Annotated in this window: 233 protein-coding genes, 1 tRNA gene and 1 pseudogene (1 of these 235 only partly in view); 135 read left to right on the plus strand and 100 right to left on the minus strand. The window is 31.0% G+C overall.

What is annotated here, in order from left to right:
- Positions 1–448: 448 nt before the first annotated feature.
- The 13 genes from HZC47_06805 to HZC47_06865 all read left to right on the plus strand — a co-directional run bounded on the left by HZC47_06805 (position 449) and on the right by HZC47_06865 (position 13,577).
- The gene (locus tag HZC47_06805) at positions 449–1,315 is read left to right on the plus strand and encodes a shikimate kinase (protein MBI5680581.1); all 867 of its coding nucleotides are present in this window, start codon (positions 449–451) and stop codon (positions 1,313–1,315) included.
- 38 nt (positions 1,316–1,353) lie between these two features.
- Entirely contained in the window at positions 1,354–1,659 is a 306-nt protein-coding gene (locus HZC47_06810; GenBank protein ID MBI5680582.1) for a chorismate mutase, read from the plus strand.
- Entirely contained in the window at positions 1,652–1,849 is a 198-nt protein-coding gene (locus tag HZC47_06815) for a 30S ribosomal protein S17e (GenBank protein ID MBI5680583.1), read from the plus strand. Before HZC47_06810 ends, HZC47_06815 begins: the two co-directional genes overlap by 8 nt.
- 22 nt (positions 1,850–1,871) lie before the next feature.
- Positions 1,872–3,095, plus strand: a complete 1,224-nt coding sequence (locus tag HZC47_06820) for an aspartate kinase (GenBank protein MBI5680584.1) — start codon at positions 1,872–1,874, stop codon at positions 3,093–3,095.
- Positions 3,092–3,985 carry a 4-hydroxy-tetrahydrodipicolinate synthase gene (locus HZC47_06825; GenBank protein MBI5680585.1) on the plus strand — a complete coding sequence of 298 codons (894 nt, stop codon included), beginning with the start codon at positions 3,092–3,094 and terminating at the stop codon, positions 3,983–3,985. The genes HZC47_06820 and HZC47_06825 overlap by 4 nt, the downstream gene beginning before the upstream one ends.
- 320 nt (positions 3,986–4,305) lie before the next feature.
- Positions 4,306–5,127 (plus strand): 4-hydroxy-tetrahydrodipicolinate reductase, encoded by an 822-nt coding sequence (gene dapB, locus HZC47_06830; protein MBI5680586.1) that lies wholly within the window; start codon positions 4,306–4,308, stop codon positions 5,125–5,127.
- 77 nt (positions 5,128–5,204) lie between these two features.
- Positions 5,205–6,359, plus strand: a complete 1,155-nt coding sequence (locus HZC47_06835) for a hypothetical protein (protein MBI5680587.1) — start codon at positions 5,205–5,207, stop codon at positions 6,357–6,359.
- Between the two features lie 59 nt (positions 6,360–6,418).
- Entirely contained in the window at positions 6,419–7,462 is a 1,044-nt protein-coding gene (asd, locus tag HZC47_06840) for an aspartate-semialdehyde dehydrogenase (GenBank protein MBI5680588.1), read from the plus strand.
- Positions 7,463–7,576: 114 nt separating this feature from the next.
- Entirely contained in the window at positions 7,577–8,158 is a 582-nt protein-coding gene (locus tag HZC47_06845; protein ID MBI5680589.1) for a phosphatase PAP2 family protein, read from the plus strand.
- A gap of 370 nt (positions 8,159–8,528) precedes the next feature.
- On the plus strand, positions 8,529–9,044 hold the full coding sequence (locus HZC47_06850) for a hypothetical protein (GenBank protein MBI5680590.1): 516 nt from the start codon (positions 8,529–8,531) through the stop codon (positions 9,042–9,044).
- Positions 9,045–9,095: 51 nt separating this feature from the next.
- Positions 9,096–9,938 (plus strand): hypothetical protein, encoded by an 843-nt coding sequence (locus HZC47_06855; GenBank protein MBI5680591.1) that lies wholly within the window; start codon positions 9,096–9,098, stop codon positions 9,936–9,938.
- Positions 9,939–10,611: 673 nt separating this feature from the next.
- Positions 10,612–11,769, plus strand: coding sequence for a transglutaminase domain-containing protein (locus tag HZC47_06860; protein ID MBI5680592.1), 1,158 nt, complete (start codon positions 10,612–10,614; stop codon positions 11,767–11,769).
- Positions 11,770–11,942: 173 nt separating this feature from the next.
- On the plus strand, positions 11,943–13,577 hold the full coding sequence (locus HZC47_06865; GenBank protein ID MBI5680593.1) for a TCP-1/cpn60 chaperonin family protein: 1,635 nt from the start codon (positions 11,943–11,945) through the stop codon (positions 13,575–13,577).
- 143 nt (positions 13,578–13,720) lie between these two features.
- Here the strand turns inward: HZC47_06865 and HZC47_06870 are convergent, their stop codons facing one another.
- Positions 13,721–14,755 (minus strand): PQQ-dependent sugar dehydrogenase, encoded by a 1,035-nt coding sequence (locus tag HZC47_06870; GenBank protein ID MBI5680594.1) that lies wholly within the window; start codon positions 14,753–14,755, stop codon positions 13,721–13,723.
- 173 nt (positions 14,756–14,928) lie between these two features.
- Here HZC47_06870 and HZC47_06875 point away from each other — a divergent pair, with 173 nt between their 5' ends.
- From HZC47_06875 to HZC47_06885, 3 genes are read left to right on the plus strand one after another with little or no spacing between them, the layout of a single operon-like run.
- Positions 14,929–16,434 (plus strand): oligosaccharide flippase family protein, encoded by a 1,506-nt coding sequence (locus tag HZC47_06875; protein MBI5680595.1) that lies wholly within the window; start codon positions 14,929–14,931, stop codon positions 16,432–16,434.
- 50 nt (positions 16,435–16,484) lie between these two features.
- Entirely contained in the window at positions 16,485–16,838 is a 354-nt protein-coding gene (locus HZC47_06880; GenBank protein MBI5680596.1) for a rhodanese-like domain-containing protein, read from the plus strand.
- Positions 16,839–16,859: 21 nt separating this feature from the next.
- Positions 16,860–17,672 carry a 4Fe-4S binding protein gene (locus HZC47_06885; protein ID MBI5680597.1) on the plus strand — a complete coding sequence of 271 codons (813 nt, stop codon included), beginning with the start codon at positions 16,860–16,862 and terminating at the stop codon, positions 17,670–17,672.
- A gap of 61 nt (positions 17,673–17,733) precedes the next feature.
- Here the strand turns inward: HZC47_06885 and HZC47_06890 are convergent, their stop codons facing one another.
- The 5 genes from HZC47_06890 to HZC47_06910 form a co-directional block, all read right to left on the minus strand.
- Complete coding sequence (locus HZC47_06890) at positions 17,734–18,885, minus strand: thiolase domain-containing protein (GenBank protein MBI5680598.1); 1,152 nt, start codon at positions 18,883–18,885, stop codon at positions 17,734–17,736.
- Positions 18,886–18,960: 75 nt separating this feature from the next.
- Complete coding sequence (locus HZC47_06895) at positions 18,961–20,001, minus strand: hydroxymethylglutaryl-CoA synthase (GenBank protein MBI5680599.1); 1,041 nt, start codon at positions 19,999–20,001, stop codon at positions 18,961–18,963.
- A 250-nt stretch (positions 20,002–20,251) separates the two neighbouring features.
- Positions 20,252–20,482 (minus strand): LSM domain protein, encoded by a 231-nt coding sequence (locus HZC47_06900; protein ID MBI5680600.1) that lies wholly within the window; start codon positions 20,480–20,482, stop codon positions 20,252–20,254.
- A 143-nt stretch (positions 20,483–20,625) separates the two neighbouring features.
- Positions 20,626–21,213 carry a sulfite oxidase-like oxidoreductase gene (locus tag HZC47_06905; GenBank protein ID MBI5680601.1) on the minus strand — a complete coding sequence of 196 codons (588 nt, stop codon included), beginning with the start codon at positions 21,211–21,213 and terminating at the stop codon, positions 20,626–20,628.
- Positions 21,214–21,314: 101 nt separating this feature from the next.
- On the minus strand, positions 21,315–23,438 hold the full coding sequence (locus tag HZC47_06910; protein MBI5680602.1) for a thioredoxin domain-containing protein: 2,124 nt from the start codon (positions 23,436–23,438) through the stop codon (positions 21,315–21,317).
- 430 nt (positions 23,439–23,868) lie between these two features.
- Here HZC47_06910 and HZC47_06915 point away from each other — a divergent pair, with 430 nt between their 5' ends.
- Positions 23,869–24,798: a DUF2121 domain-containing protein gene (locus HZC47_06915; protein ID MBI5680603.1), complete on the plus strand. Its 930-nt coding sequence runs from the start codon at positions 23,869–23,871 to the stop codon at positions 24,796–24,798.
- Positions 24,799–24,863: 65 nt separating this feature from the next.
- Positions 24,864–25,637, plus strand: coding sequence for an MBL fold metallo-hydrolase (locus HZC47_06920; protein MBI5680604.1), 774 nt, complete (start codon positions 24,864–24,866; stop codon positions 25,635–25,637).
- Positions 25,638–25,670: 33 nt separating this feature from the next.
- On the opposite strand, the gene HZC47_06925 is transcribed toward HZC47_06920, so the two are convergent.
- From HZC47_06925 to HZC47_06935, 3 genes are read right to left on the minus strand one after another with little or no spacing between them, the layout of a single operon-like run.
- On the minus strand, positions 25,671–26,429 hold the full coding sequence (locus HZC47_06925; protein ID MBI5680605.1) for a two pore domain potassium channel family protein: 759 nt from the start codon (positions 26,427–26,429) through the stop codon (positions 25,671–25,673).
- 24 nt (positions 26,430–26,453) lie between these two features.
- Positions 26,454–27,857, minus strand: coding sequence for an MFS transporter (locus HZC47_06930; protein MBI5680606.1), 1,404 nt, complete (start codon positions 27,855–27,857; stop codon positions 26,454–26,456).
- Between the two features lie 56 nt (positions 27,858–27,913).
- On the minus strand, positions 27,914–28,444 hold the full coding sequence (locus tag HZC47_06935; GenBank protein ID MBI5680607.1) for a DUF308 domain-containing protein: 531 nt from the start codon (positions 28,442–28,444) through the stop codon (positions 27,914–27,916).
- A gap of 240 nt (positions 28,445–28,684) precedes the next feature.
- Here HZC47_06935 and HZC47_06940 point away from each other — a divergent pair, with 240 nt between their 5' ends.
- On the plus strand, positions 28,685–29,200 hold the full coding sequence (locus tag HZC47_06940) for a hypothetical protein (protein MBI5680608.1): 516 nt from the start codon (positions 28,685–28,687) through the stop codon (positions 29,198–29,200).
- A 51-nt stretch (positions 29,201–29,251) separates the two neighbouring features.
- Here HZC47_06940 and aroC read toward each other — a convergent pair whose 3' ends face one another.
- The 3 genes from aroC to HZC47_06955 form a co-directional block, all read right to left on the minus strand.
- A complete protein-coding gene (gene aroC / locus HZC47_06945; GenBank protein ID MBI5680609.1) occupies positions 29,252–30,343 on the minus strand; it encodes a chorismate synthase in 1,092 nt (363 codons plus the stop codon).
- A gap of 121 nt (positions 30,344–30,464) precedes the next feature.
- Positions 30,465–31,076: a GNAT family N-acetyltransferase gene (locus tag HZC47_06950; protein ID MBI5680610.1), complete on the minus strand. Its 612-nt coding sequence runs from the start codon at positions 31,074–31,076 to the stop codon at positions 30,465–30,467.
- Between the two features lie 28 nt (positions 31,077–31,104).
- On the minus strand, positions 31,105–31,488 hold the full coding sequence (locus HZC47_06955) for a nuclear transport factor 2 family protein (protein MBI5680611.1): 384 nt from the start codon (positions 31,486–31,488) through the stop codon (positions 31,105–31,107).
- A 126-nt stretch (positions 31,489–31,614) separates the two neighbouring features.
- On the opposite strand from HZC47_06955, the gene HZC47_06960 reads away from it, so the two are divergent.
- The 6 genes from HZC47_06960 (at position 31,615) to HZC47_06985 (ending at position 37,202) form a co-directional block, all read left to right on the plus strand.
- A complete protein-coding gene (locus tag HZC47_06960; protein MBI5680612.1) occupies positions 31,615–32,307 on the plus strand; it encodes an endonuclease III domain-containing protein in 693 nt (230 codons plus the stop codon).
- A 72-nt stretch (positions 32,308–32,379) separates the two neighbouring features.
- Positions 32,380–33,249 (plus strand): 4Fe-4S ferredoxin, encoded by an 870-nt coding sequence (locus tag HZC47_06965; protein MBI5680613.1) that lies wholly within the window; start codon positions 32,380–32,382, stop codon positions 33,247–33,249.
- Positions 33,250–33,308: 59 nt separating this feature from the next.
- Positions 33,309–34,139: an NAD(+) diphosphatase gene (nudC, locus tag HZC47_06970; protein ID MBI5680614.1), complete on the plus strand. Its 831-nt coding sequence runs from the start codon at positions 33,309–33,311 to the stop codon at positions 34,137–34,139.
- 212 nt (positions 34,140–34,351) lie between these two features.
- On the plus strand, positions 34,352–34,828 hold the full coding sequence (locus HZC47_06975) for a DUF1947 domain-containing protein (GenBank protein ID MBI5680615.1): 477 nt from the start codon (positions 34,352–34,354) through the stop codon (positions 34,826–34,828).
- A 15-nt stretch (positions 34,829–34,843) separates the two neighbouring features.
- On the plus strand, positions 34,844–35,536 hold the full coding sequence (arfB, locus tag HZC47_06980; protein ID MBI5680616.1) for a 2-amino-5-formylamino-6-ribosylaminopyrimidin-4(3H)-one 5'-monophosphate deformylase: 693 nt from the start codon (positions 34,844–34,846) through the stop codon (positions 35,534–35,536).
- An 82-nt stretch (positions 35,537–35,618) separates the two neighbouring features.
- Positions 35,619–37,202 carry a DUF2723 domain-containing protein gene (locus HZC47_06985; protein ID MBI5680617.1) on the plus strand — a complete coding sequence of 528 codons (1,584 nt, stop codon included), beginning with the start codon at positions 35,619–35,621 and terminating at the stop codon, positions 37,200–37,202.
- Here HZC47_06985 and HZC47_06990 read toward each other — a convergent pair.
- The 3 genes from HZC47_06990 to glmS form a co-directional block, all read right to left on the minus strand.
- Entirely contained in the window at positions 37,199–39,691 is a 2,493-nt protein-coding gene (locus tag HZC47_06990) for a DEAD/DEAH box helicase (GenBank protein MBI5680618.1), read from the minus strand. The genes HZC47_06985 and HZC47_06990 overlap by 4 nt on opposite strands.
- A gap of 180 nt (positions 39,692–39,871) precedes the next feature.
- Positions 39,872–40,171, minus strand: coding sequence for a hypothetical protein (locus HZC47_06995; protein MBI5680619.1), 300 nt, complete (start codon positions 40,169–40,171; stop codon positions 39,872–39,874).
- A 208-nt stretch (positions 40,172–40,379) separates the two neighbouring features.
- Positions 40,380–42,158, minus strand: a complete 1,779-nt coding sequence (gene glmS / locus HZC47_07000; protein MBI5680620.1) for a glutamine--fructose-6-phosphate transaminase (isomerizing) — start codon at positions 42,156–42,158, stop codon at positions 40,380–40,382.
- A gap of 138 nt (positions 42,159–42,296) precedes the next feature.
- On the opposite strand from glmS, the gene HZC47_07005 reads away from it, so the two are divergent.
- The 8 genes from HZC47_07005 (at position 42,297) to HZC47_07040 (ending at position 48,275) form a co-directional block, all read left to right on the plus strand.
- Positions 42,297–43,043: a phosphoribosylaminoimidazolesuccinocarboxamide synthase gene (locus HZC47_07005; protein ID MBI5680621.1), complete on the plus strand. Its 747-nt coding sequence runs from the start codon at positions 42,297–42,299 to the stop codon at positions 43,041–43,043.
- 76 nt (positions 43,044–43,119) lie between these two features.
- Complete coding sequence (gene purS / locus HZC47_07010) at positions 43,120–43,371, plus strand: phosphoribosylformylglycinamidine synthase subunit PurS (GenBank protein MBI5680622.1); 252 nt, start codon at positions 43,120–43,122, stop codon at positions 43,369–43,371.
- 30 nt (positions 43,372–43,401) lie between these two features.
- A complete protein-coding gene (purQ, locus tag HZC47_07015; GenBank protein MBI5680623.1) occupies positions 43,402–44,061 on the plus strand; it encodes a phosphoribosylformylglycinamidine synthase subunit PurQ in 660 nt (219 codons plus the stop codon).
- 84 nt (positions 44,062–44,145) lie between these two features.
- Positions 44,146–44,859: a uroporphyrinogen-III C-methyltransferase gene (cobA, locus tag HZC47_07020; GenBank protein ID MBI5680624.1), complete on the plus strand. Its 714-nt coding sequence runs from the start codon at positions 44,146–44,148 to the stop codon at positions 44,857–44,859.
- 20 nt (positions 44,860–44,879) lie between these two features.
- Complete coding sequence (locus tag HZC47_07025) at positions 44,880–45,659, plus strand: uroporphyrinogen-III synthase (protein ID MBI5680625.1); 780 nt, start codon at positions 44,880–44,882, stop codon at positions 45,657–45,659.
- Between the two features lie 18 nt (positions 45,660–45,677).
- The gene (locus HZC47_07030; GenBank protein MBI5680626.1) at positions 45,678–45,947 is read left to right on the plus strand and encodes a signal recognition particle protein Srp19; all 270 of its coding nucleotides are present in this window, start codon (positions 45,678–45,680) and stop codon (positions 45,945–45,947) included.
- A gap of 89 nt (positions 45,948–46,036) precedes the next feature.
- On the plus strand, positions 46,037–47,446 hold the full coding sequence (locus HZC47_07035) for a DHH family phosphoesterase (GenBank protein ID MBI5680627.1): 1,410 nt from the start codon (positions 46,037–46,039) through the stop codon (positions 47,444–47,446).
- A 25-nt stretch (positions 47,447–47,471) separates the two neighbouring features.
- Positions 47,472–48,275 (plus strand): winged helix-turn-helix transcriptional regulator, encoded by an 804-nt coding sequence (locus HZC47_07040; protein ID MBI5680628.1) that lies wholly within the window; start codon positions 47,472–47,474, stop codon positions 48,273–48,275.
- Positions 48,276–48,344: 69 nt separating this feature from the next.
- Here HZC47_07040 and HZC47_07045 read toward each other — a convergent pair whose 3' ends face one another.
- Positions 48,345–49,217 carry a GHMP kinase gene (locus HZC47_07045; protein MBI5680629.1) on the minus strand — a complete coding sequence of 291 codons (873 nt, stop codon included), beginning with the start codon at positions 49,215–49,217 and terminating at the stop codon, positions 48,345–48,347.
- 259 nt (positions 49,218–49,476) lie between these two features.
- Between HZC47_07045 and HZC47_07050 the strand changes: the two are divergent.
- Positions 49,477–49,955, plus strand: a pseudogene (locus tag HZC47_07050) (histidinol phosphate phosphatase domain-containing protein).
- A gap of 42 nt (positions 49,956–49,997) precedes the next feature.
- Positions 49,998–50,153 carry a hypothetical protein gene (locus HZC47_07055; GenBank protein ID MBI5680630.1) on the plus strand — a complete coding sequence of 52 codons (156 nt, stop codon included), beginning with the start codon at positions 49,998–50,000 and terminating at the stop codon, positions 50,151–50,153.
- Between the two features lie 57 nt (positions 50,154–50,210).
- Here the strand turns inward: HZC47_07055 and HZC47_07060 are convergent, their stop codons facing one another.
- Positions 50,211–50,858, minus strand: coding sequence for a 2,5-diamino-6-(ribosylamino)-4(3H)-pyrimidinone 5'-phosphate reductase (locus HZC47_07060; protein MBI5680631.1), 648 nt, complete (start codon positions 50,856–50,858; stop codon positions 50,211–50,213).
- A gap of 59 nt (positions 50,859–50,917) precedes the next feature.
- Positions 50,918–51,175, minus strand: coding sequence for a hypothetical protein (locus tag HZC47_07065; GenBank protein MBI5680632.1), 258 nt, complete (start codon positions 51,173–51,175; stop codon positions 50,918–50,920).
- Positions 51,176–51,304: 129 nt separating this feature from the next.
- Here HZC47_07065 and HZC47_07070 point away from each other — a divergent pair, with 129 nt between their 5' ends.
- A complete protein-coding gene (locus tag HZC47_07070) occupies positions 51,305–51,688 on the plus strand; it encodes a carboxymuconolactone decarboxylase family protein (protein MBI5680633.1) in 384 nt (127 codons plus the stop codon).
- A 43-nt stretch (positions 51,689–51,731) separates the two neighbouring features.
- Here HZC47_07070 and HZC47_07075 read toward each other — a convergent pair whose 3' ends face one another.
- The 3 genes from HZC47_07075 to mtxX form a co-directional block, all read right to left on the minus strand.
- Complete coding sequence (locus tag HZC47_07075) at positions 51,732–52,490, minus strand: TatD family hydrolase (GenBank protein ID MBI5680634.1); 759 nt, start codon at positions 52,488–52,490, stop codon at positions 51,732–51,734.
- 61 nt (positions 52,491–52,551) lie between these two features.
- Complete coding sequence (gene uppS, locus HZC47_07080; protein ID MBI5680635.1) at positions 52,552–53,319, minus strand: di-trans,poly-cis-decaprenylcistransferase; 768 nt, start codon at positions 53,317–53,319, stop codon at positions 52,552–52,554.
- Positions 53,294–54,028, minus strand: a complete 735-nt coding sequence (gene mtxX / locus HZC47_07085; GenBank protein MBI5680636.1) for a methanogenesis marker protein Mmp4/MtxX — start codon at positions 54,026–54,028, stop codon at positions 53,294–53,296. Before mtxX ends, uppS begins: the two co-directional genes overlap by 26 nt.
- A 487-nt stretch (positions 54,029–54,515) precedes the next feature.
- Here mtxX and HZC47_07090 point away from each other — a divergent pair, with 487 nt between their 5' ends.
- Positions 54,516–55,196, plus strand: coding sequence for a hypothetical protein (locus HZC47_07090; protein MBI5680637.1), 681 nt, complete (start codon positions 54,516–54,518; stop codon positions 55,194–55,196).
- 28 nt (positions 55,197–55,224) lie between these two features.
- Here HZC47_07090 and hemL read toward each other — a convergent pair whose 3' ends face one another.
- Positions 55,225–56,484: a glutamate-1-semialdehyde 2,1-aminomutase gene (hemL, locus tag HZC47_07095; protein ID MBI5680638.1), complete on the minus strand. Its 1,260-nt coding sequence runs from the start codon at positions 56,482–56,484 to the stop codon at positions 55,225–55,227.
- Positions 56,485–56,567: 83 nt separating this feature from the next.
- On the minus strand, positions 56,568–57,188 hold the full coding sequence (locus HZC47_07100; GenBank protein MBI5680639.1) for a cobalt-precorrin-8 methylmutase: 621 nt from the start codon (positions 57,186–57,188) through the stop codon (positions 56,568–56,570).
- A gap of 227 nt (positions 57,189–57,415) precedes the next feature.
- Between HZC47_07100 and HZC47_07105 the strand changes: the two genes are divergently transcribed.
- Complete coding sequence (locus tag HZC47_07105) at positions 57,416–57,862, plus strand: hypothetical protein (protein ID MBI5680640.1); 447 nt, start codon at positions 57,416–57,418, stop codon at positions 57,860–57,862.
- A gap of 62 nt (positions 57,863–57,924) precedes the next feature.
- Here HZC47_07105 and HZC47_07110 read toward each other — a convergent pair whose 3' ends face one another.
- The 5 genes from HZC47_07110 to hypE form a co-directional block, all read right to left on the minus strand.
- On the minus strand, positions 57,925–59,133 hold the full coding sequence (locus tag HZC47_07110; GenBank protein ID MBI5680641.1) for a response regulator: 1,209 nt from the start codon (positions 59,131–59,133) through the stop codon (positions 57,925–57,927).
- Positions 59,134–59,144: 11 nt separating this feature from the next.
- Positions 59,145–59,585, minus strand: a complete 441-nt coding sequence (locus HZC47_07115; protein ID MBI5680642.1) for a response regulator — start codon at positions 59,583–59,585, stop codon at positions 59,145–59,147.
- A gap of 59 nt (positions 59,586–59,644) precedes the next feature.
- A complete protein-coding gene (locus HZC47_07120; GenBank protein MBI5680643.1) occupies positions 59,645–60,532 on the minus strand; it encodes a two-component sensor histidine kinase in 888 nt (295 codons plus the stop codon).
- Positions 60,533–60,909: 377 nt separating this feature from the next.
- Positions 60,910–61,350 (minus strand): RDD family protein, encoded by a 441-nt coding sequence (locus HZC47_07125; protein MBI5680644.1) that lies wholly within the window; start codon positions 61,348–61,350, stop codon positions 60,910–60,912.
- Between the two features lie 103 nt (positions 61,351–61,453).
- The gene (gene hypE / locus HZC47_07130) at positions 61,454–62,464 is read right to left on the minus strand and encodes a hydrogenase expression/formation protein HypE (GenBank protein MBI5680645.1); all 1,011 of its coding nucleotides are present in this window, start codon (positions 62,462–62,464) and stop codon (positions 61,454–61,456) included.
- Positions 62,465–62,896: 432 nt separating this feature from the next.
- On the opposite strand from hypE, the gene HZC47_07135 reads away from it, so the two are divergent.
- The 4 genes from HZC47_07135 (at position 62,897) to HZC47_07150 (ending at position 66,453) form a co-directional block, all read left to right on the plus strand.
- Entirely contained in the window at positions 62,897–63,277 is a 381-nt protein-coding gene (locus HZC47_07135; GenBank protein ID MBI5680646.1) for a 30S ribosomal protein S8e, read from the plus strand.
- A gap of 41 nt (positions 63,278–63,318) precedes the next feature.
- Positions 63,319–63,975 carry a hypothetical protein gene (locus HZC47_07140; protein ID MBI5680647.1) on the plus strand — a complete coding sequence of 219 codons (657 nt, stop codon included), beginning with the start codon at positions 63,319–63,321 and terminating at the stop codon, positions 63,973–63,975.
- A 138-nt stretch (positions 63,976–64,113) separates the two neighbouring features.
- On the plus strand, positions 64,114–64,794 hold the full coding sequence (locus HZC47_07145) for a TIGR02253 family HAD-type hydrolase (protein MBI5680648.1): 681 nt from the start codon (positions 64,114–64,116) through the stop codon (positions 64,792–64,794).
- 114 nt (positions 64,795–64,908) lie between these two features.
- Entirely contained in the window at positions 64,909–66,453 is a 1,545-nt protein-coding gene (locus HZC47_07150; GenBank protein MBI5680649.1) for an ATP-binding protein, read from the plus strand.
- Between the two features lie 328 nt (positions 66,454–66,781).
- Here HZC47_07150 and HZC47_07155 read toward each other — a convergent pair whose 3' ends face one another.
- The 4 genes from HZC47_07155 to HZC47_07170 all read right to left on the minus strand — a co-directional run bounded on the left by HZC47_07155 (position 66,782) and on the right by HZC47_07170 (position 70,889).
- Positions 66,782–68,311 carry a phenylalanine--tRNA ligase subunit alpha gene (locus tag HZC47_07155; GenBank protein MBI5680650.1) on the minus strand — a complete coding sequence of 510 codons (1,530 nt, stop codon included), beginning with the start codon at positions 68,309–68,311 and terminating at the stop codon, positions 66,782–66,784.
- Positions 68,312–68,387: 76 nt separating this feature from the next.
- Entirely contained in the window at positions 68,388–69,296 is a 909-nt protein-coding gene (locus HZC47_07160) for a triphosphoribosyl-dephospho-CoA synthase (GenBank protein ID MBI5680651.1), read from the minus strand.
- A 66-nt stretch (positions 69,297–69,362) separates the two neighbouring features.
- On the minus strand, positions 69,363–70,322 hold the full coding sequence (gene hemB, locus HZC47_07165; protein ID MBI5680652.1) for a porphobilinogen synthase: 960 nt from the start codon (positions 70,320–70,322) through the stop codon (positions 69,363–69,365).
- A 138-nt stretch (positions 70,323–70,460) separates the two neighbouring features.
- The gene (locus HZC47_07170; protein ID MBI5680653.1) at positions 70,461–70,889 is read right to left on the minus strand and encodes a hypothetical protein; all 429 of its coding nucleotides are present in this window, start codon (positions 70,887–70,889) and stop codon (positions 70,461–70,463) included.
- A 355-nt stretch (positions 70,890–71,244) separates the two neighbouring features.
- Between HZC47_07170 and HZC47_07175 the strand changes: the two genes are divergently transcribed.
- The 5 genes from HZC47_07175 to HZC47_07195 all read left to right on the plus strand — a co-directional run bounded on the left by HZC47_07175 (position 71,245) and on the right by HZC47_07195 (position 75,463).
- Positions 71,245–71,487, plus strand: a complete 243-nt coding sequence (locus HZC47_07175; protein ID MBI5680654.1) for an RNA-binding protein — start codon at positions 71,245–71,247, stop codon at positions 71,485–71,487.
- A gap of 97 nt (positions 71,488–71,584) precedes the next feature.
- Positions 71,585–71,767: a 50S ribosomal protein L37e gene (locus tag HZC47_07180; GenBank protein ID MBI5680655.1), complete on the plus strand. Its 183-nt coding sequence runs from the start codon at positions 71,585–71,587 to the stop codon at positions 71,765–71,767.
- Positions 71,768–72,637 carry a topoisomerase gene (locus tag HZC47_07185; protein MBI5680656.1) on the plus strand — a complete coding sequence of 290 codons (870 nt, stop codon included), beginning with the start codon at positions 71,768–71,770 and terminating at the stop codon, positions 72,635–72,637.
- A gap of 90 nt (positions 72,638–72,727) precedes the next feature.
- Entirely contained in the window at positions 72,728–74,137 is a 1,410-nt protein-coding gene (gene purF / locus HZC47_07190; GenBank protein MBI5680657.1) for an amidophosphoribosyltransferase, read from the plus strand.
- 129 nt (positions 74,138–74,266) lie between these two features.
- On the plus strand, positions 74,267–75,463 hold the full coding sequence (locus HZC47_07195) for a U32 family peptidase (GenBank protein ID MBI5680658.1): 1,197 nt from the start codon (positions 74,267–74,269) through the stop codon (positions 75,461–75,463).
- Between the two features lie 151 nt (positions 75,464–75,614).
- Here HZC47_07195 and HZC47_07200 read toward each other — a convergent pair whose 3' ends face one another.
- The gene (locus HZC47_07200; GenBank protein MBI5680659.1) at positions 75,615–77,087 is read right to left on the minus strand and encodes an MFS transporter; all 1,473 of its coding nucleotides are present in this window, start codon (positions 77,085–77,087) and stop codon (positions 75,615–75,617) included.
- 5 nt (positions 77,088–77,092) lie between these two features.
- Positions 77,093–77,548, minus strand: coding sequence for a MarR family transcriptional regulator (locus tag HZC47_07205; GenBank protein MBI5680660.1), 456 nt, complete (start codon positions 77,546–77,548; stop codon positions 77,093–77,095).
- Between the two features lie 193 nt (positions 77,549–77,741).
- On the opposite strand from HZC47_07205, the gene HZC47_07210 reads away from it, so the two are divergent.
- The 4 genes from HZC47_07210 to cfbC all read left to right on the plus strand — a co-directional run bounded on the left by HZC47_07210 (position 77,742) and on the right by cfbC (position 82,651).
- Positions 77,742–80,447, plus strand: coding sequence for a PAS domain S-box protein (locus HZC47_07210; protein MBI5680661.1), 2,706 nt, complete (start codon positions 77,742–77,744; stop codon positions 80,445–80,447).
- Positions 80,448–80,604: 157 nt separating this feature from the next.
- On the plus strand, positions 80,605–81,003 hold the full coding sequence (locus HZC47_07215) for a hypothetical protein (GenBank protein ID MBI5680662.1): 399 nt from the start codon (positions 80,605–80,607) through the stop codon (positions 81,001–81,003).
- A 374-nt stretch (positions 81,004–81,377) separates the two neighbouring features.
- Positions 81,378–81,857: a CBS domain-containing protein gene (locus HZC47_07220; protein ID MBI5680663.1), complete on the plus strand. Its 480-nt coding sequence runs from the start codon at positions 81,378–81,380 to the stop codon at positions 81,855–81,857.
- Positions 81,854–82,651, plus strand: a complete 798-nt coding sequence (cfbC, locus tag HZC47_07225; GenBank protein ID MBI5680664.1) for a Ni-sirohydrochlorin a,c-diamide reductive cyclase ATP-dependent reductase subunit — start codon at positions 81,854–81,856, stop codon at positions 82,649–82,651. The genes HZC47_07220 and cfbC overlap by 4 nt, the downstream gene beginning before the upstream one ends.
- Before the next feature lie 42 nt (positions 82,652–82,693).
- On the opposite strand, the gene HZC47_07230 is transcribed toward cfbC, so the two are convergent.
- The 3 genes from HZC47_07230 to HZC47_07240 all read right to left on the minus strand — a co-directional run bounded on the left by HZC47_07230 (position 82,694) and on the right by HZC47_07240 (position 84,389).
- Positions 82,694–83,110: a GIY-YIG nuclease family protein gene (locus HZC47_07230; protein ID MBI5680665.1), complete on the minus strand. Its 417-nt coding sequence runs from the start codon at positions 83,108–83,110 to the stop codon at positions 82,694–82,696.
- A 78-nt stretch (positions 83,111–83,188) separates the two neighbouring features.
- Positions 83,189–83,590 carry a hypothetical protein gene (locus HZC47_07235; GenBank protein MBI5680666.1) on the minus strand — a complete coding sequence of 134 codons (402 nt, stop codon included), beginning with the start codon at positions 83,588–83,590 and terminating at the stop codon, positions 83,189–83,191.
- A gap of 160 nt (positions 83,591–83,750) precedes the next feature.
- Positions 83,751–84,389, minus strand: a complete 639-nt coding sequence (locus HZC47_07240) for a TraR/DksA C4-type zinc finger protein (GenBank protein ID MBI5680667.1) — start codon at positions 84,387–84,389, stop codon at positions 83,751–83,753.
- 192 nt (positions 84,390–84,581) lie between these two features.
- Between HZC47_07240 and HZC47_07245 the strand changes: the two genes are divergently transcribed.
- On the plus strand, positions 84,582–84,995 hold the full coding sequence (locus tag HZC47_07245) for a DUF371 domain-containing protein (GenBank protein MBI5680668.1): 414 nt from the start codon (positions 84,582–84,584) through the stop codon (positions 84,993–84,995).
- Between the two features lie 34 nt (positions 84,996–85,029).
- Here HZC47_07245 and HZC47_07250 read toward each other — a convergent pair whose 3' ends face one another.
- Positions 85,030–85,935 (minus strand): hypothetical protein, encoded by a 906-nt coding sequence (locus HZC47_07250; GenBank protein ID MBI5680669.1) that lies wholly within the window; start codon positions 85,933–85,935, stop codon positions 85,030–85,032.
- Between the two features lie 112 nt (positions 85,936–86,047).
- Positions 86,048–86,590 carry a hypothetical protein gene (locus HZC47_07255; GenBank protein MBI5680670.1) on the minus strand — a complete coding sequence of 181 codons (543 nt, stop codon included), beginning with the start codon at positions 86,588–86,590 and terminating at the stop codon, positions 86,048–86,050.
- A gap of 330 nt (positions 86,591–86,920) precedes the next feature.
- Between HZC47_07255 and HZC47_07260 the strand changes: the two genes are divergently transcribed.
- The gene (locus HZC47_07260) at positions 86,921–87,232 is read left to right on the plus strand and encodes a hypothetical protein (protein ID MBI5680671.1); all 312 of its coding nucleotides are present in this window, start codon (positions 86,921–86,923) and stop codon (positions 87,230–87,232) included.
- 278 nt (positions 87,233–87,510) lie between these two features.
- On the opposite strand, the gene HZC47_07265 is transcribed toward HZC47_07260, so the two are convergent.
- A tRNA-Leu gene (locus HZC47_07265) sits at positions 87,511–87,594 on the minus strand.
- 315 nt (positions 87,595–87,909) lie between these two features.
- On the opposite strand from HZC47_07265, the gene HZC47_07270 reads away from it, so the two are divergent.
- Positions 87,910–88,212 carry a YggU family protein gene (locus tag HZC47_07270; protein ID MBI5680672.1) on the plus strand — a complete coding sequence of 101 codons (303 nt, stop codon included), beginning with the start codon at positions 87,910–87,912 and terminating at the stop codon, positions 88,210–88,212.
- 88 nt (positions 88,213–88,300) lie between these two features.
- On the plus strand, positions 88,301–89,470 hold the full coding sequence (locus HZC47_07275; GenBank protein ID MBI5680673.1) for an acyltransferase family protein: 1,170 nt from the start codon (positions 88,301–88,303) through the stop codon (positions 89,468–89,470).
- Positions 89,471–89,509: 39 nt separating this feature from the next.
- Here the strand turns inward: HZC47_07275 and rfbB are convergent, their stop codons facing one another.
- On the minus strand, positions 89,510–90,442 hold the full coding sequence (gene rfbB, locus HZC47_07280) for a dTDP-glucose 4,6-dehydratase (GenBank protein MBI5680674.1): 933 nt from the start codon (positions 90,440–90,442) through the stop codon (positions 89,510–89,512).
- 49 nt (positions 90,443–90,491) lie between these two features.
- Positions 90,492–90,959 carry a dTDP-4-dehydrorhamnose 3,5-epimerase family protein gene (locus HZC47_07285; protein MBI5680675.1) on the minus strand — a complete coding sequence of 156 codons (468 nt, stop codon included), beginning with the start codon at positions 90,957–90,959 and terminating at the stop codon, positions 90,492–90,494.
- A 123-nt stretch (positions 90,960–91,082) separates the two neighbouring features.
- Between HZC47_07285 and rfbD the strand changes: the two genes are divergently transcribed.
- From rfbD to HZC47_07320, 7 genes are all read left to right on the plus strand, one after another.
- Positions 91,083–91,919 carry a dTDP-4-dehydrorhamnose reductase gene (gene rfbD / locus HZC47_07290; protein MBI5680676.1) on the plus strand — a complete coding sequence of 279 codons (837 nt, stop codon included), beginning with the start codon at positions 91,083–91,085 and terminating at the stop codon, positions 91,917–91,919.
- Positions 91,920–91,964: 45 nt separating this feature from the next.
- Positions 91,965–92,843, plus strand: a complete 879-nt coding sequence (gene rfbA, locus HZC47_07295) for a glucose-1-phosphate thymidylyltransferase RfbA (GenBank protein ID MBI5680677.1) — start codon at positions 91,965–91,967, stop codon at positions 92,841–92,843.
- Positions 92,844–93,074: 231 nt separating this feature from the next.
- Positions 93,075–93,920 (plus strand): UTP--glucose-1-phosphate uridylyltransferase GalU, encoded by an 846-nt coding sequence (gene galU, locus HZC47_07300; GenBank protein ID MBI5680678.1) that lies wholly within the window; start codon positions 93,075–93,077, stop codon positions 93,918–93,920.
- Between the two features lie 148 nt (positions 93,921–94,068).
- Positions 94,069–95,196 carry a glycosyltransferase family 2 protein gene (locus HZC47_07305; GenBank protein ID MBI5680679.1) on the plus strand — a complete coding sequence of 376 codons (1,128 nt, stop codon included), beginning with the start codon at positions 94,069–94,071 and terminating at the stop codon, positions 95,194–95,196.
- Between the two features lie 207 nt (positions 95,197–95,403).
- Entirely contained in the window at positions 95,404–96,546 is a 1,143-nt protein-coding gene (locus HZC47_07310; protein ID MBI5680680.1) for a glycosyltransferase family 4 protein, read from the plus strand.
- A gap of 52 nt (positions 96,547–96,598) precedes the next feature.
- On the plus strand, positions 96,599–97,753 hold the full coding sequence (locus HZC47_07315; GenBank protein MBI5680681.1) for a glycosyltransferase family 4 protein: 1,155 nt from the start codon (positions 96,599–96,601) through the stop codon (positions 97,751–97,753).
- Between the two features lie 175 nt (positions 97,754–97,928).
- The gene (locus HZC47_07320) at positions 97,929–100,106 is read left to right on the plus strand and encodes a DUF2206 domain-containing protein (protein ID MBI5680682.1); all 2,178 of its coding nucleotides are present in this window, start codon (positions 97,929–97,931) and stop codon (positions 100,104–100,106) included.
- A 30-nt stretch (positions 100,107–100,136) separates the two neighbouring features.
- On the opposite strand, the gene HZC47_07325 is transcribed toward HZC47_07320, so the two are convergent.
- The 4 genes from HZC47_07325 to HZC47_07340 all read right to left on the minus strand — a co-directional run bounded on the left by HZC47_07325 (position 100,137) and on the right by HZC47_07340 (position 104,561).
- Positions 100,137–101,102: a glycosyltransferase family 2 protein gene (locus HZC47_07325; protein MBI5680683.1), complete on the minus strand. Its 966-nt coding sequence runs from the start codon at positions 101,100–101,102 to the stop codon at positions 100,137–100,139.
- Between the two features lie 15 nt (positions 101,103–101,117).
- Complete coding sequence (locus HZC47_07330) at positions 101,118–102,170, minus strand: glycosyltransferase family 2 protein (protein MBI5680684.1); 1,053 nt, start codon at positions 102,168–102,170, stop codon at positions 101,118–101,120.
- Between the two features lie 102 nt (positions 102,171–102,272).
- Positions 102,273–103,460 carry a glycosyltransferase family 4 protein gene (locus HZC47_07335; GenBank protein MBI5680685.1) on the minus strand — a complete coding sequence of 396 codons (1,188 nt, stop codon included), beginning with the start codon at positions 103,458–103,460 and terminating at the stop codon, positions 102,273–102,275.
- Between the two features lie 24 nt (positions 103,461–103,484).
- Positions 103,485–104,561 carry a glycosyltransferase gene (locus HZC47_07340; GenBank protein MBI5680686.1) on the minus strand — a complete coding sequence of 359 codons (1,077 nt, stop codon included), beginning with the start codon at positions 104,559–104,561 and terminating at the stop codon, positions 103,485–103,487.
- Positions 104,562–104,959: 398 nt separating this feature from the next.
- On the opposite strand from HZC47_07340, the gene HZC47_07345 reads away from it, so the two are divergent.
- Positions 104,960–106,039 carry a glycosyltransferase family 4 protein gene (locus tag HZC47_07345; protein ID MBI5680687.1) on the plus strand — a complete coding sequence of 360 codons (1,080 nt, stop codon included), beginning with the start codon at positions 104,960–104,962 and terminating at the stop codon, positions 106,037–106,039.
- Between the two features lie 3 nt (positions 106,040–106,042).
- Here HZC47_07345 and HZC47_07350 read toward each other — a convergent pair whose 3' ends face one another.
- The 9 genes from HZC47_07350 to HZC47_07390 form a co-directional block, all read right to left on the minus strand.
- Complete coding sequence (locus tag HZC47_07350; GenBank protein ID MBI5680688.1) at positions 106,043–106,885, minus strand: glycosyltransferase family 2 protein; 843 nt, start codon at positions 106,883–106,885, stop codon at positions 106,043–106,045.
- A 13-nt stretch (positions 106,886–106,898) separates the two neighbouring features.
- The gene (locus tag HZC47_07355) at positions 106,899–108,320 is read right to left on the minus strand and encodes a flippase (GenBank protein MBI5680689.1); all 1,422 of its coding nucleotides are present in this window, start codon (positions 108,318–108,320) and stop codon (positions 106,899–106,901) included.
- Positions 108,321–108,394: 74 nt separating this feature from the next.
- Positions 108,395–109,708 carry a lipopolysaccharide biosynthesis protein RfbH gene (rfbH, locus tag HZC47_07360; protein ID MBI5680690.1) on the minus strand — a complete coding sequence of 438 codons (1,314 nt, stop codon included), beginning with the start codon at positions 109,706–109,708 and terminating at the stop codon, positions 108,395–108,397.
- The gene (locus HZC47_07365) at positions 109,698–111,461 is read right to left on the minus strand and encodes a thiamine pyrophosphate-binding protein (protein ID MBI5680691.1); all 1,764 of its coding nucleotides are present in this window, start codon (positions 111,459–111,461) and stop codon (positions 109,698–109,700) included. Before HZC47_07365 ends, rfbH begins: the two co-directional genes overlap by 11 nt.
- Before the next feature lie 9 nt (positions 111,462–111,470).
- Positions 111,471–112,424 (minus strand): NAD-dependent epimerase/dehydratase family protein, encoded by a 954-nt coding sequence (locus HZC47_07370; GenBank protein MBI5680692.1) that lies wholly within the window; start codon positions 112,422–112,424, stop codon positions 111,471–111,473.
- Between the two features lie 9 nt (positions 112,425–112,433).
- A complete protein-coding gene (locus tag HZC47_07375; GenBank protein MBI5680693.1) occupies positions 112,434–113,183 on the minus strand; it encodes an MBL fold metallo-hydrolase in 750 nt (249 codons plus the stop codon).
- A gap of 16 nt (positions 113,184–113,199) precedes the next feature.
- Positions 113,200–114,174, minus strand: coding sequence for a GDP-mannose 4,6-dehydratase (locus tag HZC47_07380; protein ID MBI5680694.1), 975 nt, complete (start codon positions 114,172–114,174; stop codon positions 113,200–113,202).
- A 23-nt stretch (positions 114,175–114,197) separates the two neighbouring features.
- Positions 114,198–114,974: a glucose-1-phosphate cytidylyltransferase gene (gene rfbF / locus HZC47_07385; protein ID MBI5680695.1), complete on the minus strand. Its 777-nt coding sequence runs from the start codon at positions 114,972–114,974 to the stop codon at positions 114,198–114,200.
- A gap of 122 nt (positions 114,975–115,096) precedes the next feature.
- Positions 115,097–116,026: an SDR family oxidoreductase gene (locus HZC47_07390; protein ID MBI5680696.1), complete on the minus strand. Its 930-nt coding sequence runs from the start codon at positions 116,024–116,026 to the stop codon at positions 115,097–115,099.
- A 301-nt stretch (positions 116,027–116,327) separates the two neighbouring features.
- Here HZC47_07390 and gmd point away from each other — a divergent pair, with 301 nt between their 5' ends.
- Positions 116,328–117,371 (plus strand): GDP-mannose 4,6-dehydratase, encoded by a 1,044-nt coding sequence (gene gmd / locus HZC47_07395; GenBank protein ID MBI5680697.1) that lies wholly within the window; start codon positions 116,328–116,330, stop codon positions 117,369–117,371.
- 30 nt (positions 117,372–117,401) lie between these two features.
- On the opposite strand, the gene HZC47_07400 is transcribed toward gmd, so the two are convergent.
- On the minus strand, positions 117,402–118,382 hold the full coding sequence (locus HZC47_07400; protein MBI5680698.1) for a GDP-L-fucose synthase: 981 nt from the start codon (positions 118,380–118,382) through the stop codon (positions 117,402–117,404).
- A 485-nt stretch (positions 118,383–118,867) separates the two neighbouring features.
- Between HZC47_07400 and HZC47_07405 the strand changes: the two genes are divergently transcribed.
- From HZC47_07405 to HZC47_07420, 4 genes are read left to right on the plus strand one after another with little or no spacing between them, the layout of a single operon-like run.
- A complete protein-coding gene (locus tag HZC47_07405) occupies positions 118,868–119,551 on the plus strand; it encodes a glycosyltransferase (protein MBI5680699.1) in 684 nt (227 codons plus the stop codon).
- A 23-nt stretch (positions 119,552–119,574) separates the two neighbouring features.
- A complete protein-coding gene (locus tag HZC47_07410; protein ID MBI5680700.1) occupies positions 119,575–120,762 on the plus strand; it encodes a glycosyltransferase in 1,188 nt (395 codons plus the stop codon).
- Positions 120,759–121,757 carry a DUF362 domain-containing protein gene (locus HZC47_07415; GenBank protein MBI5680701.1) on the plus strand — a complete coding sequence of 333 codons (999 nt, stop codon included), beginning with the start codon at positions 120,759–120,761 and terminating at the stop codon, positions 121,755–121,757. Before HZC47_07410 ends, HZC47_07415 begins: the two co-directional genes overlap by 4 nt.
- The gene (locus tag HZC47_07420; protein MBI5680702.1) at positions 121,754–122,902 is read left to right on the plus strand and encodes a glycosyltransferase family 4 protein; all 1,149 of its coding nucleotides are present in this window, start codon (positions 121,754–121,756) and stop codon (positions 122,900–122,902) included. Before HZC47_07415 ends, HZC47_07420 begins: the two co-directional genes overlap by 4 nt.
- Positions 122,903–123,026: 124 nt before the next feature.
- Here the strand turns inward: HZC47_07420 and HZC47_07425 are convergent, their stop codons facing one another.
- From HZC47_07425 to HZC47_07435, 3 genes are all read right to left on the minus strand, one after another.
- Complete coding sequence (locus HZC47_07425; GenBank protein MBI5680703.1) at positions 123,027–123,914, minus strand: glycosyltransferase; 888 nt, start codon at positions 123,912–123,914, stop codon at positions 123,027–123,029.
- Complete coding sequence (locus HZC47_07430; GenBank protein MBI5680704.1) at positions 123,915–124,754, minus strand: glycosyltransferase; 840 nt, start codon at positions 124,752–124,754, stop codon at positions 123,915–123,917. It lies immediately after the preceding gene.
- A gap of 260 nt (positions 124,755–125,014) precedes the next feature.
- Positions 125,015–125,692, minus strand: a complete 678-nt coding sequence (locus HZC47_07435; protein ID MBI5680705.1) for a class I SAM-dependent methyltransferase — start codon at positions 125,690–125,692, stop codon at positions 125,015–125,017.
- Positions 125,693–126,114: 422 nt separating this feature from the next.
- Here HZC47_07435 and HZC47_07440 point away from each other — a divergent pair, with 422 nt between their 5' ends.
- The 3 genes from HZC47_07440 to HZC47_07450 all read left to right on the plus strand — a co-directional run bounded on the left by HZC47_07440 (position 126,115) and on the right by HZC47_07450 (position 130,507).
- The gene (locus HZC47_07440; protein ID MBI5680706.1) at positions 126,115–128,331 is read left to right on the plus strand and encodes a DUF2206 domain-containing protein; all 2,217 of its coding nucleotides are present in this window, start codon (positions 126,115–126,117) and stop codon (positions 128,329–128,331) included.
- Positions 128,332–128,492: 161 nt separating this feature from the next.
- On the plus strand, positions 128,493–129,431 hold the full coding sequence (locus HZC47_07445) for an NAD(P)-dependent oxidoreductase (GenBank protein MBI5680707.1): 939 nt from the start codon (positions 128,493–128,495) through the stop codon (positions 129,429–129,431).
- A 74-nt stretch (positions 129,432–129,505) separates the two neighbouring features.
- A complete protein-coding gene (locus HZC47_07450; GenBank protein MBI5680708.1) occupies positions 129,506–130,507 on the plus strand; it encodes an NAD-dependent epimerase/dehydratase family protein in 1,002 nt (333 codons plus the stop codon).
- A 96-nt stretch (positions 130,508–130,603) separates the two neighbouring features.
- Here the strand turns inward: HZC47_07450 and HZC47_07455 are convergent, their stop codons facing one another.
- Positions 130,604–132,046, minus strand: a complete 1,443-nt coding sequence (locus tag HZC47_07455) for a flippase (GenBank protein ID MBI5680709.1) — start codon at positions 132,044–132,046, stop codon at positions 130,604–130,606.
- Between the two features lie 307 nt (positions 132,047–132,353).
- Here HZC47_07455 and HZC47_07460 point away from each other — a divergent pair, with 307 nt between their 5' ends.
- Entirely contained in the window at positions 132,354–134,726 is a 2,373-nt protein-coding gene (locus tag HZC47_07460; GenBank protein ID MBI5680710.1) for a DUF2206 domain-containing protein, read from the plus strand.
- A 41-nt stretch (positions 134,727–134,767) separates the two neighbouring features.
- Here the strand turns inward: HZC47_07460 and HZC47_07465 are convergent, their stop codons facing one another.
- Complete coding sequence (locus HZC47_07465; protein ID MBI5680711.1) at positions 134,768–135,202, minus strand: DUF1616 domain-containing protein; 435 nt, start codon at positions 135,200–135,202, stop codon at positions 134,768–134,770.
- A 209-nt stretch (positions 135,203–135,411) separates the two neighbouring features.
- Between HZC47_07465 and ehaA the strand changes: the two genes are divergently transcribed.
- The 31 genes from ehaA to HZC47_07620 all read left to right on the plus strand — a co-directional run bounded on the left by ehaA (position 135,412) and on the right by HZC47_07620 (position 158,708).
- Positions 135,412–135,723, plus strand: coding sequence for an energy-converting NiFe hydrogenase A subunit EhaA (gene ehaA, locus HZC47_07470; GenBank protein MBI5680712.1), 312 nt, complete (start codon positions 135,412–135,414; stop codon positions 135,721–135,723).
- Entirely contained in the window at positions 135,716–136,219 is a 504-nt protein-coding gene (locus HZC47_07475; protein MBI5680713.1) for a hypothetical protein, read from the plus strand. Before ehaA ends, HZC47_07475 begins: the two co-directional genes overlap by 8 nt.
- 67 nt (positions 136,220–136,286) lie before the next feature.
- On the plus strand, positions 136,287–136,535 hold the full coding sequence (locus HZC47_07480; protein ID MBI5680714.1) for a DUF2109 domain-containing protein: 249 nt from the start codon (positions 136,287–136,289) through the stop codon (positions 136,533–136,535).
- Between the two features lie 16 nt (positions 136,536–136,551).
- The gene (locus HZC47_07485) at positions 136,552–136,839 is read left to right on the plus strand and encodes a DUF2108 domain-containing protein (protein MBI5680715.1); all 288 of its coding nucleotides are present in this window, start codon (positions 136,552–136,554) and stop codon (positions 136,837–136,839) included.
- Positions 136,832–137,092 carry an EhaE family protein gene (locus HZC47_07490; protein MBI5680716.1) on the plus strand — a complete coding sequence of 87 codons (261 nt, stop codon included), beginning with the start codon at positions 136,832–136,834 and terminating at the stop codon, positions 137,090–137,092. The genes HZC47_07485 and HZC47_07490 overlap by 8 nt, the downstream gene beginning before the upstream one ends.
- Complete coding sequence (locus HZC47_07495) at positions 137,089–137,598, plus strand: EhaF family protein (protein MBI5680717.1); 510 nt, start codon at positions 137,089–137,091, stop codon at positions 137,596–137,598. Before HZC47_07490 ends, HZC47_07495 begins: the two co-directional genes overlap by 4 nt.
- Positions 137,598–138,284 carry an EhaG family protein gene (locus tag HZC47_07500; protein MBI5680718.1) on the plus strand — a complete coding sequence of 229 codons (687 nt, stop codon included), beginning with the start codon at positions 137,598–137,600 and terminating at the stop codon, positions 138,282–138,284. The genes HZC47_07495 and HZC47_07500 overlap by 1 nt, the downstream gene beginning before the upstream one ends.
- 36 nt (positions 138,285–138,320) lie before the next feature.
- Positions 138,321–138,992: a hypothetical protein gene (locus tag HZC47_07505; GenBank protein MBI5680719.1), complete on the plus strand. Its 672-nt coding sequence runs from the start codon at positions 138,321–138,323 to the stop codon at positions 138,990–138,992.
- A 29-nt stretch (positions 138,993–139,021) separates the two neighbouring features.
- On the plus strand, positions 139,022–139,237 hold the full coding sequence (locus HZC47_07510) for a DUF788 domain-containing protein (protein ID MBI5680720.1): 216 nt from the start codon (positions 139,022–139,024) through the stop codon (positions 139,235–139,237).
- 24 nt (positions 139,238–139,261) lie between these two features.
- Positions 139,262–140,125, plus strand: a complete 864-nt coding sequence (locus HZC47_07515; protein MBI5680721.1) for an NADH-quinone oxidoreductase subunit H — start codon at positions 139,262–139,264, stop codon at positions 140,123–140,125.
- A 39-nt stretch (positions 140,126–140,164) separates the two neighbouring features.
- Positions 140,165–140,422, plus strand: coding sequence for a hydrogenase (locus tag HZC47_07520; GenBank protein ID MBI5680722.1), 258 nt, complete (start codon positions 140,165–140,167; stop codon positions 140,420–140,422).
- An 11-nt stretch (positions 140,423–140,433) separates the two neighbouring features.
- Positions 140,434–140,757 carry a DUF2104 domain-containing protein gene (locus HZC47_07525; protein ID MBI5680723.1) on the plus strand — a complete coding sequence of 108 codons (324 nt, stop codon included), beginning with the start codon at positions 140,434–140,436 and terminating at the stop codon, positions 140,755–140,757.
- Positions 140,754–141,155 carry a DUF1959 family protein gene (locus HZC47_07530; GenBank protein MBI5680724.1) on the plus strand — a complete coding sequence of 134 codons (402 nt, stop codon included), beginning with the start codon at positions 140,754–140,756 and terminating at the stop codon, positions 141,153–141,155. The genes HZC47_07525 and HZC47_07530 overlap by 4 nt, the downstream gene beginning before the upstream one ends.
- Positions 141,156–141,159: 4 nt before the next feature.
- The gene (locus HZC47_07535) at positions 141,160–141,609 is read left to right on the plus strand and encodes an NADH-quinone oxidoreductase subunit B family protein (GenBank protein MBI5680725.1); all 450 of its coding nucleotides are present in this window, start codon (positions 141,160–141,162) and stop codon (positions 141,607–141,609) included.
- Positions 141,606–142,739, plus strand: a complete 1,134-nt coding sequence (locus tag HZC47_07540; protein MBI5680726.1) for a nickel-dependent hydrogenase large subunit — start codon at positions 141,606–141,608, stop codon at positions 142,737–142,739. The genes HZC47_07535 and HZC47_07540 overlap by 4 nt, the downstream gene beginning before the upstream one ends.
- 38 nt (positions 142,740–142,777) lie before the next feature.
- Positions 142,778–143,815, plus strand: coding sequence for a 4Fe-4S binding protein (locus tag HZC47_07545; protein ID MBI5680727.1), 1,038 nt, complete (start codon positions 142,778–142,780; stop codon positions 143,813–143,815).
- Positions 143,815–145,173: a 4Fe-4S binding protein gene (locus HZC47_07550; GenBank protein MBI5680728.1), complete on the plus strand. Its 1,359-nt coding sequence runs from the start codon at positions 143,815–143,817 to the stop codon at positions 145,171–145,173. Before HZC47_07545 ends, HZC47_07550 begins: the two co-directional genes overlap by 1 nt.
- A gap of 37 nt (positions 145,174–145,210) precedes the next feature.
- Complete coding sequence (locus HZC47_07555; GenBank protein ID MBI5680729.1) at positions 145,211–146,236, plus strand: hypothetical protein; 1,026 nt, start codon at positions 145,211–145,213, stop codon at positions 146,234–146,236.
- A gap of 26 nt (positions 146,237–146,262) precedes the next feature.
- Positions 146,263–147,138: a formylmethanofuran--tetrahydromethanopterin N-formyltransferase gene (locus HZC47_07560; GenBank protein MBI5680730.1), complete on the plus strand. Its 876-nt coding sequence runs from the start codon at positions 146,263–146,265 to the stop codon at positions 147,136–147,138.
- A 15-nt stretch (positions 147,139–147,153) separates the two neighbouring features.
- Positions 147,154–148,083, plus strand: a complete 930-nt coding sequence (locus HZC47_07565; GenBank protein ID MBI5680731.1) for a carbohydrate kinase family protein — start codon at positions 147,154–147,156, stop codon at positions 148,081–148,083.
- Positions 148,084–148,103: 20 nt separating this feature from the next.
- Positions 148,104–148,865 (plus strand): 4Fe-4S binding protein, encoded by a 762-nt coding sequence (locus tag HZC47_07570; protein ID MBI5680732.1) that lies wholly within the window; start codon positions 148,104–148,106, stop codon positions 148,863–148,865.
- A complete protein-coding gene (locus HZC47_07575; protein ID MBI5680733.1) occupies positions 148,855–149,490 on the plus strand; it encodes a CBS domain-containing protein in 636 nt (211 codons plus the stop codon). The genes HZC47_07570 and HZC47_07575 overlap by 11 nt, the downstream gene beginning before the upstream one ends.
- 106 nt (positions 149,491–149,596) lie before the next feature.
- Positions 149,597–151,084, plus strand: a complete 1,488-nt coding sequence (asnB, locus tag HZC47_07580; protein MBI5680734.1) for an asparagine synthase (glutamine-hydrolyzing) — start codon at positions 149,597–149,599, stop codon at positions 151,082–151,084.
- A 14-nt stretch (positions 151,085–151,098) separates the two neighbouring features.
- The gene (gene gatC, locus HZC47_07585) at positions 151,099–151,317 is read left to right on the plus strand and encodes an Asp-tRNA(Asn) amidotransferase subunit GatC (protein ID MBI5680735.1); all 219 of its coding nucleotides are present in this window, start codon (positions 151,099–151,101) and stop codon (positions 151,315–151,317) included.
- Between the two features lie 36 nt (positions 151,318–151,353).
- Positions 151,354–151,842: an amino acid-binding protein gene (locus tag HZC47_07590; protein MBI5680736.1), complete on the plus strand. Its 489-nt coding sequence runs from the start codon at positions 151,354–151,356 to the stop codon at positions 151,840–151,842.
- A 184-nt stretch (positions 151,843–152,026) separates the two neighbouring features.
- Positions 152,027–153,046, plus strand: a complete 1,020-nt coding sequence (locus HZC47_07595; protein ID MBI5680737.1) for a homoserine dehydrogenase — start codon at positions 152,027–152,029, stop codon at positions 153,044–153,046.
- A 21-nt stretch (positions 153,047–153,067) separates the two neighbouring features.
- Complete coding sequence (locus tag HZC47_07600; GenBank protein MBI5680738.1) at positions 153,068–154,267, plus strand: cofactor-independent phosphoglycerate mutase; 1,200 nt, start codon at positions 153,068–153,070, stop codon at positions 154,265–154,267.
- A gap of 117 nt (positions 154,268–154,384) precedes the next feature.
- Complete coding sequence (pyrG, locus tag HZC47_07605) at positions 154,385–155,992, plus strand: CTP synthase (glutamine hydrolyzing) (GenBank protein ID MBI5680739.1); 1,608 nt, start codon at positions 154,385–154,387, stop codon at positions 155,990–155,992.
- A gap of 32 nt (positions 155,993–156,024) precedes the next feature.
- Entirely contained in the window at positions 156,025–157,233 is a 1,209-nt protein-coding gene (locus tag HZC47_07610) for a hypothetical protein (GenBank protein ID MBI5680740.1), read from the plus strand.
- Between the two features lie 105 nt (positions 157,234–157,338).
- Positions 157,339–157,764, plus strand: coding sequence for a class III signal peptide-containing protein (locus tag HZC47_07615; protein MBI5680741.1), 426 nt, complete (start codon positions 157,339–157,341; stop codon positions 157,762–157,764).
- Positions 157,765–157,820: 56 nt separating this feature from the next.
- Positions 157,821–158,708, plus strand: coding sequence for a DUF2101 family protein (locus HZC47_07620; GenBank protein MBI5680742.1), 888 nt, complete (start codon positions 157,821–157,823; stop codon positions 158,706–158,708).
- A gap of 18 nt (positions 158,709–158,726) precedes the next feature.
- Here HZC47_07620 and HZC47_07625 read toward each other — a convergent pair whose 3' ends face one another.
- Positions 158,727–159,137, minus strand: coding sequence for a hypothetical protein (locus HZC47_07625; GenBank protein ID MBI5680743.1), 411 nt, complete (start codon positions 159,135–159,137; stop codon positions 158,727–158,729).
- 195 nt (positions 159,138–159,332) lie between these two features.
- Here HZC47_07625 and HZC47_07630 point away from each other — a divergent pair, with 195 nt between their 5' ends.
- The 7 genes from HZC47_07630 to HZC47_07660 are packed head-to-tail and all read left to right on the plus strand — an operon-like array spanning position 159,333 to position 165,792.
- Entirely contained in the window at positions 159,333–160,238 is a 906-nt protein-coding gene (locus tag HZC47_07630) for a hypothetical protein (GenBank protein MBI5680744.1), read from the plus strand.
- Positions 160,239–160,242: 4 nt separating this feature from the next.
- Positions 160,243–162,303, plus strand: coding sequence for a hypothetical protein (locus tag HZC47_07635; protein MBI5680745.1), 2,061 nt, complete (start codon positions 160,243–160,245; stop codon positions 162,301–162,303).
- 26 nt (positions 162,304–162,329) lie between these two features.
- Positions 162,330–163,385, plus strand: a complete 1,056-nt coding sequence (locus HZC47_07640; GenBank protein MBI5680746.1) for a hypothetical protein — start codon at positions 162,330–162,332, stop codon at positions 163,383–163,385.
- Positions 163,386–163,814, plus strand: a complete 429-nt coding sequence (locus HZC47_07645) for a hypothetical protein (protein MBI5680747.1) — start codon at positions 163,386–163,388, stop codon at positions 163,812–163,814.
- A 38-nt stretch (positions 163,815–163,852) separates the two neighbouring features.
- Positions 163,853–164,269: a peptidase gene (locus tag HZC47_07650; protein MBI5680748.1), complete on the plus strand. Its 417-nt coding sequence runs from the start codon at positions 163,853–163,855 to the stop codon at positions 164,267–164,269.
- Positions 164,270–164,298: 29 nt separating this feature from the next.
- Positions 164,299–165,096, plus strand: coding sequence for a hypothetical protein (locus HZC47_07655; GenBank protein MBI5680749.1), 798 nt, complete (start codon positions 164,299–164,301; stop codon positions 165,094–165,096).
- A 15-nt stretch (positions 165,097–165,111) separates the two neighbouring features.
- Positions 165,112–165,792 (plus strand): TIGR00289 family protein, encoded by a 681-nt coding sequence (locus HZC47_07660; GenBank protein MBI5680750.1) that lies wholly within the window; start codon positions 165,112–165,114, stop codon positions 165,790–165,792.
- An 87-nt stretch (positions 165,793–165,879) separates the two neighbouring features.
- Here the strand turns inward: HZC47_07660 and HZC47_07665 are convergent, their stop codons facing one another.
- The 3 genes from HZC47_07665 to HZC47_07675 all read right to left on the minus strand — a co-directional run bounded on the left by HZC47_07665 (position 165,880) and on the right by HZC47_07675 (position 167,781).
- Entirely contained in the window at positions 165,880–166,260 is a 381-nt protein-coding gene (locus HZC47_07665; GenBank protein ID MBI5680751.1) for a hypothetical protein, read from the minus strand.
- Between the two features lie 33 nt (positions 166,261–166,293).
- Positions 166,294–166,851 (minus strand): dephospho-CoA kinase, encoded by a 558-nt coding sequence (locus HZC47_07670; GenBank protein MBI5680752.1) that lies wholly within the window; start codon positions 166,849–166,851, stop codon positions 166,294–166,296.
- Between the two features lie 174 nt (positions 166,852–167,025).
- Positions 167,026–167,781 (minus strand): phosphopantothenate/pantothenate synthetase, encoded by a 756-nt coding sequence (locus HZC47_07675; protein MBI5680753.1) that lies wholly within the window; start codon positions 167,779–167,781, stop codon positions 167,026–167,028.
- Positions 167,782–168,008: 227 nt separating this feature from the next.
- On the opposite strand from HZC47_07675, the gene HZC47_07680 reads away from it, so the two are divergent.
- Both HZC47_07680 and HZC47_07685 read left to right on the plus strand, forming a co-directional pair.
- Positions 168,009–168,230 (plus strand): hypothetical protein, encoded by a 222-nt coding sequence (locus HZC47_07680; GenBank protein ID MBI5680754.1) that lies wholly within the window; start codon positions 168,009–168,011, stop codon positions 168,228–168,230.
- 165 nt (positions 168,231–168,395) lie between these two features.
- Complete coding sequence (locus HZC47_07685; GenBank protein ID MBI5680755.1) at positions 168,396–169,424, plus strand: M42 family metallopeptidase; 1,029 nt, start codon at positions 168,396–168,398, stop codon at positions 169,422–169,424.
- Between the two features lie 63 nt (positions 169,425–169,487).
- Here the strand turns inward: HZC47_07685 and HZC47_07690 are convergent, their stop codons facing one another.
- From HZC47_07690 to HZC47_07705, 4 genes are all read right to left on the minus strand, one after another.
- On the minus strand, positions 169,488–170,204 hold the full coding sequence (locus HZC47_07690; protein ID MBI5680756.1) for a recombinase: 717 nt from the start codon (positions 170,202–170,204) through the stop codon (positions 169,488–169,490).
- Positions 170,205–170,267: 63 nt separating this feature from the next.
- The gene (locus HZC47_07695) at positions 170,268–171,530 is read right to left on the minus strand and encodes a methanogen output domain 1-containing protein (GenBank protein MBI5680757.1); all 1,263 of its coding nucleotides are present in this window, start codon (positions 171,528–171,530) and stop codon (positions 170,268–170,270) included.
- Positions 171,531–171,616: 86 nt separating this feature from the next.
- On the minus strand, positions 171,617–173,401 hold the full coding sequence (gene uvrC / locus HZC47_07700) for an excinuclease ABC subunit UvrC (GenBank protein MBI5680758.1): 1,785 nt from the start codon (positions 173,399–173,401) through the stop codon (positions 171,617–171,619).
- A 107-nt stretch (positions 173,402–173,508) separates the two neighbouring features.
- Positions 173,509–174,294, minus strand: a complete 786-nt coding sequence (locus HZC47_07705) for a DUF169 domain-containing protein (protein MBI5680759.1) — start codon at positions 174,292–174,294, stop codon at positions 173,509–173,511.
- 277 nt (positions 174,295–174,571) lie between these two features.
- Here HZC47_07705 and uvrB point away from each other — a divergent pair, with 277 nt between their 5' ends.
- From uvrB to HZC47_07735, 6 genes are all read left to right on the plus strand, one after another.
- Entirely contained in the window at positions 174,572–176,527 is a 1,956-nt protein-coding gene (uvrB, locus tag HZC47_07710) for an excinuclease ABC subunit UvrB (protein ID MBI5680760.1), read from the plus strand.
- Positions 176,524–179,430, plus strand: a complete 2,907-nt coding sequence (gene uvrA, locus HZC47_07715; protein ID MBI5680761.1) for an excinuclease ABC subunit UvrA — start codon at positions 176,524–176,526, stop codon at positions 179,428–179,430. The genes uvrB and uvrA overlap by 4 nt, the downstream gene beginning before the upstream one ends.
- Positions 179,431–179,741: 311 nt before the next feature.
- Complete coding sequence (locus tag HZC47_07720; protein ID MBI5680762.1) at positions 179,742–180,692, plus strand: ribonuclease H-like domain-containing protein; 951 nt, start codon at positions 179,742–179,744, stop codon at positions 180,690–180,692.
- A 20-nt stretch (positions 180,693–180,712) separates the two neighbouring features.
- Positions 180,713–180,892, plus strand: coding sequence for a tautomerase family protein (locus HZC47_07725; GenBank protein ID MBI5680763.1), 180 nt, complete (start codon positions 180,713–180,715; stop codon positions 180,890–180,892).
- A gap of 114 nt (positions 180,893–181,006) precedes the next feature.
- Complete coding sequence (locus HZC47_07730; GenBank protein MBI5680764.1) at positions 181,007–182,290, plus strand: MFS transporter; 1,284 nt, start codon at positions 181,007–181,009, stop codon at positions 182,288–182,290.
- Positions 182,291–182,586: 296 nt separating this feature from the next.
- Complete coding sequence (locus HZC47_07735) at positions 182,587–183,498, plus strand: hypothetical protein (GenBank protein ID MBI5680765.1); 912 nt, start codon at positions 182,587–182,589, stop codon at positions 183,496–183,498.
- 126 nt (positions 183,499–183,624) lie between these two features.
- On the opposite strand, the gene HZC47_07740 is transcribed toward HZC47_07735, so the two are convergent.
- Positions 183,625–183,909, minus strand: a complete 285-nt coding sequence (locus tag HZC47_07740; protein MBI5680766.1) for a hypothetical protein — start codon at positions 183,907–183,909, stop codon at positions 183,625–183,627.
- A 221-nt stretch (positions 183,910–184,130) separates the two neighbouring features.
- On the opposite strand from HZC47_07740, the gene HZC47_07745 reads away from it, so the two are divergent.
- Together HZC47_07745 and HZC47_07750 are read left to right on the plus strand one after the other, a co-directional pair.
- Positions 184,131–184,961 (plus strand): carbon-nitrogen hydrolase family protein, encoded by an 831-nt coding sequence (locus HZC47_07745; protein MBI5680767.1) that lies wholly within the window; start codon positions 184,131–184,133, stop codon positions 184,959–184,961.
- A 70-nt stretch (positions 184,962–185,031) separates the two neighbouring features.
- Complete coding sequence (locus tag HZC47_07750; protein ID MBI5680768.1) at positions 185,032–185,727, plus strand: hypothetical protein; 696 nt, start codon at positions 185,032–185,034, stop codon at positions 185,725–185,727.
- Between the two features lie 50 nt (positions 185,728–185,777).
- On the opposite strand, the gene HZC47_07755 is transcribed toward HZC47_07750, so the two are convergent.
- Positions 185,778–186,335 carry a HEAT repeat domain-containing protein gene (locus tag HZC47_07755; GenBank protein ID MBI5680769.1) on the minus strand — a complete coding sequence of 186 codons (558 nt, stop codon included), beginning with the start codon at positions 186,333–186,335 and terminating at the stop codon, positions 185,778–185,780.
- A 290-nt stretch (positions 186,336–186,625) separates the two neighbouring features.
- Between HZC47_07755 and HZC47_07760 the strand changes: the two genes are divergently transcribed.
- Together HZC47_07760 and HZC47_07765 are read left to right on the plus strand one after the other, a co-directional pair.
- Positions 186,626–187,363: a metallophosphoesterase gene (locus HZC47_07760; GenBank protein MBI5680770.1), complete on the plus strand. Its 738-nt coding sequence runs from the start codon at positions 186,626–186,628 to the stop codon at positions 187,361–187,363.
- A gap of 33 nt (positions 187,364–187,396) precedes the next feature.
- The gene (locus HZC47_07765; protein MBI5680771.1) at positions 187,397–189,979 is read left to right on the plus strand and encodes an ATP-dependent helicase; all 2,583 of its coding nucleotides are present in this window, start codon (positions 187,397–187,399) and stop codon (positions 189,977–189,979) included.
- A 91-nt stretch (positions 189,980–190,070) separates the two neighbouring features.
- Here the strand turns inward: HZC47_07765 and HZC47_07770 are convergent, their stop codons facing one another.
- Positions 190,071–190,379, minus strand: coding sequence for a hypothetical protein (locus HZC47_07770; protein ID MBI5680772.1), 309 nt, complete (start codon positions 190,377–190,379; stop codon positions 190,071–190,073).
- Between the two features lie 723 nt (positions 190,380–191,102).
- Positions 191,103–191,900, minus strand: a complete 798-nt coding sequence (locus tag HZC47_07775) for a P-loop NTPase (protein MBI5680773.1) — start codon at positions 191,898–191,900, stop codon at positions 191,103–191,105.
- Between the two features lie 201 nt (positions 191,901–192,101).
- On the opposite strand from HZC47_07775, the gene HZC47_07780 reads away from it, so the two are divergent.
- The 4 genes from HZC47_07780 to HZC47_07795 all read left to right on the plus strand — a co-directional run bounded on the left by HZC47_07780 (position 192,102) and on the right by HZC47_07795 (position 194,967).
- The gene (locus HZC47_07780) at positions 192,102–192,554 is read left to right on the plus strand and encodes a nucleoside deaminase (protein MBI5680774.1); all 453 of its coding nucleotides are present in this window, start codon (positions 192,102–192,104) and stop codon (positions 192,552–192,554) included.
- 84 nt (positions 192,555–192,638) lie between these two features.
- Entirely contained in the window at positions 192,639–193,604 is a 966-nt protein-coding gene (locus HZC47_07785) for an alpha/beta fold hydrolase (protein ID MBI5680775.1), read from the plus strand.
- Between the two features lie 189 nt (positions 193,605–193,793).
- Positions 193,794–194,072 (plus strand): hypothetical protein, encoded by a 279-nt coding sequence (locus HZC47_07790; GenBank protein MBI5680776.1) that lies wholly within the window; start codon positions 193,794–193,796, stop codon positions 194,070–194,072.
- A 46-nt stretch (positions 194,073–194,118) separates the two neighbouring features.
- Positions 194,119–194,967, plus strand: a complete 849-nt coding sequence (locus HZC47_07795) for a metallophosphoesterase (protein MBI5680777.1) — start codon at positions 194,119–194,121, stop codon at positions 194,965–194,967.
- 151 nt (positions 194,968–195,118) lie between these two features.
- On the opposite strand, the gene HZC47_07800 is transcribed toward HZC47_07795, so the two are convergent.
- Complete coding sequence (locus HZC47_07800) at positions 195,119–195,550, minus strand: nuclear transport factor 2 family protein (GenBank protein ID MBI5680778.1); 432 nt, start codon at positions 195,548–195,550, stop codon at positions 195,119–195,121.
- Between the two features lie 162 nt (positions 195,551–195,712).
- Between HZC47_07800 and HZC47_07805 the strand changes: the two genes are divergently transcribed.
- The gene (locus HZC47_07805) at positions 195,713–196,465 is read left to right on the plus strand and encodes a ZIP family zinc transporter (protein MBI5680779.1); all 753 of its coding nucleotides are present in this window, start codon (positions 195,713–195,715) and stop codon (positions 196,463–196,465) included.
- Between the two features lie 59 nt (positions 196,466–196,524).
- Here the strand turns inward: HZC47_07805 and HZC47_07810 are convergent, their stop codons facing one another.
- Both HZC47_07810 and HZC47_07815 read right to left on the minus strand, forming a co-directional pair.
- Entirely contained in the window at positions 196,525–197,745 is a 1,221-nt protein-coding gene (locus HZC47_07810) for an FprA family A-type flavoprotein (protein ID MBI5680780.1), read from the minus strand.
- A gap of 121 nt (positions 197,746–197,866) precedes the next feature.
- On the minus strand, positions 197,867–199,597 hold the full coding sequence (locus HZC47_07815) for a PAS domain S-box protein (protein MBI5680781.1): 1,731 nt from the start codon (positions 199,595–199,597) through the stop codon (positions 197,867–197,869).
- 308 nt (positions 199,598–199,905) lie between these two features.
- On the opposite strand from HZC47_07815, the gene HZC47_07820 reads away from it, so the two are divergent.
- Entirely contained in the window at positions 199,906–200,823 is a 918-nt protein-coding gene (locus tag HZC47_07820) for a UbiA family prenyltransferase (GenBank protein MBI5680782.1), read from the plus strand.
- A gap of 11 nt (positions 200,824–200,834) precedes the next feature.
- Here the strand turns inward: HZC47_07820 and HZC47_07825 are convergent, their stop codons facing one another.
- The gene (locus HZC47_07825) at positions 200,835–201,236 is read right to left on the minus strand and encodes a hotdog fold thioesterase (GenBank protein MBI5680783.1); all 402 of its coding nucleotides are present in this window, start codon (positions 201,234–201,236) and stop codon (positions 200,835–200,837) included.
- Positions 201,237–201,273: 37 nt separating this feature from the next.
- A complete protein-coding gene (locus HZC47_07830; protein ID MBI5680784.1) occupies positions 201,274–201,801 on the minus strand; it encodes an SAM-dependent methyltransferase in 528 nt (175 codons plus the stop codon).
- Positions 201,802–202,005: 204 nt separating this feature from the next.
- Between HZC47_07830 and HZC47_07835 the strand changes: the two genes are divergently transcribed.
- On the plus strand, positions 202,006–203,364 hold the full coding sequence (locus tag HZC47_07835) for an MFS transporter (protein MBI5680785.1): 1,359 nt from the start codon (positions 202,006–202,008) through the stop codon (positions 203,362–203,364).
- A gap of 55 nt (positions 203,365–203,419) precedes the next feature.
- Here the strand turns inward: HZC47_07835 and HZC47_07840 are convergent, their stop codons facing one another.
- From HZC47_07840 to HZC47_07850, 3 genes are all read right to left on the minus strand, one after another.
- Positions 203,420–203,644 carry a hypothetical protein gene (locus tag HZC47_07840; protein MBI5680786.1) on the minus strand — a complete coding sequence of 75 codons (225 nt, stop codon included), beginning with the start codon at positions 203,642–203,644 and terminating at the stop codon, positions 203,420–203,422.
- A gap of 19 nt (positions 203,645–203,663) precedes the next feature.
- The gene (locus tag HZC47_07845) at positions 203,664–204,071 is read right to left on the minus strand and encodes a ferritin (protein ID MBI5680787.1); all 408 of its coding nucleotides are present in this window, start codon (positions 204,069–204,071) and stop codon (positions 203,664–203,666) included.
- Between the two features lie 63 nt (positions 204,072–204,134).
- Positions 204,135–204,533, minus strand: coding sequence for a YjbQ family protein (locus HZC47_07850; protein ID MBI5680788.1), 399 nt, complete (start codon positions 204,531–204,533; stop codon positions 204,135–204,137).
- Positions 204,534–204,797: 264 nt separating this feature from the next.
- Between HZC47_07850 and HZC47_07855 the strand changes: the two genes are divergently transcribed.
- Complete coding sequence (locus HZC47_07855; protein MBI5680789.1) at positions 204,798–207,122, plus strand: PAS domain S-box protein; 2,325 nt, start codon at positions 204,798–204,800, stop codon at positions 207,120–207,122.
- Positions 207,123–207,156: 34 nt separating this feature from the next.
- Here HZC47_07855 and HZC47_07860 read toward each other — a convergent pair whose 3' ends face one another.
- From HZC47_07860 to HZC47_07870, 3 genes are all read right to left on the minus strand, one after another.
- Positions 207,157–207,867: a HEAT repeat domain-containing protein gene (locus tag HZC47_07860; protein ID MBI5680790.1), complete on the minus strand. Its 711-nt coding sequence runs from the start codon at positions 207,865–207,867 to the stop codon at positions 207,157–207,159.
- Between the two features lie 85 nt (positions 207,868–207,952).
- On the minus strand, positions 207,953–209,962 hold the full coding sequence (gene feoB / locus HZC47_07865; protein MBI5680791.1) for a ferrous iron transport protein B: 2,010 nt from the start codon (positions 209,960–209,962) through the stop codon (positions 207,953–207,955).
- Between the two features lie 2 nt (positions 209,963–209,964).
- On the minus strand, positions 209,965–210,699 hold the full coding sequence (locus tag HZC47_07870) for a DtxR family transcriptional regulator (protein MBI5680792.1): 735 nt from the start codon (positions 210,697–210,699) through the stop codon (positions 209,965–209,967).
- A 225-nt stretch (positions 210,700–210,924) separates the two neighbouring features.
- On the opposite strand from HZC47_07870, the gene HZC47_07875 reads away from it, so the two are divergent.
- Genes HZC47_07875 through HZC47_07885 form a run of 3 tightly spaced genes read left to right on the plus strand, consistent with a single transcriptional unit; the run spans position 210,925 to position 213,047 of the window.
- Positions 210,925–211,407, plus strand: coding sequence for a hypothetical protein (locus tag HZC47_07875; protein ID MBI5680793.1), 483 nt, complete (start codon positions 210,925–210,927; stop codon positions 211,405–211,407).
- A gap of 32 nt (positions 211,408–211,439) precedes the next feature.
- Positions 211,440–212,639, plus strand: a complete 1,200-nt coding sequence (locus tag HZC47_07880; GenBank protein ID MBI5680794.1) for a GMC family oxidoreductase — start codon at positions 211,440–211,442, stop codon at positions 212,637–212,639.
- A 15-nt stretch (positions 212,640–212,654) separates the two neighbouring features.
- Complete coding sequence (locus HZC47_07885) at positions 212,655–213,047, plus strand: tautomerase family protein (protein ID MBI5680795.1); 393 nt, start codon at positions 212,655–212,657, stop codon at positions 213,045–213,047.
- 146 nt (positions 213,048–213,193) lie between these two features.
- On the opposite strand, the gene HZC47_07890 is transcribed toward HZC47_07885, so the two are convergent.
- From HZC47_07890 to HZC47_07910, 5 genes are all read right to left on the minus strand, one after another.
- Positions 213,194–213,778: an acetate uptake transporter gene (locus HZC47_07890; protein ID MBI5680796.1), complete on the minus strand. Its 585-nt coding sequence runs from the start codon at positions 213,776–213,778 to the stop codon at positions 213,194–213,196.
- A gap of 27 nt (positions 213,779–213,805) precedes the next feature.
- Positions 213,806–215,710 (minus strand): acetate--CoA ligase, encoded by a 1,905-nt coding sequence (gene acs, locus HZC47_07895; protein MBI5680797.1) that lies wholly within the window; start codon positions 215,708–215,710, stop codon positions 213,806–213,808.
- Between the two features lie 171 nt (positions 215,711–215,881).
- Positions 215,882–216,394, minus strand: coding sequence for an NUDIX domain-containing protein (locus HZC47_07900; GenBank protein MBI5680798.1), 513 nt, complete (start codon positions 216,392–216,394; stop codon positions 215,882–215,884).
- 258 nt (positions 216,395–216,652) lie between these two features.
- The gene (locus HZC47_07905; GenBank protein ID MBI5680799.1) at positions 216,653–218,278 is read right to left on the minus strand and encodes a TCP-1/cpn60 chaperonin family protein; all 1,626 of its coding nucleotides are present in this window, start codon (positions 218,276–218,278) and stop codon (positions 216,653–216,655) included.
- A gap of 307 nt (positions 218,279–218,585) precedes the next feature.
- Positions 218,586–219,107 carry an ATP-dependent zinc protease gene (locus tag HZC47_07910; protein MBI5680800.1) on the minus strand — a complete coding sequence of 174 codons (522 nt, stop codon included), beginning with the start codon at positions 219,105–219,107 and terminating at the stop codon, positions 218,586–218,588.
- Positions 219,108–219,344: 237 nt separating this feature from the next.
- Here HZC47_07910 and HZC47_07915 point away from each other — a divergent pair, with 237 nt between their 5' ends.
- Positions 219,345–221,012, plus strand: a complete 1,668-nt coding sequence (locus tag HZC47_07915) for a phenylalanine--tRNA ligase subunit beta (protein ID MBI5680801.1) — start codon at positions 219,345–219,347, stop codon at positions 221,010–221,012.
- 21 nt (positions 221,013–221,033) lie between these two features.
- Here HZC47_07915 and HZC47_07920 read toward each other — a convergent pair whose 3' ends face one another.
- The 3 genes from HZC47_07920 to HZC47_07930 all read right to left on the minus strand — a co-directional run bounded on the left by HZC47_07920 (position 221,034) and on the right by HZC47_07930 (position 223,167).
- Positions 221,034–221,444: a YjbQ family protein gene (locus HZC47_07920; GenBank protein ID MBI5680802.1), complete on the minus strand. Its 411-nt coding sequence runs from the start codon at positions 221,442–221,444 to the stop codon at positions 221,034–221,036.
- A 121-nt stretch (positions 221,445–221,565) separates the two neighbouring features.
- Positions 221,566–222,675, minus strand: a complete 1,110-nt coding sequence (locus HZC47_07925) for a hypothetical protein (GenBank protein MBI5680803.1) — start codon at positions 222,673–222,675, stop codon at positions 221,566–221,568.
- A gap of 27 nt (positions 222,676–222,702) precedes the next feature.
- Positions 222,703–223,167, minus strand: a complete 465-nt coding sequence (locus HZC47_07930) for an aspartate carbamoyltransferase regulatory subunit (GenBank protein MBI5680804.1) — start codon at positions 223,165–223,167, stop codon at positions 222,703–222,705.
- A gap of 201 nt (positions 223,168–223,368) precedes the next feature.
- On the opposite strand from HZC47_07930, the gene HZC47_07935 reads away from it, so the two are divergent.
- On the plus strand, positions 223,369–223,746 hold the full coding sequence (locus tag HZC47_07935; GenBank protein MBI5680805.1) for a hypothetical protein: 378 nt from the start codon (positions 223,369–223,371) through the stop codon (positions 223,744–223,746).
- 11 nt (positions 223,747–223,757) lie between these two features.
- Here the strand turns inward: HZC47_07935 and HZC47_07940 are convergent, their stop codons facing one another.
- The 8 genes from HZC47_07940 to HZC47_07975 form a co-directional block, all read right to left on the minus strand.
- Positions 223,758–224,165, minus strand: coding sequence for a PepSY domain-containing protein (locus HZC47_07940; protein ID MBI5680806.1), 408 nt, complete (start codon positions 224,163–224,165; stop codon positions 223,758–223,760).
- Positions 224,166–224,499: 334 nt separating this feature from the next.
- On the minus strand, positions 224,500–225,714 hold the full coding sequence (locus HZC47_07945) for a preprotein translocase subunit SecD (GenBank protein MBI5680807.1): 1,215 nt from the start codon (positions 225,712–225,714) through the stop codon (positions 224,500–224,502).
- Positions 225,711–226,553, minus strand: a complete 843-nt coding sequence (locus HZC47_07950) for a protein translocase subunit SecF (protein MBI5680808.1) — start codon at positions 226,551–226,553, stop codon at positions 225,711–225,713. Before HZC47_07950 ends, HZC47_07945 begins: the two co-directional genes overlap by 4 nt.
- Positions 226,554–226,561: 8 nt before the next feature.
- On the minus strand, positions 226,562–227,056 hold the full coding sequence (locus HZC47_07955) for an NAD(P)H-dependent oxidoreductase (GenBank protein ID MBI5680809.1): 495 nt from the start codon (positions 227,054–227,056) through the stop codon (positions 226,562–226,564).
- Positions 227,057–227,262: 206 nt separating this feature from the next.
- The gene (locus HZC47_07960; protein MBI5680810.1) at positions 227,263–228,273 is read right to left on the minus strand and encodes an N-acetyl-gamma-glutamyl-phosphate reductase; all 1,011 of its coding nucleotides are present in this window, start codon (positions 228,271–228,273) and stop codon (positions 227,263–227,265) included.
- Between the two features lie 168 nt (positions 228,274–228,441).
- On the minus strand, positions 228,442–229,323 hold the full coding sequence (gene argB / locus HZC47_07965) for an acetylglutamate kinase (GenBank protein ID MBI5680811.1): 882 nt from the start codon (positions 229,321–229,323) through the stop codon (positions 228,442–228,444).
- Positions 229,324–229,379: 56 nt separating this feature from the next.
- Entirely contained in the window at positions 229,380–230,573 is a 1,194-nt protein-coding gene (gene argJ, locus HZC47_07970; protein ID MBI5680812.1) for a bifunctional ornithine acetyltransferase/N-acetylglutamate synthase, read from the minus strand.
- A gap of 75 nt (positions 230,574–230,648) precedes the next feature.
- A protein-coding gene (locus HZC47_07975; GenBank protein MBI5680813.1) for a hypothetical protein crosses the window boundary here: on the minus strand, positions 230,649–230,686 show its final stretch. 268 nt of this gene lie beyond the right edge of the window; the window shows 38 of its 306 coding nt (coding positions 269–306); its start codon lies beyond the right edge, outside the window — the gene reads right to left on this strand; it ends in the stop codon at positions 230,649–230,651.

Consider the following 230,686-nt stretch of genomic DNA (forward strand, 5'->3'; position numbering starts at 1 on the left):
TATAAATAGTAAGTTAGTGGCATAATGGAGATATATTTAAATTAAAGATGATTATAGGGGCTCTAAATTATAATTAATCCTTCTTTTTTAGAATATAAATAGTTATATTTATTTTTGAGGGGGATGTAATGGCAAGAAGATAAATTAATACTTGAAACATGTATTTTTGTTTTTAGTAATACTATATCAGTTCTTAGCCACTACAAACAACAGATTACCCTTCTCCTTATATAATATTTTCTATTTATATCGTATTATTATGTTAAGGGGCAATTTTTATAAATAAGTAATAAAGATCAATTAATATTCGAAGTAAAATTCAAATTAATTAATCAAAGATGTAATTTTAACTTCATTAGTTATATTTTGGAAAAAATATTAAACAATTAAGTTAGTATTTCAGCCAATTTTATAAAATGTGTTTAAAAAATAAATTTAAGGGGATATATTGAAAACAATTGTTAAATCACCAGGTTCTGCAACTGTTATAAATGCAATAGCTACTGGATGCGGGTCTGCATTTGGTATAAAACGTTATGTAACAGCAGAAGTTGAATTAAAAGCAGATAAAATAATTTGCAAATCTGATAAAAGTGTTGACACCAGTTTGATGGAATTATGTGTACAGATAGTTCTCCAGAATTTTGATATTGATACTGGTGTGAGGGTTAAAACATTTTCAGATCTTCCAGTTGCTTCTGGGCTTTCAAGTAGTAGTGCAACATCAAATGCAGTCACTCTGGCTACAGTGTTAGCTTTATTGAATGAATATGATTCTGATCAGGTTATAGATGACTTTGGAATACTAAATATGGCTATAGATGCTTCATTGGAAGCTGGTGTCACTATAACTGGTGCATTCGACGATGCCAGCGCTTCATTTTTTGGGGGATTAACTGTAACAGATAATGTGAATCGGAAAATTTTGAAAAAAGAGAGGATGGAAGAACAAAACATATTAATATATATGCCGGATAAAAAGTCACTAACTGCACAATCAGATATTGGGAAGATGAAACTTCTCTCACCTTATGTCAAACTGGCATTTGACCAGGCTTTGAAAGGTGATATTTATAAAGCTCTAACTTTAAATGGACTATTATATTGTGCAGCTCTTGAATTTAATCCTAATATTGCCATTGATGCATTAAATGCCGGTGCAATTGCTGCCGGATTATCAGGAACAGGACCATCATTTGTAGCCATAACAGATAATAACTCTTTAGAAGATGTTTTAGATGTATGGGGTCAATATGAAGGTGAAGTAATCCATACTGATGTTGATAATGAAGGCACAAATGAAATTACAAGTTAATATGTCTCACTTTTTTATGATTATGTGAAGGTGACAATGTGGATAAGGCTGAAGCTTTAAGAATTCTTCAAGGTTCTAGAGATAAAATAGACGAAATTGATGAAGAAATCATACATCTCATACAAAAAAGAACATCTCTTGCAGGTGATATTGTAAATGCAAAAATAGTTCTTGGTATGGAGATGGAAGATAAAAAAAGAGAAGATTATATTCAAGATAGAACAAAAAAAGTAGCAGAGCAGAAAAATATAGATGAAAAATGTCTTAAAAAAATTATGAAGTTACTAATGGATTTAAGCAAAAAAGAACAAGAAGAGATACTTAGGAGGGAAAATAATGGGTAACATAAGAACATCATTTGTAAAAAGAATTGCAAGAGAATTAATAGAAACATACGAGGGTAAATTCACAACAGATTTTGATGAAAACAAAAAATTAGTGGAAGAATATTCCACAGTGAGTACAAAACACCTCAGAAACAAAATTGCAGGATATGTAACAAGGTTAGTAAGACAACAATCCCGAGTGCAATGATTTAGGTAGGTTGTGACATTTAATGGGAATTATAGTGGCCAAATTCGGAGGAACCTCAGTTGGAAATGGGGAAAGAATAAGAAAAGCAGCCCAATCAGTTGTAAATGAATATATGAAGGGCAAGAAGGTAGTTGTAGTAGTATCCGCAATAAATAAGACTACGGATGAGTTTTCAGATGTTGTAGAAACAGCTACAGGAAATGCAATAACGGATAAACAACTTGCGGAAGTCCTTTCAATGGGTGAAATGACTAGTGTCCGAATATTTTCATCAACAATAGAATCACTGGGTGTTAAATCCGAATATTTAGATCCATATAAGGATAATTGGCCTATAATTACTGATAATAAATTTTTAAGCGCAAAGGTTGACATTAAAACAACAGCAGAAAAATTAAACCAAATTAAAAAGATGGTAGATGAAGGGATAATTCCAGTGATCTGCGGCTTCCTTGGAAAAGACGAATCAGGACATATAACAACTCTTGGTCGTGGTGGAAGTGACATAACTGCATTCCTTTTAGGGCACTGCCTCAACGCTGAAGAAGTCATTATAGTAACAGATGTTGGGGGAGTAATGTCTACAGATCCCAATAAACTTCAAACTGCCCGAAAACTTGATAAAATCTCTGTTGAAGAAATGAGAGACCTTGCAACCCATGGAGCGCAGGTTTTACACCCGTATGCTTTAAAATATAAAGATCCTAAAATAGATGCTAAAATAATAGGCTATGACCATGGGGACCTATCAGCCCCAGGAACAGAGATTATGGGGCCGTCTAGTAATGAAGAATTGCTTAAAAGCGCCACATTAAACAGCGATCCTATTTCTGTAATAGCCGTGGTTGGAGAGGAAATATTAACTAAAACTGGAATTTTAGCGAAAATCACAGATACTCTTGCAGAACATAAAATAAACATATATGGAATATCTACAGGCCAAAATTCCATCACAGTGTTTGTAAATAAGGCCGAATCAGAGCATGGTCATGAAGTTCTTCATGATGTGGTTGTAGAAACTGATGAATTAAGCTCTCTTTCCCTTGGACGAGAAATAGCAATGATAACTGTTGCAAGTCAAGATTTCATAGACACTCCAGGGGTTATTACTGAAATTACTGAACCTTTACAAAAAAATGATATAAATATTGTTGAAATTTCTTCAAGTCAAACTTCTGTCGTCATATTCGTTGATTGGAATGACGGTAGGAAGGCTTATGAACTGGTAAAAGGTGTCTTAAAATGAAATTTGAAGGTACAACCGTAGCTATGGTAACGCCATACACAAAAGATGATGAAATAGATGAGATAGGAATCCGTGAAAATATAAACTATTTAATAGAAAAAGGAGTTAGTGGGATATTAGCAGCCGGAACAACAGGAGAATCAGCTACAATAACTCATGACGAGCACCGCAAGCTAATCGATATTTTAATCGATGAAGTTGATGGTAGAGTAACAACCATCGCCGGTGCAGGTAGCAACTCATCTAAAGAAGCTCTTGGACTTGTAAAACATGCTGAAGATACTGGAGCTGATGCAGCATTAGTTATAACTCCTTATTATAATAAACCACAGCCACATGGGCTTTATGAGCACTATAAAATGCTTACAGAATCTTCGGATATCCCTATTGTTGTATATAATGTTCCTTCAAGGACAGGTACTGATATAGATGTTGAAACAATTGGAAAAGTTGCACAACTTGATAATATCGTGGCTATAAAAGAAGCCAGCCCTGAACTAGATAAAGTTTCTCAAACAATCAAAAAAATTGAAGAAATAGGAAAAACAGGTGAATTTGTAGTTCTTTCTGGAAATGACGATCTTACACTCCCTATGGTGGTAATGGGGGCAAAAGGAGTTATAAGCGTTGTTGCAAACGTTGATCCGGCACGTATGAGTCAACTGGTTAATTATGCTTTAGAAGGGGACTTTAAAACAGCATCTAAAATACATTATGAAATTTATGACCTTATGAAAGTGCTATTTATTGAAACAAACCCTGTCCCTGCAAAGACAGCAATGAATATGATGGGAAGGCCAGCAGGTCATGTTAGAATGCCTCTTGCACCATTAAAAGAGGAAAATAAGGCTAAATTAAAGGAAGTTCTTGAAAAACTTGATTTAGTCTAATTAATGATTAATTCAATCTAAAAGCTTAAATTAATATATTTAATATTTTTCTATATTTTTTAGGTGAGTTAATAAAAATCGTAGCCAACAAAAACTAAGTTTTTGAGGCATCAAAATCAAAATTTTGAGAGATTTTTATACATGTGAAAATTTTTCAATTTTCACGGCCACAAAACAAAAGGTATTCAAAATCTCTGATTTTGAGGCCTCGGAAACAAAGTTTCCGAAGGTTTTGTGAGCACCAAAAATAAAAAATTTTGGAGATTGAAGGAAAACGGAGTTTTCCTGAACCCAAAATAGAAAATTTTGAGGTAGATAAAATGATTGGAGTGGCTGTAACAGGCGCAAGTGGAAGAATGGGTTCTAAAATAATTAAAACCATACTAAAACAGGATGATATGAAAGTTGTAGCAGCAATAGAAGCACCAAATACTCCTTTAGAAGGAAAGGATATAGGTGAGGTAATAGGTGTTGGAACAATTAATGTTCCAGTTAATGGTGCACAAAAACTTGCTGAGGTTTTAAAGGAAAACAAGCCAGATGTGCTTGTAGATTTTACAATAGCAAATGCAGCAGTCAATACAATCAAAACATCTGCCCAATGTGGAGTTAATGTGGTTGTAGGTACTACAGGGCTTTCTGACAGCCAATTGGATGAAATAAAAAAATCCATCGAAGAAAACCAGATACGGGCAGTTATAGCTCCAAACATGGCTGTAGGAGTAAATGTCTTCTTTAAAGTCATAAAAGACCTTGCAAAAATTCTTAATGATTATGATATTGAAATAATCGAAGCACATCACAAACACAAGGCTGATGCACCATCAGGAACAGCAGTTAGGGCATATGAAATAATAGCAGACGAACTCGGAAGGAACAAAGAAGAATCTTGTGTCTATGGAAGACAAGGTATAGTTGGTGCTCGAACAGCTGAAGAAATAGGAGTACATGCAGTTCGTGGCGGAGATATTGTTGGAGACCACACCGTACTCTTTGCAGGTGATGGTGAACGTATAGAGCTAGTTCACAGAGCTCACAGCAGACAAGCTTTCGTAAGTGGAGTAATTAAAGCATTAAGATTTGTTGTAGGAGCACCTGAAGGTAAAATAAGCGATATGGGAGATGTTCTTGGTATAAAATAGTCTGATAATTAATAGAATAACTTATAATTTTAATTATTATGTCATTATCTATTTTTATATAATTTGGGTGTGTGGACATGCTTTTTGGAAAAAAAGAATCAATTACTGAGTTTGTTCCAACATTTCTAAAGGAAGATCGTTCTGCTTTAAGAAAGATACATGAAATTATAAGCCGTGCTCAAAACCACATTTACATTATATATCCATGGATTACGCTTGGAGAAGAATTTATTATACCTTTTGAAAATGCATTATCTCATAATGATGATTTAGAAGTTTATTTAATCACTAAATTAGAAAAAGAAGATGTTTTCAGAAGATTACATCAATTGGATGATGTGGAAAGATGGAAAAGCATTTTTGAAGATAATATATCTATAAAATTCAATAACAACATCCATGCAAAGATGATAATTGTAGATGATAAAGAAATGATTGTAGGATCATCAAATCTTACAGGAAGTGGACTGGGATCATCAAGGGATTATGAAGGAAGGCCTCAAATTGAAGCCAACATATATACAAATGATAAAAATGCACTAAAAGAGGGTATAGGTTTCTTTGTAAGATTATGGAGCCATAATACTTCAAAAGAATATTTAGATGATGAATATGTGTTATCCTGTAAATCATACCATTTATCAGGAATATTTCAAAAACGTAAAAAGGAATTTAACAATATAATAAAAAAAGAGCAGGTTCTTGTTTTAGATAATGGAACAGTTAAATTCAAGGGGATATTAGCTTATAAGAACGATAATAAAGCATATATTTTAGGAAAAACGCGTAAAGATATAGCTGTTAAATATATTGGAAATGATGAAATCTTAAATTCATCTAAAATAGGGGAAGAAGTGGAAGTTTCAGGTAAACTCGGTAAAATAGAAGGATTTAAAGAGTTTACATTAAGAGGATTTTCAACAATAAAAAGGGATTACTCTATAAACCACTTAAAAAGTGGATTAAGTCAAATTAGACTGAAAGGAGAAATTGTAAACATAGAAAATACCATAGAACTGGAAACTAAATTTGGTAAGAACTATTTAACCTTGGTTAAAATTAAAGATGGTACGGGTCATGTTATTTTAGAATTATGGGGCAATATAATTCCTATTGAAAGAATTAAAGAGGGAATCCATTTGGAACTGACAAATGCTTATACTAAACTTTATGAGGGCGAATTAAGGTTAGGACTTCAAAAACATGATGGAAAAATTCAATTATTAGATTAATCAAATTAAAAGAATAGACTTAAATATTTCAATCCCAATCAATGATTATAGGTGATTAAATGGTAAACGTAGGTATTCTCGGAGCAACAGGAATGGTTGGGCAGAGATTCATCGAACTATTGGCAGATCATCCAAAGTTTGAAATCACTGCACTCACAGCATCTGCAAGATCAGCAGGAAAAAGATATGAAGACGCTGCAATATGGTATCTTGATAGCAGCGTACCAGAAAGTGTAAAGGATATAACTGTAGTAGATACAGACCCAAAGGAAGCTAAAGATGTTGATATTGTGTTTTCTGCACTTCCAGCAGACACTGCAGCTATTGTTGAGCCAAAATTTGCTAAATCATGTGTTGTAGCTTCAAATGCAAGCGCGATGAGAATGGAACCAGATGTACCTCTCGTAATTCCTGAAGTTAACCCTGAACATTTAGACATTATAGAAACTCAACAAAAAAACAGAGGATGGGATGGATTCATAGTAACAAATCCAAATTGTTCAACAATAGCCCTAACAATTACCCTAAAACCTCTTTATGACCAATTTAACATAAAAAGAGTTTATGTTTCCACAATGCAGGCTGTATCTGGTGCAGGATACAATGGTGTTCCTTCAATGGCTATAGTAGATAATCTGGTGCCCTTTATTGGAGGCGAGGAAGATAAAATGGAAACTGAAACTCTCCATTTATTAGGGGATTTCGACGGTGAAACAGTAACTCCTGCAACATTTGGAGTAAGCGCCTCATGCCATCGTGTAGCTGTTGTTGATGGACATACAGAAGCAGTCTTCATAGAATTTGAAGATAATTTGGAAGTTGAGGACATGAAAAACTCATTTAATGAATTCAAAGGACTTCCACAGAAACTAGATCTATATTCTGCTCCAAAAAACCCCATAGTAATAAGGGAAGAGGAAAACAGACCTCAGCCACGAATGGATAGAAATACTGATAATGGAATGGCGGTTACTGTTGGAAGGATACGAAAAGATGTTGCATTTGAAAATAGTATGAGATATGTCCTTGTTGGCCATAATACTATACGTGGTGCTGCAGGAGCATCTATATTAAATGCAGAATTGATATCTGAGATAATGTAAACTCAGTTTCCCTTCTTATTTTTTTTGAATTTTATCATTTACTAATTTTTAAATAAAAGAAAGCTAAAAAATATTCATAATAAAGTTGTATATTTGATTTTTGGGATGAACATAATGTTAGACACGTTGATCAACACAATAATTTACATTGATGTTTCAATTTTTTATTTAATAAATATAGGCATGCAAAACTATATTTTTGATTATACAATGCCCATAATTACAAATGCAGGTCTTCCAGGATTTTGGATAGTAATATGTATATGTATTTATATATTTGGAGGGGAAAAAGGGAAAAATACAGCAGTATTATGTATAATTGCCCTTTTAATTGGATATTTTTTAACTGAGTTTTTAAAATATATTGTGGTACGGCCCAGACCATACAACGTGCTTGAAAGTGTGCATCTTTTAACTACTATGGATGGTTATTCCTGGCCATCAGGACACACGATTGCAGCATTTACAGGAGCTACGTTAATTGGTAGAGAGTATGGAACATTATGCTTGATATTATTAATATTATTAGCATCTATCGTGGGTTTTTCAAGAATTTATATAGGGGTCCATTATCCATTGGATGTAGTTTCAGGAGCACTGATAGGTGTATTACTGGCTTTACTGGTTTTAAGGTTTGAAAACAGTATCATTTCGAATTTTAATGCTTTAAAACAACGTATAATGGCAAAAAATTAATTTTTATATATTTAAAATGATATTTTTAATTTTATTAATTAAAACTTATAAAAGGTTATTATAAACGCGTATAAATCCAAAATACTATTTATTAACCTGATTTTAAGCATGCTATATTCTTACATAATCGTCTGCTTATTGTAGTCATCTTTGAAAATAGAAAACCTTATTAACTTCATTTAGATGTATATATTAAGTGGCAAGGGGTATTTTCTGCTGTAATTATACCGCCTACAGTCTTATAATTTACTCCTTGCCCAAATTTAAATTTATAATTCAAAAGATAAATGGAATTTAAAGATAGGCCATTGAATCCAGCAATAAATCATTAAACTTAAAAATAAGTTTAAAATAAACCATAAATGATAGAATGCCAATACTAAAAGATACAGAAAGGGAACAGTTAAGACAACTGGTCAAAGCTTGCCTTCTTGAAATCAGCAAGTTAAAAATAGAACTTAAAAAATGTCAGAAGGAATCAAAAGACAACCGTAAATTAGATAATAGCGCAATAAATGAAAAAAATAATGAAATTCAGGAACTTAAAAAAACATTAGAGCAAAAAGAAAAGAAGATTGAACAACTCACAGGTGTTTTGGATAAAAAAGATACTGAATTAGAGGAATCAAAAAAGATAAAGGTTTATTTTGACGCGCTTACAGAAAGACCTAAAAAAGATTTAACATCATTCCAATCACAAGTTTATCAACTACTTAGCTTCAAAAAAAGCACTGCTGAAGAGATGTATGGTGATATTACAAGTATAATATTTAAAGAACTATCTCTTGATAATTTTAATAGTATTTTAAGAAATTTAGAGAGGAAAGGTTATTTTAAATCATTTGAAGAGGATGGGGAAGTTTTTTGGCAGAAAATAGGGAAGTAAAAACTATTTATATATCATATTAATTAATAAAGTGATAATGGAGGTTTTTTTATGGATATTGGAGACTATTATTCTAACTCTATTGAGGGATTTAGAAAAAACCCTAAGCTTGCAGTTCCTGTATTAGTAGGATACATAGGAATGTATGTTATTGCTCTAATATTAGGGCTGATAGTTATAGTCGCCTTATTTGGCATGGGATCGTTGAGCACTGGCCAATTTAATATAAATTCAATGAATTACACAAGTATTGGAACATTATTTGTATTTTATTTGGCGATTTTGGTTATTATTTTTGTTATCAGCTGTTGTATAGCTGCTGCAACTATTGGAATGTCTAAAAAGATAATTAATGGTGAAAAACCAGAGTTAGACGCAGGATTAAAAAGCATTAAAAAGTATATTATTAAAATAGCTCTTGTTTCAATTATATTTGGCCTTATTTTAGTGGTATTCACTTTGCCGGTGGTTGCAGGAATTGCTGTGGATTATATGTATGGCTTGTTTCCCGCTTTAACTATAATCGGAGGATTAGTAGCTGTATGTCTTTGGATTGTTACGTATATTCTTTTCATGTTTACATATCAGTCAATAATTGTAGGTAAAAAATCGGTAATAGGCTCTATAAAAGACAGTGTAAAAGTACTTAAAAAAAATTTATTGGAAGTAATTGTGGTGCTTGTTATTAATGCCGTTATTTTGTTAGGTATTGGTGCTCTTATGTTCTTTATAAACATGTTTTTAGGTTTAATACCTATTGTGGGTGCATTTATAGGCTTAATTTTGAGTTTAATAGTAAATTCATTGACATATCCTTACTTTACTCTTGTTCTTACATATCTATACATGGATAAAAAAGACAAAATAACAGCAGATAGCAGGTATATTGATTAATTTTTCCTAAGAACAGATGTTCAATTACTTCATTTTTTTAATTTTTTTATTTTAGTAATAGAGGGATAAAAAATAGAAAAATTACATCTTAAACACACCTTAATTTTAATAAATTCTATAATAATTTGTTTATTTATTAATTAAAGAATAATATAATTAATTTAACTTAAATTAAAGTGTTTAAGCTGGTTTAAAATGCGTAAAGCCTCTTATAAATGTTTATACAAAATTTTTAGAGTTTAAACAAGGAATTGTGTTTTTTATTCCAATTTAATAATTTTGTTTTTAGAGATTAAAACACAAAATAGGGTATTTAATAGAATAACAATAGTTATGGATTGATAAATATTTTGAAGGTATAAATTAACAGTATAAAAACATTTATCATCTCCTCTTTGGGAGAATGTAATTTAATTTTATTTTTATTAGTGAAAATAAGAACTAAAAGAGCTAATTTATAGTACCTCATTAGAATCTCTTCTAAATGCGTTTTAAATTTAAAAAAGAGCCCTAAATACTCCTTTTTTTAATATTAGAATCAAAAGATTTATATAGTTTCTTCATTTTATTAATATATGTTCTAAAATGTCTTAAATAATTCATTTGGCAATTAGAACATGGAGGCGGTAAAATTAAGCGACGATCTTTAAGTGCGATATTACTATTATCAATTATGGTAATTTGCACCGTTCCTTCATCCTGGAGCTTAGATAGCCAGGATGTATCGAAGGAGAGTCAAATTGCATTAAATTATAAAAATATTCCAACTGTAAGTGCTACATCTACAGTTAAAGTAAATGCAGCTTCTAAAATACGTAAAAAAGTCAAAGCAAAGAAAGTTACCAAACGTAAAGTAACTAAAAAAGTGAAAGCAGTCAAAAGATACAAAGTGAAAGTCAGATACTTCTACAAGGGTAAATGGAGAACTAAATATGTTTACAGGACTTACACACCTGTAGCAGTTTCCAGACCTGCACCAGCACCAGTAATCAGAGATGTTCCTTATTGGGAATGTTACGGACCATCAGCAAACTGCCAATCAGATAACGCAGATATAATATCCTACGCTCGTTATTTATCGACTATACCTAATCCAGATCCTCGTCCACCATTACCAACAGCAGTAGATTCACCAGGCGCTGAGCCACAGCAAAGCAATTATATTGACGAAACAGCTTATAATACTGCACATTCAGCATGGGAGAGCACAGAACCACAGCAACCAGGCGATGAGCCACAATTAAGTGATTATCCTGACGAAACAGCGTTTAATACTGCACATGCAACATGGGCAAGTCAAAGTGCTGCACATTCAGCATGGGCAAGCACAGAACCACAGCAAAGTAGCTATCTTGATACAGCAGCTTATAATGCTGCACATGCAACATGGGCAAGCCAGAATACGGCATATCAAGATTATTTAACAGCAAAAGCTGCTTACGATAATTGGAGCCCTACTGTAGTGGTTTCAGACTATCAAAAAGCAGTTAACATATTTGAAGAAGTTCAACATAAAACTGCGTATTCATATTATTATAATACGCAGCGTGGGGCATACCGTACGCTAACTGAAAGGTTAGCTAACTGTTGTGATCATGCACACGCAATAGTTGCTCTTGCAAGAGCAGCAGGACTTCCAGCAAGATACAAACATGGAGACTGTACATTTAACAGTGGACTGAGAACTGGACATGTTTGGGCCGAGATATGGGCAGACGGACGATGGTATTGCGCAGACGCTATTAGTTTGAGTAACTCACTTGGAACTATAAACAATTGGAATACAGGAACATGGACATTGAAAGGTATATATTCATCATTACCTTTCTAAATTCTTTTTTTTTATTTTTAGATTTTTTTAGGCTTATTTTTAATATCAAATTTACTAATCAAAAAGTATTTATAGAACTGCTAACCTACTGATAAAGTACAAAACAATAGAGGTTAGGAAAATCTTTTGATTTTCTAAACCACAAACTTTTAAAAAAATTTTGAGGTGATAATGTGGCACAATTAGGTGGTGGAAACCAACCGATATTAATTTTACCAGAAGGTACTAACAGATTATTAGGAAGAGACGCTCAAAGAATGAACATTATGGCAGGCAAAGTCCTCGCAGAAACCGTAAGAACAACATTAGGTCCAAAAGGAATGGATAAGATGCTTGTTGACGGACTTGGAGACATTGTAGTAACTAACGATGGTGTAACAATCCTTAGAGAAATGGATATTGAACACCCAGCAGCAAAAATGCTTGTTGAAGTTGCAAAAACCCAGGAAGATGAAGTAGGAGATGGAACAACAACAGCAGTCATTATAGCTGGTGAATTACTCAAAAAAGCTGAAAGCTTACTGGATCAAGATATACACCCAACCATAATTGCAATGGGTTACAGACAAGCAGCAGAAAAAGCACAGGAAATATTAAACGTTATTTCAATAGATGCTGATGACCGTGACACTCTCTTAAAAGTTGCAATGACTGCAATGACAGGTAAAGGAACAGAAAAAGCAAGACAACCATTAGCAGAACTTATTGTAAGTGCTGTAAAACAGGTTGAAGAAGACGGCGAAATCGACAAAGATCACATTAAAATAGAGAAAAAAGATGGTGCAGTAGTAGAAGAATCAAAACTAGTTCAAGGTGTAATCATCGACAAAGAAAGAGTACACCCTGGAATGCCTACAAAAATCGAAGACGCAAAAATCGCACTCTTAAACTCTGCAATAGAAGTTAAAGAAACCGAAGTAGACGCAGAAATCAGAATTACCGATCCTGCACAAATGCAAGCATTCATCGAACAAGAAGAACAGATGATAAAAGACATGATCAACAAAGTCGAAGACTCTGGTGCAAATGTATTATTCTGTCAAAAAGGTATTGACGACCTCGCACAGCACTACTTAGCAAAAGCAGGCGTCATGGCTGTAAGAAGAGTTAAAAAATCCGACATGGAAAAACTGGGTAAAGCAACAGGTGCAAAAGTTGTAACCAACATTGAAGATCTATCCTTCGGTGACCTTGGAGAAGCTGGAAAAGTTGCAGAACAGAAAATATCTGGCGAAGACATGATATTTGTTGAAGAATGCAAAGATCCAAAAGCAGTCACACTATTAGTCAGAGGTTCAACCAACCACGTTGTAGATGAAATCGAAAGAGCAGTAGACGACGCAATAGGCGTAGTTGCAGCAACAGTAGAGGACAAAAAGGTTGTAGCTGGTGGAGGAGCACCTGAAATAGCAATATCTAAGGGATTAAAAGAATATGCTGACACTATAAGTGGAAGAGAACAATTAGCTGTTACTGCATTTGCAGAAGCATTAGAAGTTGTTCCAAAAACACTCGCAGAAAACGCTGGACTTGACAGCATTGACGCTCTTGTAGATTTAAGAGCAGCACACGAAAAATCCTTATACATGGGATTAGACGTGTTTGAAGGTGATGTACGAGATATGTACAGAGCTGGAGTTGTTGAACCACAAAGAGTTAAAAAACAGGCTATTCAATCCGCTGCAGAAGCTGCAGAAATGATACTCCGTATCGATGATGTTATAGCATCAACAGGTACAAGAGCTCCTGATATGGAAGGAATGGAAGGTATGGGTGGAATGCCTGGCGGCATGCCTCCAATGATGTAACCATGCAAAAATTTTTAATTTTTGCATGCCTAAAATCAAAGCCTGGGAAAATTTTAAATTTTCGTGGCGTCAAAATTCGTAGAATTTTGACAGATTTTCGAGCATTTAAAGGCATTTGCCTTTATTCTTTTTTTATTTTTAAATTAAAGTTTAATTCTAATTATTTTATCGTCACCAGATTGAGGAACACCTCTACCGTCACGATTTGAAGTGGAAATATACAGATATCCTTTATGTTCAACAACTTCTCTGATTCTTCCTAAATTTGTAAAAAGTGCTTCTTCACCAGTTACAGTTTTACCGTCTGCAGAAAGGCTGATTTTACGTAACTGTGAACCTCTAAGCCCTGAAACATATAGATTACTATTATAATATGCTATTCCTGATGGTGCAAGTGTAAAATCAGTATAAAAAATCAATGGTTTAATATAACCTTGTGGGGAGTTATTCCCTTGATAAATGGGCCAGCCATAGTTTCCACCCTTTAATATAATATTTATTTCATCATATCTTGTTTCACCATGCTCTGATGAATACATTTCTTTGCTTTGAGGGTTCCATGTTATTCCTTGAGGATCTCTATGTCCATAAGAATAAACATAGTTTCCAAATGGATTATCTGAAGGTATTGTACCGTTTTTGTTTATTCTAAGTATTTTACCGCCTGTGGAATTGATATTTTGAGCTAATTGCTTGTTACCGGCTTCTCCTGTTGTAATATATAAAAATCCATCAGGTCCAAACTTTATGCGGCCTCCGTTGTGGATTTGGCCGCCAGGAATATTGTTAATTAGTATGGTTTCATTTTCTAATTTTTCATTTAAAGTGAATCTTGATAATCTATTGCTATTTTGCACTGTGTAATATAGATATATGAATCTGTTTTCATTGAAGTTTGGATCAACTGCAATTCCCAGTAAGCCAGATTCTCCTATTTGAGTGATATTTATGTTTCCTATTATTTTGGAGGTACCGTTCTTTAAGATGCTGACCTTTCCATTACGTTCAGTAAAGATCATTGTGTCATCTGGAAGAAAATCAATAGCCCAAGGAGTATCTAAATTCAACGCCATAACTTCTGTTTGGTAAGTAGGCTGATTTACAGGTTTTAAAATAAAAATTAGTGTAATTAAAATTAGAATAGTAAAAACAAAGATTATGATGTATTTATTTTTCATTTTTACAGTCCTTTTCTATATTTATTATATTTTATTTTGTATTTCATTTTATATTAAATCTGTCTTATATCACAAAAAATATCTAGTAAACAATGATCATCCAAAAAAGACACAAAAACCAGTTTTTTCCATAAATGCAAATTAATTTCTAATAGCTCCAACATAACTATCGTATGTTGGTGGTGAAGAAATTTTTAGATGAATACAAATTTTTCATAAAGAAAATGGGCTTAATCGGAATATCAAACTTTCTAATAACCATAACACCAGTTATTTTACTTCCAATTTTAACTCAAAACCTTCCAATTCAAGATTATGTGATTTGGGTACAATTTCAAATTACAATCACCTTAATTCCTGCTGTCGCTATATTGGGATTGCCTTACACCATGGTGCGGTTCATGTCCGCATCGAAAAGTAAGGAGAACATACAGGAATTCTTTTATTCATTCATGTTTACAGTTATGTTCGCCAGTTTAATTATGGCATTAATACTATTTCTTCTTGCAGGCCCCATTTCCAATGCTATATTCAATGGAAATATTGAAATTGGATTAATTTTACCTGCAACTGCATTTATGACAGCATTAACACTGCTTTTCTTTGATTTTTTCAGAGCATTCAACCAAATGACAAAATACGCTATATTAACAACATTACAGGCTTATTTAATTGTTATTATTGTTACAGCATTTGTTTTGCTTGGTTTTGGGATATTAGGGGCAATAGCAGGAATTTTTATCACCCAAGTTCTAATTTGCATAATCATGTTTATTTTAATTTCAAAACAAATCGGCTTTAAAATTCCTCAATTTAAGAATTTAAAGGAATTTCTATCTTTTGGATTACCTACAATTCCCAGTAACATGTCTTTTTGGATACTGGATGCTACTGATCGTTATGTAATTGGTTTGATGCTTGGCGTAACTGCTGTAAGCTATTATTCTGCAGGTTATACCATAAGTGCTTTAATGTCCCTTCTTACAGCACCTTTATACACAGTTCTGCTTCCCATCTTATCGGGCTATCATGCTGAAGGAAGAATTAAAGACACCAAATTTCTCTTAAACTACTCCATAAAGCTGTATTTGGTCATTGCTATACCTGCTGTTATTGGATTATCTTTCCTTTCAAAACCTCTTCTATTTATCTTATCTACACCAGAATTAGCCCTAAATGGATTCATGATAACACCAATTCTTGCTATAGGTGGATTATTCTTTGGCCTTTACTGTATTGTAACCCAAATACTTGTATTAGAGAGAAAAACCAGAATTACAGGTAATATATGGATTATTTCAACCATATTAAACATAGTCTTTGACATAACATTCGGATACCTATTTGGAATAATGGGAATTGCAGTAACTACACTGGCTATTTACTTATTCGCATTTTTAATCACAGTTTATTATTCATTTAAGTATATACGTTGTAATTTCTATTTTGGATTTATAACAAAGACCATCTATGCCGGATTTTTCATGGCAGCAGTTTTACTACTTTTAAATCCTTATGGAGTAATTAACATAGTAATTTCAAGTTTAGTCGCCTTTGCAGTGTATATGGTTAGTTTATGGCTTTTTAAAGGAATTAGAACCTATGAAATCAAATTTTTCATTGATGTTATAAAAGAAATATTTACCAATACCTACAAATCAATAACATCTTTAAAATAAATTTTATAATAAAAAATAAATTGATTTAAATATATTTAGGAGATGTATAAATGTCATTATTTAAAAGAACCAAGGGATATGAAGATATAAAACCAGAAGATACATTAAAATTATTTGAAGAAAACAAAGATAATCCCAGTTACGTTGCTTTGGATGTACGTTCCATAGAAGAATATAACCAGGGCCATATAGAAAATGCAGAGCTACTAAATGTTAATTCTAATGATTTTGAAGATGGACTGGCAAAAATGGATAAAAACAAAACTTATTTTGTATACTGTAAAGCAGGGCATAGAAGCAAAAAAGCAGCGAATTTAATGTTAAAAAACGGATTTAAAAATGTATATAATGTTCTTGGAGGATTTGACAAATGGAAATCAAAAAACTTACCATTTGAAAAATAATTAAGCTAACGGGGGATATCTATGAAAAGAGATATTATTAAAATTAATGAAGAAAAATGCACAGGATGCGGCGATTGCATTACTGGATGCCCTGAAGGAGCTTTACAGGTGATTGATGGGAAAGCCAGACTTATAAGCGATTTATTTTGTGATGGATTAGGTGCATGTATTGGAAATTGTCCACAAGACGCTATAGAAGTTGAACAAAGAGAAGCTGAACCTTATGATGAGGCTAAAGTCATGGAAAATATTGTAAAAGCAGGGCCTAATGTTATAAAAGCCCATTTACAGCATCTTCATGAACACTGCCAAGATGATATTCTAAAAGAAGCAACTGATTATTTAATGAATGAAAATATTGAAATCCCTGACTTAGAAGAAAAACCATTGGCATGCAGCTGCCCCGGAACAATGACTCAAGATATAAGCAATCAGCCAGAAAATAAAAGTGAAGCAATATTATTAAATGCAGAGCTTAAAAACTGGCCCATACAATTACAACTTTTAAATCCTAATGCACCATACTTAAAAAATGCTGATTTACTCATTGCAGCGGACTGCGCACCATTTGCGTACCCTAATTTCCATCAAAGGTTCTTAAAAGATAAAGTTTTAATAATTCTATGTCCAAAACTGGATAAAACAATAGATCAGTACGTGGATAAATTAGCTGAAATATTTAAAAAACAGGACATAAAATCCATTTCCATAGTACATATGGAGGTCCCATGCTGTGGAGGCATAGAAATCATTGTTAAAAGAGCATTAGAAAAAGCTCAAAAGAACATAATCATTAAGGACTACACTATTTCTATTAATGGACAAATAATATAAAATAAACAAAAAAATAAGGAAAATTTTACAGCTTAAAGCTGTAATTTAAATTTTAAAGGATTTAGTTGGACATTATGTGAACAGCTGCAGTTCCGCCAGTTCCACCAATATTGTGGGTCATACCGATTTGGGCACCTTCAACCTGTCTTTTACCGGCTTCGCCTCTAAGTTGCCATACAATTTCTGCTGCTTGAGCTATACCTGTGGCTCCTAATGGATGTCCTCTGGCTTTAAGGCCTCCAGATGGATTTACTGGGATTTGACCGTCTAATTCGGTCATACCTTCTTCTATTGCTATTCCGCCTTTTCCTTTTTCAACAAATCCAAGATCTTCAATTGCAAGTAACCCATTTATGCTGAAACAATCATGTACTTCTACTGCATCAATATCTTTTGGTCCAATGCCAGCCATTTTGTATGCATTTCTTACTGCATGTACTGTAGCATCAATAGTGGTTAAACTTTTCCTATCATGCAATGCCAGGGTTCCTGAAGCCTGTGCAGATGCTTTAATATAAATAGGTGTGTCAGTGTACTTTTTAGCTTCTTCTGCAGGGCATAAAATAGCTGCAGCAGCCCCATCAGATACAGGTGAGCAATCAAGAAGTCTTAATGGGTCTGCGACCATTGATGAGCCTAATACAGCATCTACTGATATTTCCATTGGATACTGGGCAAGAGGATTTTTAGCTCCATTTTTATGGTTTATAACTGAAACCATGGCTAATTGTTCTCTTGTTGTTCCATATTCATACATATGTCTTCTGGCCATCATAGCATAAAGCGATGGAAATGTAATGCCTTGCTGTGCTTCCCATTCTTGATCAGAAGCTGTAGCAATAGCTGGAGTTGGATCTACAACATCAGTCATCTTTTCAACACCAGCAGAAATAACTATGTCATGATACCCTGATGCAACGGCCATTATACCGTTTCTTAATGCTAATCCTCCTGATGCACATGCTGCTTCAACACGAGCGCATGGAATAGGGGTTAGTCCTGCATGATCTGCTATTAACGATGCAATGTGTTCCTGTTGAACAAAAAGACCAGCAGACATGTTTCCAACATACATTGCCTCTAAATCTGCTCCTTCTAAATTTGCATCTGCAACAGCCTTTAATCCGGCATCAGTTATTAAATCTCTAAATGATTCATCCCAGAGTTCCCCAAATTTAGTTTGTGAAACTCCGATAATTGCAACATCTCTCAAGGAATATTCCTCCAATTAAAAGTGTTTAATTTATTATTTCAATAATTTTATAAGTTTTTTATTTAGTTTTAAGTTCTATGCCATTCGTAGTTTGCCTTTAAATTTAGCATACATAGCATAATCAACGTAACTTTTGTTTAAGACCATTTCTGCAACTTTAGGGGCATTATCACGGTTTTTATCTATATCATCGTTTACTGTTATGCTGAATGCATCGCTTCCAGCACCAGATCCGTAGGATACAGCAAATATTCTGTCTCCGGGATTTGCAATATCTAATATTGCAGCTAATCCCAGTGGAGTTGCTCCAGAATAGGTATTTCCAATAATGGGTGTTAATAAACCTGTTTTTGACTGTTCATTGTTGAATCCGAGTTTTTTTGCAGCTTTAAGGTAAAATTTACCATTGGGCTGGTGGAAAACTACATGATCATAATCTGAAGCTTCAGTACCCATCTTTTCAAACATACCTTTTGCTGCAGATAACACGTGTTTGAAGTATGCTGGCTCTCCTGTGAACCGTCCTCCGTGGCGAGGATAAGGCTTCCCTTCTCGTCTATAAAAATCAGGAGTGTCTGTTGTAAAACTGTAAGTTCCTTCAAAATCGGCGATGGTGTTTTCTTTTCCAATTATGAATGCTGCTCCTCCAGCGGATGCTGTGTATTCAAGTGCATCTCCTGGAGCTCCTTGTGCAGTATCTGCCCCTACAGCTAATCCATAATCTGTGATTCCAGAGTCTACAAGTCCCATACATATTTGCATCGCAGCAGTACCTGCTTTACAAGCAAATTCTAAATCTGCAGATGTTAAATGTGGCGATGCTCCAATAGCTTCTCCAAGTATGGTTGCAGTGGGTTTTACTGCATATGGATGTGATTCTGATCCAACGTAAACTGCTCCAATTTCTTGAGGATTTATCATGGCTCGTTTTAGAGCATATCTTGATGCTTCCACAGAAATAGTTGCAGTATCTTCATCAGGGGCTGGAACAGATTTTTCCTGTACTACAAGCCCTCTGGAAATAGCTTTTGGGTCGTCCCCCCACACTTTGGCTATTTCTTCTACTTTTATCCTGTATGAAGGTATATAAACTCCATATCCTACAATTCCTGCCATTTAGTATCACGACCGTTAAATAATCAATTTTACAATTTAAATATTGTTTTTAAATTGCTAATATGTTTTAAAAATTTAAACAAAATATAATTTTTTGTATATAAAAAGTTAGTTGTATTTTGATTGCTTATAACAAACTTATAAACTTTACTATAAATATTATTAATAAAAAAGAGTTAACAGGACCTAATATTTAAAATTAGGTCATTATATTCTTATTTACTTAAAAAAAGTATTCATATTGAATATATTAATTCAAAATCCGAATATATAAAATTTTAGTTCCTTTAATAAATCCTACACCTGCTTCTGTTTCAATGGCAACATTCAAATAGTTATCTATGGCTAAAAGCTTACCTTCTTTGCTTTCATCATCTTTTTGCAGAATTTGAACATCTTTATTTTGAAACTGTAGTAGCTGTCTGTGAAGTGGATTTTCCTTTTTTTCTTCTGATCTAGCCGCTATAATTTTGCCTCTCATTTTATCATCATCACCATCATTAATCTAAAAAATATTTTGATATAACTAATGTTTTTAGCTTTTTATATAATTAATTTTATGATCTCCTAAATTTATATAAGATTGCTATTTTATTTAAACGTTGTTTTAGACATTAAATTTGATTATTTCTCTTGCCAGCTGTAACGTTCTTCTTTCCATGGATCACCACGGTTATGGTAACCATTAGACTCCCAGAATCCTCTTTTATTTTCTGATATAAATTCTACGCCAGTTACCCACTTAGCACTTTTCCAAAAATATAGTTTAGGAACAACAAGCCTTAAAGGACCTCCGTGCTTTGAATTTAGTGGTATATCATTGTGCTTTGTTGCAAATAAAACATCATCTTCAAAAAAGTCTTCAATAGATAAATTAATTGTAAAATCTTTTTCTGCATGAATCATAACAAATTTAGCTTCAGGGAGAATTTTTACTACTTCTTTAATAGCAGAAGAGCTGACACCTTCCCATAAATTGTTTAATTTTGACCAGGAAGTTACACAGTGTATATCTGAAAAAACTCTACTCGGGGAAAGTGACATAAATTCTTCATAACTCAATTCTTTTTCTTCCTCAACCAGTCCAAATATCCGAAACTTCCATTTAGATGTATCAATTTTTTGCACTGAACCAGCCTGTAACACTGGCCATTCTTCTACTTCATGCTGGCCTGGAGGAATCCTATTTTTTCTTTTAGTATCATCACTAATAATTAAACTTTTATCTGCAAGTAAATCCTTAATTTTTTCTTCATTTAAAGTGTTATCATTCTTAATTTTGCCTTTAATTCCTCCAAATAACTCTTTCAATATTAATCCTCCTTTGATGCACTTAAGTTTAATAAATCTAATAATGTTTCTAAATTAGTTGTTGGAGTTTTGCATGTGTTATTTGAGCATATATATGCTGTAGCTTTATAATCATCCATTTTTTTAAATTCAAGAGATGGAATTATTTTCATTAATTCCCGATTATCACCATTATTTGAATTTAACACAACTGTTTTATTAGGGATAAAATTACGTCTAACAGCATTTAACATGGAATTTGTATCATCTGTTTGGGGATTTCCAGCTATGACTATTTCATAGGAAGGTCCAAATTTAAAATCAAGTCCACTTAAAAACTGTGTAAACCCGTTTGGTGTTCTGGCCACAGTTTCAGAAAAAACTTTTTCTATATTCAATGCTTTATGTTTAAACTCTTCATTTTCAGTTATAATGGAAAGTTTAAGTAAATTAAGCATCATAATGGAATTTCCTGATGGAATTGCTCCATCATAAATTTCTTTTTTCCTTAAAAGAACTGTTTCTTTATATTCTGGAGTAAAATAGAAGCCTCCATTTTTATTATCCCAAAAATGATCAAGAAGAGTTTTATTTAAAGATAATGCAGATTTAAGGTATTTTAAATCAAAAGAAGCTTCATACAACTCTAAAAATCCATAAATCAAGAAAGCATAATCATCTAAATGCCCATCAATTACAGCTTCACTATCTCTGAAACGGTGGTAAAGACGATTATTTTTAATTATATTTCTAATTATGAAATCTGCAGCTTTAACTGCTGCATTTAAATATTTTTCATTAGAAAAAACTTGAGCACCCTTTGCAAGGGAAGCTATCATAAGCCCGTTCCAGTCTGTAAGTATTTTATCATCTTTATGGGGAGCTAAACGTTTCCTACGAACGTTAAATAACGTATTTCTAATTTTTTCTATTTTTTCTTCTAATTCTTCCTTGGAAATGCCTAATATTTCAACCATATCATCAATTGAATTTTTAATGTGCAGTATATTAACTCCTGTTTTTTTACCAGTGGATTCATCAGTAAAATTACCTTCAACTGTAATATTAAACAGTTTAGAAGCTAAATGGGCATCTTTTTTTTCAAGAACATTAAAAATTTCGTCATTACTCCATAAATAAAATTTTCCTTCAACTCCTTCGCTATCTGCATCTTCAGCCGAATAGAAACCACCTTCTGGAGATTGCATATCTCTTATTATGTAATCAAAAATTTCAAACGCCTTTTTTTTATATTTTTCATATCCTTTAGCTTGAAATGCTTCAATATAAACCATGGAAATCAGGGCTTGATCATAGAGCATTTTTTCAAAATGAGGAACCAACCATTGCTTGTCTACAGAATAACGATGAAAACCAAAACCTATATGGTCATAAATTCCCCCATTACCCATAGAATCAAGGGTTTCAACTACCATACTCAATGCTTTTTCATTTCCAGTTCGTTTCCAGTATCTAAGTAAGAATAAAAGGTTGTGGGGTGTTGGGAATTTAGGGAATTCTCCAAATCCTCCGTAAACATCGTCAAAATTATTTAAAAGGAGATTATATGCATTATCCAGAATTTTTATTTCTAATTCATTTCCTGAGGGGATATCAGAAATTTTTTGGAGATTATCTATAATTGTGTCTGCTGAATCATTAATTTCATCCAAACGAGTATTCCACATTTCTCTAACATTTAAAATTAAATCTTTAAGCCCTACCATTTTATAATGGCTTTCTTTTGGAAAATAAGTTCCTGCAAAGAATGGCTTTTTGTCTGGAGTCATTATAATGGTTAATGGCCATCCACCACTTCCAGTTATCATCTGGCATACAGTCATATAGATATTGTCCAGATCAGGCCTTTCTTCACGGTCTACTTTAATATTAACAAAGTTTTTGTTCATTAAACTGCTAATTTCAGGGTCTTCAAAGGATTCATGGGCCATTACATGACACCAGTGACATGTTGAATATCCAATAGATAAAAAAATAGGTTTATTCTCATTTTTTGCTTTTTCAAATGCTTTATCGCTCCAAGGATACCAATCCACAGGATTTTCTTTGTGTTGAATTAAATAAGGACTTTTTTCATTAATTAAATGATTGTATTTAATTTTTGATTTTTTATTTTCATTATCCATACTCAATCTCCATTAATTAGTCTAAATAATCATATTTGGGCAAATAACATGCTTAAAAACATTAATTAAATATCTAAATTAATTTATGAATGGGTTTGATTGATTATAAACTGATCAAAAGATAAATTTCATTTCTTAATGATTTATTGGATTATTGTAATGATTTAAATCTTTTATTTATTGATACAACATTTGTTGTCACGATTATATATTTTTTTTTACACTTCTATTTTAAGTACAAATTATAATATATTAAAAATCTAAACATTAATTTAGATTCACTAGATGCAAATACTATATATAAATATTTTCAGGTGCAATATGGTTAAACTGGACTTATTAAATTAAATTCATTATTTGGAAGTGTAATCTCTTAAATTAATACAGATTTGAATTATATAATCGATAAAAAAAAGTTATGGTGACTTAAATGAGCCTTATAATATCATACATAGGAAGCAATGGTTGTGTAATAGCGGGAGATAAACGTAGAATTGGTTTTGTCGGTGATAAAGATAATAGAGAAAAATTAGAGAAGTATCTTTATTCTGGTGCTATTCAAACAGATGACGAACTAATTAAAGTGGCAAAAGAACTTGAAATATCAATTAAAATATCTGATGATGCCCAAAAAGTTCGAAGTATTGATAATAACGTTGTAGTTGGAGAAGTAGCTTCCAAAACACCCTTTGAAGCTAGAAGAAAAAGAATTTATGGAGCTACAAACGGATATATCATTACAGAACTTTTAGGATCAAATATTGATAAAATGAAGGATGGAGACAGTTCCATAATTGTTTTTGGAAACAAAATAACTAAAAAAATGGCAAATGAATATCTTCAAGAACATTGGAAATCTAAATTAAATTTAAATGATGTTTCAACTATTTTCCAGAAAGTTTTAGAAGAAGTATCCGCTAAAACCCCGTCTGTAAGTAAAGAATTTGATATTGTCACTAAACACAGTAATTTAGATAAAAAAGAAGCTCAAAAAGTTTTAAGAGAAACAATTGTAGAGGATGTAAAAAGGCTTCAAAAATGGAGAGAAGAATTAAAAGAACAGCAAATGAACGTGTCTAAAACTATGGAATTAGCATCAAAAATAGTAAATGAAGGAATTATAGGTCAAATTAAAAGTATTGAAGGCAATAAACTTTTTGTTACTTTAAATAATAATATACAAGCTTTTGATGTTCAATGGAACATGGTTGCAGGGCCTGGAGATTTAATTGAAATGAACACTGACGATTCTTCAAGTTTAAATGTGGGAGATATGGCAGTTATTCAAAATGAAAACCTGTGCATTGCCCGAACAAAATCTCCCATCCAATGTGATGTTATACTCTGTAAAATAGAATAATTAAGAATTAAATTAACAATTAACTCATAAAGGTGAATAAATGAAACTAACTGTACTGGGAAGTGGTGGCGGACGCTTTCGCCACAATAACACAGCGTAGAATGACCGGCGGCTTGAGAATAGACGGTCTCGATGGAAAAAACATCCATATTGATCCAGGGCCTGGAGCATTAGTAAGAACATACCAGTTTGGGCTGAATCCACTTAAACTGGATGCGGTCTTAGTATCTCATTCACATACAGATCACTACAGTGATGCTGAAGTCCTTATAGAGGCCATGACTCGGGGAATGACCAGAAGAAAGGGCAGTTTAATGGGAAGCAAAAGTGTAATAGAGGGGTATAAACAATTTGGGCCATGTATTTCAAAATATCATTTAAGTAAACCAGATGTTTCAGTTTTAAATCCAGATAAAACTGCTAAACTGGATAATATTAAAATTAAGGGAACAAAAACTGTTCATGGGGATCCAACGGCCGTAGGATTTAATTTAAAGACAAAAGATTTCTCCATATCCTACACTTCTGACACCGAGTATTTTGAGGGACTCTATAAATACCATGAAGGTGCAGATGTGTTAGTTGCAAGTGTAATAAGGCCAAAAAATGAGCGAATACGGGGACATATGTGCACAGAAGATTTTATAACTCTTGTAAATGAAGTTTCGCCTAAATTTGCCATAATGACTCATCTGGGAATGAAAATGTTAATGAATGATGCCAAAGGAGAAGCAAACATAGTTAAAGAAAAGACTGGAGTCAATACAGTGGCTGCTTTTGATGGTATGAAAATTAATCTTTCAAATTTTGTGTCCCGGCAAAAAACTCTTTATGAATGAACCTTATTAAAAACAAAACATTATAATTTCTATTTATGATTTTTTTATTTCTTCTAATTCTTTTTCTATTTTATCTAATTTTTCTAAAATATTATTCAAAGATTTATTCTGTTCGTCAATTTCATTTTTTCGTTCTTTTTTTACCTCTTCAATAAGAGAAGATGCTATAGCTGCAGTAACCCATCCTGTATATCCTAATCCGACCACTATTGCTATAACAGCTATTAATTTTCCTATTCCAGTATAGGGAACTATATTTCCATAACCAACTGTTGACATGGTCACAATCATGAAAAATGCTGAATTATCAAGGTTTGTGGCCTGTGGATTAACTGGAGATTCCACCCAAAAAAAGAGCATGGACCCAAATATAAATGTGATTACAAGAACAAACGTGGCATAATCCAGTTTTGTTTTTCGGCTAAACTTTATTATTTCTTTTATTTTTAATATATATTTAAATAAAGCATAAATTCTTACTAAAAACAATATTATAATCAGTAAATAAGTGTTTGGAAAAATTAAAATAACGATATATGCCAATGGCACTATGGCAAAGATTTCCATCCAATTCTGGGTTAAATACTGATTTTTATTTTTTTCTTTATTGATAACTATTAAAGTACGGACAAGTATCAAAAATGAAACAATCAGATCGAATTTAACCAAGCTTAATATGGATGGTTTTAAATTTAAAGCAAAATCTAAGGTCATAAAAATTAAAATTACAATATCAATAGATATAAAAAGGAATAAAAGAGCATTGAAGATTAGTTTAAAATTTCTTTGCATAGTATCATCTTAATTTCTATTTATCTATGAGTTCCTTTTTTTTTTGGGTTTTCCAGTTTGCATTTTCTCTACATACGTAAATAGGCTGCTTTGTATTTGCTCGTTGGTCATGTTTCCAGCTAAGCCTGATGATTCAACGCCTACTGTAAGGCCGCTAAATATTCCAAGTAAAAGTAAAACTCCTATTAATGCGGTTCCGACAGAATAACCTAAATTTTTAAAGGCATTCAAGAAACCAGAAGCATCACTTTCTTGATCACTTCGTACTGCAGACATGGTAAGGTTAGTTAGCTGGGAAAGTAAAAGACCTACTCCAACACCGAATACAACAGTTCCAGGAACAATATCTATTATTTGAGTATTTACATTAAATACTCCACCTAATATAAATGTTCCGGCTGCTGAAATAAGGAATCCCGTCATCAATATATACTTAGATTCTAATTTTGATGATAATTTTGCTCCGATTAATGAAAAGAATAGTATAGTTATTGATGCAGGTAAAAGGGCAACACCATTCATGAATGCGTTGAGTTTAGTGACCTGTTGAAGAAATACTGGAATTATGAAAAGGAATCCAGCTAAAGGTATTTGTTGTATAACTGAATTTATATTGCCTAATCCAAATATACGGTTTTTAAGAAGAGATATATCTGAAAGAGGCACTAAACCTTTATTGATCCGCCTTCTCTGCCATAATAAAAAGATTACAAATAAAATTGAGCCTGAAATCATTAATACTTCTACATATATCCAGTAATCAGGTCTTGTAAGTAATAAAATACCGAAAACAATTAAAATTAAAGATATTATGGAAAGCACTGCTCCTACAATATCTAAATCTTTCCATTTTAGTGTTGGTTTTGATTCAGTTAAATAATGTCTGAAGATCAATATTGCAGCAATAAAAACCAATTCTGATCCAAATACAAGTCTCCATGTAAGGTATGTGGTAAAAATTCCACCTATTATAGGACCTATTGCAGCACCTACTGCTGCTATGCCTCCCCAAATTCCGAAAGCTGTGACTTTATCTTTACCTTCGTAACTGGCACCTACAATTGTTGTAGTTGCAGGTAAAATCATGGCAGCGCCGATTCCTTCTAAAATTGACCATCCTATCATAAGCATAGTGGCATTGACACTTAATGTGGCCACAATTGTTCCGCTAGCATATATTAATAATCCTAAAAGAAAGGTTTTCTTTCTACCAAGAATGTCTTGAATTTTACTTCCTAAAAGCATAAATGAAGCAATAATCAGGGCATATAAAGCTATTATGGATTGGATCACTGTTAATGTTGTATTTAATTCTACAACTAAAGTTGTTATTGCCACATTCATTGCAGATGAATCTAAAACAATTATAAAAATTGCCATACAGGCAATTATCACTACTCCCCATTTATATTGGTCTTCATTTGCCATTATATCATACCATCATTGTTACATAAATAGATAAGGGCTTGTTTGGCTTTAAAATATTATTTTGGCATTTGTGACTTTTCTATTTCTGCTAATTGTTTTGGACTAATAAAGAATAGGGTTACACCATCTATTATTAACCAAATTCCAATTAAAAGAGCTAAATAGTAGGGGTTCCATGCAAATGAGGCTAATAAAATGTATATTATACCTATTATTATTCCCACTGCTCCAATACCCATTCCTGCAGTTCCTTCTTTGGTGAAAAATGCCATTATACCTGATATGATTAGGAAGAAACCTGCAAAGAAAATCCAAAAGCTTGCTAAGAAGCTGAATGCAAGTATATTTCCAAATAAACCGATTCCACCAACTATAGCAATTAGGCCCAGGAATAAGAATGCAATGCTTGTAGCTTTGCTTTTACTCCATATTTCAAAGCTTTGAACCAATAGCCATATACCTAAAAGGATTATAGCAAATCCTGCAAGTACACTGGCCGTAAATACACTGAAAAGGGGAAATGAAATTACTAAAATACCTAAAATTATTGCTAAAATACCTAACAATATGTTTCTTTCTTCAGCCATTTTTTTTTATCTCCTACACTTAACTCAAACAAGCCCTAATCTAATGAAAATAAGTATGCTTTTTATTTAATTTAAATTTTTGCAATTAGCTTGATATATTGACTGTAATCAATCTTTTAAGTTTAGCATTTGGAAAATATACACTAAAAATAGTTTAATTAAATGGAAATTCATGTTAAAAATGTTTGAGGAAAATTATAAGTATTAATTTTTAGATAATAATACTATGTCGGTGATAAAATGGATAACGAACGTTTAATTTTTCCAGGAATATTAATAGCTGCAGTAGTGATTATTGCTATTTTAGTTGCTAGTGTTGTGGGAAACAGCACATTTAGCAGCGGAAACATGTATTTTGAATATCCTAAATCATGGAATCAAGATCACGCTGTAGGAAGCTTTGATGGCAGTTCCTTGTACAGTGAAGTCACGTTAACGGCAAATATTCCTGATGATCAAAGTCCAACATCATATATTGTTATTCAAATTCAAAAGAAGGCCAAAGGAACATTGCAGCTTCCGGGAACAAACGAAATAGTGATGAATACAACAAATTCAACTATTGGAACTACCAATATAGGAAACATCAACGCGACCCAATTAGGAACATACGGTCCTAGTATAGCTCAAAAAGTCACAATCATAGAAACTAGCGATAGTTACATAGTTCTTGAATATATTTGCCCATTAAATGCAGTAAATCAGACTGAAGAAAGCTATAATATGATCTTAAAAACATTGAAGTTTCAAAAATAAATCAATTTTTTTTATTTTTAATTATTTTAAATTTTTGAGATAGAAATCTTATTATAATCTACAAGGACCAATAAAACCTGATCTAATCAGATGATCCACAATAATAATTGCAACAGATGATTCTGCAACAGATGTTATTCTTGGACAGATGCAAGGGTCATGTCGCCCTTTAATCTCTATTTTAGTATTCTCCTTCTGTTCAAGGTCAACAGTTTGCTGAGTTTTAGATATGGAAGGAGTAGGTTTAACCGCTATTCTTGCAATAATAGGCATACCATCAGATATTCCACCTAATATGCCGCCTGAATTATTTGTTTTAGTTTTAATTCCATTATTATCTATTTGAAATTCATCATTCATCGTAGAGCCTTTTAAACTTGAAGATTTGAATCCCAAACCTATTTCAACGCCTTTAACTGAACCAATTCCCATTAAAACTTTGGCAATATCTGCATCTAATTTGTCGAAAACAGGTTCGCCAAGACCAGCAGGAACATTTAAGGCAATGATTTCAACAGCTCCACCAACAGAATCTCCTTTCTCTTTTAAATCAAGGATTAGTTCTTCCATTTCCTTTGCAGCTTTTAAATCAGCACATCTAACAGCATTTTTTTCAATATTTTCTTCAATCTGGATTAAATCGACAGGTTCTGATTCAATTTCCCCAATTTTTGTTACATGAGCTATTACTTTGATATTTAATGTTTCTAGGAGTTTTTTTGCTATTGCACCACCTATTACATGCCCTATGGTGGTTCTTCCACTTGCTCGGCCGCCTCCCCTGTAATCATAATGCTCATATTTGGTTTCCCAGCAGTAATCAGCATGCCCTGGTCGTGGTTTTCCTCGAAGAGCTCTGTAAGCTGAAGAATCCATGTCTTTATTGTAAACAACTGCTGCAATGGGTGTTCCATCGGTTTTACCTTCAAAAATTCCGGATAAAACTTGAACTTCATCAGTTTCGCCCCTTGAGGTTGTAACCTTGCTTGTGCCTGGACGTCTTTTATCAAGTTCCTTTTGAATATCCTTTTTTGATAATTCCAGTCCTGCTGGACAGCCATCAACAACTGCTCCAAGAGCAACACCGTGACTTGAGCCGAATGTTGTTATTTTAAATATTTTGCCGATTGTGTTTCCTGACATGAATTCACATCCATTAATAACTCTTTTAAAAGGTAATTTCAATTCAATTAACTTGAAATATATTCATCTAATGGATATAATATCTGGTTTAACCTTTATTAATATTAATACAATAAAAAAATTATCTAATTTTTGCATATAATGCTTGATTATAAATCTGACCTGATTTTAATACACTATTTCTTAAAATACCTTCAAGAATAAAACCATTTTTTTCAAGAACTTTTCTTGAGCCTATGTTATCTTCAAGAGGTTTGGCGAAAATTCTATTGAGCGTTCGACAATCCCCGATTTTCGATGTTGAAGGAAACTCTGTTTCCTGAACCGCAAAACCTTTGGTTTTGCAGGCATCAAAATCGTCGGATTTTGACAGTTTCAATTCATTAAAACCATATTCTAAAATTTCTTTTAAGGCCGAAGATACAATTCCACGTCCCCAGTAATTTTCTCCCAGCCAATAACCAACTTCTGCACTAATTCTTTCGATATCTTCACCAATTGTAAGTCCTATGCCACCTACAGCTTCATTATTCACAGTTATTGCAAAATTACATATTGGATCTTCATTTTCTGCAATTTTTATCCAAAATTTCCCATCATCAACAGTATAAGGATATGGGAATATATCACGCATATTACTGGCTATTTTTGAATTATTAGCATTTTCTATTAAACTTTCAAGATCAGAATCTTTCCACCGCCTTAAAACACATTTATCGCATTTAATTATCATCTTTTACTCACTGCCAAATTTTATGAGATTAATTTATATCTTCTATTGAAATTATTTTTCCTTCTTTAAACTTAAAAATAGTAGTATATTGAAGTCTGATTAAATCATGCTTTTTAGGCCCGTCAGGTATATCAACAGCTAAAACACCTTTAAAATCAACATGGTTTTCTACCATATCATCTCCAAATTTTTGTTCAATTATTTTCATTTCTCTTTTTTCAAATAATTCAACTGGTTGATCTATTTGATTTTTAAAGGCTATTTTTCCATTTAATTCTACAGTGACTTCTTCACCTGCAATATTTTTGAATACCACATCTCTGTGAATATTTTTAAGCATTCCCTCTACATCAAATTCATTAAAAGATTTTATATATTGATCGGTAATTCTTTTCATTAATTTTTCTTTCATATTTGTGCCTCTTTCAGTGGAAAATACATCATCAAGGTTTTTACCAAAGAATGTTATTAATATAAATTAATTTAAATTTAACTAAACCAGTAGAATTTTATAAATTGTTTGTATTTGGGTGAAAAAATGCATGAGAAAATAATTGGAATTTACCAGAAACTCTACCAAATTTATGGTCCGCAAGGTTGGTGGCCGTTAATTAGTCATGCTGGAACTAATCCAACTAAAACAGGAGCTTTTAGAGGTTATCATCCTCAAAATTATGATTTACCAAACAATTCCAATCAAATTTATGAAGTGATTCTCGGCGCTATTTTGACCCAGAATACATCCTGGCTGCAGGCAGAAAAAGCATTATTTAACCTAAATGAATTAGATGCAATAGAACCTCAAAAATTATTGCAGTTAGATGATGAAACACTTAAATTAGCAATTAAATGTGCTGGATTTTTAAATCAAAAAGCAACTTATTTAAAAGAAATAAGCAAATTTTTCATAGAACTTAATGGGCGAATTCCCACAAGAAAAGAGTTAATTGCAGTTAAAGGAGTTGGAAACGAAACAGCAGACTCCATCATGCTTTATGCATATAAGCAGCCGGAATTTGTTGTTGATGCCTATACAAAAAGGATATTTGTTCATTTAGGGTTTGCAGATGAAAATATAAAATATTTGGAACTAAAAAAATTGTTTGAATCAAATTTACCTGCTGATGTTGCAATTTACAATGAGTATCATGCGTTGATTGTGGAGCATGCTAAAAGATATTACGGTAAAAAGCCTTATGGAGTAAATGACCCGTTAATACAGCATATATAATTATAATAAAATTGTTTCAAATGTTATTCGATATTTTAAGATAATTAAAAAGAAAAAATGGAAGAACATAAAATGTCAAAAATCACATTTTCAAATATCAGTGTAAAAATTATTAAATCAACATTTAAAAGTCGTTTTACTCTTGCAAAGGTCTGTAGGAAAGTACCGCCACTTGCAAAGGTTGTAGACAAATTGTTCTTTGAAGGTGACGATATACTGGTACTTCCCAGGGATTCTGTTATTAAATCGAATAATAAATCTTCATTTGAAGAGATTGAAGTAAATACAGATATTGAAATCCCAAAAGACATATTCCTTCCAAGTGAAGTTCTAAAAGAGATGATACAAAACTCCAGATATCATTTTATTATGGATTCATGCATATGCAGAGTTTCAACGGATTGTAAAGATTATCCTCATGATATTGGATGTTTATTTTTAGGTAAGGGATCAAAAAGGATATCTTCTAATTTAGGAAGAGTAGTTTCAAAAACAGAGGCCCTGGAACATGTTGATAAATCTCAAGAAGCAGGATTAGTGAATATTATTGGTAGAAACAAAATTGACAGTGTATGGTTGAACACAGGCCCTAAAGAAGAACTTTTATCAATTTGCAGTTGCTGTCCTTGCTGCTGTTTATGGAAAATGACTCCTGAACTTCCAGAAAATCTTGGTGAAAGCATTTCTTCCATGGTTGGAGTTGAAATAAAATTCAATGAAGATCTTTGCAATGGCTGCGGGAACTGTGCAAATGATATTTGCTTTGTAGAAGCAATCTACGTTGAAAATGGAAAATCAAAGATAGATATGAAAAAATGCAGAGGCTGTGGTCGCTGCGCTGAAATTTGTTTAAAAGGTGCAATAATAGTTGAAATGGATGATAATGCTGTTAAAAATTCAATTGAGCGTGTTAAGCCATTGGTGGACATAGAATCGGAATGATTCTAAAAATTAAATTTCAATTGCAATAATTATTTATAAAATCTGAACAAACTAATTTTATGCAACGAGAAAGCATTTACAAACAATATCAGCCTGAAAACAAACCTAACCATGAAAAAGGTGTTAAGGCATATTGGTTTGTATTTAATTCAAATAAGATGTTGATAAATGCCGAAGATGGTCAAATTCCTTTTTTAGAAAACTTAAAAGAGTTAAATATCACTCCTGAAAGGAAAATTTATCTGGGAACAATTAGGGGTCATCCTTGCTATTGTGCAGAAGTAGAAAAACCTATTGTGCATGAAAAAATGGATTTTTATGATTTAAGATCACTGTACTCTGTTTTAGGTGAAGATATATATCTTTTAGCTGGTAGAGCTGTCCAGATTATTAACTGGGATAAAAATCACCAGTTTTGCGGTAAATGCGGTACATCAACAGAAACTATAGATGGTGAAATGGCTAAAATTTGTCCTGAATGTGGATTTATAAGTCATACACGTATTTCTCCAGCAGTTATAACTGCTATTATAAAGAATGGTAAAATTCTCATGGCTAAACACAACTACGGTAGTTATCGAAGATATGGACTTATTGCAGGCTTTGTAGAAGCTGGAGAAACATTAGAAGAGGCTGTAAAAAGAGAAACTGCAGAAGAAGTGGGTTTAAATGTTAATAATATAAAATATTTTGGAAGTCAACCTTGGCCATTTCCTAATTCCCTTATGGTGGGATTTACAGCAGAATATAAAAGTGGTGAAATAATTGTTGATGGGAAGGAAATAGCTGATGCTAAATGGTTTGACGTATCAGAACTTCCAGATATGCCTTCAAAAATTAGTATTGCCAGTGAACTAATTGATTGGTATATAGAAAATTATTCTAAGTAACCTTTTCTTCATTATAACATCAAATAACAAGATTTGATTATCACTTCAATGCTTTATTCAATAAACTTAAAATAACCATATAATCTAATTCAATATAATATTTAATTCTTTAAATTCAAAACTTAGGATTAAGATTAAGATAATTAAGGCAATTTAAATCATTGCAATAACATAAACATTATAATTAAAACATAAAATTGTGGGTGTGACTATTGAAGATCAGGAAAAGATACTACCTTCAAAAAAAGAAATTAAAAAAATTAAAGGAACAATTAGGTGAATATTACACTATAATACCTCCTAAAGGCAAAATTGAGATTCTTGAAACGGATCTTTATGATATACTGCTTGTTAATGGAAAACCTTTCCTTATGATGATTGAGGATACTGCGTTTCCAACTCTTAAAGGTGCATTAGAGCTGGAAATAACAACTAAATATGTTGTAGTTGATATGGGAGCCATAAGATTTGTGGCTAAAGGAGCAGATATAATGTCTCCAGGCATCACCGAGGCTGATTCAAGCATTATTGAAGATGATTTTGTTATAATCATTGATGAAACCCATAGAAAACCCCTTGCCATTGGAAAAGCACTTATTTCTGGAGAAGAAATGGTGGAGAGTGATGAAGGGAAGGCAGTAAAGACTATCCATTATATTGGCGATAAATTATGGAATTTATCGGTTTAAAATCATAAATGTGGAATTATGAAACTTAGATACTCTTCAGGAAATGTTATTTCTCCTAAAGTACATGAAATTGGAGTTCTGGCAATTGGATCCCATCTAGAAAATCATGGTGCAGCATTACCTATTGATACTGATTCTAAAATTGCAGCCCACATCGCCCTTCAAGCATCTTTAAGAAGTGGTGCAAAATTCTTAGGGATATTATATGCTGCTACAGAATATGATTACATAAAACATGGTATCCATATAGATGCAGAAGAGTTGGCAATAAATCGTTTGCTTCCTACACTCAAAGCTGCAAAAAAATGTCTGAAAATCAAAAAAGTGGTTCTGGTCAATGGTCATGGAGGAAATATTCCGCTAATTGACTATTTAAGTGATATTGAAAAAAAATCAGAGCTTGAAATCATTTTTAATAATAAAATTGTAGAAATAGAAGGGCCACACGCTGGAACTGGTGAATTGTCAATGGGAGCTATTTTAGGTATTGTTGATGAATCCAAATTAGAAAAACATTGTAATTTCAGTGAATATCCAGAAGTAGGAATGGTTGGTTTTAAAAAGGCACGTGAGATTGATCAAGGGATAAATGCTGGTGCTGAGACAGTGGAAAATGAATGTGTTTGTATAGATATTGAATTAGGCATTAAATTACTGGAAACAGGAATTGAAGATGTAATCAACAATATTTATAAATTATTAGAGTAGTATTGGAGGATTCAAACTGAAAAATCCTTTAAAAATATTTATTATGATTATAATTTTAATTTAAGCAGTAAATGGTGTTTTATTGAACTTAACTGATTTACATAAACAAATAATGGATAAAATTGATATTTTAATCCCAATAACTGTTTTTATTTTAACTTTCATAGTTTATATTAAGTTTTTAGCGCCATCTGTACTTCAGGGGGATAGTGCTGAGTTCTGTATTGCTTCTTATACTTTAGGAATACCTCATCCCACAGGTTATCCTATTTATACATGGATAGGGCATTTATTTAGTTTAATGCCAATAGGAAGCGTTGCATATAGAATTAATTTAATGTCGGCATTTTTTGCTGCTTTTACATCAGCCCTAATTTATGTTATCGTATTTGAAATAGCTAAATTCAATAAGAATATAATTTCTAATAAAAAAGAACAATCTAATCTGCCAGAATCTCATTATAAATTACAGATAAATGTATATAGGGTTATTGCATTGATTGCTGCACTTGCACTGGCATTTTCTAAATCTTTCTGGTTGCAGGCAGAAATTGCAGAAGTTTACACTTTAAATGCTTTTTTTATTGCATTAATGATTCTAATTCTAATCAAATGGAGTGAAAATGAAAATATCAGATTGTTATATATATTTTTCCTTGTTTACGGTTTGAGTTTAGGTGCACATGCATCCAACATCCTATTTATGCCCATATTTCTATTATTTATAGGTTGGACCAATTATAGGGTATTTTTAAACTATAAAAACTCGTCTTTGTTTGTTTTATTATTTCTTATGGGTTTATCTCAATATATCTACATATTGATAAGAGCTTCCCAATTTCCTCAATACAGCGTCATTTCACCGGGAATTGATGAATGGTGGATGTTAATAATTGCAAAACAGTATTCTTATTATTTAATTTTTTCATTATCTTCAATTCCAGAGCGGATTTTAATTTATTTCGGACATTTAAAAGCTAATTTTTTCATCATGGGTTATATATTAGGGGTAATTGGAATAATAGGATTAATTAATAAAAATATTAAGCTTGCAATGCTTCTAATTGTGATGTTCATTTTAAATATCATTTTTTATTTGAATTACTATGTTTTTGACGTTGAATTCATGTTTATTCCATCATTCCTCATATTTTCAATCTTTATTGGTGTGGGAGTGATTACAGCTTTTGATCTTATTAAATATATTTTAGATAAAGTTGAAGGGAAAACGAAATCTAAAAATATTAAAAGAAATATTTTAAAGATATTAATCATTTTTATTCTTGCATCATCACTCGTAATGGTTCCAATCACATCATATATCAACAATTACAATCAGATTGAGCAACAAGATGGAGATAGTTTTGAATATTTTGTCAGCACAACTTTAAATGAAGTTCCTTCAAATTCAACTATTATAACATACTGGAAAGCATTCACAGCCTTTAAATACTTCCAGATAGTTGAGGGAATAAATTCAAATGTAACAGTTATCCCTGTAGAAGATGATGATGTTTTAAAGGTTGTAGATCAATATAGTGATAAACAAAATGTGTTTTTAGTTCATAATCTGGACCAAATTTCGGGAGAATACTATTTAATTACTTTCTGGAATGTTCCAGATGCAGGAACAATGTATAGAATAATAAAAATAAATAAAATTTAGTTTTCTATTGCCTTTATGAGTTTAGAACATTCTTTTGCTGTTTTATGGTATTTATATGCTTTTGCAATTCTTCTTATAGCTTCAAGCATCCTTATTATAGAATCAAGCCATGAAAATATATCTCCTGCATAAACATGTATTTGATAATCCCTTAAAAACTTTTTACTAATATCAACAGGGTCTTTTTTAGATAACCGTTTTTGAAGTACTTTTCTTGAAAATTCAGTTTGGAAACAACCACAAAATGGTCTATCTTTACATCTACATGATAAAAAATCAATCTGCATGTTTATTATAGGATCTCTAAGATTAGGTTCAAGTTTTGAAATTACATCTGCTGATGACAAAATATCCATTGAAGAATCAGCAAATAATCTAGATGAAATATTGGTTTTAAGTATTTTATTCAGCCTTCTATTCACTCTTTGTGACATATACACACTTTCAAAGGGTTCAAGAGAAATGGCAATTTCAAGGGGGTTTTTATTCAAACGTTTCCTTATATAATCTGCTTCTTTATAATCTAAAAATGATACAGACACTGCTTTCCCATAATCAGTTATGTTGACATTTCCATTTTTCTCATTAATGAACCCGTAGTCTGTTAATATATCAAACGCGCTATCATAGTCTAATGGTAATTCCAGATTTTTATATGCATTTTTGAAGTCTTCCAATTTTTTTATCCTGGTTGAAGAAATATCAGCTAAAAATTGCTCAATCATGGCATTTTCTGAATATTCAAGATGTACTGGTTCTACATCACTTTCAAGTAAAGTTACAGCCATGAAATCCTCTGTTTCTTCATCAAATTTTCTTCCAACTTCTGGAATTAAATATATTTTACCAACATCATGATAAGTGGGTCTTCCAGCCCTTCCAAGCATTTGTGAAAACTCATTTGGCCCCAACCATTTATTACCCATAGTAAGAGACTCAAATATAACTTGAGATGCCGGAAAATCTACACCCGCTGCAAGTGCTGCAGTTGTAACTACTGTAGAAATTTTCTGTTTTCCAAAATCACGTTCAATTTTGTTCTTTTTAGAATAGGAAAGGCCTGCATGGTACGCTGCCGCATTTACATTTCTTTTTGTAAGATAATCTGCAATAGAATGTGTTTTTCTTCTTGAATTTGTAAATATTATAGTTTGACCATGAAATCCTTTTTTAGAGGTATTTTTGTATTCAGACCTTGCAAGTTTGGTCATTATATCTTCTTTTTCATATTCTGAATTTGCAAATATGAGGTGGCGTTCTAAAGGAACAGGACGCTTGTCATATTCTACAAGTTTCATTTTAAACTCTTTAGCAATTTCATCAGGATTTTTCACAGTTGCAGAAAGTCCTAAAACCTGTATATTATCAAAAAGTGAGTTTAACCGTTTTATAAGGCCATTAAGCCGAGGGCCACGTTCCTCATCATCAAGCATATGTATTTCATCTATTACAACAGTTCCCAGTTCCCCTAATTCCCCTGCGCCGCCTGATCTAAGCATGAAATCCAGACCTTCATATGTTCCCACAATGATATCTGCATTTCCAATATTTTCATCTCTAATTGAAAGCTCTTCTTTTGCATTTATTCTGCTCATACCTACTCTTATTGCTACTTTAAGCCCTAATTTTGAGTATCGTTTTTTAAAATCTCTGTATTTTTGATTTGCAAGAGCTACAAGAGGAGTTAAAAACATGAATTTCTTGCCATTAAGTGCATTAGGTATTCCTGCAAGTTCACCGATTAATGTCTTTCCACTTGCAGTTGCAGAAACAACAAGAAGACTTTCACCTTCAAGAAGCCCATTAGAAAGAGCCATAGATTGTACAGGTAGTAAATATTTTCCCTGTTTCTTTAATATGTCTTTAAACTCAGCGGAAATATTTATATCATCCATACTCAGTTTTGGAATATTTTTATCATCTTTTATAGTAATTTTATCGTATAATGTTAAATCAGGATTTTTTACTGGATTAAAATTAGGATCAAATACACTTAAGACTTTATTTAGGTCACCAGTTTTATCAAGCATCTTTTTAAAATTTTTAAAAGCAGTTAAATCGTAATTTCGAGCTATTAATTCTCTTTTTATCTCTTCTTCAGCACATATTCTACAGATATACTCATTATGGAATAAATAAGCAACATCGGAGTTTATAATTGTAATATAACCTCCCATTGTACAGTGCCTGCAAATTCTGGTTCGTTTATATTTAATGTTTAAAGAATCTAACATCTCTTCAATTTCAGGTTCTTTGCCCACAATGTAAATATTTTGTTTTTTTAGGATTTTAATGGCTTCCCCAGGGGGAAATAGTGATTCTTTATCGCCCTTTTTAACTATAAATTTGTAGGGTTTGATTTGGGTATTGATTCTTTTAAGTTTTAATGATCCATAAAAAACAGGCTTTCTTCTTGAATTTAAAGCCCCTTTTGAACTTCCAATTGGGTATAACTCCACAATTTTCTTGTTTTGCCGTAAAATTATCATAGATATCTACCAAATCTCCAAAAATAGAAATATTTAAAATAAGAACATGTAAATATCTGTTGCTATTATTAATATATATTCTGTATTTTAAAATTAAAAAAAAGATTAAATTCTAAAGATCATGTTTTAGCTAAAATTAGGGCTAAAAATTTAGTTTTAATAAAAAAGAGTTGTTATTAATTATTTGGTGCCATTGGTAACTGTTTTTTTGGCAGTTGAATTTGAAACATTATTAACAACAGGAGTGGTGTTAGTTACAGTTGTATTGTTGTAAAAATGCCTCATAACATGAACTGGATTAAAAGACGTGTCATCTATTACTTTCATTTGCTGTTCATTATCTAATGATAATGTAGTCGGTAATAATCCAAAAGTGATATCATTACCTGCATTTATTGCATTTACACATGAACCTAAACCAAATGCAATTAATGATATAATTAAAACAATGAAAACTTTTCCACTTTTTCTAGAATCCATATAAAACTTCCTTCAATATTCAATCTACACAACTATATAATCTTGTTTTGAAATTTAAAAATTATTTAATATAAATATATCGTTACACCATTTAAGATTAACTGAAAACAATTAAAAAGAAGAGCAATTTGAGAAAATAGGAGTAAATTAAAATAAATAAATTAAAAAATAAATGAAGATTTTAAAGCCAAAACATGACATTAAACATTTATTCAACAGTTACACATTTCGCCAGGTTTTTAGGCTTATCTGGATCTATATCCCTCATTACACTGATATAATATGATAAAAGCTGTAAAGGGATAACATAAGGTATGGCTGAGAATATTTCATCAATTTCATCTTCAAACTCGATCATATCATGAGCTTCAGATTTTAAGACTTTATCTCCAAATGATCCAAGACCAATTACATGTGCTCCTCGTGCTTTTACTTCTTCAACATTACTTAATGTCTTATCATGACTTTTACCTGGTGGTGCTACTGCGACAACAGGAACTCCATCATCTATCAGTGCTAGTGGCCCGTGTTTTAATTCTCCTGCAGGATAACCCTCTCCATGAATATAGGTTATCTCTTTAAGCTTTAATGCACCTTCCATGGCTGTAGGGTATGAGAAACCCCTTCCAATGAAAAAGAAATCAGTTGCATATGTATATTTTTCTGCTATTCCTTTGATATGATCCTCTTTTTCAAGGGCACTCTTCATATAATCTGGAATTTTCTGTAATTTTTCTAAAAGCTCTTTTTTTCCACTCATATAAATTGCAAGGAGATATATGCAAGTTAATTGGCTTACATAGGTCTTTGTTGCCGCAACTCCAATTTCAGGACCAGCTCTTGTGTAAATTACGTATTCTGCTTCTCTTGTAATTGTGCTTCCAAGCACGTTTACAATAGCAAGTGTTTTGGCTTTATGATTAACCATCCTTAAAGCTTTAAGTGTATCTGCAGTCTCTCCAGACTGAGTTATTAATATTACGAGGGTATTTCCATCTAATGTCTCTGCAGAATATTCAAATTCAGAAGCTAAAGCAACATCAGCAGGTATTCCAACCAGGTTTTCAAATAGGTATTTACCGATAAGAGACGCGTGATAGGATGTTCCGCAAGCTACAAAACAGACTCTATTAAATTTAGGAAAATTATTCACAGTATTTTTAATTTCCGGTGCTTCAAGAAGAGTATCTCTAACTGCATCCGGCTGTTCATGAATTTCTTTCAGCATGAAATGTTCATAGCCTCCCTTTTCAGCCATATCAGGAGTCCATTCAATTATATTTATTTCTTTTTTAAGCTCATTTCCCTCAGAATCTTTTACAGTGATTCCTTCTTTGTTTAAAATTACCATTTCGTTATCTTCAAGATATATAACTTTATTTGTATGTTTTAATATGGCAGGAGCGTCTGAAGCTATGAAATACTCATTTTCACCTTTTCCAACAATGAGGGGACTTTCCTTTCGCAGCCCTATAACTTTATCTGGTTCATCACAAGATACAACAGCTATAGCATATGATCCTTTAAGATTTTCAACCGCAAGCCTTATTGAAGCTTCTAAATCATTTCCCATACTCATATGCCTTTCAATGAGGTGAGGAATAATCTCAGTATCTGTTTCAGATTTAAAAACATGACCTTCATCTATAAGATGGTCTTTCAGTTCTTTATAATTTTCAATTATTCCATTATGCACTACTGCTATCATATTTTTGCAATCTGTATGTGGATGGGCATTTTCTTTTGTTGGAATTCCATGAGTTGCCCATCTTACATGGGCTATCCCCATAATTCCTGGAAGATCAGTTAATCCTAAATTATCCTGAACATCATCAATTTTTCCTTTATCCTTTTTTATTTTTATCTCGTTTTCTACGGTTGCAATACCTACAGAATCGTATCCTCTGTATTCTAACTTTTTTACGCATTCTAGAAGTACAGGGGCAGCGTTTTTATTGTTTAATATACAGCCTATTATCCCACACATAGTTTTCACCGAATGGTGTTTCAATTAATCCACTATTTTATCTTTCATTTAATATATAATCATAAAATTACAATATCACTAATTGTAGTTCATATCTATATAAGTATTTGACACTAAATATATGGAACGGAGTTAAATATGAATATCAAAATTGGAAATTTAATATACCAAGGAAAAGCAAAGGGCATATATGAAACAGATGACCCTAAAAAAGTTGTAGTCGAATTTAGAGATGATATTACTGCAGGTGACGGAGCTAAAAAAGATAAAATCAGTACAAAAGGTTTTTGGAATTCGATAATCTCCGCAAAATTCTTTGAAGTCCTTGAAAATGCAGGAATAAAAACCCAATACATTGATCTCATTAAACCGGGCTGTATGCTTTCATGGAAACTTGAAATGATTCCTCTTGAAGTAATAACCCGAAATATAGCTGCTGGAAGTTTGCTTCGAAGATATCCCTTCCAACCAAAACAGACATTTGATCCTCCAATTATACAAATAGATTATAAAAGCGATGAATATGGAGATCCTATGTTAAATACGGATATAGCTATCGCTCTTGACCTTATTGATGAAGAAAAACTTAAAATAATAAAAGGAACATCCTTAAAAATTAATAAAACACTGAAAGATTTCCTGGAATCCAAAGGATTGCTATTTCCTGATTTTAAAATTGAATATGGATATGATATGGATGGAAATATAATTTTAGGCGACGAAATAAGTCCAGATACATGTAGATTCTGGGACAGTGAAACCTGTGACGTTCTTGACAAAGATCTATTCAGACAGGGAGAATCAGGTGTAATCGAAGCCTACAAAAGAGTTGCTTCAATAATACTTGATGATGAAGACAAAAAAAGATGGAATATTGAATTATAAAAATTAATAAGTACAAAAAACTATCTATAAATAATAACTGTTTTCATTCTTTAAATTGTTATTTTAGGGTGATTAAATGAAATACGATGCAGAAGTAAAAATAAGCCTAAAAAAAGGCATGTTAAATCCAGAAGCTTCCACAATTCAAAGAGCACTTGCTCTTTTAGGATATGAAGTTGAAGATACAGATACAATTGAGATTATCAAATTTACAATTAATGAAAAAGATGAAAAACTTGCAAGGGAAGAAGTAGATGATATGTGTCAAAGACTTCTTTGTAACCCTGTAATACATGATTATGAGATTAAAATAACTCAAAAATCATAATTCATCAATAATATTCAAAGAGGAAAAATAATGAAAGTCGGAATCATACGATTTCCAGGTTCAAACTGTGACCGGGATGTATTTCATGCTTTAACAATTGCTGGTGGCGAACCAGAGTATATATGGTGGAATAAACGGGATTTATCTGATTTTGATGCTATTGTTATTCCTGGGGGCTTTTCTTACGGTGACTATTTACGGGCTGGAGCAATAGCCAGTATAACTCCTGTTATAGATGGGATAAAAGAAATAGTTAAAGAAGAAAAACCAGTTCTTGGAATCTGTAACGGTGCTCAAATACTTGGAGAAATAGGATTAGTGCCGGGAGTGTTTACAAATAACAAAGATGCCAAATTCATTTGTAAAGATGTGGAATTAAAGGTTAAATCAACACGAACACCTTTTACAAGTATGTATAAAAAGAATGAAATCATTAAAATGCCCATAGCTCATGCTGAAGGCAGATACTACACTGAAGAAATTGAAAAACTTCATGATAATGACCAGATTGTGCTTCAATTTGAAGGAGAAAATCCCAATGGATCTATGGAAGCTGTAACTGGAATTTGTAATGAAAATGGGCTTGTATGTGCTGTAATGCCTCACCCTGAAAGGGCATCGGAGGCAGTATTAGGTTCAGATGATGGTCTAAACTTCTTTAAAGGAATTGTAAACTACATACTTCATTAATTTGCAAAATAATGAGTTTTATCATTTATTTTAAATAAAAACAGTAAAATAATTTTTTTAAATTAAAAATTAAGCGGTGAATACATGGTAGTCTATTTAGTTGGTGCAGGACCGGGAGATCCTGAATTAATAACACTTAAAGCCATAAATGCATTAAAAAAAGCAGAAGTTGTGCTCTACGACAAACTTGCAAATGAAGAAATTTTAGAATATGCAGAAAATGCAAAACTTGTATATGTAGGTAAACAGGCAGGTCAACACTACAAAACTCAAGATGAAATTAATAAATTACTTGTTAAGGAAGCAAAGGATAATAATATAGTTGTAAGGCTTAAAGGTGGAGATCCATTTGTATTTGGACGGGGTGGTGAAGAAATGCTCGCCCTTAAAAAAGAAGGGATTAAATTTGAGTTAATTCCAGGGGTCACATCAGCAATCGGTGCTCCAACAACAATAGGCCTTCCAGTAACACATAGAGGTATTGCAACATCACTTACACTTGTTACAGGACATGAAGACCCTACAAAAAAAGAAAAACAGGTAAAATGGGATTTTAAAGCCGATACTATTGTAATATTAATGGGAATAAGTAATTTAGCTGAAAACATTGCCGAAATAATGAAATATAAAGATCCTTCTACTCCAGTTTGTGTTATTGAAAATGGCACTATGGAAAATCAGAGAATAATTACAGGCACACTGGAAAATATAACTGAAAAAAACATTAAACCACCAGCATTAGTAGTAATTGGACATGTTGTAGATGTGTTTAAAGAAATAAATCAAATTGATGAATAATTTTTAAATGAGGCTTAATTATGAGTGGTCTTGAAGGTAAAAGAATTGTAATAACTCGGCCTGCTGAGAGAACCAGAGATTCAGTGGAAATAATTAAAGCATATGGTGCAATCCCTATTGTAACTCCTACAATTGAACTTAAAGATTCTAAGCCTGAAGAAATGATAAATTTATGTAAAATGAAAAATGAATTGAATTGGCTTGTATTTACATCTCCTCGAGCAATTGAAGCATTCTTTAAATATTGTAAAGATATTAAAAGCGCTCAAAATCTTAAAATTGCAGTTATTGGCCCTAAAACCAGAGAAACACTGGATAAATTTGATATTGAAGCTGACCTTATGCCTACAGATTATACAGCAGAAGGACTTTTAGAATCATTTGAAGGATTTGATATTAAAGGAATGAAAATGGGACTTCCAAGAACAATGGTTGCTAGATATACACTTCCTAAAGGGCTTGAAGATCAAGGGGCAACTGTTATTCTTGCAGATGCATATAAATCAGAAATGCCTGACGATAAATCAAAAATTTATGATCTTATAGATGACATATTAAATAAAAAAATTGATATTATCATGTTTACAAGCCCTTTAACTGTTAAAAACTTAATTAAAGTAGCAAAAGAAGAAAATAAGGAAGAAATTATAGATATATTTAAAAATAAAGAAGTTTTAGTTGGTGCAATAGGACCTATAACCAAAAAAGTGCTTGATGCATATGGAATTAATCCTATAATGCCTGAAGTTTACACTTTTAAAAATATGCTGGATAAATTAGTTGAAGTAATTAATAAATAAAGTATTAGAGGCGAATTTATGAGAACAATAATATGGCCAGTTTATATTGATTCAGAAAAGACAAAAAAAGAGGGCAGACGTGTTTCAAAGGAAAATGGAGTCCCTTCTCCAAAATTAAGAGAAATTTCAAATGCTGCAAAAAAGCTTCAGCTTAATCCTGAAACAGAAAACAGCAAATCCTATTCTCGCTCTTGGTGGGAATCCTCAGGAAGAGTCACTGTAGATAAAAACATGCCTAAAAGAGAAGTTCTCATAAAAATAAGTAATATGATAAAAGGAATGAGATAAAAACTCTTTAAATGATATATAAATTAAATTTATTTACATTTAACTGCATAAAATAAAGATAATGGCTACTTATGTTTTAGGAGTTTCAAATGGACGTTTCTAAATATAATCTAATGGAAAAAGCATTTTTAAAGGCACATGAACTGGTCAGGGAATCTGAAGATATCCAGATATACAGCCATATTGACTGTGACGGCATAACTGCTGGTGCAATACTTTCATCAATGCTTGATAGGTTAGATAAGGATCATAAAGTAGATTTTATAACATTAGATAAAATAGATAATCTTGAAATTGAAAGTGAACTTACAATATTCTCTGATCTTGGTTCTGGACAAAAAGTGGACCAATTAGGAAATAAATCCTCAAAAATACTTATTTTAGATCATCACCCTCCATTAAGGCCAATGAATTATGCTGATCATACGTCAGGCAAATTTCTAGAGATAAATCCTCATTATTACGGTATAGATGGTTCTCATGAGGTTTCAGGAGGAGGAATGTGCTATCTTCTGGCCCGTACATTTGAATTTTATGATTTAAGCTGGTTAGGAGTTTTAAGTGCTGTTGGAGATATGCAAAATGGCTTGAATGGAAAATTAATTGGTTTAAATAAGGAAATTCTCTCAGATAGTATTCAAAACGAACTTGTAAGTTCAACAAATGATCTTTCAATTTATGGGCGGCAAACAAGACCTATATTTGTTGCATTATCTTATTTTGGAGATGTAAAACTCCCTATAACTAATAATAGAACTGAATGTATTCATATGCTTAAAGATTTAGGGATTCCAACTAAAAATGGAAGAAATCCTCGAGTTTTGTATGATTTAACTCAAGAAGAAAAGGGTAAAATCTTCTCAGAGCTTGTGAAAATGTTAAGCAGAGAAGTACCTCAAAAATATATTAAACACGTCCCTAAACTTGTCTCAGGAGAATCATACGACTTTTTAAGGGAAAAGAAATACTCTCCACTTAGGGATGCCAGTGAATTTTCAACTGCAGTAAATGCATGCAGCCGCCATAAACACCCAGATATTGCTCTTAATGTTTTAAAAGGAGATAGGGGATTTGCATTAGATGAAATGGATCATCTTGCACTTGAACATAGGAGATATCTTGCTCAAAAGATGGATTGGGTTCGAGAAGAGGATAGAATTATTCATCTAAATAATTTACAGTATTTTGATGGCAGTGAAATAAAAAGTGAAGTAATAGGAACAGTTGCAGGGATGATTTTAAGTTATGGAGATTGGAGAAAACCAATAATTGGATTTACACCTGTGGGGGAAGATGGAGAAGGAATTAAAATATCATTAAGGTGTTCCAGGCTTTTAGCCTATGATGGCATACATTTTGGAGACATAATACGAAAAATTGCCGCTAAAACAGGAGGAAACGGTGGAGGACACTCTGTTGCCTGCGGAGCGTATATTCCAGAGGAAAATATGGATAAATTCCTTAAAATATTTGATGAATATTTAACAGGTAAAATTTAACTGATAACGAATAACTGGTGAATAAATGAAGGTTTTTAAAAAAAAAGGAGAGCTTACAAGGTTTCAGATTCTTGCAGAAATTGCTAAACAGCAACCTCATTTAAGACAGAAGGATATCGCTGAAAAGTTAGGAATAACCATTCAGGCTGTTTCTGAAAACATTAAAAGCTTAACTGATGATGGATTTGTGGAAATCAGGGAAGATAGCGCCAGATATCACATTACTAAAAGAGGGATTGAAAAAATTAAAAAAGAAGCTTTTGACCTTAGAAAATACGCTGATGAAGTTGTAGAAACAATGAACACGTATAAATCTATCTGGCCTGCAATTGCAAAGGAAGAATTAAAATCTGGTGAAAGAATCTGTCTTAAAATGGAAAAAGGAACTCTTTATGCTGGAAGGGAAGAAACATCTGCCTATGCACAAGTAATGAATAATGCCCAAAAAGGCGAAGATGTTGCTTTAACTAATTTAAGTGGGACTATTGAGTTAAAAACTGGTTCTATAACTATAATTAAACTTCCAACTATAAATAAGGGTGGATCAAGGGCCTGTGACATTGATAAAATCTTGAAAATTTATAAAAAAGGTTTTGATAAAGTGGGAATAATGGGAACAGTTTCCAAAGCCGTGACTACTAAAGCAGGGATTCCTTACGATTTTGATTATGCAACACCTTATGCAACTGTTGCTGCAGGAAAAAGAGGTTTAAATGTACTTGTTTTTGCAGTTGGTAAAATGGTTAAAAGTATAACAAAAAAACTTGATGATGAAGGAATATCTTATACAATTAAAGATGTAGAACTACCTGATACAAAAAATGATTGATATCTCATGGAAATTAAAGTAAATAACTGTTCCTAATTTTAAAATATTAAAAAAATTAAATAAATAATTTTACAAGAATTTACAACCATCGTGATATATTTTAGATATAATTACATTTTCTACACTGGTATCTGGAGTGTTAGAAATTGAAAATGCTGTATTTCCAAGCATGGCCATAGAAGCTCCTAATGTTTCTTCTTCAAATATTTTAACAGTCTCTAAAACTTCTTTACTCATTAAACCTGTGTTTTCAGCAAATTTTCTGGATAAATTCATAAAATTTTGAGGTGTAGGATTATTAATTAATTTTAAAAGCAAATTTTTACCCATAAAATTAATTTTATCTTTATAGAAAGGATCTCCAATTATATCCGATGTTTTAATCTCTCCAAATATTTTTGAAATAACAAAAAGGTCCTCTGATTCATCTAAAACCAATTTATCTGTAATTCCAATCCCTGGAGCTCCTTCTTTAAGCCTTAAAGTTATTCCGCCATTAATTTCTGCTATAACATCTCCTAACCCGCTTTTCATTTTAACTTCGCCAATATGGGCAATTTGAACTGCTTTATTAAATGTTAAAGGTAATTTAAGAGTTTTAGAAATACATAAGGCTGTTCCAATTGCAAAAGCGGCGGAAGTCCCAAATCCGGCACCAATAGGTAACTGTACATCATGTTCAATCTCAATTTTTTTATTATCCAGATTGAAATCTTTTTTCATGATTTCAATGACTTTTTTGGTTATAGTAACATTATAAGGGTCATTTTTTCCATTTATTTTGATATTTAAACCATTTCCATCTTTTATTTTGATTTTTGTTATAACACCTTTGTCCATAACAACTCCCGCACCGCGAGATCCCTTTTTAAGAGGGTTTTCATGGTCAATTATTTCAAAAAAACCAGTTATATGTGATGGGACAAATACTGAGCATTTCATTTTAACACCTGAAAATGATTATTAAATAAAGAAATTATAGCGATATTCAAGCAATCATTATATTTTTTATTGTTTTTAGTTATTATTATTTATATGAGGAATATTTAAATTAGAATTATTATATTAAATTGAATTTTTTTTAATTGAGGAGAAAAAATGTTTGACTTTAAAGGAAAGATTATTAAATCTTTACATCCTATATTTAAATGTTAAAAATAATATTAGTCATAATTTAAAGGGGTTTAGGGAGGGGAATTAGATAAATAAAAGAATAGATCTTCATATGCACAGTATATTCAGTGATGGTGAGCTTTTACCTTCTGAAATTGCAAGAAGAGCAAGTGTATTAAATCATAAAGCAATAGCAATAACCGATCACGTTGACGCATCAAACATAGATTGTATTAAAAAAATTAGGGGCGTAATACAGGATATAAAGGAAAATTGGGATATAGAAGTTATTCAAGGTGCTGAAATAACCCATGCCCCTGCAGAAATAATTGGAAAACTCGCAGTTAAAGCCCGTAAGCTTGATGCTGAAATTATCGTAGTTCATGGAGAAACACTGGTAGAGCCTGTGATTGAAGGAACTAATTTGAGTGCTGTTCACCAGGAGATATAATATCATATGAAACAGCTTATAAGTTTGCATTAGGTGCAGGAATACCTGAAGATCATATTGAAATCATATTAAAAGATAATCCTTTAGAGATTTTAAAAAATAAGGATTTAATATAATAATCATGTGTAACATAATAAAATTTAAGGGAGGTTGAGTAAATGAACGAGAAAATTATGGGTATTGTATATATCATAATTGCACTTTTGATAATGGTAGTCTATTTTGCTGCTCAATGGTTCTTTGTTTATTTAATCTGGGGAATAGCCATTATACTCCTTTTACTTGGAGTTTATATGGCCTTTTTAAAAAAATAGGAATTTCAACAAAAAAATGACAGTAATATCATTAAAAAAACTATTGGACTATGATAACTAGATTACTTTGTACTCTAATATTAAATCTTCACCTAAACAATAACTTTTTTTAAATTTTAATTTAAATGCATCACTCATTTGGTCAATACCGTCACCGTCAACCAATGTTTTTGCGTTACTTCCACCAGCAATCATAGGGGCTACACATACCCTGATTTCATCCACAAGATTGTTTTCAAGCATTGAATAATTTAGAGTTGATCCTCCTTCAAGCATTAATGATTTTATTCCATTACTTGAAAGCTCCTTCATCAACAATTTAAGATTAACCCTACCTTCACCACATTTTAAAACAGTTGCTTTTTTTTCTAACTCCCTTACTTTTTCAGGGTCTGCATTTTCAGTTGTGGCAATAATTGTAGGTGCATCATCATTTAAAATACGGAAATAAAGAGGAGTGCGAGCAGAACTATCAACAACAATTCTTACAGGATTATCTTGAGGTTCAGCTTTTATTTTATGTACTGTAAGGCGAGGATCATCAGCTAAAATAGTATTTATCCCCACCATTATTGCATCCATCTTTTTTCTGAGTTTGTGGACTCTTATAAGGTCTTCTTTGCCAGAAATTTCAGAACTTCCAGTTTTTGTTGCAATTTTACCATCTAAAGTCATTGCAGCGTTTAATATTATGTAAGGTTTCATCATATCACATGAAAGTTTAAAATTCGGTTTAATTTAATAAAAAGAAAATAAAGAAGTGTTTACTGTCCACCGCCAAATGCAGATAAAATTTGTTGAATTATTGAATTTATGGCGTTTAGAATGCTTTGAATTGGACCTAAGAAATTATTAACATCTTGTGCTGTTTGATTGGCAACGTGAGAGGCATTATTAAGAGCTTGTTGTGTTGTATTCGTAATATTGTTTATTGTGTCTTGTGGAGCTGCACTTACAGATTGAAGGCCAATTCCAAACATTATTATAAATATTGCTAATGTGCAAAATATTTTCATTTTCATTTCCATCACCATTCAATTTTTCAATTATAACTGGATTTAAAGATTATTTTAATATATCATCCTATTTAATTAAGTATGTTAAGGTACAACTTAATTTTTTGATTACAACAATATATTTGGAGGAAAAACATGAGTGAAGAACGTTACAAAAAAGGAATGGAAATGCTTAAAATAATGAATCCAAAATCATACAAACAATTAGCAGATAATTTAGAAGATATTGCTCCAGATATGGCTCGTTTTGTTGCAGAATTTCCTTATGGTGATATTTACACCCGTCCAGCATTAGATTTAAAAACAAGAGAACTGGTAACTGTTGCAGCTATCACCACTCTTGGCACTGCTCCATTACAGCTTAAAAGTCATATTAAAGGAGCTTTAAATGTAGGATGCACCCGCGAAGAGATTATTGAAGTTTTAATGCAAATGGCAGTTTATGCCGGTTTTCCAGCGGCTTTAAATGGAATATACGTGGCAAAAGAAGTCTTTGAAGAATTGGATAATGAAAAATAATCTTAAATAAAAGAAAATAGAATTTATATACATTATTCAACTTTTAAATTCCAAAAACATTTTTTGCATTTTTTTCTGTTATATTATCCACTTTCCCAATAGATATTGACTTTATTTCTGCAATTTTTTTAACAGTTTCTTCAACATTTACTGGTTCATTCCTTTGGCCCTTAAAAGGAGAAAGATAAGGGCTATCAGTCTCTGTAAGAACATATTCTAACGGTATATTTTCTACAAGCTCTTTATGATATTTTGAATAGCAAATTATAGTTGAAAATGAAATATAATGACATTCATCCACTATTTTATTTGCAGTTTTAAGATCTCCGCCATAACAATGGAACACTGCATCAATATCCTTTGAATATTTCTTTATTAATTCAAATGCTTTTAATTCAGCATCTCTTGCATGGATCACAATAGGCTTATCATATTCATTTGCAATTTCAATGAATGATTTGAACATTTTTATTTGCCTTTTTCTTGATTCATTATCATCTATATGGTAAAAATCAAGGCCGGTTTCTCCAACTGCAACTACTTTATCTATATTTTCATGTATTTCTTTAAATGCTTCATCAATAATGGAATTATCAGCTTTTGATGCATCTACAGGGTGAAAACCAAGTGTACCATGTATAAATCCTTTATATTCTTCAACAAGTTTTAAAACGCGTCTATTTCCACCTAATGTGGCTCCTGAATTAATTATGGCACTTAAATTTTTCTTTGCTCTTTTAATTACTTCTTCTCTATCTTTGTTAAAGTCTTTAAAATCAACGTGACAGTGTGTATCAATCATAAATTTTCCTCAAAATAAAATTTTTTAAATTAAATATGAAATAAATAAAAAATATGGAGTTTTATATTCCAAAACGTCTCTCTCTTTCTTGATATGATCTAAGTGCCCTTAAAAAGTCTACTTTCCTAAGTTCTGGCCATAGGCTATCACAGAAATAGAGTTCGGAATATGAAGATTGCCAAAGTAAGAATCCACTCAGTCTTTCTTCTCCGCTTGTCCTTATTATAAGATTAGGATCTTTTAAACCAGCAGTATAAAGATTTTTGTTAACTAACTCTTCATTTATATCTTCAAGACTTATTTTTTCCTCTTTAACTTCTTTTGAAATCTTTTTTATAGCATCAATTATTTCCATACGTCCATCATAACCTATTGCAATATTTACCAGCCGTTTATCATATGAAGCTGTAGATTCCTCTGCAATGTTTATTGCTTCCCTTACGTTTTCTGGAAGTAATTCTAACTGACCCACTGCCTTTACCCTGACTTTGTTTTTGTGAATCCTTGGATTATTCGCTATGTCTTCAAAATTTTTCTGGAAGAGCTTCATTAAGCCTTCTACCTCTTCTGGAGGTCTTTTAAAATTTTCTGTTGAAAATGCATATGCGGTTACTATTTCTATACCCATCTCAATTGACCAATCCAAAACCTTCTCAAGAGTGCTTACTCCTCTTTCATGACCTTCTATGGCCGGCATATTCCCCATCAACTTTGAATAACGTCTATTACCGTCCATTATTATGGCAATATGTTTTGGCATATTTTCAGGCTTAAGATTACGTGAAATGTACCATTCATAAACTTTATAAACTGGTTTTAAGATTCGCATGTTTATTCCTACTTTTTAAGCTTGCTAAGTAATTAGAAAGTTCTAAAGCTCTTATATAACCTTCTACAGTTTGTGATCGTGAAGTATCTATAAAAATTTCATTAATTCCAAGTGTTACAGCACCATGACTTTTTATAGAACCCAATAAAACCAGAGTTCTAAAGATCAAATTTCCAGTTATTCCGTCTGGTGCCAAAATGAAGTTTACTCTATCTTTTATTGACTCTTCTATTAATATATAATAATGTTTTACAGAATACTTATTTTTTAGTATCTGCGTTAATTTTTCTCCATCTTCAATGGAAATATCTATTTTAGGGCTTCTACCAACATCCTGACGTCTTCCACCAGATAACACAGCTATTTTAGGCTCAATATCTAAACTTAATAAAAATCCAGCCCCTAATTCAGCTATTTGAACTTTTTCTTCAATGTTATCTCCTTCATCTATTCCAACTGGCGCAAGAAGAAATTTATGGTTTTCAACCTCTAATAATGAGGCTCTACAAATTTTATTACTATATTTTTCTTTTAATCTCTCCATAATCTTTGAAGCACTGAGTGAACCTCTTACAGCAGCATCTACTTCTTTATTAAATAACATATCCACTAGATCATCTTCTGATTCTGTTAAAACTACTTCAAAATCTACTTTTTTGGAAGCTTCAACTATGTTTTTATTGTTACCAATGCCTGCTGCTATTTTCATGGTTACTCCAATTAATTAAAAATATATCCATATTCATTTAAATTATTTACATATTGAATTTTAAGCATATGAAAACTGATTATATGTCAATTATTTCCAACAATCAGTTATTTACTTGAATTTCTTAAAAAAAGACTGAAATTCTTTCTATATGGGCAAATCCACGGCTAAAGTTAACTATTAATAATTTTTAAGATATTTAACTGTTTAATGGTAATTTGGTATACATAAAATAAGATATATCTTCCTTTAAAAAAAACATATATTTAATTTTATCTATTTAAAAATATACGAAATTTACTTATTACATTAATATATGATATATTTAATATTATATAAAAATTGGGCATAAAGGTGTTATAATCTGAAATTCAATAATTTAAATTTTTTATCAACGCGGCATTGAACTGCAAATTAATTCTTTATTCTATTGCCTGAAATGTCTTTATGCAATTAGGTAGGTTTATTTAAAAAAGGCGGCGTTATTGTGAATTTAGGTAAAAAGGAGAATACTCATGATAAAACTCCTGCAAAGAGAATTAATGAATTGAAAAAGATTATTGGAACAAACTTTGAAATTGAACCAAATGGTTATCTTGTTTGTAATAGTTGCTATGGATACTATAAACTAAAAATTAACGAATCCCCTGAAGATTTCTCAACATGCGAATGCAGTGGATCTTTAGAATATTATGAAACTCTCGATGACATCAAAGAAACATATCACACACCCGAAAACACTGTTCATGGTCAAGAAAGCATAGAGTATTATGATGAATACGAAGAATTGGAACAAATAGTCGAAGTTATAAAAACTAAAGCATACGAACGTAAAAAATTCCTGGAAAATCTATCTGAAAGTATCACCAAACAAGAAAAATTATTAAAAGAGATTAAAAGTGGACAAATTAGAGAAGTTAGTACAGATGATTGGTCATTATGGAATATAATTGAAGATAAAGACCTTAATAATGAAATTAAAGACCAAAAGATGGTCATCGATGAAATTATGCATCAAGAAAATAGATTACTGTCCCATGTTAAGGAAAAAAGAGAAAATAAATTTATAATCACTGACATTATACAAGATAATTATTATATAAAAATAGGGATTATACTAATTTTTATGGCTTTAATCATCGTTTTAGCTATTTATGCATTAAAATAAATAAAAAAAATAATTTGTAACTATTTTTTTATCTAATTGAGCTTAAAGCTGAATTTATAACTTCTAATGTTTTTTGGGTATCACTTTCATCATGTGCCAAAGAAAGGAAGCAGCACTCAAATTGTGACGGCGGTAAGAAAAGACCATTTTTAAGTAAGTAATGGAAGTATTGGTCAAATTTTTCAGTGTCTGCAGATTTAGCACTGCTATAATCATATACTTCCTCTTTTGTAAAGTATATTTGGAACATAGAGCTTAAACCTGCTAGATTAAAGTTTAAATCTGCATCATCAAGTATATCCTGAATACCCTTCCTTAAAACATTTCCTTTTTTATCCATTTCAGCATAGAATCTATGATCGAGCTGTTTTAACATAGAAAGCCCTGCTGTAACTGATATGGGGTTTCCATTAAATGTTCCAGCTTGATATACACTTCCTGATGGTGCTATCATTTCCATTAATTCTTTTTTACCGGCTAAAGCCCCCATAGGGAATCCTCCACCGAGTATTTTTCCTAAAGTAACAAGATCAGGTGTAACACCAAAGTATTCCTGTGCACCACCTTCAGCTATCCTGAATCCGGTTATAACCTCATCAAATATTAAAATAATATTATTTTCTTCAGTTATTTGACGTAAAAACTTTAAATAGCCTTCTTTTGGAGGTATACATCCAATATTTCCCATAATGGGCTCTACAATTATGGCTGCAATTTCATTTCCTTCTTTTTTAATCAATGCATTCAATGATTCTTCGTCATTAAACGGAGTTAATATTGTATTTTGTGTTGTTTCTTCAGGTACGCCTGGGGAATCAGGTAATCCAACTGCTCCTGAACCTGATTTTACAAGAACATAATCATGAGCACCATGATAAGAACCTTCAAATTTAATGATTTTCTTTTTTCCTGTTGCAGCTCTTGCAAGTCTTATTGCACTCATTGTAGCTTCAGTACCAGAATTCACGAATCTAACCATCTCAGCACAAGGTACTTTTTTAATCACAGTCTTTGCAAGTTCTACTTCTTTTTCTGTTGGAACTCCATAAGCGGAACCCAATTCTAATTGTTTTTTAACATCTTTCATTATTCGATAATTTGCATGTCCAAGAACAAGAGGTCCATAAGCAAGACAGTAATCTATATAAACATTTCCATCAATATCAAAGAGTTTTGAACCCTTTGCATGCTTTGCAAAGAAAGGGTATGGTTTATAAGCTCTTACTGGAGAATCTACTCCACCGGGCAAATAATTTTTAGCTTCATTAAATAGTTCTTCTGATTTCATGTTCTAAGCTCCCTCATATTATTTGTTTAAATATAAAATCGTTAAATTATGATATTTCATATTTTAAATTTATCTTTTAAAAATTAATCGTCACACATACGAATAAGTGAGTTTGTTATTGCAACAGCAACAGGAGTCCCGCCTTTTGGCCCTTTAGTTATAATATTAGGTATATTGGCATTTGTTAATGCTTCTTTAGATTCTGTTGCACCAACAAAACCTACAGGGACACCAATAATTGACCTTACTTTCATACCCTCTTTTTCAACCAAATTTATGGCTTCAAAAAGGGCGGTGGGAGCGTTTCCAATTACAATAATTCCATCAAAATCATTTTGATGTGCAATACGTATTGCAGCAGCTGCACGAGTTATCTGTTCATCTTTTGCAAGTTTTATGGCATCATCATGACTTATATAACAATTTATTTCTCCTTCATATTTATTTATTCCTGCTTTAACCATATTTATATCTGTTAGAATGCCTTTTTTGGCTTTAATGGATTTAATGCTTTCATCTATAAAATTAGATGATATTTTAGTAATTTCAGCATATTCTGGGTCTGCAGTGGAATGAACAATTCTTTCAACTATTGATTGCTCTTTTGAAGAAAGATTCTTTATTTTAGCTTCGATTAACGACCTTACTATTTCCCTACTTTTTGAGGCTATATCATAACCTTGTTTTGTGGATGCGCCCATCATAGTTTCCCTAGATTCATAATTTTTGCCCATATTTCCTCACATCTAAATTAGCTGTACTTTAATTCTATGTTCATTTGATATTTATAGATATTTTCTGAATGTCATTGGGTTTTATTTAAAAAAAGTTTATATACATTTTTTTATTTAGTGGTGTATTAGAGTTTAAAAAAGGTTATTTACATTAAAGTAATATTTATTATGATTTAGTTACAAATTAACTAAGAGGGGTGTTTGAAATTAAAAATCAGCTGAATAAATTTTTAGTCGGTTTTATATTGCTTCTTTTTGTCTTTTTAGTTACAGGATCTGGCTGTATCTTCAGTTCAAGTGTTATGAAAGAAGGTGAGTATAATAATTCTGTTTATCTTGTAAAAATTGATTATCCTGGAACATGGTCAGGTCAACTGAAATATTATCTTTTAAATGGTAGTAGTGAATCAAATGAAGCTATTTCAATCAGCGGTTCTAACGGAAAAACATTTTCAATACTTAAAAGTGTCACAGGACTTAAAGTAAGTGCTACAAAAACTGATAATGGGAACAGTCCACTTAATATCACAATATGGAAAAACGGTCAAGTTATAGCAAGTAATGCAACTTCTGAGGTAGGAGGATCAGTTATATTAAAAATAGGAACCTATGAAGAAATGAAAAATAGTGATTCATCCTTTTGATTAAACTTTCATTTTTTTTTAATTGCCAACATTATAATTTGTTAATGAGCTTTCCATTAGTTTTAAAATTCCTTTTTATATTTCAATTCTTTAAAAACAATCTCAAAAAAGGTTCCATCTTCCCTTTTAAGTTCTACAGTACCTCTTAACTGGTCTATTAAACTAATTACAAGCTGCATGCCTAATGATTCTGTTTTTTTAAAATCCAAATTTTGGGGAAAGCCGATACCGTTATCATAGACATTCATTGTATAAATTTCGTCATTTTTATTAATGTCAATATTAATCTTACTTTCTTTTTCATCAGGACCTGTAACTAATCTATTTAACTCTTTTTGGCTGTATATATCAGGAAATCCATGTTTTATCGAATTTGTTACTAATTCATTAATAATTAACCCACAAGGAACAGCTGTATTTATATCTAATAAAATATCGTTAATATTAATTTCAAGTTTAATTAGGCTTTCATTAACACCATATGAACTGAAAAGATTTAAAATCAGACTTTTCACATAATCGCCAAAGTCAATCTTTGCTAAATCCTCTGATTGATACAGTTTTTCGTGAATCATTGCCATTGATTTAACACGATTTTGGCTTTCTTTGTATATTTCAAGCATTTCATCATTGGCTATATAAATTGATTGAAGGTTTAAAAGACTGCTTATTATCTGTAAATTATTTTTGACCCTATGATGAATTTCTCTTAACAATATTTCCTTTTCTTCAAGAGATATTTTAAGTTTATTCTCTATTTGCTTACGTTCATCCATTTCAGCAATTAAACCTTCATTGACTTGGGATAATTCTGCAGTTCTTTCATGAACTTGCTGTTCTAAATCAGCATATGCTCTTCTTAGTGCATCTTCAGCTTTTTCACGTTCTATTTGTTCATTGTATTCCTTTAATGCTCTTTGAATTGCAGGTACTAATTTTGAAAGATTATTTTTAAATATATAATCGGTTGCACCCTTCTTAAGCGCATTTACTGCAAATTCTTCCCCTATTTTACCACTTACAAACAAAAAAGGAGTGTATGGACATTCTTTATTTGCAATCTCTAAAGCAGAAAGACCATCAAAACTAGGAAGTGAATTATCAGCCAGTATTAAATCAGGCTTTAATTCATTAAGCTGTGTTATAAAATCTTCTTCAGTTTCTACTCGCTTTGATAAAAATCCTAAACCTTCACGACGCAACTCATATTCTATTAATTCCGCGTCAAATGCCACATCTTCGAGTATCAGGATTTTAAGGTCTTTTTCCATTTTATTTCTCCTTATTCTGGCGGATTATTGAGTAACATCCAATATAGTCCTAATGTAGATACTGCATCTGTGAATTCATCAAATTCAACAGGTTTGCTGACGTAACTATTTACTCCAAGCTCATAGCTTTCTACAATATCTTTATCTTCTTTAGAAGAAGTTAAAACGACTATAGGGATCTTTTTTGTTCGATCATCAGCCTTAATAGTTTGAAGAACTTCAAGCCCGTCCACTTTAGGCATTCTTAAATCAAGCAATACCAATTTTGGAAGCCCTTGGATGTCTCTTTTAGAATATTCTCCTTTAGCAAATATGAAATCCAGAGCTTCAGCACCATCCTTAACCCATACCAAATTATTGGTAAGATTTTTCCTTTTTAATGCTCTAATTGTCAATTCAGCGTCTGTTTTGTTGTCTTCTACAAGTAGAATTTCAACTTCATTCAGATTCATTTTAATATCCTCGTTCTATGTTATAAACTAAATATTATATGCAGTTTAAAGTTATTATTCTATTTTGGTAATGTGAAATAAATAGTTGCTCCTTCATTAACTTTTCCTTCTCCCCAAACACGTCCTCCATGTCTTCTGATAACTCTTTGAACAATAGAAAGTCCAACGCCAGTGCCTTCAAATTCTTCACTTCCATGTAATCTTTGGAAAAGTCCAAACAGCTTGTTTGCATATTTCATGTTAAAACCAGCCCCATTATCCTTTACATAGTAAATATTTTCATTTTTTCCTTCTTCACTACCAATTTCAATTATTGCATTATCTTTATTTTTTGTAAATTTAATGGAATTAGTTATTAGATTACTTAAGACTTGTTGAAGCAATATTCTATCACCTGAAGCAGGGAGGAGTGGTTTAATCTCTATTTGAACATTACGGTCTTCAATGGAAGGTTTTAAATCATTAAAAATATTTCTTACAAGAGATTCCATGTCGATTGGCATTATCTTCATTTCCTGACGACTTGCACGGGATAAAAGAAGAATATCATCTATCAGCTGCCCCATTTTATGGGTATTCTCTCGAATAATGTTTAGAAGCCTTTTACCTTCATCATCAACCTTATCTTCATAATCTTCAATTACGATACGGGAAAATCCATCAATTGCTCTTAAAGGAACTCTAAGGTCATGGGAAACAGAGTATGCAAATGCTTCCAGCTCTTTATTTGCATCTTCAAGCTTTTCACTCTCTTTTTTCAAATTTTCATTTAATTCGTTTAGAATTCTTACTTTTTCTATCCTTTCACCTAAAAAAGCAACAATTATAACTATAAATATGAACATGACCATCTGGAAATATCCTTCAAAAAATGAAGCTCCAAATTGTCTGTAGAAAAGCTGAATAAAGATTAATACAATTGCCAGAAACACTGGTGCAAACCACATTCTTTTATTTTTCCAAACAGAGGTAAGAAGAATTGGGCCACAAAATAAAGAATAAAAACTGTTTTTTCCACTTATAGGAGTGGAATAATAGCTTAAAAATAATATTATTGCTATAAAAAAGATTATTGCGATAATTCTATATTTTTCATGTATTTTATAATTTAATGACATTAATTTCACCTTAATTGAAGTTATTTAAAAAAGTTATAATTAATATTATGTATTTTTAAATAAATATTTGGATTGAAACTATAAATTCCACTTCAATATTATTCAATTAAAAAAAAATAGCATTATAAATGAGATATAAATTAAACTAAAACATTAGAAATAGTAAAAAAATAAAAATAATATTGAAAACATTTTGAATATTTAATTCAAGCAGTTTTTTCAGATTCTTTAACAGTTTTAACTTCTTTAGCTGTGATAACAACATTGGTTGCAGCAATTTTATCCAAATACCTTATTTTAGAATTACCTGCAGCAAATCCTGCAATTACATCAACAATTAAAGGAACCCATAAAATTTTGGATAAATTCCTTATGAATGCTTTCCTGTAATCGATTTTCCCTTCATCAGCAACTACTTTGATTTTCATCAGACTTTTTCCTAAAGTTTGACCAGAACTACCTTCAAAATAGGTGAAATAGGCCATGATAATAATTGCTGTTAGAATTAGCCAATAATTTAAAATACCATAAATATTAGCAAATGCAATTAACGGATATATAAGTGCGCTTAAGACCCATATTATAAGTGTTATAACTGCAGCGTCTACTATTAAAGCTAAAAACCGTTTCCCCCACAATTTCTCCATTTTATACTCCTTTTAAATTTAATAAATATGCTATATTTTTTAATCTATAAATATTTTTTTATATTTCCTTAAAAAATTAGATTAAAATAAATAAAAATAATTTTTAGCAGACTCTTGGAACGGGATCTGCTATCGGCGCCTCCAAAATTCTTTTACCGCCAAGGGAAGTTTCCATAATTACATGTTTATCATCAGTGACTTCACCAATTATTTGAGCTTCCTTTCCATATTTGGTTTTCCTTATGGCTTGAAGAATTTCCTCTGCATTTTCAGCTTCAACACCCATTACAACTTTTCCTTCATTTGCAACTTCAAATGGGTCAATTCCAAGCATTTCAGACGCTGCATGAACTTGCTCTTTTACAGGGATTTTATCCTCATAAATCATCATTCCAACTCTAGATTTAGATGCAAGCTCATTTAAGGCGTTTGCAATCCCTCCACGAGTTGGATCTTTCATTGCTTTTATTCCTCCAATTTTTTGGGCTGCTTCAGTCATTTCAACTACTGGTGCAATGTCTGATTTTAAATCTGTTTCAAATCCAAATCCTTCACGATAAGACATGAGTGCAATTCCATGGTCTCCAACGCTACCAGTCAATATGATTTTATTTCCTATTTCAAGACCAGAATCACTTGTAATTTCTCCCTTTTTAGCAATTCCAATTCCTGTTGTTGAAATAACAATTTTATCCAGTTTGTCATGTTCCATTACTTTTGTATCTCCAGTTACAAGAGCTACTCCTGCTTCAGTGCATGCTTCATCCATGGATTTTATTATTTTTTCAAATTCATCACTTGTAAACCCTTCACTAATTACCATTGCGTTTGCAATTGCAAGAGGCTTTGCCCCCATGACTGCTACATCATTTACTGTTCCAGTAACGGATAATTTCCCAATATCTCCTCCAGGGAAGAATAAGGGGTCAACTGTATGACTATCTGTGCTGATTACAATTTCATAGTCCCCGAAAGGAATTGTAGCTCCGTCATCAAGTTCTCCAAGTCCAATTCCACCATTAACATTTTTGTTTTTGATATTGTTGAGTATAATATCTGATATTAGACTCTGCATCATTTCTCCGCCAGCGCCGTGTGCCATGCTGATTTTCATAAGTTCACCTGTTGTTTTTGTTTATATTGTATCCTTATTTAACTTTAGTTTCAAATTAAACCTATTTTTAAGTAGTTTTTTAAGTAATCATAATATGCTTATCTTTTAAATTTAATTTAGTTATTAATGGATAAGCATAACAAAATATATATGGCTTGTTATATACTTGTAAGTTAAGAATATATTTTTTAATTAAATGAAGTTGAAACTTTGAAATATTTAAATATATTCAGAAGCATAATATTTATGTAGTAAATTTAAAGATAGCTATAAATAATGCTTCTTGGAAATAAAATATATAAGTAAATTATTTTCCAAATAATGCTTTTTTGGGAATGATATCTTAGTTATATTCGAATAAACGAAGTATATTAAGTGAAATTTCCTAGATAATCTAAAAAAATCAACATATAAAATATAGAGGTGTATATAATGGCAATTTGGCAAGGTAAATCATTAAGAAAACCTAGCGGAGGACGCGGTAAGCTTAACAAAAATAAAAGGAAAGCTGAACTTGGGAAAGGGGCAGCAGAAACCAAAATAGGTGACCGTAAAGTTAAAAAAGTCAGAACAAAAGGCGGAAACGAAAAAATCAGGCTCACCAATGATAACAAAATCAATGTTGTAGATCCTAAAACAAAAAAAGTGGAAGTAGCTGAAATTTTAAATGTTGTTGAAAACAGTGCTAACACTCATTTTGTACGTAGGAACATTATTACAAAAGGTGCTGTAGTTGAAACCAGTGCAGGAACTGTTAAAGTAACTTCAAGGCCAGGTCAGCACGGTATTATTAATGGTATATTGGTTGAATAAAACCAATTAATATTTTTATTTTTTTTTAATCATATTCAATAATGGTGTATCCATTGAATGAAGAAATTTTAGAAAGTGCTGAAAAGTTCCTCAATTCGGTAAATAAAGATTTACCTGAAGGTATGGAACTGGAATTTGAAGGTTTTTATCAAAGAGGTTTTTTTGTAACAAAAAAACGATATGCTCTTATTGAAGACGATACTATCACTGTTAAAGGTTTGGAACTTGTAAGAAGGGATTGGGCACCAATAACTAAAAATACTCAGCAAAAAGTTCTTACAGCTATTTTAAAAGACGCAGATCCTCAAAAAGCAGCAAAAATTATAAAAGATGTAATTGAGGACATTAAAAGTGGAAATGTTAAATTAGAAGACTTAGTAATCCATACGCAGCTTACAAAAAATCCAAATGAATATTCTCAAAAGGCCCCTCATGTTTTAGCTGCAAAAAAGGCTATAGAAAAGGGAAGGGACGTTGGAAGAGGTTCTATCATACGATATGTTATTGTAAAGGGAAGAGAACCTATTAGTAATCGTGCTGTGCCTATAGAAGATGTTAAACTTTCTAATTATGATCCAAATTATTATATTGAAAACCAAGTGCTCCCTGCAGTTGGAAGAATAATAGAAGCTATTGGATACTCTGAACAAGAAATATTGCATAAAGAAAAGCAGAGCAGCCTTGATGCATTTTTTTAAGCTAATTTTAATAAAAAAAGTAATATTATATATTTTCTATATATTATAACTCCCATATTAAATATTTTATTTTTCCGTAACTATATATCTAATTTTAGTCAAACTATAACTAATCTTTAGAATTAACTAGGTGGGATTATGATAAAGGTAGTTCTTTTTGATATTGATGATACTTTATATGATACATCTGGCTTTGCAAAACTTGCAAGGAAAGCGGCACTCAATGTAATGATTGATGCAGGCTTACCATTATCTTCTGATGATGCATACATTCTTTTAAGGGAGATAATAGATGAATATGGTTCTAATTATGATAAGCATTTCAATATTTTAACTAAAAGAGTGTTTGGAGAAGAAAGACCTCTTTTAATAGCGTTAGGAATGATTACATATCATAATGTTAAGTTCGCACTGCTTAGATTGTTTCCACAGACAACAAGCACTTTAATTTATCTTAAAAAGAGAGGTTATGATCTTGGAGTGGTATCCAATGGAATAACTATTAAACAGTGGGAAAAATTAATCAGGCTTGATTTACATCATTTCTTTGACCATGTTATAACTTCAGAAGGTGCAGGAGTGGAAAAACCTGATCCTAAAATATTTGAAGTGGCACTTGAAAAGATGGGATGTGAAGCTAAAAACTCCATCATGATAGGCAACAAATTCAGCGAAGACATAATGGGGGCTTTAAATGCAGGAATACCTGCTATTCTTGTTAACTCCGAGTTAACAGAATCAGAAAAAGAATATATTAAAGAAGAAGGCATTGAATTAAAAGTACTGCCCAATATAGGTGAATTAAAAAATATTCTCTAAAGAAATCGCATAAAAATGAAAAACATCTAATAAATTTATCTAAAGATTAATGAAATAAATTATAAATATTATTTAAAAAATTTCAGCGTACTTTCAAATGATTCAGGTGGTTCAATGAATTATTATCATGACAATAAAATGGAAAAGATTTTTGAAATCCTCAAACAACCTAAAACTCTCGAAGAATTAAAACTTTCAAGCACTTTTGTTAATAATTCAATTCTAAAAATAATATCTAGTTATGGGACTATAAAAACAAGTAGAATTAATGAAATGACTGGAATTCACTGGGATATTTTGGAAGGAACCCTAAGAAAACTGGAAGAAGATGGTTTGTGTGCTCCAGTAGGTGGAGGATTCCTATTTTCAAGTGTTGATTACACTGTAACCAAAAAGGGGCATGAAAAAGCCAGAAGAATTCTTGAAGAGAGTCCATATATTGGTATGACGCCAGTTTCGTATGAGGACTACTACAAACTTATGCAAGCTCAATTAAAAGGGAGATATCCTTTGACAATACCTGGTGAGGTATTTGAAGACACTTTTAAGGATGTTGTGGGAGTATCGTATGCTAAGGAAGTGTTGGTAGAATCATGTACTGTTGGAAAGGGTATTTTTGTTTATGGGCCGCCAGGAACTGGTAAAACTTTTATTGTAAGCAAGGCATCAGATTTACTTCCTCCTCTTATAATACCTAAATTCATTGAATTTGGAGGGGCTGTAGTTCAGCTATTTGACCCGGATTTCCATAAGATGAGTGATGAACAGCCAGAAGATCCTCGATGGGTTAAAATACATGCGCCATTCGTGCTTACAGGTTCAGAACTAAGTTTAAATAAATTAGAGACAAATTATAACCCTAATAAAGGATTATATGAAACTTCTCCAATTATTAAAGCTAATGGTGGAGTTCTTTTAATAGACGATCTTGGAAGGCAACGTGATGACCACGAACTCATTTTAAACCGGCTTATTGTGCCTATGGAAAATAAAAAGGATGTTATCTATGTTAGGGGAATTCCTGTAGTTGTTCACAGCCATTTTATACCTGCATTTTCAACTAACCTTGATATAAGCATAATGGACGAAGCACACCTTAGAAGAGCACCATTACATATCTTCCTTAAAGCTCCTCCTCTTGATGAATTAATAGAGGTTTTTAAGGGGAATCTTGATGAATTAAAGGAAACTTATAATGAAGATACTTTAGAAAGATTTATTAAAGTTTACATGCCTGCTGCTGAGGGAGGAGAAGGTTTAGATCCAAGTTTTGCCCATGCAAGGGACATTGCTCAAATTTCTCAGGCTGTACGTATAAACCGTCAAAAAGATGTTATAGATGTTGAAGTGCTTGATGAAGCTTTAAGCAAGCATATATTAATTGAACTACAGCGGATGAATATTGATGTTTCACAAGTAACTAAAAAGATACGTTCTTATAGGGTGCAAACAAGTGATGTAGAGGCTACATTTAAAGCTTTAAATGAATATGGTCCTTGTGGAATCTCATATGAAGATAAAGCCATTATTTTAGATGTAGAAGAAACCATAACACCAGTTCAGCTTGCAACATATTTGCATAAAAAAGGCATTGTTATAAAGAAAATAGATTTAATAGCAGAATCTGAAAGAGAGCTTAAAAAAAGTATTCTTCAATAACTTTTTAATTTTTGTGGGTTAATAAACCCATTATTTAACTTTTTAATTAACATGGAACATTATTATCTGAGATAGGTTTAAATGTTAATTGGAATTACTGGTCAACCTTTTTTTAAAAAAGGTTGATCAAAAAAATTCCTAAAAAAAAGGATTTATTTAATGTTAATTGGAATTACTGGTCAACATTTCAAAACCTTTGGTTTTGAAGACCGAAAAATCTGTGATTTTATACGGCTTTTTTTAAAAAAGTTTTCAAAATTTTCAATTTTTAAACGTATTGTGATTTATAAAAATAAGAAATAATAATTTTAAAAAGAAAATAAATTATTTAGTCTAGTTTAACTGGTAATTTCCTTAACCATCCAATATCACTCTTATAAAGCATTCTGATATCCTTTATATCAAGTCGCATCATGGCTAACCTTTCAATTCCAAGACCAAATGCAGCAACAGGTGTTTTAACACCAATAGGCTCTAAAACTTCTGGTCTAAACATTCCTGCTCCTCCAAGTTCTATCCATGTCTCTTTATCTGGTAAATAGATTTCACATTCTACAGATAGATAAGTATAAGGGAAGTATGCGGGTCTGAATCTAACTTCAAAGCCGAGCTTATGATAAAATTCCTTTAAAATCCCAAGAAGATTTTTAAATGTTATGTCATTTGCTGCAACAATTCCTTCAACTTGGTGAAATTCAGGAAGATGTTTATATGTTATTGTTTCCCTTCTAAAAACCCTTCCAACTGAAAACATCTTTAATGGAGGTTTATTTTCAGCTAAGTACCGTGCAGATACACATGTTGTATGTGTTCTAAGCACAGATTGTTTTGCTACTTCAACATCCCACAAATAGCCCCAACCTTCAGAGCCTGTGCATCCTCCATTTTCATGAGCCATACGAACATTTTCTACAAGCTCATCTGAGGGTAAATTAACATTTTTAGGATTTTTTATATAAAATGTATCCTGCATTTCACGTGCAGCATGGTCTTGGGGCTGGAAAAGACAGTCAAAATTCCAGAAAGCCGATTCTAGAATAGTGCCACTTGACTCTGTAAATCCCATTTTAAGAAATATTTGCCTTATATCCTCAATAGTTCTTTGCAATGGGTGCATTTTTCCCGGAAATGTGTCAGGATGTTCTGCCTGGACATCATAACCTCTGTAATTTAATTTCTTCCAGGATCCTGTTTTAAGCTGCTCATGAGTAAGTTGTGTTGCATCTTCTTTAATATCTATGCCCATTTCAAGTAGTTGTTTGCCCTTTTTGGTTACTTTTAAATAGTATTTATGTTCTTTTTTTACATCTAATATTCCCTTTCTTTTCTTTAAAAGATCAAATCCTTCTTTAATTAATTTGGAAGGGTTAAAAAAAAGTAATTTATTGACTTCAAGAAGTTTTTCTAATAATAATTCATCACTATATTCATTAGATACTGCATTTCGACCAGCTTCAGTTATTGTTACAATACCTTTATCAATTGTAGCCCACTTTTTTTGGAGTAGCCAGCCTATGGCTATTTTAACTTCTGAAGAATCTAAATCAGCTTTATTACTTAAATCCTTCATTGGGATCTGATCTTCATCATTTAGTGTTTTTAATATTCGCCTTTCAGGTAATCCTTCTTTTGCATATCCTTTTCCAGTAATACTCAAACTGATAAATTCATTAACATCCTTTTGAACCTCAATAAGTCCTTTAGACTCTAAAGCACCTGCTGCACTCATTACAGACTTAATATTTAAGTTTTGAGATTCTACAATATTTTCAGGTGTTGTTTCATAATTAAATGATTCTAATCCCTTTAAAACCATTTTTTCATATTGTGTTAATTCATTGATGATATTTTGAAGCATGATAATTTACCTCTATCCATTATTTGTCCATAGACTATTTTATTCATTATACATTTTATAATTTTAAATTATATTATCATTTAAACCATGATTCTTCAAGAAAAGCAACCATTATTGAAGAAGCAGTTAAATCTGCAGTTGTTCCAGGATTCAGCTTATTTTTGATTAGTTGTTTGTCAAATTCATTGATTAAAAATTCTCCGTGAGGATCTAATATTCCTCCGTTTTGAAGAATGGAATCTGCATCTGCTGATACTATTCTGGCCATATCATTCCCATATTTTCTTGAAATTAATGTATCAGGATTTTTAGATAAAATTGTTAGAAATGTTTGGATTGTTGCTTTATTTATCCCATATTCATGTTTTATTTCTTTAAATGTAGGAAAACCAGTTTCAAATGTGACAGGCAGACCATTTGTAAGTTCATAAGATAATAAATCCCATTTAGATGACATTTCAAGCACTTTATACATACTTATATCTTCTTTTATGATTCTAGCCCTTGCTTCAGCGTCTGAAACATCTAATTCATCTTGTTCACCCATCCCTCCAGCATCAGCAATGTTTATTGCATCATATAAATTTAAAGCATCACGAGAAGTAGTGGCTTCCATTACTCTTTCTGCATTTTTTCTTAAATCATCAAAATTATGACTCATTCCTGCAGCAACAGAAATAGGAGTTAACATCATTATAATTCCCAGATTGGTGTTATTTCCAATCCATTTATCTGTTTCAATAACAGCTTCCTTTATAATTTCTCCTAATCTGATTTTATGTAATGAATAATCGTCCCTATATTTGCTGCCTCTTTCAGCAGCTTTTTTCATTAAATCTCCAATAACAATGCCGCTTATCAGAAAATCCTCAAAGCACATATCGTCGTAGTCTCTTGTACGATGAACATTTCCTGGCTTGGGGTGACCGCTAACTTCAAGAACGGATGCAATTTGTGCAATTTTTGCTATTAAATCGGAATTCATGTTATATCCTCTGTTTATCCTTTAATTGTTTGTATTATTTATTTATAAAAATATTTGTGCTATTGCTTATAAAAATTCAGGTGCAAAATGGGATATTATAAGATCTGCTCCTGCACGTTTAATAGAAATCAATGATTCATATATAACATCTTCAGTAAGATAACCTGCTTCTATTCCTGCTTTAATCATTGAATACTCTCCACTAACTTGATAAGCTGCTGTTGGCACATTAAATTCATCTTTAATAGATTTAATGACATCAAGATAAGCTATTGCAGGTTTTACCATTAATATATCTGCACCTTCCACTAAATCAAGTTCTGACTCTCTTAAAGCCTCATTCACATTTGAAGGATTCATTTGGTAAGTTTTTCTATCACCAAATGATGGAGCGGAATCTACAGCATGCCTAAATGGTGCATAAAATGCTGATGCATATTTTGCAGCATAAGACATTATAAGAACATCATCATATCCATTTACATCAAGTGTTTCCCTTATAGCTTCAACTCTACCATCCATCATATCTGAAGGTGCTACAATATCGGCCCCTGCTTCAGCATGGCTTAAAGCTATCTTTGAGAGATATTCAAGACTTTCATCATTAATTATTTCATCATCATCAATTATTCCGCAATGTCCTTGGGTCGTGTACTGACACATACAAACATCTGTTATAACCACAAGATTTGTTTCTTCTTTCAATTTGCGGACCGTATTTTGAACTATTCCATTTTCATCATAAGCCGATGATCCTATATCATCTTTTTTATCAGGCATTCCAAACAAGAGAACTGATACTAAACCTCTTTTTTCAAGCTTTTTAGCCTCAAAAACTGCATCATTCAATGAATATCTGTATTGACCAGGCATTGTATCAATATGCTCTTTTTGGCCGTCTTTTAATGTTTCTTTAACAAACATGGGATAGATAAAATCTTCGGGGTTGAGCTTTGTTTCACTTAAAATTTTCCTTATTTGAGGTGTTTTTCTTAATCTTCGCATCCTTGTAATTGGAAATTGCATTATATCACCAATCTAACTTTGAAATTCAGAACGTATAAAAATTATTTCTACAAATTATAGATATGGGCATCATTTAATAAATATATTATAATCAAAAAAATAATTAAAAAAAATGTAAAACAGTGTAATAATTAAAAATTATTTAGGTGGAAATACCTCAAAGAATAATTCTCTAAATTTGTCCATTAATTCTTTAGGGAACTTTAAACCAACACATATTATGAGAACCCCGGTTCTAACAGTGCCTTCTTCGTTGTTAGGGTCTTCTATGAGTTCTTCATCAAAAACCAGATTTACATTTGATTTTTCTTGAAGAAAATCCCAGAGAGTTTCCTTTTCAGGGTCTTTTCCCTTTTCAGCGATTTTATTTCGAAGTACTAACTGTAAAAACTTCTCCCAATCACCATATTCGCAAAATTCGATCCACACTGATCCTTTATAATCAATACATGAATTACATGTTTCAAATTCCCAGTGAAAGAAGTTTTTAATTATATCTTCTAATCCCTCATCCACTGAAATATAAAAGTCATCATCAATTTTAATGTCTATCTGTTTATGTCCCATATTAATAACTCCTATTTAGCCTGTAATTTGCCTGTGTTTTTATTTGTTTATAATGGTATAAAAAACAAATTAAAAAAAGAAATAGTATTTAAATAGTGATATACAAAAATAATGTTGTAGGTAGTAGCTATTTTATAGTTTATTTAGTTCAATATCTTTAGTTACCTCTAAAAGACATTTCAAATTCTAGTTATGTTAATATTGTTGATTAAATGATTAATTACTATTCAATAGCAGGAATATTTATAATGGTTACTGACTTATACCCATTAATCTGTTATCTTATAATTAGTGATAACGGATACATTTAAATATAAATCGCACCAACAATGAATGATATAGGATAGGTGATAATGTGAGTGTACAGAAAAATGTGAATGTATCAAGACCACTTGACGCATTAGGTAAATCATTAAACTCCCAGGTACTAATTAAGCTTAAAGGCGGAAGAGAATTTAGAGGAGTTTTAAAAAGCTTTGACATGCACATGAATTTAGTATTAAACGATGCTGAAGAATTAGAAAACGGGGAATCATCCCGAAGATTAGGAATTGTGCTTATAAGAGGAGACAACATAGTATATATCTCTCCAGGATAAAACTTAAATTTTAGATAACGAAAACTCGTTTTGATATCTAATTTGCTAATAAAATCGAATTTTGACTAATTTAACATAAAATAAAGGAGGATAATCAATGAAGGGAACGCCATCATTTGGTAAGCGTAATAAAAAGACCCACATTAGATGTAGAAGATGTGGTAAAAATTCCTATCACGCAAGAAAAAAATACTGTGCAGCATGTGGATTTGGCAGATCAAGTAAGATCAGGAGTTACAGCTGGCAGAATAAAAAAATTACAGGATACAGGTTGAAATAAATGGGTAATAAAACTCCTATTGATGTACGGATAATTGTAGAAGGTGCATCAGATGTGGAAAGCATTTCTAAAGCTATGCGAAATATAGCTTTAGGAGCTGAATACCACATTACCATATCCTCCATAATTCCCACAACCAGCTCTAAAATAGCTAAAAAAGCTGTAATGGGAGCAGATATTGTTTTAATTGCAACTGACGTTGATGCGCCAGGAAGAGAACTTGCAGAGAAGTTCCAAAAAGTCCTGAAAGATGAAGTGGGACATATTGAAAGAATGAAACTTCCATTTGGCCACGATGTGGAATATATAGACCCTTTCCTTATACAAAATGAAATAAAAAATGCAATAATAAGGTCAGGATTAACTTCTATTGCTAACATTAAATTGTATCGCGATTTAGAAGATAAATTAAAAGAATCAGAATTAAATATTCGTAATTTATCTGAAGAAAACAACGATTTAAAAGCAGCAAATGATGATATTTCTAATAACAGTGAAAAAATATCCAAAGAAAATGCTAAACTGAAAGAGAAATTTGAAAGTTTAAATGAGAAACATGGAAATTTAAAGAACAAATTTGCTGCAATGAAGAATGAATATAAAACTATTCAGGATAAAGAGTTATTTGAAGTATTTCCTATTAAAGAACTATGGAAAGAAGCTTTTGATGAAGAATTAGAATTTAAAGAACAAATTTATTTTATAAGCAACGAATTTAAACCAGAAAATTTAGTTGTTGGCCAAAACAGAATCGCTGCTTTAACCAAAAAAGATGCTATTGATTGGCTTAAAATCATTAGAACAGTCCTAATTTTTTATGATTCAAAAATTGAAGATTTAAAAGAAGAGTTTGATAAAGGGAAGATTTAATTTATACTAATTATAAAATATAATATAATTTCAAATTTTAAAATAACCTTATTTTCAGTTAGAGATCAGCATAGAAGAGGAGAATGGAAATTGCGAGATAAGTGTGGTATTGTAGGTGCATATTCTCATAATAAGTCAAAAAACGTCTCAAGATCGATATACTATGGCCTTTATGCATTACAACATAGAGGGCAGGAATCAGCAGGAATATCTGTTCATGATGGGAATGAAATAGGTACCTCTAAAGGTATGGGGCTTGTCTGCGACGTATTTAACAATGGAAACATTGAAGGACTTGAGGGACCTGTAGGCATTGGACATGTAAGATATTCAACTACAGGTAAATCAAAAATAGAAAACTCACAGCCTTTTTGCAGTGAATTTGATTTTGGAAATATTGCAATCGCCCATAATGGAGATATTATCAACTCCATGGAATTAAGGCATGAACTAGAATTATCAGGCCATAAATTTAAATCAGATACAGATTCTGAAGTTATTTTTCATTTACTTAGCGTAGAATATTCAAAAACCGAAGATATACTCAGCGCTATTCAGGAAACATCTAAAAAATTAATTGGTTCATATTCTCTTGTTATTTTATTAAATAATGATTTAATTGTTGTAAGAGATCCAGTGGGTATAAAACCACTTTCCATTGGAAAAAAAGATGATATAATACTTGTAGCGTCTGAAACAGTTGCGTTTGATGCTATTGGTGGTGAATATATCCGGGCTATAAAACCTGGGGAAATAATGATTATAAATGATGAAATAAAAAGCTTTCAGATGGAAAACAAGAAATCCGTCAAAAGAGCACATTGTATGTTTGAATATGTTTATTTTGCACGTCCTGATAGTATATTAGATGATAGAAATGTTTATGATGTTAGATTGAAAATTGGAAAATCACTCTTAAAAGAATATCCTGCAGATGTAGAAGTTGTAATGCCTGTTCCTGACTCTGCAATTACAGCAGCAATAGGTTATTCCAGAGAATCAGGATTACCTTACGGAGAGGGACTTATAAAAAACCGTTATGTAGGTAGAACATTTATTATGCCCACACAAACAGAACGTGAAAACTCTGTAAGGCTTAAAATGAACCCTGTTAAATCAGAACTTGAAGGAAAAAAAATAGTGCTTATAGATGACAGTATTGTGCGAGGAACAACATCCAAAGCCACAGTTAATGTTTTAAAGGAAGCTGGAGTTAAGGAAATTCATTTAAGAATAGGATGCCCTCCAATAATTTCTCCATGTTACTATGGAATAGCAATGGCTACAAAAAGAGAACTTATAGCCTCTAGCAAGGAAATAGAGGACATAAGAAAATACTTAGGAGTGGATTCCCTGGGATATTTGAGCGTGGATGCACTTGTTGAATGTATAGGCATAAAAAGAGATGAACTTTGCCTTGGATGCCTTACAGGAGAATATCCAACATCTTTACCTGAAAATATAGAAGAATATGAAGCTAAACGATGTACATGTCCCTAATTTTTCATAAAGTAACCTAAATCTAATTAAATACTCAATTAATCCTCTTAAATAATTTTTATTTCATTTTATCTTTACTTTTTATATTTAAAGAAAGTTTAACTTAAAAAAACTAAAATGGTGATTAAAATAGTGGAATTGCTTTCACCTGCACGGGATTTTGCTGCATTGAACGCTGCAATTAAAAATGGTGCTGATTCTGTTTATGTGGGTATTGAAGGATGTAATATGAGGGCTAATGTCCGAAATTTCACCATTAAAACCATTAAAGATGCAGTAAAACAATGTCATGATTCTAATAAGAAAATATATGTCTGTACAAATACCATAATGAAAAATAAGGATATAACTTATTTTAAAGAGATTATACCAACTCTTAATTCTTATGAAATAGATGCACTTATAATTTCTGACCTTGGCGCTCTTAAAATTGCGCGAGAAAACGGTATCGATGTGCATATGAGTATACAAGCCAATATTTCTAATTTTGAATCTTTAAACTTGCTTGAAGAGTTCGATGTTAAACGTGTTGTTCTTTCCAGGGAATTATCAATCCATGAGATAAAAGAAATTAAAGAAAACACAAATTTGGATATTGAAACTTTTATCCATGGTGCAATGTGCGTTGCAGTATCTGGAAGATGTTTTTTAAGCTCATATCTTTATAATAAAAGTGCTAATTGTGGTGAATGCATACAGCCATGCAGAAAAAAATGGAAACTTACATCTGAAGATTTAGAAGAATTTGAATTAATTCAAACTGAAAATGAAAGCCATATTTTAAGCCCAAAAGACATATGTATGATAAAACATGTTCCAGAACTCATTGAAGCAGGAATTGATGTATTTAAAATAGAAGGACGAGCTAAACCTGCAGATTACGTTGCAACTGTAACTAAAACTTATCGTGAAGCTATTGACCAATATGAATCAGGCAACTGGAAATTCGATGAAAAATGGGTAAAAGAGCTTAAAAAAGTTTTTAATAGAGGTTTTGACACAGGATTTTACTTTAAAACACCTTATGAAACCAGCCAATATAATGAATCTACATATATCAAAAAAGACATTGGTTTAGTGGTTAATTATTATAAAAATGTTTCTGCAGCAGAAATCCGGCTCTTAGATGACCTTAAAATTGGTGATGAAATTATAATTCAAGGAAATAAAACAGGATCCTTAACTCAAAAGGTTGAATCAATGCAAATTAATGGTAATGATATTGAAGAGGTAAAAAAAGGTCAAAATGTGGGGTTAATGGTTAATGATACAGTAAGGCCTAATGATATTGTTTATAAAATGATTTTAAGGAAACCTCAAACATAAAAATGTTTGGGGCATGGAAAAATTTTCAATTTTTCCGGCTACGAAACTCTCAAACCCGAAGGGTTTGGAGTGCAAAACTTTAGTTTTGCTAACCACGTTTCGTAAGCACCAAAATTATAAATTTTGAGCGAAATAAATAAAATAGATTTACTTATTTTGCATTTTCTACAGTTTCTTCTGGCATTTTTTGAGTCGTTGGTTCATCTTCACTTAAAGGTATTTCTTTAAGGAAAAATGCAATAATTACTCCTGCAAATGCCAAAATTATGGCAGCAAGGAAAATATTTTGAATTGAAAGTGTTAGAACTTCTGTTTTACTCAAATTAACTGCTGCTTGACTTCCCATGGATGCATTCACTATAAATCCAAATATGGGAATTGCCACAGTAGCTCCAATATTCCTGAAAAACTGCATAGCAGCAGTTATTATTCCTATTTCTCTAATTGAAAAGGCATTTTGCACACTTATTGTAAATATGGTGTACATCATCCCTGAACCTAAACCAAGGATTGTTGAGTAGACAACCAGTGCATAAGGTGATGTATTTACATTTATTGTAGCAAGAAGAACTATTCCAATTCCTGTAATTACAAATTCTGCAATAGCCAGCATTTTATATTTTCCAGTTTTTGAAATGATTTGCCCTGCAATATTAGATGCTATGGTAAGACTTATAAGCATGGGAATCATTATGAGTCCTGAATTTGTAGCACTCAGCCCTATAACTTCTTGAGCAAATAATGGGACATAAATTATCCCTCCAAATATAAGTGCGCTTGCTAAAAAGTTTTCTATAGATGAAATGGTGAATATTGAATTTTTAAACAGGTAGAGAGGTAATATTGGCTCTATTGCTCTCTTTTCAGCCCAAATAAATAATGCAAACATCACCGCTGAAAAAAGGAGTAAACCTATTATTTCAATTAGAGAGGATGTATTTAGATCTCTAGCAAGTGTTAATGCTAGGAAAAGACCGCTTAAAGCCAGAGTAAATGTTATTATTCCAGAGTAATCAATAACCTTTTTTACATCAGGTAATTTGAAATTTGGAAGAGAATACATGAGCATACTAACAGCAACTATTCCTACAGGAACATTTACGAAAAATACCCATCTCCAACCAATAGTATCTGTAATTACTCCTCCTAATATTGGCCCTAAAATGCTTGAAAGTCCAAATACTGATGCGAGTATTCCCATGTATTTGCCTCTTTCACGGGGGCTGAAAATTTCTCCAACAACGATAAATGGGAGAGATATTAAAATTCCGCCTCCAATTCCCTGAAGACCTCTAAATATAATTAATTCAAGCATGTTGGTTGCAAAACCACACATGACTGAAGTTATAACAAATGTGATAATTCCAGCTATTATAATTGTTTTTCTGCCGTAAATATCTGATAATTTACCAAAAAGGATTATGGCAATGGTTGAAGACAGCATATACGATGTAAATGGCCATACATAATATTCCATTCCTTGTAGGTTGCTGATAACTTTAGGCATTGCTGTTCCAATGATTGAGTTATCAAGGGCAGCTACTAATAGTCCTACCATCAATCCTGCCATGATCATGATTATTTTATTTTTACTAAGGTCATAATGACTTCTATAATTGTTCATATTTATCACTGGGGGTTTATTTTTAATGATAATTTTTTAATGTTCCTTAAAGATTCATTGAGGATTTCAAGATCCATATTAGTGAGATTAGAAAGGTTATTTTTGATATTTTCTTCTACCATTTTTCGAGCTTCAAACATGAATTCTTTACCATGCTCGGTTATTTCTATATTTATTATTCTCCTATCTTTTTTGCTTCTTAATCTATTTACCATTTTATCATTGACTAATTTATCAATTAAGGGTGTCATATTAGGTTTAGATATGTAAAGTTTTCTTCCAATTTGAGATATGGGTAATGGGCCTGAAATCATTAACATTCCTAAAATTTGGTAATAGCCATCTGTTTTACCATATTTTAAACTTTTTTCAGGACTCATTGATGTTTTTATTTTCCTATAAAACAGTGGATAATAAATTAAAAGGTTATCTACTAATTTTTCAAATTCTTCATCTTTCATTATAATCAATCCAAATTTAGTTAACTTTGATAATGGTTATATAATTTGACTATTATATAAATATAACTATGTATTATTTAAACTTTTAAAAAATCAAAATGCTATTTTTTCAATATAATTTAAGTCACGCATTTGTAGTTTTTTGAATAAAAAACATATATTGTTAATAACAAACAAGTTATTGGTTATTCCAATGGCTAATAATATAATTCTTCTTGTAGAAGATGAAAGTATTGAAGCAATGGATATTAAGCGAACATTGGAATTATATGGTTATAAAGTTCCATATGTCGCTTCCAATGGCGAAGAAGCTGTAAGGAAGGCTTTAGAGATAATGCCAGATCTTATTTTGATGGATATAGTTCTTAAAGGAGAAATTGATGGGATTGAAGCTGCTTCCAAGATTAAGGAATTGAATATACCTGTTATTTATTTAACTGCTCATTCTGAAGATTCTACTATTCAGCGGGCTTTTGTAACAGAGCCATATGCTTATATTTTAAAGCCATTTGATGCAAAAGAACTCAAATTTGCTGTAGAACTTGCTATTTACAAGCATGAATCTAACAAAAAAATAAGTGAAAGTGAAAAGTCTTACAGAACTCTTTCTGAGAATTTACAGGGTATAGTTTACAGAGTATCTTTAAGAGAAAATGGAAATATGTATTTTTTTAATGATAGAGTAACGGAAATGACTGGTTATTCTCCTGAAGAACTTAAACATGGCGAAGTATGCTCAATTGATCCGTTAATAATCTCTGAAGATAAAGAAAATGTGATAAATACTGTAAAAAATGCTATTAAGTCTGGAAAATTCTTCGTAGTTGATTACAGAATCAAAAATAAGGATGGAAGTATTAAATACTTCAGAGAACGGGGAAAACCAGTATATGGGGATGATGGAAAACCATTATATATTGATGGAGTTATTTTCGACGTTACAGAAACAAATAATTATAAGCTAGAACTTGAAAAATCATATAAATTATGGAAAGATACTTTCAATGCTATTGAAGAAGGAATATGTTTCATTGATAAAAATGGGATAATAAAACAGTGTAATTCTGCGATGGAAGCACTGCTTGAAAAGCCTTCTAACGAATTTATGGAAAAAAAGTGCTGGGAAATAGTACATGGTACTGATGAACCTCCTGAAAATTGTCCTGTTGTTAAAATGTGGAAGAGTAAAAAGAGAGAGTCATTAGAAATGTCAATTAACGGAGAATGGTTTAAAGAAACAGCAGACCCCATTTTAGATGATAAAGGTAAATTAACTGGTGCTGTTCATATTTTTACTAATATAAACGAACGTAAAGAAGCTGAAGAAGCCCTTATTGAGAGTAAAGAAAAATATAAGGCGCTTTTTGAATCTGATCCTGATTATACTTTACTTGTGGGGTTAGATGGCATAATTTTTGATGTTAATCCTGCAGCAGAGCATGTTATGGGATTATCTAAAGATGAGCTCCTTAAAAAAAATTTTATGGAATTAGAAATTTTTCCTAAAGATGAGAAACCAAAGCATAAAAAAATGTTTAAAAAATTATTGAAGGATAAAGAAGTAGTTCGTTATGAATCTAGAATTATTACTCATAGTAATGAAATTCGTTGGTTGAAGACTGCATTAGCCATAATAATGAAAGATGATGTGCCTAAACATATTTTAATGATTCATAGTGACATTACACAACGTAAAAAAGCCATAAAAGATCTTCAAGAATCATTGCAGGAGAAGGAAATTACTAGTCAAGTAGTAATGCAGTTAGTAGGGGTTGTTAGTACTTCTGAAATATATTCGATAATTGGAAAAGCCGTAAAACAACTATTACCGGATTCTTATATAATTGTTAGTGGAACTTCTGCAAATGAGAAAAATGTACGTATAATGGAAATTTTTGGTCCAAAGAATTTCTTTAATAAACTTACAACAATTTTGGGAATAGATCCATATGAAATGGAATTTTCGGTTGGAGAGATTAGCAGTGAAGAACTCAAAAAACACAGGAGTGAAGTATTAACAGAATATAAAGAGGGGTTTTATGATTTAACCATGAAAAAGATCCCTCGCTCAGTATGCCAGATAATAGAAAAGGTATTTCATATAAGGAGGATTTATAGTATTCGTTTTTCATTTGAAGGCTGTCATTATGGAGGGGTATCCATAGCCATATTAGAAGGCCAATCTATTGACCATAAAAAAGCCATAGAGATAATTGTTCACCAGGCATCTATAGCCATCCGGCGAGCTCGTGCAGAAGAAGCAATTAATGAATCTTTAAGAGAAAAAGATGTTTTACTTAGAGAGATTCATCATAGGGTAAACAATAATTTACAAATTGTATCCAGTCTTTTAAGTTTACAGATAAAACATGTAGAAGGAAATGAGACTCAAAATGTATTGAAAGAGAGTCAAGGTAGGGTCAAAAGCATGGCCATGATTCATGAAAAACTTTACCAGTCCTCAAGATTTACCAATATCAATTTCAAAGAGTATGTAGAAAAACTCGTTTTTGATATATTCTACTCTTATGGAATTAAAAATGATTCTATTAAACTAGTAGTGGATATTGAAGATGTATTGATGAACATGGACACAGCAATACCATTAGGACTTATCATTAATGAGTTGGTGACTAATATAGTTAAATACGCATTTTCCAAACCTGAAGGAACCATAACCATTAAACTCAAACCACTCCAAGAACAAATGGAACTTACTGTTGCCGATGATGGAATAGGACTTCCCACAGATATCGATGCTAAAAATACAGATACACTTGGATTTCAACTTGTTAATAATTTAGTAAATCAAATTGATGGTAAAATAGAAATTGATAGAAGCATTGGAACAAAATTTAAAATTACTTTTGAAGAGTTAAAATATAAGAAAAGGATTTAAACAAATTTCAAAAAAATAAAATATAATAAACGAAAAAATGGGTTTTTACTTTCTTTTGGGTATTATTAGTCCGCAGATAATCATTAAGATGGCTAATATTATGTAGTTTATTGGAATTTGTTGTTTAGGTCTAATATTAATAGTTGGATTTGGTGCGATGGATTCTCCAGATAAAACAACATCTTCAACAAGCCAATCAACCGTAGCACCTCAATCTGTAGCTACAAATACTTCATCAACAAGTTCACAACCAACCACAGTAGCTAGTGCTGATCAAAATTACATTGAATTATCCTATTCTGGTGGTTCATGGGATGGATCTATAACCATTCAATCAGGTAGTAATGAAGAAGAAGTTAATTTTGATGGTAGTGGAACTAAAAGATTCGATCTTACGCCATATAAAGGTAAAGACGTTTATATAAACGCTCAAAAACAAGATGGAAGTTCTGAAAAGCTTTCAGCAGTGATTGTAAGAAATGGTGAAACCAAATTAAGCCAATCAACAACTGGAGGATATGGAATAGTAAATGGATGGGTATTCTCCTGGAGCTGAGAATACATATCCCTATTTAATTTTTTTTAAATTATGGATTAACTATTTTTGTAGTTGATTAAATTAATTGAGATAAAAAGCAATTGTAAAGATTAAAAAAGATTTATCCCAAATTATAATAGGTATTAGGACAAACAAATTAAATTAATAATTAAATTACGAATGGGCACATTTATATTTTCATATTGATCGTACATTTCTATTTTTTCAGGGTAACACGCTTCTTTATATGGATAAAATTGCATATTTAGTTGCATACATGGCAGAAACCATAATTATCCATAAAAATTAAATTATAATTTCCACATATAATTAATAAAACAAATGACAAATAGAAAATATTCAAGATTAAAGATTATCAGGAAGTGGTTAATATGATAACTGTAGAAGATGCTATGGAAAAAAATGTAATGGTATTTAAAGTTGAAGATAGAATAAGTGATGTAGCTGAGATTTTAAGGAAAAATAAGATAAGTGGAGCTCCAATAGTTAATAATGATCAAATAATAACTGGTATTGTTAGTGAAGGGGATATTATGAGGCTTATTGAAGTTCATTCTCCCCAAATAAATCTTATTTTACCTGCACCATTAGATTTAATTGAACTTCCGCTTAAAATGCAACACGAATTCGATGAAATATCCAAAGGACTTAAAAAAGCGTCATCGGTCATGGTTGGGGAAATAATGACTAAAAAAGTGATATCTGTCCATAAAGAAATTTCAATATCTGATGCAGCACAAATCATGGACACCAAAAAAATTAACAGACTCCCAGTTATTGATGAAAACAATAAATTAATCGGAATAGTAACAAGAGGAGATATCATAGGAGCTATGGGGAAAAAGGGATGAAGAGAACCAAGCGTATAGCAATTTATGGAAAAGGAGGAATTGGAAAATCTACAATTGTTTCCAATATTGCCGCTGCATATTCTAAAGATCATAAAGTGCTTGTAATTGGTTGTGACCCAAAAGCAGATACAACAAGGACACTTGTAGGAAAAAGAATACCTACAATCCTTGATATTATAAAAGAAAAAAGAGAGGCATCAACTGAAGACATAGTTATTAAAGGATTTGGAAATGTAAAATGTGTAGAAAGTGGAGGCCCAGAACCAGGTGTAGGATGCGCAGGAAGAGGCGTAATCGTTGCAATGGGATTACTGGATAAGCTTGGAACATTTTCAGAAGATCTAGATATTATTATTTACGATGTCCTAGGAGATGTTGTTTGCGGTGGATTTGCAGTTCCATTACGGGAAGATTTTGCCGATGAAGTATATATAGTTACTTCTGGCGAGTATATGGCATTATATGCGGCTAATAATATATGTAAAGGGATTAAAAAGCTTAAAGGCAACCTTGGAGGAATCATCTGTAACTGCAGAGGAATAGAAAATGAAATCGAAATTGTCACTGAATTCGCTGATAAAGTTGGAAGTAAAGTTATAGGTGTAATTCCTCGAAGTGAAATGGTCCAAAAAAGTGAAATTGACGCAAAAACTGTTATTGAAAAGTTTGGAGATTCAAAACAGGCCCAATTATATAAAAAGCTTTCAGAATCTATATATTTAAATGAAGAATTTGTAATTCCTGATCCTATGGGTGTTGATGAGTTTGATGAGTTTTTCAGGAAATTTCAGTAACTATTATTTTTTTTAATTCAATTATATGTAATATCTAATTCTTTAATATTTTAAAGCAGGTAATTTTAACAGTTTAAATGAATTTAAGCAAGTATTTTCTGCATCTTCAAAGTTTTCAAAATAATATAAATGAGCATTACATTTACAATCTGAAGATCCAAATCTGTCAACTGTTATTCCTTCCTTTGAAATCTCTTTAGCTATGGAACATTCCCATTTTTCACTGCTTCGCTCTAATATAATTTCTTTTATCGTTGAATTTGGAGAGTTTAAAAGGTAATCAACATGCCAGAACAGTTTTTTTTCATTTGATAGGTGTCTTTTTATCCTTCCATCAAGCGAGTTAAGTGCAGAGCCAATATACACATAATATCCTTTTTTAAAAACTAATTTTCCAAGTTTACCTATTTCAATACTTGAATTCTTATTTAATTCAATAATAAGGCAGTAAGTTGCCATAAAAATCACCTTGAGTCTGTAAATAATTTAAAAATAAATGATACAAATGTTTGAAATGTACTGGGCTTGAAATTAGTTCTATTGATCTTCAATGCTGTCAATATACTTTTTTACATCTTCTATTTGTTTAAGATAGTCGTCAATTATGTACAAAATGTTCCTATAAGGCCCAATCTCATTTTCACACTTATCATGCTCTGATCTTCTTTTTGATGATATTTTGGTTTTTTGAAGTTTAAATGAACCTAATAATGATGATTTTTCGTTGTGACTTAAATATTTTAATTTGATAGCCCGTATTTCTCTAGAAACATTCTTTCTAATTTCCAATAGACTTTCTTCTACCCTTAATAGCTGTACTAATGTAGTTTTAGCTTCAAAAATAGAAGAAGTTTTTAATTCAATATTTTCTATATCCAATTCTTCAATCATTTTATTGTATTGTTTTGGACTTAATTTTTCTCTTCCATCCCCAGACATGTTTCAATATATGAAATAACTCATATAAATAAACTTTTAATCTCCTTCTTTTAAAGCTGTTTAAAGCCAAAAATTCCAAGTAATAACTTCAATATTTATTTAAATTTATCTAAACTATATTTAAAAAGAATAAATGAACATATAATAATTTATTTACAGGTTAAATGCCCTTATGTTTATTATAACAGGGAATACACAGAAGTTCTCCATTTATTTCTTTTAAACGATGTTTTGAAGTTATTTCGCCACATTCATGACATTCTAAGGATTCAAATAATCGGGCTTTTTTTGGTATTTCTGCTTTAACATGTTCAATATTAAACATTTCCTTTGCAGGAAGATTTAAAATTTCCATGGAAGCTTTATCAACATGTATTTTTAGATTTTCTTTATCTTCAAGACTTGCCTGGCCAGAATTTACTTTCCTTCGAAGCTTATTAAGCATGGGATCTATTTTGTCCACACTAAATGAATCTTTTAATGATACTCTTACAGCATCTTCTGTTTCTCGGTTTATGAATGTATAAGCCTGTTTTCCGTAATCGTGAAATATTAAATTACCTTTACCAAATGTACATCCAGTAACAACCTGTATGGCATCTACAGCACATGTGTCATTTTCGGTTATACAAATAAGCTCTTCATCGTAAGCTTTTTTAGAGGAAAGTTCTTCAATTGCAACTTCTGCAGCGCGGTACCCAATTGCAGATCCGGGGCAAACATGGCCATGAAATTCAGTAACTTCAGAGAATGGTTTAATTTTTGAGTTAACAGATTTTGAATTCTTTAAATCAGACATAATATCACTTTTTAAGCATTTTTTTAATAATATTTGTATTCAACTATGATTTAAGTTGAATATAATATGTTCCACAATACTTTTATACAGTATTTAATTAATGAATGATATAAAATGAAAAATTATCCTGAAGCTATAATTCTTGTAATTATGCTTCTATTTATCAGTGTTTTTTAAACCAGAGGGAACGATATGGAATATATTTTTTATGCTAAAGGACATCCCAATGTCACATCAGCTCATAAATCTACATTTGAAGTTACAATGGATAAAGAGATTGGAAAAGCTGCAGATTGTATTATAGGAGTTTCATCTGATTCCAAACTTGAAAATATTCCACTTGAAATTAGAGAAGCTATTAAAAATGAAAATGCAATCATTAAAATCGAGCTTGAAACAGAAAATGCAAAAGATGAAATTAAAGGATATGGGCACCCTGAATTGACATTGGATCACCCTACAGACATGGTTTGCAGAAAAAGTGAATATAAATGCAGTAGAACACTGATGATAAAAGCCGATAAAGCAGCAATTGACCTTAAAAAGGAATTAATCGATGATTTAAGAGAAGGAAAAGAATTAAAAGTGAAAATAATTGTTGAATAATAATTTAGAGGATTTAATTAATAGTTATCTATACTTATTTCTTTTCTATTTTAATTTTAAACGGAATTTTAATGTTTTCTTTCTTAATAACTCCTATTAATATGAATAATAGTAATAAGATGATTAGCCATACTGGAATCACTATTATTCTATCATTAGTTACAATAGTTTTCGATTGTTGATATCTACCATAATTTATGGTAGTTTTAGTGTCGTATATGCCAAAATCTGAAAAACCGGGTTCCCATTTAGCTTTTAAAGTAGAATTATCTCCTGGAAATATTTCTCCATTAATAGGTACGTTATGATTATTAATCCAACCGTTTATTTCTACATTTCCAGTAATATTTGCAGAAACAGTACCATTATTATTTAAAGGATAAATGAACTCGCCAGGCATGAAAGAAATAAGAATAAGGGGAGCAATGTGTTCTTTAAGCTGTAAAGATTCAATTATGGGGCCTGGAAGACCAACAAATATAGGGATTATCAATTCAATTTTTTGTTCTACTTTTGGAATTAATGCGTTAGAATTGTTTTGAGGCGTGGATGGGGATCCTTTTATAATTAAACCTCCTACGGCATCATAATAATTAATTTTAGAAGGTATGGTAATGCTAAATGGGATTTTTTTTGATTCCCCTGGTTTTAAAGTGAAATTATTTACTTCTACATTTATCCATGTTGCAATTCCTTCATCAGAATAAACTAAATTTATATTATCTTTTAGTAACCTCTTATTGTCAATTATAATGTTTATAGGTTCCTTACCCGTATTGGTTACAGTTACTGTATCTTTAATAGTTTTAGAGTTGTCTGTATTGAATTTAAATTGGGCAGGAGTAGCTTGAAGGCCAGCACCATAAGCAAGCCCTAAAGAATTTATAAATAAAATAAAAACTAAAATCAGCGAAAGTTTGTTTATAAGTCGTTTAAGCATCTTGGTACTCCTTCAAACCAGTTAAAAATGATAAAATCTAATTCAATTCTGTTTTTTGGATATTTAAATATTTCTTAAAAAAAGGAAAATAAAAAAAATATAAAAAAAATATTTATATTGTGCTTCCGGTGTAAGTTAAACTAACGGAGTATTCTCCTGCTGGACTTCCTAAAGGTAAATGTAACCCTAATCCTGTTGCTAAATGGTTACTGGGTATAATATCTGTAGGATTTGCGTTTATAGGAATGTCTAATGGGGCAGTGTTGGTTAATAACTGATTAATTCCGGTTATTTGTGTATTGGTCATGTCTTGTTTATCTGCACGGAAATATACATCTGCAATATTGAAAGTTCTAGGGCCTGAAATTGTTGGGCCATTTGATCTTACATAGATATTTACAGGTACATTGCCCTCGTTAACTACGTCAAATCTGCCACTTTGGAGATCCTGTGGGCTTGGTCCGCTTAATTCAATATTTGTTAGGGGATGGCCATCTGAATCGAGTTTTATGGAAACAACTTCAGGAACATCAGCAGTAACTACTGGTGTAACAGTGGTATCTGCTGCTGTTACTTCATAATCACCTATAGCTAAAAAAGCACTAAATAATAGCGCTCCACATATCATTAACAAACCTAATATCTTACTTTTCATCTTTCTCCTCCTATATGCCTTTAAAGAATATGTTTAAACCATAGAAGTTTCCATTTATAAAATCTATGTAAAATATTCTTTATTACTCACTAACAATTATTTGTAAAAGTACCAATATAAATATTTTACTAAATTTTTTTTGGCTTAGTGATACTATAAAATTATAAACATTAAAAAAAATAAGATCATACATTTAAAATCATATTAGAAGTGAATCTCTGAATTAAAAAAAATATTTTGGATCATTAATTTTAAAGGACTAATCTTCAATACTTCTAAATGAGTCAAAAATATTATTTAAAAACCTTAAATTCAAAACCAGGTGATTATTTGGATTCTGATTACGAAAAAGTGAAATTATTCATTGAAGAGAATGGAGATGAATATTACCTCTGTGAAATTGAAGATATACTGGGAATAAATGAAGAAACGCTTTTAGAGATATTTAAGGAACTGAAAAAGGACAATATAATAACAGAGAATCATTATTTTGAAACTGGATGTTTAAACAATAAAATATGCGCTGATTGCTTTGAACCAATGGAACATGAAGATACAAAGCTTGAAGAAGATTCAAAAGGAGATATTCAGTATAAACATATTTATAGATGCCATAAATGTTTGAAGAAGGAATATTATTAAAAGATTTTATTTAATAAGCTGTTATTTTCGCAGATATAAAGAGTAATGCTTTAAATAATATGTTAAATTAATTATAAAAAATTTTTATTTAAAAGATAAATTTAAAACTAGATTTTAGCTCTCCGAACGAAACGAGGTGTTTTTTGGTCCAGCGCTCGAAAATCTCTGATTTCGGCGCCCCAAAATTAGAAATTTTGAGGACTTTTTTCTCTGAAAAAAGTTGAAGTGCTCTCGAAAACTCCGTTTTCGAGGCACCAAAAATTCCTTGAATTTTTGAGTGCAGGGGACGGGATTCGAACCCGCGAAGAGACTAACTCACTAGGCCCTCAACCTAGCGCCTTTGACCGCTCGACCACCCCTGCTAATTCTAATGTTGACATCAATAAAAATTGAGCGTAACAAATAGAACATACCATAATCTTTCAGTTAATATATTTAAATGTTTTCATTAATAGGGTGGCCTTTTTATACTTTAAAACAAATTTTGAATACAAATATTAAATTAAATTAATAAATATAACTTTAAACAATTTTTCTTTTTATATGGGCTGCCTGTAACACATTATAGTGCATTCGTCGAAACAAAAATGATTTTTTACAACTATCACTAATTCAATTATATTCTAAGTGGTGATAATGATTAAAAATAAATAGTAACAAAATAAACGGTATTTTATATGAAAGCCCTAACTGAAACAGAAGATGGTGTTTTGGTGGATATTGAAGTTTCTCCAAAATCAAAAAAGTTTGAAATTGTAGGATATAATGAATGGCGAGAGAAAATTGAGATTAGATTGAAATCTCCACCACTTAAAGGGAAGGCTAATAAAGAAATTGTAAATGAGTTTGAAAAGATTACAAAAAGCCATGTTGAAATTGTTTCAGGATTTAAAAGCCAGCATAAAACTTTAAAAATTTATAACATGTCTAAAACTAAAATTTTGGATATTTTAAATCCTATTTTAAAAAATGATAAATAATAAAATCATGATTATGAAAATAAATCTAAATAATTTTTATAAACGAAAAATAATAAAGTATATTAACTATTTTTTTATTATTTGAATTATGACAGAAAATAATCTATCTAAACATTATCTCCAGATAGATCTCCTAAAAGCGATTGCTATTATACTTGTTATAATTATACATTCTATTAATGGCCCCAGATTCAATTTGGGATATGTAATTCCTATTACAATATTTTATTTAACAGCGACATTTACTCTAAATATGGCAGTGCCTATATTTTTCATATTAATGGGACGAAATACAGGAGCTTCATTTAAAAGGAAAGGTTATAAAACACTTAAATCAATTTTCACATTATTTTATTTTAAAAAGAAGTTTATAAGGATTATTTTTCCTCTAATATTAATATCATTGGTTTCTATAATTTTAGGAATCCTCCTTAAAGAAAATCTTTATTTTGGAATTCTAACTTTTTTAGGAAGAATGCCATTTGAAGGTGTTGGAACTGGATGGGGAAACTATTTTGTATCTATTCTAATACAATTTATATTCGTATTTCCTTTTTTATATTTATTATATGGGAAAAGCCCGAAATTGATGCTCATTGTTGCATTTTTGATAAATTTCGCTTTTGAAATAATTGCAACATTTTTCCCTGTTTTTCAAGGTAACTCCTATGAGTATAGGGCATCTATCTTTAGATATTTATTCATGATAGCACTGGGATTGTGGATTATGGATAAAATGGATGATATAAGTATAATAGATTTTTTTTCTAAATATAAATGGATAGCAATTGGTGTAATTTTAAGTTTTGTATATTTAGTAATGAGATCAGTATATAACTGGTATGTTCCTTATTTTTTGCCATCTTGGCAGTCTGTAAACATGTTTTCAGCTTTTTATCCTCTTATCATCTGTATTTTAGGATTTATTTATCTTCCTTCAGAATCTTCAAATAAAATAATAAATTTCATAGGCACTATTGGAAAAGCATCTTATCACATATTCTTAGTTCAAATTATTTACTTTGCTTCAGGTTTTACAATAATTTCATTCATAATTCCCCCTAATTTATATGTTACTTACAGTTTATTTACCATTATTTTACTGATTGTGGGAGATTTGATATTTTGTTTCAGTTTAGGGTTAATATTCTTTTACTTAGAATCGAAACTAGCAAATAGAATTATGCATTTGCAATTTATAAATATTATTTATAATATTTATAAAAAAATAACAAAAAATTGGATTAAACATGGGTAATAACTTAAAAAAAAGATTTAAAGGAGTTATCTGGAATTTTTAAAAAAAGTTCTTATTTTTTTTATACCATCCAATGGTTTCACGCAGAGCATCTTCAAAGCTCCATTCAGGCTCCCAGCCGAGTTTTTTTGTCTTTGAAGAGTCCAGTGAATAACGCCGGTCATGACCTAATCTGTCCTCTACAAATGTTATGAGGTCTTCAGATTTACCCAGAATGTCTAAAATCATATGGGTTATTTCTAAATTGGTTTTTTCGTTTCCACCGCCAACATTGTAGAATTCACCGAGTTTTCCTTTGTTTAAAACCGTATCAATACCTTTACAGTTGTCCATAACATATATCCAGTCTCTAATATTTTGTCCATCACCATAAACAGGTAATTGCTCATTTTTCATTGCTTTTAGGATAAATAATGGGATTATTTTTTCTGGATATTGGTAAGGTCCAAAATTGTTGCTGCTTCTTGTAATTAAGATTGGCAAGCCATATGTCTTGTGATAAGCGCTTACGAGTACGTCTCCGCCTGCTTTACTTGCTGAATATGGGCTGCTTGGATCTATATTGCTTTTTTCACTAAATGATCCATTTTCTATACTACCATAGACCTCATCTGTTGAAATTTGGAGATACTTTTCAACATCATACTTTCTAGCGTGTTCAAGGAGGTTGTAAGTGCCAATCACATCAGTTTTAACGAAAATGCTGGGGTCTTCAATTGATCTATCGACATGTGTTTCAGCAGCGAAATTCACCACAAGATCACAATCTTTCATTGCATTGGAAACATCATTTTCATTTCCAATATCTCCTTTAATAAACTGGATATTATCAATGATTTCCTTTAAATTATCTTTATTTCCCGCATATGTGAGCTTATCCAAGACCACTATTTCGTAATCGTAATTTTCGTTGATGTAATGAACAAAGTTTGATCCAATAAACCCTGCTCCGCCTGTTATAAGTATTTTCATTTCATCACCCATTTATTCTGCTAAATATAGTCTATTATTAATATAAATTTTATCCATGGCTCTTTCCAGGTGTTAAAAGCCAATCGTAAGGTATTTCATCAGTATCTGCAGGTAGTCTGTACTCATCAGGTTCATCATAATTATATGGCAATGTAGGAACACTTAAAAAATAAGCTGTTTCAGTCCCAACGCCTTTAAAACCATGGTATACATAAGGAGGAACACTTATGAGCATTGGATTTTTTTCTCCAACAAAGAATTCATTTATTTCACCGTATGTAGGTGAATTTTCTCTTGGATCATAAAGCGCGACTTTCATCATCCCATGGATACATGTAAAATTGTCGGTCTGTTTTTTGTGCATATGCCATGCTTTCACTACTTCAGGATACGCGGTTGTAACATAAACTTGACCAAATTCTTTATAAATATCATCATCATTTCGTAATATTTCCATTAGCCATCCTCTTTCATCTGGAATGACCTTTAAATTTTTAATTTTTACACCATCTATCATCAAAACACCAAATTTACTAATTCTTAGAAATTTTATTATATTCTATGCTTATTAACCATTGTCATTAAATATCTATTTATATTCTATTACTCAAAATAACAATTTAATAAAAGGATGATTAAAATGAAAATATTGATTATTGGTTCAGAAGGTATGTTAGGTCATGATTTAGTAGATGTTTTATCTATTGAAAATGAAATTAGCACCACATCAATTGACACATTAGACATTACAGATATAGACAAGACCATTGAAACGGTTAAAGATAAAAATCCTGATGTTGTAGTGCATGCTGCCGCTTTTACTGATGTGGATGGAAGTGAATCAAATCCAAATTTAGCTTATAAAGTAAATGCTTTAGGTACAAGGAATGTTGCTGTTGCTTGTAGAGAAGCAGGCAGTGCATTGGTTTATATATCCACAGACTACGTTTTTGATGGCAATAAAGGTAATTCTTATTATGAATATGACCAAACGAATCCTTTAAGTGTTTATGGTAAAACAAAACATTTGGGAGAGACATATGTACGAGATATACTAAATAAATTTTACATCATCAGAACATCGTGGTTATATGGGTTACATGGTCCAAATTTTGTTACAACTATGTTAAATCTGGCTGAAACTATGAAAACTATTTCTGTAGTTAACGATCAGATAGGTTCTCCAACTTATACGGGGGATCTGGCAAAAGCTATAGCAGAACTTATAAAAAAGCCAGTTTATGGTATTTATCACATTACTAACAGTGAACATTGTTCATGGTACGATTATGCCTTAGAAATATTTGATATAGCGGGAATTGAAATTGAAGTGAAACCTGTTAGCACCGCAGAATTTCCCCGCCCCGCTCCAAGACCTCAATATTCTGTTCTTGAAAATTATAACTGGAAAATGGAAGGACTACCAGAGATACGAAGTTATAAAAATGCTTTAAGAGAATATATGAAATTATTATAGTTTACAAATTAATTGAATCAATATTAGTTCATAGGAGATAGTAATATGAAGGGAATAATACTTGCAGGAGGATCTGGCACTAGACTTTATCCAATTACAAAGGCTGTTTCAAAACAACTGCTTCCTATTTATGATAAACCCATGGTATATTATCCTTTATCAGTTCTTATGCTGGCAGGCATAAGAGAAATACTGATTATTTCAACACCCAGGGATTTACAAGCCTATAAAGATCTGCTTGGAGATGGGGACGATTTAGGAGTGTCATTTTCTTATGCAGTGCAGAAAGAGCCAAAAGGGCTTGCAGATGCATTTATTGTAGGAGAAAAGTTCATTGGCAATGATAATGTGGCTTTAGTACTTGGAGATAACATATTTCAGGGACATAGGTTCAGTGAGATATTAAAAAGGGCAGCATCCATAAAAGAAGGGGCTATTATTTTTGGTTACTACGTTAAGGACCCTAAACCATTTGGAGTGGTTGAATTTGACGCGGAAGGTAATGTTATTTCACTGGAAGAAAAACCAGAAAATCCAAAGTCAAATTATGTTGTTCCAGGACTTTATTTTTATGATAATCAAGTAATTGAGATAGCCAAGAATGTGAAGCCTTCAGATCGTGGAGAAATTGAAATTACATCAGTAAATGAATATTATCTTGCAAAAAAGCAATTAAAAGTTGAACTTTTTGGTAGAGGGATGGCATGGCTAGATACAGGGACTCATATGGGGCTTCTGGAAGCTAGTAACTTTGTTGAGGCCATACAGAAAAGACAGGGCTTTTATATAGCGTGTTTAGAAGAAATTGCATATAATAATGGCTGGATAGATTCTGAAACTGTTTTAAGACTCGCTAAGTCCCTTGAAAAAACAGAATACAGTAAATATCTAATTGATCTAGTAAAAAACCATCCTTATATATAAACAGTGAAATTAGGAAAGTAGAACTCTAATGGAAAATTCAAATTCATAAAAATATCATTAGGAGATGTCATAATATAAATTGTCGTGTTTAAAGACAAAAAATAGCTTTTTTATTTTTAAAAATATCTCATTTATAAAAATGCTTAAATTAAAAGAAAATAAATATTGACACTAATACATTTAAATATATAACATTAAATAATTACTCTAATCCAAGAAAGGTGAATATTTATGAAAGCGGTAATACCTGCTGCAGGACTTGGTACAAGATTTTTACCAGTTACAAAAGCGCAACCAAAGGAAATGCTCCCGGTTTATAATAAACCCACAATTCAATATGTTGTTGAAGAGGCTGTTTCTTCAGGAATTGATGATATTTTGATAATAACAGGAAAAGGTAAAAGATCTATAGAAGATCATTTTGATAGATCATTTGAATTGGAATATTTTCTTCAAAAGAGTGGGAAAACAGATTATCTTAAGGAGATAGAATCAATATCTGAAATGGCTGATATTTATTATGTAAGGCAAAAAAAACAGAAGGGGTTGGGCGATGCAATATCTTGTGCAAAAAAACATATTGACGGAGAACCATTTGCAGTTTTACTGGGAGATACTATAGCTCAATCAAAAATCCCATGTACAAAACAACTAATGAATGTATATGATAAATACGAATCCACAGTAATTGCCATAGAAGAAGTTCCTGATGAAAGAGTAGAAAGATATGGAATAATTAAAGGATCTAAAATTGACAATTCACTATACAGAATTGAAGATCTGGTAGAAAAACCTAAATTAGAAGAAGCACCATCGAATTTAGGAATTATTGGAAGATATGTTCTCTCTCATGAAATATTTGATTATATTGATGAAGTTCCACCCGGTGTTGGGGGAGAAATACAACTTACTGATGCTTTAAGGTTATTTAAAGAAAGTTATGGGTGTATATTCAACGGTAAACTCCATGATATTGGAAATACTGTGGACTGGCTAAAAAGTTCTATTGAAATTGCATTAGAACATGAAGATGTAAAAGAAGAACTAAAAGAATACCTAATGGAAATTCTAAAATAACTTTTAACTTTAAATTAATCTTATTAATTTAATTACTTCTTTTTTATTGATTATAAGTAAATTATATAAGCGATATAATCAAAATAAACAGTTATAATAAACTAATTCATGATTAAAAAAATAATTATAGTAATGAGCACGTGATTTTATGAAGATTTCAATTGTTATACCAGCATTAAATGAAGAAGGAATTGTAGGTAAAACTGTTAAAACAGTTCCAGTAGAAAAATTAAAGGAAAATGGACTTGAAGTAGAAATAGTTGTAGTAGACAACGCATCAACAGATAATACTGCTCAGGAAGCTCGTGAAGCAGGGGCTAGAGTAGTATATGGAGAAAAAAGAGGATATGGTAATGCTTACCTAAAAGGATTTAGTGAAGCTGAGGGAGATATAGTTGTAATGGGAGATGCAGACGGTACATATCCTTTTGAGACTACATATGAATTTATTCAACCTATTTTAAAAGGAGAAGCAGATTTTGTAATGGGTTCCAGGCTTAAAGGAGATATAAAAAAGGGAGCTATGCCTGCATTACATAAATATATTGGTAATCCTTTTCTTACATGGATGTTGAATACTCTATTTAAAGCAGGGATTTCTGATTCCCATTGTGGAATGAGAGCTTTAAAAAAGGATACTCTGGATAATTTACATCTTAAAAGTGGAGGAATGGAATTCGCATCAGAAATGGTTATTGAGGCAGCCAGACAAAATATAAAAATAGCGGAAATTCCTATTAATTATTATCCGAGGGGTGGCGAATCCAAGCTCAGTTCTTTTTCGGATGGCTGGAGACACATAAGATTTATGATGCTCTACAGGCCAACACCCTTTCTTCTGGCCCCCGGCCTTTTAGTGCTGGTTTTAGGCATAATTTTAACATTAGGAGTAGCATTTGGAGTACAATCAAGGATGCATTCACTAATTTTAGGTAGTTTACTGCTTATAATGGGGTACCAGATGCTTCTTGCATGGCTTCATTTCGGAGCTTTCGGAGAGATTTATGGAGTTTCCAGAAATTCTGGAATGATAAAAAAGCTGATGAATTACCACTCTTTAGGAAGAGAATTACTTTTAGGACTCTTATTATTGGCTGCAGGTGTAATCGTTGGAATTAAAGTGTTATTTAGCTGGAGTGCAGGAGGATTTGGCGCGCTTTCCCAAATTCAGTATGCTATTATGGCTTTGATATTATCAATTCTTGGAATTCAGACAATTTTCTCAGGAATGTTCTTGAGCCTGCTTTTATTGAGCAATGGTGATAAAGACGACTGATTTTTGTGGTTCGGAAATCACGGCTTCCTCAACCACATAAATTAAAACTTACGAATCAAAGATTCGTGCCCCAAAAATCGAAGCTTACAAATCTTTGATTTGTGTTCCAAAATTCTACGAATTTTGAGAGATTTTTTAAGGGATTTATGAGGTTAAATGAATTGTAAATTCATTTACCACAAAAATAAAAAATTTTTGAGGTTCATTATGAAAATTGCGTTTATTTACGATGCTATTTATCCATTTGTCACTGGAGGGGCAGAAAAAAGAGTCTATGAAATAGGAAAAAGGCTATCTCAAAGAGGACATGAAATCCACTGGTATGGTGTTGGCTGGTGGTGGCCTGAAAATGGGCAAAAGGATATAATAATGGATGGAATCCATCTACATGGCGTATGTGGGCCAATGGAACTCTATAATGATGGAAAAAGATCCATAAAAGAAGCCATTTATTTTGCTTTGAAACTTTTTTTAAAGTTAATGAAAGAAGATTTTGATGTAGTTGATTGTCAGGGGTTTCCATTCTTTTCATGTTTTACAGCTAAATTCCATTCGTTAATGGGCAAATCCAATCTGATAATAACATTACATGAAGTTTGGAATGATTATTGGTATGAATATCTTGGAAAAGCAGGAGTATTTGGTAAAATAATCGAAAAATTAATGGTCAATTTGACAGATAAAATCATAACAGTATCAACAAAAACAAAAAGAGACCTTAAAAAGATAAAAAAATTTGAAGAAGCTGTCGTGATTCCCAATGGTATTGATTTTGAATATATAAGTAAAATAACCTCTTCAACAGAAAAATCGGATGTAGTATATGCAGGAAGGCTGATTAAAGAAAAAAATGTTGATATTTTAATTAAAGCTATCCAATTAACAATAGAAAAAATTCCAGATATTAAATGTTTTATAATTGGGGATGGTCCAGAAAGGATAGAACTTGAAAAACTTGTTAAGGAACTGAGTCTTCAAAATAACGTGGTCTTCAAAGGATTTGTGGAAGATTATGAGTCTTTAATCTCATATATAAAATCTTCTAAAGTTTTTGTACTTCCTTCAACAAGAGAAGGCTTTGGAATCGTAGTAATTGAAGCTAATGCCTGTGGATTGCCAGTAATTGTTATAAATCATAAAATGAACGCTGCATTTGATCTTATTGAAAATGATGTAAATGGATTCATATCTGATTTATCTAAAGAAGATATTGCCGATAAAATAATAAGGGGAATTAACATAAAAGAAAAAATTCAGGATAACTGCATTGAAACAGCAAAAAAATACGATTGGAATTTAATTATTGATAACATCGAAAGCTTCTATGAAAATATGAATAAAGATCGCTAAAGGTTTAAATTAACTTATTTACTGAAATATTTTATTAATTTGGAGAATAGAAATGAAAATACTGGTTGTTTGTGAAGTTTTTTATCCTCGATTGGCAGGAGGGCAGATTGTTCTGTGGAATCTGCTGAATGCTTTAGCTTTAAAGGGTCATAAAATTTATGTGGTAACAGGTAGGATTCCAGATACAGTTTCTAACGAAGAAATTAATGGTATACATATTTTCAGACCTTATGAAGGGGTAATTCCTGAAACTATGCAGAAAGGGTTTTCAAATGTAATTGCCATAGTAAAGAGGCTAATTTTAATGATAAAACTTTATTTTTATTTAAATAAGTTTACAAAAGAACACGATATTGATATTGTTTATAATATGGGTCCAGCAACGTTGCTACCGGCATCATTAACATCGTCTAAGAATAATATTCCTTCAGTTAATTCTATTCACAGTTTAATAGGAAAAAAATGGTTTGAAATCACAAATCCAATTATAGCTTCCTTTAATTATTTGGGAGAGATTATTCTGATTCGTATGGGACGATTCAGTGTAATCCATTGCCCAAGTGACATTGTTTCAATAGAAATAAAAAAGCACACATCCTCTAAAATTACTGTAATTCCAAATCCCATAGATTTAAATACAATAGAACGCGTAAAAAATGGTATAAATTCCATAAATATTAAAAAAGAGCTGAAATTAAATAAGGATGAAAAATTACTTTTATATGTAGGTTCAATTATTAAAATAAAGAACATTCCACTCCTTATAAAAGCATTAAGTGGATCAAATACAAAATTTAAGCTTCTAATCGTTGGTGATGGTCCAGAGAGGCCAAATATTGAAAAACTGGTTAAAGAACTTGATATGGATGATAAAGTACTATTTTACGGGCAGATGCCATATGAAGATACTTTAAATATTATTAACTCGTCTGATATACTCATACTTCCTTCTAAAAGTGAAATACTGCCTAATGTAGTATTAGAAGCTCTCGCTTTGGATAAACCAGTAATTGCCACTAAAGTAGGAGATATTCCTAATATAAAATCAGAAAATTTATATTTAGTTGATGAAGTTGAAGAAATAAAAAAGCTGATAGGTACTGCCATTCAACCAAAGGAAGATAATAGAATAATTGAAGATTATTCTCTAGATAGAATTGCTAAAAAATTTGAAGATCTCTTTTATAAATTAATTAAAAAGGGTTAATTTACTTTAATTTGAATAGATTTTTTGAAAATATTAAGAAATTAATATTGTTATACAAAGAGTTAAATAGTAAAAATCCTAAATTTAACTTAAATAAATAGAATCTCAATAAATCTGAAAAAAACTATTTTACACAAGTTATAACTAATTTTAATAAAATTTATAAGGGATATAAATGTTTAACCATTCCAGAAGCAAAGTACTTTCATTTATAATAATATTAATGTTATTAACAGACATGGTAATTCTCCTGGATGTTCCTTTTTTAAGACAGATTTTGGCTTTCCTTTTTTTCACAATTGTTCCTGGAATGTTAATTTTACAGGTTCTTAAAATTGATATTTCCAATATTCTAAAGAAAATGGCTTTATCTGTAGGAATTAGTGTAAGCTTGTTAATGTTTTTGGGATTATTATTGAATAGTTTATATCCTTATCTCCTGAAACCTCTTTCAATATTTCCTTTATTAATCTCATTAAATCTGATTGTAGTTATTTTAGCGCTTGCAGCTTATAGGATGAATAAAAAGGGACTGGTTATTGGGAAAATTAACCTTAATTTGGATTTAAAAGGAAAATTAACATCTGTAATTATATTTCCAATTATATTCCCATTTATGGCAGTATTTGGAACTTATTTAATGAATACACAAGGAAATAATATTATTTTATTGTTATTATTGTTTCTAATTCTAATATATGTTGTTGTAACCATATATTTAAGAGATAGAATCTCTAATTTAACTTATCCATTTGCTCTCTGGATGATTGGATTGACCATACTCCTAATACATGGTTTAAGTTCATACCATTTAATGGGTAGAGACGTTCACATTGAGTATTTTTCTTTTCAATTAACCTTACAAAATTTTCATTGGGATTTATCAAGTTATAATAGTTTATATAATGCATGTATAAGCATTACAATTCTTCCAACAATTTACCAAGTCTTACTAAACTTCAATGCAGAATATATCTTTAAATTAGTATTTGCTTTAATAGGTTCAATTATCCCTGTGATTACTTATTTTGTTTTCAAGAAATTTATTGGTAGAACATACGCTTTTTATGCATCTTTATTTTTTATATTTCAGATATTCTTTATATTCCTTTTAGGGGCCGTAAGACAAGAATTTGGGTTTATTTTCTTCTTCTTGGCAGTTATGGTGTATTTTGATACTGAAATAAATAGGAATGCTAAAAAAATCCTTTTCTTAATATTTATGTTTTCAGTTTTGATATCTCATTATACAACAGCTTATATTGCATTTACACTAATGATCTTGATATTATTCAGTCCATTTATTGAAAGCCTGCTTTTAAAAAGGAAAATAACATTTGTAAATTTTGATCTTATACTTATTATTTTAATTTTCACAGTTATATGGTATACATTTGCAGCTCATGTTCAACTTGCAGTTGGAATAGATTCCGTGAGAGATGTGGTTAATTCTGTAATTCATCCAGCTCCTTCTGCTCCTTCTGCAGCTCCTTCTGCTCCTTCTGCTCCTTCTGTTGGGGGGACACCAGGAACAGGACAGGAAGGAAGTAGTTTATTACTTGCAGTTTTTGGCATTGGTTTAAAATCTACTGCAAACTGGATAAGTGTTATAGTAAACGATTTAACATTCGCTCTAATTGGAATTGGTCTGATAACAATAACTTGGAAATTTAAATATTATATAAAGAAAATAGGGCTTCAATATATTGTTGGAATATATGCATCAATAGTCATTTTAGCAGCAGTTGCTATACTCCCATTTGCATCACAAATATACGGTGCTGAAAGACTATTTATACAAATATTAATATTTTTAGCACCTGTTTTCATAATAGGGGTCAATTCAATTGCAAAGCTGATTAAAAGGCCTAATGCAAATCATGTCATGATTTTGGCTGTATTAATTTCGTTGTTTATATGTACTACTAATCTTCATGCTCATTTTCTGGGAGAACCCTATTCTCCTTATTTTGAAAATGATGGCGGTGCAAGAAATGAATATTATATTTATGATCAGGAAATAATTGCGGTTAAATGGTTAGATACGTACCGTATAAATGGCATACACATAAATATGGATTATATAGGTGGTTCAAGGTCACTTTCAGGATTTGGCACTAAATCTCCTTTTTCCAGTTCTAACTTCCTAACAACAAATGAAACACCTCAAGGATATCTTTATTTGGGTTATGTAAATGTAAATAAAAATGTTATGTATAAAAATCCAGATGAACTAAGAAATATCAATAAGAAGTATATAGATGCCATAATTAATATAAAAAACTATGTTCATCTTTTTAATAATAAAAATAAGATTTATGACAGTAGATATGCTGTAATATATTATAGTTAAGATAGGTTTTAATCCCTAATTTAATTTTTTTTACAGCAGTTTTAATAACCTTGTGGAATACCATATAGTTAATTGGATAATGTAAATGGGTAAATATAGATAAAAGTGTTTTTTATGTGCTTTTAAAAATTTAAGGTTGGTTTTAATTTCCCTGATTATATTTCTTATCCTTTTTTTGTTTTTGGATGCACTAACTTTATGCCAAACATAAGAATTAGGGACTGCTACAATTTTATAACCATATTCCTTTAATTTAATGGCCAGATCAACATCTTCACATCCAAAAAAGAACTCTGTGTTTAAGTATTTTATAGGTACTTCTCTGGTTTTAACTAACATTGCTGCACCTGAAACCCAGTCAAATTCGGGCAATGGGTTTTGAACATCTAGATCAGTTTCTTCAATATCAAAATAGCCAGGATATCTTGAAATGTTTACAGTACCGCCAATACTCCACATTACATCTTTTCTCCCAAAATAATCGTAATAATAGATTTTTGGACCCACTATTCCTATTTTTGAATTTTTTTCAGCAGCATCAATCATTTTATCTAAAAAGTTGTTATCAACCACAGTATCGTTGTTTAAAAATAAGATATAATCTGGATTAATTGTTTTCAAACTGTATCTAACTGCTACGTTATTTCCTTCTGAAAATCCATAATTTTTATCATTTTCTATTAGAATTAATTTTTTATTAGGCTTGATTTTATTAATATTGCTTTCTGGGCTGTTTATTTTTTCTGATTCTCTGTTAGTATATTCAAAAAGTTGCAAAGGTTTGTTATTTGAATCATATTCAAAAAAATCGGATTTTACTTCTATTTTTCCTTCACAGTATTCTTTTATTTTTTCTACAGAATCATCTGAAGAATCATTATCTACTACAATAATTTCATAGTTAGGATAAGTAATTTGATAAAGTGACTCTAAGCATTCTATGGTGTCTTTCCATCCATTCCAGTTAAGAAGGATTATGGAAACTCTTGGCTGCATGTATATTTCTCCAAATTAATTATTATTTCGTTTGAACAAGCTTAAAATAACTTTAAAATAATATTTTATAATAAGCATAATGTAAGAAAATATTTTTACATCACTTTTATTTTTTATCTTATTTTTTATAATATCAAAACACTCCTTTAGGAGAGTGAATGTGAATAAAAACCTTTGAAATGAACTTCCATATAATAAAACTGTTTTTACAGTATTTTTTGTACTTAAAACCATCATTTCTGTTATTATATCCTTTTTTCGAATTGATTGACCTCTTTTATGGTATACTATGGAATTTGGTACGGATCGGGCATTCCATCCCTTTTTATTTGCTCTCCAGGATAACTCTGCATCTTCATAAAGGGTTATGTAACTTTTATCAAATAAGCCTATATTCACTAACATTTTTGATTTATACAAACTTGCAGCAGCCATAGCTCCTATTACTTTATTATCATGGTCATATTGGCCGTTATCTACTTCTCCATGACCTCTATCTACAATTCGGCCCCATTTAATCACATGTCCTGCAGAGTCAATAATATTAGTATCATAAGCATTCAGTAATTTAGGCCCTAAAATCCCTACTTTTTCATTGCATTCTCCTACATCTATTAACTCATTTAAAAATTCGGGTTTTACAACAGTGTCATTATTTAAAAGCAGTATATACTCTGTTTTTAAAGCTTTTAAAGCATATCTCATTGGTATATTATTTCCTTCAGCAAAGCCATAATTTTTATCATTTTTAATAAGGATTAATTTTTTATTTGAAGGCATATTTAGAAATTCCTTTTTGGGGGGGGATGATTTTTTAGTTTCTTTTTCACTAAATTCAACTATTTTAATGGGTTTGTTTTCTATATTAAATTTAAAAAATTTTGATTCTGTTTTTATTTTGCCTTTACAGTATTTTTTTATTTTATTTATTGAATCATCTTCAGATGCATTATCAGCTATGATAACAGTATAATTAGGATAATTAATTTGGTAAAGGGATTCTAGACATTCTATGGTGTCTTTCCAACCATTCCAGTTTAAGATGATAATAGAAACTTCAGGATACATCATATACCTCATTATTACTAAATTCTCTTGTTTTGAATAGAAATAAATAATTTTTATCTTTTGAATTATCCTCTTAAAAAGGTATTTGTTAATTCGATCAAGCTAAATAATGCGTTCTATGTGTTTTACTAGTCTTTGCCCTGCATTTTCTAATGTCCAGTACTCTTTTACTCTTTTTAAAGAATTTTGAGCCATTAATTTTCTCTTATTTTCATCTAAAAGAAGTTCTAATATAGCACTGGCAAAAATGTTTTCGTCACGCTCTGAATGCAGCCCTGTTTTATTATGAAGTACGGTTTCCCTTATTCCTCCTTCTTTTACACCAACCACTGGTGTTCCACAGGCCATGGATTCTAAAGGTACAAGACCAAAAGGTTCGAGGTAAGGTGCATAAACCACTAATTTAGCTTCATTGTAGAGAGTTACTAGTTTATCATCACTTATCATATCTAATATTTGTAGATTAACATTTAATTTTTCTGCAAGTATTTTAATATAATTTTCCCATTTAACTTCAGTATGGTTAGAAACTATAATAAAATCAGGGCGTATTTCTGGTTCTATAAGTGCTAAGGATTTTATAATAAAATCATACCCTTTTGAAGGAGTACAGGTGCCAACAGACAGCACAAAATTTTTTTTAGGGATTTTCAGAGGCATGAATAAATTCGTATCCACTCCAAGATATGAAACGAATGAATTAATACCGTAAAATCGTAATATTGATTCTCTTGAAAAATAAGAATTTGTTAAAACGTTTTTAGCGAATGAAATATTGTTTTTATCAGTTCTTAAATCTATTAAGTCTATGTATTTCAGGATTATATTTTTTATAGGTTTGGAATTTTCCTTATAGTTTGAAATCTTCCGTAAAATAACTTCATTACGTGGTGGTTGTGGACAATAATATATTGTAGGTTTTTTTATGTATTTAAGAAAGAAAGGAGTCATGGTATATTGATCCTGCTCTGAAAATACAATATCATAATCTATTTTATTAATAGTCTCTGCTATTTTTTTTTGGGTTTTTTCAAGATCTCTTAATGAAATCCCCTTAATAGGAGATGGAACATACTTTAAAGTAGAATATATTAATCCACTAATAGTTTTATTAACAGGGAATACATTTAAACTGCTAGAAATGTTTTTTAAGGATAAAAATTCTTCTTCAGCTGTTGAAGGAACATATATATCTACTGTATACTCTTGTTTCATTAAATAATCAACATAACCATAGAGTGCTCGTTTAGCACCTCCAGATGGTAAATTATGAAAAACTGCAATTTTAATTATTTCATCTCCTACTTCAATTTTCTAATCTATTTTATGGTCCAAGTACAAATTTAAAGTTTTTTTTGCAACAGATTCCCAGCGTGTCTGAATATAGAAATTTTCACAATTCTCTTTTAAATATGTCTGTTTTTCTTTATTATTCAATAAATATGTGATTTTTTCAACTAAGTCTTCTTTATTATCTTTTTTGAAGGTGATTAAACAATCATATTCTTTTTTTATTTCTTTAAAATAATTTAAATCAGAGGTTATAGTTGGAATTTTATAACTTAAGGTTAAATGGAATGAACCAGATGTAATAATCCACCTATAAGGAAATATTGCAATATCAGTCGCATTAAAAATTATTGGGAGGTCTTCTTCTTTTACATAATCTAAAAATTTTATTCTATCCTTTAATTTGAGTTCATGAGATCTTTCTTTTAAATTATTATAAAAACTTTCATGTTCTTTTACTCTGGCCCCGCCAGCAATAAGAAGTGTTATATTATCATTTAAATTTGATAAAGCTTCAATTAGCAAATCATGGCCTTTATTTTCATGTATAAACCCAAATATTGTTAATACATTCTTATTTGATACTCCAAGCTTTTCTTTAGATATTTTTTTATCTAATATTTGCCCTTTAGGTGTGCCGTGAGGTATAATACTTAATTTTTCCTGTGGCACGCCATTTGTTTCTAATAGATCAGCTAAATTCTTATTATGGACTATTATTTTATCAGATAACTTTAAAAACTTTAAATTTATCTTGTCTACTACAGAATTAAGAACAAATTCATGAACAGTTGTAATAATCCTATTTTTCTTCCAAAATTTTAAAAAGAAAATAAAAATGGGAAAATAATTTATAAAAATAGGTATGTAGGGAATATAACCGAATAAACTTGGTTGATACTGTACATGAGTAATTTCAAACTTTTTTACCTTGTTTAACAGTTTAATGAAATAAAATGGATTATGTATGTTTGGTTTTTTTATCTGAACAATACTAATTTTTAGATTTTCACATTTTTTAAGAGCATTAACTAAATATTCTGAATAATCCGCTATTCCGCACTTCGTACCCCAAGTAGTAATGAAATTAACTTTGATCATGTAATTCTTCCTAAAAATATTCATTAAATGTTAATAATTAGCAGTAAAAAAGATATAATAATTCATTTGCATGTATATTAAATAAATATTTGGTTAAATAATGATTTCCTTTTAGTTTTTATAACTTTTTTCACTGAAATATTTAAATTGAGCATAGTTCTCATTCATGAAATACTTCTTAAAAGACTTTATAATATCCCTATATGCGTAATAACATATAAATCCATTGTATTTAATAATTAAACCAGCATAAACTAATAAAAATAAAACCAAAAAGAAATAAAAGAAAAAAATCAAAACAGTTTATAGAAATTCATTTAAATAATAAATATTAAGATGTCGAAAAATAATCTGTTTATATAATGTAGTTATAGAAATAATTTAATTGAGGAAATTAAATGATAAAAGTACTATTTACAACTCACCAAACTGGATTTAATGTTATGGGTGGCGCTGAAATCCAGATGTTAAAGACAATGCAATCAATCAATAAGTTATATGCTGATAAAGTTGAAGTTAAGTTTTTTGATGTATGGAATGATAAGTTGGAGAACTATGACATTATTCATATATTTAATCCAATGGCATTTCCTTGTGAAGCTTTAAGGATTGCTGAATATGCAAGAGAGAAAAATATAAGGGTTATAATTTCCCCTATATTTTATGAATACATTAAAAAAGAAAATAATGTTTTATCATCCATATTTGAACGATTTATGCGTTTTTTTTCAATATTCAAACGTTATATAGCTACAAAGAAGCGTTTTGAATTTTTAGATAATTATAAAGATGTTGAAAAAGCATTTATCAATGCTGATTTGATTTTACCAAATACTGAAATAGAAAAGAATAGATTATTGAGTAAATTTCCAAATATAAATGCAGATAAATATTTAACAGTGCCCAATGCAACTGATTCTAAATTCAAATATGGAGATCCAAAATGTTTTAATGATAACTATGGTATTGATAATTTTATATTATTTGTAGGCAGGGTTGAAACCCGTAAAAATGTTTTAGGATTAATAAAAGCATTTGTTAAAAGTAATCTGGATACGAAGCTTGTTATTATAGGTAAAATACATGAAAAAGAATATTACGAACTGTGTAAAGAAGAGGCAAATGAAAACGTTGTTTTTTTATCTCCTTTAAATAATGATTCAGAAATTCTCAGATCAGCTTATAAAGCAGCTAAAGTTTTAGCATTACCTAGTTATTATGAGACACCAGGGCTTGCAGCGCTTGAAGCAGGATTATCAGGGCTAAATATTGTAATCACACGATACGGAGGTACAAAAGAGTACTTTAAAGATTATGTATTGTATGTGGATCCTGAAAATGATGAAAACATTAAAAATGCACTTATTTCAGCTTATAATACTCCGAAAAGCGATGAATTAAGTGAATACATTGAAAATAACTTCACTTGGAATATTATTGCCAAAAAAATGGTTGAAATATATGAATCCTTTGATTAAACCTTATTTTTTGTATTCTGCAATGTAGTTTAATGCTATCTTTTTATAATCCTCATTTATCTTTTTTTCAACGTTTTTGGAATTATATCTTTCCATTAATTTGAGTTTCATATAAACTAATGTTCTATACATGGCCATAAGTAAAATTATGGAAATTCCTCTAAAACCGTCTTTACGTCCATTTAATGTTATATACCTATTTATAAACTCGTATCTAATAATATTGAACATTAATCCTCTAATTCTGATAGTTTGGCCCTTTTCATATAGATTTTCAGCTTCAATTGTTGTATAACGGTTCATTTTTTCTATAAAATGTTCTACATCAACATAACTAAAATGTATAAAACTTTCAGCAGGATCGGTTATATTATAGATTCTTGCAGCATCGTTTATTATAAAAAAGTTATGTATTTCACCACTAAAATTGATAAATTCCTTTTTAAAAAAGCGCGGATGCGGATTTTGAAGTGGTCCCCAGCCTAATCCCTTAATTAAGGAGCCAAAGAAATAGTTACTGTGCGGAATATAAATTACATCTCCAAGATCATTTTCCATTATTTGAATCAATTTATCCCTTAAAGCTATTGGTACTAATTCATCGGCATCAATAACAAGAATCCACTCATTAGAAACTTTTTCTAAAGCAAATTGCCTAGCAGGATCGGCATATCTCATCTTCTTAAAAAAAAATATTTTATCAGTATATTTCTTTGCAATTTCAACTGTTTTATCTTTGCTGTACATATCCACAATAATAATCTCATCAGCCCATTTAACAGTTTCTAAACAATTTGCAATGTTTTTTTCCTCGTTAAGAGTGTTAATTAATACTGATATTTTCATTAAAGTTCCTCCATTAATTTCTTTTTACTATTTGTCTGAATAAGTCTATATCTTCTTGGGTGAATGTTTTCAATAAAACTAAAACTCCGAAATAAACAATTGTGCCAATTATAATGGCTAAAAACAAATTATTGATGAATATTATAACTAAACTCATAAAAATACTTGCTATAATTGGTTTTCCCAAGATACTAATTAAAGAAACTTTGCAGAGATATTTTGAAATTATATAGAAATATAAAAGAAATACTGTTAATTCAGTTAAAACAGTTATTACAGAAGCAGCGATATAACTATATTTGGGTATAAGAATGATGTTAAGTGCTATATTTAAAATCATCGCAATTAATGTTACTCTTACTGTTTCATGTTGTTTATTAATTGATGTTATAGATGCCCCAAGTATATAAGCCAAGAATATAATTGGTATTGCCCATATTAAAATTTGGAGTACAACTGCTGATTGAGCATAATCTCCTTTATATATAAATAATATAATTTTATTAGCGAGTAATGTTGTTCCAACGGCAATAGGTAAACCTAATATTCCTAAATACTTCAGAGATTTAACATAATATATTTTCATCCTATCTTTTGATGAAACATGGAATCTAGAGAAAATAGGGAGTATAGACGTTGCATATACTGATGGAATAAACATTAAAGCTTCCATTAATCTGTAGGAAGCCCCATACAATCCTGTTGCATAATCTCCTGATATCATAAATAGTAAGATTGTATCTACTCTAAAAGCTATAAATGCAAATAGGCTGGTTAATGCCAGAGGATATGCATCCATAATTAATGGCTTCCAGAAAGATAAATCTACTTCTATTTTTGGTAAACTAAATTTCCATGCACAAATTATAACACTAAAAAACAATAGTAATAAACTGATAATGAGATAAAACAGTGCTAATATAACTATATCTAATTTATATTGTATAATAATTAGAATTCCTGCAAACATTAAAATACTATTTATTATCAAAGCAATGGATTGATATTCCATCTTTTCATGAGCTTGAAAAATAGAACTGAATATTCCTGAAATACCTCCTATTACAAATGATAAAGTAATTAAATAAATTACTCCTGCAGTTTGTGCAGGATATCCTTTTATAGTCACAAATACTACAGCAGCTATGACTGTAATAACTCCCAGAATGATCTTTAAGGCGGTAGCATTCCATATGTACTGTTTAGCAAGTGATTTATCTCGAGCTACCTCTCTTACGATTATCACACTAAGACCAAAATCTGTAATAATTGAAAAAATACCGCCTAATGCAATCGCAACTGTAAGAACTCCAAAACCCGCTACTCCAAGGTAATTAGCAGTGTAAATAGTATAAAGAAAAGCTAATATATAACTTATAATCTGAGAAATAAGTAAAACGGTGGTATTTTTTGCTAATGTCCGTGCTGTGCTCATAAAAGTACATCCTATGTTATATCTAAGATAAAACAAATAAAATATCTTAAATTTAATTAAAGTTTATTTAAAACTTAATAAACTTTAAAAAACTCTTTAATCATTTTAATAATATAATCCATCTTTTTTTCTGTAATACCAGGATATACTCCTATCCAGAAAAGGTTGTTCATCACTAAATCTGTATTTTCTAATGAACCATCTAATCTGTAATTTATATCTTTATATGCTGGCTGCCGGATTAAATTCCCGCCAAAAAGCATTCTTGTAGCAATTTTATTTCCTTCTAAAGAGCTTACAAAATCATCCCGGTTAAAAGGTGCTTCTTTTTTTACTATAATTGGAAAACCAAACCATGAAGGGTCTGCATTTTGATATTTTTCAGGTAAAATCAGATATTTCTCATATGCTTTTAAAGCATTGTACAAAGTTTCAAAGTTTTGTTTACGAGCTTTAATAAATTCTGGTAATTTCTTTAATTGTTCAACACCTATTGCTGCCTGCATATCTGTAACTTTAAGATTATAACCGATATGAGAATAAATATATTTGTGATCATAGCCGTAGGGTAAATCTCCCATTTGCCAGGCAAATCTTCTACCACAAGTGTCATCACAGCCGGGTTCACACCAGCAATCTCTTCCCCAATCTCTAAAAGATAATATTATATCTTTAAGTAAGGGATCATCAGTGAGGAGAGCTCCTCCTTCCCCCATTGTAATATGGTGGGCAGGATAAAAACTGCATGTAGCAATATGGCCAAAATTTCCAGTGAATTTACCATTATATTTTGATCCTAAAGCATCACAGTTATCTTCTATTAACCATAAATCATATTTTTCAACTAATTCAACAATTTTATCTATATCAAATGGATTTCCAAGGGTATGGGGGATGAAAATAGCCTTAGTTTTGTCTGATATTGATTCTTCTATTTTATTAACATTAATATTGTATGTACCTATTTCAACGTCAACGAAGACAGGTATAAGATTATTTTGAATAATTGGATTTAATGTTGTGGGGAAACCACAAGCAGTTGTAATAACTTCATCACCGAGTTTCAACTGTTTTTTGCCTAATTTTGGTGAAGTTAGTGCAGAAATTGCAAGTAAATTAGCTGAAGATCCTGAATTTGTTAATAAACAATGTTTCACTCCAATAAATTTTGCCAATTCTTCTTCAAATTGTTGTGCATATTCTCCTGCAGTAAGCCAAAAATCAATTGAAGAATTTAAAAGGCTTATTATCTCTTTTTCATCATAGATTCTACCGGCATATTGTACTGGAGTTTCACCAGGAATGAATTCTTCATTTTGTTTCCTGATTTTGTGAATTTCAGTAATATTATTAAAAATTTCATTTTTTAATTCTTTTTCAGTCTTCATTCTCTTCATTTCTCCTTAAAACATCTATAAACATATTAGATCTAAGCTCATCAAAAGGTAAAAGAGGTTCTTGATCTTCTAATGGCATATTTACAGATAATTTAGGTAAAGCTTTGTGATCGGGATTTATTAAAACTTCAAGGAACATAGGCGATTTATCATTAAATAGCCTTTTAAAAACTCCATTTATTTCATTATTGCTATTAATTTGCATTGAGTCTATTCCATAGGCAGTTACAACCTTCTGGAAATCTGGACAACTATATCCTCTTCCAGTAGATTGGAATCTACAATCAAAATATTGCTCTTGGAATTGTCTTATCATCCCATAAGAGTGATTATTTAATAATACTATTTTAATGGGTAAATTATGGTGAAATACTGTTTGTAATTCCTGTGTATTGAGTTGAAATCCTCCATCACCAGTTATAACAACAATTGTCTTATTTGGCTGGGCAAAAGAAGCCCCAATAGCCATAGGTAACGCAGAACCTATGGAAGCCATTCCTCCTTGAGTTAAAAATCTCTGTGACTTTTTTATTTCAATTGATTGGGATGCCCACATCTGATTTTGACCAACATCAACACATATTATGGCATCTTCAGGTAAAAATTCTGATAATTTATGCATTAAATGGTTGGGGTGTATATCTTCATTTATAGGTTCTTTAAAATGAGGATATTTCTTCTTAAATGTTTTAATTGTGTTTTGCCATGGTTCAAGTTTTTCTCTTGTTTGTTTGCCAATATTCTCATTTAATTCCATTAAAAACATTTTAACATCTGAATTTATAGAAATATCTGATTTTATTTTATTATTCAGTTCACTAGGGTCAATGTCCACGTGAATAATCTTTGCACCTCTTGCAAATGATTCAGCTATAGTTCCTGTTTGTCGTGTATCCAGTCTGCTACCTAAAACTATAAGTAAATCTGCATTTGCTAGTGTTAAATTAGCATGACGATTTCCATAAGTCCCAATCATGCCCACAAAAGATTCATGATCATGAGGAAATGCATCCAAACCCATTAAAGAAGTTACAACAGGTATTCCTGTTTTATCAACGAATTTGAGGATTTCTTCTTCTGCATGGGATAGTCGGATACCTCCACCAGCTAAAATAACAGGTCTTGAAGATTCACTAATAAATTTTAAGATATCCTTAATTATTTCAGAATCTATGGATTCATTAAAGATATTTATATTTTCATATGAGCTTATTTTGGATGGATCAATGTCTGCTCGTTGAATGTTTAATGGAATATCTAAAAGAACGGGTCCTGGACGCCCATCACGTGCAGTATGGATATATTTTTCAAGTGTGTATTTAATACATTTTTCATCTGTTATAATTTCTGCATCCTTAACAATAGGTTTTACTATACTTACTATGTCAGTTTCTTGAAAGCCAATCTGTCTAACATCTTTATCAAATTTAAATTCGTATGTATTCACCTGACCAGTAATGAATAAACTTGGAATGGAATCAAAGAAACAACTACCAATACCAGTTATTAAATTAGTAGCACCAGGCCCACTTGTAGCCATTGCCACTCCAACATTCCCACTAACTCTGGAATAACCTTCTGCAGCTATAGCTGCAGCCATCTCATGATGCATAGGGACGGAGGATATGTCAGTTCTATCATACAATGAGTCAATGATATGTCCTAAGGCCCCTCCACAAACCTCAAAAATATGAGTTACTCCTTCTTCAACAAGAAAATCAATGATATAATCCGATAGTTTCATTTTATCTCCTTATAATTTGTATAACTGTGAATTCTTTTCAAACCATTTTATTGTTTTAGATAAACCTTGCTCTAAACTAAATTTAGGTTTCCATTTTAAAATTTTATTAGCTTTAGTTATGTTTGCTTGCCATATTTCTGGTTCATTAAGCCATTTGGATTCAGATCCCCATTTAGCGTCAACTTTATTACCAGTCATTTCAATTATTTTGTTTACTACTTCACCTATTGAATGTTGGATTCCTTGCCCTATATTGAATATGTCCCCTCTAAATTTGACTTTTTCAGCGGTTTTTATATATGAATCTATTACATCGTCAATAAATATAAAATCTCGTACATAATGGGGAGATGTAACTTTTGGATTCTCATTTTTTAGGCATGCCATAATTACGGATGGGATTAATCTAGTTGGAGATTCATAGTATCCATATGGAGAAAATAACCTAAGTGTTACAATTGGTAACTCTTCTCTTCGTGCAATTGACTGACAATATAAGGTTGATGCGGCCTTTGATACTCCATAATCGTTAGCTGGCTCTAGCATATCATTTTCTTCCATAGGGCCTGATTTAATTCCATATTCTGATGAGGAGCTAGTGTTAACAAAAAGTTCAAAATCTGCTTTTTTGCAAGCATTAACCAAATTGAATGTTCCAATAAAATTAGATTTGATAATGAGATTACTATCTTTTTGAAAGGGACTACCTCCATAAGTAGCTAGGTGAAATATTATTGAAGGTTCAATTTTTGAAACAATCTGGATTAATTTCTCATGTTCCAGTAAATCAACATTGTAAGCATTAAGATCTTTAAGTAAATCGTTAATTCGCCATTTATCAGAGCTTTCTCTTGTAATAATATGGACATTTGCTCCAAGATCTAAGGATTTTCGTACTATATTTGCCCCTACGAATCCTGTAGCGCCAGTAATTAATATATCCTTATTTTTAAGTTCAACCATCAAATTCACCTATAAATTTATATCTAAACCATCAAAAGATACAATTATATTCTTAAAAGAATCTTTGGTTTGAATAGCGATATATTTTCGCTCATCAATAGAGCTATAAATGTTAGCATCGAAGTGTGTCAAAGCTAATCTTTTAGCTCCAGATTTTTCCGCGATTTTAATTGCATCTTCAGGGTTTAAATGGGGCCAATCAGGATTACTTTGCCCCATTTTTAAAGAACATTCAGTAATAAGTAAATCTGCATTTTCTGCAAGTTTATAAACATTTTCAGAGGTTCCTGTATCTGTACAGTAGGCAATTATCTTATCGTCAATTTCAAACCGGTAGCCCATACATCTGGATGAATGAATCAAGTATTTAGATTCCACAATAAATGGAACATGATGTATTCCTTCATCTATTTCATAAACCTCAACTTTAAATGGTAATTTATCGAAAGGAACAGTATATGGTTCATTTACAAATGTGTTGAGAATTTTTTTGCTTCCAGGTTGTCCGTAGATGTTAATTTCTTGATTAAAATTAAATTTAGATAGTATATGGAGTCCTTCGATATGATCAATATGGAAATGACTTAAAAAAAGAAATATGGGTTTTTTACTTGATTCTGGTATGAAATTATTTAGTTTATGAATTCCATTTCCTGCATCTAAAATTATGAAATAATCTTCTGTTTCTATAAGTGTACAGGTTGTATTTCCTGTCTTTGTGTCATACCACCCATTAGTCCCCAGAAAGGTCACTTTCATTTGATTCACTTGTGTTTTATTTATTGAAAAATTCTTTGTACCAATTAACTGTGTTTTTTAGGCCTTCATCCATGTTGTATAGTGGTTTCCAGTTTAACATTTCTTTAGCTTTCTTTGCAGAGAGATACTGACTCTCTATTTCGTTACTGGCTTCATTTAATATAATTGGTTCTAGATCACTATTCATCACGTTGAGAATTCTGTTTACAATCTCTAAAACATTCATAGGGTCTTCGTTACTAAAATTAAAAGCTTCACCGGACACATTTTTATTTTCCATATTCTCAGCTAACGATAAATAAGCTTCGGCACCATCCTCAATATAAAAATAATCCCTAACCATTTTACCATTGCTTCTAATTATGGGTCTTTCATTGTTTAAAATGGATTTAATTGTTCCAGGTACAATTCTATTGAAATTTAAGTCACCACCACCATAAAAATTACCGCAACGAGTCACACAGACAGGTAATGCATATGTTTCATAATATGATCTGCATATTAAGTCTGCACAGCTTTTTGAAACATCATAGGGGTGTCTACCTTCCAAAGGTGTGGATTCATCATAAGGAAGCACTTCCTGATCGCCATAAGCCTTATCGCTTGATGCAAATACTATTCTTTCGATTAAAGGGGATCTTCTACTGGCTTCTAAAACATTCCATGTTCCTTTAATATTGGCATCGAAAGTTGGAATTGGATTTCTGTTTGCAATTGTTACAATAGTCTGAGCAGCCAGATGAAAAACAGAATCAATTTCATATTCATTTAAAACTCGTTCTAAGAAGAAATAATCCTCAATATCTCCCCTTACAGTTGTTATTTCATTAACAAAACCAGACCAGTTTAAATTTGATTTAGGTACTAAATCTCTAATTAATCCTACTACATTGGCTTCTTTTTCCACTAATGATTTTGTAAGCCAAGATCCAAGTAAACCAGTACAGCCAGTTATAAGAACATTTTTATCTTTCCAGAATCCTTTAGACAATTATTTCTCCTCCTTGTAAGAAATTACCAAACTTTCCATGGAGGGTTAGCATTTTTCCATAGATTATTTAATAATTCAAGTTCTCTGTAAGTATCTACGCATTGCCAGAATTTTTTATTACTGTATATCATTAACTCTCCATCAGCTGCTAATTTTTCTAAAGGTTCTTTTTCTAGAATACAACTATCATCATCAGTTAAATATTCAAAAAATTCCGTATTTAGCACGAAGAATCCGCCACTTATTAAACCTTCTTTGGTCTGCGGCTTTTCAGTAAATTCTGTAACTTGATCACCTTCTATGGTTAATTCACCAAATCGGGATGGAGGATGTACTGCAGTCATTGTTCCTATTTTTCCATGGGATTTATGGAATTTAAGGAGCTCTTTAATATTAATATCTGCAACTCCATCTCCATAGGTCAGCATGAATGTATCTTCATCAATGTATTTTTCTATTTTTTTAACACGACCGCCGGTTTGTGTTTCTTCGCCAGTATCTGCGAGTGTTACAGTCCAATCAGCCTCTTCGTGGTTACTATGAACTTGAATGCTTTCAAAGTTACCTAACTGGATTGTAAAGTCGTTGTTCATCATTTCATAATTCAGGAAATATTCTTTAATCATGTTTCCTTTGTACCCAAGGCAAATAACGAAATCTTTGAATCCGTAAGCGGCGTATATTTTCATAATATGCCATAATACTGGTCTGTTTCCTATTTGTACCATCGGTTTAGGGCGAACTTCAGTTTCTTCCCGTAATCTTGTTCCTTTCCCACCACATAAAATAACTGCTTTCATCAACATCACCTGTATCCATATGATCTATTATTTAAGTAGTCTAATTTAGTATAAAATATTATAATTAACTTGATTTCAAATACTTGGATTTTTCAAAATACAATTTTTTAAGTTATTTAAATTTAAAAATTATTTTTGAACCATTCGACAGTATCCATCAAATCGTCCTTAAAATCGTAATCAGGATCAAATCCAAATGATTTTGCTTTAGATATATCAGCTATGGAATGTTTTATATCTCCAGGGCGTTTTTTTTCATATATTGGCATAATATCTGAACCTATCGTGTTGTTTATTATTTCAAAAAGTTGATTAATGGTCGTGCTTTTTCCAAGACCTATGTTAAATGCACCTGTTTCTTTAGATTCGGCTGCAAGGATGTTAGCATCGACAATTTTTTTTACGGAAATAAAATCTCTGGTCTGTTCTCCGTCACCGTATATAACTGGCCTTTTATTTTTAAGTATTTTATCAATGAATATAGGAATAACTGCTGCATATTGGGAGTTAGGGTCCTGACGCGGTCCGAAAACATTGAAATATCTAAGAGAAATAGTGGGTAAAGCATATATTTTAGAAAATACATTGCAATAAAGTTCTCCTGTAGCTTTGGTGACAGCATAAGGAGATAAAGGGTTGATCTGGTCATTTTCGTTAATAGGTAATGATTTCGTATCACCATAAACTGCAGAAGATGAAGCAAAAACCAATTTTTTAATTTCACAATTTTTTGCAGCTTCAAGCACTTTTAAAGTCCCTGTAATATTTACATTGTTAGAATTAAGAGGTTTTGCCACGCTTTGAAAGACGCCAGTTAATGCTGCCATATGAAAAACGTAATCACAATCTTCAAAAACCTCTTCAAGGTTAATTGAGTTTATACTTCCTAATGTAGTGTCGATTTTGGAAAAATCAAGGTGTTTTATGTTTTCTATTTTCCCGCTAGACTCATCATCAACAATAACAATGTCATTGTTATCATTTAATCTTTCTATGATGTGGGATCCAATAAAACCGAGCCCACCAGTTATTATGACCTTTTTATTTTTCATTTTATTTAATTCCCCAATTAAATTGAATACTTATGAGATATTTAATTAATTTTGTAATAATATAATCTTCTTGTTAAGTATAAAAACTCTTTGTATAACAGATTTATTTATTATTTAGAATTAGAAATATTTATAAATATTCAAGATTAACTGTCATTATTGTATAAACATGATATTTTAATGAAATTAATTTGTTAAATGTTTATTTATAACGGGTGGAAGCAGACTACTGGGAAGCAAGTTCATAGATATTACAGATGAGAAATATGAAAAAAATAAAGAGTTCAATGAAAGGGATAATATGAAAAGGGCTTTAATTACAGGTATAACAGGACAGGATGGTTCATACTTAGCTGAATTTTTGTTAAATAAAGGTTATGAAGTTCATGGGATTATAAGAAGGAGTTCTACTTTTAATACAAAAAGAATTGACCATATATATGTTGATCCTCATGAATCAGGAGCAAAATTATTCCTACATTATGGTGATCTCTCTGATTCTGAACAAGTGAACAATATCATATATAATTTGAAACCTGATGAAATATATCACTTAGGCGCTCAAAGTCACGTACGTGTTAGCTTTGATACTCCAGAATATACTGGGAATGTAACAGCTCTTGGAACAACCAGAATATTAGAAGCCATAAGGAGAAGTGAAAGCAGTATCAAATTTTATCAGGCATCAAGCAGCGAAATGTTTGGTTCATCATCTCCTCCTCAAAGTGAAGAATCTCCTTTCCAACCAAGAAGTCCTTATGCGTGTGCAAAGATATATGCTTACTGGATGGTCAATAATTATCGCGAAGGATATGATATGTTCGCTTCTAATGGTATATTATTTAATCATGAATCTCCCAGACGAGGTGAAACTTTCGTTACTAGAAAAATAACTCGTGCAATTGCATCTATCATCGCAGGAAAACAGGACAAATTATATCTTGGAAATCTGAAATCCAGAAGAGATTGGGGATATGCACCTGAATATGTAGAGGCCATGTGGAAAATATTGCAACAAAATGAACCTGATGACTATGTCATTGGGACTGGTGAAACCTATTCGGTTAATGAATTCGTACAAGAAGCGTTTAATTATGTGGATTTAGATTTTAGCAGATATGTCGAAATTGATCCTAAATATTTCAGACCTACGGAAGTTGAAGTTCTTATAGCAAATCCAAAAAAAGCAAATAAAAAAATAGGTTGGAAACCAAAAATCCAATTTAATGATTTAGTTAAAATCATGGTGGATGCAGATATGCGTGCTGAGGGTTTAGAACCGTTAGGTGAAGGAGATAATATATTAACAAAAAAATTCCCAAATAAATGGTGGGAAGTGGATTAAACATCTTATTTGTTTTATTTTTAGCGATTCTCAACAATGCCCTTGATTTTCAACTTTATTATGATTTTCTGATTTATCAAAATAGTTTTTATACCAGTCAATAGTTTTTTTGAGTCCCTCTTCAAATTTAACTTTTGCCTCAAATCCAAATTCATTTTTGGCGCGGCTCACATCTAAACTTCTTCTGGGCTGACCATCTGGTTTTGAAGTATCCCATATTATTTCATTATCAAAACCTGTAAGTTCAGCAATTAATTCAACTAAATCTTTGATTTTTATTTCAAATCCTGCTCCCAGATTAACTGGTTCGGGTTTGTTATATTTTTGAGTTGCAAGCATTATTCCATCTGCGGCATCTTCCACATACAAAAATTCCCTTGAAGCTTCTCCTGTTCCCCAAACTTCGATCTCTTTTTTATCATTTTTTACACCATCAATGAACTTCCTTATAAGAGCAGGGATGACATGAGAACTTTCCAAATCAAAATTGTCCATTGGACCATAAAGATTAACAGGGACTAAAAATATGGAGTTAAATCCATATTGTGCTCTATAAGCTTGTGATTGGACTAAAAGCATTTTTTTTGCCAAACCGTATGGTGCATTTGTTTCTTCAGGATATCCGTTCCATAGATCTTCTTCCTTAAAAGGTACAGGCGTGTATTTAGGATATGCGCAAACAGTTCCTATTGCAACAAATTTTTCAACATTTTCTTTTCTGGCTGCTTCCATTAATTGAATGCCCATGATAGCATTATCATAAAAGAGTGTAGCAGGATTTTCTCTGTTAAATCCTATACCTCCCACTTTCGCGGCTAGGTGGATTACCACATCAATATCTTTAACAGATTCTATACAATTTTTCATGTCTTTTAGGTCTATTTCTTTACTTCTAGGGATTTTTATATTATTTACATCTACTCCCTTTTCTTTTAATCGTTCTACAACAAAAGAACCCAAAAAACCTGCTCCGCCTGTTATTAAAAACTTTTTTTCATCCCAAAAGGACAATATAACACCCCATATGCCATTAAAATTATATATTTAGATATAAATGTTAATATACATGAATTTTTATATAAACTTTGCATATTACAGGACATGGCAAAAGTTATATATCATTATTAAACATTAAATTAAAGTAATTTTAAAAAAGTATAGCAATAGCTCGGATTAGATTTATATGTTAAGAAAAAGATTATCATATAAGGATAATAATAAAATTATCAGCAGTCACAGCCCTCAATAAAGAAAGAATAGTCAGGAAAACTATCAAATCAATTTTCATAAACAAGTTATGTAAAGATGATATGAAACTTATCTTTTGTGATTCAAAGACGCTATTAGCTTAAATGAAATGAAATATTTACTATCTATGTATTTAAATTGTAATTAAGACATCAAAAAAAAGAATGGAAAACAATTAGGTTCATTTAAATAAGATGAGCGGATACCCTCAGTTAATCTAACAAACAGAAATTTTCAAAGGTATTTTTATGAAAGAAGTGACTTTTTTATTACCTGCATACAACGAAGAAAAATCCATAGGGAATTTGATCTCAAAAATTAAACATTTATATCCTTATTCTAATGTTATTGTTGTCGATAATAATTCAATTGATGGAACTGCCAGGATAGCTGAAAAATGCGGTGCAAAAATCATTTTTGAGAAAAAACAGGGTAAAGCATATGCCATGAAAAAAGGCTTTCAACATTCTGATTCAAAATATGTGGTCATGATCGATGCAGATAATACATATGATCCTAAAGACGCAAGAAAACTGATAGAGCCATTAAAGAGAGGAGATGCCAATATTGTTTTAGGTTCTCGTTTTATGGGCAATATGGAGGATGGCGCAATTAGTAATCTGAATTTTATTGGTAATTGTATTTTAAGTATGGTGGCTAGCTTTTTATTTACTAAAGTTAGTGATGTATGCACAGGTTATTGGGCTTTTGATAAAAAAGCAATAGATTATTTGCTTGATAGGGGCATTAAATCATCTGGCTTTGAAATTGAGGCTGAAATGTTTGCAAAAATATCTAAAGGGAAATTTAAATTTTTAGAAATTCCCATCACTTACAGAAACAGAATAGACGAGCCTAAACTATCATCTTTAAAAGACGGCTTTAGAATATTCAAAACTCTTTGGATAGAAAAAATTACTAAATTGAACTAATTTATTTTTATTTAGGTGTTTATATGAGGATACTAGTTGTTCAAGAATCGGATTGGTTTGAAAGGGGTCCTTTGCAACAAAATCATTTGATGGAAAAATTATCACAAAAAGGTCATGAAATTAGAGTAATAGATCATGAAATATTATGGCCAGAGAAAGAAAAGCAAGAAATAATCTCAAAAAGAGAGGTTTTTGAAGATTCCAGTAGAATATACGAAGGATCCAGTGTTACGGTCATAAGACCCCCTATATTAAAAATATCTCATTTAGATTATATTTCACTTGTTTTTTCGAGGAAAAAGGAAATTGAAAGGCAGGTAAAAGAATTTAAACCGGATGTTATAGTGGGATTTTTCATGTTAAATGCTTATTTAGGGATGAAAGCTGCTAAAAAACATGATTTACCTTTTATCTATTACTGGATCGATATCTATCATTCTCAAATACCTTTCAAGTTATATAGGCCTACTGGAAAAATGATTGAAGGTAAGGTTTTAAGAAATTCAAATGCCGTGATAGCGATTAACGAAAGATTGCGAGAAAAAGTAATTGAACTGGGAAGTAACCCCAGTTCGACCTATGTAGAACGGGCAGGTTTGGATTTTAATAGGTTTAATTTTGAAATAAGTGGAAGTAATATCAGAAAAGAACATGGTATTGGCGAAAATGATGTTGTTATAGGTTTTGTTGGAGTTCTCTATGATTTTTCTGGTTTAAAAGAAATTGCTGAGGGATTCGGTAAAATAAAGGATAAATATCCTCATATTAAGCTCCTATTTGTAGGTTATGGGGACGCATCCATGGAATTGGAAAAAATTAAAAGAAAATATGGAATGGATAACAATTTGATTTTAACTGGTCGCCAGCCATACGATAAAATTCCAGAATTTATATCTGCTTTTGATATCTGTATTCTTCCAGCACACAAAATTGAGATAATGATGGATATAGTGCCAATCAAAATGTATGAGTATATGGCAATGGAAAAACCAGTTATAACCACAAAACTACCGGGAGTAATGAAAGAATTTGGAGATAACAACGGAGTTTTATATGTTAACGAACCTGAAGATGTCTTAAAGAAAGCAATTGAATTAATTGATTCAAACAGCATTTCATCCGAAGGAAAAAAAGCAAGAAGATTTGTTTCGGATAATGACTGGGACAAAATTGTAGATCATTTCGAAAATATTGTGGAGAATTTAAAATGAACGATTATTATGCATATATATCCAAAATCACTGATTTAAAGGAAGACATAGAAAAAAGTTTAAAATTCATAAAGTGGAAAAAGTATGTTAAAAAGGATTCTACAGTTTTTATAAAGCCAAATTTTACATTTCCCTATTACAAAGAAGGTATAACAACTTCTCCCATACTAATTGAATATTTTTTAGAAATTTTAAAGGATAGAGCTGAAAATGTTATTTTAGGAGAGTCAGATGGAGGTAATGATTCATTTAAAGCTGAAGATGCTTTTAAAGGCCATGATATGTACAGAATATGTAGAGATAACGGCGTAGAGCTACTTAATTTATCAAAAGAACCTTCAAAATTTGTAGAAGAGAACATTAATGGCAAAAAAGTGAAAGTAGAACTTCCAAAACTTCTTCTTGACGATGTAAATTGCTTTATTTCACTTCCAGTTTTAAAAGTGCATGTAATGACAAACGTTACATTGAGCATAAAAAACCTTTGGGGTTGTCATCCTAACTCTATGAGATGTCTACACCATAAAAATTTGAGTGAAAAACTAACTTTGATTACAAAGTGCTTAGATCCAAAAATAATATTAATGGATGGTATATATGCATTAGATGGTCATGGACCAATGTATGGTGAAGCAAAAAAGGTTGATTTAATTTTATCTTCAAATAACTCTGTTGCAATAGATTCTTTGGGTGCTAATGTAATGGGAATGCCAGTAAAAGATGTGGAACACATATTAACAGCTGAAAAAGAAGGTTTAGGCACAACTAATCTCGAGGACATTCAAATTAACACTAATTGGAACGAATTTCAGATGCAATTTGATCTAAACAAAACATTCATTGACATGCTAAATGTTCCTCTCTTTAAAAGCGAAACTTTAGCTAAGTTAGCTTATGATTCCAGTATCACACCATTGATCTATAAATTTGTTAGATTTTTAAGGAACTCTGAAGAGCAAAATGTTGCAGATGAGATGAAAAGGTATAACAAATGAAAATTTTGCAAGTTATCCAGTTTTTTACACCTGCCCGAGGCGGTTCTGTTTCAGTAGCATATAATTTATCTAAAGAATTAGCAATGAATGGTCATGAAGTCACTATTATAACCACTGATTTTGAATTTGATCATAATTATGCTGATTCCATACGTAATTCGGGCGTAAATGTAATCCCTTTTAAGTGTTTCATGAATCTCAGTCTTTTTCTATATTCTCCTACCATGAAAAAATGGCTTGAAAATAACATTGAAAGTTTTGATATAATACATATGCACAACTTTAGAACTTATCAAAATAATGTTGTTCATTATTATGCACGAAAGTTTAATATTCCTTATATAATGCAAGCACATGGATCTGTCATGGAATTTGTACGTAAAAAATCATTGAAAAAGATTTATGATGTTATTTGGGGATATAAATTACTTAAAGATGCAAAAAAAGTAGTCGCAGTGTCAAATATTGAAGTTGATCAATACAAGGAAATGGGTGTGTCCAATGATTTCATTGAAATCATTCCTAATCCAGTGGATATATCTAAATTCAAAAGATCTCCAAATGGAGCATTCAGGCGTGAAAATGGCATCGCTGACAATTTTAAGGTTATCCTATTTTTAGGTAGACTTAATAAAACAAAAGGAATAGATTTCCTGATAAAAGCTTTTAAAACATTGCTTAAAGACATGGAAAACGTTATTTTAGTTATAGCAGGTCCGGAAGAAAGTTATGGAAAAAAGCTTGAAGAAATGGTTAAAAAGCTTGATATAACTGATAATGTAATGTTTGTAGGACATGTAAAAAATGTTTCGGAAGCATATAGTGCAGCTGATGTTTTAGTTTATCCATCTATCTATGAAATTTTCGGCTTAGTTCCTTTCGAAGCTTTATTATGTGGTACTCCAGTTATAGTCACTGAAGAATGTGCCTGTGGAGAGATTATAAATGAGGCAGGTTGTGGACTTTTAGTTAAATATGGAGATGTTGAAGATTTAAAAGATAAAATTAAATACGTTCTTACAAGTAGTAATGAGACAAATGAAAGGGTGGAGAAAGGGAAAAAATATATTTTTAATAATTTAAATAAGGAAATAATTGTCAAAAATATGGAAAATTTATATAGGGCTGTTATTTCTTATAAATAAAATGAATAATCCTATTTGGTCAACGACTAGAAAAATAATGAATTTACTTGTATTTTATTAACAATACAAGTTTTTACTCTTTTTTGATATTAATTTCATTTGGAAACACTATTAAAATGAAAATTTAAGACATTATTTCTTTCCATCCGAAAAGCTGAGATTTAACGGCTTTTGATAAAGAGTTTAATTTAGCTGGAAAGGCGAATTTCTGATTTTTAAAATTTTTATGGATTTTAATTATGGTGATCATACCATAAATCATCAAAATAGCAGATATGATTTTATCAAAATATCTTGAAAAATAATAATATGAATTAAATTGTTGCCCATATTTTTTCTGAACATCTCTAAGCTCAGAATCTACATCTTCAGGCAAGCTTTTGGTTTTAGTATTCATATGAACTCTGTAACCGGATAAAATCTCATTTACATGCTTAAATTTAAATCCAGCTTTCACCAGTCTTAAGTAGTATTCATGATCCATAGGTAAGTTAATTGTCACGTCTAATTTATGTGACTTAACCACTTTTTTCCTAAAAAAGGAGGATGGCTGGAAAAAGAATTGGTATCTGCGCAGACGATTAAAACTGAACCATGGAACAGCATGGTAAACACTTAAAATCTGCCCATTTTCATCAATAAACACACCATCACCATAAATAATCCCCACATCGCCGTATTTTTCGAAATTTCCCACAACTTTACTAATCACAGTTTTATCAAAGTATACGTCATCAGAATTAAGCCAGCAAACTATTTCTCCTTGAGCCATTTCAAATCCCTTATTTAAGGCATCTGTTTGACCATCGTCAGGTTCAGAAACCCACTTTAAATTATATTGTTTTTCATATTTTTTCAAGATGTCTAAAGTGTTGTCTGTGGAAACACCATCCATAACAATGTGTTCAATGTTTGTATAATCCTGATTAATGATGCTTTTGATTGTATCTTCAATAAAATGACCCTGATTATATGATGGGGTTATGATAGTTACCAATGGGGATTTATTCAACTAATCACCTTCATTTAACATTTCTTCTTTTAATTTATCATATTTTTGCTCTATTGTTTCTAAATTAATATCATTTTCAAGTTCCCACAGTTTTGCTTGAGTATTAAATAAGAAAAAACAATACTGCAGGGTCATGATAAATCCAGCCCATCCTGATTTCCAGCCGCTATTTATAAAATAGTATCTAAAAAATGTTGCTATTGGAATTAGGAGTAGTCTAAAGGGTGAAAATTTAATATTATTTTCAAAATTATCTTTTGCTTCTATGTCAGAATATTTATTATGGTTAATTTCAAACTTGCTGATGTTATAAGTACTAAAATGATGTACAGAATATTTATTTTTCATTGGTAGATGAAATATTTCATCCTTTGAAACAACAATCTCACCAAAGCCATGAATTTTATTATTTTCGAAATTTATTGCTCCTTTTTTGAAGAATCTTGGTAGCTCAGCATTTTCTAAATATAATTTTTTTAATCCATAATGATAATTTCTTCGGGCAATGTAGACTACTTTGTATTTATCTTGAATTGATAACTCTACTAACTTTTTTAAAAGCGTTTTAGGTGCCAGCTCATCCACAAATGCAAAATAAACCCAATCTGTATGAACTTTATCAAAAACAAAGTCAGTAACCTCTTTATTTTCAACCCATCCTGGATTTTTATATTGATATATTAAATCTGTATATTTTTCAGCAATTTTTATAGTATTATCAGTACTGTAATTATCGATTATCATTAATTTACCATAATCCTTGAAACATCTTAAAACATATTCTATTCTTTCTTCTTCATTATAAGCAAAAATTACAAATGTAATGTTTTTATCTTTCAAATATTCCTTAGGCAATTTGTTTCCTCCGAATATTTATTTCCAAACTTATGGTGAGGTTTTTGTTTATAGACTTTTTAATAGTACGAGTTCTCTATGTATGTGTCTACATGTTGCCAAAAGCAGTCAGGTAGTAGAGCATTAGTTCTTTGGCTGATAATAATTTTTCTAAAGGTTATTTTCTATCATTAAAAATACTTTTTTTATACATTTTATCTCTATCTTCAATAACTCTTTAATATCTAATTATATTGTTACAATTGTTAGGTTTTTCTTTTCAAACAAAAAAGGCCTAAAGCATAATTATTTTCTGAAGGTTCGACTTCTTTGGCTTCGGTTTCTTCACATTTAACAAAAACGTTTTCAGAATTATTTTTATAGTACTCTTCATCGATGACTTCAAAATAATTATTAATCTCTTTGAAAAGTTTTCCTTCTTTATTATAAACTCTATGTAATGGATGTATGAGTTTTTCCTTTCCGTAAGGTATTGTAAGAATTAAAATTCCTTCATCAACTAAGATTTCCTTTGTTTTCAGAATGGCATTTATATCACCACTGATATAATTGGGAGAATTAAAACGCCCTTCCAAACCAATATGTTCGATAGTTGAACACATTACGCAAATGTCATAATTTGAGGGAAATTTAAACGAAATGAAATCACCAGATATATAATTGACATTTCCTTTATAAGGTAATTTTTGGTTTAAATCAATGCCATCTACTTTGAAATTCATTTCACTGATAATGCTTGTTAATGGGGATGCAAAACAACCAACATCAAGGACGCTTTGATATTCTTGATTTAATTTGGTTAAATGCCGGATTATATAAGCATATTCAATGCATCTATCACCTGTTAATGGGATTTCCATTGGATCAACTTGAAAATATTTTTTAAATTTGTATGCGAGTTTAATTAATACGTTTTTTAACATTTAATCACCATAAGTTAATCAGACTATAACTACTTATGTTTGCTTGGTTACTATTATTTATTTGTTTTGAATCCATCCACTTAAAATTGCCCTTATATTTGTCAATAGATAAATCCTAAACTGAATTACTTGTTCAAAAAATTGATTTTATCTTTTAAATATCATTTTTTATCAATTTCATTTAACATTTCTTTTAATATATTCAAATATTGTGGTTATGATGCTTCGTAGCCCATAGAATTATCAACTTTGGCATACTTATCACCAAGCTTCTTAAGACACCCAAATTTTTTTATCTGGAGTAAATGATTAAGTGTTTCCATAGAAACCTATTTATAATCACCATTAAATAACTAAAAATAATAAATTTTATTTATAATATCTCAAAAGGACATATACACATAAAAAACTCGGGGTAACATATGAAAGTCAACACGCAAAAATTGTTTAAATTAAATGATTGGAAAATTAAGAACTTTTTAATCTTTGTGCTGGTAATTCAAGTTATGATGTGGGTTTTGATTTTTTTCGATTTGAATATAGCAATAATAAAACCATTGATTGGATTTATCTATCTCACATTTATCCCTGGTTTTTTAATACTCAGATCCATTCAATTACATAAATTATCAACCACAAAAACGATTTTATATGCAGTTGGATTGAGCTTGGTTACAGTAATGTTCGTAGGATTTTTTATGAATATGATTTATCCTTTATTTGGAATGCATAAACCAATTTCAATTGTCCCTTTAATAGTAACCATGAGTATTTTAGTACTTTTTTTATGTGTTTTAAGTTATATAAAAGATAAAGAATTCTATGATCAAAGTTTTGCTGATAGAATTAATCTTTTATCTCCTAAATTTTTATTATTACTTTTAATTCCTTTTTTAGCGATATTTGGAACATATTCTGTCAATTTTTACCATAACAATTTGATTTTGATGATTTTGATTTTAATAATTGGATCGATAGCAGTTTTAGTAGCTTTTGGGAAAATTCCTAAAAAATATTATCCTTTTACTGTTTTTATAATTGCTCTATCACTTTTATACAGTCAATCATTAATATCCCCGTATATTTGGGGGGCTGATGTTGCTGCTGAATATTATTTATCTCATTTAGTTCAAATAAATGCTATATGGAACCCGAACATACCTTGGCAATATAATGGTATGTTAAGTGTGGTTATGATTCTTCCGATATACGCAATTATATTGGATACAAATATTATTTGGATTATAAAAATAATTTATCCTTTCTTTTTAGCTTTAGTACCTTTTGGATTATATAGGGTATTCAAAAAGCAGACAAGTAGTAAAGTAGCGTTTTTAGCATGCTTCTATTTTATGTCAGTATGGACATTTTACACTGAACTTTTATGGACACAAAGACAAATAATTGCTGAATTTTTCCTAATTTCACTTGTTCTGCTAATTTTAGATGAAAAGATGAATGATAAGAAAAAATTATTCATTATTATTTTATTTATAATCGCATTAACAGTATCTCACTATTCGCTTACTTATATATTTATATTATCTTTAATTTTCGTGTTGTTGGCCTCTAATTTAATGGATAATTCTTACTATCAAAAATTAAAGAATAATCTTTTAGGTAAATTAAATATTTATAAAAACCAACAAGTTGATGTTCATTCAGTTTCCTTAAAAAATAAGAATAAAATTATAATAATAGCTATTATTTCATTTATTATATTCGCGATACCGTGGTATACTTATTTTTCATCTTCTATTGTATTTACAGCATCTATAAATGCTTCTAACCAAATTGCAAGCAACATCTCTTCCTCAAATTTTTTAAACCCTCAAACTTCACAAGGATTATATTACTTGACAAAAATTACAGTTTCAATGTTACATAGTATCACAAAATATCTTTATGTAATCACCCAAATCTTCATCACAATTGGTGTTCTTGCTTTATTACTAAAAAAAGGAGAAACAAAATTTTCAAGAGAATACAAATTATTTGCCATTGTAAGTTTTTTATTTTGCATTGCTTCCGTATTAGTTCCAAATTTCTCAGGATCTCTTGACACTGTACGCGTATTCCAGATAACACTCATTTTTTTAGCGCCAGTTTTTGTTATTGGAGTATTAGAAGCTTTTAAGGCACTATATAAAATAATTAGAAAGTCTTGGGGAAGTAGGAGTGAAAACAATGTGCTAAAAATCTTGAGCGTATTTTTAGTGATATTTTTACTATTTAACACAGGGTGGGTATATGAAATTTCAAAAGATCCTTTGCCAGGTTCAGTTTCATTGAGTACTTACAGCGTTAACTTTCCGGTCTTCAATAATCAAGAAGTCTTAGCTGGTAATTGGTGGAGTGAAAAGAAAACTAATGATAATTATAACATATACTCTGATTTTTATAGATATGAATTACCTGGCAGTTTTCAGTGGGCTAAATCGGTTTTCATTTATAATGACAGTTTTTTAACCGTGCCCGAAAATTCATACATATTCTTAGGATCGTGGAATATCATAAATGATAAAATATATATACATTTTGCTGCTCCAGAAGTGGGGCCGCATTATATTAAACTAGGAAGAATTGTGGATGGTAAAAATAAGATTTATGAAAATGGTGGTGCCGCTATATGGCGATAAAATCTGATGTTATGATCCATTATATCTTATTGAAATTATTGATTAAAAATGGAATAGCAGTCGATATAAAATTCTTTTAATAGAAATCCCCATTTAATTAGAAATTTTTAAGTATCCATTATATAGAAAAAAAGATAAATAATATAGAAAGAGGAATAATTATGGAAACTCAAAGAATACTTGTAACAGGCGGAGCAGGATTCATAGGAACAAATCTTGTAAATGATTTAAGAAGTAGAGGACATGAAGTAATTGCGCTGGACTTATTGCACAATGAAAGAGAAGATTATGTTAGAGCTGATGTTCAAAATTACAGGCAGATTGAGAGAGTCTTTGATAACCATGAATTCGACTATGTATACCACCTTGCGGCAGAATATGGTCGTTGGAATGGTGAAGATTACTATGAGAATCTTTGGGAAACCAATGTCATAGGTACAAAGCATATGATTCGTTTACAGGAGAAATTAAAGTTTAGGATGATTTTTTTCTCTTCTGCTGAAGTATATGGGGATTACACTGGAATAATGAGAGAAGATGTGATGGAAAAGAACTCTATAAAAGATACATATCAAATGAATGATTATGCAATAACCAAATGGGCAGGAGAATTGATGTGTATGAATTCTGCCACAATGTTTGGTACAGAAACTGTTCGTGTCAGACCAGTGAACTGTTATGGGCCTCATGAGCATTACAGCCCTTACAAAGGTTTTATTCCTGTATTTATTTATCATGCGTTATTCAATAAGCCATACACAGTTTATAAGGGTCATAAAAGAATAGTAGATTATGTGGAAGATACAGCAAGAACATTTGCCAACATAATAGACAATTTCATTCCTGGAGAAGCCTATAATGTGGGAAGTAAACAAGAATGGGAACATGATATTAAAGAATACTCGGATATGGTCTTAAAAGCCGTGGGACGGGATGATTCATTAATAACTTATAAAGAAGCAGAAGCATTTACCACTAAAGTAAAAACAATGGACTTTTCAAAAGCCATAAAGGACCTGAAACATGATCCTAAAGTTCCTCCAGAAGAAGGGATTAAAAAAACAGTAGAATGGATGAAATGGTTTTACAGGTTAGATTGAGGGAGTAATCTTATTAATGGAGTTTATATATAGTAATATAGATAAAAATAAATCAAGACTATGGGGAATATATTATGAGTTTATTTAGTGAGTATGAAGAGGAAACTGTTTTAGTTACAGGTGGAGCAGGATGTGTTGGTAGCAACTTGTCCCGTAAAATTGCAGAATTAAATGCAGAGAGAGTAATAATATTAGATAACTTATCATCTGCCTATGAATGGAATATACCCAAATTAGATAACATTGAATTTATAAACGGAGATATTCTCGATGATAGAGTCTTAAAAAGGGTTTTTAAGGAAAGGCCAGACTATGTATTTCATTTAGCTGCACATTTTGCTAACCAGAATAGTGTGGACAATCCTGAAAAAGATTTAATGGTTAATGGAATTGGAATTTTAAAAGTCTTACAATATGCAGAGTTAACAGGAGTAAAAAGGTTTGTTTACTCGTCTTCTGGCTGCGGTGTTTATGGTCTGGATTCTAAAATGCCTTTTGAGGAACATGATATATCCATAAATCTCCACACACCATACCAAGTTACAAAATTACTCGGAGAACTCTACACTAATTACTTCCATAATTTATATGATTTACCAATTGTTAATGCAAGATTTTTTAATGTTTTCGGCCCTGGTGAAGTGCCTGGGAAGTATCGTAATGTTATTCCAAATTTCTTTTACTGGGCGATGAGTGGAAACTCACTACCAATAACTGGGGACGGATCAGAAACTCGTGACTGGACTTATGTCGATGATATAGTAAATGGATTGCTTGCGATGGGTATAAAAGAAGAAGCCATAGGGGAAGCTATAAATTTGGGTTCAGGAAACGATCACCAAGTTATAGAAATGGCTAACATTGTGAACAAATTATCTGGTAACAAGGAAGGCATTGCATACGTGGCACGCCGAAACTGGGATGCAAAAACAAAGCTTCTTTCGTCCATTGAAAAAGCAAATAAGTTACTGGATTATAAACCTAAAATGGAATTTGAAACAGGATTAAAGAAAACTCACCAATGGTTTGCGAAAAACTGGGAAAACATAGAAAAAAGCGCAGAATTCGACTACTAATAAGTTCGGATGGCCAATTTATTTATAAAATGAGATTCATGGGAAATAAAATCATAGGTTCATAACAATTATTTACATTTAAATCCTTTTTAAAATTTATTTTTTTACTAATTTTATAACTTGCTTAATAAGGAGCATATCTTCTTCATCCAAAATTTTGAAAACGTATAATACTCCAAAATACAGTATTACAGCCGAAATCATCGCAATAATCCAGTTGAATGACTCAAAGTGCCATAAAAATATTCCCATAAATATGCTTGCAGCAATAATCTTTGTCATATCTTTTAAGAATTTTTTTAGAGGGATGCCATATCCGATTTTATAACTTACTGCAAATAATGTGGTCATAAGAATCAATTCTGTTATTACCGTGGCAAAGCTTGAACCTACATAACTGAATTTAGGAATTAAAATTAAATTAAGAATTATATTTATTAAAACGGTTATAACAGAAATCTTGGTTATTATCAGTTGTTTATTTATAGATTCAAATAGCCTTAAAAATGCTGCAGATGCAAATGTGAGAACAATTGTCCATATTAATATTTGTAAAGCAATAATTGATTGAGTGTATCCTGTTCCAAATATTAAAAGGATTATTTTTTCTGCTAAGATTGTAGTTCCTACTCCTATGGGCAGACCAAGTATTAACATGAATTTAAAAATTTTTTCATAGATTAATTTCAATGAATCACGTGATGAAACATAAAATTGAGACATTACGGGGTAGACAGCTATATTGATGGCTACTGGTATAAATAAAAGGACCATTATCAACCGATAAGCTGCATTATACCATCCTACAACTTCGTTTCCTTGCATGAAAGATAACATTACTGTGTCTATGTATGTGTATAACATGACTAAAATTCCTGTTATTCCAAATGGCCATGCTTCTTTAAGTGTTGGCTTCAAAAATCCAATATCAAACTCTATTTTTGGCAAGAAGAACTTCCAAATGCATATTATGAATGTATAAATGAAAGTAAGTAAGCTTGCAATTAGATAGACAGAAGCGAAACCTACTACGTCCCATTTACTGTATATTGCAATTAAAGTTCCGATTAAAATTATGGTAGCCATTAAAACTGTGCCTATAGCTTGATATTCCATTTTTTCGTATGCTTGAAAAGTTGCATAGAAAATTTGAGAATATGCAATTAAAATATTGTATAAAACAATGAAATAGAGAACATAAGTTATTTCTGGAGAATAATTTTTGAATATAATCATCATCGTTGTAAATAAGAGTATTGATATGGCCAAAAGCACTTTTATAGTAAGTGCATTTCCCAAAAACTTATTGGATAAAGATTTATCTCTTGCAACTTCCCTAACAGTTAATTGGCTGAGTCCAAAATCGGCCACAATACCAAGAATACCTGCAAAACCTAGAGCAAATGAAAGAATTCCAAATCCTTCTGCACCTAGATAATGTGCTGAATACATCACATACAGAAAGCCAAGGGCATAACTTACTATTTGGGATACAAGCAGTAATGTGGTGTTTTTTGCTATTTTGCGTATTTTGGTCATAGGTACCTACTTATTTGATTTTTATACTGAATTTTAAACATTTATAAAATGAGATGATTAAATTTCTAAAGTTTTCCTCTACTTTTAAGCCATGAATAATATTATTTATTTTATTTTAATTCCAAAATATTATTTCAATGAATTTATAATATAATCTTCTGTTATGTATAAAACTATTTGTGAAAATGGATTATATATCATTTGGAATTAGAAATATTTATAAATATTCAAGATTAACAGTCATTTAACTTAAAATTACTATTTTTAATAAAAATTCGATAACATGATGATTAATAACCCGCTAAAAATGAATGATTGGAAATTCAGCCAATTTATTAAATTCGTATTGTTAATACAGGTTTTAATATTAGCTATTGTTGGATTGGAGTTAAATAATATAAACATTCCGATTTTAAGTCAATTTGTAACCTTTCTTTATCTTACATTTATCCCAGGGTTTTTAATTCTTAGAATACTTAAGCTACATAAACTCGGTAACATTGAAACAATTTTATATGCTGTAGGCTTGAGTATCTTAAGTTTAATGCTCATTGGATTTATAATGACCATTTTTTGTCCTTTGATTGGTATTTCTAAGCCAATTACGCTATTTTATTTAGTTATCACTATCAGTTTGTATGTGTTAGCTTTATGTGTTTTAAGTTATTTAAGAGACAGAAATTTTCATGAACTCCATTTTATTGATATTAATGAATATTTTTCTTCAAAATTTTTATTTTTATGCTTACTTCCATTTTTGGCAATATTAGGGTCGTATGCGTTAAATTTTTACAATAATAATCTTATTTCAATGATGCTGTTTGTTTTCATTGGTTTAACACTGGTTTTAGTAATTTTTGATAAAATCCCTGGGAAATTATATTCATTCACTGTTTGGATAATTGCTATTTCTCTTGTTTATGTCAGTTCATTAGTTTCGCCTTATGTATGGGGCTGGGACATCCAAAACGAATATTACCTTGCCAATATAGTAATTCAAAGTTCATATTGGAATTTTTCACTTCAAGATGCATACAATGCAATGCTCAGTATTGTTATGGTTGCTCCAATCTATTCTATTTTCACTAATATAAGTTTAGATTATGTTTTTAAAATAATATATCCATTTTTATTCTCTTTAGTACCATTAGGGCTTTATAAAATATTTAAAATACAAACAAGTCCTAAAATTGCATTTGCAGCAGTTTTTTTATTCATGTCATTTAACACATTTTACATAGAATTATTGTCACTTGCAAGAGAAATGACTGCAGAACTATTTTTAGTATCAATGCTGCTTTTAATATTCTCTAAAAAAGTTAATATGAGTTCAATTATTTTATTTATAATTTTTGGGATGGGATTAATTGTATCTCATTATTCAGTAACTTACTTCTTTATATTTACTTTGTTATGTGTTTCTTTAATCCTAATTTTATTCCAGTTCCCTGAAATGATTAGTGATTTAAATAAAAAATCATATATTCTTTTAAATTTCCAAAATTTGAAATATGCTGCTTTAAATGTTTTTATTTTAGGGGTTTTAATGTTATTTACTTATTTATGGTATACTAACATAGCTTTTGGTTATGCATCAGCAGGAATTATTGGAGTATTTCAAGCTGTAAATGTGGATTTTTTGCAGAAAATATATTTATTAATGCTTAAATTTGGAATAATTCAAAATATCTATTTGATACTGGCAATTTTGTTAGTGCTGGGAATTGTGGCAGTTATACTGTTTAGAAAAAATAGAATGACACTAAACGTTAAAATTAGAGAGAATCCTTTAATTCATTTTATAGATCATATTGCTAACTTTATTGAATCTAAAATAAATTATAAAATTATTGCGGTTCTCAGTATAATCATATTAATAGGTTTATTTTTCTTAATAGGGCCACCTAAAACATGGATTGTTTCTGTACTTAGATATTTAAATTATACAACAGTATTTTTCGCGTTGGCTGGATTTTTATTTTCATTTATCTATTTTTCAAAGAATAAGATACAAAAAGAATATTTTGCATTCTCAACCATTACTATTATAATGTTATTTGCAGGCATTTTTTTACCTTCCTTTGAGGTCACGTTTAATATAACCAGAATATATGAGATTTCATTTATGTTTTTAGCGCCTTTTTGCATAATTGGAGGTATATTAATTGTTAAATCTATATTAAAGGCATTGAATAATTTTAAAGTGGATGATACAAAAGATCTTAAAATCTTTTCTATATTTTTAGTAATATTCATGCTTTTTAACACAGGATTTGTTAGCGTTATATCTGGTCAATCAATTCCAATGCACTTAACTGCTCAAAATGGCCAATCTGATTATTATCCGCGTTTTGATCAATCAGAATCAATGGGAGCTAAGTGGTTAGTTGAAAATAAAGTTGATACAAGTATTTATGCAGATGTTTATGGTGTATTTGCATTTTACAGATACATATATTCTCCAATATTGCCTTCTGCTTATAATAATGTTTATCTCATTTCAGATAATAATGATCTTCATTCTTATACATTTTTAAGGAAATTAAATAAAGATAATAATATTTTAATTGGATTTACCAGTAGAACTAATCGTAATAGGGTTTATGCAGATATGGGTCACATAATAAATCCTAAAAATCTAATTTATGAGAATGGAGCATCAAAAATCTATTTTAGTTAATATTTAGAATAAAAATAAAAAATAAGAATAAAGTTGAAAGTTTATTCCACGCTCACAAATAGGTGGAGGGAACGATAAACAGTACTATTATCAGGTAACTTGTAGAGTAAAAACTTTAATTCCTGATTTACACCAGTTCTAGCTGCAGTAAACTTAAATGGTATTTCACGTTTCTCATTATTTGCTAATGTAATATTCTCGTCTTTTAAAGTCTTATTGTTCAATGTAATCATTAATTTGTAGGTTGTAGTTGTATATTCATGATTTACAACACCTACAATTACATTTCCACTTTCACCAAGGGTTAAATTTGTAGGATAACCCCCTGCCTTTTCATCGGGGCCGAGAATATAGAATTCTGTGAATTTTTCACCTTGTTGTGGCACAACAATGATATAGATTGTGGCTAAAATAGAAATTATAAGGATTATAGCTAAAATTTTGGTGATTGTTTTGTCAATATTAAATTTTTTCATAAAATGATTTCCCCTTAATTTTTATTATGGATATCTTAGCAATGTTTATATATTCTATTTATTTTAAATCTTTAAATCATTTGATAAGAATTTTTAGATTTGTTAATTAAATAAACATTTATATTATATAATATTTTTCTATATCACATCTTTACAATTTTGAAATCCAAGTAAAAACATTTATATATACAGTTGATCATTCATTTATCATGATTATTCATGTTGATGTTATAACAATAATAAGTTATATTCTTGCAGTAGTATCTGCAATTATTGTAGGAGTTATATTGAGACTTCCTATACTTCCAGAAAGACCAATAAGACATTCATTTAAAGCAAGTATCATTTTTCCAACTACTGTAATTGCACTGGGGTTATCGGCAATGGTTTTTAAGTTGGGATGGGAAGGAATGATTGTGGGAATAATTATTGGTATAGTTTCTACATTAATTTCTAAATATTTGCTTGGTAGAATACTTCCAATATTTGCAGAACCAGATGAAGGTGAATCTAATGAATGAAATAATTGGAATTATTATTGCAGCTATCCTTTCATGGGTTAATTTTGTTCTTATAGATACATGGATGGGTCTTCCTGAAAAACCAGGTGTAAAAGGAGCAGATGTTATTGGAAGAGATGTTAAAAAGAGAGGCGGAGACTTATCTGGCGGATTCTTCCAGGGAAATATTGTATGTTCTCCTGATGCGTCAGCTGGAACACTTCTTGGAGCTATAGCTTGTTATACAATTGGTATTCCTGAAGGTGGATTTATAGCAGCATTACTTGTTTTTATAGGTAACAGGCTCTGTGCAGACCCTGGCTATGCAGGTACAAGTGGAGCATTGTCAATAACAGTTATAATTGCTTTAGCATCATTTATAGGTATTCCTCCTGAACAATTTATAGTGGGAATGGTTTTTGCAATAGTTACAATACAGGGACTTGATCATCCCAGAGCATCAATATTACTTGGAAAAATCGCTAAAAAAATGGGAAGATATACAGATATAACCTAAACATTAAACTTAAATGATTAAAGAAATAAACCGTAAATAGTGTTATATATCAAAAAGGTAGATAAAGATGTTAATAGAAATTATCGGCATAATTGTTGTATTTATGGCTCTTAGAGTATTATTTTCCAGGGATAGGAGCGAGAGAATGCTTTATTTGAATGCAATGAGTTTTGGTATAACTGCACTTATTGCTTTATACATACAAACACCTTTTGGAGCTATAATAGCAATAACTTATTTTGTGGCCTCTACTTTAAGCTCAAATGCAATAGCATATTCAATTGGAAGAATACAAGAGGAAATTACTGTCAGATAAAAAATATGGTGGAATAATGGCTATCGTAGATCTCATAAATATATCAACAATATCAGCTGCAGTGTCTTTAATAGGAGCGGCAGGTATAATATTACTTCCAAAGCCAATTGATAAGGTTATAATGTTTTCACTGCTTCAGGGAGGGTTTATAGGAATAATTGTGGCTGCAAAGTATTTAGATGTTGCAATGGCTGCTGCATTATTCGACCCAATTTCAACTGTTATCCTTTTAATTGGTATTATAAAATTAAACGATGTTAGACGAAAAAAATTAGAAGCTCAGGAGGAATTGAACATTGCTTGATATTCACATATGGTTCTATACAGGTTGTGTGCTTGTGGTATTAGGTAGTATTGCTACTGTTATTGGCCCAGGGGTTAAAGATCCTATAGTCAGAACTTTGAATACAGAAATTCCTGCTGTAGGCCTTTCAATGATATTTTTAACCTATAATCACACCATAGCACTTCTTACCTTTGTTGCATCAACTGTCATAATAACTATGATACTTTTAAGGGCCATAATAAGGCTTGAAGAGATGGGGGCAAAAGTTTGAAGAGTCTAGGTAGAATTTTAAATGATCTGGCAAATCCCGATAATATCCCTCGGCTTTTTTCATTGGTATTAGGAATAATTCTTTTAGCAGGTTTTTTAGTGCCATTTGCATTGAATGACCATCAAATATATCCAAGACCAGAGCCACAGAACCAGATTAATTCTGGTGATCCTCTTGCACCCTATAATAGGGGCGGAGAAGTGATTGCAGGTTGGGGTATTAATGGTAATTTTCTTATAGAGCCAGGAACTACTGAAGCCCAATATCCTCAATTTTCAGTTAATGTAGGTAAGATAACAGGTTATCTGTCTCCAATGGCCATAACTGTAAAAGACACCACTCTTTATTATGGTACTTCAATTTATTCATCCCCTGGTGGTTTAATAGATGAAATATTGTATTATACAAGGGGTTTTGACACTATTTTAGAGTCATCTATTTTGATGATGGCATTTGTAGTGGCTTCATGGGTTGCACTTAACTTTACAATGAGGAGGGAAGAATAGTGTCAGGCGCTGAAGTTTTAGTACCTACAGTCGTTCCCCAAGTTGTTGTTTCCCTTTATCAGCCAGCAATTATTGTTGGATTACTAACAGGTTTTATAGGTCTTCTGGGAATAGCTTTCAAGAAGGGCGATTTATCTGCTTTGATACTTACAGATATTGTAGGTCTTGCAATGTTGCTCATTGTTGCAGCTGTGGCTACTGATTTAGCAGAGGCATTAATATTACCAGGATTAGTTGTTGAATTAGCAGAAATCCTTGCAATTTCAGAAATACTTATGAGCAGAGAAATGAGGAAAAATGGAAAACCAGCAGAAATGATTCCGCTTCCTTTATCACTGGATATGGAAATTCTGGACACTGCACCAACTTTCCTTGCAATACTACTCATAGCGTATGGTGCGTTTCTCACAGGTTTTACAGGAGGGGCTGTTGCAGGGGTAGGAATACTCTTTTATGTGCTCTCTAAAACAATTAGGGGAGTTCCTTCAAGTATTTGGGAAGGTGTTGCAGGAGCATCTGGTATAGCATGGTGTTTATGGATAGCTGGATTCTTGTTATTCTTTGTAACTCCTCAATACTGGTTATTAGGTTTATTTATGTCTGCATGTGGAATACTTGTAAAAGTAGCAGCAAAAGCAGGACTTATAGGTATTATGGGTAGGGAAGAATTTAAAAGACAAAAATGATTATTACACACTTAAAATGATATGGAGTAACTAAAAATGGATATAGCAACATTAAGTGGACAGTTATTTGGTTACATACCCTTAGGAGACATTGTGCTTTATTTTACCCCATTTAATCTGTTCTTATTTGGAGGAGCACTGTTATTCACGCTTCTTATAGCATTAAGTAATACAGAAACTCAAGTAGAGGCTAGATTTGGCTCCCTAAAGGATAATGAAGTAAAGGTTGATAAAGGCGAGTTTAAAATAAGGAGATTTCTTGCAATTGTATGTGGTCTTGCAACAGCAGGAGCAATGATAACTGGAGATCTTTTCAATTTCACATTGTTTGTAACATTAATTGGTATAGTTAATTTAGGATTAGTAGCAGCTGTAAAACAGGTAGATGTTTTAGATTCAGCATTTCAATATGGTATAATTGCAATGATCGCGTCTCTCCCTTTGTTTGGAGGTGCTGCGACAATTCTTGCTGCTACAGGTACTTTAAGTTTGTTTGAAATCGCTAAATTACAATTTGTAACTCCTATGATGCAATTTGCTTCAATATTGCTTTTAATGGGTATTGCTGGTGAAACAGGCATTGCACCATTTTATGCAACAAAAGCAGAAATGTTTAGAACTGCAGGTTCTCCATTTTTAGTTATAATACATTTAAGTTCATTACTTGTAATTATAAGAGCAATTGAAATATTGCTAATAATCAATTAACCATTTTAAAGGATTAATCAGGTGAAACAATGAATAGGCAGGGTATAATCAGCTCAATAATATTTATAATTTCTTTAGGTAGCATAATATATGCATTAGTATTTAATCCAGTTGAGTGGATGGTTTATGGAATTGCAATTGTTTCTATTCCCTTGAGCATACTTTCATTGGGATTAATTATCATGGCTAAAGCTAAAAAAGAAGAGGAAGAAGATAGAAGGAAAGAACCCTTCATCGGATATTAATATGGAAGTTCAATCGGTGATCAAATGAATCTAATGGCAAATATCCTACTAAACGTTCTTATTGCATTTTTAATTGGAAGCTTGCTTCTTGGTTACTACAGAAAAGTAGTGGCAAGAGTACAGACAAGACCAGGGCCACCAATAATCCAGTATCTTTTACATTTACTTAAATTTTATATTAAAGAGTCATCTTTTCCTAAAACAGCAGCTATGCCATTTTATATTGGAATAGCGAGCATACTTATGGTTATATGGATAACTGCAGTTATTGTAGGGCCTGTGATTCAAGGATCACTCTTAATTATATTTGCAGTATACGCACTTCATAAAATAGTAGAACATAACGCTGGTTCATCCTCAGGTTCGCCTTATGGTAAATTAAGCTGTGTTAGGGCAGTATATTCAGCGGCTGCAGAAGTTCCTCTTTTTGCTGTTCTTGTTATAATCTATCTTAAAACAGGATCAATGGGAATCGGAGATATAATGAACTATCAGGCAGTACATGGTCCATTACTTTATAGTATACCTTTGGCAGCTGCCATGTTCATGGTTTTAATAGTTTCAAAAGCACAATATACTCCTTTTTCAATAACAAAAGGAAAAGATATTGTATCAGGATATGAAACTGAACACTTTGGTCTTTTACGCGGATATCTAATGATGTCTGAATCAATAATGTGGTACATGTTACTTTGGATATTCTTAACAGTATTCATAGGTGCATTGAATCCTGTTGGTTATATAATTGGAATGGTGCTAATTACTACGGCTGTAGCTTTTTTAAGTGCTACTTCGCCACTTTTAAACCCCAATCATTCCGTAGTACTTCAAATACTGTTTGCAATAATTGGTATTGTAGGTTCAATATTACTATTAAATGTATTTTAATGTGTTAAATAATTTATATCTTTGAAAAGGAGAATAAAAATGATGAAAGAAAGGGATACACTTTTCCTAATTGCTCTCGTTGGATTTGGAGCTGTAATTATGAGTGGATTGGCTGTATTAAAGCAGTGGATTATTATACTTCCTTTAGCTTTAGCAATGGCTTTTTTAGCAGTTCTCTTATTCTATCAAAACAGAAAAAAAGCAATTCATATTTCAGAATCTCTTGAAAAATGGGCGTTTATAGCAGCCCTTATATTGTTCATAGTGTCATTTATATTACTTTATAGGCCTGCCTGACTGGTGATAACATGGATCAGATAATTTACCTTGTATATATACTATCATTTGTAATCGGAATGATTACAGGACTTTTACTCAGCTATAAAAAGTATACTGAGCCGTTTGTAAGCAAAAAAATCGATATAATAGCTCTTGTAATCTCCATAATTGGATGGATTTTATTCTTAAATAGCCAAATTATAATAGTAATTCCACAATATATTTCCATTACCATAGGATTATTTTTAGTGGCGAATGTGTTAGGGATGAGACCAGGATATGGAAGATATGAGCTGGCCATTGGATTTGCAGTTTCTGGCATTATTTGGATTTTGGGGATGATTCTTTTATGAAAAACAATGATTTAGGAACAAATGATGAATCATTAATGGAAATTCTAAAAGGAAGAATATTAAATAGTTATAGGTGGCAAGAAGATATAATAAAGCCATTTTCAGAAGAAATGAATATATCAACCGAAACTCTGGAAAAAATATTAATGAAAAGATTGGACATGTCAAGCCTTGAAGCTTTACATCCACGTTTTGAACAATCTAAGTATCAGTGTATATTTGATAAAGCGCATTCAGACTTAAAAATATGCTGGCTTTCAGATATAATGGACATTCTATCTGAAGATGAAGCTAATGCAATAAAAAGTAAAATTGCAAAAGAAGTTGTAGAAGGTAAATCTTATGAAGATGCCATTACAGATGGCAAAAAAGAATTAATAGAATATCTAATGAGGTAAAGAAATGTTAGATTCACTTAAAAGCATTATTAGAAAAAGCTCCATACATGCTTGTCTTATAAATACTGGAGGATGTAATGGGTGCGATATTGAAATAGTGGCCCTTTTATCTCCTCGTTATGATTTAGAACAATATGGTATTTATTTCCATAATAACCCACGAGAGGCTGATGTAATACTTGTTACAGGTCCTGTAGCAGAGCAATGGAAAGAAAATCTTCAAAGAATTTATGCAAAAGCTCCAGAACCAAAAATAGTTGTTTCTATTGGGGCATGCCCCTTAACAGGAAATGTTTATAACCAGGAAGGCTGTGCAATATATCCTCCGTTAAGTGATTTTATTCCAGTAGATGCATCAGTTCCAGGATGCCCACCAAGACCAACAGAAATATTAGCAGCTCTTTTAGCCGTTGGTCCTGACGCAATAGCAGCTAAAGGGAGGCAAAAAGAATGATATTACCAATAGGACCAATTCATCCAGCTCTTAAAGAGCCTTTACGTTTAAAACTTCATACAAGAGGAGAAAAAGTTATAGGTGCTGAAATTGACTATGGATATGTTTATAGAGGCATAGAGAAAGTAATGGAAGGAAAAACCTGGCAGAAATGTGTTTATTTATCCGAAAGAGTTTGTGGAATATGTTCATATATTCATACACAGACATTTGTGGAGACATTTGAAAAAATTGCAGGGGAAGAAGCTCCGTTACGTGCACAATATTTAAGGGTTATTTCAAATGAATTAGATAGAATTCAGAGTCACTTACTCGCCAATTCAACATATTTCAATGTAATCGAGCATGAAACTCTCTTTATGTACATGCTTTCACTGCGAGAATTAGTTATGGATGCTATAGAACTATTAACTGGTAATAGAGTTCATATGGCATGGAATGTAGTTGGAGGGGTGCGTTTAGACGCTAAAGAAGTTCATTTAAAAAGTATAATTGATCTTCTAGATAAACTTGAATCACAATATGCTAAATACCCTGAAATGTTTGAACACGGACCATTATTAGGCCTTAGATCAAAAGATGTAGGATATATGTCTGAAGAAGATGCAATTAAAGCCAGAGCTGTCGGTCCAATAGCAAGAGCGTCATCAGTAAAAGAGGATTTAAGGGCAAATAAGCCTGTTTATAGAGATAATTTTGATTTCAATGTAATCTGGCGAGATGAAGGAGATAATTTCGCGAGAACTATGAACAGGTTCGATGAAGTAACAGAATCTATTAAAATCATTAGACAAGCTATAAATAACCTCCCTGAAGGTAAATTCCGTAAAAAAGTGGATATACCTGCAGGATATGCTGATAATAGAAATGAAGCACCAAGGGGTGAAGTGGCTTATATGATTGAAACAAACGGTAATTTAATTAAAAACATTTCTATAAGAACTCCAAGTATAATGAACATAGATGCATGTGCCCGATACATGTTTAAGGACGTTTCAACTGTTGCAGATGCAATTGCAACTTATGCCAGTGTAGACCCATGTATAGCATGTACAGAAAGAGTTGTAATAGTGGATGAAAATGGTAAAACCTGTGAATTTAATGGTTTACAAGATGTAAAATCAATATAATTTAAAATTACTCACTAAAAATTTTAAAGAGGATAATCATGTCTTCAGTAATATGGTATTTATACGAATTTGCAAGAAAGGGATGGGTTGAAAACTTTGCAGGTGCTGCAACAAATAGAGAAACAGTAGAGGCACCTGATAGATTCAGGGATTTCCCTGAAGTTACAGAAGAGTTATGTATAGCTTGTGGTGCATGTACGGCAGCATGTCCTTCGCCAGCAGCAATAAAACTTGTAAGAACAAAAGATAAGGATGCTGAAAATGGGGAAGGAATGACCTTTCCAGTCATAAATACCGATGCATGTATAAGATGTGGTTTCTGTGCAGAAGTATGTCCTACAGATCCAAAAACACTTAGAACTGGTGAAAGTCATTTAATCAGGGAAGAATTTACCATATTGCCTGCAGAAAAAATGTTTGTCATCGATGATTATCTTTGTATCCGCTGTAAAAAATGTATGAAAGCATGTAAAGTGGAGGGAGCTATTACTGAAGAAGATGGGAAAGTTATGGTAGACCAGTCTAAATGCATAGCATGTGGAGAATGTGCAAAAACATGCCCTGTAAAAGGTGCAATTAAAGGAATATATATTTCCAATGTTGAAGGACAAAAAGAAGTAATTAATCTGGTTGTACATGCTCTTGAAGATTATATTGAAGCTCGGCAAGATGAATTAAAGGGAATACCTGCAGAAAAGGTTGTAAAATTTGAAATGCCTGTAGCTGAGATTATGAAAGAAGCTAATGAGATTTTATCTGATGAAGAGATAGCAAGAGACATAGTTGAAAGAGTAACAGACAGACTTAAACTTAGAATTATTACATGGGATGATTCTATGTGCAACAATTGCAGGTTATGTGTAGATGAATGCCCTTCAGGTGCAATTACATATGATAAAGAAAATGGTGTTCAAAGGGATAATAAAAAATGTCTGCGATGCACAACATGTTATCAAACATGTCCATTTGGTGTTGCAGGCTCTTATGTTGCAAGATTCCTTCTTACAGAGACTGAATTAAAGGATGATGAGATTCTTGTAACTGTAAAACCAGCCCAATTACCGGTAAGGGGATGATGAAAATTCCTACAACTAAAACTGATAAAAAATCTTATAAACCACTTAGAGAAGTTGAAGTGGGATATGAAATAGATGCAGCTAAATGTGAGCAATGTAAAGAAAGATCATGTCTTCAGGCATGTCCAGTAGAAGCAGTACATGAAATACCTCCAGATAAACATATAGAAATTGATCATAAATGTTTTGGATGCATACTTTGCAGAGAAGCATGCCCCTATGACGCTATAAAAATGGAAACTACATTATCAGAGCCAATAAGGGAAAATATACCAAATATAAATCCTAAACTCTGCAGAAGATGTGGAGCATGTGTAGATGCATGTAGAACTGGTGCAATTCAACTTATATCTTCTGGTAGGGAAGAAGCCCACAGTGTGATAGATGAAGAAAAATGCGTTAAATGCGGTTACTGTGCTCGTGTTTGCCCTACAGAAGCTATAAAATACGGGGAAATTTTACCAAGGTCTGTAGTAGGTGGAAAAGCAGTAGCAGTAGACCAAAGAGATTGTATTGGATGTATGACATGTACAAGAGTATGTCCTTCAAAAGGAGCTATTAATGTAGGTAATGTAAGTAAACTACCTTTCATTGATCCTTCATACTGCGCCCGGTGTGAAGAATGTATGGATGTATGTCCTTCGGCTGCAATTAAATACTCATCAAGAAAAAAGGCTTATGAAAACTTTGGTAAAATAAAAACAATGGAAATAGTCTCTGAACTTCTTGAAAAAGAGACAAAAAGACTTGCAAGTGATGCAGGCAAAATTGATAGTATTTTAAATAGAATTTCTCGAAATATCAGCTATGAAAATACTGAAGAAGAGTTTGAAATTGATGTAACTGATAGATTAAAAGCAGAAATTGAAAGAGCTGTTGACGGAGACCTTGAAATTGAAGATATTCAATATATAATTGAAGGTACAGCTCCAAAAAGAAATATAGCTGTAATTGAAGATAATTGTATAGGGTGCACAGCATGCATGAATACATGTCCAGTTAACTGTATTGAGCTTGAAATGCCATCACCAGTCCATATTGGTGAAGAATGTGTTTATTGTGGAAAATGTGTTGAAGAATGTCAATTTGAGGCTATATCTCTTAAGGAAGAGTATTTTGATTCACGCAATGGCAGAATCTTTTATATAAGAAAGAGCCTAAAAGAGTCAAGAACAGGTGAAGTAGCTATTGACTCAAAAACATGTCAATTATGCGGAGTATGTATAAATAAATGTCCAGTTGATGCTATGGTCCTTGAAGATAACAAAATTACAGTTGACAAAGATAAATGCATTGCATGTAATGAATGTGAACTTATATGTCCTGTAAAAGCTGTGAAATTAGAAATAAAACAATAAATATCTATTTATTTTTTTAGATTGAGGAGGAACTAAATTGGGCAAAAAGGTATTCATTTCTGATTGTGAAGGCCCTATATCTATAAATGACAATGCATATGAACTGGCAGGTTATTTTATTGAAGAAGGCGAAAAATTTTTTGCAATCCTAAGTAAATATGATGATATTTTAGTAGATGAAATTAAAAGAGAAGGTTATTACGCTGGTGGAACATTAAAATTGATAGTTCCTTTTTTAAAAGCATATGGGGCCACCAATAAAAATATTGAATCATATTCAAAGGAAAATATACTTCTTATTCCTGGTGCAAGGGAAACACTAGAATATGTAAAGGATATAATGCCTTCATTTATTGTAAGCACAAGTTATGAGCAATATATTCACGCACTTTGCGATTTTATTGGGTTTCCACGTGAAAACACTTATTCTACAGCTCTAAACATAGATGAAATATCTATTATTAATGGAGATAAGGAAAAATTAATGGAATTTAGAAAAATTATTGTGGAGAACCCAGATTTTGAAATAATCGATAAAATATTTTGGAGAGATATCTTAAAACTTTCAATTCATGAAATAATGAAAAATATAAATCCTGTTGGCGGGGAAGGAAAAAAAGAAGCAGTTTTAGATATTTTAGATAGATTTGGATTTGAAAAATCAGATATAATGTACGTTGGAGATAGCATAACTGATGTAGAACCTCTAAGATTTGCAAAAGAACATGGAGGACTTGCAATATCATTTAATGGTAATGAATACGCGATAAAAAATGCTGAAATAGCTATTATCGCCGATAATACGGTTATTATTTCTATAATTGCTGATTTATTCAACAAATATGGGAAAGAAGAAGTACTAAAATTTATTGATTCATTTACAAAAGATCAAGAACTTGCAATTAATAATTATCATATAAATAAAGAATTAAAGATAAAAATTAAAGATTTGAATATTCCAAAAGTTAGTATAGTCAGTGATAAAAATATTGGAGCATTAATTAAGGAAAGTGAAGTATTTCGTAAGAAGGTAAGGGGAGAAGCAATAGGTGCATTAGGGTAATGAATAATATTAAAGGGATTGATAAGATGGTTGAAATAGAAAACACTTTCTGCGAAGCTTTTGATGGAATTTACAGCAGAGTTATAATAACTGCAGATGACATAGAAACTCTTAAAAGAGCAGCTTATGATGCTACTTCAACTCCAGGCACTGTAATTGGGCGTGTTGAAGGTGGAATTGAACGATGGTTAAATACAAATGAAACTCCTGATGGGAGAGAAGGAGCCGTATTACAGTTTTGGTATGGAAAAGAGAATATAGAAAAATTTAATGTAGAATTATCCTATAGAATAAGGCAGGATATTCTTGTAAAACCATTTACTGCAGTTTTTGATGCTTCAATTAATCCTTCTGGAAAAATGGACATGATTAGGAATGTAGGGCATTGTGGAGATGGGCATGAATGGAAGGAAAATAAATATGGCCGTGAAATGATTATTATTCCCATAGCAATCCCTGATTTTGAAATAGAAAGTACATTAGGATACATGAAAGGAATTATGGGTGCAAACTTCTGGTATATGTGCGCTAAAAAAAGTTCTGTTATGAATGGAGGAAAGAAAGCTTTGGAGGCCATAGCTGAAGTTGAAGGTGCTATTGCTCCTTTTGATATATGTTCTGCAGCATCAAAGCCAGAAACAAATTATCCATGGATAGGACCAACAACAAACCACCCTTACTGTCCATCACTTAAAAAAACACTAAATAATGAATCAAGAGTCCCTGAAAATGTTAAATACATCCCTGAAATAGTGATAAATGGAATTGATTTAGATACAGTAAAAAAAGCTATGAAAGCAGGAATTGAAGCTCTAATGGATGTTGAAGGAGTAATAAACGTTTCTGCAGGAAATTATGGTGGTCAATTAGGTGATCATAAGATTTACTTAATAGAATTATAATTTAAAGGTCTTCAAATGAAAAAAATAGATGTTATTGGCTTTGGGGCATTGAATGTCGATAAACTTTATAATGTTAATAAAATAGCATATAAAGATGAAGAAGCGTTTATAACAGATTTTAGCAAATTTTGTGGTGGATCTGCAGCAAATACAATTATTGGTCTATCAAAACTTCAAATTAAAACAGGATTTATAGGTAAAATTGCTGATGATCAAGATGGAAGGCTCCTACTGGAAAATCTCCAAAAAGAGAATGTAAATGTAGATGGAATCATTTTAAGTAAAAATGGTAGAAGTGGAAATGTCATAGGATTTGTAGATGAAGAGGGACAAAGAGCTTTATATGTAGATCCTGGAGTAAACGATTTAATAAAACCAGATGAAGTTAATTTAGATTATATAAATCAATCAAAGGTTCTGCACTTAACTTCATTTGTAGGGGGATCCATTAAAGTCCAGGAACAACTAATTAACGAAATTCCAGATAATATAACTGTCAGTATTGACCCTGGGAGAATTTATGCTGAAAGAGGCCTTAATTTCCTTAAAAATATATTAAATAGAACAAATATTATCCTTATTAATGAAGAAGAATTAAAACATTTAACTGGCAAAAAAAATAAAACATATAAAGAGGGAGCAGAAACTTTGCTTGAATGTGGTATTGACATTGTAGTAGTTAAAATGGGAGATAAAGGTTCTTATATCACAAATGGAATGGAAAGCTATTTAATAAATTCATTTAAAGTTAGTTGTGTTGATACAACTGGTGCAGGGGATGCATTTAATGCAGGATTCCTATATGGATTTATAAATGGTAAAAATATTGTAGAATCAGGTAATATTGGAAACTATGTTGCATCATGTTGTATACAGGAGTCTGGGGCAATAAATGGATTGCCAGAACTGTCAAAACTAAAAAATGAAATGGATAATATCATCTAAACCTATTAAAGGTGTAAATTATGGATATAACATTTAAAAAGGACAAGAAAGTACTGAAAGATGAAGTCATGCGTAAATCATTGGATTTAGATAACAATGAATTTAAACCAGAAATTGAGGAATGCCAACTGGAAGATAAATTCATAACGATCTCACCAGAGTGCGTAAGATGTAATTTATGTGTTGAGGAATGTCCAGTAAGCTCAATAGCAGAAGCAAAACCAACTAAACCTGCAAAAATACTTGAAAACTGTGTAAAATGCGAAATATGTGCCCAAACTTGTCCTGTAAAAAGTATAAATGTCATAGAGAGCACTGCATACGTCAATGAAGAAGATATTAAATATCACTTAAAAGATCTAAAAATACCTCATAGAACTCTCCAGATGAAAAACATTGATGTAAATGGAGAAAAATGCGAATCATGCAGAACATGTGTTAAATTTTGTCCAACAAATGCAATAAAAGTTGAAAATGGTGAAACAGCAGTAATAGATACGAGTGCATGTGTTGGATGTGGTGCATGTGTTAGTGTATGCCCTGAAAATGCAATAGCTCTTGAAAGAGAGCTAGGGCCTGTAATAAAGACAAAAGAACTATCTATTAATAGGGAAGCCTGTGTTTCATGCCAGGTTTGTGAGGAAAACTGTCCAGTGGGGGCAATTAGACTTGAAGAGGGCGAGATAGTATTTTTAGAGGATAAATGTATTTTATGTGATGTATGTTCAAATAAATGTCCTGTAGGTGCATTAAAACTTAAGAGGTTGTCCAATGAAAGTTAAAGAAATAATGGATAAGGAGTATATATACGTATCTCCTGATCAAGACATTGTAGAAGTATCTTTAAAGATGGAAAAGCATAAAAAGTTCACAACGCCAGTAGTAGATGATAATAAAATGTTAATAGGATGGATAACTTCTCTTGATGTTACCCGAGGATTTAGAGAAAATCAAAAGAAAGTTAAAGACATCATGCACTCTAAAGATTATATAGTACATGTCCATGAAGATGATCCTGCAAGATTGGCAGTTTTAGAGACTTCAAAGCATAAAGTAGTTAGCATACCAGTTTTAGATGATAACGATATAGTTGTGGGAGTTATAAGGACATTTGACATCGTTGAAACACTTTCCCATTTATATGACATCAAAGTCTATAAGATCTTTGAAGCAATGAACAAAGAACTTAAAGGAGTAAGCTGGGAAGAACTGATGGAAGCCGCTGCAATAATTACAAGAAGAAGAACAGGTAAAAGAATAAAACCAGAAGAATACGAGAAAAACATTAGAGAAGCAACATTTGGCGAAGCTATCTGGGCAACAGGCGGTCTTGAAAAATTCTTTGTAGGCCTTATAGCTATAGGGGAACTTGTAATTGCAAGAAAAGTAGCAAGAGCAAGACAATAACCTAAAATTCTCCTAATTTACTTTTATTTTTATATATTTAACTTCTTTTTGATTTTCAAACGATTATTTAATATAAATTATAGTTATATTTTACAGGGAAATTGACATGTGTGGGATTGCAGGAATTAATGGGAATAATATATCAGAAAAGCTTTATAACATGCTTATTTCAATGAAACATAGAGGTCCAGATGGATCTGGAGTTTTTGTTGACAATAGTGTAATATTCGGCGATTTAGATAAATTAGATGTTCCTGAAGGTTCATTTGGATTAGGGCATAATTTGCTTTCAATAGTAGGATGCCAGGGTTCACAGCCATTAACACATGATAAACTAGTATTAGTGTGTAATGGAGAAATATACAATTATAATAAACTTAAAAAGGGTTTTGAAGATGATTTTAAATCAGATTCTGATAGTGAAATAGTATTAATGCTTATAAAACAATTTTACAAAGATTCTATTTATGAAGCTGTACTAAAAACTGTTGAATATTTAGATGGGGATTATGCATTTGCAGTTTATGATGGAAAAGATTTTGCAGCAGTTCGAGATCCATTAGGTGTAAAAACTCTTTATTTTGGAGAAAATAAGGATCAAAACATTTTTGCATTTGCCTCTGAACGAAAAGCACTGTGGAATATAGGAATAAATGATGTGCAAACTTTATCTCCAACTTCAATGATATACAACAAAAAAATAATTAAATTTAACAATAAAATCAGCGAGATCATAACTACAAATAGCGATAATTCTGTTAATCATTATTTATCCAAAGATGAGCTAAAGAAACAACTTAAAACTAACTTAATAGCATCAGTTAAAAAAAGAGTTAAAGGGCTTTCTGAAGTAGGAATACTCTTTTCTGGAGGTATAGACAGCACAATAATTGCTAAAATTGTTTTGGATCTTGGAATTAAAACAACACTTTACAGTGTAGGGCATGAAAAGGCCATAGATCTTAAATTTTCAAAAGAAACTGCTTTAAAACTGAATCTCCCAATAAAAATAAAAACAGTAGATATAAAAGATGTTAAAAACTACTTAAATCCAGTATTGTATGCAATAGAAGAGTTCAACCTTATGAAAATAGGTGTAGGGATGCCGGCATATATTGCAGCAGAAATGGCACATGAAGATGGTTTAAAAGTCATGTTATCGGGTCAGGGTGCTGATGAACTATTTGGAGGATATAATCGCTATTTAAGAATATATAATGAAAAAGGGACCATAAAAAATGAAGATTTATGGGATGACATCTTAAATCTGTACCACGTGAATTTACAGCGTGATGATGCAGTTACAATGGCAAATAGTATTGAATTAAGAGTTCCATATCTTGATCTAGACATTATAAATACTGCAATGAATATACCTATGAAATATAAAATCAATGGAAAAGATGATAATTTAAGAAAATGTATCCTTAGAGAAGTTGGTACAGAACTGGGAGTACATGCTGAAATTGTTAAAAGACCTAAAAAAGCAGCTCAATATGGTTCTGGTATTCATAAGATGCTTAAAAAGATATTAAAGGAAGATCAATTTAAAAATCTTCCAGATAAATTTAATAAACATTATATTGTAAATTAGAGGGGAAATAATTTATGAAAATAGAAAAAGACGCAGAAGAAATATTAAAAAAATTCTCAAATGCCCTTGAAAACATTCCTGAACTTGAAGAAACTCATTACATAGTTGATAACGTTAATTTAACACGTCCTGATTCTGGAGAACCTAAAAATCCTGAAAAGATTTTAAGAAATGCAGATGTGGATGAAGATGGGAATATAATAGCAGAAAAAGGAAAATGGGTCAACAAATGATTATTAAGTTATTTCATACTATGTGGGGTAAATAAGATGAGAATGAATCTTGTTTTAGAATTATTAGATATTCCGGGCCAATTAATCGATGCATTAGAACCTATTGGTAGAATGGGAGCTAATATAGTAACAGTAATTCACCAAAGAGATGTAAAAACTGAAAGAGGTACAATACCTGTCCAGATCACGATAGAAGGGGATAAAGAAACACTGGATAAAGTTATCAATACTCTTTTAAGTCAAAATATCAATATAATGGAAGTTGATGATGTTTTAAGAAAAGAAAATATCAGAACGATTCTAATTGGAAACATAGTTGACAAAGACGTTAAAGATGTGTTAAACAGGCTCGGTGAACTTGAAAGTGTTAAAGTAGTGGATTTTAACTTAAAAATGTCAGATGATCCTGAAAAATCAGCTTCAAAAATCATTATTGAAGCAGATCACGGAAAAAGAAAAGATGTAATGAATAAAATAAAAGAAGTTGGAACTTCTAAAGGATTTTTAGTTATCAATGAGGTTTAATTCTTGTAATCCCTGTTGTTTTTGAATTTTGGAGGTTGAAGAAAATCTGTCAAAACTTACAGTTTTGGAGCCCTCGAAAACTTGTTTTCAGGGCAGAGAAACAAAGTTTCTCATGCACGAATCTTCGATTCGTAAGCTTTGATTTTCTGAACCACCAAAAATTCCCAATTTTTGGAGGAATTGAATGAAAATATGTATTTTAGGCTTTGGGGCTGTTGGAAAGGGAGTTGCTAAAGTAATTTCCATGAAAAAGAATTTTATTAAAGATAAATATGGATTAGATATCAAAATAGTGGCAGTTACAGATACTTCAGGAGCTGCAATTTCTAATAATGGATTAGATCCCGAATTACTACTTGAAATTAAAGAAAATACTGGTAAAATATCTAACTATCCAGAAAACGGTGTTACAGACATTACAAATATCACAGTATTAGAAACAGTTGAATATGACTGTCTTATTGAAGTTACTCCAACAGACATAGATGATGGAGAACCAGCAAAGACTCATATTTTAAAGGCAATAAACAATCAAAAGGATGTTGTAACTTCTAATAAAGGACCATTAGCATTAAATTATAAAGAATTAAATTCAGCTGCAAAAGATAACGATGTGCAACTTAAATTTGAAGCATCAGTAGGTGGAGCAATGCCTATTTTAAATTTTGCCCATGATACATTACCAAGCTGCGATATTAAATCAATTCTTGGAATACTAAATGGTACAACTAATTATATACTCTCAAGAATGGCTAAAGAAGGTTCAGCTTATGAACAAATTCTAAAAGAATCTCAAGAGCTGGGAATAGCCGAAACTAATCCTGCACAAGATGTTGAAGGTACAGATGCAGCTTGTAAGATAGTTATTCTTGCTAATTCAATAATGGGTAAAGATGTTAGCTTGAAAGATGTGGAAGTAACTGGAATATCAAAAATTACTCCAGAATCCATTTCTCTTGCTAAAAACGAGGGATATCTTATTAAATTGATTGCAGAAGCATCAGAAGATTCACTTGAAGTTTCACCACGACTTGTAAGGGAAGGATCTCCTTTTGCAGTAGATGGAACTATGAACGTGGCTACACTTAAAACAGACCTTGCTGAAGATGTCACTGTAGTTGGGAAAGGTGCAGGTTCAATTGAAACAGCATCAGCAATATTAAGTGACATTATAAGCATTTATAAAGCTAAAAAATCAGTATAACGTTAAATTTGGAGATTTTAAATGAAATATGTTGTAATAATAGGGGATGGAATGGCTGATTATCCTTTATCTCAATTAAATAACAAAACACCTCTTCAAGCATCTGTAATTCCTAATATGGATTATATAGCATCTAATGGTGTTAATGGAATGTTAAAAACTGTTCCCAATGGAATGGAACCTGGATCAGATGTTGCAAATCTTTCAATAATGGGATATGACCCTAAAAAATATTATACTGGTAGAGGTCCTCTTGAAGCTGCAAGTATTGGTGCTACTCTTCAGGAAGGCGAAGTTGCATTTAGATGTAATTTTATAACTCAAAAAGAAGGATTTTTAGCAGATTTTAATGCCAATCATATTTCTACAGAGGAATCTAAAGAATTAATAAATACTTTAAATCATGAATTTAAAGAAATTGGAAAATTCTATTTAGGTATAAGCTACAGAAATTTGTTTGTATTAAATAAAAAAGAATCTGCATCTTTAAAATCAATGCCACCCCATGATATTGTTGGAGAAAAGATTAAAGAAAATCTTTTAAAGCCATATTCTGATGAAAATGCTAAATTATTAAATAAAATAATGTTTAAATCTCAAAAAATTCTTGAAAACCATCCAGTAAACAAAAAAAGAGTTTTAAATGGAAAAAACCCTGCAAATATGATCTGGCTTTGGGGACAGGGTTTAAAACCAAAAATGCCATTATTTGCCGAAAAGTATGGGTTAAAAGGAGCTACAATAACTGGAGTGGACCTTATAAAAGGAATAGGTATTTATCTGGGACTTAATAATATTGATGTTCCAGGAGCAACAGGATATTTTGATACAAATTATGATGGAAAGGCAAATTATGCATTAAATGCGTTAAATAACCATGATTTAGTATTTATTCATGTAGAAGCTCCAGATGAAGCAGGTCATGCAGGAGATATTCAAGAAAAAATAAAAGCAATAGAAAATATTGATTCTAAAATTGTTGGAAAACTTCTGGATGAATTACCGGCTTTTGATGATTATGCTATATCCATATTACCAGATCATGCAACTCCTATTGAAGTAAAAACACATACAATGGACCCTATACCATATGCCATGTTTTCTACAAAAGGAGATAATGATGATGTGAGTCAATATAATGAATTTTCAGCTAAAATGGGATCTTTAGGTACAGTTGAAGGTCATAAGTTTATGAAAAATTTTTTAGAAAACATGATTTAAATTTTTTCATACATAATTTTTTATATAAAAATACAGTATAAATCGGTATATGTTTAATAATTTTAACTCGATTTTGAGTTTAATATTTAAAGGATAATAATGATTTTTGTTTAGGAGATGATTCATCTGTCAAAATATATAGTCGTAACAGGCGGGGTTGTAAGTTCAATAGGAAAAGGAATAACTGCAGCATCAATTGGAAGAATTTTAAGGTCTCATGGAATTGATGTAACAGCAATAAAGATAGATCCTTATTTAAACTGGGATTCAGGGACATTAAATCCTTATCAACATGGAGAAGTTTTTGTAACTGAAGATGGTATGGAAACAGACCTGGATTTAGGGCATTATGAGCGATTTTTAGACACTGAGCTTTCAGGTGATTCTAATATAACAACAGGAAAAGTATATTCATCAGTAATTGAAAAAGAAAGGAAAGGGGAGTATTTGGGCTCTTGTGTACAGATTATTCCCCATATAACAGATGAAATCAAATCAATGGTAAGAAAAATTGCAAATAAAACAGATGCTGACGTGGTTTTAGTTGAAGTTGGCGGAACTGTGGGAGATATAGAAAGCCAACCCTTTTTAGAAGCATTAAGACAATTACGTAATGAAGAAGGTCATGATAATGTAATGTTTGTCCATGTTACATATGTTCCTTACTTAAGAGCTGCTGGCGAATTTAAAACTAAACCAACACAGCACAGCACTAAAGAATTAAGGAGCACGGGTATAAATCCTGATATGATTATTTGCAGGTCTGAATTATCTATAGATAGTCCTTTAAAGCAGAAAATAGCTCATTTTTGTGATGTTGAAATTAATGCAGTAATTAATGCTCCAGATGTTCATTCAATATATGAAGTCCCATTAATTCTTAATGAAGAAAAAGTGGGAGAATATGTGCTTAAAAGAATAAAAATGGATGTAAATCACCCTGATCTTGGCCGTTGGAGTGAAATTGTAGAATCTCTCAAAAAAGAAGAGCCAAAAGTAAATATAGGAATTATAGGGAAGTATGTAGAACTTGAAGATGCTTACATAAGTATTAGGGAGTCTCTTAAACATGCAGCAGCAGAAATTGGAGTTAAGGTAAACATAGAATGGATAAGTGCCGAAGATTCCTTAGATATTAACAATCTTCAAGATTTGGATGCGCTTTTGATCCCTGGAGGATTTGGCGAAAGAGGTATTTCCGGAAAGTTAGATGCTGTTAGATATTCTATTGAGCACAAAGTTCCATTATTTGGAATTTGCTTGGGAATGCAATGCATGGTAATTGAATTAGCAAGAATAAATGGCTTTGATGATGCAAACAGTACTGAATTTGATTCTAAAACCAAAAATCCTGTAATAGATATCATGCCTGAACAAATAAAAATTAAATATATGGGTGGAACAATGAGACTTGGTTCATATCCATGTAAACTTAAAAAAGACACTTTAGCATATGATGCTTATCAAAAAAAGAATGTTGATGAAAGACACAGGCATAGATATGAATTTAACAATGATTATCGTGAATTTTTAGAAGAAAAAGGACTTATTATATCTGGAACTTCGCCAGATGATTATCTTGTTGAAATGGTAGAACTTGAGAATCATCCATGGTTTTTAGGATGTCAATTCCATCCAGAGTTTAAATCAAGACCAAATAATGCACATCCAATTTTTGTGTCATTTATGAAGGCTGCATTTGAAAATAGGAAAAATAAAAACTAATTAATTCAATTTAATACAATCAAGTGATTTTTATGACAGCTGATATACCCATACCTTTAATTTGTACAGTTATTGCATTGTTAGCATGCTTTTATGCAGGCTACACAGACCTAACAAGAGGAGTTGTCCGAAATAAACTTACTTTCTCTTTAATAGGCATTGGACTTATTTTAAATGCCATTTATGCAGTTATGATAGGTAAAATCTCATTCATTATAACATGTATACTTTTTACAGCAATTATCTATGCAATGGGTTATGCATTCTGGAGAATTAAAGCATGGGCTGGTGGAGATGCAAAATTATTTACAGGTTTAGCAGCTTTACTACCGTTTTACCCCCTACAGTTTTATCCCGCTATTTTAAGTTATAACCTATTTGGAGTAAATTTTCCAATTATTGCAGCATATGGATTCCCCTTTACATTAGTAATAAATAGTTTACTTTCAGTATTTCCATTCCTTTTAATTTATCTGTTATTTATAGTCATACGAAATAAACCAGAACTTTTAGATGAATTAGCAGCCCCAATCAAAGAATATAAGAAAAATATTGTATTAACGCTGATTATAACATCATCAGTAACATTAACACTATTTATAACGCTTTATTTCAATTTAACATCTTATTTAGGGTATCAACTAATCATCGTTTCATTGATTTTAATATATCTTTTAACTCTTGTAATTTCCAAAATGCCAAATAGGCTAAAAGCAGTTATAATATCTATTTTAATTGTTTTTGGATTATATAACAATTTAAATAACCTTATTTTGGCATTAAGCAGTATGGTTGTTTTATTTATAATAATAACACTTACAGGAATTCTTAGAAACCTTCTTTTTTCAGTAAATAAAAAAGCACTTCAAGATGATTATAAGACAGAAGACTTAAAAGAGGATATGATACTTGCCCATAGTCTTTATGAAGATGAAAATAGAGTATATTTTGATGATAAGTCCCTTATTGCTAAAGTTAAAGAATCTGTAGATAGTGGTGATCCTTTTGGTTTTATGAAACCTAAAGGCAAACTTTTAATAGGTTCAATGGCAGCAGGCTTAACTAATGAGGATATTAAACTTTTAAAGACATTATATACTGAAGATAAGATTAAAAATGAGATTAAAATTAAAAAAGGATTTCATTTTGTTCCATCAATGTTCATGGGTCTTGTAATATCTCTCTTTGTTGGAGATTTAGCTTTAATATTCCAAAAAATATTATTTGCAATATTTACTTAAATAAAAATAATTTTAGGATAATAAAAGCATATTTGAAAAATATGGTTCAATTATTTATATAAGATAGAAAAAACATAAAATATGAGTGATATGGAGTTTAAAAAAATGGATAATAGGGGACAAATTTCTGCAGAATATTTGTTACTAATTGTGGTAATTTTAATTGTTTTGACATCTGTCACATTACCACTTGTAGGAACAGCCATTAACAATAGTAATGATATTTCATGGTCTTCAGATGCAAAAATAGCCGTACAAACTATTGCAAATGCAGTAAACATAGTTTATGCTAATGGGCCTGGTTCTAAACAGACTAATGATGTATATATTCCCCAAACAATGGCACTTACTAATGCAGGAAATAGTGTTGTTTTAACTGTTACACTTTCTGATGGCAGTACCAAAACCATAACTGGAAATACTGGATACGCTTTAAGTGCAACTAATATTCCTCTTTCAAGGGGTTGGCATACAATACAAGTGTATTGGCCTCAGGGAACAAATGCTATAACTATAACTGCAATATCATAATCTGATTACCCAATAGAATGCAAATTAAATAGTATAATATCTTTTGAGGGATAAAAATGAAGATCTTTACAAAGGTAGGCGACTTAATAATTAAAATTTTTAATTTAATTGGAATGATCATATTAGCAATACCTAAAATTCCAAATAGGTTAAGAGGAATCAGCACAGCAGATATTAAAGATAAGGTTGATACTGACTCTATTAAAGAAAATATTTCTAAAATTAAAAATGATACCCGAATAAAAGAAGGAATTTCAAAAATCTCCACAAAGGAAACTCCTCAGACAAGTAAAATTATTGAAAAAGACGATGCTGGTGGCACAAAAGTTCCTAAATCACCTATTTCATCAGGTGAATTCACATCTGAAGAAAAAGAAAGAACAGTTTTCATACTTCAACTATTATCTGGTGGATTTTTAGTTGTATCTATGTTATATCTATTTAATTTCTTAATGTTCTTTTTATATGCTGTTTTTTCAATTATTTTAGTTGGAAGTACAATATATTTACTGTTTAATAAGGTTAAATTAATGTACACTGCTGATTTTAATGCATATCGTGACTTTTTTTTGATGTATACTGCTGTAGGGATAATATTAGTTTTAGTGGGAAGTAACCCTGCATTTGTCATGTCATTTTCATTTGAATTTTTACCATCACTGTCTATCCTTATTTTTGCATTAATAGCAGTTGTAGCCGTATTTTTAATTTTCAGAATAAGATATCATCGAAATTTCACTTATGGGACTGTAATTGAAACTGGTAAAAAAACTGCTTATGTAAAAGTAGAATATGATATATGTTCCAATGTGAAACCAGACATTTATGTTGTAGATAACAGTTTCGGTGCAAAAGATGGTGATACTGTCAAAGTACAGATAGAAGAGTCAATTATGAGTATGGGTGGAAATAAACCTTCTATGATAACTGAAACTTTAAAATAAAAAATTTATTATTTTTTTTTATACAATTGTAATGGAATATTGGTGCCTATTTGATACAACAACATCATCATAAGGATCTAATGTCCTAACGTCTATTGTGTACCCTAAATTTGCAACTGAATGTAATGCTCCATTAAATATTGTTAAATTAGCTGCTGGTTGGAGTGTTTTATCAACATTAATTTGGATTGTTAAGTTTTGACCAGAACCAAGTATTTGTACATCTGTAACTCTAAAGGGTTCTACGCTACGGTTTAAAAATACGAGGTCAGATATGGTGTTTGTAGCTCCATATCTTGCTGCTGCTGAAACACTGTTTAATTCCATGGCGTCTCCAATATAACCTGCAAAAACCAGTACTAAAATTAGCATAAATGCAATAATTAGAACGAATTCTATGGAAATTTGGCCTCGTTGATCCATTTTCATATTATTAATGTTTTTAGCTACTGAAGTATATTCTTTACTATTTTGATAATTAAATAATATTTTCTCATGTATATTTATTCACTTAAATAATAATTCTAAAGCATTTAATAAGATTTTCCAAACATATATAACTGTTATTGTGACAAATTATATATCAATTATAATAATATTCATTTAAGAAATGGGGATAAAATATTGGGATTTAGAAAGGACTCAGAAGGACAGATATTTTCTATAGATTTGCTACTTGCACTGATACCGCTAACTATTATAATAGGTATGGCTGCAGCAGATATGGATAATATACTATATTTAACTCAGGGAGCTGTTTTCCAGAGTTCTACTGATAGGGTAGCTGCAGATACCATCACTACACTTCTTGAAACTTCAGGAGATCCTGTTGATTGGGAATTAAATGGAACTCCAAGAATTCCTGGCCTTGCAAACTATGATACAGTGAAGAAATTACCAATAGAAGGCACGGTAGACCCGATTAAGCTCGCTGAGCTTAATCAAACACACATGGTTAGTCTTATAGGTGATTCTTATAATTATTTTTTGAATGTATCCAGGGTGGACACTGGAGTTAACATAAAAACTATTGGGACATATAACAGCAGTGCAAAAAATATTGTAAGATATGAACGTTTCATATTATATGGCTACTTAAACGTAGTTTCTTCTGCAAAGAATTTGATTAGATATAACCCTGGTCCTCCACGAGTTTATACTAGTCCGCCTAACCCCTTCCCAACAAATAAGAATTATCTTCAAGTCTTTGACTACTGGGTTTTAGTGGTTAATAAGGGATATAATTCAGCTACAGTTGAAATTAACAATAATAGGGTAATAGACCCCAGTGATTTTACGGGTCCTTCTACTCGTTTTGCCAATATAACAAAACCAGTTGATCCAACGTTCATGTTCAATCAGACTGATTTAATGAATAATACTGTAACTGTGAGGGGAACAAGTAATCCTTGGGACTCCATGGATGTTTATGTAATACAAGTTCCAAAAGGAACTCCTAAAAGTGATATAACTTTAGAAAATGTGGAACCAAAAAGATACAGGTTCCAACTATATTTATGGGTAAAGTGATAAAATGGATGATAAAGGGTTTATATTTACTACAGATGCAACTCTGGCCTTAGTTGTTTTCATGGTTTTTACAGCGTCTTTTATAACTTATCAGATAATGCCTAATTTTATGGGTGAGGACCATCAACATTTAGAAGCACTTGCAGACAGTGCTTTAGCTGTAATGGAACAAGATGGGACATTAAACGCTGCGTCAATTAATTACGCGGCAGGTAATCAATCTGGAGGTTCAGATATTTTAAATACCTCTCTATACACGATTTTACCTTCAGATGTTGGTTATAAACTGATATTAGGTTCAAATCCACCTGTATATAATGACAGAGGATTATTAAGTGCGACTGACACAGTTACAAGGGTTAGGGTTATATCCGGGCCTAAAGAAGGTTGGGTAGGACGTGCATGGTACAAATTAGAAGAAGTTGAATTTGAAAATCAAACCCAGAATGTAACCACAACTTTATGGAATTTCCACAACTGGCTTACTAATTTTAGTCCATGGAGCAATAACAATCATTTAGTTACTTATCCTTATTGGGGGGGAGGAAGCAACCCTCAAAACATCCAATTTTCTATACCAAATGGAGCTACTATTTTGGGAGGTAATTATCTGGTAGGTTCAGCTAATAGGGAGAGGAGAGGTAGGTCATATGGTGTAGATGTCCTTATTAATGGTATTCACCATGTAACTGCAAATACGAGCTTTACTTTCCTAAATTACATGCCTACAACAGATTTCAATCCAGAATATAACTTCCAGGGAAATATTCCTGCAGCAGAGCTAAATACTGGAGTAAATAATTTCAATGTTAATTTTAATACTAACACTCGAAGTACTCAGGACCTACCATGGTTTTCGATAATAGCTAATTACACTACTCAACTAGAGGTACCTAAAGGACTCATAACAACTAGAACTCCATTTAATAATGCAGCAGGCATGGCTGTACAAACTGCTCAAGATTTAGATGGTAATGGAGTTGCTAATGAGTTTGGAAGGATATATAACATTAATACAGGTACTGTAACTTCTTTTACTAATTTAAGGAGAACTTCGTGGAATAGTTTTTATAATTTAAATAGCCCAACTTTTGAAAATGGAGTTCCATTTGTTATGACCAATGTTCCCAATATAGGTACAACAACATGTGTGAGTGTTATTCAGGACATAAATATTCCTGCAAATTCGAGAATTTTTGATGGTTTTACTGTTGTAAATGCTTATGGGGCTGTTGACGGAGCCATGGTAGAAGTTTGGGACGGTACTCGGTGGAATACTGCATTTTATTCCTTTGGAACTTACAGTGGTGTTTCTAATGGTTATGGTAATACACCTGGAATAATATATATAAGAGATTTCCTTAATACTGGAAATAACAAAGTAAGAATAACAATTTGGGATGTTGTACCTGGAAATGATTACGATCTTGTAGGACTTCAAAGTTGTTACAGTACAGTTACCACATCACAATTACCAATTAAATGGGAAAACTTCCCTTATAATAGTTATCAGAGTACTAACAACCAAAGGACTCAAACACGTACTTTTACAGTAGGTCCTGAAGCCCAAAAGGTGTTATTGTTTGTTGGAGCAGGATTAGATACCAGAAATTTTGCTGTTGATTATGGTAATAGTACTACTTTATATAACAGTGCTGTAATTCCTTATTCACTGGATCTTTCAGCTTTAGATGCTGCAGGACCTCATGTATTTACAACAGGAACTCCTGGAAACTACACTTTAAAGAATGGAACATACACTTTAAGGGTTAATGTAACAGCTCCATCTAATGGTTGGGAATCAGGAGATAATAACGCAGAATTGTTTTCAGGAACAAGAATAGCTGTTATTTACCCTAAATTTTTAGAAAATGTTTGGAAAGAAGTATGGGGGACCAATGCCGCATATGCAGAGCAACAAGCTCTAATTGAATTGAATAACACTTTAAACAGAGCTTTTAATAATGGATCTTTTGATTATGGTCCATATATCAAAACAGAAGCTATTTATGCTGGTGATTTACCTAATGCTATTCCTGTAAGGCTGGAATTATGGAGAAAATAAAAAATTATTAAAAGGATGGCGTAAAAATGGATGAAAAAGGATATGCATTTACACCATTGGTATTTTTGCTTTTTATACCTATAATGATACTTGCTGTATCATATGGAAACATAGTTGAAGAAATAAACGCTATTTCTACTATTGCATTAGGAGGAGATGTAACACACGATACAGCAGTTAATATATATACTTCAATAGAAAAGGGTACTTCTGATGCAGGTAGAAACGGTGCTTATAACGCTACAAGGAAGGTAATAGACGAACGTAAGTTTTTAACCAACAGTACAAGTTATATCCGGAATGTTACGATTATTAACCTCAATGCGCATGTGACATCGACTTGTATGCAGCTGGAAAATGAGACTGGAAGGGAAATATACATAAACAATATTCCAATTACCAATTACACCAGAAGTACATTTAGTGCAAGTGATGTAACCATTAGCCAGGAAGATCCTTTTGGATTTTATGTGGATGTAAAAGCAGGAATACCTATTAAAGTTGTTCAAAGAGATCAGGTTTATGAGGGTGCAACACCTAAAATAAGAGTTTATGTTCCTATTGACAGATTAGAAGATCCATATATTTGGATTAACTCAAAAGAAAGGACAAGCAATGTTATTTATAAATACCCCTATCAAACATATACTCCTGTATTTGGGCTTGAATACCATTTCGCGGATGTTGTAGAACAAGGAAAACTACATTATTTATGGGAATGTCTTAATGGTACTGATGATGCAGATCCAGGTAAAATAACTCCTAGACCATATTATTTCCAGGATATACATGGACTGTCATTCTTTGATAGATTAGAAAATAAGACACCTGGCACTAGTACAAGCCTTATAAATACAAGAATGAGTACTTTTATACTGGGAGATCCGTTATATGAAGAACATGGGAGAGAGAGTGTGTCAAGAATAGATAATGAATATTTTGCAAATATAGGGGGGGGAACAATAGAAACAAAACATGGTTCTATTATAACTGCAATTCGGGATCCTGAGGGATCAATATTCTATCTTTCACCTCCTTACAAAACTTATTTAGGTTTAGCTGGTAGCCCATATAACTATTAAATGGTGATAACAATTTTCTCAGATAATAAAGGACAGGTAAGTGCAGAGCTAATACTGGTTACAGTAATCTTTCTAGTGATAGCATTGGGCTTCATTAATCTAGTAAGTAATGAAATGGGCAACACACAGACTGGAAAGCTTGGAGAAGCAAGAATGCTGGGCGAGAAAATAGCTGAAACAATAAACACAGTATATAAAAATGGGCCAGGATATTCCATTAATCTGGATTTACCTAATGCAGATGAACTTAATTTTACAGCCAAGGTGACCACGGTAAACAGTACGGGTTATTTAAACATGACATATGGAACTCGATCGATTCAAATAAAGTTAATTGCTAAAGATTATACACTTCCAATCAATTTGAATCCTGGCGAAAGGTATAAAGTATATAATGACAATGGTACAATAAGGTTTACAGCATTTTAATTAAACTGATATATTAAAGGTATTAAGGAGCTTATTTTATGGATTTAGAACCAGGCTGGGAAAAAAAAGCATTAATCGTGCTGGGTATAATAACAGTTATTATTGTAATTTATGCATTTAATCCTTTTGCAGGCACTCCCAATGTGCAAATTCAAAATCAGACACCAGAAACACCTGCAGTAACTCCGCCACCAGCAGTTGTAACTCCTAATAACACAACTGCAAACAGAACCAATGTCAATATAACCACAAATGGTACTGGAACATTTCAAATAACAGCAGAACAGGCTAAGAAGATAGCTGCTGAATCTGGATACATTACTGGAGAACCTATTAAAGGAATATATAATGTTATCAATGTTTGGATTGTTCCCTTAATGAAAAACAATAAAATAGTTAAAAACGTATACATTGATGCATCAAATGGAAATAAAGTTTTCATAGAAGTGAAATGACATAAAATTTATTTTAAGAGGAAAAAGCAATGGGAACAATCGAAGTATTAATAATGGTAGCCTTATTCATAGTGCTGATGGTATTTGTATTCTCAACAGCACTTTTAACACCTGTAATCGGTAAAAAAAATCTTATATTTGTACTAGGAATAGGATTTATCGTAGGGATAATTGGAGGTGCTTTTTTTATATCTCCAGTAGCCGATGATTTACCCAGTATTGCAAATTCTTTTTATCATTCTACTTCTGGTGATTTAGAAACCCTTAATATAGATATTTCAACAAATGTAGATATTAATCAGTATATAGCAAATCTTAAGAATGTTGATGGAGTAAAAAGTGTTGAAGTAAGCGGTATAACAGTTAAAACTGCTCAATTTTCTGATAAATGGAAGAATATACTTTCAAAACGTATAACTATTTCTAATAAGGACATAAAATCAGCTAAAGTTCTATCAAACGATAGTATTATGATTGAAATAAAAAGTGGGAGTGATCCTCAACTTACACTAAAAAAATTGAATGACTGGCTCATGCTTGTTGGCGGAATAGATTTAAAATATAGTCTAGTACACGCAACTGCAAAAGTAGAAACAGCAAAAGTTAACTCTGTTTCAAATTATATAACCAAAGATGCAGTGGTAACAAGTGTAGAAGGACCAACACAGGAGAAAATAAATTCTATAAATGCCATACTTCCTGATAAATACAATATTATTCTTATTTGTGGATTTATTGGATTTTTTGTAGGTTTAGCAGGTGTATTTATAGACACACTCATTGGATTTTTTGAAAATATCAAAAAGAAAATAGGTAAAAATGAATAAACATCAAGTGATCTTATGAAAACAGCGATTCTATATTCTGGAGGTAAAGATAGTACAATGGCTTTGTACAAGGCTATTGAAGAGGGTCATGAAGTAAAATATTTAATATCCCTTGTTTCTGATAACCCTAATTCTTACATGTTCCATGTTCCCAATATACATATAACAGACCTTTTGGCTGAAGCAGCAGAAATTCCCCTTATTAAGAAGGTAACAAAAGGGATTAAAGAAGAAGAATTAGGAGATTTAAACGAAGTTTTAAGTGATTTAAAGGATAAAGGAATAGAAGCAATATATTCTGGAGCTTTATTTTCTGTTTATCAAAAATCAAGGATAGATAAAATATGCAGAGATTTGAAACTTAAATCATGCGCTCCATTATGGCACATAGACCCCCTAGAATACATGGAAGAAATAATTGATCTGGGATTTGAAGTTATAATAACCAGCGTATCTGCAGAAGGCTTTGATGAATCATGGCTAGGTAGGAAAATTGATAGAAACGTTCTTGATGAAATTATTAATTTAAATAAAAAAAATGGAATTCATATAGGTTTTGAAGGTGGCGAAGCAGAAACACTGGTTTTAGATGGCCCTATATTCAATAAAAAAATTAAAATTATTGAATCTGAAAAGATTTGGGATAGAGATAATGGACATTACTTAATCAAGAAGGCTTTACTTGTAGATAAATGAAATAAGTATTTTTAATTCTTTTTTAGCTTTAATAATAATAATAATAATAATAATAATAATAATAATAATAATAATAATAATAATATTTTATTCTAATGCTGGAGCAATCCAGTCAATGAACTTTTCTACATTAGAAGTTCTAATTTCAACTTCAATTTCTCCCAGAGTAGAGTAGACTGTTTCTACAAAATTAGGCACCCCAACAAATGCTGCCTGTTTACTTAAACTAAACTGTATTTTATTTGTACCCATTCCTTTTAACATCATTTTTCTTGCAGCACCACGGATTTTCCTTTGAACTAATTCTTTATGGAAATTATTTATAGATTCACTTCCTCCCAAAATACTAACAAAATTTTCCTCTATTATGATCTCATCATAATCAAATAAGTTAGAAAGAGCCTTTATGACTTTATCAATGTCTTCTGTAGGATTTACATCACATTTAGCATATATTTCACATTTCATTATATTAAGCTCCAAAAAGCTATTAATTTAAACCTAATTCTTCTTTTTCAGTTCATTTTTTAATATGCTCCGAATATTGTTTTTAAATTTCCAAATAGGTCCTTCATTAATTATCATGTAATCAGAAGTTGCAATAGCATTCCCAATTCCAAAGTTAAGTTCTCTATTATCTCTTTTTTGAAATTGTGAAAAATTAACAGAATCATCTGACCTGCGACGCTTTTTTAATCTCATAAAACGGGCTTTTGGGCTGGAATAAATTGCTATAACTTTAAACTCTTTAAATTGTTTTTTAAATATTTCTATTTCTGCAGGACTACGTATACCTTCAATTATATAATTAAAATTATCGTTTTTAAAATCTTCAGACTTGGATCCATTAATGATTTCAACACATCTATCAGCAACCACATATTTTCCGTATTCCTTACGTAATTTAACGGCTGTTTCACCAATATCCTCATCTCTGGCCATAGCTTCATTACGTATAACATCTCCCATCCGTATTATATGGAATCCAAGATTTTTTGCAACTCTTGCAACCACACTTTTGCCTGATCCTGGCAGTCCTGTTACTCCGATTACTCGCATGATTTCACTTCAAATGAATTTATAATAGTATATTTTTTGTTTAAAATGATATTTTATATTTATTTCTTATTTTTAAATGCTTTCAAAATTCTCCGAATTTTGAGGCATCAAAAATCTCTTATTTTTAAATGCTTTCAAAATTCTCCGAATTTTGGTGCCGTAAAATTTAAAATTTTACAGGCTATCAAATTCTTTAATGGAATTTAGCATTACCTTTAATGACTCTTCAAGATTACGTGCATTGTTAAAATTACAAACTATTTTTTTAAGCTCATCAGGACTCTTTTTTTTAAGAAAAGAGACTTCACTAATTAAACAGGGAATAATCCTTGTTATATTATCTACAATAGTAATAGATGCAGTTTTAGAAGTTCTGGATAATGGATTTAAATCAATAGCTATTACAAATTTGCCTTCTTTAACCAATGCTTCAGTCCTATCACCATCTTCAAGAGGAACCAGCACCACATCAGCTTTGTATATACCTTCATGGCTTACTTTTCCCCGATGACTGCTAATGTCTTCCATTTGAACTTGATCATTATCTTCAGTTCCCATAATTTCATGAGCACCATGTTCTTTTAATATTTTCTCAATTGCTTTAACTCTTTGAGGAGTTCTATAAAAAAGGTTAATTTCTATTTTTGCATTTAAAACATGGGCTAAATCCACAATTTTTTCAGCTACAAGAGCTGTAGCATTCCCATTTATAGATATAACTGGATTATTTGCCAGTAATAATGCAGCAGCAGCACTTTCAATTGCATTTAGGGATGTTTGTGTTGTTTTTTCCCCAATCAAGTAATCAAATGCTTCACCTCTCCCATGGGCAATCATTCCAGCATCAGCAAGAATACCTGATTTATAGGCTTCTACAATTTTATCTCTTAATTTTAATGATTCATATCGAGGATGATCTTTATTTATCATAAATATTCACGTTTTAAGGATAATCAAATTTTTATTTTTATAAATTTAGGAATAAAATCTAATATTATTTGAATTAATTAGAAAATAATCTCCAAAAGTTATAATAACTATTATGTTACTATAAAATATATTTAAAGAGCATGAATAGATATAAACTCTTCCTTACGAATATATTATTAAATCTAAAATATAAATAGTGGAGGGATAATATGAAAGACACTATTGATATAAAGACAGAAGATGGTGAATACAGGAAACAGGAAAAAAAAGCTTTAAAAAGAAGAAAAATAAATAAATATGGAATATATGCAAGTTTAATTTTTATTGCAGCCGGTTTAATATGGTATGCAGTAAATCTTGGGCTAATTCCAGTTGATATTATAATCAAACAAGCTGGGCCTATTTTAATTGTTATTATAGGAATATTAATTTTAGTAAAATCAATATAATTAATTTTTTGAGGTTGAAGAAATACTGTGATTTTCGAACCCAAAATCAAAGATTTTGAGGTTGAAGAAACATGTGTTTCTTAACTTTCGAAAATATATAAATTTTTGAGGTTGAAGAAATGCTACGCATTTCTGAACCCAAAATCAAAGATTTTGAGGTATCCCATGAATAATCTGTTAAAAGAACTATCAAATGCACCAGGAATATCTGGTTTTGAAGATGAAATTAGAAAAATAATGGAAAATGAATTAAAAGACCATGTTGATGAAATAGAAACTGATAATCTTGGAAATGTTATCTTCACAAAAAAAGGAAAAGAAAACAATAAAAAAATAATGTTAGCAGCCCATATGGATGAAATAGGGCTTATGGTCAAATATATTGACAAAAAAGGATTTATTAAGTTTTCTAAGATTGGAGGCATAAATGATCAGATGCTTTTAAACCAAGAAGTTTATATACACAGTGATAATAATAAAATACTCGGAGTAATAGGTGCAAAACCACCTCACAGGATGAAACCTGCAGAAAAAAAGAAAGTAATTGAATATGAAAACATGTTCATAGATATAGGGGCTAATGATAAAGAAGAAGCAGAAAAAATGGTTAATATAGGGGATCCTATAACTATAAAACATGAATTTTCTAAATTATCCGATTCAAAGGTAACTGGAAAGGCATTTGATAATAGAGTCGGCTGCTACGTGCTTATTGAAGCTATGAAAAGAGCTGAAAGCAATGCTACAATTTATGGTGTAGGGACGGTTCAAGAAGAAGTAGGACTTAAAGGAGCAAAAACTTCAGCCTTCAAGATTAATCCAGATTTAGCAATAGCTTTGGATGTTACTATAGCCGGGGATCATCCTGGAATTAAATTTGAAGATGCACCTGCAGAAATGGGCAAAGGGCCAGCCATAATTTTAACAGATGCAAGTGGAAGAGGAATTATAACTCATCCAAAAGTTAAAAAATTGTTAATTGAAGCAGCTAAAGAAAAAGAAATACCATACCAGCTTGAAGTAAGTGAGGGTGGCACTACTGATGCAACTGCAATCCATTTAACTCGAGAAGGAATACCTACAGGTGTTTTATCAGTTCCAACAAGATATATTCACACCCCAGTTGAAGTGGTAAGTCTTGATGATATTGAAAACACTATAAAACTACTTGTATCTGTAATAGAAAAAGTTTAAAATTTATTTTATTCAATATCTCATTTTTTTTAAATAATAATTAAAATAAATCCTTTTAAGGATTTATAGAATTTTATTTTCTTCTGAGCTTGAAAGTATTTCAATTCCATTATTGTTTATTTCATAGGTTATAAACTGGGTAGGTGTTTTAGTACTTCTTATTTTTACAATATCCATTACTCGTTCTCTACGGCCAGTGTAAGGATTTTCACGCTTCATAAGTTTTATAGCACCGTAAACAGAGAATAATGCAAGTTCGTTAAATTCGTGGGATGTTGCACTATCTAATATTATAAGGGCCGTAATGTTTCTATGTTTTAATTCGTATACCAGTAGATCAAATCGATCTCTAAATTCATATGGTGTTAATTTAGCTGTGTAACTTCCAAGATTATCAATTACAACAACATCTGTGTCTTCAGGTATGTTCTGCAGGATTTTTGCAAAATTTCCTTTCATTGTGTCGATATCTATACTCATTTCAGCCTCAGTTACTCTTGCTCTGACTCCAGCTAGTTCTATGAAGCTTAAAATGCCGTTATCAAGAAATTCATCTAAATTCCAGTTAAAAGAATTACCCTGTTCTTTAAGATCGCCGGCATCTTCTTCAGTAGTTATGTATATAGTTTTAAGTCCTTCAATACAGCTATTTTTTGCAAAATGAAGTCCAAAAATAGTTTTACCAGAACCTGCATCTCCCGTAACGAGCATGGTTCTACCTGCGGGAAATCCATCCGTTATTTCATCGAATACAGATATACCAGTTTTTATTCTTTCCAATCTCCCATCTCCTTTAGCTTATTATGCAATGAATTTAACCATATATAATGATTTGATGTTAAATTAATCTTGTTCTTGGGATAAGATAAACTGAAAGCCACAATTGGAGGCGCCATCAGCTTTACAAGTCATCTGTTCAACATGTCCTTTAATACCAGTCCATGTAAAGCTGCGTATAACTATTACTCTACATATAAGGCAGAACATAGGACTATATTCAGCTGTTTGTTCCCATGGGCAATTTAAGAATGTAAGACCATTATATTCCCCACAAGATTGTTCTGCATCAATCCCAATATTTGATAAAAACCCTTTTATCCATTCTATATAACAGTTAAAAGTATTGTCCATATTCCTTTCTTTTCCATTAAAGCATTTTTCTATGCTTTCAAGGAATCTTGGCTTCATATTTGTCTCAAAACGGTCCGCAAAGCTTTTTGCAATAGTATTCCTAATTTGGGGAGGAATATTGGATGCAAATACAGGCATTGCACTTAAAAGAAATCCAAAAAGTTCACTTCTGGCTTTTTCCTTTAATAACTGTTCTTTTTCTTTATCAGCAATCCTACGGGGAGTAATATCCTGAAATACCAACACAGCACCATTGGTATTATTGTTATTATCTATTATTGGCGCATTTGTATCGTTGATAGGTACAGTTTTACCATATTTAGTAATTAGGAGTGTGTGACTATTCATATGTGTTATTGAACCTTTTTGAACCACTTCTCTTACAGGGCTATCAATTGGCTCTCCTGTTTTCTCGTTTACTAATTTAAAAACATTAGCCAATGGTTTTCCCAGAGCTTCATTTTCTTGCCATCCTGTAATTTTTCGAGCTACAGGATTCATAAAAGTGACATTTCCTTCTTTATTAGTGGTTATTACGGCATCACCAATACTTTCAAGAGTTGTAGAAAGCCATTTTTCGTTTTCTTTTAGTTTGCTTTCCATTTCATGCTTGTAAAGTGCGACTTCAATTGCACTGTGCAATTCCCTATCTTCAAAAGGTTTAATAATATAACCAAAAGGCCCAGTAATTTTAGCTCTCTTCAAAGTTTTTTCATCAGAATAAGCAGTTAAATATACAACAGGAATATCAAGAGTATCATTTATTTGTTGGGCAGCCTCAATACCATCCATATCGCCCCGTAAAACGATATCCATTAAAACTAAGTCCGGTTTGGTTTCTGCAGCTTTTTCTACTGCTTCTTCTCCAGAGGATATTATTGCAGGTACAATGTAATCCATTCCTTCTAGCCTATGTTTAATGTCCATGGCTACTATGCTTTCATCCTCTACAACAAGAATTTTAACAGATGACATACTGTTTAGTACTATTATTATTTTATATATATTAATATTATCTTTTATATGACAAAATAAAGTCAATTTTTTTATTATTTAATAATTTAACCATTTTTATCAATACTATTTTTATGGAGATATTTATGAATTTCTGTAGCTAAATGGGAGCTAATACCATTAACACTTCTAATTTCATCAATACTAGCATTTTTAATTTGTTCAATATCTCCGAAATGTTTAAGTAATAGTAATTTTCTTTTTTCCCCAATTCCTTTGATTTCATCAAGTAATGAATATTTAATTTCTTTAGATCTAAGTTTTTTATGATATGAAACTGCAAATCTGTGGGCTTCATCTCTTATTCTCTGTAGAAGATGTAATGCTGCTGAATTACGAGGTAGAATTAATGGAGTCGATATTTCAGGAACAAAAATATGTTCAAATTCTTTAGCAAGCCCTATAATTGGAATATCATCTATTTTAAATGATTTTAAAACATCTAAAGCAACATTTAACTGACCTTTTCCTCCATCTACAAGAATAAGATCAGGTTTTTTATCATCATTTTCAGAAAATAATTTGATGTATCTTCTGTTTAAAACATTTTTCATCATTGCATAATCATTAGGGCCATCCATATCTATCTTAAATTTTCTATATTTGCTTTTTTTAGGGAATCCTTCTTCAAAAACAACCATTGACCCTACAGAAAGCTTTCCACTAATATTAGAAATATCAAAAGCTTCAATTTTATGAGGTATTTTTTTTAAATTAAGGTATTTTTTAAGGTCAAAAAGCGCATTCTTGACTTCACTTTGGTGATTTTTAATTATTTCTGCATTTTTAGTTACCATTTGAACTAATCGGCTTTCAGCATTGTTTTGGGGTGTTCTAAGAATTACTTCATTTCCTCTACTTTCAGATAACCATTCTGCAATTAAATCAACATCATCAACTTTATACTGAATAATAATTTCAGAAGGAGGATTTCGTGGGCTCATATAATATTGTTTTAGGAATGCGGCAAGAATTTTATGAGGTAAAGTGTCTTCAGCACCACTCATTAAAAAATCATCTTTTCCAATAATTTTACCATCCCTTATAGAAAATACGACAACACATGCAATTTTTTCATCATAAGCGCATGTAATAACATCTTGTTCAAGCCCTCTATCAAATTCTATTTTTTGTTTTTCAAGAATATTATCTACAGATAATATTTGATCCCTTAAAACCGCAGCTTTTTCAAATTCCTGATTATTAGCTGCTTCTATCATCATTTCATTAAGCATTTCAATGATTTGGTCATATTTACCTTCAAAAAATAAATTAATTTTTTCTACAATTTCATTATAAGCTTGGGCGCTGATTTTACCACTGCATGGTGCACTACAAAGATTTATTTGGTAATTAAGGCAAGGTCCATTCATTTTTTTGCATTCTCTTATTTTAAACAGTGCTTTAATTGATTTAACTATGCTTCTAACAGATCCTGTATCTGTAAATGGACCATAGTAATATGATTTATCATTGTTAACAGTTCTTGTTATTAAAACCCTAGGAAAAGTTTCATTGGTTATTTTAATGTAAGGATACCTTTTATCGTCCTTTAATCTGATGTTATATTTGGGTTTATGTTTTTTAATAAGATTAGACTCTAAAATGAGAGCTTCCTTTTCAGTATCAGTTATTATATATTCTAAATTATGAAAATGGCTCATTAGAATTCTTGTTTTTAAAGGCTGTTTGCTTAAACTAAAGTAGGATTTAACTCTTTTAATCAATGATTTGGCTTTCCCTACATAGAGAATATCATCGTCAATATTTCTCATTATGTATACGCCAGGTTTATCTGGTAAATTATCTGGATTAGTACAACGATTAGGCATTTAATTGTCCCTGTAAATTTACTGTTTGTTTTTGATGTCTATTTAATAAATTAAATTCAAAAATGAATTAAAATTAATAAATGAATTATGAATATAAATATTTTACATTAAAGAATATTTTCTCTAATTTGAGGATATGCGACTTCAGGTTTTTTAATAACGAATGATTTTTCTAAATCATCGTGCATTTTCACTGCTATATCAATTGGGATACCTATTGCCATGTATTCTGGAGGAAACCATATATTCCCTGTTGGATCGACAGGACCTATAAAAGATGTTCCTTTTGGAGTTTTTTCGGCCATTCTTGCTGGATATGTTACAAATGTAGCACAAGCAGGACCCATAGGCATACTGATAGCATTAAATGGATTGGTTGTTCTAAAATGTATAAGACTTGCTAAATTTCTTATTTGCTCTCCTTTACCAAAGCATAATATGGATTTTACATCTACATCTTCTTCTATTTCATTATATCTTTGTATAATTACATATTTTCCTGGAGAAGTTATTTTACCAATGGATTCAAGGAATTCATCCACAATTGGAGGACTTGCTTTTAAATATTCTGCTTCTCCGCCTCTAAACTTTTTGTTTCCAGTAGATACAAAATATCTAATGAATTCCAGGGGTTTTGTAAATCCAAAATATGTCATTGAACCTGGGCAGCATCCTCTAAGTGTATCTTTTCCCATATATAAAGCAGGCGTTTTTTCATTTACTGCAGCGTTGAATATGGACTTTGCAACGCATGAATCAAAAGAACACATAGGTTCAGCTCCATCAGGGATGGTTTCTATACCATATACTGCTAAAGGATTTGTTTTTAATTTTCCAGCTTTTTTTAGGCTTTCTCCAATATCTTTTATTGACACATTTGAAATTTTTATCACCTCAAAAACTTTGTTTTTGGGTTCAGGAAATTCTGTGAATTTCCTTCAACCTGCTTCGTCATACCACTATTTATTTATAATATATCTACCAATATATCTTAAGTTATTTTCTTAAAGAAATTTGAATAAAATGTAAACTGATTAATATTAATATATATTTAGATTACTTTTCAAATGCTCTTACTTAAAACCTATTATTGATTAAAACAATTTTAACTTAGATATAGGTTAGATGAGTATATTTTGAAAAATGCCTTTTTTTAAAGAGGATATAAAAATGACAGGATTTAAGTTAGTTTCAAATTATAAGCCATTAGGGGACCAACCAAAAGCAATAAATTCTATTGTAAATGGACTAAATCAAAATTTAAAGCATCAGACATTGCTGGGCATAACTGGGTCTGGAAAAACATTTACTATGGCTAATGTAATCAATAAGGTGCAAAAGCCAACATTAATCATTTCCCATAATAAGACATTAGCTGCCCAGCTTTACGAAGAATTCAAAGAATTTTTCCCTGAAAATGCAGTAGAATACTTTGTAAGTTATTATGATTATTACCAGCCAGAAGCATATATTCCTCATTCAGATACGTATATTGACAAAGAGGCGAGTATTAATGAGGAAATAGACCAGATGAGGCACTCAGCAACTCAATCTCTACTTTCAAGAGATGATGTAATAGTTGTTTCAAGCGTATCCTGTATATATGGAATTGGATCTCCAGAAGATTACGGAGATCATCTTTTACATATAAAAATAGGCGAAACACATGAAAGAGAAGAAATATTATCCAAATTAATACATATCCAATATGAAAGAAATGATATAAAATTTACTCGGGGAAAATTCAGAGTAAGAGGAGATGTAATAGAGATATTTCCAGTTCACGGAGCATTACCTGTGAGAATAGAACTTTTTGGAGATGAAATAGATAAAATATCATATATAGATCATTTAAAAGGAGAAACAGTTAAAAAAATTGACCGTATAACCATATTTCCAGCAAAGCATTTTGTAATATCTAACCATAGAATGAATAAAGCATTAAAAGGTATTGAAGAAGAATTAGAAGATAGACTTGTTATTTTACGTGCGCAAAACAAATTAGTTGAAGCACAGCGTCTTGAGCAAAGAACACGATTTGATATGGAAATGCTTGAAGAAATGGGATACTGTCCAGGAGTAGAAAACTATTCTCTTTATTTAAGTGGTAGGAAATGGGGAAGCATACCCCACACACTAATAAATTATTTCCCAGATGATTTTATTACAATTATAGATGAATCACACGTTACAGTTCCCCAAATTGGAGGAATGTACGCTGGAGACCGTGCACGTAAAAATTCTCTTGTAGATTATGGATTCAGACTTCCATCAGCTCGAGAAAATCGTCCCCTTAATTTTGAAGAATTTGAAAGCCTAATGAATCAAGTAATATACGTATCTGCAACACCGGCCCAATATGAACTTAAAAAAAGCCAAAATCTTGTAGAGCAAATTATAAGACCAACAGGGCTTATTGATCCAGAAGTAATAGTTAAACCAGTTAAAGGACAAGTAGATCATCTTTTAGGTGAAGTACAAAGGAAAATTAAACAGAATCATAGAATTCTGGTTACTACATTAACCAAAAAGATGGCAGAAGATCTAACAGATTACTATGCTAAAATTGGGATTAAAGTAAGGTATCTCCACTCTGAAATAAGTACATTAGAACGTATTGAGATAATCGATGATTTAAGGCGTGGTGAATTTGACTGTCTTGTAGGTGTAAACCTTTTAAGGGAAGGATTAGACCTTCCAGAGGTTTCTTTAATTGGAATTCTTGATGCAGATAAAGAAGGGTTTCTCAGGTCTGAAACGTCACTTATTCAGACAATAGGAAGGGCAGCAAGAAATGTAGAAGGGCAAGTAATTTTATATGCTGATGAAATCACAAAATCAGTGGAATCAGCTGTTAATATAACAAATGAGAGAAGAAAAGTACAGATGGAATATAATAAACAGCATAATATTACACCTAAAACTGTGGTAAGGTCTATTAAGGAAAAAGAAAAAAGTGAAAAGAAATTATTAGAAAATATTGAAAACATTCCTAAAGATGAAATAGGACTTTTAATTAAAGATTTAAGGTATGAAATGAAAAAAGCAGCAGAAAAGCTTGATTTTGAAGAAGCTGCAAAAATAAGGGATCAAATCAACACTTTAAAAGGGGTTTCCAGTCAATGAATACCAAAAAGGATAATATAGTTATAAAAGGTGCAAAAGAGCATAATCTTAAAAATGTGGACATTACCATTCCTCGAGACAAGTTTATAGTCATTACAGGTATCAGTGGATCTGGTAAATCATCACTTGCATTTGACACCATTTATGCTGAAGGACAACGAAGATATGTTGAATCCCTTTCAGCATATGCAAGACAGTTTTTAGGGCAAATGAAAAAACCTGAAGTGGATTATATTGAAGGATTATCACCTGCAATCTCTATTGACCAAAAAACAACAAGATTAAATCCTCGATCAACCGTAGGAACAGTAACAGAAATATATGATTATTTAAGACTTTTTTATGCGAGGGTAGGTGTTCCACATTGTTATAATTGTGGGAAACCTATATCACAGCAAACATCTGGCCAAATAACAGATGCAATCTATAAAGAGGAAGAAGAAACTAAAATACAAGTCTTAGCTCCTGTTGTTAAAGACAGGAAAGGAGAGCATCATAAAGTATTTGAAGACCTCAAGAAAAAAGGTTTTGTAAGAGTAAGGGTAGATGGGGAAGTATTTAGTCTTGATGATGAGATTACACTTGATAAAAACAGGAAACATACAGTTGAAGTCGTTATAGATAGGTTAGTCATAAGATATGATGAAGACTTTAAAAGGAGACTTGCAGATTCAGTGGAAACGGCTCTTGAACTAGGAGAAGGTTTAATTGTAATTTTATATCAAAAAGAAGATGAATTAGAAGAAAAGGTTTTCAGCGAACACTTTGCATGTACAGATTGTGATATTAATTTTGAAGAAATAAGTCCTCGAACATTCTCATTCAACAGTCCCCATGGGGCTTGTCCAGAGTGTAATGGTCTTGGAAATAAAATGGAAATGGATACAGACCTTGTAGTCCCAAATAAATCTCTTACATTAAATGAAGGAGCAATTCTTCCATGGAGTAAATCCCAAAATAAAGAGAATTATTATCATCAAATGCTAAAAGCTATTGCAGACCATTATGGGTTCAGTATGGATGTTCCATTTGAAGATCTAATGGAAAACTATCAAAACATAATCCTTTATGGGTCTTCAGATAGAATAGACTTTAAATTCAGCAGAAAAAATAGAATGCACCATGTAAAAAGGAAATTTGAAGGCGTAATAAGTAGAATGGAACGTCTTTTCATGGACACCAAATCAAATTACATGAGAGGTTATATAGGACAATTCATGAGCGATAGAAAATGTCCAGCGTGTAAAGGGACAAGATTACGTCCAGAAAGTAGATCAGTTACTTTAGGTGGTAAATCCATATCTCAAGTGGCCGAAATGCCCATAAAAGAATCAAAAAAGTTTTTTGAAGAACTTGAACTTACTGAAATAGAATTATTTATAGCTAAAGAAATACTTAAAGAAATTAATGAACGTTTAAAGTTTTTAGCGAATGTAGGTCTTGATTATATAACTTTAGATAGATCATCTGGAACTCTTTCTGGAGGAGAAGCTCAAAGAATACGTCTTGCAACCCAAATAGGTTCAGGACTTGTAGGAGTATTATATATACTTGACGAGCCAAGCATAGGATTACATCAAAGAGATAATGCTAAACTCATAGAAACCCTAAAAAAGCTTCGTGACATTGGAAACACTCTTATAATTGTAGAACATGATGAAGAAACCATTCTTTCTGCGGATCATGTTATAGACATAGGGCCAGGGGCAGGTGAACATGGAGGAAGAGTTATAGCTGAAGGAACACCTCTTCAAATAATAGAAAACTCTGATTCTATTACAGGTAAATATTTATCAAAAAAAGAAGCTATAGAAATTCCAGAAGAACGTATAGCTCCTAATGGAAAATTTATAACAATAAAAGGTGCAAGACAAAATAATTTGAAAAATATAGATGTAAAAATTCCTATGGGAGTTTTCACATGTGTTACAGGAGTTTCAGGTTCTGGAAAAAGTACATTGATCAATGAAGTCCTATATAAAGGTCTTTATGGAGAATTTAACCGAAAACATGTAAATGCAGGAAAACATGATGAAATTTTAGGGACTGAAAATATAGATAAAGTCATTATAATCGATCAATCTCCAATAGGACGTACACCACGCTCTAACCCTGCAACATACACTGGAGTATTTACATACATACGAGAAATTTTCGCAGAAACAATAGCAGCTAAAAAAAGAGGTTATAAACCAGGTAGATTCAGTTTTAATGTTAAAGGCGGTAGATGTGATGCTTGTAGTGGTGATGGAATAATAAAAATTGAAATGCACTTTTTAGCAAATGTATATGTTCCATGTGAACTGTGTAAAGGAAAAAGATACAACAGAGAAACATTGGATGTTCGCTACAAAGGTAAAAACATCGCTGATGTGCTGGATATGACAGTTGAAGAAGCACTTCACTTCTTTAGAAATATTCCACGTATTCAAAGAAAACTAAAAACACTGGACGATGTTGGATTGAGCTATATTAAACTTGGCCAGTCAGCCACAACACTTTCAGGAGGAGAGGCTCAGCGAATAAAACTTTCTAAGGAATTAAGTCGTCAAAGCACGGGTAAAACATTGTATATACTTGATGAACCCACAACAGGACTTCATTTTGCAGATATTAAAAAACTTCTTAAAGTTCTTGGAAGATTACGTGATTCTGGAAACACTGTGCTTGTAATAGAGCATAATTTAGATGTTATCAAGACTGCAGACTATATTTTGGACATGGGACCTGAAGGAGGAGATGATGGGGGACTTGTTATTGCAGAAGGAACTCCTGAAGAGGTTGTACTAACTAATAGTTACACAGGACAGTTTTTAAAGGATGTTTTAGAAAATAAGCAACTGTTTCCTATTGAAATAGGTGAGGATAACGTTATAGAAGAAACTTCTTCCAATAATAAGTAAATTTAATTAAATAAGTTAAAATTATGTCTAATTTCACTTTTAAAACTATTAGATCTACTTTTAATTTGTTTATATTTCCATATGGAGTTTAATTTATATTTAAATAATTAATATATTTATTTGAAGTTATTAAGGACATATAAAATGATTTAATAATTTTAAATTTGGGCAAAACTAGCTAAATTTACTTCGTTTAACCATGATATAACGAAGTTATTGGTTTGGGCAATATAATTAAATCCAAAAAGTGAAAATATAATACACAATATAATAAAATATTGATAGATACAAAAATTAGAGGAAATGTACACATGGAATATGAAAATGCCATAAAACTAAAAGAAAAACTCTTAAAAAATCATCAAGAAATGGCTCTTGAAGATATTATAACTGGAAAAGAGATAAATACAGAAAAGGGGACATGTTACAGTATAGAAAATAAATCTAAATTAAAGTTAAATAAAATTGATTCAAGACTTGCAAAAGAAAGAATATTATCTGATTTAAAATTATTAAATGGAATAGGATGTTCAAAGGAAGAAAAATTGAAGGAAAAAGGATATAATACTATTGAAGATTTAAAAGATCACGATGGACTTAACAATGATGCTTTAGAATTTTTAAAAATATTTGAAGATAACCCTAATTGCAATATGACTAATTTAATTTCACGTTGGTATTCAAAATCACATCCACTTGTCTTATTTTCATCAAGTTTTTGGAATGATGAAGATTTCATATTTTTAGATATAGAAACTTTGGGACTTAGTAATAAACCTATAATTCTTTTAGGAGTTGCAAAAGTTTCAGGCAGCGAAATAACGGTTAATCAGTATCTTTCTCGAAGTTTAAATGAAGAAGATGCAGTTATAGATGCATTTTTATCTGGGGTTGAATCTGAAAGTGTTTTTGTTACATTTAACGGGCAAACATTTGATTTACCGTTTATTTTAAATAGAATGAGGCATTTTAATATTAAAAAAGAGATTAATAATCCTCATTTTGATATGCTTCATTTTTCAAGACGTGAATGGAGCAGTAAGTTACCTAATTGTAAATTAACAACTTTAGAGAAACATCTGTTTAATATTGGGCGTGATGACGATGTTCCAAGCGCTTTAGTGCCTGAATTTTATCAAACTTACCTTAAAACAGGAAATATTGGCCCTTTAGTTCCTATAGTTGAGCACAATGAGCAGGATATAATTACTTTAGCTATGCTATTTTCAAAATTACATGAAAATTATGCAAATAACTATTAAAAAAATAAGGAGAGATAAGAATGCCTGTAATAACTATAGATGGACCTAAACTAACAAAAGAACAGAAATCCAAGCTTGTAAAAACCTTTTCTGAAGCTGCAAGTGAAATAATGGAACTTCCAGTAGAAACAATGATAACAATTATTAGAGAAGTTGAATCAGAAAATGTAGGAACAGGAAATATTCTTTTATGCGACTGATAATAACGAACATTTTTAACTTTTTAGTTAATAAAAACCTTATTATGTCCTATTATTAAACAAAGTATTCATAATTCTAATTATTTGCAAATAGAGTGATATTGAATGAGCGAAATGATGCTAAATCAATATAAGAAGCTTACTAATGAACATTATAAAATTTTAGGGCTTAGCTGGGCTGGCTGGGTATTCGATTTTTATGATCTTATATTATTCACTTTTTTAATAATTCCCATAGGCCTAGAACTACATTTATCAAATGTTATGCTGTCATATGCTATAGGAGTTTCCCTTGCAGCAACTGCAGTTGGAGGAGTTATTTTTGGAGTTTTATCTGACAGATATGGTAGAAAAACAGCACTTCAGTGGACGATAATTCTTTATAGTGCAGGAACATTGTTATGTGGATTTGCTACAAGCTTAGAAACATTAATTTTATTTAGAATTATCACAGGACTAGGTGTAGGTGGGGAATGGGCTACAGGCCAGACCTATATTGGAGAAACATTTCCAGCAAAACTAAGGGGTAGGTATGGATCATTTATGCAAACAGGCGCCCCAATAGGAATTATACTAGCATCAGTAGTTGGTGGATTCCTTGCACCAACCATTGGATGGAGAGAAAGTTTTATTATATCTGTTTTACCGGCTATAATGGTGATATTCATTCGGAAAAAACTTCCAGAGTCTGATGTATGGCTTAAAAGAAGTAAAAGTAATATTAAACATGAATTTAGTAGTTTTAGTAGTTTAAAAACAGTAATAAGTAAAAGTAAGTTTATGCTGTTATTTTCTAAAGAATATAGAAAAACATTTTTATTGGCCCTTATCCTGGCTGTTTTTGGAATGTCTGCTTACTGGTTTACATATTCTTGGATGCCAGATTATCTACACAATGAAAAACACTTTTCACTGGTCAAATCTGCTTTATGGGTTATTGTAACTCAAGTAGGAGGATTTATTGGTTATTTATCCTTTGGATTTGTGGCTGACTGGATTGGAAGACGGCCAGCATACATGATTTATTCTTCATTAATGGCATTAGGGCTTGTAATGATAACTGTACTTTGGGACAGTGTTGTAATATATCCTGCAGTGATTTTAAGCTTCATGTTCCTTGTTGGATTTGGAACAGGAATATTTGGAGGATATGGACCATTATTTTCAGAATTATTCCCCACAAAAATAAGAAACACCGCAACAGGGGCTGCATTTAACCTTGCAAGAGGAGTACAATTTTTTACACCAATTATAATTGCTTTGATAGCTACTAAATATTCTCTAGGAGTAGGAATATTTCTTGCAGCAATATTTGCATTACTAACTGGAATATGGGTCTGGACATTACCTGAAACTAAGGGTAGACAATTGGAAGATTTAGAAAAACCTATAAAATGAAAGTAAAAAAATAATAGATAAAAATATATAAATAAGTAACAAAATAATAAATATTAATTTTTTCATATATCTGTTTTTATTTTGAATTTAATTTTTGGGTGGTATCTTTCATTTTAATCAGTATTATGCAAAATTCAAAGAAATGATGGAATTTACATTAAGTGATATACCCTTAAACATGTAAATAACTGCATTTTTCATCATTTATTTTAAAACATAAAAATTATGATATAGAATCCCTAATTTTAAACTTTAAATCAGAAAAATATAAAACATATTGCCACATATAAAAAACCGTGGAAGAATACTACTTAATTTGCATCAAATGCAATGGATATTATAAACTTGAAGAATGGGAATCTCCAGAAGATTTTGTTAGTTGTAATTGTGGTGGAGATTTAGTATTAGTTAATGACATATATGAATATATAGATGAATATGATGAAAACGATTATGAATATTATTATGAAGAAACAAAAGGAAAAAGAATAAGTAAAAAGATGATATTATTATTTCTATTCTTTATCTTAATTCCAATTGCATTTATCATAAATTTCACTGATTTAAATTTCTTATTTCCAGACAATTCAGTAATTCAAGGCCATCCAATTTTGGGTTCAGATAAGAGAGGATATGTAACTAAACAAGTATATCCTACTTCTAATGCTTTTAACTCTAAATCCAAGACAATAGCCATAATTACAGGAATACATCCTCGAGAAAAATTATCTAAAACAGTAATAAGTGATTTAATTAAAAAATATCCATTATATTCAACTTATAAAATAGTTCATTACGATATAAAGGTTACAAATAATCCCGAAAATTATAAAATAGGTAGAAACAACGGAGAAAATCTTGCAGCAGATTATATACTTCCAGATGTATTAAAATCTGATGATGATCTTGTAATTATTTGTCATGATCATGAGCCAGGTTATGGGGAAGGATTTTATATAGCAACTCCTGGAATGGATGAAGGGTCAGTAAAACTTGCAGAAACAGTAAAAAAATCATTACTTGGATTTAATTATTATAAAGCAGATAGTACAAATGAACATACAACCTCTGCAATGAGAGTATCCAAGCCTTTATCATCTGCAGGATACAAAACTTTTGTATATGAAATACCAGAATGGATTACTTATACTGAAGCTTATGGTAACTCTTACAGTCTGATTGAAAAATGTTTTACATTCATTAATTAATATTTATGCAATATTTTAAAATTTTTGATTAATAAAATAGCACAGGTCTAAAAATAAAAAAAATGTTTACTTATAACTTATAAGTAATTATTAATGACATATAAACACAAATAAAATATATTATATCTATAATCCTTTCTCTTGTCTGATATTTTTGCCTTTATCTATCATTTTGGTTAAATAGTCAGTTACAAAGTTAAATAAGGTTCCTTCTCGGTCATTTTGGGCTAAAAAGATTATTATACTGGCCATTTCCTTAGTATATTGAAATACATTTTTAAAGTCATCATCCTCTCTAAGACCAATAATATATTCATCAACTATTGATTCTGTACCCTTTAATTTTTTTAATTCATTGGATCTAGATTCTAAATTTTTCATATCAGTATTTCCTTCTTTTGAGTTGACCATAGATTCTACCTCACATCTTTTTAATAAAAATATTCCATAAATTTTCACTTTATATATTTATTTTGTATTTTATACTAATTAAATATTTTAATACGTGCTTTTAAATCCATAATAGCTTAAATAGGTTATAACCAATGATTAAATATTCCAGTAGATTAAATAAATTCATAAAAAATACTAGTAATTTTCTACAGAGGAATATTTCAATTCAGGAGAATAAAATGAAGACCAATTTTAAATTGGCTGTTTGTCAAATGAAAGTTGAAGAAGATAAAAAGCAAAATATAACTAAAGCTTTAGAAATGATTAAAAAATCAGCAAAAAATAAATCAGATATGGTAATATTACCTGAAATGTTTAACTGCCCCTATGATAACAGTAAGTTTGCAGAATATGCAGAAACTAAAGATAATAGCAATACTCTTAATGCTATTTCCAATGCAGCAAAAAAATATGGAGTATATATAATAGCAGGCTCCATTCCTGAGCTAAATAATGAAAAAATCTATAATTCAAGCTTTACATTTGATAAAAATGGTGAAATAATTGGAATTTATAGAAAAATACATCTTTTTGATATTGATATTCCTAATAAAATAACATTCAAAGAATCAGATGTCTTAACAGCAGGCAACAAGATAACAGTGATTAAAACTGATTTTTGTAAAATTGGTATAGGAATATGTTATGATATACGTTTCCCCGAAATTTTAAGGTTAATGACATTAAAAGGAGCTGAATTAATAGTAATTCCAGGGGCATTTAACATGATTACTGGTCCTGCACACTGGGAAACCCTAATTCGCTCACGGGCAATTGATAATCAAGTTTATGTAGTTGCAGCCTCGCCAGCACAAAACAAGAATCTATCATATGTAGGCTATGGAAATTCAATGATTGTAGAGCCATGGGGCAATATTTTAGCTAGAGCAAATTCAAAAGAAGAAATAATTTACTCAGAAATTGATTTATCTTATATTAATGAAATACGTGAGGAATTACCATTATTAAAAAATATTCGTAATGATATTTATGAAATACGAGAAAAATAATGTTTTTTTTTATTTAAATCTCCTTATAATGGTTAAAAGTTATATATGATGATTAATTATATTAATCTTAATGAAAGATGAAATTCCCCATTTATACTTTAAACTAAAAAAGTATGAACATAAATCTAAAAGTAAGCTTGATGGTAAAGAACATACCACGCGAAGGTATATGATTCCCATTAAAAAAGTTCAAATTGAAGGCACTGTTTTTGAAGACATAGAAGACATAGTTATTTTAGCTAAAGAAGATTTTGAAATGGAATTAGATGAATCTAAAGAACTAATTTCTACAGCTGAAAAATTTAAAACATATATTGAATCTAAAAATCAAGAAATTTCAAGTTTAAATGATTTAATCAATGAAAAAGATAATGAATTTGAAGATTTTAAACATTTAAACGAATTAAAAGTTAAAGAACTTCAATTAGACCTTGAAAAAATTAGTGAAGAACATAAAAATATAAAATTAATGTTAAATTCAAAAATAGAAGGATATGAAAATGTTGAAAAGCAGTATAAAGATTTAAAATTACATAATAAGAAACTTGAAAAAGAAATTAAAAGATTAAATGATTTAAGAACATTAGAAAGAGAATCATTCAAAATTAAACTCAATGAAACTGTATTAACTCAAGATGATTATAAAGAACTAAAAAGAAGTCATGAGTTACTGTGGGATGTTGTTCGTGAAAAAGACAAGATTATTAATGATTTAGAAAAGAAAGGTATTGTTAATAATTTAATGAAAAAAATAAGAAATGATTAGTAATCATTATTAGATGTGTCTATAAACTTTAAAATTAAATTAGTGATGAATCATTTATTTATTTTCTTTAAAGCTTTGTTTGCAACTTTTTTTAAATCTTTATCTCCTGTAGCTGCTCGTCTAGCCTTTTTTATTGGATCTATAGCTCTTTCATCACCAATATCTCCAAGAGCTTTAAGTGTTGCCATTTTAACACCCCAATCTTCATCATTTAATTTTTCAATCAAGGGATCAATTGCTTTTTTATCACCTATTTCACCTAATGCTTTTGCTGCGAATTTACGAACTCCAAATTCTTTATCATTTAAAACTTCTATTAATGTGTCCACAACACTACTGTCACCAATTTCTTTAAGGGCTAAAGTTACGTATTTTTTAATATTTCCTTTTTTATCACTCCTTAAAGCTTTAATAAGCGGGCTGATTGCAGGTTTCCCAATTTTGCCCAGAGATTTAGCTGCTTGGAATCTTACTTCAGGATTTGTATCATTAAATGTTTTAATTAATGGTTCAATTCCATTTGGATCTCTGGATTCACCAATTTCTTCTGTAGCCTTTTTTCTAATTTCTATATCCTCATTTTCCAAATTTTTGATAAGATTATCCATTTCCTCATCTCCACATCTTTTAATAAAAATTTTATAATTATTAGTGTATCTTCTTCTATTAATTCTTCAATCTATATTTTAAGAAATTATAGTTTATAAATATACCTACAAAATCATTTTAATCATTATATCTTTATATAAGCTTATTAAAAAGTGTATATAAAAGATTCTACAGAGTAAAAAAAGTTGAAATTTTTAATTAAATAAGATATTTTATTTAAAATTTAATGGAAAACAATTTAAGTATTAAATGAGTTCATATATTTATTCTAAAAAAATATAGCGATAATATGAAAAACAACGAAATCTTTGGCGCGAAAATTATAGACACTGCTCTTCAAATCAATGATTATTTGATTATCTCTGACATTCATTTAGGTTATGAGCAATCATTAAACGCAGAAGGAATCATGGTTCCCAGATTTCAGTATAAAAAGATAATAAAAAGACTTAAAGAAATAAAAAATGTTTCAAATGCTACAAAAATCATTATAAACGGTGATTTAAAACATGAATTTGGTAAAATAAGTAAACAAGAATGGAATGAAGTAATAGATTTTACTTCATTTCTTAAAAAAAATTTTGATGAAATATTGCTAATTAAAGGTAATCATGATAATTTTACGAAGTTTATAGCTAAAAAAAGTCAATTAGAAGTCTACGAAAAGTACTCTGTAGAAAATTATCTTATAATTCATGGAGATAAAATTCCTAAAGGTTATAATAAAATTAAAGAAGAAACAATTATAATAGGTCATGAACACCCTAGTATTAGCATTAGAAATGTAGAACGCGTTGAAAAGATTAAATGCTTCTTAAAAGGGAAATTAAATGGTAAAAATTTGATTGTTATGCCGTCTTTTAATTTTATAACTGAAGGGTCAGATGTAATGCATGAAAAAACTATTTCTCCATTTTTAGATGCTGATAGTCTTGAAGATTTTGAAGTAATTGCTGTTGAATATTTTGAAATATTATATTTTGGAAAAATAAAGGATTTAATTAAAATTAAAGATAAATTCATCTAAATTATTTAATTTAAAAGAAAAATAAGGATAAAAATGATAGAAAGGCAAGAAAAACTTTATGATGATAATGAAATTTATAAATTGTTACATCCGTGGGTTAAAAAATGGTTTAAATGTAACTTTGAAAGTTTTACTGAATCTCAAAAATATGCAATAATGGACATTCATAAAGGAAACAATATACTTATTTCATCCCCTACAGGATCTGGAAAAACATTAACAGCTTTTCTTTCAATTATAAGCCAGTTGGCAATGCTTTCAGATATGGGAAAATTGGAAGATAAGGTCTACTGCATTTATATTTCACCCCTAAAAGCTCTTGATAATGATATTGAAAAGAACCTTGAACATCCATTATCTGAAATTGAAAAAATTGCTGGAAAAAATCTTGGAATTAGAAAGGCAGTTCGAACTGGTGATACTAGTCAGTATGAACGGACAAAAATGCTTAAAAAACCTCCACATATTTTGATTACTACTCCTGAAACATTATCTATACTTCTTTGTGCACCTAAATTTAGGGAAAAATTAAAGGATGTTGGATATGTTATAATTGATGAAATCCATTCTCTTGCCGACAATAAAAGAGGAGTTCATCTAAGCTTAAGTTTAGAAAGATTAAAAAACTTAGCTGGGAATTTCACCAGAATAGGATTAAGTGCAACTGTTTCACCCCTTGAAAAGGTAGCTAAATATCTTGTTGGTTATGAATATAGTGAAGTAAGAAGTTGTAAAATAGTTGAAGTAAATTATTTAAAACAGCGTGATATAAAAGTTTTATGTCCTGTTGAGGATATTATAAGTTCTGATCCTGATGAAATGAATAAAAATACATATACTCTTTTAAATGAACTTATACAGACACATAAAACAACTTTAATTTTTACTAATACACGTAGTGGTACTGAAAGTGTTGTATTTAACCTAAAAAAAAGATTTAAAGATATGTATGATGATGAAAATATAATGGCACATCATTCTTCTCTTTCTAAGGAATTACGTCTTGAAACTGAGGATAAACTTAAAGATGGACAATTAAAAGTTGTTGTTTCATCAACTTCTCTTGAACTTGGAATAGATATAGGTTATATTGATTTAGTTATACTTTTAAGTTCTCCTAAATCAGTTTCAAGGGCATTACAGCGTATAGGGCGAAGCGGACATAAATTACATGAAAAATCTAAGGGAAGAATTATTGTTGTAGACCGAGATGATCTTGTTGAATGCTCTTTAATCTTAAAAAACGCTATTGAGGGCAAAATAGACGAAATAAATATTCCAGAAAACTGTTTAGATGTTTTATCCCAGCAAATCTATGGAATGGCTATTGAAACTAAATGGGATATTGATATGGCATATGATTTAATTAAAAAGAGTTATTGTTATAGAAATTTATCAATTAATGATTACCTAAGTGTATTAAGTTATTTGGCAGGAGAATACACAGATCTAGAAGATAGATATGTTTATGCAAAAATTTGGGTAGATTACGAAACCAATATGTTTGGTAAACGGGGAAAACTGGCCAGAATGCTTTATTCGACAAATATTGGAACAATTCCAGACAGATCATCAGCCCGAGTTAAATGTGCGGGACAAGTTGTAGGGAATGTAGAAGAGGATTTTATGGAGAAGCTCCAAAAAGGAGATACTTTTGTTCTTGGAGGAAAAATCTACAGATTTAATTATGCACAGGGCATGACTATTAATGTTACACTGTCATCAGGCCCTCCAAGCATACCTTCATGGTTTTCTGAACAATTACCATTGTCTTTTGACCTTGCACTTGAAATTCAGAGATTTAGAGCAATTATGGAAGGAAAATTCCAAGCTATACGCAGCAAAGAAGAAATAATGGATTTTATCCAGGAGTTTCTCTATGTTGATTATAATGCTGCAAACTCTATTTATGAATATTTTAAAGAGCAATATCTATATGCAATTATTCCAAGCAATAAAAAAATTTTAATAGAATATTATACAGGATTTGGAAACAGAAAATTTGTTGTTTTTCACACATGCTTTGGAAGAAGAGTTAACGATGCATTATCACGCGCTGTAGCATATATCATAGCCAAAAAACATAAAAGAGATGTTATGATATCAATATCAGATAATGGATTTTATTTAAGCTCTGAAGGTAAAATTGGAGGTTTAGAATCATTTAACAATCTTAATTCAGATAATATTGAAGAAATTTTAATTAATGCTATTGAAAAAACTGAAACATTAGCTGGAAGGTTTAGGCATTGTGCTGGAAGAGCTTTAATGATTTTAAGACGTTATAAAGGAAAAGAAAAGAGTGTTTCCCGTCAACAGGTTAAAGGCAAAATACTTTTAAAGTTTGTTAGGGAACTTGATCAAGATTTTTCTATACTTAAAGAAGCAAGAAGGGAAGTAATAGAAGATTTTATGGATGTTAAAAACACTAAACGTGTTTTAAAAATGATAGAAAGTGGCCAAATTGAGATTAAACAAATAAATACTAATATACCTTCACCTTTTGCGTTTAATTTAGTTGCTCAATGTTATCTGGATGTTTTAAAGTATGAAGAGAGAATTGAGTTTATAAGGAGAATGCATCAAGCCATTATTAAAAAAATTGAAGATAAATAAGCTTATTTTATAAAAATAAGTGACAATTAAAAAATAATATAAAAAAATAGGTTATAATGAAAAATATTACTTTATTTATTTTTTTTTATTTTTATTGGGAAAAATAAATGTTAAAATCATCAGCATCCATTTCAATAAACCATTGACCATTTGAAGTCATGAAGGGGGTTCTTGTTAGTACAACAGGAAGCAATTCTGATTCTTCGCCATTACCAGTATCCATTTTTTCACAAATTACTTCTAAAGCATTAGCCATGAATTCTTTAGAGTCAAAACCTAATAATATATCTTTAACATCCATTTCCAGTTCTGTTGATGCGTCAGGATTTTTTGCAATCTCAACACTTTTTAAATTGTTAAAAGCTCTAACAGCTATTGATTTAAGTTCATTATCTGTCATAATAATCACCAAAATTTAATTCTATTTTCTAATAATATAACTTCTTTTATTTAAATAATTTTAAACTATTATATAAAATTAATTGTATTTAATATAATCAATAATAACATATCTATTTAATTGTTATCTTCATGATTTTTGAAAATATTATACTTAAATATCAAATTTTTACAAAACAGCAATAAATTAGTGGTTATATGTATATGTAACTAATTATTTTTCCTTAGTTTTACAATTTTTTTGAAATATTTTCTGTTTAAATTTTTTGTTAATTAAAATTTACATTTTTATGTTTTTTTTGGATATATTAATTTTTTTTATTTTCAATTTTATCCAATGAAAAAAATAAATATTCAAACTTAGATGATAAAAAAGAAGAGATTTTTAATTAGAAATAATTCCTAAAATATGTTATTTTACTTCGTTAAACATCACTATAACGAAGTTTGCATATATTTTCATTAAATTTTTATTTTTTATTTTTAAATCCATTATTTACTCTAAAAAGAATTCCCCTAAATATTGCAAGTATAAGCATTAGAGTACTTATGAAACGTTTCTTCATAGATTCCACCTTATACTATTTAGTATTACATTAAGATATTTATAACTTTCTTTTTGTATTCAACTATCCATTAAAAAAAGGCCACGTGATTCCTATTTTAGTCAATAAAAAAGAAGATAAATGAAGAAAAAATTATTTTTTTAAAACACTAAACATGTTTAGGATTTGTATACATTTACATATTTGCTGTAAATACTCTGGAAGAACTTAGATACAATTCCTTCACTTGTTAAGTCATTTTCATAAGTGTATTCTCCAATTACTGTTGCACTTAGATTCATTAATATTTTTGAAGTTTTAGAATTTGGATTTCTAGTAAAAATCGAGTTTCCAGATGCAGATGCCTTGTTAAGCTCAGGATCATCAGGTATAACTGAAATTACAGGTAGGTTAAGTATAACTTCAATTTCATCAGTTGTTAAAAATGCTTTATCAGTACGCATTTTGTTGATTACTACTCCCAGTATATCGATTCCCAGCTTTTCTGCAACTATTTTAGTCTTTAGGGCATCGCTTAATGAAGTAATTTCAGGGGTTGTAACAAGAATTAGTTCATTAGCAACTTCTAGGGCTGCTAGAGCATCTCTTTCTAATCCGCCAGGAGCATCTATTAAAAGAATGTCTATATCTTCAGTAAGTACCTCTAAAACTTCCTCAAGTCTTTCAAGTTTCATATCTTTTAAACCAAATAAAGAAAGTCCTGCAGGGACAATTCTTACACCACCCGGACCTTCATATATTGCATTATGTATAATATCTTTTCCTGCAAGTACTTCTTGTAAAGTTACAGGTTTATCTTCAAGACCAAGGATTAATTCTAAATTTGCCATAGCTATATCAAGATCTAGCACTATTACATCTTCTCCATGAACAGATAATGCTATTCCAAGGTTTGCTGCTATTGTTGTTTTTCCTACGCCGCCTTTTCCTGATGCTACAACTATTACTCTTGCCATTTTATCCACCTTAGTATCATAAAATTATATATAGTATAACATAGTCCTCACAATCATATATCAATCAAAAAAAATAATGTGAATAATATCACACAGAAATTCAAGATGGTAAGTGATAACCTAAAATTTTAATAATAAACTTAAATAAACAAAATTTGGAAATGATCTCATATTGTATGCAATGGTGGGCGTGATTTACTGATGGAAAAACATTATATGTTCATGAAAAAAGCAATTGAAGAAGCAAAAAAAGGTTTGAAAGAACAGGGAATTCCTATCGGAGCAATTTTAGTTAAAAATGACGAAATTATTGCTCGTGGACATAATAAATTATTACAGAAGAATTCTGTGATATTGCATGGAGAAATGGACTGTATAGAAAATGCTGGAAGGTTAAAAGGAGTAGATTATAAAGAATGCACACTTTACACTACTTTGTCTCCATGTGACATGTGTTCTGGACTCATTTTGCTATATAATATTCCAAAAGTAGTAATTGGAGAAAACAAAACATTAAAAGGACCAGAGGACTATTTAAGGGAAAATGGGGTTGAATTGATTAATTTGGATTTAGAGGAATGTAAAACATTGATGAATGATTATATTAGTGAAAATAGTGAAATTTGGGACTTAGAATTAGAAAAAATAAAATAAAAAGCAGTAACTTTTATAAAGCTTTCTTAGCTTATTTTAATATGTACAATCCCATAAATAATCAATAGAAACATTGGAGTTATTATGTTAAAACCACAATATTATGTAGTTAATGACTTTAAATTTGAATCTGGTGATGTTATATCTGAATTAAAAGTCGAATATGCCATATTTGGCAATAAACAAACTGATAATAAAGGAAATATTATAAACGGAGTACTTTATTTACATGGCTGGTCTGGAGATTATACTTCAATTAAACGTATTGAGGATATTATAGGTCCTGGGAAAGCTATTGACACAAATAAATTTTTTGTTATCTGTCCTACAGTTTTAGGGTCACCGGGATCTTCTTCACCATCAAATTCCAGCTTAGGATCAAAATTTCCAAAATATGGTATAATAGATATGGTAAATGCACAATTTTGTCTCGTAAATCAATTAAAAATCAAACATCTAAAAGGAATTATTGGAACTTCGATGGGCGGTTTTCAGGCCATACAATGGGCAGTAAATTACCCAAACTTTATGGATTTCATCATACCTATTACAACAAGTTCTAATGTAAAAGGTCAGAATTTTGCAATCTTCAATCTAATGAATATGTTTATTACAGAAGATCCAAATTATAAAGATGGGAAATATGATATAAATCCAGAAATAGGGCCACAAAATGCATCTATGCTTTTATATATCTTTGGATTTTCACCAGCATACTATAAAACTAATTTAAATGATGAAATTATTGAATCATTGAATGAAATGAAATTAGAAGGCTTAAAAACAGATGCTAATGATATTGTATGGCGAAATGAAGCAGCTATTTCCTTTGATGTAAGTGAAGATTTGTTTAAAATTAAAGCAAGAACACTAATTATTGGAATTAATCAAGATCAATATTTTCCTCCAGACATAGATACAATACCTCTTTTTGAGGGAATAAAAAATTCCAAAATCTTTTTATATGATTCTTTATTAGGCCATTTAGGTTCAAGTGAAATTAAAAAAGCAGAACTTGCAATTAAAGATTTTTTAGATGAAATAGTTTGATATTCCATTTTAAATTTGAATAATTTGTGATAGTTAGGTATAAATCAATAAATATTTCTTATTTTTAGCTAATCAAACTTGCTAAATAGTTATTTATGATATTGGCTCAATTAACTCTAATAGCTAATAGATATAACAAAATAATTATTCTTTAAAGTATATATCAAAGATATAATATGAGGTATAACTGTGCATGTTAAAATTACGGATTATGGGGTTTCTAAAAAATTAGGGAAGTATTATGTTATTTATCAAATAACTAACATTGATAAAGAAACAACAAATAAAATAAAAGAATTAGTTAAAGAAAAAATAACAGATAAATCCGGAGTTTTATATTTAACTGCTTATTTTGATAAAGAATTCTTCCCTTTTAAAAGCAAAGAAGCAAAATTAGTTCCTTCAGATTTCGTAGCGCGTGAAGAAATAGAAATGACTGCCTATTTAACTAGTATTTTGGAAGATTAGCGTATAACTGGATAATTTCAATGGTTATTGAGGAGAAATCTAAATAATGAAAAAAAAGTCTTCAGATTTGAAAAAATTTAGAATAAGACAAAAATTACAAAAAACAATGTCCAATTCAATGGAAAAAATGGGGCTGTACCAATTTAATTCAGGCCATTTTGATGTTGTAAACATAAATGTTAATATTCATGGAATGGACAATGTTTTTGACGGATTTAGAATCGCTCAAATTACAGATATTCATTTAGGACAATGGATGTCTAAAGATCGTTTAAAGGGCGTTATGCAACTTGTTAATGAAGAAAATCCAGATATTATTGCTATTACTGGAGATTTTGTATCATATGATATTGACAATATTATTAATGATCTTAAATACTGTTTAACACTCCTTAAACCTAATATTGCATCTCTTGCCGTTCTTGGAAACCATGATCATTGGCTTGGGGCAGATAAAATCCGTAAAGTGTTAAAAGAAAGTAAAATAGTTGATATAAGCAATGATACATACACAGTTAAACGTGATGGTGTCAATCTGCATTTTGCAGGTGTAGATAGTGTTACTTTAAATAAACATCGTCTTGATCTAATAATAGAAAAATTACCTGAATCTGGACCAGCTATATTACTTGCACATGAACCAGACTTTGCAGATATAAGTTCAACAACTGGAAGATTCAGTTTACAGATTTCAGGCCATTCTCATGGAGGCCAATTTATAATTCCAGGTATTGGAACATTTATTAGAGGTCCTAACTTTTTAAAATATCCTGTTGGTAAATATCAAGTGGGTGACATGATCCAATACACAAACCGAGGTCTTGGAACAAATATATTTTGGTTTAGAATTAACTGTCCCCCTGAAATCACTATTTTCAATTTAAAATCAGAATAAATAGAATTAATAAAATAAGGGAAAATAAATCAAACTAGAATCTTGAAAAAGTATAATCGGCGCTGAAAGACAACAAAAAATTTTAAAAAACAGACTAAGAGATATCTAGAGACAATATATTTTTATGATGTTTAATAAAGTTATTGAATATTTATTCAGGAAATGAACGCCCTTTTTCTTGTTCTATTGCAGGTACTGAAAAGTGTAGATGTGTAAATAGCCATTTATTGTCTTTTTTTTCGAGAATTAAACTTAAGCGTCCGCAAAGAAGTACTTCTCCACCAGATACTTCTGCGTTCATAGTCATTAATGAGGAAACCCATGCAACATTCCCAGAATTTGAAATGGTGATTTTTTCAAATCCCATATCAATATTTTCAGCTTGTGAAAAATCACGTTTAAATCCAGTTTTAAGTTTTTTATGTCCCTCAACCCATTCATCTTTGCCTGTGCCAATGGCCACTAAATTAGGATCATCAACAAATAGGTTCATTAATGCTTCAATATCCTTATTTTCATATGCTTTTACATATTTATCAAGCATATTCATTACTTCAGCTTCTATTTTGTTATCAGCTTCCATATTTTTTCCTTCAATTCACTTATTAATATATTTTATATCTTTTCATCTAAATACAATTTATTATATTAATAAAAAAATCAATACTAATTTAAATGAGGATATTAATTATAAATAGTGCTTAAGAACAAATATAATCAAATAACTTAATATTTATGTGATATTATGATACCCGAATGGATTATGGCAGGATTGTGGGGATTAATAGCAGGATCAGCCCTATTAATAGGAGCACTGTTTGCATACCTTTTTAAAATACCATCACGTATTGTGGCAAGTATAATGGCTTTTGGGGCCGGCGTACTGCTTTCTGCAATATCATTAGAGCTTATGGAAGAATCATTCACGCTTGGTGGATATTATAATATGCTTATAGGTTTTTTAATGGGGGCAGTAATATTTACAGTTATTAATGTTTATCTCGCACGGAAAGGAGCTAAACACCGTAAACGTTCCCAAAAACAATTAGGATCAGATGAAGATGATAGCAACAGTTTAGCTATTGCTGCAGGTTCAGTTATAGATGGAATTCCTGAATCAATTGCTATAGGGCTTACAATGATTACTGGAGGAGCAGTAAGTGTAGCTACAGTTATTGCCATATTTATATCTAATATTCCTGAAGGATTATCAAGTACTGCAGGTTTTAAGAAAGCAGGATGGGGGTTTCGTCCGATTTTTATTCTCTGGTCTGTCATTGCAATTAGTAGTGCTATTGCATCCCTTGCAGGATATTCAATATTTAGTCATCTTCCTCCAAGTGTGATATCATTGACCCTTGCACTTGCAGCTGGTGGAATTTTGGCTATGCTAGTAGATACTATGATTCCTGAGGCTTTTTCTGAAACTCATAATATGGCAGGTTTAATAACAGTTTTAGGGTTTATCACATCGTTTATTCTTTCAAAAATAGGATGAATACAGTAATACCCCAAATAAAAGTTAAAAAATAAAAAAAAGGAATATAACTTCTTCTATTATCTGTTTTTAATTTCAGAAGCTATATTTTTACCTAATTTGTAGCATTTATCTAATTCTTCACCAGTTGGAACATAATTTAATTGATATTGGTCAAATAGCTCAAATCCACAATTTTCAAGCTCATTTGCCATTTTTTTCACTGCTCCACCAGCCCATCCCATTGAACCAAATGTAATGGCTAATTTTTTACTTCCAGTTCTATCAAATCTTAAACCTCTTAAATAAAAGATTAAATCCCCGATACTTGGAAATGGCTCGTTAAACGTGGTTGGTACTCCCAATAAAATTGCTTTACTGTCTAAAATATCTTTTACTATTTCACTTCGTTCATCATTATGAAGGAAGTACATGGACACATCAAAATCTTCGCTCATGATTCCTTCTGCAAATGCATGCGCCATTTTTTGTGTGGACCCATGCATTGTATCATAAACAATAGTTACCTTGTTTTTACATTCACCTGTGGCCCATTTACTGTAAGCACCTATAATTTTCATAGGATCTGTCCAGATTTGGCCATGTGAAGGGGCAATCATTTCAATTTTATCAAGTAATCCCAGATCTTCAACGTCTTTAAATTTTTTAAGTATCAAAGGAGATAAAGGAGTTAATAAATTTGCATAGAACTTTTTTGCAGCATCCATTAAGACATATTCTGAGATTTCATTATCAAACCTTTCTTTGAAGCATAAATGCTGTCCGAATGCATCATTAGAAAACAATATTCCCTCATCTACAAGTAATGTAAACATGCTGTCAGGCCAGTGTAACAAAGGCGCTTCAAGGAATACAAATTTTTTATTGCAAATATCAAGCTCATCTCCAGTTTTAACAACTTCAAAATTAGCATTTTCAAGATTATAATGCTTTTTAAGCCCATTTAATGCTTTTTGTGTGCAATAAATAGGTGCTTCAGGGAATTTTTTATGTATTTCTGTTATAGCACCACTATGATCCTTTTCAATATGGTTTTGAATAATAAAATCAATTTTCAAATCTTTTCCTTCTTTAGAAAAGGCATCCTCAATTCTTCCCCACATACTAGCAGCTGTTCCAGGATATGTGTTATCAATTAATACTGTTTTATCTTTTCCAAAGATAAGATATGCATTATAGGTTGTTCCAGTCAGTGTATAACCATGGTAACTTCTTAAATCCCAATCTAAAACTCCTACCCAGTAAATGCCCTCTTTAATTTTTTTTGCATCTGCTTTCATCTAATCATCTCCAAAATATCTTTAAATCCACGGATTTACTTTTTATGTTTATTATTTTATACATAATATATAAATAAGCTAAAAATAAGCATCAAAATGGATATTAATCCTAATTATCTCATTACATCCTTTTTTTATATTCAAGCTTATTGAATACTATCTCAAATTTTGTTCCATTTATTCTATCAATCTTTATACTTCCATCTAACTGCCCTAATAAACTTTTAACTAATTGTAATCCTAAAGTATCAATATTTTCAAAGTCAAAATCTTCAGGAAGCCCAATACCATTATCACTAACAATTAAAACAAATTTATTTTGATTAACTGAATGTAAATCTAAGTATACTTCACCTTTCTTATCATTATCTCTAAATAAATCAACAGATTCATTATTAAATCTGGGAAAAGCATGTTTTAATGAATTGGAGACAAGTTCATTTATAATTAAACCACAGGGAATTGCTGTATTAATATCAAGGGAAACATTTTCAACGTTTATCTTCAATTTAACAAATGTAGGGTCTACATTGTAATAATGGAGCAAATATGTTACCAGATTTTGAATATATTCTGAAAACTCAATACTTGTAAAATCTGACGAATTGTACAATTGCTCATGAATAAATGCCATGGATTTTACTCTACTTTGACTGTCTTTAAAAAGTTCAAGGTCATCTTCATCTTTGATATATCCTGATTGAAGGCTCAATAGACTTGAAATTATCTGAAGGTTATTTTTTACTCGATGATGAACCTCTCTTAAAAGTAATTCTTTCTCTTGAAGTGATGCTTTAATTTCATTTTTTGCCTGATGAATATCAATAATATCGCTTCCAATACATACAATTCCTAATATTTTAGAATCATCACTTAAAATTAGAGATATTGACAAAAATACAGGGATTAAATTCCCATCTTTTGCCCTAAAAACTGTTTCTATATTGGTTATGAATCCATCTCTTCTTAATTCCTCTTTTTTATTGAAAATTTTTTCTGCTGTTTTTTCTGGAAAGATATAATTAATAGACTTACCTATTAGCTCTGAATTATTATAACCTAAAAGGTCTATAGTGGACTGATTGATATTTATTATATTTTTTTTATAATCAAGTAAAATAAAAAAATTGGACATTGTAGAAACAATTTTATCTGCTGCAATTGCTGTAGTAAGTGCAGGAAATCGGTATTTCCATATTCCATAACTTATAAAACCTATCCCTACTGTCATCATTGTCATGGTCATTTCTGGAACTCTTACTGATGCACCAGGTAAAATAAAATCACTTATCAAACTTATAAAAAGAGGCATATAAAGACCTGTAAAAACATATTTGGCCTGTTTTTTCTTTAGATTTTTTGACTTTAAATAGTATGATAAGCATATTAATCCTGCCAAAACTACTGCAGAAACTGTCCATAATGCCATAATATAATATAAAGTCATATCTGAAGGAATAGCATAAGTCCATCCCCAATATTCTAATATTATTCCACTTAATAACATATTAGTATTTATTGCTAGATAAGAAATAATCAATGCAGGTAAATAAAGTGCAATATATACAAATTTGCTCATTAAAACCTTTGATTTTGTAAAAATTAGAGATATATGCAGTAAAACAGCGGGTACAAGGGGCCAAAGACCGCTTATCTTAAGCCAGAAATAAGCTGTTTCAAAACTATTTGTCTGCCGATACTCAAATTCTACTAAGGCTAGAATCCCTACAAGTGTACATAATATCAAAATCATTATATTAAGCTGATTTTTGGGATTTTTATGATAAATGAAATTACCTAAAAAGAAACATACAATAAATGCGATGAAAGATATGAGTGCATAAACATTCATTCAATTTTCTCCCTTTTATCATAAGATTAAATATATTATTATCTATTGGATAAAAGTAACATACTAATGTTTTATTCACCAACTTATTGAGTATTAAATAATAATATTTGGATTATATTGTATTTAAAAGTTTTTTATTTTTTATATTAATTCTAAAACAGTTATTGTATTCTTAAACGTATAATTAAGATTTAAAAACCTTTTTAAAATGTATTATTACTTATTTTTGGTTTTAATACATTAAAAACTATTATATATAAAAAAAAACAAATATTAATAATGTAGGATATAGATGTAGAGGAATAATAATGACTTTAAGTTTGGTAAATGGTAATATATTGGATAATCACATATCAAAAAATAATATATTATATAAATACGTATCAAATTTAAAAAAAGAAGTAATATATGGTGGATATTTAACTGCAATAGGCGCTCCTTCTTTGATTTTAACTGTTTCAATAATTATGAATGTTAAAATTAGTTTGCCTATACTATTAATTGCTTATTTAATCCCTTTAATAATATACAGTTTTGATTATTATAAGGACTTAAATAAGGATATGATTACTAATTTAGAAAGATCAAGCTATTTAAAGAAAAAATCAAAGGTATATCCCTATATTTTAGGATTTTATGTCATTATATTATCTGTTCTGTTAATTAAATACACTAATTTATTATTGATAATATTTATTTTAATAATTGCATTTGGTGGCATCTTATACTCAACGACTTTTAAAAAAATAACTAAGACAATCCCTATTTTTAAGAATATATATACGGTTTTATCATGGGCATTATTCGTAACGCTTCTTATTCCATTATATTACTCATTAAACATTAACATAAGTTATTTCCTTATTTTTCTATTTATTTTTCTAAAAGGCATGGTAAATGTTGTATTTTTTGATTTAAAGGACATAAAAGCTGATAAAAAAGAGCGATTAAAGACACTACCCGTTATGCTTGGTAAAAGCAATGTCATTAATCTTTTGTATATAATAAATTTTATAGCTTTTTTTCCTTTAATCATTGGCGTATGCATTCAAAAAATTAGCTTTTTGTCTACTTTACTAATTATTTTCTACTTTTATGGATTTTATTATATCAATAAAGCAAAATTTGCTAATAATAAGACTATAAGAACTAAATTAACATCTTTAGTAGATATTGAATATATTTTATGGCCATTATTGCTTTTTATATTTAATTTATTAATTTAGTCTTTATTTAATCATTTTAAATTAATTTTATGTCGCTTGGTATAAGACATTCCCTGGAAAATAGCAATCAATTTGTCATTTTCATCAGTTACATTTATAGTGTAAGTTGAAAGTTTCGGAGTTTTAGCTATTTCCTTTGCCTCTGCAATAAGATAACCTGTTTTCGCTGCTTTCATAAAAGATATATTGGCATTTATTGCTACAGTAACAGTCCCATAAGAATTAGCAGCAACTGCAAATGTAAAATCGGCTAGTGTGAATATAGCACCACCATGAGCTGTTCCAATTCCATTTAAATGGTTTTCATTAATTTCTATTTTTGATTTTGCGTATCCTTCTTTAACTTCAATTAATTTTATACCTAAATTTTCTGCAAATTTATCCTTTTTGAAGAATTTTTTTATGTGTTCCATTTTTATCACAACATTAAATCAGTTTTATCTATTTTTGTTAATAGCCTTCACCTACAATGTACAAATATACTTTTTCTTCTTTATCTATTTTAACGGGATTCCATTCATTAAAAGTCCATATGTAAGATACAACAAAAGTTCCTGGTTTTAATTCTTCTTGGAGTTTTCTTTTAAGCTTCTGATTGGTTTTATGTCCTAAAAACAAGGTTATTATGGTTGCTTCACTGATTTTTTCTGTAAAAAAGTTTCCCCAAATAATTTTAGGCCTATTTCTTGAAAATACAATAACTAAACGAGACAATATAACACGTAATGGGTCTGCTTCAATTCCTACAGCCTTTGCATTATATTTCTTAGATGCTTCAATCACTATTCGACCATCACCTGATCCAAGGTCATATACTATATCTTTTGAGCTTATTTCTGCCATTTCAAGCATTTTTTGAACTATTCTTCTGGAAGTGGGTTCAAATCCTGCCCCTATAATTGAAGTCCATAGAAGCCATACAATAATAAGTCCACTAATAAGAACAATAACTAAAATAAGAATTGAAAAGTCTATCAAGCTCTAAATTCCCCCAAAACTTATGTTTTTGATGTTATTTGATTTCATTATCTTAGGATATTTAATTATATTCATTATTAAAAAAATATTTATCAAATTTATTTAATATATATAATAAAAAAGCATTTATATTCCTTGATTTTGTAGGAATATTTTCTTTAAATTTTTTTTGAATAATTTTATATAATATTCAAAGGTAATCTAATGCAATTTGCTTCTAAAAAAAATTATGCTTTAATTATAGCAGTTATAGCTTCTTTTATAACTCCATTTGTAGGATCTTCTATAAATGTAGCTTTACCATCAATTGCCAGTGAATTCCATATAAATGCCATATTATTAAGCTGGATTCCTACTTCTTACTTGCTGTCTTTAGCTGTATTCCTTGTACCATTTGGTAGAATAGCTGATATATGGGGTAGAAAAAGAATTTTTACATATGGAATAACTATATTTACCATTGCGTCATTTATATCTATATTCTCAGTTTCAGGAGAAATGCTAATAATTCTCAGGATTTTTCAGGGTCTAGGAAGCGCAATGATTTTTGGTAACCTTTTTGCAATTATTGCATCAGTTTTTCCAGAAAAAGAAAGAGGTAGAGCATTCGGTATAACCATCGTAGGTGTATTTTTAGGTTTATTCTTAGGGCCTGTGCTGGGAGGTATTTTAACTCAGTATTTTGGATGGAGAAGCATTTTTTTATTCAATGTACCTATTGGAGTAATATCTATAATTTCAGTTTTAAGGCTAAAAGGTGAATGGGCATATGCTAAGGGAGAGAAATTTGATATAATTGGATCTATTATTTTAGGGATTACATTAATCCTGATTATGTACGGATTTTCAATACTTCCAGATATTTATGGCGGAATTCTTATTTTAGCAGGTTTTATAGGATTTTTAACATTTATAATGGTGGAAAAAAGAATTGAAAGCCCAGTTATTGACATTAACATATTTAAAAATAGATCATTTACTTCAAATAATATTGCTGCTTTTATAAATTACAGCTCAGCTATGTCTATTATTTTTTTATTAAGTCTTTATCTTCAATATATAAAAGATTTTAATCCGCAGGATGCTGGTTTAATTCTTTCAGTTCAACCAATATGTATGACTGTCTTTTCACCATTTGCAGGAAACCTATCAGATAAAATGGCACCTGAAAAAGTTGCTTCAGTCGGAATGGGAATTGCATCATTAGGTTTAATAACTTTTTCTGTTATTAATGAAAATACAAGTGTAGGGGTCATTGTTTTAGGGCTTATTTTGATAGGTATTGGGTTTGCATTATTTTCTTCTCCAAATACTAATGCTGTAATCAGTTCTATTGAAGAAAAACAATATGGGGTGGCATCTGCAACTTTATCCACTATGAGGGTCATGGGGCAGATGTTTGGGATGGGCATAACCATGCTGGTACTTGCACTTCTTTTTGGAAATACAGATATTGCTGGAGGAAATAATAGGCTATTTTTAGAAAGTTCTAAAATAATATTTGCCATATTTGCATTTTTAAGTTTCATCGGTGTATTTTTATCCCTTGTAAAAAACAAATAAACAGTAAAAAATGTTAAAATCAACAAATTTAATCTTTATTTAGTTATTAGCAGCTTTAAGATTTTTTTTTGAAATTATTTGCTTTTATCTCTTTTATTTCATCTATCCAGCTTTTACTTATATTAATATTATCTTTAATTTCCATCATTCCACTTAATAATTCATCAAAGTTATCTGCAGATATTACTAACACTAAATCTCCTTTTTCAAATGCATTATGGTCTTTAAGAATTACAGAATCTGTGCCTACAAAACCAATGGTTGACTTTATTTTGTTCATTAAATCCCCTTAAAATGATTTAATCCAGCTTTTCAAGACGCATCCTGAATTCTTTCCGATGTCTTTTTTCTTCATCCAGTATATGTTTTAAGACACCTACAACTTCTTCATCATCAACCGCTTCTATTTGTTCCTTATAAGTTTCTATACCTTCAGTTTCAAGTTCGATTTGTCTTTCAAGCTGACTTTTTAGATCATCTCCACCAAAATCAAGTTCTTTATGTTCCATAGTAGGTTTACCGCCTCTATTTATTATTAATTCTGCAAGCCACCACATATGTCTCATTTCATCAATTGAAATAGCTTCTGTTACTCTGCTTGGGTCACATGGCTCCATAATAAATGAATTTCTAACATAAATCATAGTTGCTTCAAGTTCTCTTAGAAAATCTTTGTTTAAAATTCTTATTAATTCCTCATTGTCCATAATACGCCCCCATTTAATCTATTACATAATATATTGCATTTCATTTATAAAGCATCCTTTTTTTTATTCACCTATAATTGTGAGTTCTATTTTCCTTAATCTACCTGATGTATCAGCTTCTATAAAAAATAGGTCTTGCCATGTTCCCCTAATAACTCTTCCATTACGTACAGGTAATGTCTTATCTGGAGGAAGAAGCATTGATCTTAAATGAGAAAATGCATTTGCACCATGTTTCCATCCTACTTCTGGAGCCACATCCTCTAGTAATTTTTTTATATCTTCCCTTAAGTTACTTTCAAGTTCTGTTAACGCGAAAACAGCTGTTGCATGGGGTGCAAACACATGTACGATTCCATCATTTATTTTTGATTCTTGCACAATACTTTCAATTTTATGAGTTAAATTGATTATATCTCCTTTTTTTTCAGTTTCTATATAAATTGTTTTTGTAAATATCATTAAAACACCTATTTCTTCTTTTTAAATCAGAAATTAACATTTATTTCTACTTTAACTATATTAAAAGCTATATTTTAATTTTTCGAAGTAAAAAAATTAAATTATTATTTAAGTAGAGGATAATGGCATACTATAAATAGTATGATAATACAAATATAAATTTAGATATCTACTTTAATTTAAATATTAATTTAAAAAATTAAAAAGCATATAAAAAAAGTAGGTGGACTTACAATAAATACAAAAGAAAATAACTCATTTTCCTTGGATGAAAGTGCATATTACAACATTTTTAATAATATGCAAGAAATAATGGCTATTTTTCAGATAATAAAAGATGATCAGGGTAACCCCAAAGATATGATCATTATAGATGTTAATCAAGCTTATATAAGCAGTTTAAACCTTCCACGTGAAAAAGTTATTGATCAAAGGGCCAGCTTGATATATGGGCCTGAATTTGTTGATAATTATTTTAAATTAGTACAAAATAATCCTGAAATAGGTAAAGGAAAAAAATTTGAAACATATTTTCCTCCATTAGATAAATATTACCTCACCACATTATTTACCGTAGGTGATGACCTTTATGTTACATTAGGTATTGATATAACAGAACGTAAAACATTAGAAAAAAAATTAAATGACGAACGTGATATTCTCGATTTAAAAGTTCAAGAAAAAACAAAAGAACTACTTGAAATTGAAAAGAAGTTGATTAAAGCCCAAGAAATTGCACAAATTGGAAATTGGGAGTTAAATTTAAAAACCAATAAATTGTGGTTTAGTGATGAAATATACCATATTTTTGGGTATAATTTGAATTCTGTTGATTCTGAAATTAATTTTCAAAAACTGGAAATAACCTACGATATTTTGATAAATAAAATTATTCATCCTGATGACCGTGATTTTCTTGATAACTCATTTAAAGATGCTTTAAAAGGAAAACCGTATGATATTGATCATAGGATTATTTTACCTAATGGAGAAGAACGTATTATTCACGAACAAGCAGAGTTAATCTGTGACGGGGATGAAAATCCTGTAAAAATGGCAGGAATCACACAGGACATCACTGAACGTAAAAAAGCAGAAAATTTACTCAAGGAAAGTGAAGAGAAGCTAAGCATAATCTTCCAAAAAGCCAACGACATGATCTCCCTAAATCTGATGAATGATGATAGTCTGCCTGGAAAATTCATGGAAGTAAATGACGTGGCTAGTGAAAGATTAGGTTATACCCGGGAAGAACTACTGAATATGAGTCCTTCAGACATAGTTGCCCCTGAAAAAAGACCTGAAATACCAAAAAACGCAGCAGTGCTAATTGAAAAATGTCACAACACTTTTGAAATAGTGCACCTAACTAAAACTGGTGAAAGAATACAAGTTGAAGTTAATAATCATCTTATTCAATATAAAGGACGTGAAGTTTGTCTTGCAATCTCTCGTGATATAACTGAACGAAAAAAAGCTGAAGAAGCCATAAAAGAAAGTGAAGAAAAATTCCGGGAGATTTTCAATAAAGCCAATGATATGATTACATTAGCTGAACTAAACAAAAATGGACTTCCAGGAAGATATATAGAGGTTAACGATGTTGGAATAAAAAGATTAGGTTATTCTTATGATGAATTTTTAAATATGGAGCCCCAAGATATTGTTGCTGATGAAAAAAAGAAAGAAATAGTAAAATATGCTGTAGACTTATGGACAAAAGGTCATTCCACATTTGAAATGATTCATGTAGCTAAAGATGGAAAAAGGATACCTGTTGAAGTAAGCAACCATCTTTTTAAAATGAAAGGAAAAAATGTTGCTCTTGCAATTATACGTGATATTAAAGAACGTAAAAAGTCAGAAAATGAATTAAATGAACTTTTAGAAAAGTTAAGCCATTCTAATGAAGAACTGGAACGTTTTGCTTATATAACTTCTCATGATCTTCAAGAACCTCTTAAGGCGTTAGCAAATTTTTCACAGCTTTTAAAGCAGCAATATAAAGGAAAATTTGACGAAGATGGTGAAGAATTAATAGATTACATTGTTGATACAAGCGCTCAAATTCAACATATGGTTCATGATTTATTTGAATACTCACAAATTTCAGCAGAAAAAGAAGAATTTGAGTCTGTGGATCTAAAAAAAGTCTTTAAAACTGTTTTAATAGATTTAAACTATTTAATTAATAAAAATAATGTCAAAATCACCATGGAAAACCTTCCAACTGTTATTGCCAATAATAAACAAATTAGTATGGTATTTAAGAATCTGATTACCTCTGCTATTAAATCTCAAGATGGAACTAAACCTTCTAAAATCCATATTTCGTCTATTGAAGACCTTAAAAATGGCGAATATCTAATTTCAATTAATTTAAATAGAATTTTAGTTGATCTGCAGTACACTGAAGAAATTTTTTCACAATTCCAATATTTAACTACACATAAATTATATGAAGGATCATTTGTTGATCTCGTTACCTCTAAAAAGATTATTGAAATGTATAATGGCAGAATTTGGGTAGAATCAAAGCCAAATGTCGGAACAACTTTTTATTTTAGCCTACCTATTAAAAAAGATTAGTGTAACTTAAAAAAGATTTATATTATTATTTAGTTTATTTTTTTCCTCTGGATTCTATTTCCTTTAATGCTTCATCAATCTGCAATCTTACATACCATCTTTTATCCTTTAAAGCTTCTTTTAATGGTTCAATAGCTTTCCTACTTCCAATTTTTCCCAGAGCACCTGCTGCGTGTTTTCTAACGCTGACATCATCATTTTTCAATGCTTCAATTAAAGGTTCAACAGCGTCTTCATCACCTATTATTCCTAAAGCCTCTTCTACATGGCTTCTAAAAATAAAGTCATCGTCTTGGAGCAATTCTATCAATGGTTGAACTGCTTTTTTATCTCCAATCTTTCCAAGTGCTAATGCGGCTTCGTTTCGAATTTTTTTATCCTTTAATGCCATAATCAATGGCACTACTGCTCTTTCATCATTTAATCCTCCAAGAGCAGTTGCAGCATGAGATCTTACATACCATTTTTCATCCATTAAAGATTGTATTAAAGGTTTTATAGACCTCTCGTCGGGAATTTTACCAAGAGCTGACGCGGCATTACAACGAATATCACTATTTTTATCATTCAATGCAACGATAAGTGGCTTAACTGCAGCATTATCTTTTATATTACCTAAAGCTCTTTCAGCTTCTATCCTTATGTTTTTGTCTTTGTGTTTTAAAGCTTTGATAATTCCTTTTACATTTCTTTCTCTTTCCATTTTTTCTAAATCCGGTTTGGAAAGACTATCAAAAAATCCCATATTATCCTCCGTTTAAATCCAAAAGATAAATGTATTATATCATTAACTTGGTAGTTCTTACTAAAATAATCTATCGATTTCAAGCTCAATTGAATAGGGGTGTAAGTATTCTAAAAGCGATTCCTCCAATTAGTATTGCTGTAACAAAATTTGCTAAAGTAATCATTCCTGCAGATTTCCATCCAAATTCTTTAGCTAAAACTGCTATTGAGGAAGCACAAGGTAAATAAAGCATTGCTACAAGGGCAAGGACTATAAATTGAACTGGACTTAAAACTAAAGCTAAATTTGTACCAAAAAATGCTACTAACATCAGCAATATGAATTCTTTTCTTATTGCACCGAAAATTAAGAGTACACCTGCAATTACAGGAAGTCCAAGCCAGCCTACAGTTAAAGGTGCTAAAAAATTGCTTATAGGAGTTAATACGCCTAAAATATAAAGTGCCTGTACAAATGCTGTCCCAAATATATAAATTGGCAGTACAAGGTATATTAATGATTTAGTCCGGACCCATGTTTGTTTAGCAATTACTGAAATTGTAGGAACTTTAAATGTATGCATTTCCATTATTAATCCTGTAGTTTCTCCCGGAACTAATTTTAAAGCAATTTTACCTAATAAAAATATGAGTAATAGGTCTATTACATAAAGGGCGATGGCCCACCATACGCTTACAAAAACTGCCACTAAACCAAGAATTACAATAGTTCTAGCAGCACATGGAGCAAATGTAATGGCAAAAGCTGCAAGTAAACGTTCTCTTCGTGTTTCAAGTATTCTGGTACTATCAATTGCAGGCACATTACATCCATAGCCTAAAATTAGAGGGATTAATGCTTTTCCATGAAGACCTATCTTGTGCATTGCACTATCCATCATAAATGCTACTCTGGTTAAAATTCCTGAATTTTCAATAGCGCTAAGCATTAAATAAAAGGGAATCACAAAGGGTATTATAAGAGTTATACCTGCAACTAAACCCCCTACGGCTCCATTCCATAATATACTGACTAATGCGCCACTTATTTGTGGATCTACTGGTTGAAAAAATCCAAATGCTTGTGTAAGTAAGCTTGAAAAGAAATTTCCAACAACAAATGTCCACATGAGCAATCCACCTATTACCAGGGCGGCTATTACATAACCAAAGACTCTATCTGTTGCTAATTTATCCAGTCTCTCTGAAAATGAAATTTTAATATCTTTTTGAACCTGTGCACCACCAGCTATGATATTAGAAATAGCATATCGCTCTGATGCAATTACAGAAAAAGACGGTTCATTATGAATTTCCTCAATTTCCCTTGCAAGATTATAAGATGTCCGTATTACTTCTTCTGATTTCTTTTCAACCATTTTTTTTATTTCAGGGTCGTTTTCAAGTAATTTAATTGCAATCCATCTATGAGGATACCCTAAATCTATTTTTTTTGATTCAATTAGATTTTTTAATTTAGATATTCTGTTTTCTACCTCAGCACCGTATTCTATTATAGATTCTTTGGGTTTACTTGAAGCAAAAGTAGTAGCTGTTTCCATTAGTTTATGTAGGCCTTCCCCTCTAACAGCTACGGTGGATATTACTGGAACTCCCAGTGCTGCTTGTAACTTTTCAGTGTCAATAACAATTCCTTTTTGTTTTGCTATATCAATTTGATTAACACAAACGATTAATGGGACTTCCATTTCCTTTAATTGCATGGTAAAGAAAAGATTTCTTTCTAATACGGCTGCATCCACGACATTGATTACAATATCTGGTTTTTCAAAGGCTATGTATTCTCTTGATACAATTTCTTCCATTGAAAACGTTGAAAAAGAGTAAATTCCAGGTAAATCAATGACATCAATATCATAACCTTCAAAACATAATTTTCCCTCTGCTCTTTCAATTGTTTTACCTGGCCAGTTTCCCACAATTTGATTTGAGCCTGTAAGTTCATTAAAAATAACACTTTTACCTACATTGGCATTTCCCGCAAGTGCAATAGTTAAATGATTACGAGATTTATTTTTTCCATGTTCTTGCTTATACTTATGTTTTTTACCATCCCATAATATTCTAGAGGAATTATCAGGGGATTCAACCAAAATCAGCACCTCTCTTCATCAATAGCTTCAACAAAAACGTTTGATGCTATATCATGTCCAATTGCAAGTTTAGATCCTCTAACTGCAACTTCTACAGGGCCTCCCAGAGGAGCTACTTTAATTACATTTATAATAGCACCCATGGTGATTCCCATGTCTAAAAGCCTTCTAATTATCTTATAATCGCCGCGTATAAAGCTTACTTTGCCTTTTTTATCTTTTTTAAGTTCAAGTATTGGAATTAAGTTTTCATTTCGTTTTCCAACTTCTTCTATATCATCTTCTTTTCGTTTTAGGCATTCTTCACAGCTTGTAAATTTTAAGTCACATTCCGGAATTACGCTATCGCCTGGACATTTATTGGGATGCTCTAAAAGATGACATAATGCTCTTTCAGCATCATCAGATAAAGAATGTTCCATTTCACATGCTTGTTCATGGATTTTATGTTTTTTGATTTTTAAAACATCACATAAAAACCTTTCAAGTAATCTATGTTTTCTAGTTACTTTTTTTGCTATTTTAAGACCTTCCTCTGTTAATACTGCACCTTTGTAGGGTGAATATGTTACATAACCTTTTTTTGATAGTTTTTTTAGCATTTGGGTAACACTTGCTGGTGCAATTTCTAATTTTTCTGAAATCTGGGAAGTTGTAACCATTTTTCCCTTAGGGCTAAGTTTGTATATCACTTCAAGGTATTCTTCCACATTTTCGCTTAGTTCTTTTCCAGACATTTAGGTTCACCTAATCTCACTATGTATTATACTTAACATACAGTTTATATATATTTTTTGGTAAGCCTAAAAATTTACTTAAAAATATAAATAATATTTTAAAATAGAAATACTCATAAAATGAAAATAAATGACATTATTTATGGAATTTTCCTAAATCATGCGAAATAGATATAAACCAGCTAAAGAATAATGATATTAGTCAATTTTAAGGATGTAAATAATATGGATAGATTTAGTGCAAATAGTGCAATCATAATAAACGTTATACTGGGATATATCCTGTTGTACATTCTTGGAATAAGCGGAGCATATTCTGTAATCATAGTAGGATTTCTTGCCACTTATTTAACTGTATCCACGGAGAGAAGCTATAAAGTGGGCGGAGTTGCAGGAGGCATATTAGGATTCATGGTTTTTATATTTGGTTTTTTTATGCCTTCCCTTCCATATACTCTTAACAGTTTATCGAGTTCTCAGACGATATCGTTGCAATTAAATGGTATATTTAATTTAATGCTAGCATTTATTTTATTTATGATTATATGTGTTTTATTTGGATTGATTGGGGGAAAAATAGCTCAAAAAATCTTAAAAAAGGAACCTAAAAAATCAAATAAAACAAAATATCATACCCGCAATAGAATGAACTCCAAAAACTCTAAAAATAAAAGACCAAGTAGAACTTTAAAAAGGAATTATAAATAAAAATCGATCTTAATTATTTATGAGGTTTTTAAATGAAAGCAATAATTGTTGGATCAGGTGCAGGAGGAGGAACTGTTGCAAAGGAACTTGCTAAATCTGGAATTTCAGTCACAGTAATCGAAAAAGGCCCTATTACTCACATTAAGAAAGCATATACACATTATAATATATTAAATGTGGGAACTGAGGTATCACAAACTGTCTGTGTTGGTGGTACTACGCTTGTAACAGTAGGAAATGCGGTTAGAACATGTGAAGAACTTTTTAAAAATCTAGGAATCGATTTAAGTAGTGAATTTGATGAAATAGACGCAGAATTATGTGTAAAAACACTTCCGGACTCTCATTTTGGAGATGGGACAAAAAAAATAATGGAATCTGCTAAATCCCTTGGTTTTGAAATTGAAAAAATGCCAAAGTTCATAGATCCAAGTTTATGCAAACCATGCGGTAAATGTGCATTTGGATGTTCAAATGATGCAAAATGGACCAGTATGGAATTTATAGAAGAAGCAGAGAAATATGGTGCAAATATTGTAGAAAATACTCCTGTTACAAATATAATCGTTTCGGGTGGAGAAGTTAAAGGCGTAAAAAGCGAAGATAAAATATTTGAGGCAGATATTGTAGTTATATCGGCTGGTGCAATAGAAACACCACGATTACTGCAAAAAATAGGTATAAATGCCGGAGAAAACCTTTTTGTAGATACATTTGTTACTGTTGGCGGAATGTTGAAAAAAATAAAGTTTAATAAGGAATTACCGATGAACGCCCTTATAAAATTCGATGATTTTATTATAGGTCCTCATTTTTCAGAAGTTTTAGTAAATAAACTTCAAAAATTTAAAGCTCGAAAAAAAGATGTTTTAGGATTGATGATCAAGATAAAAGACGAACCTTCTGGCAGAGTCACTCAAAACGAGGTAATTAAATTCAATACTGCAGAAGATGTTGCTCTTTTAGCGGAAGGCTCAGCAATTGCAGGTTCTATATTAGTTGAAGCTGGAGTAGATCCAAAAACACTTGTATCTACTCATGCAAGAGGAGCTCATCCTGGTGGAACGGCCGCAATTGGAGATGTAGTGGATAAAAACCTTCAAACAGAGATTGAATCTCTTTATGTAGCTGATGCAAGCGTATTTCCTGAAGCTCCAGGTGCGCCACCTGTACTTACTATTATTGCTTTGGCTAAAAGGCTTGCTAAGCATATTGTTAATGAAAAACAATGATTAGAGAGATAAAAAATGCCATTGGTTAAAATAGAAATTAGAAAAGGAAAATCAGCTGAACATAAAAAAGCAATACTTGATGGAGTTCATGATGCACTTGTAAAATCAATTAAAATACCTGATCATGACCGGTTTCAAAGGCTCTATGAACTGAATAATGAAAACTTTGAATCTCCACCTAATAAAACAGATAATGTAACCTTAATTGAGATTACAATGTTTAAGGGTAGAACTATGAGTGCTAAAAAGGATCTTTATAAAGCAATTGTTGATAACTTAGCCAAAAATCCAGGTATTGATGGAGATGACATAGTAATAATCTTAATAGAACCTCCTTTAGAAAATTGGGGAATTAGAGGTGGAAAACCTGCTAATGAAGTTGATTTAGGGTTTAATATAAATGTTTAATTATCTAATTTAAAACTAAAAATTTATAGACCATCTTCACTCCATTTAATAAAATCAAGTTGAGTTCATTAGATGGCATTAATACCATTTATTAGAGACGTAGAGGCGGTTTACGAATTAATAAATAAGTAAATTTAAATTTAGTTTTATATTGGTAAAACTTTTCGCCCGTAGACTTCGTTTATAACTTCTGCAAGTCCAACATATATTGCACTGGCTCCTGTTAATATTCCTTCATAACCAGCGATAGTTTTTATTGCTAAACTTCCAGTTATGTCTCCTATGGCTAATAGGAAAAACAGTATTGTCAATGTCGCGAATACGACTTGTAATCCACGGTTAAGTTTTAAAGTTCCAACAAACATTCCTAATGTGAATATTCCCCACATGATTAAGTATGCGGCCATTGCCATTGGATCAGTTTTATCTGCAAGACCTAATTTTGGCAGTATAAGTAGTAACACTAAAGACCACCAGAAAAGTCCAAATGAACCAAATGCAACTGTTGCAAATGTATTGCCTTTTTTGTATTCCATGGCACATGCAATTACTTGAGCTGTTCCCCCATATGCTATTCCCATTGCTAATATCATACTGTTTACGGGGAAAAACCCTGCATTAGCAAAATTTAACAGGACTGTTGTCAGTCCAAATGCTATAAGTCCCAAAGGTGCAGGATTAGCCGTCATATCCCTTATTATTACTGATCCATCCTCATTTTTTTCAGTCATTATTATACCTCATATTTCAATTTTTATTTATTCTTCAAGTGTTGATGTATCTCCTATTTCTTCTCCTCTTTCTCTTGCTCTTAATATTCTCCTCATTATTTTTCCTGAACGTGTTTTTGGAAGTGATTCAACCTGTGTAATTTCACCTAAAACAGCTACAGGCCCTAATTCATATCTTATGTGCTTTTTTAATTCTTCAATTAGCTTAGTTTTAAGTTTATTGCCTTCTTTCAATATTAAGAATGCTTTGATTACTTCTCCTTTTATGGGATCAGCTTTTCCTATAACTGCAGCTTCTACCACTGCAGGGTGGCTTACAAATGCAGATTCAACTTCAGAAGTTCCTATTCTATGACCTGCTATTTTTAGTACATCATCTGATCTTCCCTGAATCCAGAAGTAACCGTCTTCATCTTTTCTTACAATATCTCCTGCCCTATATACGCATTTAGGGAATTCTTTCCAGTAAACATCGACAAATCTCTCTTCATCTTCATATAGGGTCCTAAACATTGCTGGCCATGGTTTTTTAATTGCTAAATACCCTCCTTTTCCGAGTGGCACTGGATTACCGTCACTATCTACTACATCAGCATCTATTCCTGGCAATGGTTTTGTGGCTGATCCTGGTTTTAGTGGAGAGGATGGTATTGGTGAAATCATGTGCATTCCTGTTTCTGTCTGCCACCAAGTATCCATAATTGGACAGTTTTCTTGACCTACATTTTTATAATACCATATCCATGCCTCTGGATTTATTGGTTCTCCTACAGTTCCCAATATTTTCAAAGATGAAAGGTTATACATATTTGGATATTTATTTCCAAACCTCATCAAATGCCTTATGGCTGTTGGAGCTGTGTAAAACTTAGTAACTCCATATTTTTCTACTATTTGCCACCATATTCCCGGATTTGGGTAATCTGGAGCTCCTTCATATACAACGGTTGTTGAACCTAGAAGAAGGGGGCCGTAGAGCACATAACTGTGTCCTGTAATCCATCCAATGTCTGCTGTACACCACCAAAGGTCTCCATCATGTATATCAAAAACGTTTTTTAGTGTTGTAGCCACTCCTACCATGTATCCGGCAGTTGTATGTAAAACTCCTTTAGGTTTTCCTGTACTTCCTGAAGTATATAATATAAATAAAGGATCTTCTGCATCCATTTGTTCGGCTTCAAATTCTGCTGGCTCTCCTTCTATAATTCTTTCATAGAATATTTCTTTTCCACTTAAATCAGACATTTCTATGGGAATATCTGTATGTTTTACAACTATCACTGTTTCAACTGTAGGGCATTGTAATATTGCTTCGTCTGAAATTTTCTTTAAATCAATGATTTTACCTCTTCTATAAGTACCGTCTGCAGTAATAAGGATTTTTGCTCTAGCATCATTTATTCTTTCCACAAATGCACCTACACTTAAGCCAGAATAGACAACACTGTGAATTGCACCTATTTTTGTGCATGCAAGTAATGTAATTATTAGTTCTGGACACATTGGAAGGTAAGTTGATACTTTATCTCCTTTTTTAACCCCTAAATTTTTAAGGGCATTTGATAATTTGTTTACTTCCCTATATAACTCGTAATAGGTGATTTTTTTTTCATCACCTCGTTCGTTTACATATAAAATTGCCACTTGATTTCTTTTATCAGTATGAATCCATCTATCAACTGCATTGTAAGCTAAATTAATTTTACCTCCAACAAACCATTTATAAAAGGGTTTATTGCTTTCATCAAGTATTTTATCCCATTTTTTAAACCATACGAATTGCTCTGCCTTTTCAGCCCAGTATTTCTCAATATCCTTTCCTTTTTCAAGTTCTGCTTCCCAATTTTTTATATGGGCTCTTTCAACTACTTCTTTATTCGGCTTAAAGATTCTTTTTTCTTCTAACAAGACATCTGTATCGTATGTCATTTTATTTCCACCGTTTTTTTACCTTTTATCTAACTATGCTAATTGCTTAGTTCTTTTTAATATATATATTTTACTATTATTAATCATTATAAATAATTATTAATCATTATAAATTAATTTTTTCCAATGGACTGTGGTAAAAAAAGATTGTTTAAAAATGAAAAAAAATATTTAGTGTTTACCTAAAATTTTATCCATAGATGATTTAATAGAACCCTTCAAAGGATTTAAAATAGTTTCAGATGTTCCTTTATCACCATTATCCTCATCAGAATTATAATTAGGATTTATTTGCCTTAAAACAAAATCTTCAAGCCAATCCGCAAGTTCATAATGCTGAAGGTCTTCAAAAAATACCCATGCGTAACCTTCATGTTCTGGACTTATAGTAAGTTCACCTTCTACTGCTTTACCTGACATTACAATGTGAATAGCTCTTATGAATGGTAAATTCTGCTGGCAAACCCCAACAACATGATCTAAGGCAACTTTTAGCTTTGTTTCTTCATATACTTCCCTTATAAGTGCATGGTCAAAAGATTCGCCCTGGTCTACTTTTCCTCCAGGAAGCTCCCATTTCCCAGAATTAGTTTTAGAATCAGTAGATCTCTTTAAAATTAGGATTTTACCATCGTCATCAGTTAATAAAATCCTCACTGCCAGACCAAAAACATATTCTATCATTTAATCGCTTCCTAATATTTGTTTTAATATTAATTTTCAGTTTAAATATATCTATCTATAAATAGGCAAGATAAAATGAAAAAAGTAGCTTTTGATTGAATGGAAAATAAATTAAAAAAAATAAAAAGAAATTAAAGGCTTCAGCCTTTAAATGCTCGAAAATCTTTCAAAATTCTACGAATTTTGATGCCACGAAAATTTTAAATTTTCGTATGCTTTGATTTTCGGCATACAAAAATTCTATGAATTTTTGCAGGGTTACATCATTGGAGGCATTCCACCAGGCATACCGCCCATACCTTCCATATCAGGAGCACCAGTGCCTGTTGATGCGATAACGTCATCAATACGGAGTATCATTTCTGTTGCTTCTGCAGCAGATTGAATAGCCTGCTTTTTAACTCTTTGAGGCTCAATAACACCAGCTTGGTACATGTCCACGACTTCTCCTTCAAATACATTTAATCCCATGTATAATGATTTTTCGTGAGCTGATCTTAAATCTACAATAGCATCAATGCTGTCAAGTCCAGCATTTTCTGCAAGTGTCCTTGGAACAACTTCTAATGCTTCAGCAAATGCTGTAATTGCTAATTGTTCTCTTCCACTTATAGTATCAGCATACTCTTTTAATCCCTTAGATATTGCTATTTCAGGTGATCCTCCACCAGCTACAACACTTTTATCCTCTACTGTTGCTGCAACTACACCTATTGCGTCGTCTACTGCTCTTTCGATTTCTTCTGCAACGTGTTTTGTGCTTCCTCTTAAAATTAATGAAACAGCTTTTGGGTCTTTACAGTCTTCTATGAAAGTTAATATTTCATCAAATATTTTCTTTTCATATACAAGGCCTGCTTCTCCTAAATCTTCTGGTTTAAGGTCGTCTATGTTTGTAACAACATTAGCGTTGGTTGCTTTTTCAAGTCTGCTCATGTCAGATTTTTTAACCCTTTTAATTGCATAAATACCATTTCTGGTTAAATAGTGTTGTGCAAGGTCGTCTATACCTTTTTGACAGAATAAGACAGTAGCTCCAGATTCTATAATCTTGTCTACCATGTCTTTTATCATTTGCTCTTCATTTTCAATGAATGCTTGCATTTGTGCCGGGTCGGTTAAACTGATTTTTGCATCGGTTTCAAGGTCTTTTACTTCAATTGGATATTTAATGAGAGCTATTTTAGCGTTTTCTATTTGTTTTGGCATTCCAGGGTCTGCTCTGCTTTTATCAACAACTATGCCATTTACAATTTGTGATTCAGCTACTGATTCTCCTGAAATTCTTTGGATGTTTATGTTATCAGTGTCAACTTCTCCATCTTCTTCAACCTGCATAACTGCATCTACAACAAGTTCTGCAAGAGGTTCTCTTGCTTTTTCTGAACCTTTACCAGTCATTGCAGTCATTGCGACTTTTATGAGAGTGTCACGGTCATCAGCATCAAATGCTATAAGGTTTAATATTTCTTGAGCTTTTTCTGCTGCTTGTCTGTAACCCATTGAAACAATTGTAGGATGAATATCCATATCAAGTAGTTCTTCGGCTTTTTTGAGTAATTCACCAGCTATAATGACTGCTGTTGTTGTTCCGTCTCCTACTTCGTCTTCCTGGGTTTTTGCAACTTCAACAAGCATTTTTGCTGCTGGGTGTTCAATATCCATTTCTTTAAGGATTGTTACACCATCGTTAGTTACTACAATGTCTCCAAGTCCATCGACGAGCATTTTGTCCATTCCTTTTGGACCTAATGTTGTTCTAATGGTTTCAGCAAGGAGTTTTCCTGCCATAATATTCATTCTTTGAGCGTCTCTTCCTAATAATCTATCAGTACCTTCTGGAAATATTAATATTGGTTGGCCATTGCCACCTAATTGTGCCATATAATCACCTCAATTTTTTTTTAAAATTGTGGTTCAGAAATGCTATGCATTTCTTCAACCTCTATAATCTGTGTATTTTATCAGTGGGTTAGAGGTTCTATAAATACTTTTCGAGAGACATATTTTTTAAATTAGTTTTTATCATAAATTTAGGTAATAAAAATATCTTTTTGGGTAAACTAAGCCTCAATTCATAAATTTTGGTTGTATATTTAGTTAATATATCTATATTTTAGAAATTAAGTTATTATAACTCCTTTAGGTTAAATTTTATTTTAAAAAAAGCTAAAATAAGATATTTAAAGCATTATTCTTCTAGTTCATATTCAAATTCAAAAATTGAATCTCCAGTGGATTCATTACTTGATAAATGTTCCATTTCATGGGAAATACCATATGCATTTGTGCCAGTGAACCTAAAAGGTCCTTTAATCTTTTTTAATGTAATTTTTTTATCCATAGGATTCATTGAAGCGTTTAATGCATATTCTGCATCAATTACAACCCCATATGGTCTTTTAACAATTTCTCTTTCCTTTTTATTCCCACATTTTTCCATCCTGTAAACTGAACCATTTTGACTTATTATATGAGGGTTATAAAACAAAAACATGTTTTCTAAAGTATATCCTAACATTTTTTCTTCATCAAAACGTGTAATTTTTTCTTTTACAGCCATTACTTTTGTTGAATTCATTTTAAGACTCCAATCTCCTCCAAATTTTATAGAAAATATAAGGGGAAGAAAGAGATCATAAGGAATATTAAGACGTTCAATTATTTCTTTTTCCTTTAAACTAAATGATAACTGCTTTTTAAAATCATCAATTTCACTTATGTTAACACCTTCTTTACTAACCTATTGAATCTATTTAATTATTTAAATAATAAAACCTATACAAATTCATATAATGATTTATGGAATAAAATATAACTAAAACAAATTTCAAGTTTATATATTAAATTAATCAGTTAAAACAATTTTTACTTATCATAAATTGAGGTTGAGAAAAATCGTAGATTTTTCGAACCACAAAATTTTAATAAAAATTTTGAGGATGACAATATGCCAGTTATAACATTTGATTATGAAGACCTTTATGAATTATTAGGAATGGAAATTCCAAAAGAAAAGTTAATAGAACTTCTACCTATGATTGGAAGTGATATTGATGATTATGATGATAAACAGGTTAAAGTAGAATTTTTCCCTAACAGACCTGATTATTTGAGTGTTGAAGGAGTTGCAAGAACACTTAAAGGCTTTTTAAACCTTGAAAAAGGCTTGCCAGAATATAATATTGAAACATCTAAAATAAATGTTGAAGTAGACTCCAATTTAGAAAATATAAGGCCATATATTGCTTTTGGTATTGTAGAGAGTGTTGATTTAACTGGAAATAAGTTAAAACAAATCATGGAATTTCAGGAAGACCTTCACTGGGTTTTAGGGAGAGATAGAAAAAAAGTAGCTATTGGAATTCATAATTTAGATGTGATTGAGCCTCCTTTCTTTTATAAAGCAGCGGACCCAAACAAAGAGTCATTTGTACCTCTTGAATGTCTTCAGGAGATGACTTTAAAGGAAATACTTCAAGAACATGGAAAAGGAGTTAAATATGCTCATTTAATTAATGGATTTGATAAATATCCACTTATTGTTGATTCTAATGATAATGTGCTTTCAATGCCCCCTATAATTAATGGGGAACTCACTAAACTCACTGAAGATACTAAAAATGTATTGGTTGATGTAACTGGTACTGATGAAAAAGCTGTTAATTACACTCTTAATATTATTATGGCCTCATTTGCTGAAGCTGGTGGTAAATTAAAATCTTTAAACGTAGTTTACAATAATAGAAATGTCCAAACTCCTAATTTTATGCCAAAGAAAAAAGAAGTAAACATTAAAAATGCAGAAAAACTTATTGGAATTGATTTAACTGCTTTTGATGTTGCAAATTATCTTAGTAAAGTTAGAATTGGAGCTGAAATTGAGACTCAGGATATAATTCAGGCCATTATTCCTGCATACAGAGTAGATATTTTACATGAAGTTGATGTAATAGAAAACATAGCCATAGGTTACTGTTTTAAGAAATTAGAACCAGAATTACCTGAAATTGCAACTATAGCCCGTGCAAATAAGAAAGAAACATTTGATAATCTTTTAAGGGAAATAATGACTGGAATGGGATTTTTAGAGACAATGAGCCTCATGTTAACCAGTGAAAAACAGCATTACAAAAATATGAAACTTCGAGAAGATGAAAGGGTTACTGTAGCCCAACCAATATCTGTTGATAGAACCATGCTTAGAAAAAATCTTTTACAAGGTTTAATGGAATTTTTAGAGGATAATAAACATGAAGAACTTCCACAAAAGATTTTTGAACTGGGTAATGTAGTATTTTTAGATGATACCTCTGAAACTTGCACTCGTGATGTTAAAAAGTTAGCTGGAGCTGTAACTCATTCTAATGCAAATTTTACTGAAATTAAATCCTTTGTTGATGCATTATTTGTAAATATTGGGCTCAAGATGGAAGTTGAACCATTTCAACATCCTTCATTTATAAAAGGCAGATGTGCTAAGGTTAGAGGAATAAATAACTGGAAATCTGCTGATTTAAATGTTAATGGATTTTTTGGAGAAGTTAATCCTGAAGTAATAACTAATTTCAACTTAGAATATCCTATTATTGCATTTGAACTTGAATTTAATTTGTAACTTGAATTATTTCTTATTTTTTTATTTTCCAATAATTGTGAGCACAAATTTCCTGTTTCTTGGACCATCTAATTCCACAAAAAACACTCTCTGCCATGTTCCTAAGCTTAATCTATTATTTTCTATAGGAATTGATTCACTACTGCCTATAAAAAATGTTCTTATATGTGAATCTGCATTGTTATCAATTAAATCATGCCCATAATTCTTATTTTCTGGAATTAAATTTTCAAGTGCATTTTTAAAATCTTTGATCAATCGTGATTCATTTTCATTTATCACAATTCCTGCTGTTGAATGCATAGCAAAAATATTAACAATCCCCTCTTTTATTTTGCACGTAGCAAGAATATCATCAATATCCTTTGTGATATCTATAATTTCAACCCTATCTTTTGATCCTTTAGTTAATTCGTATTTCAATATCTCCATAGGAACACCTTTTAAACTAATATTCAACATTATATTCATTTTCCGGCTAAATATAATTTTTTTTGAATAGATAATTATCAAGAAAAACCTTAAAACTTAATTTACAATCTTTTTAAGTTATTTAGCCAAATATCTGATAAAATACACTTGTTAAATACTTAGTTATAACATCGAAAGGTTCATAAGCACTATTCATGAACGTGTATTTAGGAAATGTCATATTCTTTTTGCTTGTGTGGTCATAGGTTAATTTTGCAAATAAATAATCTAAATCAGCTTTTCTTAATTTTTTTCCATCAACATTAATTGAATCAGGAACAGTTTTATTAGATTCCATATATTTATAAACCGCCTTTCCAACATCCCTGTATTCATTTATTGTAAGAACTCCAAAATAAGTGCTTTCCCCTGAATTAGCACTGTTTTGGAAATCTAAAGTTGCATTTTTTAGTGGATAACCACTTACATATTGGGATATTAAATACATCCATTTAGAATATCCTATTTTAGGATTTTTTCCATTCAATACATCTTGAGAACTTGGTGCCAGTTCTGTAGGATTCATTTGGTGAATACCTACAAGTAAAGAATTATAGCCAGAATTTAAAAACTTTTTATTGGAAGAATACGCTACATTAACCAGGCCCTTAGCAATTTTATTTATTTCTTCCTGTTGTGATGATGTTCCAACATTAGGCTGTATTAAATCAATCCCTGCACTATCTAAAAAAGATGCTGGAGAATATAAACCTGCAAAATATGGACTTGAATAATTATCATCATAGGACCTTGGAATATAACTAATATTTTCTAAATCAACACTACCATAATTTATAAACACAATTGCATCTAATTTTTGAGCTTCTGATTTTAAATAACCATTTTTAACCCCGATTACAAGATCAAACATGGATCCTGGATCTGCAGCTGCGATATATGCTGCAGTTCCATTAGGAGCATTTTTTACAGCCCGAGGTGCTTCTCCAGGATTTGGTGAATTTGGGTCAATAATAACATTTGCAGAGCTAGATATTGCATTTTTAATTCTTTTAAGCATCTCTTTATCCGTACTTTCTGAAATAAAATTATCGCTACTAATATAAATTGTTGGAATGTTGATTGCTGAATAACTACTTGTGGCGTTATTTGAAGCAGCACTAAAAACCATACTGGCTGATGCTCCTAAAATGAAAATAATAAAAATTAAAAATAATATTAAAGCTTTTTGCATTAAAACACCTTAGAAATAAAACAATAATTAAAATTGAGCCTCGATTTCGCTTTCTTCCATAATTCGCTCACAATAATAACACCTTAAAATAACTGGTTTCTTTTCAATTACTAAAAATTTAGTATTAACAGGCTCATCTGTATTGGTTATGCAGTTAGGGTTTGGACATTTAAATATTCCACTTATCTTGTTCATTAAATGGACTTTTCCCTTGTCTACAAGTTTATAATCCCTAATTATGTTTATTGTTGCATAAGGAGCTATCAATGCTATTTTATCCACTTCTTTAGATGCCAGTTCCCTTCCCTCTATTTTAACTATGTCTTTACTTCCCATTTGAGATGATAAAACATTCATTGCAATGGTCACTGTATTTTTCTGGTTAGGTAGATCAAGTATTTTAAGAACACTTAACGCTCTGTTTGCAGTTATATGATCTATTACCGTACCATTCCTTATTGGTTTTACTTTAAGTTTTATTGGTGTTTTCATATTATACCTGCAAATTATTTTTTTTATATTAATATTTAGTCTTAATCATCTTATAAAAATAGTACTTACTTTTTTATAAATTTTGGTTTAAAAACAATGAAAATGAACAAAAATATATTTTAATGGCATAATAATGTTATGTAATCAACTTAAGGCAACATTTTAAAAAATAATTATAACTCATATATAAAAGGTGTTTTAATGGATTCTAATGAAAATAATGAAATTAAAGACTTTTTTAGTTTAATCTGTCCAGAATGTGGTGTTGGAAATCCAAAAGATGCCGAAAATTGTCTTGTATGTGATAAAGACCTTAAAAATACAGTTATGTTTTTAGAGGATGATTCCTTTGACATTGAAATTACAAATGAATATTTAATTGAATATAGAAAAAAATTCTGGGGAACAGATAGAACTGGTAAAGTTACGAAATATGAACTCTCTAAAATTGAAAAAGTTGAATTTGGAGAACCAATTTCCCGGTTCATATTTTACTACAATGAAAAAAGAGTTGTTTTCCCATTAAAAGAAGAAAATATGGGAAAAATTAAAAATTATTTTTTAAAAAAAGGCCCTTAAATCTGTTTAAATTATATTTGGCCCTCTCCTAAATTCGCACCAGTTTGTGCATCTATAACAACTCCACTAACAATTTTACCGTTTTGTATAACTGGTATATCCCACACTAATTTTCCATCAGGCAATTTACTTAGAGTAGGGTTTCCAGGATATGCACCAGGCTCATTTATAAACTGCAAAGAAATTTCTTTTGCATGTTCAGAGGATATATTGGTCTTAATATTATTATTTACTTGTGTATTGTTGACGGAAGTGATATTAGTTTGGTTTTGAGGTGTTGTTTGAGTATTATTTGGATTTGTTATATTCTGAGTGGTGTTATTTCCTGTATTTATATTAGAACCTTGTAAAGAATATACATACAAACCAACGCCAGCTAAAATAATAACTGCAATTATTGCTATAATTCCTTTATTCAATTTTTCACCCCAATAAATTAATCAATAAATCTTTTCTATATTTATTTTTTACATTATATTATAAAAAAATTTGGATAAATGAAATTAACTTATCTTTTTGATGATTCACTCTTTTTTCTATCTTTAAAAGAAACCTTAAATATTTAAAAATAAAAAAGAGAAAAAAATGTAAATTTTTTACATCGCCCTAAAATCTGTCAAAATCGAAGATTTCGTGCCACAAAACCTCCGGTTTTGTTGGCTTCGATTTTATGGACCCTCAAACACTTCGTGTTTGGGGCATCAAAAAACTTTGTTTTTTGAAAGCCCAAAAAATCAAAGATTTTTGAGGGTTTTATTCTTTTACAACAAATCTTTCAATGAATTTAGCATATACTGGTCTTGTTATAAATATTCCTATAAGTACACCAAGAATTGTAGTAAATGCAAACCCTGAAAGTATTCCTATTCCCGAGGAACCTCTTGAAAATCCTATATACAATAATGGAAGCATGGCAGCAATTAATGTAGCTGCTGAAGCATAGATTATGAAGAACGCACCTTTCATTTTAATATTAAGTCCTGCTCTTCTTCTCTTGGACACTTTTCCCTTTTTAAGGACCTCATCAGTTATAATTATCTGGTCATCTACTCCCGTACCTATAGCTGCAATAATACCTGCAATTGCAGCTAAGTCTATATTCCAATGTATTATAGAAGCTGCTCCTAAGATAAGGATAAGTTCCGCCACACTTGTAAAGATTATAGGAATTACAAGTATGGGGGTCCTATATCTAGCAAATATAATAACTGAAATCACAATTAATGCCAGTAAACCTGCAATTAAAGCCCCATTTAAGAATTGATTTCCAAGCTCTGGAGATACACTGCTTATTCCCACAATTTGAACTTTTACAGGTAACGCACCTGATTGTAAAACAGCTTGAATTCCTTTTGATTCAGTTAAAGATTCCTCTCTAGTATTATTATTACCTTCAATTACTACATCAGTTGTAGGTACTCCATTTGCAACATTTTCTCCCACTTCAGGCGAAGTTATAAGTCTATCATCCAGATACATGTCAACAGGGGTTCCTGCTTTGCCTTTTGCAGCTTGTGCAAATTTATTAGCCCCTTCAACAGATATTGTAAACGGAACAACCCATTTAGTTCCAGTTACTTCTGGAGTTTTTACTGTTACTATATCTGTACCTGTAAGAACAGTTTTATTATCTATTTTTGCTTCAAATTTACCTGGTGTTCCAACAATACCTGCCACCTGATCAGGTTTAACTCCAGCTATTTCAACAATTACATCCTGATTTCCACTGGCCATTACCTTAACATCTTTAACACCGAATGTGTTTAAACGTTTGTCTAAAACTGTTGTAACCTTGTTCATCGTGTCTTTATCAACTGGAGTTTCCAGATGTATTTGAATTGTAGAACCTCCCTTCAAATCCAGTCCTTGTTGTATACCATATGTTGAAATTACAGCTATACTTCCAATTAAAAGGACAATAAGCAAGATTACACGATAATCCTTTAAAAAGTCCATAATGTTACTCATCTGCGACCACTCTCCATGTACCATCTGAGTATTCCAAGATTCATAAGCCATGTAGCTAAAACATCAGCTATAAGTCCGATTATTAAAACTGCAGCAATGTTAGACAGTGCCTCTGCTGAAGGTATGAAAAATACTGTAACAATATATAAAGCTGCCATTGCACCTATAGCTGCTGCAGCCATTGTAAGTCCTGTTTTCATGGCATCTAATGCTCTTTCTGTAATAGTTCCTTCTCTACGCTTCAATACACGTGTTGTTAACAAAATATCTGTGTCTACACTGTATCCAATAAGAAGCAGCAAAGCACCTACTGATGCCAGTGAAAGAGGTATTCCAAATAACGACATTCCAGCGGCAGCAATTATAATATCTGATAAAGCCGCCAGAATAACCGCCATTGAAGGCACAAAGTTCCGGAATATTATAAATACTGTAATAGACATGAATAAAAATGCAATTGCTAAAGCCCAATAAACCTGATTTAATGCCTGAGCACTTAAAACTGGACCAATAGATCTATAACTTGCTATAGTAGCCGTTCCATTCATGATTTTTGTAAATTGTATTACATCAACTGATCCACCCATTGTAAGTGCAGCTGTAGTGCTGTTAATAGAGTTAACTTTAATTTCAGTTATATTAAGCCCATTTTTTACCAGATTTTCTATCTGGGGTTGATCTAGGGGTTTTTGAAGATTTATTGTTGTTATAGTTCCTCCCTTTAAATCAACTCCCTGATTTAAACCATTAAATGCTAAAATTCCCACCGCAATCAATGTAATGATAATGGGAATTGCTATTAATGGTTTATATGATTCAATAATCTTTTCTAATTTCATTAGACCACCTATGATTCATATATTTTTAAATCCATTTCTCCAACTGTTTTTTTAGTTTCTTCATTTATTTCATACATCGTTTTACCTGCAGTTTTCATTAAAAATGAGTTTATCATTCTGCCGCCTCTTAATTCAATTTTTTCTCTCAGTCTTTCAATAGTTTTGCTGCCACCTGATCTCCCAAGAGTAGCAAATAATATTACATCTTTACCATGAAAATTACATTTATCAATAAGAGTAATTATAGCAGGAGATGGTTTTCCAGCCCATACTGGCGTTCCTATATACACTAAACCATATTCACTTAAATCAACAGTTGATGGAATTATATTTGTCTTGTTTTCCGCCATAGCATCAAATGATGTAGCTATATAATTTAAAGGGCCTTTCCTATCCTTTAAATCTTTAATTTCTATTATATCAGCTGAAAGTTCATCTGCAAGGGTTTCAGCAACTTCAGAAGTTTTTTTACTTCTGGAATAATAAAGAATAATTGTCTTCATTCTGTCACCAATTAATAATTAATATTCAAATTATTAGTAGTTTTTCAAGATTAGAATGTTATTTAACCTATTTTAATATATATTTAATGTATTAGATAAATAATTCAGTTTGCAGTTTTGTATAAAAAATTATAATCATGTTTTTATTTATTTAATAAAAAGATGAATAAAAAAATAAATTTTATTTAAACCCAATAAAGCCAAATTTAAGGGTGTAATCCCACAATATCCAATGCTTCTTTTTCATCAAAACCAAACATTATATTCATGTTCTGAATAGCCTGTCCTGATGCTCCTTTAACCAGATTATCAATGGCAGATATAACAACAATCCTCCCATTTTGGTCTATTTGGAAGCATCCGATATCACAATAGTTAGATCCTCTAACTGCACTTAATCTTGGGATTTCATCTAAATCAAGAATTCTAACAAATGGTTTACTTTCATAAAAGCCATCATAAACTTCTTTTACATAATCCGATGTGACATCTTCTTTTAAAAAGGTGTGTACTGTTGTTAAAATTCCCCTAATTACAGGAACAAGATGGGGAGTAAATGAAACTTTAACATCACCAAACTTTGCCACTTCCTGTTGAATTTCAGGCATATGTCTATGATTAATGATTGCATAAGGAATTACATTGTCGCCACAATTAGGATAATGTGTAGCTTCTGTTGGTTTAATACCTGCACCACTAACTCCTGATTTTGAGTCAATTATCACCGTTTCCACTAGTTTTTCCTTTGCAAGAGGTAATGATGCTAAGATAGCGCCTGTAGGAAAACATCCAGGATTTGCAACAAGGTTAGCATCCTTTATTTTATCTTTATAAATTTCTGGAAGTCCATATACTGCATTAAGTGGAGCTGAATGCTTTAAATTATACCATTTTTCGTATATGTCAATGTCATCAAATCTGTAGTCACCACTTAAATCAACTACATTAATATCTCTTTCAATTAAGTTTGGAACAATATCCATTGATGCACCATGTGGTGTTGCTGTAAAAACGATATCTGAATCAACTTTTTCTGGAGAAATATCTCTAAATTTGAGATCCATTCCTCTTAAATGTGGGTGGACCTTTGATACATTAATTCCATTGTACTGTCTGGATGTTGCAGTAATTGTATTAACATTACTATGATTTTTTAAAAAACGTAGGAGTTCTCCTCCAGTATAACCACTTGCCCCTATTATACTTACATCAATCATTTTATCTCACCTAAATCCTTTTATGGTTAAGGTTTATATTAAAAATTACTATTTAAAAAAAAATAAGTATTTACTTTAAAAAAGATTTTAATCTAAATAAATTTAATATAAATAACCTACTTTTTAGATATTGGCCAAATCTTTAATATTTTAAAAATTTAAAAGAAATTAAGATTTAATCATTGTTCCAATTCCTTTTTTGGTGAAAATTTCCAGTAATAATGAATGTTTAATTCTGCCATCAATAATATGGGCAGATGAAACTCCATCTTCAATAGCTTTTATGCATGTCATTGTTTTTGGAAGCATTCCTTCAGTTATTGTCCCATTTTTTATTAGATCTCCAATTTCACCAATATTTATCTTTCTTATAATAGAATCAGGATCATTAGGGTCTTCTAAAATTCCAGGGACATCTGTTAATATTATTAACTTTTCTGCATCTATTTTAGAAGCAATATCTCCAGCAACTGTGTCTGCATTTAAATTTAAAGCCTCACCTTCATTATCAACACCAATTGGTGAAATTATTGGAATATAATCTTTATCTGTTAAAACATCGACTATGGATGGATTTATTGATTTTATTTCACCTACAAGACCTAAATCCACCATTTTTTCTTCACCAGTCGTACCATTTACTATCATATGAGGTGCTTTTTTTGTGGCTTCTATTAAGCGACTGTCTTTTCCAGAGAGCCCTACACCTTTTCCACCATGTAAGCATATTTTTGATACAATTTCTGTGTTAATTTTACCTACAAGGACCATTTTAACTATGTCCATGGTTTCTTTATCCGTTATTCGGAGTCCTTCAATGAATTCTGGCTCTTTACCAATTTTTGCCATTGCTCTTGAGATTTCAGGACCTCCTCCATGTACAACAATTGGTTCCATGCCCACGTATTTTAAAAGAACAGTATCCCTAGCTGTTGACTCCATAGCGCCCTCATCAATCATTGCATGGCCACCATATTTTATTAGTATCTTTTTTTGGTGGAATTTTTTAATATAAGGTAATGCTTCAATTAAAATGTTTACTGTTTCCATTTAAACCACTTTACTACTTTTTATAACTCAATAAAATTTTTAATTCAATTAATAGATCATGTTGAATACTCTGAATTAATTTTTACATAATCACAACTTAAATCACATCCAAATGCAGTTGCAGAATATTTTCCAAGATTTAAATCAACAATTATTTTTATTTCATCTTTTTTCATTATTTTTTCTGCAGCTTTAAGCTCTTCTGATTCTTCTGTAGCTATTATAATTCCTTTTTTTACAATTTCAACAGTTTCATCATTGGATTTAAATCGAATATCAACAGTTTTTTCATCCATTTTGGCACCAGAATATCCAACTGCAGCAATAACTCTGCCCCAATTAGGATCTGCACCAAATAAAGCAGTTTTTACAAGTGATGAACCTGTAATTGCTTTAGCTGCTTCTTCAGAATCTTTTTTTGATGCTGCACCATTAACAGTTACTTCCATATATTTATTGGCACCTTCTCCATCTTTCGCCATCATTTTTGCAAGTTCAATGCATGTGAAATCTAATGCTTTCTGGAAATTTTCATCTATTTCTCCAGATTTACCGTTTGCCATTATTATAACTGTATCATTGGTGCTTTCATCTCCGTCTACAACAACCATGTTAAAAGATTTGTCCACTGCTTTTTTAAGGGCTTCAGTTAGCTCCTCTTTAGATGTTTTAACATCAGTTGTAATAAAACAGAGCATGGTACCCATATTAGGTGCAATCATGCCAGAACCTTTAGTTATACCACCAATTTTAACTATACTCCCATTATTAAGAGTAGTTTGGACTGCTATTTCTTTTGAAAATGTATCTGTAGTCATTATGGCTTCTGCAGCTGCAAATGAAGATTCTGGTGAGTTTCCAAGAGTTTCAGCTGATTCGTTTATAAGCGGATTTATTATTTCTAAAGGCATTTTTCTTCCTATTATACCTGTAGATGCAACAGCCACATCCTCTGGTTTAATATTTAACATTTCAGCAACTATCTTGGCCATTTCTTTTGCATCTTTCATGCCTTCTTCGCCTGTAAAACAGTTAGCATTTCCACTATTTGCAACAATAGCTGAAAGTTCGCCATTTTTAATTATTTCCTTTGTAAAAGTAACTGGTGCTGCAAGGACTTTGTTAGATGTAAAAACTGCTGCTGCTGTACTTCCTTTGCTTAAGATTATGGTAACTCCATATTTCCCTTTTCGTGAGCCTGAAGCTAAAACACCGTCTACAGCACAAATTCCTCCATCTATTATTTTCATGAAATTTCTCCAATGATAACTATCCAAAATTTAGGTTTAATTATTATAGATATAAAAAAATAAGCAGAAATTTAATTATGGAGGTGTAGTTCCATTACCACTCGGGGTCGTAT

The organism is Methanobacterium sp. (genome assembly GCA_016222945.1).
In the GTDB taxonomy this organism is placed as follows: Archaea; Methanobacteriota; Methanobacteria; order Methanobacteriales; family Methanobacteriaceae; genus Methanobacterium_D.

Coding starts and splice junctions, on each gene's coding strand:
- HZC47_06815 (MBI5680583.1), top strand. CDS start 1,652: ATGGGTAACATAAGAACATCATTTGTAAAAAGAATTGCAAGAGAATTA.
- HZC47_06820 (MBI5680584.1), top strand. CDS start 1,872: ATGGGAATTATAGTGGCCAAATTCGGAGGAACCTCAGTTGGAAATGGG.
- HZC47_06825 (MBI5680585.1), top strand. CDS start 3,092: ATGAAATTTGAAGGTACAACCGTAGCTATGGTAACGCCATACACAAAA.
- dapB (MBI5680586.1), top strand. CDS start 4,306: ATGATTGGAGTGGCTGTAACAGGCGCAAGTGGAAGAATGGGTTCTAAA.
- HZC47_06835 (MBI5680587.1), top strand. CDS start 5,205: ATGCTTTTTGGAAAAAAAGAATCAATTACTGAGTTTGTTCCAACATTT.
- asd (MBI5680588.1), top strand. CDS start 6,419: ATGGTAAACGTAGGTATTCTCGGAGCAACAGGAATGGTTGGGCAGAGA.
- HZC47_06845 (MBI5680589.1), top strand. CDS start 7,577: ATGTTAGACACGTTGATCAACACAATAATTTACATTGATGTTTCAATT.
- HZC47_06850 (MBI5680590.1), top strand. CDS start 8,529: ATGCCAATACTAAAAGATACAGAAAGGGAACAGTTAAGACAACTGGTC.
- HZC47_06855 (MBI5680591.1), top strand. CDS start 9,096: ATGGATATTGGAGACTATTATTCTAACTCTATTGAGGGATTTAGAAAA.
- HZC47_06860 (MBI5680592.1), top strand. CDS start 10,612: ATGGTAATTTGCACCGTTCCTTCATCCTGGAGCTTAGATAGCCAGGAT.
- HZC47_06870 (MBI5680594.1), bottom strand. CDS start 14,755: ATGAAAAATAAATACATCATAATCTTTGTTTTTACTATTCTAATTTTA.
- HZC47_06875 (MBI5680595.1), top strand. CDS start 14,929: ATGTTGGTGGTGAAGAAATTTTTAGATGAATACAAATTTTTCATAAAG.
- HZC47_06880 (MBI5680596.1), top strand. CDS start 16,485: ATGTCATTATTTAAAAGAACCAAGGGATATGAAGATATAAAACCAGAA.
- HZC47_06885 (MBI5680597.1), top strand. CDS start 16,860: ATGAAAAGAGATATTATTAAAATTAATGAAGAAAAATGCACAGGATGC.
- HZC47_06895 (MBI5680599.1), bottom strand. CDS start 20,001: ATGGCAGGAATTGTAGGATATGGAGTTTATATACCTTCATACAGGATA.
- HZC47_06900 (MBI5680600.1), bottom strand. CDS start 20,482: ATGAGAGGCAAAATTATAGCGGCTAGATCAGAAGAAAAAAAGGAAAAT.
- HZC47_06910 (MBI5680602.1), bottom strand. CDS start 23,438: ATGGATAATGAAAATAAAAAATCAAAAATTAAATACAATCATTTAATT.
- HZC47_06915 (MBI5680603.1), top strand. CDS start 23,869: ATGAGCCTTATAATATCATACATAGGAAGCAATGGTTGTGTAATAGCG.
- HZC47_06925 (MBI5680605.1), bottom strand. CDS start 26,429: ATGCAAAGAAATTTTAAACTAATCTTCAATGCTCTTTTATTCCTTTTT.
- HZC47_06930 (MBI5680606.1), bottom strand. CDS start 27,857: ATGGCAAATGAAGACCAATATAAATGGGGAGTAGTGATAATTGCCTGT.
- HZC47_06935 (MBI5680607.1), bottom strand. CDS start 28,444: ATGGCTGAAGAAAGAAACATATTGTTAGGTATTTTAGCAATAATTTTA.
- HZC47_06940 (MBI5680608.1), top strand. CDS start 28,685: ATGGATAACGAACGTTTAATTTTTCCAGGAATATTAATAGCTGCAGTA.
- aroC (MBI5680609.1), bottom strand. CDS start 30,343: ATGTCAGGAAACACAATCGGCAAAATATTTAAAATAACAACATTCGGC.
- HZC47_06950 (MBI5680610.1), bottom strand. CDS start 31,076: ATGATAATTAAATGCGATAAATGTGTTTTAAGGCGGTGGAAAGATTCT.
- HZC47_06955 (MBI5680611.1), bottom strand. CDS start 31,488: ATGAAAGAAAAATTAATGAAAAGAATTACCGATCAATATATAAAATCT.
- HZC47_06960 (MBI5680612.1), top strand. CDS start 31,615: ATGCATGAGAAAATAATTGGAATTTACCAGAAACTCTACCAAATTTAT.
- HZC47_06965 (MBI5680613.1), top strand. CDS start 32,380: ATGTCAAAAATCACATTTTCAAATATCAGTGTAAAAATTATTAAATCA.
- nudC (MBI5680614.1), top strand. CDS start 33,309: ATGCAACGAGAAAGCATTTACAAACAATATCAGCCTGAAAACAAACCT.
- HZC47_06990 (MBI5680618.1), bottom strand. CDS start 39,691: ATGATAATTTTACGGCAAAACAAGAAAATTGTGGAGTTATACCCAATT.
- HZC47_06995 (MBI5680619.1), bottom strand. CDS start 40,171: ATGGATTCTAGAAAAAGTGGAAAAGTTTTCATTGTTTTAATTATATCA.
- glmS (MBI5680620.1), bottom strand. CDS start 42,158: ATGTGTGGGATAATAGGCTGTATATTAAACAATAAAAACGCTGCCCCT.
- HZC47_07005 (MBI5680621.1), top strand. CDS start 42,297: ATGAATATCAAAATTGGAAATTTAATATACCAAGGAAAAGCAAAGGGC.
- purS (MBI5680622.1), top strand. CDS start 43,120: ATGAAATACGATGCAGAAGTAAAAATAAGCCTAAAAAAAGGCATGTTA.
- purQ (MBI5680623.1), top strand. CDS start 43,402: ATGAAAGTCGGAATCATACGATTTCCAGGTTCAAACTGTGACCGGGAT.
- cobA (MBI5680624.1), top strand. CDS start 44,146: ATGGTAGTCTATTTAGTTGGTGCAGGACCGGGAGATCCTGAATTAATA.
- HZC47_07025 (MBI5680625.1), top strand. CDS start 44,880: ATGAGTGGTCTTGAAGGTAAAAGAATTGTAATAACTCGGCCTGCTGAG.
- HZC47_07030 (MBI5680626.1), top strand. CDS start 45,678: ATGAGAACAATAATATGGCCAGTTTATATTGATTCAGAAAAGACAAAA.
- HZC47_07035 (MBI5680627.1), top strand. CDS start 46,037: ATGGACGTTTCTAAATATAATCTAATGGAAAAAGCATTTTTAAAGGCA.
- HZC47_07040 (MBI5680628.1), top strand. CDS start 47,472: ATGAAGGTTTTTAAAAAAAAAGGAGAGCTTACAAGGTTTCAGATTCTT.
- HZC47_07045 (MBI5680629.1), bottom strand. CDS start 49,217: ATGAAATGCTCAGTATTTGTCCCATCACATATAACTGGTTTTTTTGAA.
- HZC47_07055 (MBI5680630.1), top strand. CDS start 49,998: ATGAACGAGAAAATTATGGGTATTGTATATATCATAATTGCACTTTTG.
- HZC47_07060 (MBI5680631.1), bottom strand. CDS start 50,858: ATGAAACCTTACATAATATTAAACGCTGCAATGACTTTAGATGGTAAA.
- HZC47_07065 (MBI5680632.1), bottom strand. CDS start 51,175: ATGAAAATGAAAATATTTTGCACATTAGCAATATTTATAATAATGTTT.
- HZC47_07070 (MBI5680633.1), top strand. CDS start 51,305: ATGAGTGAAGAACGTTACAAAAAAGGAATGGAAATGCTTAAAATAATG.
- HZC47_07075 (MBI5680634.1), bottom strand. CDS start 52,490: ATGATTGATACACACTGTCACGTTGATTTTAAAGACTTTAACAAAGAT.
- uppS (MBI5680635.1), bottom strand. CDS start 53,319: ATGCGAATCTTAAAACCAGTTTATAAAGTTTATGAATGGTACATTTCA.
- mtxX (MBI5680636.1), bottom strand. CDS start 54,028: ATGAAAATAGCAGCAGGCATTGGTAACAATAAAAACATAGTTGAAGCT.
- hemL (MBI5680638.1), bottom strand. CDS start 56,484: ATGAAATCAGAAGAACTATTTAATGAAGCTAAAAATTATTTGCCCGGT.
- HZC47_07100 (MBI5680639.1), bottom strand. CDS start 57,188: ATGATGGGCGCATCCACAAAACAAGGTTATGATATAGCCTCAAAAAGT.
- HZC47_07110 (MBI5680641.1), bottom strand. CDS start 59,133: ATGGAAAAAGACCTTAAAATCCTGATACTCGAAGATGTGGCATTTGAC.
- HZC47_07115 (MBI5680642.1), bottom strand. CDS start 59,585: ATGAATCTGAATGAAGTTGAAATTCTACTTGTAGAAGACAACAAAACA.
- HZC47_07120 (MBI5680643.1), bottom strand. CDS start 60,532: ATGTGGTTTGCACCAGTGTTTCTGGCAATTGTATTAATCTTTATTCAG.
- HZC47_07125 (MBI5680644.1), bottom strand. CDS start 61,350: ATGGAGAAATTGTGGGGGAAACGGTTTTTAGCTTTAATAGTAGACGCT.
- hypE (MBI5680645.1), bottom strand. CDS start 62,464: ATGAAAATCAGCATGGCACACGGCGCTGGCGGAGAAATGATGCAGAGT.
- HZC47_07135 (MBI5680646.1), top strand. CDS start 62,897: ATGGCAATTTGGCAAGGTAAATCATTAAGAAAACCTAGCGGAGGACGC.
- HZC47_07140 (MBI5680647.1), top strand. CDS start 63,319: ATGGTGTATCCATTGAATGAAGAAATTTTAGAAAGTGCTGAAAAGTTC.
- HZC47_07145 (MBI5680648.1), top strand. CDS start 64,114: ATGATAAAGGTAGTTCTTTTTGATATTGATGATACTTTATATGATACA.
- HZC47_07150 (MBI5680649.1), top strand. CDS start 64,909: ATGAATTATTATCATGACAATAAAATGGAAAAGATTTTTGAAATCCTC.
- HZC47_07155 (MBI5680650.1), bottom strand. CDS start 68,311: ATGCTTCAAAATATCATCAATGAATTAACACAATATGAAAAAATGGTT.
- HZC47_07160 (MBI5680651.1), bottom strand. CDS start 69,296: ATGAATTCCGATTTAATAGCAAAAATTGCACAAATTGCATCCGTTCTT.
- hemB (MBI5680652.1), bottom strand. CDS start 70,322: ATGCAATTTCCAATTACAAGGATGCGAAGATTAAGAAAAACACCTCAA.
- HZC47_07170 (MBI5680653.1), bottom strand. CDS start 70,889: ATGGGACATAAACAGATAGACATTAAAATTGATGATGACTTTTATATT.
- HZC47_07180 (MBI5680655.1), top strand. CDS start 71,585: ATGAAGGGAACGCCATCATTTGGTAAGCGTAATAAAAAGACCCACATT.
- HZC47_07185 (MBI5680656.1), top strand. CDS start 71,768: ATGGGTAATAAAACTCCTATTGATGTACGGATAATTGTAGAAGGTGCA.
- HZC47_07200 (MBI5680659.1), bottom strand. CDS start 77,087: ATGAACAATTATAGAAGTCATTATGACCTTAGTAAAAATAAAATAATC.
- HZC47_07205 (MBI5680660.1), bottom strand. CDS start 77,548: ATGAAAGATGAAGAATTTGAAAAATTAGTAGATAACCTTTTAATTTAT.
- HZC47_07210 (MBI5680661.1), top strand. CDS start 77,742: ATGGCTAATAATATAATTCTTCTTGTAGAAGATGAAAGTATTGAAGCA.
- HZC47_07215 (MBI5680662.1), top strand. CDS start 80,605: ATGGATTCTCCAGATAAAACAACATCTTCAACAAGCCAATCAACCGTA.
- HZC47_07220 (MBI5680663.1), top strand. CDS start 81,378: ATGATAACTGTAGAAGATGCTATGGAAAAAAATGTAATGGTATTTAAA.
- cfbC (MBI5680664.1), top strand. CDS start 81,854: ATGAAGAGAACCAAGCGTATAGCAATTTATGGAAAAGGAGGAATTGGA.
- HZC47_07230 (MBI5680665.1), bottom strand. CDS start 83,110: ATGGCAACTTACTGCCTTATTATTGAATTAAATAAGAATTCAAGTATT.
- HZC47_07235 (MBI5680666.1), bottom strand. CDS start 83,590: ATGTCTGGGGATGGAAGAGAAAAATTAAGTCCAAAACAATACAATAAA.
- HZC47_07240 (MBI5680667.1), bottom strand. CDS start 84,389: ATGTCTGATTTAAAGAATTCAAAATCTGTTAACTCAAAAATTAAACCA.
- HZC47_07245 (MBI5680668.1), top strand. CDS start 84,582: ATGGAATATATTTTTTATGCTAAAGGACATCCCAATGTCACATCAGCT.
- HZC47_07250 (MBI5680669.1), bottom strand. CDS start 85,935: ATGCTTAAACGACTTATAAACAAACTTTCGCTGATTTTAGTTTTTATT.
- HZC47_07255 (MBI5680670.1), bottom strand. CDS start 86,590: ATGAAAAGTAAGATATTAGGTTTGTTAATGATATGTGGAGCGCTATTA.
- HZC47_07270 (MBI5680672.1), top strand. CDS start 87,910: ATGAAAGCCCTAACTGAAACAGAAGATGGTGTTTTGGTGGATATTGAA.
- HZC47_07275 (MBI5680673.1), top strand. CDS start 88,301: ATGACAGAAAATAATCTATCTAAACATTATCTCCAGATAGATCTCCTA.
- rfbB (MBI5680674.1), bottom strand. CDS start 90,442: ATGAAAATACTTATAACAGGCGGAGCAGGGTTTATTGGATCAAACTTT.
- HZC47_07285 (MBI5680675.1), bottom strand. CDS start 90,959: ATGATAGATGGTGTAAAAATTAAAAATTTAAAGGTCATTCCAGATGAA.
- rfbD (MBI5680676.1), top strand. CDS start 91,083: ATGAAAATATTGATTATTGGTTCAGAAGGTATGTTAGGTCATGATTTA.
- rfbA (MBI5680677.1), top strand. CDS start 91,965: ATGAAGGGAATAATACTTGCAGGAGGATCTGGCACTAGACTTTATCCA.
- galU (MBI5680678.1), top strand. CDS start 93,075: ATGAAAGCGGTAATACCTGCTGCAGGACTTGGTACAAGATTTTTACCA.
- HZC47_07305 (MBI5680679.1), top strand. CDS start 94,069: ATGAAGATTTCAATTGTTATACCAGCATTAAATGAAGAAGGAATTGTA.
- HZC47_07310 (MBI5680680.1), top strand. CDS start 95,404: ATGAAAATTGCGTTTATTTACGATGCTATTTATCCATTTGTCACTGGA.
- HZC47_07315 (MBI5680681.1), top strand. CDS start 96,599: ATGAAAATACTGGTTGTTTGTGAAGTTTTTTATCCTCGATTGGCAGGA.
- HZC47_07320 (MBI5680682.1), top strand. CDS start 97,929: ATGTTTAACCATTCCAGAAGCAAAGTACTTTCATTTATAATAATATTA.
- HZC47_07325 (MBI5680683.1), bottom strand. CDS start 101,102: ATGCAGCCAAGAGTTTCCATAATCCTTCTTAACTGGAATGGATGGAAA.
- HZC47_07330 (MBI5680684.1), bottom strand. CDS start 102,170: ATGTATCCTGAAGTTTCTATTATCATCTTAAACTGGAATGGTTGGAAA.
- HZC47_07340 (MBI5680686.1), bottom strand. CDS start 104,561: ATGATCAAAGTTAATTTCATTACTACTTGGGGTACGAAGTGCGGAATA.
- HZC47_07345 (MBI5680687.1), top strand. CDS start 104,960: ATGATAAAAGTACTATTTACAACTCACCAAACTGGATTTAATGTTATG.
- HZC47_07350 (MBI5680688.1), bottom strand. CDS start 106,885: ATGAAAATATCAGTATTAATTAACACTCTTAACGAGGAAAAAAACATT.
- HZC47_07355 (MBI5680689.1), bottom strand. CDS start 108,320: ATGAGCACAGCACGGACATTAGCAAAAAATACCACCGTTTTACTTATT.
- rfbH (MBI5680690.1), bottom strand. CDS start 109,708: ATGAAGACTGAAAAAGAATTAAAAAATGAAATTTTTAATAATATTACT.
- HZC47_07365 (MBI5680691.1), bottom strand. CDS start 111,461: ATGAAACTATCGGATTATATCATTGATTTTCTTGTTGAAGAAGGAGTA.
- HZC47_07370 (MBI5680692.1), bottom strand. CDS start 112,424: ATGGTTGAACTTAAAAATAAGGATATATTAATTACTGGCGCTACAGGA.
- HZC47_07375 (MBI5680693.1), bottom strand. CDS start 113,183: ATGAAAGTGACCTTTCTGGGGACTAATGGGTGGTATGACACAAAGACA.
- rfbF (MBI5680695.1), bottom strand. CDS start 114,974: ATGAAAGCAGTTATTTTATGTGGTGGGAAAGGAACAAGATTACGGGAA.
- HZC47_07390 (MBI5680696.1), bottom strand. CDS start 116,026: ATGAAAAATAAAAAGGTCATAATAACTGGTGGGCTCGGTTTTATTGGA.
- gmd (MBI5680697.1), top strand. CDS start 116,328: ATGAAAAGGGCTTTAATTACAGGTATAACAGGACAGGATGGTTCATAC.
- HZC47_07405 (MBI5680699.1), top strand. CDS start 118,868: ATGAAAGAAGTGACTTTTTTATTACCTGCATACAACGAAGAAAAATCC.
- HZC47_07410 (MBI5680700.1), top strand. CDS start 119,575: ATGAGGATACTAGTTGTTCAAGAATCGGATTGGTTTGAAAGGGGTCCT.
- HZC47_07415 (MBI5680701.1), top strand. CDS start 120,759: ATGAACGATTATTATGCATATATATCCAAAATCACTGATTTAAAGGAA.
- HZC47_07420 (MBI5680702.1), top strand. CDS start 121,754: ATGAAAATTTTGCAAGTTATCCAGTTTTTTACACCTGCCCGAGGCGGT.
- HZC47_07435 (MBI5680705.1), bottom strand. CDS start 125,692: ATGTTAAAAAACGTATTAATTAAACTCGCATACAAATTTAAAAAATAT.
- HZC47_07440 (MBI5680706.1), top strand. CDS start 126,115: ATGAAAGTCAACACGCAAAAATTGTTTAAATTAAATGATTGGAAAATT.
- HZC47_07445 (MBI5680707.1), top strand. CDS start 128,493: ATGGAAACTCAAAGAATACTTGTAACAGGCGGAGCAGGATTCATAGGA.
- HZC47_07450 (MBI5680708.1), top strand. CDS start 129,506: ATGAGTTTATTTAGTGAGTATGAAGAGGAAACTGTTTTAGTTACAGGT.
- HZC47_07455 (MBI5680709.1), bottom strand. CDS start 132,046: ATGACCAAAATACGCAAAATAGCAAAAAACACCACATTACTGCTTGTA.
- HZC47_07460 (MBI5680710.1), top strand. CDS start 132,354: ATGAATGATTGGAAATTCAGCCAATTTATTAAATTCGTATTGTTAATA.
- HZC47_07465 (MBI5680711.1), bottom strand. CDS start 135,202: ATGAAAAAATTTAATATTGACAAAACAATCACCAAAATTTTAGCTATA.
- ehaA (MBI5680712.1), top strand. CDS start 135,412: ATGATTATTCATGTTGATGTTATAACAATAATAAGTTATATTCTTGCA.
- HZC47_07475 (MBI5680713.1), top strand. CDS start 135,716: ATGAATGAAATAATTGGAATTATTATTGCAGCTATCCTTTCATGGGTT.
- HZC47_07480 (MBI5680714.1), top strand. CDS start 136,287: ATGTTAATAGAAATTATCGGCATAATTGTTGTATTTATGGCTCTTAGA.
- HZC47_07485 (MBI5680715.1), top strand. CDS start 136,552: ATGGCTATCGTAGATCTCATAAATATATCAACAATATCAGCTGCAGTG.
- HZC47_07505 (MBI5680719.1), top strand. CDS start 138,321: ATGGATATAGCAACATTAAGTGGACAGTTATTTGGTTACATACCCTTA.
- HZC47_07510 (MBI5680720.1), top strand. CDS start 139,022: ATGAATAGGCAGGGTATAATCAGCTCAATAATATTTATAATTTCTTTA.
- HZC47_07515 (MBI5680721.1), top strand. CDS start 139,262: ATGAATCTAATGGCAAATATCCTACTAAACGTTCTTATTGCATTTTTA.
- HZC47_07520 (MBI5680722.1), top strand. CDS start 140,165: ATGATGAAAGAAAGGGATACACTTTTCCTAATTGCTCTCGTTGGATTT.
- HZC47_07525 (MBI5680723.1), top strand. CDS start 140,434: ATGGATCAGATAATTTACCTTGTATATATACTATCATTTGTAATCGGA.
- HZC47_07530 (MBI5680724.1), top strand. CDS start 140,754: ATGAAAAACAATGATTTAGGAACAAATGATGAATCATTAATGGAAATT.
- HZC47_07535 (MBI5680725.1), top strand. CDS start 141,160: ATGTTAGATTCACTTAAAAGCATTATTAGAAAAAGCTCCATACATGCT.
- HZC47_07540 (MBI5680726.1), top strand. CDS start 141,606: ATGATATTACCAATAGGACCAATTCATCCAGCTCTTAAAGAGCCTTTA.
- HZC47_07545 (MBI5680727.1), top strand. CDS start 142,778: ATGTCTTCAGTAATATGGTATTTATACGAATTTGCAAGAAAGGGATGG.
- HZC47_07550 (MBI5680728.1), top strand. CDS start 143,815: ATGAAAATTCCTACAACTAAAACTGATAAAAAATCTTATAAACCACTT.
- HZC47_07560 (MBI5680730.1), top strand. CDS start 146,263: ATGGTTGAAATAGAAAACACTTTCTGCGAAGCTTTTGATGGAATTTAC.
- HZC47_07565 (MBI5680731.1), top strand. CDS start 147,154: ATGAAAAAAATAGATGTTATTGGCTTTGGGGCATTGAATGTCGATAAA.
- HZC47_07570 (MBI5680732.1), top strand. CDS start 148,104: ATGGATATAACATTTAAAAAGGACAAGAAAGTACTGAAAGATGAAGTC.
- HZC47_07575 (MBI5680733.1), top strand. CDS start 148,855: ATGAAAGTTAAAGAAATAATGGATAAGGAGTATATATACGTATCTCCT.
- asnB (MBI5680734.1), top strand. CDS start 149,597: ATGTGTGGGATTGCAGGAATTAATGGGAATAATATATCAGAAAAGCTT.
- gatC (MBI5680735.1), top strand. CDS start 151,099: ATGAAAATAGAAAAAGACGCAGAAGAAATATTAAAAAAATTCTCAAAT.
- HZC47_07590 (MBI5680736.1), top strand. CDS start 151,354: ATGAGAATGAATCTTGTTTTAGAATTATTAGATATTCCGGGCCAATTA.
- HZC47_07595 (MBI5680737.1), top strand. CDS start 152,027: ATGAAAATATGTATTTTAGGCTTTGGGGCTGTTGGAAAGGGAGTTGCT.
- HZC47_07600 (MBI5680738.1), top strand. CDS start 153,068: ATGAAATATGTTGTAATAATAGGGGATGGAATGGCTGATTATCCTTTA.
- pyrG (MBI5680739.1), top strand. CDS start 154,385: ATGATTCATCTGTCAAAATATATAGTCGTAACAGGCGGGGTTGTAAGT.
- HZC47_07610 (MBI5680740.1), top strand. CDS start 156,025: ATGACAGCTGATATACCCATACCTTTAATTTGTACAGTTATTGCATTG.
- HZC47_07615 (MBI5680741.1), top strand. CDS start 157,339: ATGGATAATAGGGGACAAATTTCTGCAGAATATTTGTTACTAATTGTG.
- HZC47_07620 (MBI5680742.1), top strand. CDS start 157,821: ATGAAGATCTTTACAAAGGTAGGCGACTTAATAATTAAAATTTTTAAT.
- HZC47_07625 (MBI5680743.1), bottom strand. CDS start 159,137: ATGAAAATGGATCAACGAGGCCAAATTTCCATAGAATTCGTTCTAATT.
- HZC47_07635 (MBI5680745.1), top strand. CDS start 160,243: ATGGATGATAAAGGGTTTATATTTACTACAGATGCAACTCTGGCCTTA.
- HZC47_07640 (MBI5680746.1), top strand. CDS start 162,330: ATGGATGAAAAAGGATATGCATTTACACCATTGGTATTTTTGCTTTTT.
- HZC47_07645 (MBI5680747.1), top strand. CDS start 163,386: ATGGTGATAACAATTTTCTCAGATAATAAAGGACAGGTAAGTGCAGAG.
- HZC47_07650 (MBI5680748.1), top strand. CDS start 163,853: ATGGATTTAGAACCAGGCTGGGAAAAAAAAGCATTAATCGTGCTGGGT.
- HZC47_07655 (MBI5680749.1), top strand. CDS start 164,299: ATGGGAACAATCGAAGTATTAATAATGGTAGCCTTATTCATAGTGCTG.
- HZC47_07660 (MBI5680750.1), top strand. CDS start 165,112: ATGAAAACAGCGATTCTATATTCTGGAGGTAAAGATAGTACAATGGCT.
- HZC47_07665 (MBI5680751.1), bottom strand. CDS start 166,260: ATGAAATGTGAAATATATGCTAAATGTGATGTAAATCCTACAGAAGAC.
- HZC47_07670 (MBI5680752.1), bottom strand. CDS start 166,851: ATGCGAGTAATCGGAGTAACAGGACTGCCAGGATCAGGCAAAAGTGTG.
- HZC47_07675 (MBI5680753.1), bottom strand. CDS start 167,781: ATGATAAATAAAGATCATCCTCGATATGAATCATTAAAATTAAGAGAT.
- HZC47_07685 (MBI5680755.1), top strand. CDS start 168,396: ATGAATAATCTGTTAAAAGAACTATCAAATGCACCAGGAATATCTGGT.
- HZC47_07695 (MBI5680757.1), bottom strand. CDS start 171,530: ATGTCATCTGTTAAAATTCTTGTTGTAGAGGATGAAAGCATAGTAGCC.
- uvrC (MBI5680758.1), bottom strand. CDS start 173,401: ATGCCTAATCGTTGTACTAATCCAGATAATTTACCAGATAAACCTGGC.
- uvrB (MBI5680760.1), top strand. CDS start 174,572: ATGACAGGATTTAAGTTAGTTTCAAATTATAAGCCATTAGGGGACCAA.
- uvrA (MBI5680761.1), top strand. CDS start 176,524: ATGAATACCAAAAAGGATAATATAGTTATAAAAGGTGCAAAAGAGCAT.
- HZC47_07720 (MBI5680762.1), top strand. CDS start 179,742: ATGGAATATGAAAATGCCATAAAACTAAAAGAAAAACTCTTAAAAAAT.
- HZC47_07725 (MBI5680763.1), top strand. CDS start 180,713: ATGCCTGTAATAACTATAGATGGACCTAAACTAACAAAAGAACAGAAA.
- HZC47_07730 (MBI5680764.1), top strand. CDS start 181,007: ATGATGCTAAATCAATATAAGAAGCTTACTAATGAACATTATAAAATT.
- HZC47_07740 (MBI5680766.1), bottom strand. CDS start 183,909: ATGGTCAACTCAAAAGAAGGAAATACTGATATGAAAAATTTAGAATCT.
- HZC47_07745 (MBI5680767.1), top strand. CDS start 184,131: ATGAAGACCAATTTTAAATTGGCTGTTTGTCAAATGAAAGTTGAAGAA.
- HZC47_07750 (MBI5680768.1), top strand. CDS start 185,032: ATGAAAGATGAAATTCCCCATTTATACTTTAAACTAAAAAAGTATGAA.
- HZC47_07755 (MBI5680769.1), bottom strand. CDS start 186,335: ATGGATAATCTTATCAAAAATTTGGAAAATGAGGATATAGAAATTAGA.
- HZC47_07760 (MBI5680770.1), top strand. CDS start 186,626: ATGAAAAACAACGAAATCTTTGGCGCGAAAATTATAGACACTGCTCTT.
- HZC47_07765 (MBI5680771.1), top strand. CDS start 187,397: ATGATAGAAAGGCAAGAAAAACTTTATGATGATAATGAAATTTATAAA.
- HZC47_07770 (MBI5680772.1), bottom strand. CDS start 190,379: ATGACAGATAATGAACTTAAATCAATAGCTGTTAGAGCTTTTAACAAT.
- HZC47_07775 (MBI5680773.1), bottom strand. CDS start 191,900: ATGGCAAGAGTAATAGTTGTAGCATCAGGAAAAGGCGGCGTAGGAAAA.
- HZC47_07780 (MBI5680774.1), top strand. CDS start 192,102: ATGGAAAAACATTATATGTTCATGAAAAAAGCAATTGAAGAAGCAAAA.
- HZC47_07785 (MBI5680775.1), top strand. CDS start 192,639: ATGTTAAAACCACAATATTATGTAGTTAATGACTTTAAATTTGAATCT.
- HZC47_07795 (MBI5680777.1), top strand. CDS start 194,119: ATGAAAAAAAAGTCTTCAGATTTGAAAAAATTTAGAATAAGACAAAAA.
- HZC47_07800 (MBI5680778.1), bottom strand. CDS start 195,550: ATGGAAGCTGATAACAAAATAGAAGCTGAAGTAATGAATATGCTTGAT.
- HZC47_07805 (MBI5680779.1), top strand. CDS start 195,713: ATGATACCCGAATGGATTATGGCAGGATTGTGGGGATTAATAGCAGGA.
- HZC47_07810 (MBI5680780.1), bottom strand. CDS start 197,745: ATGAAAGCAGATGCAAAAAAAATTAAAGAGGGCATTTACTGGGTAGGA.
- HZC47_07815 (MBI5680781.1), bottom strand. CDS start 199,597: ATGAATGTTTATGCACTCATATCTTTCATCGCATTTATTGTATGTTTC.
- HZC47_07820 (MBI5680782.1), top strand. CDS start 199,906: ATGACTTTAAGTTTGGTAAATGGTAATATATTGGATAATCACATATCA.
- HZC47_07825 (MBI5680783.1), bottom strand. CDS start 201,236: ATGGAACACATAAAAAAATTCTTCAAAAAGGATAAATTTGCAGAAAAT.
- HZC47_07835 (MBI5680785.1), top strand. CDS start 202,006: ATGCAATTTGCTTCTAAAAAAAATTATGCTTTAATTATAGCAGTTATA.
- HZC47_07840 (MBI5680786.1), bottom strand. CDS start 203,644: ATGAACAAAATAAAGTCAACCATTGGTTTTGTAGGCACAGATTCTGTA.
- HZC47_07845 (MBI5680787.1), bottom strand. CDS start 204,071: ATGGACAATGAGGAATTAATAAGAATTTTAAACAAAGATTTTCTAAGA.
- HZC47_07850 (MBI5680788.1), bottom strand. CDS start 204,533: ATGATATTTACAAAAACAATTTATATAGAAACTGAAAAAAAAGGAGAT.
- HZC47_07860 (MBI5680790.1), bottom strand. CDS start 207,867: ATGGGATTTTTTGATAGTCTTTCCAAACCGGATTTAGAAAAAATGGAA.
- HZC47_07870 (MBI5680792.1), bottom strand. CDS start 210,699: ATGTCTGGAAAAGAACTAAGCGAAAATGTGGAAGAATACCTTGAAGTG.
- HZC47_07875 (MBI5680793.1), top strand. CDS start 210,925: ATGGATAGATTTAGTGCAAATAGTGCAATCATAATAAACGTTATACTG.
- HZC47_07880 (MBI5680794.1), top strand. CDS start 211,440: ATGAAAGCAATAATTGTTGGATCAGGTGCAGGAGGAGGAACTGTTGCA.
- HZC47_07885 (MBI5680795.1), top strand. CDS start 212,655: ATGCCATTGGTTAAAATAGAAATTAGAAAAGGAAAATCAGCTGAACAT.
- HZC47_07890 (MBI5680796.1), bottom strand. CDS start 213,778: ATGACTGAAAAAAATGAGGATGGATCAGTAATAATAAGGGATATGACG.
- acs (MBI5680797.1), bottom strand. CDS start 215,710: ATGACATACGATACAGATGTCTTGTTAGAAGAAAAAAGAATCTTTAAG.
- HZC47_07900 (MBI5680798.1), bottom strand. CDS start 216,394: ATGATAGAATATGTTTTTGGTCTGGCAGTGAGGATTTTATTAACTGAT.
- HZC47_07905 (MBI5680799.1), bottom strand. CDS start 218,278: ATGGCACAATTAGGTGGCAATGGCCAACCAATATTAATATTTCCAGAA.
- HZC47_07915 (MBI5680801.1), top strand. CDS start 219,345: ATGCCAGTTATAACATTTGATTATGAAGACCTTTATGAATTATTAGGA.
- HZC47_07920 (MBI5680802.1), bottom strand. CDS start 221,444: ATGGAGATATTGAAATACGAATTAACTAAAGGATCAAAAGATAGGGTT.
- HZC47_07925 (MBI5680803.1), bottom strand. CDS start 222,675: ATGCAAAAAGCTTTAATATTATTTTTAATTTTTATTATTTTCATTTTA.
- HZC47_07930 (MBI5680804.1), bottom strand. CDS start 223,167: ATGAAAACACCAATAAAACTTAAAGTAAAACCAATAAGGAATGGTACG.
- HZC47_07935 (MBI5680805.1), top strand. CDS start 223,369: ATGGATTCTAATGAAAATAATGAAATTAAAGACTTTTTTAGTTTAATC.
- HZC47_07945 (MBI5680807.1), bottom strand. CDS start 225,714: ATGAGTAACATTATGGACTTTTTAAAGGATTATCGTGTAATCTTGCTT.
- HZC47_07950 (MBI5680808.1), bottom strand. CDS start 226,553: ATGAAATTAGAAAAGATTATTGAATCATATAAACCATTAATAGCAATT.
- HZC47_07955 (MBI5680809.1), bottom strand. CDS start 227,056: ATGAAGACAATTATTCTTTATTATTCCAGAAGTAAAAAAACTTCTGAA.
- HZC47_07960 (MBI5680810.1), bottom strand. CDS start 228,273: ATGATTGATGTAAGTATAATAGGGGCAAGTGGTTATACTGGAGGAGAA.
- argB (MBI5680811.1), bottom strand. CDS start 229,323: ATGGAAACAGTAAACATTTTAATTGAAGCATTACCTTATATTAAAAAA.
- argJ (MBI5680812.1), bottom strand. CDS start 230,573: ATGAAAATAATAGATGGAGGAATTTGTGCTGTAGACGGTGTTTTAGCT.